Annotated in this window: 158 protein-coding genes and 3 tRNA genes; 98 read left to right on the plus strand and 63 right to left on the minus strand. The window is 68.7% G+C overall.

The window, feature by feature from the left end; all coding sequences use genetic code 11:
- From HHL11_RS31955 to HHL11_RS32035, 17 genes are all read left to right on the plus strand, one after another.
- Nucleotides 1-299, plus strand: a 299-nt coding sequence (locus HHL11_RS31955; RefSeq protein WP_483430735.1) for an EF-Tu C-terminal domain-related protein, incomplete at its 5' end; no start/stop codon positions are given.
- 57 nt (nt 300-356) lie between these two features.
- Nucleotides 357-432: transfer RNA gene (locus tag HHL11_RS31960), tRNA-Trp, on the plus strand.
- Between the two features lie 114 nt (nt 433-546).
- Complete coding sequence (gene secE / locus HHL11_RS31965; protein WP_169422692.1) at nt 547-930, plus strand: preprotein translocase subunit SecE; 384 nt, start codon at nt 547-549, stop codon at nt 928-930.
- The gene (nusG, locus tag HHL11_RS31970) at nt 930-1,529 is read left to right on the plus strand and encodes a transcription termination/antitermination protein NusG (RefSeq protein ID WP_169422693.1); all 600 of its coding nucleotides are present in this window, start codon (nt 930-932) and stop codon (nt 1,527-1,529) included. Before secE ends, nusG begins: the two co-directional genes overlap by 1 nt.
- A 120-nt stretch (nt 1,530-1,649) precedes the next feature.
- On the plus strand, nt 1,650-2,081 hold the full coding sequence (gene rplK, locus HHL11_RS31975) for a 50S ribosomal protein L11 (RefSeq protein ID WP_169422694.1): 432 nt from the start codon (nt 1,650-1,652) through the stop codon (nt 2,079-2,081).
- A gap of 2 nt (nt 2,082-2,083) precedes the next feature.
- Nucleotides 2,084-2,797, plus strand: coding sequence for a 50S ribosomal protein L1 (rplA, locus tag HHL11_RS31980; protein ID WP_169422695.1), 714 nt, complete (start codon nt 2,084-2,086; stop codon nt 2,795-2,797).
- Between the two features lie 214 nt (nt 2,798-3,011).
- Entirely contained in the window at nt 3,012-3,530 is a 519-nt protein-coding gene (gene rplJ / locus HHL11_RS31985; protein ID WP_169422696.1) for a 50S ribosomal protein L10, read from the plus strand.
- 42 nt (nt 3,531-3,572) lie between these two features.
- Nucleotides 3,573-3,950, plus strand: coding sequence for a 50S ribosomal protein L7/L12 (gene rplL, locus HHL11_RS31990; RefSeq protein ID WP_169422697.1), 378 nt, complete (start codon nt 3,573-3,575; stop codon nt 3,948-3,950).
- A 244-nt stretch (nt 3,951-4,194) separates the two neighbouring features.
- Nucleotides 4,195-8,307 (plus strand): DNA-directed RNA polymerase subunit beta, encoded by a 4,113-nt coding sequence (gene rpoB, locus HHL11_RS31995; RefSeq protein ID WP_169422698.1) that lies wholly within the window; start codon nt 4,195-4,197, stop codon nt 8,305-8,307.
- A 19-nt stretch (nt 8,308-8,326) separates the two neighbouring features.
- The gene (gene rpoC, locus HHL11_RS32000) at nt 8,327-12,556 is read left to right on the plus strand and encodes a DNA-directed RNA polymerase subunit beta' (protein WP_169422699.1); all 4,230 of its coding nucleotides are present in this window, start codon (nt 8,327-8,329) and stop codon (nt 12,554-12,556) included.
- A 68-nt stretch (nt 12,557-12,624) separates the two neighbouring features.
- Complete coding sequence (locus tag HHL11_RS32005) at nt 12,625-13,185, plus strand: LemA family protein (protein WP_169422700.1); 561 nt, start codon at nt 12,625-12,627, stop codon at nt 13,183-13,185.
- Nucleotides 13,186-13,191: 6 nt separating this feature from the next.
- On the plus strand, nt 13,192-14,535 hold the full coding sequence (rsmB, locus tag HHL11_RS32010; RefSeq protein WP_169422701.1) for a 16S rRNA (cytosine(967)-C(5))-methyltransferase RsmB: 1,344 nt from the start codon (nt 13,192-13,194) through the stop codon (nt 14,533-14,535).
- On the plus strand, nt 14,507-15,130 hold the full coding sequence (locus tag HHL11_RS32015) for a DUF4390 domain-containing protein (RefSeq protein WP_240980525.1): 624 nt from the start codon (nt 14,507-14,509) through the stop codon (nt 15,128-15,130). Before rsmB ends, HHL11_RS32015 begins: the two co-directional genes overlap by 29 nt.
- Nucleotides 15,131-15,132: 2 nt before the next feature.
- Nucleotides 15,133-17,397 carry a sensor histidine kinase gene (locus HHL11_RS32020; RefSeq protein WP_240980529.1) on the plus strand — a complete coding sequence of 755 codons (2,265 nt, stop codon included), beginning with the start codon at nt 15,133-15,135 and terminating at the stop codon, nt 17,395-17,397.
- A 29-nt stretch (nt 17,398-17,426) separates the two neighbouring features.
- Nucleotides 17,427-18,149, plus strand: coding sequence for a response regulator (locus tag HHL11_RS32025; RefSeq protein WP_169422703.1), 723 nt, complete (start codon nt 17,427-17,429; stop codon nt 18,147-18,149).
- A gap of 92 nt (nt 18,150-18,241) precedes the next feature.
- A tRNA-Phe gene (locus tag HHL11_RS32030) sits at nt 18,242-18,317 on the plus strand.
- Between the two features lie 52 nt (nt 18,318-18,369).
- Nucleotides 18,370-18,522, plus strand: coding sequence for a hypothetical protein (locus tag HHL11_RS32035; protein WP_169422704.1), 153 nt, complete (start codon nt 18,370-18,372; stop codon nt 18,520-18,522).
- 69 nt (nt 18,523-18,591) lie between these two features.
- Here the strand turns inward: HHL11_RS32035 and HHL11_RS32040 are convergent, their stop codons facing one another.
- The gene (locus HHL11_RS32040) at nt 18,592-18,933 is read right to left on the minus strand and encodes a nucleotide pyrophosphohydrolase (RefSeq protein ID WP_169422705.1); all 342 of its coding nucleotides are present in this window, start codon (nt 18,931-18,933) and stop codon (nt 18,592-18,594) included.
- A 106-nt stretch (nt 18,934-19,039) separates the two neighbouring features.
- Here HHL11_RS32040 and HHL11_RS32045 point away from each other — a divergent pair, with 106 nt between their 5' ends.
- Nucleotides 19,040-20,014 carry a Bug family tripartite tricarboxylate transporter substrate binding protein gene (locus HHL11_RS32045; RefSeq protein ID WP_169422706.1) on the plus strand — a complete coding sequence of 325 codons (975 nt, stop codon included), beginning with the start codon at nt 19,040-19,042 and terminating at the stop codon, nt 20,012-20,014.
- Between the two features lie 3 nt (nt 20,015-20,017).
- Entirely contained in the window at nt 20,018-21,412 is a 1,395-nt protein-coding gene (locus HHL11_RS32050; protein WP_169422707.1) for an MmgE/PrpD family protein, read from the plus strand.
- Nucleotides 21,413-21,419: 7 nt separating this feature from the next.
- Here HHL11_RS32050 and HHL11_RS32055 read toward each other — a convergent pair whose 3' ends face one another.
- On the minus strand, nt 21,420-22,286 hold the full coding sequence (locus tag HHL11_RS32055; RefSeq protein WP_169422708.1) for a hypothetical protein: 867 nt from the start codon (nt 22,284-22,286) through the stop codon (nt 21,420-21,422).
- 109 nt (nt 22,287-22,395) lie between these two features.
- On the minus strand, nt 22,396-23,958 hold the full coding sequence (locus tag HHL11_RS32060) for a methyl-accepting chemotaxis protein (RefSeq protein ID WP_169422709.1): 1,563 nt from the start codon (nt 23,956-23,958) through the stop codon (nt 22,396-22,398).
- 58 nt (nt 23,959-24,016) lie between these two features.
- Here HHL11_RS32060 and HHL11_RS32065 point away from each other — a divergent pair, with 58 nt between their 5' ends.
- Nucleotides 24,017-24,454, plus strand: a complete 438-nt coding sequence (locus HHL11_RS32065) for a hypothetical protein (RefSeq protein ID WP_169422710.1) — start codon at nt 24,017-24,019, stop codon at nt 24,452-24,454.
- Nucleotides 24,455-24,462: 8 nt separating this feature from the next.
- Here the strand turns inward: HHL11_RS32065 and HHL11_RS32070 are convergent, their stop codons facing one another.
- From HHL11_RS32070 to HHL11_RS32085, 4 genes are all read right to left on the minus strand, one after another.
- Nucleotides 24,463-24,924 carry a protein tyrosine phosphatase gene (locus tag HHL11_RS32070; protein ID WP_342593310.1) on the minus strand — a complete coding sequence of 154 codons (462 nt, stop codon included), beginning with the start codon at nt 24,922-24,924 and terminating at the stop codon, nt 24,463-24,465.
- A gap of 117 nt (nt 24,925-25,041) precedes the next feature.
- Nucleotides 25,042-25,944: a dienelactone hydrolase family protein gene (locus HHL11_RS32075; RefSeq protein WP_169422712.1), complete on the minus strand. Its 903-nt coding sequence runs from the start codon at nt 25,942-25,944 to the stop codon at nt 25,042-25,044.
- A 28-nt stretch (nt 25,945-25,972) separates the two neighbouring features.
- Nucleotides 25,973-26,761 (minus strand): hypothetical protein, encoded by a 789-nt coding sequence (locus HHL11_RS32080; RefSeq protein WP_169422713.1) that lies wholly within the window; start codon nt 26,759-26,761, stop codon nt 25,973-25,975.
- Nucleotides 26,762-26,799: 38 nt separating this feature from the next.
- Nucleotides 26,800-27,351: a hypothetical protein gene (locus HHL11_RS32085; protein ID WP_169422714.1), complete on the minus strand. Its 552-nt coding sequence runs from the start codon at nt 27,349-27,351 to the stop codon at nt 26,800-26,802.
- 494 nt (nt 27,352-27,845) lie between these two features.
- Here HHL11_RS32085 and HHL11_RS32090 point away from each other — a divergent pair, with 494 nt between their 5' ends.
- From HHL11_RS32090 to HHL11_RS32100, 3 genes are all read left to right on the plus strand, one after another.
- Nucleotides 27,846-28,559, plus strand: a complete 714-nt coding sequence (locus HHL11_RS32090) for a haloacid dehalogenase type II (RefSeq protein WP_205964799.1) — start codon at nt 27,846-27,848, stop codon at nt 28,557-28,559.
- Nucleotides 28,560-28,650: 91 nt separating this feature from the next.
- The gene (locus HHL11_RS32095) at nt 28,651-28,857 is read left to right on the plus strand and encodes a hypothetical protein (RefSeq protein ID WP_169422715.1); all 207 of its coding nucleotides are present in this window, start codon (nt 28,651-28,653) and stop codon (nt 28,855-28,857) included.
- A gap of 10 nt (nt 28,858-28,867) precedes the next feature.
- Nucleotides 28,868-29,059, plus strand: a complete 192-nt coding sequence (locus HHL11_RS32100) for a hypothetical protein (RefSeq protein ID WP_169422716.1) — start codon at nt 28,868-28,870, stop codon at nt 29,057-29,059.
- 34 nt (nt 29,060-29,093) lie between these two features.
- On the opposite strand, the gene gspE is transcribed toward HHL11_RS32100, so the two are convergent.
- From gspE to gspG, 10 genes are read right to left on the minus strand one after another with little or no spacing between them, the layout of a single operon-like run.
- A complete protein-coding gene (gspE, locus tag HHL11_RS32105) occupies nt 29,094-30,497 on the minus strand; it encodes a type II secretion system ATPase GspE (RefSeq protein ID WP_169422717.1) in 1,404 nt (467 codons plus the stop codon).
- A gap of 4 nt (nt 30,498-30,501) precedes the next feature.
- Entirely contained in the window at nt 30,502-32,682 is a 2,181-nt protein-coding gene (gene gspD / locus HHL11_RS32110; protein WP_169422718.1) for a type II secretion system secretin GspD, read from the minus strand.
- Between the two features lie 7 nt (nt 32,683-32,689).
- Nucleotides 32,690-33,490: a type II secretion system protein N gene (gene gspN / locus HHL11_RS32115; RefSeq protein ID WP_342593311.1), complete on the minus strand. Its 801-nt coding sequence runs from the start codon at nt 33,488-33,490 to the stop codon at nt 32,690-32,692.
- Complete coding sequence (gene gspM / locus HHL11_RS32120) at nt 33,490-33,978, minus strand: type II secretion system protein GspM (protein ID WP_169422720.1); 489 nt, start codon at nt 33,976-33,978, stop codon at nt 33,490-33,492. The genes gspN and gspM overlap by 1 nt, the downstream gene beginning before the upstream one ends.
- On the minus strand, nt 33,975-35,183 hold the full coding sequence (gspL, locus tag HHL11_RS32125; RefSeq protein WP_169422721.1) for a type II secretion system protein GspL: 1,209 nt from the start codon (nt 35,181-35,183) through the stop codon (nt 33,975-33,977). Before gspL ends, gspM begins: the two co-directional genes overlap by 4 nt.
- Nucleotides 35,184-35,215: 32 nt before the next feature.
- Nucleotides 35,216-36,187: a type II secretion system minor pseudopilin GspK gene (gspK, locus tag HHL11_RS32130; protein ID WP_169422722.1), complete on the minus strand. Its 972-nt coding sequence runs from the start codon at nt 36,185-36,187 to the stop codon at nt 35,216-35,218.
- Complete coding sequence (locus tag HHL11_RS32135) at nt 36,184-36,837, minus strand: PulJ/GspJ family protein (RefSeq protein ID WP_169422723.1); 654 nt, start codon at nt 36,835-36,837, stop codon at nt 36,184-36,186. Before HHL11_RS32135 ends, gspK begins: the two co-directional genes overlap by 4 nt.
- Before the next feature lies 1 nt (nt 36,838).
- On the minus strand, nt 36,839-37,195 hold the full coding sequence (gene gspI, locus HHL11_RS32140) for a type II secretion system minor pseudopilin GspI (protein WP_169422724.1): 357 nt from the start codon (nt 37,193-37,195) through the stop codon (nt 36,839-36,841).
- A complete protein-coding gene (locus HHL11_RS32145; protein WP_169422725.1) occupies nt 37,192-37,641 on the minus strand; it encodes a prepilin-type N-terminal cleavage/methylation domain-containing protein in 450 nt (149 codons plus the stop codon). Before HHL11_RS32145 ends, gspI begins: the two co-directional genes overlap by 4 nt.
- Complete coding sequence (gene gspG / locus HHL11_RS32150) at nt 37,616-38,062, minus strand: type II secretion system major pseudopilin GspG (RefSeq protein WP_169422726.1); 447 nt, start codon at nt 38,060-38,062, stop codon at nt 37,616-37,618. Before gspG ends, HHL11_RS32145 begins: the two co-directional genes overlap by 26 nt.
- Before the next feature lie 21 nt (nt 38,063-38,083).
- Between gspG and HHL11_RS32155 the strand changes: the two genes are divergently transcribed.
- On the plus strand, nt 38,084-38,671 hold the full coding sequence (locus HHL11_RS32155; RefSeq protein ID WP_205964800.1) for a type II secretion system protein N: 588 nt from the start codon (nt 38,084-38,086) through the stop codon (nt 38,669-38,671).
- A gap of 7 nt (nt 38,672-38,678) precedes the next feature.
- Here HHL11_RS32155 and ilvA read toward each other — a convergent pair whose 3' ends face one another.
- Nucleotides 38,679-40,229 (minus strand): threonine ammonia-lyase, biosynthetic, encoded by a 1,551-nt coding sequence (gene ilvA / locus HHL11_RS32160; RefSeq protein ID WP_169422727.1) that lies wholly within the window; start codon nt 40,227-40,229, stop codon nt 38,679-38,681.
- 249 nt (nt 40,230-40,478) lie between these two features.
- On the opposite strand from ilvA, the gene HHL11_RS32165 reads away from it, so the two are divergent.
- Nucleotides 40,479-40,928 carry an OsmC family protein gene (locus HHL11_RS32165; RefSeq protein WP_169422728.1) on the plus strand — a complete coding sequence of 150 codons (450 nt, stop codon included), beginning with the start codon at nt 40,479-40,481 and terminating at the stop codon, nt 40,926-40,928.
- Between the two features lie 2 nt (nt 40,929-40,930).
- On the opposite strand, the gene coq7 is transcribed toward HHL11_RS32165, so the two are convergent.
- On the minus strand, nt 40,931-41,548 hold the full coding sequence (coq7, locus tag HHL11_RS32170) for a 2-polyprenyl-3-methyl-6-methoxy-1,4-benzoquinone monooxygenase (protein ID WP_169422729.1): 618 nt from the start codon (nt 41,546-41,548) through the stop codon (nt 40,931-40,933).
- 309 nt (nt 41,549-41,857) lie between these two features.
- Here coq7 and HHL11_RS32175 point away from each other — a divergent pair, with 309 nt between their 5' ends.
- The 8 genes from HHL11_RS32175 (at nt 41,858) to HHL11_RS32210 (ending at nt 50,701) form a co-directional block, all read left to right on the plus strand.
- Nucleotides 41,858-42,949: a porin gene (locus HHL11_RS32175; protein WP_169422730.1), complete on the plus strand. Its 1,092-nt coding sequence runs from the start codon at nt 41,858-41,860 to the stop codon at nt 42,947-42,949.
- 81 nt (nt 42,950-43,030) lie between these two features.
- A complete protein-coding gene (locus HHL11_RS32180) occupies nt 43,031-43,768 on the plus strand; it encodes a DUF3047 domain-containing protein (RefSeq protein ID WP_240980526.1) in 738 nt (245 codons plus the stop codon).
- Between the two features lie 92 nt (nt 43,769-43,860).
- Entirely contained in the window at nt 43,861-44,841 is a 981-nt protein-coding gene (locus tag HHL11_RS32185) for an ABC transporter permease (protein WP_169422732.1), read from the plus strand.
- Nucleotides 44,841-46,073, plus strand: a complete 1,233-nt coding sequence (locus HHL11_RS32190) for a M20 aminoacylase family protein (RefSeq protein ID WP_169422733.1) — start codon at nt 44,841-44,843, stop codon at nt 46,071-46,073. Before HHL11_RS32185 ends, HHL11_RS32190 begins: the two co-directional genes overlap by 1 nt.
- A gap of 47 nt (nt 46,074-46,120) precedes the next feature.
- A complete protein-coding gene (locus tag HHL11_RS32195; protein ID WP_169422734.1) occupies nt 46,121-47,704 on the plus strand; it encodes an ABC transporter substrate-binding protein in 1,584 nt (527 codons plus the stop codon).
- Between the two features lie 53 nt (nt 47,705-47,757).
- Nucleotides 47,758-48,690 (plus strand): ABC transporter permease, encoded by a 933-nt coding sequence (locus HHL11_RS32200; RefSeq protein WP_169422735.1) that lies wholly within the window; start codon nt 47,758-47,760, stop codon nt 48,688-48,690.
- Nucleotides 48,687-49,655 (plus strand): ABC transporter ATP-binding protein, encoded by a 969-nt coding sequence (locus tag HHL11_RS32205; protein ID WP_169422736.1) that lies wholly within the window; start codon nt 48,687-48,689, stop codon nt 49,653-49,655. The genes HHL11_RS32200 and HHL11_RS32205 overlap by 4 nt, the downstream gene beginning before the upstream one ends.
- An 8-nt stretch (nt 49,656-49,663) precedes the next feature.
- Nucleotides 49,664-50,701, plus strand: coding sequence for an ABC transporter ATP-binding protein (locus HHL11_RS32210; protein WP_169422838.1), 1,038 nt, complete (start codon nt 49,664-49,666; stop codon nt 50,699-50,701).
- On the opposite strand, the gene HHL11_RS32215 is transcribed toward HHL11_RS32210, so the two are convergent.
- The 3 genes from HHL11_RS32215 to zwf all read right to left on the minus strand — a co-directional run bounded on the left by HHL11_RS32215 (nt 50,698) and on the right by zwf (nt 54,602).
- Entirely contained in the window at nt 50,698-52,239 is a 1,542-nt protein-coding gene (locus HHL11_RS32215; RefSeq protein ID WP_169422737.1) for an alkaline phosphatase D family protein, read from the minus strand. The genes HHL11_RS32210 and HHL11_RS32215 overlap by 4 nt on opposite strands.
- Before the next feature lie 63 nt (nt 52,240-52,302).
- Nucleotides 52,303-53,151: a MurR/RpiR family transcriptional regulator gene (locus tag HHL11_RS32220; protein ID WP_169422738.1), complete on the minus strand. Its 849-nt coding sequence runs from the start codon at nt 53,149-53,151 to the stop codon at nt 52,303-52,305.
- Complete coding sequence (gene zwf / locus HHL11_RS32225; protein ID WP_169422739.1) at nt 53,145-54,602, minus strand: glucose-6-phosphate dehydrogenase; 1,458 nt, start codon at nt 54,600-54,602, stop codon at nt 53,145-53,147. Before zwf ends, HHL11_RS32220 begins: the two co-directional genes overlap by 7 nt.
- Nucleotides 54,603-54,744: 142 nt before the next feature.
- Between zwf and tal the strand changes: the two genes are divergently transcribed.
- The 5 genes from tal to HHL11_RS32250 all read left to right on the plus strand — a co-directional run bounded on the left by tal (nt 54,745) and on the right by HHL11_RS32250 (nt 59,842).
- Nucleotides 54,745-55,692, plus strand: coding sequence for a transaldolase (gene tal, locus HHL11_RS32230; RefSeq protein ID WP_169422740.1), 948 nt, complete (start codon nt 54,745-54,747; stop codon nt 55,690-55,692).
- A gap of 4 nt (nt 55,693-55,696) precedes the next feature.
- On the plus strand, nt 55,697-57,241 hold the full coding sequence (gene pgi, locus HHL11_RS32235; protein ID WP_169422741.1) for a glucose-6-phosphate isomerase: 1,545 nt from the start codon (nt 55,697-55,699) through the stop codon (nt 57,239-57,241).
- Nucleotides 57,242-57,313: 72 nt separating this feature from the next.
- Nucleotides 57,314-57,691 carry a DUF805 domain-containing protein gene (locus tag HHL11_RS32240; RefSeq protein WP_169422742.1) on the plus strand — a complete coding sequence of 126 codons (378 nt, stop codon included), beginning with the start codon at nt 57,314-57,316 and terminating at the stop codon, nt 57,689-57,691.
- Between the two features lie 104 nt (nt 57,692-57,795).
- Nucleotides 57,796-58,263 (plus strand): MaoC family dehydratase, encoded by a 468-nt coding sequence (locus HHL11_RS32245; protein WP_169422743.1) that lies wholly within the window; start codon nt 57,796-57,798, stop codon nt 58,261-58,263.
- 7 nt (nt 58,264-58,270) lie between these two features.
- Entirely contained in the window at nt 58,271-59,842 is a 1,572-nt protein-coding gene (locus HHL11_RS32250) for a PHA/PHB synthase family protein (protein ID WP_169422744.1), read from the plus strand.
- 6 nt (nt 59,843-59,848) lie between these two features.
- On the opposite strand, the gene HHL11_RS32255 is transcribed toward HHL11_RS32250, so the two are convergent.
- Nucleotides 59,849-60,463, minus strand: a complete 615-nt coding sequence (locus HHL11_RS32255; RefSeq protein ID WP_169422745.1) for an alpha/beta hydrolase family protein — start codon at nt 60,461-60,463, stop codon at nt 59,849-59,851.
- Nucleotides 60,464-60,468: 5 nt separating this feature from the next.
- Nucleotides 60,469-61,506 (minus strand): AraC family transcriptional regulator, encoded by a 1,038-nt coding sequence (locus HHL11_RS32260; RefSeq protein ID WP_342593313.1) that lies wholly within the window; start codon nt 61,504-61,506, stop codon nt 60,469-60,471.
- A gap of 111 nt (nt 61,507-61,617) precedes the next feature.
- Here HHL11_RS32260 and icmF point away from each other — a divergent pair, with 111 nt between their 5' ends.
- The 3 genes from icmF (at nt 61,618) to HHL11_RS32275 (ending at nt 67,050) form a co-directional block, all read left to right on the plus strand.
- Nucleotides 61,618-64,911, plus strand: coding sequence for a fused isobutyryl-CoA mutase/GTPase IcmF (gene icmF, locus HHL11_RS32265; protein ID WP_169422747.1), 3,294 nt, complete (start codon nt 61,618-61,620; stop codon nt 64,909-64,911).
- A gap of 89 nt (nt 64,912-65,000) precedes the next feature.
- Complete coding sequence (locus HHL11_RS32270; RefSeq protein WP_169422748.1) at nt 65,001-65,849, plus strand: 3-hydroxybutyryl-CoA dehydrogenase; 849 nt, start codon at nt 65,001-65,003, stop codon at nt 65,847-65,849.
- 16 nt (nt 65,850-65,865) lie between these two features.
- Nucleotides 65,866-67,050 (plus strand): acetyl-CoA C-acyltransferase family protein, encoded by a 1,185-nt coding sequence (locus HHL11_RS32275; RefSeq protein ID WP_169422749.1) that lies wholly within the window; start codon nt 65,866-65,868, stop codon nt 67,048-67,050.
- A gap of 15 nt (nt 67,051-67,065) precedes the next feature.
- Here the strand turns inward: HHL11_RS32275 and HHL11_RS32280 are convergent, their stop codons facing one another.
- The gene (locus HHL11_RS32280; RefSeq protein WP_169422750.1) at nt 67,066-68,655 is read right to left on the minus strand and encodes an FAD-dependent monooxygenase; all 1,590 of its coding nucleotides are present in this window, start codon (nt 68,653-68,655) and stop codon (nt 67,066-67,068) included.
- Nucleotides 68,656-68,662: 7 nt separating this feature from the next.
- A complete protein-coding gene (locus HHL11_RS32285; RefSeq protein WP_169422751.1) occupies nt 68,663-69,637 on the minus strand; it encodes a tripartite tricarboxylate transporter substrate binding protein in 975 nt (324 codons plus the stop codon).
- A gap of 70 nt (nt 69,638-69,707) precedes the next feature.
- Between HHL11_RS32285 and HHL11_RS32290 the strand changes: the two genes are divergently transcribed.
- Both HHL11_RS32290 and HHL11_RS32295 read left to right on the plus strand, forming a co-directional pair.
- Nucleotides 69,708-70,661, plus strand: coding sequence for a LysR family transcriptional regulator (locus HHL11_RS32290; RefSeq protein ID WP_169422752.1), 954 nt, complete (start codon nt 69,708-69,710; stop codon nt 70,659-70,661).
- Between the two features lie 39 nt (nt 70,662-70,700).
- Entirely contained in the window at nt 70,701-71,444 is a 744-nt protein-coding gene (locus HHL11_RS32295) for an HpcH/HpaI aldolase family protein (RefSeq protein WP_240980527.1), read from the plus strand.
- Here HHL11_RS32295 and HHL11_RS32300 read toward each other — a convergent pair.
- The gene (locus HHL11_RS32300) at nt 71,435-72,214 is read right to left on the minus strand and encodes a DNA-binding transcriptional regulator (protein WP_169422754.1); all 780 of its coding nucleotides are present in this window, start codon (nt 72,212-72,214) and stop codon (nt 71,435-71,437) included. The genes HHL11_RS32295 and HHL11_RS32300 overlap by 10 nt on opposite strands.
- Before the next feature lie 125 nt (nt 72,215-72,339).
- Between HHL11_RS32300 and HHL11_RS32305 the strand changes: the two genes are divergently transcribed.
- The 7 genes from HHL11_RS32305 to HHL11_RS32335 are packed head-to-tail and all read left to right on the plus strand — an operon-like array spanning nt 72,340 to nt 77,891.
- The gene (locus tag HHL11_RS32305) at nt 72,340-73,326 is read left to right on the plus strand and encodes a Bug family tripartite tricarboxylate transporter substrate binding protein (protein WP_169422755.1); all 987 of its coding nucleotides are present in this window, start codon (nt 72,340-72,342) and stop codon (nt 73,324-73,326) included.
- Nucleotides 73,327-73,331: 5 nt separating this feature from the next.
- The gene (locus HHL11_RS32310; protein WP_240980531.1) at nt 73,332-74,144 is read left to right on the plus strand and encodes an amidohydrolase family protein; all 813 of its coding nucleotides are present in this window, start codon (nt 73,332-73,334) and stop codon (nt 74,142-74,144) included.
- Between the two features lie 5 nt (nt 74,145-74,149).
- The gene (locus HHL11_RS32315) at nt 74,150-74,590 is read left to right on the plus strand and encodes a nuclear transport factor 2 family protein (RefSeq protein ID WP_169422757.1); all 441 of its coding nucleotides are present in this window, start codon (nt 74,150-74,152) and stop codon (nt 74,588-74,590) included.
- A 5-nt stretch (nt 74,591-74,595) separates the two neighbouring features.
- Nucleotides 74,596-75,222 (plus strand): flavin reductase family protein, encoded by a 627-nt coding sequence (locus HHL11_RS32320; protein WP_169422758.1) that lies wholly within the window; start codon nt 74,596-74,598, stop codon nt 75,220-75,222.
- Nucleotides 75,223-75,256: 34 nt separating this feature from the next.
- A complete protein-coding gene (locus tag HHL11_RS32325) occupies nt 75,257-76,096 on the plus strand; it encodes a cupin domain-containing protein (RefSeq protein ID WP_169422759.1) in 840 nt (279 codons plus the stop codon).
- On the plus strand, nt 76,093-76,914 hold the full coding sequence (locus HHL11_RS32330; RefSeq protein ID WP_169422760.1) for an amidohydrolase family protein: 822 nt from the start codon (nt 76,093-76,095) through the stop codon (nt 76,912-76,914). The genes HHL11_RS32325 and HHL11_RS32330 overlap by 4 nt, the downstream gene beginning before the upstream one ends.
- Nucleotides 76,915-76,931: 17 nt before the next feature.
- On the plus strand, nt 76,932-77,891 hold the full coding sequence (locus HHL11_RS32335) for a tripartite tricarboxylate transporter substrate binding protein (protein ID WP_169422761.1): 960 nt from the start codon (nt 76,932-76,934) through the stop codon (nt 77,889-77,891).
- Here HHL11_RS32335 and HHL11_RS32340 read toward each other — a convergent pair.
- The 3 genes from HHL11_RS32340 to HHL11_RS32350 are packed head-to-tail and all read right to left on the minus strand — an operon-like array spanning nt 77,840 to nt 79,469.
- Entirely contained in the window at nt 77,840-78,445 is a 606-nt protein-coding gene (locus tag HHL11_RS32340) for a hypothetical protein (RefSeq protein WP_169422762.1), read from the minus strand. The two genes, HHL11_RS32335 and HHL11_RS32340, sit on opposite strands and share 52 nt — an antisense overlap.
- A gap of 23 nt (nt 78,446-78,468) precedes the next feature.
- Nucleotides 78,469-79,089, minus strand: coding sequence for a hypothetical protein (locus tag HHL11_RS32345; RefSeq protein WP_169422763.1), 621 nt, complete (start codon nt 79,087-79,089; stop codon nt 78,469-78,471).
- 5 nt (nt 79,090-79,094) lie between these two features.
- A complete protein-coding gene (locus HHL11_RS32350) occupies nt 79,095-79,469 on the minus strand; it encodes a hypothetical protein (protein WP_169422764.1) in 375 nt (124 codons plus the stop codon).
- A gap of 150 nt (nt 79,470-79,619) precedes the next feature.
- Between HHL11_RS32350 and HHL11_RS34900 the strand changes: the two genes are divergently transcribed.
- The 4 genes from HHL11_RS34900 to HHL11_RS32370 all read left to right on the plus strand — a co-directional run bounded on the left by HHL11_RS34900 (nt 79,620) and on the right by HHL11_RS32370 (nt 82,945).
- A complete protein-coding gene (locus HHL11_RS34900) occupies nt 79,620-81,071 on the plus strand; it encodes an ATP-binding protein (protein ID WP_169422765.1) in 1,452 nt (483 codons plus the stop codon).
- The gene (locus HHL11_RS32360) at nt 81,068-81,697 is read left to right on the plus strand and encodes a response regulator transcription factor (RefSeq protein ID WP_169422766.1); all 630 of its coding nucleotides are present in this window, start codon (nt 81,068-81,070) and stop codon (nt 81,695-81,697) included. The genes HHL11_RS34900 and HHL11_RS32360 overlap by 4 nt, the downstream gene beginning before the upstream one ends.
- A gap of 85 nt (nt 81,698-81,782) precedes the next feature.
- Nucleotides 81,783-82,271 carry a GlcG/HbpS family heme-binding protein gene (locus HHL11_RS32365; RefSeq protein ID WP_169422767.1) on the plus strand — a complete coding sequence of 163 codons (489 nt, stop codon included), beginning with the start codon at nt 81,783-81,785 and terminating at the stop codon, nt 82,269-82,271.
- A complete protein-coding gene (locus HHL11_RS32370) occupies nt 82,268-82,945 on the plus strand; it encodes an ankyrin repeat domain-containing protein (protein WP_169422768.1) in 678 nt (225 codons plus the stop codon). Before HHL11_RS32365 ends, HHL11_RS32370 begins: the two co-directional genes overlap by 4 nt.
- Here the strand turns inward: HHL11_RS32370 and HHL11_RS32375 are convergent, their stop codons facing one another.
- Nucleotides 82,946-83,551 carry a hypothetical protein gene (locus tag HHL11_RS32375; RefSeq protein ID WP_169422769.1) on the minus strand — a complete coding sequence of 202 codons (606 nt, stop codon included), beginning with the start codon at nt 83,549-83,551 and terminating at the stop codon, nt 82,946-82,948.
- A gap of 198 nt (nt 83,552-83,749) precedes the next feature.
- On the opposite strand from HHL11_RS32375, the gene HHL11_RS32380 reads away from it, so the two are divergent.
- Complete coding sequence (locus HHL11_RS32380; protein WP_169422770.1) at nt 83,750-86,278, plus strand: DUF6600 domain-containing protein; 2,529 nt, start codon at nt 83,750-83,752, stop codon at nt 86,276-86,278.
- A 73-nt stretch (nt 86,279-86,351) separates the two neighbouring features.
- Here HHL11_RS32380 and HHL11_RS32385 read toward each other — a convergent pair.
- Nucleotides 86,352-86,427: transfer RNA gene (locus tag HHL11_RS32385), tRNA-Arg, on the minus strand.
- Nucleotides 86,418-88,415 carry a helix-turn-helix domain-containing protein gene (locus HHL11_RS32390; RefSeq protein WP_169422771.1) on the minus strand — a complete coding sequence of 666 codons (1,998 nt, stop codon included), beginning with the start codon at nt 88,413-88,415 and terminating at the stop codon, nt 86,418-86,420. Before HHL11_RS32390 ends, HHL11_RS32385 begins: the two co-directional genes overlap by 10 nt.
- A gap of 190 nt (nt 88,416-88,605) precedes the next feature.
- On the opposite strand from HHL11_RS32390, the gene HHL11_RS32395 reads away from it, so the two are divergent.
- Nucleotides 88,606-89,397: an SDR family oxidoreductase gene (locus HHL11_RS32395; protein WP_169422772.1), complete on the plus strand. Its 792-nt coding sequence runs from the start codon at nt 88,606-88,608 to the stop codon at nt 89,395-89,397.
- Nucleotides 89,398-89,429: 32 nt separating this feature from the next.
- Nucleotides 89,430-91,109 carry a tannase/feruloyl esterase family alpha/beta hydrolase gene (locus tag HHL11_RS32400; RefSeq protein ID WP_169422773.1) on the plus strand — a complete coding sequence of 560 codons (1,680 nt, stop codon included), beginning with the start codon at nt 89,430-89,432 and terminating at the stop codon, nt 91,107-91,109.
- Here HHL11_RS32400 and HHL11_RS32405 read toward each other — a convergent pair.
- The 7 genes from HHL11_RS32405 to HHL11_RS32435 are packed head-to-tail and all read right to left on the minus strand — an operon-like array spanning nt 91,093 to nt 98,069.
- Nucleotides 91,093-92,265 (minus strand): CaiB/BaiF CoA transferase family protein, encoded by a 1,173-nt coding sequence (locus tag HHL11_RS32405; RefSeq protein WP_169422774.1) that lies wholly within the window; start codon nt 92,263-92,265, stop codon nt 91,093-91,095. The two genes, HHL11_RS32400 and HHL11_RS32405, sit on opposite strands and share 17 nt — an antisense overlap.
- An 18-nt stretch (nt 92,266-92,283) precedes the next feature.
- Nucleotides 92,284-93,153: an HpcH/HpaI aldolase/citrate lyase family protein gene (locus HHL11_RS32410; RefSeq protein WP_169422775.1), complete on the minus strand. Its 870-nt coding sequence runs from the start codon at nt 93,151-93,153 to the stop codon at nt 92,284-92,286.
- Nucleotides 93,150-94,385 (minus strand): alpha-hydroxy acid oxidase, encoded by a 1,236-nt coding sequence (locus HHL11_RS32415; RefSeq protein WP_169422776.1) that lies wholly within the window; start codon nt 94,383-94,385, stop codon nt 93,150-93,152. Before HHL11_RS32415 ends, HHL11_RS32410 begins: the two co-directional genes overlap by 4 nt.
- A gap of 7 nt (nt 94,386-94,392) precedes the next feature.
- A complete protein-coding gene (locus HHL11_RS32420; RefSeq protein ID WP_342593314.1) occupies nt 94,393-95,364 on the minus strand; it encodes a Bug family tripartite tricarboxylate transporter substrate binding protein in 972 nt (323 codons plus the stop codon).
- A 32-nt stretch (nt 95,365-95,396) separates the two neighbouring features.
- Nucleotides 95,397-96,362: a Bug family tripartite tricarboxylate transporter substrate binding protein gene (locus HHL11_RS32425; RefSeq protein WP_169422778.1), complete on the minus strand. Its 966-nt coding sequence runs from the start codon at nt 96,360-96,362 to the stop codon at nt 95,397-95,399.
- A gap of 23 nt (nt 96,363-96,385) precedes the next feature.
- The gene (locus HHL11_RS32430) at nt 96,386-97,078 is read right to left on the minus strand and encodes an RraA family protein (protein WP_169422779.1); all 693 of its coding nucleotides are present in this window, start codon (nt 97,076-97,078) and stop codon (nt 96,386-96,388) included.
- Nucleotide 97,079: 1 nt separating this feature from the next.
- Nucleotides 97,080-98,069, minus strand: a complete 990-nt coding sequence (locus HHL11_RS32435) for a hydroxyacid dehydrogenase (RefSeq protein WP_169422780.1) — start codon at nt 98,067-98,069, stop codon at nt 97,080-97,082.
- Nucleotides 98,070-98,144: 75 nt separating this feature from the next.
- Here HHL11_RS32435 and HHL11_RS32440 point away from each other — a divergent pair, with 75 nt between their 5' ends.
- Complete coding sequence (locus HHL11_RS32440; RefSeq protein ID WP_169422781.1) at nt 98,145-99,056, plus strand: LysR family transcriptional regulator; 912 nt, start codon at nt 98,145-98,147, stop codon at nt 99,054-99,056.
- A gap of 100 nt (nt 99,057-99,156) precedes the next feature.
- Entirely contained in the window at nt 99,157-99,684 is a 528-nt protein-coding gene (locus HHL11_RS32445; protein WP_169422782.1) for a hypothetical protein, read from the plus strand.
- A 179-nt stretch (nt 99,685-99,863) separates the two neighbouring features.
- Here HHL11_RS32445 and ftsH read toward each other — a convergent pair whose 3' ends face one another.
- Complete coding sequence (ftsH, locus tag HHL11_RS32450) at nt 99,864-101,864, minus strand: ATP-dependent zinc metalloprotease FtsH (protein WP_169422783.1); 2,001 nt, start codon at nt 101,862-101,864, stop codon at nt 99,864-99,866.
- Nucleotides 101,865-102,010: 146 nt separating this feature from the next.
- Between ftsH and HHL11_RS32455 the strand changes: the two genes are divergently transcribed.
- A complete protein-coding gene (locus HHL11_RS32455; RefSeq protein ID WP_169422784.1) occupies nt 102,011-102,916 on the plus strand; it encodes a c-type cytochrome in 906 nt (301 codons plus the stop codon).
- 43 nt (nt 102,917-102,959) lie between these two features.
- On the opposite strand, the gene HHL11_RS32460 is transcribed toward HHL11_RS32455, so the two are convergent.
- The 3 genes from HHL11_RS32460 to HHL11_RS32470 all read right to left on the minus strand — a co-directional run bounded on the left by HHL11_RS32460 (nt 102,960) and on the right by HHL11_RS32470 (nt 107,002).
- Complete coding sequence (locus HHL11_RS32460) at nt 102,960-103,484, minus strand: DUF2946 family protein (protein WP_169422785.1); 525 nt, start codon at nt 103,482-103,484, stop codon at nt 102,960-102,962.
- A gap of 217 nt (nt 103,485-103,701) precedes the next feature.
- A complete protein-coding gene (locus HHL11_RS32465) occupies nt 103,702-105,342 on the minus strand; it encodes a GMC family oxidoreductase (protein ID WP_169422786.1) in 1,641 nt (546 codons plus the stop codon).
- Between the two features lie 121 nt (nt 105,343-105,463).
- Complete coding sequence (locus tag HHL11_RS32470; protein ID WP_169422787.1) at nt 105,464-107,002, minus strand: CoA-acylating methylmalonate-semialdehyde dehydrogenase; 1,539 nt, start codon at nt 107,000-107,002, stop codon at nt 105,464-105,466.
- Between the two features lie 148 nt (nt 107,003-107,150).
- On the opposite strand from HHL11_RS32470, the gene HHL11_RS32475 reads away from it, so the two are divergent.
- Genes HHL11_RS32475 through HHL11_RS32495 form a run of 5 tightly spaced genes read left to right on the plus strand, consistent with a single transcriptional unit; the run spans nt 107,151 to nt 111,296 of the window.
- Complete coding sequence (locus HHL11_RS32475) at nt 107,151-108,275, plus strand: MlaE family ABC transporter permease (protein ID WP_169422788.1); 1,125 nt, start codon at nt 107,151-107,153, stop codon at nt 108,273-108,275.
- On the plus strand, nt 108,275-109,111 hold the full coding sequence (locus HHL11_RS32480) for an ABC transporter ATP-binding protein (RefSeq protein WP_169422789.1): 837 nt from the start codon (nt 108,275-108,277) through the stop codon (nt 109,109-109,111). Before HHL11_RS32475 ends, HHL11_RS32480 begins: the two co-directional genes overlap by 1 nt.
- Before the next feature lie 20 nt (nt 109,112-109,131).
- The gene (locus HHL11_RS32485) at nt 109,132-110,088 is read left to right on the plus strand and encodes an MlaD family protein (RefSeq protein ID WP_169422790.1); all 957 of its coding nucleotides are present in this window, start codon (nt 109,132-109,134) and stop codon (nt 110,086-110,088) included.
- Complete coding sequence (locus HHL11_RS32490; protein ID WP_169422791.1) at nt 110,085-110,720, plus strand: ABC-type transport auxiliary lipoprotein family protein; 636 nt, start codon at nt 110,085-110,087, stop codon at nt 110,718-110,720. Before HHL11_RS32485 ends, HHL11_RS32490 begins: the two co-directional genes overlap by 4 nt.
- Before the next feature lie 15 nt (nt 110,721-110,735).
- The gene (locus HHL11_RS32495) at nt 110,736-111,296 is read left to right on the plus strand and encodes a Crp/Fnr family transcriptional regulator (RefSeq protein WP_205964803.1); all 561 of its coding nucleotides are present in this window, start codon (nt 110,736-110,738) and stop codon (nt 111,294-111,296) included.
- On the opposite strand, the gene HHL11_RS32500 is transcribed toward HHL11_RS32495, so the two are convergent.
- Nucleotides 111,297-112,223 carry a LysR family transcriptional regulator gene (locus HHL11_RS32500; RefSeq protein ID WP_169422792.1) on the minus strand — a complete coding sequence of 309 codons (927 nt, stop codon included), beginning with the start codon at nt 112,221-112,223 and terminating at the stop codon, nt 111,297-111,299.
- Between the two features lie 98 nt (nt 112,224-112,321).
- On the opposite strand from HHL11_RS32500, the gene HHL11_RS32505 reads away from it, so the two are divergent.
- Genes HHL11_RS32505 through HHL11_RS32520 form a run of 4 tightly spaced genes read left to right on the plus strand, consistent with a single transcriptional unit; the run spans nt 112,322 to nt 116,443 of the window.
- A complete protein-coding gene (locus HHL11_RS32505) occupies nt 112,322-113,296 on the plus strand; it encodes a Bug family tripartite tricarboxylate transporter substrate binding protein (RefSeq protein WP_169422793.1) in 975 nt (324 codons plus the stop codon).
- Nucleotides 113,297-113,310: 14 nt separating this feature from the next.
- Nucleotides 113,311-114,495, plus strand: a complete 1,185-nt coding sequence (locus HHL11_RS32510; protein ID WP_169422794.1) for a CaiB/BaiF CoA transferase family protein — start codon at nt 113,311-113,313, stop codon at nt 114,493-114,495.
- A 13-nt stretch (nt 114,496-114,508) separates the two neighbouring features.
- Entirely contained in the window at nt 114,509-115,489 is a 981-nt protein-coding gene (gene acuI, locus HHL11_RS32515; RefSeq protein WP_169422795.1) for an acrylyl-CoA reductase (NADPH), read from the plus strand.
- Nucleotides 115,490-115,519: 30 nt separating this feature from the next.
- Nucleotides 115,520-116,443: a DMT family transporter gene (locus HHL11_RS32520; RefSeq protein ID WP_169422796.1), complete on the plus strand. Its 924-nt coding sequence runs from the start codon at nt 115,520-115,522 to the stop codon at nt 116,441-116,443.
- Here HHL11_RS32520 and HHL11_RS32525 read toward each other — a convergent pair whose 3' ends face one another.
- The 4 genes from HHL11_RS32525 to HHL11_RS32540 are packed head-to-tail and all read right to left on the minus strand — an operon-like array spanning nt 116,444 to nt 119,506.
- The gene (locus HHL11_RS32525; protein ID WP_169422797.1) at nt 116,444-117,346 is read right to left on the minus strand and encodes a 5'-nucleotidase; all 903 of its coding nucleotides are present in this window, start codon (nt 117,344-117,346) and stop codon (nt 116,444-116,446) included.
- Between the two features lie 4 nt (nt 117,347-117,350).
- Nucleotides 117,351-118,586 (minus strand): type II secretion system inner membrane protein GspF, encoded by a 1,236-nt coding sequence (gene gspF, locus HHL11_RS32530; RefSeq protein ID WP_169422798.1) that lies wholly within the window; start codon nt 118,584-118,586, stop codon nt 117,351-117,353.
- Between the two features lie 7 nt (nt 118,587-118,593).
- Nucleotides 118,594-118,944 carry a hypothetical protein gene (locus tag HHL11_RS32535; protein ID WP_169422799.1) on the minus strand — a complete coding sequence of 117 codons (351 nt, stop codon included), beginning with the start codon at nt 118,942-118,944 and terminating at the stop codon, nt 118,594-118,596.
- A gap of 13 nt (nt 118,945-118,957) precedes the next feature.
- Complete coding sequence (locus HHL11_RS32540) at nt 118,958-119,506, minus strand: tetratricopeptide repeat protein (RefSeq protein ID WP_169422800.1); 549 nt, start codon at nt 119,504-119,506, stop codon at nt 118,958-118,960.
- A 110-nt stretch (nt 119,507-119,616) separates the two neighbouring features.
- On the opposite strand from HHL11_RS32540, the gene HHL11_RS32545 reads away from it, so the two are divergent.
- The 3 genes from HHL11_RS32545 to HHL11_RS32555 all read left to right on the plus strand — a co-directional run bounded on the left by HHL11_RS32545 (nt 119,617) and on the right by HHL11_RS32555 (nt 133,535).
- Nucleotides 119,617-132,249 carry a LysM peptidoglycan-binding domain-containing protein gene (locus tag HHL11_RS32545; protein WP_169422801.1) on the plus strand — a complete coding sequence of 4,211 codons (12,633 nt, stop codon included), beginning with the start codon at nt 119,617-119,619 and terminating at the stop codon, nt 132,247-132,249.
- Nucleotides 132,250-132,253: 4 nt separating this feature from the next.
- Nucleotides 132,254-132,649: a hypothetical protein gene (locus tag HHL11_RS32550; RefSeq protein WP_169422802.1), complete on the plus strand. Its 396-nt coding sequence runs from the start codon at nt 132,254-132,256 to the stop codon at nt 132,647-132,649.
- 520 nt (nt 132,650-133,169) lie between these two features.
- The gene (locus HHL11_RS32555) at nt 133,170-133,535 is read left to right on the plus strand and encodes a DUF805 domain-containing protein (protein WP_169422803.1); all 366 of its coding nucleotides are present in this window, start codon (nt 133,170-133,172) and stop codon (nt 133,533-133,535) included.
- A 68-nt stretch (nt 133,536-133,603) separates the two neighbouring features.
- Here the strand turns inward: HHL11_RS32555 and HHL11_RS32560 are convergent, their stop codons facing one another.
- The 6 genes from HHL11_RS32560 to HHL11_RS32585 all read right to left on the minus strand — a co-directional run bounded on the left by HHL11_RS32560 (nt 133,604) and on the right by HHL11_RS32585 (nt 141,327).
- Complete coding sequence (locus HHL11_RS32560; protein ID WP_169422804.1) at nt 133,604-134,371, minus strand: ATP-binding cassette domain-containing protein; 768 nt, start codon at nt 134,369-134,371, stop codon at nt 133,604-133,606.
- Nucleotides 134,368-135,615 carry a sugar ABC transporter permease gene (locus HHL11_RS32565; protein WP_169422805.1) on the minus strand — a complete coding sequence of 416 codons (1,248 nt, stop codon included), beginning with the start codon at nt 135,613-135,615 and terminating at the stop codon, nt 134,368-134,370. The genes HHL11_RS32560 and HHL11_RS32565 overlap by 4 nt, the downstream gene beginning before the upstream one ends.
- Before the next feature lie 13 nt (nt 135,616-135,628).
- On the minus strand, nt 135,629-136,651 hold the full coding sequence (xylF, locus tag HHL11_RS32570; protein WP_169422806.1) for a D-xylose ABC transporter substrate-binding protein: 1,023 nt from the start codon (nt 136,649-136,651) through the stop codon (nt 135,629-135,631).
- 128 nt (nt 136,652-136,779) lie between these two features.
- Nucleotides 136,780-138,720, minus strand: coding sequence for a sensor histidine kinase (locus HHL11_RS32575; RefSeq protein ID WP_169422807.1), 1,941 nt, complete (start codon nt 138,718-138,720; stop codon nt 136,780-136,782).
- A gap of 20 nt (nt 138,721-138,740) precedes the next feature.
- Nucleotides 138,741-140,657 carry a sensor histidine kinase gene (locus HHL11_RS32580; protein WP_169422808.1) on the minus strand — a complete coding sequence of 639 codons (1,917 nt, stop codon included), beginning with the start codon at nt 140,655-140,657 and terminating at the stop codon, nt 138,741-138,743.
- Nucleotides 140,623-141,327, minus strand: a complete 705-nt coding sequence (locus HHL11_RS32585) for a response regulator (RefSeq protein WP_425355233.1) — start codon at nt 141,325-141,327, stop codon at nt 140,623-140,625. Before HHL11_RS32585 ends, HHL11_RS32580 begins: the two co-directional genes overlap by 35 nt.
- 89 nt (nt 141,328-141,416) lie before the next feature.
- On the opposite strand from HHL11_RS32585, the gene HHL11_RS32590 reads away from it, so the two are divergent.
- Together HHL11_RS32590 and HHL11_RS32595 are read left to right on the plus strand one after the other, a co-directional pair.
- Complete coding sequence (locus HHL11_RS32590) at nt 141,417-143,093, plus strand: ShlB/FhaC/HecB family hemolysin secretion/activation protein (protein WP_169422810.1); 1,677 nt, start codon at nt 141,417-141,419, stop codon at nt 143,091-143,093.
- Between the two features lie 11 nt (nt 143,094-143,104).
- Nucleotides 143,105-161,830, plus strand: a complete 18,726-nt coding sequence (locus tag HHL11_RS32595; protein WP_169422811.1) for a YDG domain-containing protein — start codon at nt 143,105-143,107, stop codon at nt 161,828-161,830.
- Nucleotides 161,831-161,905: 75 nt separating this feature from the next.
- On the opposite strand, the gene groL is transcribed toward HHL11_RS32595, so the two are convergent.
- On the minus strand, nt 161,906-163,552 hold the full coding sequence (gene groL, locus HHL11_RS32600) for a chaperonin GroEL (protein ID WP_169422812.1): 1,647 nt from the start codon (nt 163,550-163,552) through the stop codon (nt 161,906-161,908).
- A 41-nt stretch (nt 163,553-163,593) separates the two neighbouring features.
- Complete coding sequence (gene groES, locus HHL11_RS32605; protein WP_169422813.1) at nt 163,594-163,884, minus strand: co-chaperone GroES; 291 nt, start codon at nt 163,882-163,884, stop codon at nt 163,594-163,596.
- Nucleotides 163,885-164,143: 259 nt separating this feature from the next.
- On the opposite strand from groES, the gene HHL11_RS32610 reads away from it, so the two are divergent.
- The 14 genes from HHL11_RS32610 to HHL11_RS32675 all read left to right on the plus strand — a co-directional run bounded on the left by HHL11_RS32610 (nt 164,144) and on the right by HHL11_RS32675 (nt 178,824).
- A complete protein-coding gene (locus HHL11_RS32610) occupies nt 164,144-166,333 on the plus strand; it encodes a TonB-dependent receptor (RefSeq protein WP_169422814.1) in 2,190 nt (729 codons plus the stop codon).
- Between the two features lie 8 nt (nt 166,334-166,341).
- Nucleotides 166,342-167,439, plus strand: coding sequence for a PepSY-associated TM helix domain-containing protein (locus HHL11_RS32615; protein WP_425355234.1), 1,098 nt, complete (start codon nt 166,342-166,344; stop codon nt 167,437-167,439).
- Nucleotides 167,436-167,609, plus strand: coding sequence for a hypothetical protein (locus HHL11_RS32620; RefSeq protein WP_169422815.1), 174 nt, complete (start codon nt 167,436-167,438; stop codon nt 167,607-167,609). Before HHL11_RS32615 ends, HHL11_RS32620 begins: the two co-directional genes overlap by 4 nt.
- A 206-nt stretch (nt 167,610-167,815) precedes the next feature.
- Nucleotides 167,816-169,006 carry a methyl-accepting chemotaxis protein gene (locus HHL11_RS34785; RefSeq protein WP_169422816.1) on the plus strand — a complete coding sequence of 397 codons (1,191 nt, stop codon included), beginning with the start codon at nt 167,816-167,818 and terminating at the stop codon, nt 169,004-169,006.
- A 23-nt stretch (nt 169,007-169,029) separates the two neighbouring features.
- A complete protein-coding gene (locus HHL11_RS32630) occupies nt 169,030-169,398 on the plus strand; it encodes a response regulator (RefSeq protein WP_169422817.1) in 369 nt (122 codons plus the stop codon).
- The gene (locus tag HHL11_RS34790) at nt 169,395-169,688 is read left to right on the plus strand and encodes an STAS domain-containing protein (RefSeq protein ID WP_169422818.1); all 294 of its coding nucleotides are present in this window, start codon (nt 169,395-169,397) and stop codon (nt 169,686-169,688) included. Before HHL11_RS32630 ends, HHL11_RS34790 begins: the two co-directional genes overlap by 4 nt.
- Complete coding sequence (locus tag HHL11_RS32640) at nt 169,685-171,628, plus strand: chemotaxis protein CheA (protein WP_205964804.1); 1,944 nt, start codon at nt 169,685-169,687, stop codon at nt 171,626-171,628. Before HHL11_RS34790 ends, HHL11_RS32640 begins: the two co-directional genes overlap by 4 nt.
- Before the next feature lie 3 nt (nt 171,629-171,631).
- On the plus strand, nt 171,632-172,126 hold the full coding sequence (locus HHL11_RS32645) for a chemotaxis protein CheW (protein ID WP_342593315.1): 495 nt from the start codon (nt 171,632-171,634) through the stop codon (nt 172,124-172,126).
- A 23-nt stretch (nt 172,127-172,149) separates the two neighbouring features.
- Nucleotides 172,150-173,937 (plus strand): methyl-accepting chemotaxis protein, encoded by a 1,788-nt coding sequence (locus HHL11_RS32650; protein ID WP_169422819.1) that lies wholly within the window; start codon nt 172,150-172,152, stop codon nt 173,935-173,937.
- Nucleotides 173,938-173,947: 10 nt separating this feature from the next.
- A complete protein-coding gene (locus HHL11_RS32655) occupies nt 173,948-174,439 on the plus strand; it encodes a chemotaxis protein CheW (protein ID WP_342593316.1) in 492 nt (163 codons plus the stop codon).
- A gap of 24 nt (nt 174,440-174,463) precedes the next feature.
- Nucleotides 174,464-176,398: a HAMP domain-containing methyl-accepting chemotaxis protein gene (locus tag HHL11_RS32660; protein ID WP_169422820.1), complete on the plus strand. Its 1,935-nt coding sequence runs from the start codon at nt 174,464-174,466 to the stop codon at nt 176,396-176,398.
- 10 nt (nt 176,399-176,408) lie between these two features.
- Complete coding sequence (locus HHL11_RS32665) at nt 176,409-177,209, plus strand: CheR family methyltransferase (protein WP_169422821.1); 801 nt, start codon at nt 176,409-176,411, stop codon at nt 177,207-177,209.
- Nucleotides 177,206-177,760, plus strand: a complete 555-nt coding sequence (locus HHL11_RS32670; protein WP_205964805.1) for a chemotaxis protein CheD — start codon at nt 177,206-177,208, stop codon at nt 177,758-177,760. Before HHL11_RS32665 ends, HHL11_RS32670 begins: the two co-directional genes overlap by 4 nt.
- Nucleotides 177,757-178,824 carry a chemotaxis-specific protein-glutamate methyltransferase CheB gene (locus HHL11_RS32675; RefSeq protein WP_169422822.1) on the plus strand — a complete coding sequence of 356 codons (1,068 nt, stop codon included), beginning with the start codon at nt 177,757-177,759 and terminating at the stop codon, nt 178,822-178,824. The genes HHL11_RS32670 and HHL11_RS32675 overlap by 4 nt, the downstream gene beginning before the upstream one ends.
- 9 nt (nt 178,825-178,833) lie before the next feature.
- Here HHL11_RS32675 and HHL11_RS32680 read toward each other — a convergent pair whose 3' ends face one another.
- The 3 genes from HHL11_RS32680 to HHL11_RS32690 are packed head-to-tail and all read right to left on the minus strand — an operon-like array spanning nt 178,834 to nt 180,731.
- Nucleotides 178,834-179,478: a MarC family protein gene (locus HHL11_RS32680; RefSeq protein ID WP_169422823.1), complete on the minus strand. Its 645-nt coding sequence runs from the start codon at nt 179,476-179,478 to the stop codon at nt 178,834-178,836.
- On the minus strand, nt 179,479-179,979 hold the full coding sequence (locus HHL11_RS32685; protein WP_425355235.1) for a MaoC family dehydratase: 501 nt from the start codon (nt 179,977-179,979) through the stop codon (nt 179,479-179,481). It abuts the gene before it with no gap.
- Between the two features lie 2 nt (nt 179,980-179,981).
- A complete protein-coding gene (locus tag HHL11_RS32690) occupies nt 179,982-180,731 on the minus strand; it encodes an SDR family oxidoreductase (RefSeq protein WP_169422824.1) in 750 nt (249 codons plus the stop codon).
- 123 nt (nt 180,732-180,854) lie between these two features.
- Between HHL11_RS32690 and HHL11_RS32695 the strand changes: the two genes are divergently transcribed.
- Nucleotides 180,855-181,538, plus strand: a complete 684-nt coding sequence (locus tag HHL11_RS32695; protein ID WP_169422825.1) for a dienelactone hydrolase family protein — start codon at nt 180,855-180,857, stop codon at nt 181,536-181,538.
- On the opposite strand, the gene HHL11_RS32700 is transcribed toward HHL11_RS32695, so the two are convergent.
- From HHL11_RS32700 to hemB, 3 genes are read right to left on the minus strand one after another with little or no spacing between them, the layout of a single operon-like run.
- Nucleotides 181,447-182,247, minus strand: coding sequence for a DUF72 domain-containing protein (locus HHL11_RS32700; protein ID WP_169422826.1), 801 nt, complete (start codon nt 182,245-182,247; stop codon nt 181,447-181,449). The two genes, HHL11_RS32695 and HHL11_RS32700, sit on opposite strands and share 92 nt — an antisense overlap.
- Complete coding sequence (locus HHL11_RS32705; protein WP_169422827.1) at nt 182,244-183,341, minus strand: magnesium transporter CorA family protein; 1,098 nt, start codon at nt 183,339-183,341, stop codon at nt 182,244-182,246. The genes HHL11_RS32700 and HHL11_RS32705 overlap by 4 nt, the downstream gene beginning before the upstream one ends.
- 21 nt (nt 183,342-183,362) lie before the next feature.
- Complete coding sequence (gene hemB, locus HHL11_RS32710) at nt 183,363-184,364, minus strand: porphobilinogen synthase (RefSeq protein ID WP_169422828.1); 1,002 nt, start codon at nt 184,362-184,364, stop codon at nt 183,363-183,365.
- 256 nt (nt 184,365-184,620) lie between these two features.
- On the opposite strand from hemB, the gene HHL11_RS32715 reads away from it, so the two are divergent.
- The 9 genes from HHL11_RS32715 to HHL11_RS32755 form a co-directional block, all read left to right on the plus strand.
- On the plus strand, nt 184,621-185,043 hold the full coding sequence (locus tag HHL11_RS32715) for a CopD family protein (protein WP_169422829.1): 423 nt from the start codon (nt 184,621-184,623) through the stop codon (nt 185,041-185,043).
- On the plus strand, nt 185,040-186,176 hold the full coding sequence (locus tag HHL11_RS32720; RefSeq protein ID WP_169422830.1) for a VanZ family protein: 1,137 nt from the start codon (nt 185,040-185,042) through the stop codon (nt 186,174-186,176). The genes HHL11_RS32715 and HHL11_RS32720 overlap by 4 nt, the downstream gene beginning before the upstream one ends.
- The gene (locus HHL11_RS32725; RefSeq protein WP_169422831.1) at nt 186,173-186,517 is read left to right on the plus strand and encodes a (2Fe-2S) ferredoxin domain-containing protein; all 345 of its coding nucleotides are present in this window, start codon (nt 186,173-186,175) and stop codon (nt 186,515-186,517) included. Before HHL11_RS32720 ends, HHL11_RS32725 begins: the two co-directional genes overlap by 4 nt.
- Nucleotides 186,517-187,146, plus strand: coding sequence for an alpha/beta hydrolase (locus HHL11_RS32730; protein WP_169422832.1), 630 nt, complete (start codon nt 186,517-186,519; stop codon nt 187,144-187,146). Before HHL11_RS32725 ends, HHL11_RS32730 begins: the two co-directional genes overlap by 1 nt.
- 11 nt (nt 187,147-187,157) lie before the next feature.
- The gene (locus tag HHL11_RS32735; RefSeq protein WP_169422833.1) at nt 187,158-188,303 is read left to right on the plus strand and encodes a D-alanyl-D-alanine carboxypeptidase family protein; all 1,146 of its coding nucleotides are present in this window, start codon (nt 187,158-187,160) and stop codon (nt 188,301-188,303) included.
- 129 nt (nt 188,304-188,432) lie between these two features.
- Nucleotides 188,433-188,810: a 30S ribosomal protein S12 gene (gene rpsL / locus HHL11_RS32740; RefSeq protein WP_017759704.1), complete on the plus strand. Its 378-nt coding sequence runs from the start codon at nt 188,433-188,435 to the stop codon at nt 188,808-188,810.
- A gap of 173 nt (nt 188,811-188,983) precedes the next feature.
- The gene (rpsG, locus tag HHL11_RS32745; protein ID WP_169422834.1) at nt 188,984-189,457 is read left to right on the plus strand and encodes a 30S ribosomal protein S7; all 474 of its coding nucleotides are present in this window, start codon (nt 188,984-188,986) and stop codon (nt 189,455-189,457) included.
- A 69-nt stretch (nt 189,458-189,526) separates the two neighbouring features.
- Nucleotides 189,527-191,629 carry an elongation factor G gene (gene fusA, locus HHL11_RS32750; RefSeq protein WP_169422835.1) on the plus strand — a complete coding sequence of 701 codons (2,103 nt, stop codon included), beginning with the start codon at nt 189,527-189,529 and terminating at the stop codon, nt 191,627-191,629.
- 173 nt (nt 191,630-191,802) lie between these two features.
- Nucleotides 191,803-192,275, plus strand: a 473-nt coding sequence (locus HHL11_RS32755; RefSeq protein ID WP_169416340.1) for a GTP-binding protein, incomplete at its 3' end; no start/stop codon positions are given.

Below are 192,275 nucleotides of genomic sequence, written 5' to 3' on the forward strand. Positions count from 1 at the left end.
CGGGCAGCGTGAAGCCGCACACGCACTTCACCGCCGAGATCTACGTGCTGTCCAAGGACGAAGGCGGCCGCCACACGCCGTTCTTCAACAACTATCGCCCGCAGTTCTACTTCCGCACGACGGACGTGACCGGCGCGATCGAGCTGCCGAAGGACAAGGAAATGGTCATGCCCGGCGACAACGTGACGATCACCGTCAAGCTGATCGCCCCGATCGCGATGGAAGAAGGCCTGCGCTTCGCCATCCGCGAAGGCGGCAAGACCGTCGGCGCCGGCGTCGTTGCCAAGATCATGGAGTAAGCAAGGTTATTCGGGGTGCCCGATAATGTCGGGTTCCCCGGATCAACCGGTTTCCGGAGGGGTATAGCTCAATTGGCAGAGCGTCGGTCTCCAAAACCGAAGGTTGTAGGTTCGATTCCTACTGCCCCTGCCACCCGAGTGGCACCGAAAAACAGGACGCCCGCCCCGCGCGGCGGGCGTCCAAAGAGAACCCGCCGTAGCCCGGCGGGTTTGGCGTCTTGAAGACGCTCAAGCTTTGAGAGCAGGAATGGCAACCACGCAAGTTGAAACCGTCACCACCGGCGCTGACAAGGCCAAGCTGGCCGCGGCCGTCGTCCTGGTGATCGCCGCGCTGGCCGGGTTCTACATCCTCGGCAAGCAGGGGGCCCTGGCCCAGTGGGGCGCGCTGATCGTCGGTCTGGTGGCCGCCGCCGCAGTGTTCTTCGTGTCCGAGCCGGGCAAGGAACTGATCGGCTTCGGCCGCGAGTCGGTCAAGGAAGTCCGCAAGGTCGTCTGGCCCACCCGCAAGGAAGCCATCCAGATGACGGCCTACGTGTTCGCCTTCGTCGTGATCATGGCGCTGTTCCTGTTCGTCACCGACAAGACTCTCGAGTGGGTGTTCTACGACCTGATCCTGGGGTGGAAGAGGTAATGAGCGAAATCGAAAACGGCCAGGAAGAAGGCCAGCAGCCCGAGGCTGCCGCCAAGCCGACCAACCCGGACCTGCGCTGGTACGTGGTGCACGCCTACTCCGGCATGGAGAAGGCGGTCGAACGCAACATCCGCGAGCGCATCAATCGCGCTGGCATGCAGGACATGTTCGGCGAGATCCTGGTGCCCACCGAGGAAGTCGTCGAGATCAAGAACGGCCAGAAGCGCACCTCCGAGCGCCGCTTCTACCCCGGCTACGTGCTGGTGCAGATGGTCATGAACGACGAATCCTGGCACCTGGTGAAGCACACCAACAAGGTGACCGGCTTCGTCGGCGGCGCCAAGAACCGTCCGGCCCCGATCAGCGACGACGAAGTCGCCAAGATCATGGGCCAGATGGAAGAGGGCGTCGAGAAGCCCCGCCACAAGGTCGAATTCATCGTGGGCGAGTACGTGCGCGTCAAGGACGGCCCGTTCACCGACTTCAACGGCACGGTCGAAGAAGTCAACTACGAGAAGAGCAAGGTGCGCGTTTCGGTCACGATCTTCGGACGCGCGACGCCTGTGGAATTGGAATTCAGCCAGGTCGAGAAGACCTGAGCGCGGTGCGCAGCAAAGCTGCGCACCCTACAGATTCGCGCAACCTGGCTCGGCGCGATAACCAACGAGCCTCAACCCCGGGGAGCCGCAAGGCGTTAACACCCGCAAGGAAAGCAAGACATGGCTAAGAAGATTGTCGGCTTCATCAAGCTGCAAGTCCCGGCCGGCAAGGCGAACCCGTCGCCCCCGATCGGCCCCGCGCTGGGCCAGCGCGGCCTGAACATCATGGAGTTCTGCAAGGCGTTCAACGCCCAGACCCAAGGCGTCGAGCCGGGCCTGCCGCTGCCGGTGGTGATCACCGCCTTCGCGGACAAGAGCTTCACCTTCATCATCAAGACGCCGCCCGCGACCGTCCTGATCAAGAAGGCCATCAAGCTGGACAAGGGCTCCGCCAAGCCGCACACGGACAAGGTCGGCAAGATCACCCGCGCGCAGCTGGAAGAAATCGCCAAGACCAAGCTGAAGGACATGAACGCTGCCAACGTGGACGCCGCTGTCCGCACCCTGGCCGGCTCCGCCCGCTCCATGGGCATCACGGTGGAAGGGCTCTAATCATGGCAAAGCTGACCAAGAAGCAGAAGTCCCTCGAGGGCAAGGTCGACAGCACCAAGCTGTATCCCCTGGGCGATGCCCTGGGCATGGTCAAGGGTGCCGCCACCGCCAAGTTCGATGAGTCCATCGACGTGGCCGTGCAGCTGGGCATCGACCCGAAGAAGTCGGACCAGGTGGTCCGTGGCGCCGTCGTGATGCCCAATGGCACCGGCAAGACCAAGCGCGTCGCCGTGTTCGCCCAAGGCGCCAAGGCTGAAGAAGCCAAGGCCGCCGGCGCCGACATCGTCGGCATGGACGACCTGGCCGCCAAGGTCAAGGCTGGCGACATGCCCTTCGACGTGGTGATCGCCGCTCCGGACGCGATGCGCGTCGTCGGTACGCTGGGCCAGATCCTGGGCCCGCGCGGCCTGATGCCGAACCCGAAGGTCGGCACCGTGACGCCCGATGTGGCGACCGCGGTGAAGAACGCCAAGGCGGGCCAGGTGCAGTTCCGCGCCGACAAGGCCGGCATCATCCACGCCACCATCGGCCGCCGCTCGTTCGAATCCGACAAGCTGCAAGGCAACCTGGTGGCGCTGATCGAAGCCCTCAACAAGGCCAAGCCGGCGTCCTCCAAGGGCGTGTACCTGCGCAAGGTGGCGGTGTCCTCCACGATGGGCCTGGGTGTCCGCGTGGACCTGCAGACCGTCAACGCGCAAGGCCAGGCGCAAGCCTGATGAATTGGCCGGGGCAACCCGGCCTGTGGTGGGCCACCGGGCAACCGGTGGGCCATCCAAGACCGCTGGCGAGGCGCGAGCCTCTTAATCGGAGAAAGCCAGCGCAGATGGCGATCCCGCCGACAGATGGAATTGAGAGATTTCTGAAGACGGTTGGTCGCTTGTACAAGGGCGCGCAACGGGGCAACCCGAAGCGCAATTGAAGGAGTAGACCTTGAGTCTGAATCGCAGTGAGAAGCAAGCCGTCGTCGAAGAGGTGACGGCTCTCGCCGCTAAAGCTCAAACGCTGGTGATGGCGGAATACCGCGGCATCACGGTCGCCGACATGACGAAGCTGCGCGTTGCCGCGCGCGGCGCTGGCGTGGAACTGAGTGTTCTGAAGAACACTCTGGCCCGCCGCGCCGTGAAGGGCAGCCAGTTCGAAGTGGCGGAAGGCCAGATGACCGGTCCGCTGATCTACGGCTTCTCCGTGGACGCTGTGGCCGCCGCCAAGGTGGTGGCCGACTTCGCGAAGACCAACGACAAGCTGGTCATTCGCGGTGGCGCGTTCGCGGGCAAGGCCCTGGACGTCAACGGCGTGAAGCAACTGGCAAACATCCCGACGAAGGAAGTCCTGCTGGCGCAGCTTTGCGGCTTGCTGATGTCGCCCATTTCCCGCACCGCGGTGGTGCTGGGCGCTCTGGCGAAGAAAAAGGAAGAGCCGGCTGCAGAAGCCGCCCCGGTTGCTGCCTGACAGCAGCCCTGCTCAACACCAACTTATTCAGGAAAGATCAAAATGGCATTCGACAAAGACGCATTTCTGACGGCGCTGGACAGCATGTCCGTCATGGAACTCAATGACCTGGTGAAGGCCATTGAAGAGAAGTTCGGCGTGTCCGCCGCCGCCATGGCCGCTCCGGCCGCCGCCGGTGGTGGCGCCGCCGCCGCCGCCGTGGAAGAGAAGACCGAGTTCACCGTGCAGCTGATGGAAGCCGGCGCGCAGAAGGTGGGCGTCATCAAGGCCGTCCGTGAAATCACGGGCCTGGGCCTGAAGGAAGCCAAGGACCTGGTCGACGGCGCTCCGAAGCCCGTCAAGGAAGGCATGAACAAGGCCGACGCCGAAGCCGCCAAGAAGAAGCTGGAAGACGCCGGCGCCAAGGTCGAACTGAAGTAATTCGCCCTTTGCAGCCGAGGCTGGAGAGTCCGAAAGGGCCTCCAGCCTTTGTTGCTTGTTGAAAACAGCCAAAAGCAACCCCATCTGGGAATGTTTTTGAGTGTTTTCTGATCCGACTGCAGAAGACTGCTTGGTTCGGGCGCCGTGCAACGCGGTGCCGTCCGCCAAGGTTGGTAGTGGCCAACCCGCCAAGACTACCCCTGTGAACGGGGTCGCCAGTTGCGAGACCTAGCCCGGAGATCTCATGGCCTATTCTTACACCGAACGCAAGCGCATCCGCAAGAGTTTCGGCAAACGCGACAGCGTGCTCGAAGTGCCGTACCTGCTGCAGATGCAGAAGGATGCGTACACCGCCTTCCTCCAAGCCGACACCGTTCCGCAGAAGCGGACCATCGAAGGTCTGCAGGCCGCTTTCAATTCCGCGTTCCCCATTGTGTCGCACAACGGGTTCGTGGAGATGAAGTTCATCGAATACAACCTGGCCAAGCCCGCGTTCGACGTGCGCGAATGCCAGACCCGCGGCCTCACCTTCTCGTCCGCCGTGCGGGCGAAGGTGCAGCTGATCATCTACGACCGCGAGTCTTCCACGCCGCAGAGCAAGGTCGTGAAGGAAGTGAAGGAGCAGGAGGTCTACATGGGCGAGGTGCCCCTGATGACCGACAAGGGCTCGTTCATCATCAACGGCACCGAGCGCGTGATCGTGTCCCAGCTGCACCGCAGCCCGGGCGTCTTCTTCGAGCACGACAAGGGCAAGACGCACAGCTCGGGCAAGCTGCTCTTCTCGGCCCGCATCATTCCTTACCGCGGCTCCTGGCTGGACTTCGAGTTCGACCCGAAGGACGTGCTGTACTTCCGCGTCGACCGCCGCCGCAAGATGCCGGTCACCATCCTGCTGAAGGCCATCGGCCTGACGCCGGAAACCATCCTGGCGAACTTCTTCGTCAACGACAACTTCCGCCTGATGGACACCGGCGCCCAGCTGGAGTTCGTCTCCGAGCGCCTGCGCGGTGAAGTCGCCCGCTTCGACATCACCGACAAGTCCGGCAAGGTCGTCGTGGCCAAGGACAAGCGCGTCACGGCCCGCCACACCCGCGAGCTGGAGCAGTCCGGCACGACCCACATCAGCGTGCCGGAAGACTTCCTCGTCGGCCGCGTGGTCGCGCGCAACATCATCGACCCCGACACGGGCGAGATCATCGCGAAGGCGAACGACGAGCTGACCGAAGCGCTGCTGAAGAAGCTGCGCGCCGCCGGCATCCAGGACATCCAGGCGATCTACACGAACGAACTGGACCAGGGCCCGTACATGTCGCAGACGCTGCGCATCGACGAGACCGTGGACGAGTTCGCCGCCCGCGTGGCCATCTACCGCATGATGCGCCCCGGCGAGCCGCCGACCGAGGACGCGGTGCAGGCCCTGTTCCAGCGCCTGTTCTACAACCCGGACACGTACGACCTGTCGCGCGTGGGCCGCATGAAGTTCAACGCCAAGGTCGGCCGTGACGAGAGCACGGGCCCGATGGTGCTGACCAACGACGACATCCTGGCCGTCGTGAAGATCCTGGTGGACCTGCGCAACGGCCGTGGCGAAGTCGACGACATCGACCACCTGGGCAACCGCCGCGTGCGCTGCGTCGGCGAACTGGCCGAGAACCAGTACCGCACCGGCCTGGCTCGCATCGAGAAGGCCGTGAAGGAACGCCTGGGCCAGGCGGAACAAGAGCCGCTGATGCCGCACGACCTGATCAACTCCAAGCCGATCTCCGCGGCGCTGAAGGAGTTCTTCGGTGCGTCCCAGCTGTCGCAGTTCATGGACCAGACCAACCCGCTGTCCGAGATCACGCACAAGCGTCGCGTCTCCGCACTGGGCCCGGGCGGCCTGACGCGCGAGCGCGCCGGCTTCGAAGTGCGCGACGTGCACGTCACGCACTATGGCCGCGTCTGCCCGATCGAGACGCCGGAAGGCCCGAACATCGGCCTGATCAACTCGCTGGCCCTGTACGCCCGCCTGAACGAGTACGGCTTCATCGAGACGCCGTACCGCCGCGTGAACGACGGCAAGGTCACCAACGAGATCGACTACCTGTCGGCCATCGAGGAAGGCAAGTACGTCATCGCCCAGGCCAACGCGGCCCTGGACGCCGAAGGCCGCCTGACCGGCGATTTGGTCAGCGCCCGGGAAAAGGGTGAATCGATCCTGGTCGGCGCCGACCGCATCCAGTACATGGACGTGTCCCCGGCGCAGATCGTGTCGGTGGCCGCCTCGCTGGTGCCGTTCCTCGAGCACGACGACGCGAACCGCGCGCTGATGGGCGCCAACATGCAGCGCCAGGCCGTGCCGGTGCTGCGCCCCGAGAAGGCTTTCGTCGGTACCGGCATCGAGCGCGTGTCCGCGGTCGACTCCGGCACCGTGGTGACCGCCAACCGCGGCGGTGTCGTCGACTACGTCGATGCCACCCGCATCGTGGTGCGCGTGAACGACGCGGAAGCCGTCGCCGGTGAAGTCGGCGTCGACATCTACAACCTGATCAAGTATCAGCGTTCCAACCAGAACACGAACATCCACCAGCGTCCCATCGTGTCCCGCGGCGACAAGATCGCCAAGGGCGACGTCATTGCGGACGGCGCGTCGACGGACCTGGGCGAACTCGCCCTGGGCCAGAACATGCTGGTGGCTTTCATGCCCTGGAACGGCTACAACTTCGAGGACTCGATCCTGATCTCGGAGCGCGTGGTGGCCGACGACCGCTACACCTCGATCCACATCGAGGAACTGGTGGTGATGGCCCGCGACACGAAGCTGGGCCCCGAGGAAATCACCCGCGACATCCCGAACCTGTCCGAGCAGCAGCTGAACCGCCTGGACGAGTCCGGCATCATCTACGTGGGCGCGGAAGTGCAGCCGGGCGACGTGCTGGTGGGCAAGGTCACGCCGAAGGGCGAGACCACGCTGACGCCGGAAGAGAAGCTGCTGCGCGCGATCTTCGGCGAGAAGGCTTCGGACGTGAAGGACACGTCGCTGCGTGTCGACCAGGGCTCGCAAGGCACCGTGATCGACGTGCAGGTCTTCACCCGTGAAGGCATCCAGCGCGACAAGCGCGCCCAGCAGATCATCGACGACGAGCTGAAGCGCTTCCGCCTGGACCTGAACGACCAGCTGCGCATCGTGGAAGCCGACGCCTTCGACCGGATCGCCAAGCTGCTGTCCGGCCGCGTGGCCAACGGTGGCCCGCAGAAGCTGGCCAAGGGCGCGAAGATCGACCAGGAGTACCTGAACTCCGTCGAGAAGTTCCACTGGTTCGACATCCGCCCGGCGGAAGACGACATCGCCTCGCAACTCGAGTCGATCAAGAACTCGCTGGAGCAGACCCGCCACAGCTTCGACCTGGCCTTCGAAGAGAAGCGCAAGAAGCTGACGCAGGGCGACGAGCTGCCGGCGGGCGTGCTGAAGATGGTCAAGGTCTACCTGGCCGTCAAGCGCCGCCTGCAGCCCGGCGACAAGATGGCCGGCCGCCACGGCAACAAGGGCGTCGTGTCCAAGATCGTCCCGGTCGAAGACATGCCCTACATGGCCGACGGCACGCCGTGCGACATCGTGCTGAACCCACTGGGCGTGCCTTCGCGCATGAACGTGGGCCAGGTGCTGGAAGTGCACCTGGGCTGGGCCGGCAAGGGCATCGGCCAGCGCCTGGGCGACATGCTGCAGCGTGAAGCCGCCGTGGCCGAAATGCGCAGCTTCCTCGACACCCTGTACAACACCTCGGGCAAGAAGGAAAACCTCGCCGAGCTGTCCGACCAGGAAGTCAAGGAAATGGCTGGCCAGCTCGCCAAGGGCGTGCCCTTCGCGACGCCGGTGTTCGACGGTGCCGCCGAGCGCGAGATCCGCAGCATGCTGCAGGTCGCGTATCCGGAAGACATCGCCAAGGTCAAGGGCCTGACCGCTACGCGCACGCAGGCTTACCTGTGCGATGGCCGCACCGGCGACCAGTTCGAGCGCCCGGTGACCGTCGGCTACATGCACGTGCTGAAGCTGCACCACCTGGTGGACGACAAGATGCACGCCCGCTCGACCGGCCCGTACTCGCTGGTCACGCAGCAGCCCCTGGGCGGCAAGGCGCAGTTCGGCGGCCAGCGTTTCGGCGAAATGGAAGTGTGGGCGCTGGAAGCCTACGGCGCTTCCTACACGCTGCAGGAAATGCTGACCGTGAAGTCCGACGACGTGCAGGGCCGCACCAAGGTGTACGAGTCCATCGTCAAGGGCGAGCACGCGATCGATGCCGGCATGCCGGAGTCGTTCAACGTGCTGGTGAAGGAAATTCGCTCGCTGGGTATCGACATCGAACTCGAGCGCAGCTAATCAAGGAAGGACAGAACGAATGAAATCGCTACTCGACCTGTTCAAGCAGTTCACGCCGGACGAGCATTTCGATGCCATCCGCATCGGCATCGCCTCGCCCGAGAAGATCCGTTCCTGGTCCTTCGGTGAAGTCAAGAAGCCGGAAACCATCAACTACCGCACCTTCAAGCCGGAGCGCGATGGCCTCTTCTGCGCCAAGATCTTCGGCCCGATCAAGGACTACGAGTGCCTGTGCGGCAAGTACAAGCGCCTGAAGCACCGCGGCGTGATCTGCGAGAAGTGCGGCGTCGAAGTGACCCAGACCAAGGTGCGCCGCGAGCGCATGGGCCACATCGACCTGGCCGCGCCCTGCGCCCACATCTGGTTCCTGAAGTCGCTGCCCTCGCGTCTCGGCCTCGTGCTGGACATGACGCTGCGCGACATCGAGCGCGTGCTGTATTTCGAGGCGTACGTCATCACCGACCCCGGCATGACCCCGCTGAAGAAGTTCGGCATCATGTCCGAGGACGACTACGACGCGAAGCGCAAGGAATACGGTGACGAGTTCGTCGCCAAGATGGGCGCCGAAGGCATCAAGGACCTGCTGGAAGGCATCGACCTCGACATCGAGATCGAGAAGCTGCGCGGCGACCTGACCGGCTCCGAAGTCAAGGTCAAGAAGAACGCCAAGCGCCTGAAGGTCCTCGAGGCCTTCAAGAAGTCCGGCATGAAGCCGAACTGGATGGTCATGGACGTCCTGCCCGTGCTGCCGCCGGACCTGCGTCCGCTGGTGCCGCTGGACGGCGGCCGCTTCGCGACCTCCGACCTCAACGACCTGTACCGCCGCGTCATCAACCGCAACTCGCGCCTGAAGCGACTGCTGGAGCTGAAGGCTCCGGAAATCATCGCGCGCAACGAGAAGCGGATGCTGCAGGAAGCAGTGGATTCGCTGCTGGACAACGGCCGTCGCGGCAAGGCCATGACGGGCGCGAACAAGCGTGCCCTGAAGTCGCTGGCCGACATGATCAAGGGCAAGAGCGGCCGCTTCCGCCAGAACCTGCTGGGCAAGCGCGTCGACTACTCCGGCCGTTCGGTGATCACCGTGGGCCCGACCCTGAAGCTGCACCAGTGCGGCCTGCCGAAGCTGATGGCGCTGGAGCTGTTCAAGCCCTTCATCTTCTCGCGCCTGGAAGCCATGGGCATCGCCACCACCATCAAGGCGGCGAAGAAGGAAGTGGAAGCCGGCACGCCCGTCGTGTGGGACATCCTCGAAGAGGTCATCAAGGAGCACCCGGTTCTGCTGAACCGCGCTCCCACGCTGCACCGCCTGGGCATCCAGGCCTTCGAGCCGATCCTGATCGAAGGCAAGGCGATCCAGCTGCACCCGCTCGTTTGCGCGGCCTTCAACGCCGACTTCGACGGCGACCAGATGGCCGTGCACGTCCCGCTGTCCGTGGAAGCGCAGATGGAAGCCCGCACGCTGATGCTGGCCTCCAACAACGTGCTGTTCCCGGCCTCCGGCGAACCCTCCATCGTTCCTTCGCAGGACGTGGTGCTGGGCCTGTACTACACGACCCGCGAGCGCACCAACGGCAAGGGTGAAGGCATGGTCTTCACCGACGTGGCCGAAGTGCTGCGCGCGCTGGACAACGGCGTGGTGGAACTGACCTCCAAGGTCGGTGTGCGCCTGACCGAGTGGACGCGCGAGAAGACGACCGACGAATTCACGCCGAACACCAAGGTGTTCGACACGACCGTCGGCCGCGCCATCCTGTCCGAGATCCTGCCCAAGGGCCTGCCTTTCAGCGTGCTGAACAAGCCGCTGAAGAAGAAGGAGATCAGCCGCCTGATCAACACCTCCTTCCGCAAGTGCGGCCTGAAGGAGACCGTGGTCTTCGCCGACAAGCTGCTGCAGAACGGCTTCCGCCTCGCCACCAAGGCCGGCATCTCGATTGCCGTGGACGACATGCTGGTGCCGCCGGAGAAGGCCGCCATCATCGACCGCTCCGAGAAGGAAGTGAAGGAGATCGAGCAGCAGTACGTGTCCGGTCTCGTGACTTCCGGCGAGCGCTACAACAAGGTCGTGGACATCTGGGGCAAGGCCGGCGACGAAGTGTCGAAGGTCATGATGGCCCAGCTGGCCAAGGAAAAGGTGATCGACCGCAACGGCAAGGAAGTGGAGCAGGAGTCGTTCAACTCCATCTACATGATGGCCGACTCGGGCGCCCGCGGTTCCGCCGCGCAGATCCGCCAGCTGGCGGGCATGCGGGGCCTGATGGCCAAGCCGGACGGCTCGATCATCGAGACGCCCATCACGGCCAACTTCCGCGAAGGCCTGAACGTGCTGCAGTACTTCATCTCCACCCACGGTGCCCGCAAGGGTCTCGCGGACACGGCGCTGAAGACCGCGAACTCCGGCTACCTGACGCGTCGTCTCGTCGACGTGACGCAGGACCTGGTGGTGACCGAGGACGATTGCGAAACCACCGACGGCTCGCTGATGCGCGCCATCGTCGAGGGCGGTGAAGTCATCGAGTCGCTGCGTGACCGGATCCTGGGCCGCATGACCGCCGAAGACGTGCTGCACCCGGAAACGCGTGCGGTGCTGATGAAGGCCGGCCTGATGCTGGACGAAGACGTGATCGACGAGCTGGAGGCAGCCGGTGTCGACGAAGTCAAGGTCCGCACCGCGCTGACCTGCGCCACCCGCTTCGGCCTGTGCGCCAAGTGCTACGGCCGCGACCTCGGCCGCGGCGGCCTGGTGAACGTCGGCGAAGCGGTCGGCGTGATCGCCGCCCAGTCGATCGGCGAACCCGGCACGCAGCTGACGATGCGTACCTTCCACATCGGTGGTGCGGCGTCGCGCGCGGCGGTGGCTTCCAGCGTGGAAGCCAAGTCGTCCGGCCTCGTGGGCTTCAACACCACGATGCGCTACGTGACCAACCAGAAGGGCGAGCTGGTGGTGATCTCGCGTTCGGGCGAAATCGTCATCCACGACGAGCACGGCCGCGAGCGCGAGCGCCACAAGGTGCCTTACGGCGCGATCCTGACGGTGAAGGCCGACCAGCCGATCAAGGCCGGCACGATCCTGGCCAACTGGGACCCGCTGACCCGACCCATCATCACGGAATTCGCCGGCAAGGTGAAGTTCGAGAACGTGGAAGAAGGCCTGACGGTCGCCAAGCAGGTGGACGAAGTCACCGGCCTGTCGACGCTGGTCGTGATCGACCCGAAGCGCCGCGGCTCCGCCAAGGTGGTGCGCCCGCAGGTGAAGCTGATCGACGCCTCCAACAACGAGGTGAAGATCCCCGGCACCGACCACTCGGTGACGATCGCCTTCCAGGTGGGCTCGCTGGTGCAGGTGCGCGACGGCCAGGACGTGGGCCCCGGCGAAGTGCTGGCCCGCATCCCGGTGGAAGGCCAGAAGACCCGCGACATCACGGGCGGTCTGCCCCGCGTGGCCGAACTGTTCGAAGCCCGCACGCCCAAGGACAAGGGCGTGCTGGCCGAGATGACCGGCACCGTGTCCTTCGGCAAGGAGACCAAGGGCAAGATTCGCCTGCAGATCACCGATCCGGAAGGCGGCGTGCACGAGGAGCTGGTGCCCAAGGAAAAGAACATCCTGGTGCACGAAGGCCAGGTGGTGAACAAGGGCGAATCCGTGGTCGACGGCCCGGCCGATCCGCAGGACATCCTGCGGCTGCTGGGTGTCGAGGAACTGGCGCGCTACGTCGTCGATGAAGTGCAGGACGTGTACCGCCTCCAGGGCGTGAAGATCAACGACAAGCACATCGAGGTGATCGTTCGCCAGATGCTGCGTCGCGTGGTCGTCGAGAACACGGGCGAGTCCGGCTACATCGCGGGCGAGCAGGTCGAGCGCTCCGAGATGCTGGACACCAACGACCGCCTGCGCGGCGAAAACAAGCTGCCGGCGACGTACAGCAACCTGCTGCTCGGTATCACGAAGGCCTCGCTGTCGACCGACTCGTTCATCTCCGCCGCTTCCTTCCAGGAAACGACGCGGGTGCTGACCGAAGCGGCGATCATGGGCAAGCGCGACGAGCTGCGTGGCCTGAAGGAAAACGTCATCGTCGGCCGCCTGATCCCTGCCGGCACCGGCATGGCCTACCACGTGGCCCGCAAGGCGAAGGACCAGATGGACGAGGCCGAGCGCCGCGCCATCGCCGACGCCGAAGCGGCCGACCTGGCCGGCGTGACGGAGTCCGCCACGGAAGCGGACACCCACGAAGGTCCGACCTCGGCCGAGTAAGCGGTTTCCGCCTAAACTGGGCGCCACCCCGCAAGGGTTGGCGCCCTTTTTCTTTGTGATTGCAAGGAATGGATTCCTCGCTCGTTCCGTGGATCGTCGCTGCCGTCACCCTGTTCTGGGCGGTCGGCGCCTACAACCGCCTGGTGCGCCTGCGCTCGGAGGCCAACGCCGCCTTTGCGCAGCTGGAAACCGAGCTGGCCAAGCAGGTGGCGCTCGTGACCTCGTGCATCCCGCCCGAGGAGGACCAGCACGCGTCGCAGTTCTCCGGCGGCAGTGCCTTCTGGGGCGGGCTGCAAGGTGCGGCGGCGCAGCTGTCGGTGGCGCTGTCCTCGGCGCGCGCACGGCCGCTCGACGCCGAGCGCATCGCCACGCTGGGTGCCGCGCAGGAGGTGCTGGGCACCGCCTGGGAACGGGCCGAGCGCGACGACGCGCACGACCTCGCCGGCCCGCGGCTGCCCCACAACGTCGGTGGCGAGCGCCAGCACATGGTGCACACCGCCCAGGCCGCGGCCGAGCATTTCAACGAAGCCGTGACTCGCTACAACGAAGCGATCCAGCAATTTCCGGCGCAACTGCTTGCCTGGCTGTTCGGCTTCCAGCCGGGCCGGGGCTTGCGCGTGCGCCACTGAGTTCCGATGTCCCCTCCCGTTCCGCTCTGGCGGCAGCTGCAGGCTGCCGCATCCGTGCTCGCCGCTGTCCGGCGCGGCGAATCCGCGACGCCCGCACTGGCGCGCGTCGCCGCTGAATTGCGCCCCGGCGCGCAGGCGCTGGTGTTCCATGTACTGCGCAACCTGGGGCGCGCCGAGGCCTTGCGCAAGCAGCTCGCCAAGCGGGCACCGCCGCCGGCCGCCGACGCGCTGCTCTGCACCGCGCTGGCCCTGGCCTGGCGCGAAGAGGGCGCGCCCTATGCGCCGTTCACGCTGGTTGACCAGGCCGTGGAGGCCGCGAAACGCTCGCCCGAAACGCGCGCGCAGCAGGCTTTCATCAACGCCTGCCTGCGGCGCTTCCTGCGCGAGCGCGATGCGCTGGTGCAGGCGACGGACGCCGATCCGGTGGCGCGCTGGAACCATCCGCGCTGGTGGATCCAGAAGCTGCGGCACGACTGGCCGCAGGACTGGGAACGGATCCTGGAGGCGAACAACGCCGCGGCGCCGATGACCTTGCGGGTGAATGCGAGCCGGGCGACGGTCGCGGCGATGCAGGAGCGATTCGCCGCGGCTGGCATTGCGGCGACGCGGAACGGGGAGTACGGGCTCACCCTGGAGCGGCCCATGCCGGTGCAGGAGATTCCGGGCTTCGGCGAAGGGGCGGTGTCTGTGCAGGATGCGGCGGCGCAGTTGGCTGCGCCGTTGGTGATGGCGTCGGCCGGCGCCGTGCCCAAGAGAATTCTCGATGCCTGTGCTGCGCCGGGCGGCAAGACAGCGCACATCGCGGAGCTCGCGCCGGGCGCCGAGTTGCTGGCGCTGGACGTCGACCCGGCGCGCTGCGAACGCATCCACGAGAACCTGCAGCGACTCGGACTGCAGGCGGAGGTGCTGGCCGCCGATGCCGGGGAAACGGCCCAATGGTGGGACGGCCGGCCCTTCGATGCGATCCTGCTCGACGCGCCTTGCACGGCCTCGGGCATCGTGCGCCGGCACCCGGACGTACGCTGGCTGCGGCGGGAAGGCGACGTGGCCCAGCTTGCTCGACAGCAGGAGCGTCTGCTTACTGCGCTGTGGCCCTTGCTCGCACCGGGTGGCCGGTTGGTGTACTGCACCTGCTCGGTGTTCAAGGCCGAGGGCGAAGCCCAGGTGGAGGCGTTTGTTGCACACAACAGCGGCGCGCGTTTGCGGCCTGCGACTGGCCATTTGAGGCCCTCCGGTGGGGCGTTGGGGCAGGGCGTCCCGGACAATGAGCCAGGTGACCACGACGGCTTCTTCTACGCGGTGCTGGAAAAAAGTGCACGCAATGCACCTGCGCACCCGGCTGTGGCTTGAGCGCGCCGCGTCCGCCTGCGCCGTCGTCCTGCTGTTCGTGCTGTGCCTGGCCGCCGTGCCGGCCCGCGCCGACTACGCCGGCACGGAAGTCACGCACATGCTGGTGGAGCGCAGCGAGGACGGCGTCCACCTGTCCGCCACGGTCCACTTCGAGCTGCCGGCCGTGGTGGACGATGCCCTGGCCAAGGGCATTCCGATGTACTTCGTGGCCGAGGCCGCGATCTATCGCGACCGCTGGTACTGGTACGACAAGCGCGTCGCGAGCGCCGCGCGCCATTTCCGCCTGAGTTTCCAGCCGCTCACGCGCCGCTGGCGCCTGCAGGTCTCGCCGACGCCCATCGGCAACTCCGGCCTGGTGCTGGGCCAGATGTTCGACAGCCGCGACGAGGCGCTGGCGGCGCTGCAGCGCTTTTCGCGCTGGCGCATCGCCGATGCGGCCGAGGTCGACCCCGAGAGCATCCACACGGTCGAATTCCGGTTCAGACTCGACGTTTCGCAGCTGCCGCGCCCCTTCCAGATCGGCGCCGTGGGCCAGAGTGACTGGAACCTCTCGGCGTCGCGCGCGGTGCGGCTGCAGCTGGACCACAACCGGTGAACCTGCCCCGCCCGCCCGAAGGCCCGGCGCGCGCCCTGGTGAAGGGCACGCGCGCCTGGCGCTGGACGCTGGTGGTCGGCGTGGCGGTGCTGGTGGCCATCGGCATCGTGCTGATGTTCCTGCTGGCGCAGGCCACCAACAACCAGACTTTCTACGAGCGCAACTACGGCAAGCTGTTCGCGCTGAACATGGTCGTGGCCGGCATGCTGCTGGCGGTGATCCTGTGGGTCTCGGTGCGCCTGGTCTCGCGGCTGCGGCGCGGCAAGTTCGGCACGCGCCTGCTGATCAAGCTGGCGCTGATCTTCGGCCTGGTGGGCGTCGTGCCGGGCGTGCTGATCTACGTTGTGTCCTACCAGTTCGTGTCGCGCTCCATCGAAAGCTGGTTCGACGTGAAGGTGGAAGGCGCCCTGGATGCCGGCCTGAACCTGGGCCGCGCCACGCTGGACACGCTGTCCAACGACTTCGGCAACAAGACGCGCGCGGCGGCCAGCCAGCTGGCGGAGACGCCCGATGCCTCCGCCGGCCTGGTGCTGGAGAAACTGCGCGACCAGCTCTCGGCCTCCGACGTGGTGCTGTGGAGCGGCAGCGGCCAGATGATCGCGAGCGCCGGGCAGTCGCGCTTCCAGCTGCGGCCCGAGCGGCCGACCGCGCAGCAGCTGCGCACCGTGCGCAACCAGCGGGTGATGACGGTGATCGAGGGCCTGGACGACCCGCAGAGCGCCATCAACAACGCCAAGATCAAGGCCATCGCCGTGGTGCCGCAGCCCAGCCTGGGCCTGCTCGCGGAGCCGCGCTACCTGCAGGCTACCAGCATCATCCCGCCCACGCTGGTGGCCAATGCGATCGCCGTGCAGGAGGCCTACCGCGAGTACCAGGAGCGCGCCTTGGCGCGCGAAGGCCTGCGGCGCATGTACATCGGCACGCTGACCCTGAGCTTCTTCCTGGCGGTGATTGGCGCGGTGTTGCTGGCCATCCTGCTGGGCAACCAGCTCGCGCGGCCCCTGCTGCTGCTGGCCGCCGGCGTCAGCGAGGTGGCGGCGGGCGACCTGTCGCCCAAGCCGGCGCTGCAGGGCAAGGACGAACTCGGCGGCCTGACGCGGGCCTTCGCCGAGATGACCAAGCAGCTGGCGGAGGCGCGGGCCGCGGTGGACAAGAGCATGGGCCAGTTGCGGGCAGCCCGGGCCAACCTGCAGACCATCCTGGACAATCTGACGGCGGGCGTGATCGTGCTGGACGCGGAGGGCCGCATCCGCGCCTCGAACCCGGGCGCGGCGCGCATCCTGCGGCTGGACCTGGAGGCCTGGCATGCCAAGCCGCTGGCCGGCATCGAGGGCCTGGAGGCCTTCGGCGCGGCGGTGCAGCAGCGCTTCGACGACTTCCTGAGCGAGCGCTCACCGCAGGGTCCGGACCACTGGCAGCAGTCTTTCGAACTGAACACGGCCCATGCCGGCGAACCGGCGGCGAACATCATCACCCTGGTCGCGCGGGGGGCCGAAATGCCGGGCCAGGCCCGTTTGTTGGTTTTTGACGACATTTCGGAGATCGTTTCCGCCCAACGGGCGCAGGCCTGGGGCGAGGTCGCGCGGCGCCTCGCGCACGAGATCAAGAACCCCCTGACGCCGATCCAGCTGTCGGCCGAACGGCTGGAAATGAAGCTGTCCTCGAAGCTGCAGGATGGCGAGAAGGCGATCCTCGAAAAGTCGGTGCACACCATCGTCGACCAGGTCGAATCGATGAAGCGGCTGGTGAACGAGTTCCGCGACTACGCGCGCCTGCCGGCGGCCGAATTGAAGCCGGTGGACCTGAACGCGTTGATCCACGACGTGCTGCTGCTCTACTCGCGCGAAGGGGACGCCACCAGAGGCGCGGCGCAGGTGCCGGTGCGCATGGAGCTCGATCCGGCAGCACCTCGCATCCTCGGCGACGCGCAGCAAGTACGGCAGGTGATCCACAACCTGCTGCAGAACGCGCAGGACGCCAGCGAAGGCCGCCCGGGCGGCTCCGTGCTGGTGCGCACGCAGCACAACGACACGACGCGGCGCGTCCGCCTGGTGGTCCAGGACGCCGGCGCCGGTTTCCCCGAGCACATCCTGAAAAAAGCCTTCGAGCCCTACGTCACCACCAAGCCCAAGGGCACCGGGCTGGGGCTCGCGGTCGTGAAAAAAATCGCGGATGAGCACGGAGCCCGCATAGAACTGAAGAACAGGGTGGAAAACGGAGTCATCCAGGGGGCCCAAGTCTCGTTATCATTTGGAGTTGCGAGTTAGCAACATTACACAGGGACGCACGGGGACTCATGGCAAACATATTGGTGGTGGACGACGAACTCGGGATCCGGGACCTGTTGTCCGAAATCCTCAACGACGAGGGCCACAGCGTCGAGCTTGCGGAAAACGCCGCCCAGGCCCGCGCGGCACGGCAACGCATGCGCTACGACCTGGTGCTGCTGGACATCTGGATGCCGGACACCGACGGGGTCACGCTGCTGAAGGAGTGGGCGGCCACCGGGCTGCTGAACATGCCCGTGGTGATGATGAGCGGCCACGCCACCATCGAAACGGCCGTCGAGGCCACGAAGATCGGCGCGCACTCGTTCCTGGAAAAGCCGATCACCATGCAGAAGCTGCTGAAGGCAGTGGAAGCAGGGCTGGCGCGCAACGGCGGCACGCCGGGCGCGGCAACCGCGCCTCCGCGCAAGCCTGGCATGGCTGGCGTGGTGCCGATGATGCCGGTGGCCGAACTGACGGTGGAAGCCGCCATGACCGGCGGCCAGAGCCTGCCCGCCGCGGTGGAGATGGGCCCGCAGGCACGCCAGATGTTCGAGCTGGACAAGCCGCTGCGCGACGCGCGTGACGAATTCGAGAAGTGCTACTTCGAATTCCACCTCGCCAAGGAAGGCGGCTCGATGACGCGCGTGGCCGAGAAGACCGGCCTCGAGCGCACGCACCTCTATCGCAAGCTGAAGCAACTGGGCGTGGACCTCTCGCGCGGCAAGCGCAGCAGCAACTCCGCGGCTTGAAGTCTTTCTCACCCTCTCCTTCTGGGAGAGGGTCGGGGTGAGGGCATGCGCGAAGAGAGCTTCTTTTCCCCTGCTATAATCTCACCTCTCACGGCCCGGTAGCTCAGTTGGTAGAGCAGCGGATTGAAAATCCGCGTGTCGGTGGTTCGATTCCGCCCCAGGCCACCAGATTTGGCGCCCCGCTTTGTCGGGGCGCTTCCATTTCAGCAGCGCGATCTCCATGCAGAAGCAACTCGTCCCCGCAGCGGACGAATCCACACTCGAACACGTCGAAGAGATGATGGAGTACCTTCACGCTCATGGTGTCATGAGCCTCGAAGAGGCGCCGGATGAACTGATCCACGCCTGGTACAAGCGGATTGGCTTGGTGTAGCAGCCCCAAGCCCACCCTCTTCAAGCGCCTCCGCGACCTCTGGTTCCGGAGGCGTTTTCGCATCTGGCGTCAGGACTCGTCGTGCTTGCGGCCGTTGCCTTCGACCGGAAAGCGCAACTCGTTGATCTCGATCTTCTTCCGCGCCGCATGCTGGAGGTCGATGCCCAGGTTCGTTGCGAGCTGGACCAGGTAGAGCAGCACGTCCGCCATCTCCATGGCGACCTCTTCACGCTTGTCGGCCGCGAGGCTGCGGCTCTGCTCCTCGGTCAGCCACATGAAGTGCTCGAGCAGTTCGCCGGCTTCGACCGACAGTGCGGACGCGAGGTTCTTCGGCGCGTGGAACTGCTCCCAGTCGCGCGCCCGCGCGAATTCCTGCAGGCGTTCGGCAAGCTCGGTGAATGCGTTGGTCATGGCAGTGCGTGTAGTGCCATCTTCGCATGCAGCTCGATGAAGAACAGCTTTCCACCCGTGGAAACACCCATCCCCAGAACGAGGCGCTCGCCAAGAATGCGAGCGCATGACGGTCACCCGCAGATCCTTCACGCACCTGCTTGCGGGTGCTGCTCTCCTGGCGCCGTACGCGGCACGTGCAGCCGATCGCTATCCCATGCGCCCGATCACGCTGATCGTCCCGTTCGCGCCGGGCGGTGGCAACGACACGCTGGGCCGCCTGATCGGCCGCACGATCGAAGCGCCACTGGGGCAGCCGGTGGTGGTCGACAACAAGCCTGGTGCGGGTGGATCGGTCGGTGCGCAGCTCGCGGCACGCGCGCCGGGTGACGGCTACACGCTGTTCCTCGGCGGCGTCGGCAGCCACGCGCTCAACCCCGCGGTCAACCCCAAGGTCGGCTACGACCCCGAGCGCGACTTCACGCCCATCATCTGGCTCGCGAATGCGCCGATGGTGCTGGCGGCCCATCCCTCCGTTCCCGCCAACACGGTGAAGGAACTCATTGCCTACGCGAAGAAGAACCCGGGCAAGCTCAATTTCGCCTCCAACGGCAACGGCAGTTCGTCCCAGCTGGCCGCGGTCATCTTCAACACGATGGCCGGAACGGAAATGGTGCATGTGCCCTACAAGGGGCTCGCGCCCGCGATGGTGGACCTGCTCGCCGGCAACGTGCAGCTGATGTTCAGCAGCTCGGTTGCCATCATGCCCAGCGTCCAGGCCGGCAAGCTCAAGGTGCTTGGCGTCACCAGCGCGAACCGCATGGCGTCGCTGCCCAACGTGCCGACCATCGCCGAAGAAGGCCTGGCCGGCTACGAGACGGGCTCCTGGTACGGCATCCTGGGGCCCGCGGGAATGCCGGCGCCGGTGGTCGAGCGCCTCAACCAGGAAATCAACAAGGCCCTGGCCAACCCCGACGTGAAGGCCTCGCTCGCCACCGATGGCGCGCTGCCGGTCGGCGGCACCCCCGCCAGGTTCGCGGAGCACATCCGATCGGAAGTCGCGCGGCTGCGCCAGTACTCCGCCCAAATCAAGCTGGACTAAGCCATGGCTGCTGCCTCCCAAGAGAACCCCTACACCCACGGCATCGCGCAATTCGTTTCCGGGCTGCACTACGAGGATGTGCCGGCCCAAGTCATCGAACGCATCAAGCTGTTGATGCTCGACTCGCTGGGCTGCGCGCTTTACGGCGCGAACCTGCCCTGGACGCGGATCCTGCAGGAGACGCTGACGGGCGTGGATGCCACCCGTGATTGCGCCATCTGGGGAACGAAGCTGCGCCTGTCCGCGCCCCATGCAGCCCTGGTCAACGGCACGCAGGTGCAGGGCTTCGAACTGGACGACGTGCACCGCGCCGGCGTGCTGCACGTCGGCGCCGTGGTGCTGCCGGCGCTCATTGCACTGAGCGAAAAGCATCGCAAGATCGACGGCCGCGAATTCCTCGCCGCGGCGGTTGCCGGCTACGAGATCGGCCCACGCGTGGGTCTCTGCATGGGACCGGAACACATCGGCCAAGGCTGGCATTCCGGCGCGACCCTGGGCGTGTTCTCCGCGGCCGCCGGTGCGGCGAGGGGACTCGGCCTCGACGTCGATCGCACGGTGCATGCGCTGGGCATCGCCGGCACGCAATCGGCCGGCCTGATGGCGGCGCAGTACGGCGCCATGGTCAAGCGCATGCACGCGGGCCGTTCCTCGCAAAGCGGCCTGTATGGCGCGCTGTTCGCGGAGTCTGGCTTCACGGGCATCCAGAACGTGCTCGAAAGCGAGTACGGCGGCTTCTGCACCACCTTCTCGCGGTCCACCGACCGCTTCAAGCTCTCCGAGTTGACCGCGGGCTTTGGCGAGGTCTGGCAGACCCTGGCGGTCTCGCTCAAGTTCTATTCCTGCGTCGGCAGCAACCACACGACGCTGGACGCCATCCGCGTGCTGCAAGGCCGCCGCCCCTTCGGCGCGCAGGACATCGAATCCATCGTGGTCCATGGCTCGCAGGTGACGATGGACCACGTCGGCTGGAAGTACGTGCCGCAAGGCCTCACGTCCGCGCAGCTGAACCTGCCCTATTGCGTGGCGACCCTGCTGCTGGAAGGCAACTGCTTCGTCGAGCAGTTCACCGAGGACAAGGTGGCCGACCCGCAGCGCATGGCACTGGCGGAGAAGGTGTCGGTGCGCCATGACGATGCCATCACGGCGCTGGGCGCGAAGTTCCGCCACAAGGTGCGGGTCGTGGTGCGCCTGCGGGATGGCACCGAAATGGAAGCTACCGTCGAAGCGCCGTGTGGCAGCGAGCACAACTTCGCCAGTGCGGATGACGTCATCGCGAAGTTCAGGAACCTCGCAGCCACGGCGCTGGCGCCGAGCCGGATCGAGTCGCTGTGCGACGCGATGATGTCCCTGGAGACGGCGCCGGACGCCAGCGTGCTCGCCGCGCTCCTGGCTGCCTGAAGGCTTGTCAGAACGCGCCCGTCACGAACGCCTGCAATCCCGAATATCCGAGCTTCACGTTGCCATTGAAGTCCGACCGGCCGACGTCGACGCGCGTCTGGAACCAGTCGTAGCCCAGGCCGGCGCCCCAGTTGCGGGTGAACATCCAGGTCGTGCCGACGTGGGCATCGGACCAGTGGCCGTCGTAGCCGTTCGCCCGCAGCTTGAAGATCTGCACCCGCGCGTCCAGGAAGATTTGCGGCGCCACCGCCCAGCCGCCCCGCACGCCGATGACGGGCAGCGGCATCGGCAGGCTGCTGTCCTTGGAAACTGCGCCTGTCGTTGCCGTGGTCCCGCCCGGCCCGGTGACCGAGCCGGTTCCCGACAGGTTCAGCTTCATGTCGGTGAAGTGCATGCCGAGGTCCGCGGCGACTTCGTAGTTCGGTTGCTTGAGGAACGAGTAGCCGTAATCGAGTTCGACGACCGACAGCTTCGTGTTCACGCTGAAGTTCCCACCGGCATTGAAGGTGGTGTCGCCGAAGGTGATGTCGTGGTCGATCACGCGCGAGCGCGTGCTGTTGTAGTTGAAGTACGCCAGGCGCGCGACGTGCCGCGGCGCGAAACGCCACATGGCGTCGATGCGGCCGCGCGTCGCGTCGTTGGAGCGGCCCACCGTGTCGTTGAAGTCGATCGCCGGGTTGGTGCTGGACTGCCCGTTCAGGCTGGCGCTGATGTCCGTGCCGACCAGGAACAGGCCGGCGTTGAAGACGAAGCGTTCATTGAGCAGCCCCTGGGCCGGGGTCAGCTCCTGGGCCTGGGCCCCCGTTGCGGAGGCCAGTGCCATCGTGCCGATGGCGAGGCCGTGGACCATTGCTGTGCGCGCAGCCAGATTCATGGCGATTCCCTTCGTTATGAATTTTGGAAATCATCCGTGCCGTCCGATCGCTCGCTCAATTGGACCAAGGTGCTACTGCCGCGCATGCCTGCTGACCGGCAGCTGACCGTCAAGCTCCGGCCGGCAGCACGAAGCGGCTGATCAAACCCTTCAACGCCTGCGCCTGCTGCGTCAGGCGCTGCGACGCGGCGGACGATTGCACCACGAGCGCCGCATTGCGTTGCGTCGCTTCGCTCACCTGCAGGACGGCGTCGTTCACCTGCGAGATGCCGGCGCCTTGCGCCTGCGTGGCAGTGGCCAGTTCGTGCACCGTCTGCGACACCGACTGGATCGAGCGCACCACGCCCGCCACGGTGTCGCCCGCGCGTCCGGCCACCGCCGTGCCGTCCTGCACCGATTGCATGGAGCCGGCCACCCGCGTCTTCACGTCGCGCGCGGCCGCGGCAGCCCGCATCGCGAGCTGCCGCACTTCCGCCGCCACCACAGCGAAGCCGCGGCCGTGCTCGCCGGCGCGTGCTGCTTCAACCGCGGCGTTGAGCGCGAGCAGGTTGGTCTGGAAGGCGATGCCGTCGATCAGGCCCACGATCTCGGTCACGCGCCGGGACTCGTCCTGGATCGCGTGCATGCGCTGCACGAGCTGTCCCACCAGCTCGCCGCCAGCCACGGCATCCGTCGCGGCGCCAGCCGCCAGCTGCCGCACGCCGGCCAGCGCGCGGGCAGACTCGTTCAGCGTGCACGTGATCTGCTCCAGCGCGGCGGCCGTCCGGTCGAGGCTGGCCGCCGTGTCCTCGGTGCGCTCCGACAGGTCCTCGTTGCCTTGCGCCATCTCGCTCGCGGCCAGGTGCAGGTCGCGCGCGGAACCGCTCACGTCGCCGACCAGCCCGCGCAGGTTCTCCTGCATCTGCGACAGCGCGGCGAGCAGGCGGCCCGCCTCGTCGCGCGAGTGGCCGCGGATGTCGTGGGCGAGGTCGAAGTCCGCCACCCGCGCCGCCGTCTGGCTGGCGAACGAGATCGGATGCGAGATGCGCTTCGACAGCCAGCGCACCAGCACGGCGCTGACCACCATGGCGGCCAGCGCGAACGCCACCAGCGCCCAGCGCGCCTGCACGCTGCTGCGGTGGATGGCCGCGGCGCTGGCGTCGATCGCCTGGCGCTGCGTCGCCTGCAGCGCGTCCACCGCCTGCAGCAGCGCCTGCGCCGCGGGCTGGAAGCGCGCGCCGTATTCCTTGCGGATGGTCTCGGTCATGTTGGTGTCGACGGCTTTGGACAGGCCCTGCACGGCCTGCTGGAAAGCGGCGTCGGCGGCAGTGACGGCGACCAGGCGTTCGCGTGTCTCGTCTTCGGCGCTCGTGCCATCCAGCTGGGCGAGCAAGGTGCGGTACTGCTTCTGCGTGGCGCGCGCGTCGGCGGTCAAGGCCTCCTGCACGCCCGGCTCGGAACTCAGGGACATCGCCTTGTAGCGCTCCGCCGAAAGCGAGACCAGCCGGTACACCTCGGCGGCGAGCCGCTCGCAGGCGAGACGCTGGTCGACGACCGCGCGGGTCGCGGCATCGATGCGCAGCAGCGCGGTGGAGCCCAGGGTCGCGCCCAGCACCGCGAGCACGACGAGCGCGGAAAAGCAGGCGGCGAGCAGGCGCCCGAGGACGTTGCGGTGGCGGGTCGGAGGACGCATAGGACCGCCCACCTTAGTGAGGATTTGTGACAGTCGTGCAGCGCTGCCGGATGCGGCTTTGTCCGTCACGCACCCGTCACGAGGCGCGTCCATCATCGAGCGCTTTCCGGCTCTCCACGACTCCGTGCACCTGCCCCAGTTGTCACCGTTCCGTTCGTTCGCCGTGTTCGGCTTCCGCGCTTCGCAGTCGCCCGATTCGCAAGCGCCCGCGATCGACGCCCGGCGCGACTACAACCTGCTGGCCTCCGGCCTGTCGCACGTGCTGGCGCGGCATCCGCAGCGGCTGATCCAGCGGGAGTTCCGGGCGGCCGCCGCAGCGCTGCGCCTGTTGCGGCGCCAGCTGCGCGCGCCCTTCGGCGAGCCGCTGCTGGCCGCCGAGATGTTGAACGACCTGGCCCACGAGATTGCGCTGCATGCCGATGCCGACACGCGCGCGGCCGCGGCGCGCTGCCTGGGGCGGGCGGTGGCCGCGCGGCGAAGGGCCGCGCTCGCCTGATCAGCGCCTCACCAGGAGTGCGCGATATCGCGCAGGTCGCTGCGCAGTTCCGCGCGGTCGACGCCGCGCATCGGCAGGTTGGCGAGGATCTCGAGACGCCGCCGCAGCGAGTGCAGCAGCTGCCACACTTCCGCCGGCGCGAGCGCGTCGCCACGGGCGCCGAGATCGGGATAGCTCCATAGCGCGGTATCGGGCTGGCCTGGCCAGCGCGGCACGTCGACGTCCGCCAGCGGGTCCAGCAGGATCACGATGTCGACGCGAGGCGCACCGGCGCGCAGGAAGGCCCGCCAGTCGTGTTGCGGCGGCGGCGGGAGTGCGATGCGAGCGTCCGCCAGCACGCGCGCGGCGGCGGGATGGATGGGCGCCAGCAGGCCGGGAACGCCGCAGGACGCCACGCTGAAGCGCGCTGGTGCGACATGCCGCAGGCAGGCGTGGGCGAGCACGCTGCGCAGGTTGTTCCGCCGGGACACGAACAGTACTGCGGCCTGCGGTCCTCCATCAGGAACCGGCCTCGAATCCATGTTGTAGCTGGCCTAGTCGTTTCGACCATTGTGGCCCAGCCCGGGTCGACGTGGTTGCCCTTTGCGCTAGGCCGCGGTCCCGAGATTGGCCTTGAAGAAAGCGATGGTCCGGTCCCAGGCCAGCTTCGCCGCGGCGGCGTCGTAGCGCGGCGTGGTGTCGTTGTTGAAGCCATGCTGCGTGCCGGCGTACTGGAACACCTGGAAGTGCACGCTGGCGGCCTTCAGCGCGGCCTCGTAGGCCGGCCAGGCGGCGTTGATGCGCTCGTCCGTACCCGCCAGGTTGACCAGCAGCGGCGCCCTCACCTTGGCCGCGTCTTCCGCCGGCGGCACGTTGCCGTAGAAGGGCACGGCCGCATTCAGGTCCGGCAGGCGCGTGGCCAGCCAATGCACGATGCCGCCTCCATAGCAGAAGCCCACGGCGCCCATCTTGCCGTTGCCGTCCGGGCGGGCGCGCAGCCAGGCCGCCGCGGCAAGGAAGTCCTCGCGGGTCTTCGCCTGATCGAGTTTCGCGAAAGCCTCGCGCGCCTTGTCCTCGTCGCCGGGGTAGCCGCCCAGCGGCGTCAGCGCGTCCGGCGCGAAGGCCATGAAGCCATCCAGCGCCAGCCGGCGCGCGATGTCCTCGATGTGCGGGTTCAGGCCGCGGTTCTCGTGGATCACCAGGACGGCCGGCAGGCGCGCCGCGCCGGCGGCAGCCGGCCGCGCCAGGTAGCCGCGCACCTGGCCGTTGCCCGCGGGCGAGGGGACGGTCACCCATTGCGTCTTCAACCGCGCGTCTTCGGGCTTGACCTGCTGGCCGGCGGCGAAGTCGGGGCTGAGCGCCGCCAGCAGGCCGGCCGCGGTCATGCCCGCCTTGGCGAAGCGCTGCGCCTTGTCCAGGAAGCCGCGGCGGTCGATGCCGCCGTGGACGTAGGCGTCGAAGAGAACCAGGAGTTCCTGGTCGAAATCCTGGGCGGTCAGGCGAGACGGCATGGGGCGTCCTTGAGAAAGCGAGGGCGGATCAACGGCCGCCGGAGAAGGCGAAGCCCTGCGTCCGGGCCGCGTTGAACACGGCCAGGTTCAGCTGCGAGCCATCGAGGATGGCGACGCCGCTGCCGGCGGTGAGCGGTGTCGGGTTCTGCGGGCAGCCCACGCCGGTGAAGCTGAGGCTCGCCGTGTACGTGCTGATGCCGGGGCTGGTCAGCAACTGGCCGCTGAAATTGCAGCCGCGCACGGTGCTGCCCGTCACGACGCCGTCGCTCGTGACCGTCGCCGTCGCCACGTCGGTGGCGCCCGGCATCACGGCGCTGCCGGTGTAGCTGCCGGCCACCGCGGCCAGGGTGCCTTGCGTCGTGAAGCCGGTCTGGTAGGTGGTGGTGAAGGTGAAGGATTGGCCCGGCGCGACGACGCTGCCCGTGAGCCGGGACCCGGAGACGAAGGTGGCGTCGAGGTTGCCGATGCCCACCGTGGTGGTGTCCGTGCTGAAGTCGGCGAGGTCGGTGGAGCTGAGCGTCGTGTCGGTGGCGGTCCAGGTGCCGCGGTCGGCTCCCGTCGGCACGTTGGTGCCGGAAAGGCTGGACAGCAACCAGATCTCGGGCGTGGACAGAACCAGCGCATAGACGACACGATTGGTGTTGGTGAAGCCCTTGTAGAGGCCCACCGGGCTGCCCGAGGGCGTCGGCGGCGCAGGCTGCACGCCGCCACAGACCTCGGCACTCCCGAAGCATTCGCCCGGATTGCCGCCGCCGCCGCTGCAGCCCGCCACCGCCAGCGCCAGCGCTGCAGCGCCGGCCAGTCCGCCGTATCTCATCGAGACTCCCTTCTTCGTGGTCAAAAATCGAATCCTGCCTACCCCCGGAACACCGGCAGGTTGCCAAGCCGCGGCGAGCGCACCAGCAGCTGCCCCTCGATGCCGAAGTCGGGCAGCCGCAGCGCTTCGCCCAGCGTGGTGCGCACGGGCCGCGCCTGCGCGCGCGTGCCTGCGACGCCGGTGAAGCCCAGCTCGAACACCACCGGCAACAGCTGGGGATTCTGCCGCGCCGGCGGCTCGGCGTGAGGGGTCCATGGGAGAAGGGGCAGTGCCAGCGTCAGGGTCTCGATGAACGAGGCGCCGGGCGCGACCACCGTAACGCAGGGCAGGTTGCGCAGTGCAGCTGCCTGGCTGGCGCGCAGCGCGGGGATCTTCTTGCTGATGACGATGCCGGCGTCATCCGCCTCGATGTTGCACAGGTCGCGATCGAGCACGTGGCGGCCGCTCGCGTCGACCGCGGCGTACATGCGGTTGAACAGGAACAGCTCGGTGCCGCCCTGGTTGTGCACGGTGTACGACAGCGTCGCCGCGCGGGCGTCGCGCGCTCGCAGCTCCGCCTGCAGGCTCGCCGGATGGTTCGTCAATGCCATGGCCTCGCCTCTCCAGCCGCCGGGTTGGAGCGGCAGAGTATGCGCGCCACCCTGCGGAGGCGCAACCGCAGGGCGGGCGGCCGCGCTAAGCCCCTTGCCTAGAGGGCGGGCGGGCTTTTCCCGCGGCTGCCGCCGTCCATCCGTCGGGCCGCTCCGGTCGTCCCTTCGTCCCACATGCCCTGCGCGCCATCGCCTACAAAGTTGGCAACGGCGCTTGACACACTTCGCAAGGTAGTGCATTCGTCGTTGGGAGACAGGCGTGAACGAGTGGTGGGCAAATTGCAACGAAGGGCGGGTATCCGAGCTCTCGAGGCGCGCGACCTGCTTCGTATTGTTTTCGCGGGAAGGGCGTCCGGGCTTGTGGCTGATGCTGCTGGGGACGCTGTGGGCGGTGGTGGCCGCCATGGCACTAGGGACTCCGGGATAAGCAGTCATAAAAAGGAATGCAGGCATGCCGCACCATCTGGTGCGGCTTTTTTTTGGGGGATGACGCCATGGCTCTCTGGCAGGAAGCGAACCGCATCGAGGTGCTGGCCTTCGACGTGTTCGGCACGGTCGTCGACTGGCACGGCAGCATCGTGCGCGAGCTGGCGCAGCTGGCGCCCGCTGTCGATGGCGATGCCTTCGCCCGCGCCTGGCGCGAAGGCTACCGGCCGGCGATGGCGCGGGTGATGTCCGGCGAGCTGGGCTGGACGCTCATCGACGACCTGCATCGCATGATCCTGGACGACGTGCTGCCCCGCTTCGGCCTGGCGCACCTGGACGAAGCGCAACGGGCCGAACTCAATCGCGCGTGGCACCGGCTGGCTCCCTGGCCGGAGGTGGTGGCGGCGCTGCAGCGGCTGAAGCCGCGCTACCTGCTCACTCCGCTTTCCAACGGCAACATCGGCCTGCTGACGCGCATGGCCAGGCGCGCCGGGCTGCCCTGGGATTGCGTGCTGTCGGCCGAGGTGTTTCGTGCCTACAAGCCGGACCCGGCCACCTATCTCGGCGTGGCGAAGGTGTTCGACCTGCCGCCGGAGCGGGTGATGCTGGTGGCAGCGCACCATGACGACCTGGCAGGCGCCCGTGCCTGCGGGCTGCGCACCGCCTACATCGAGCGGCCGCTGGAGTTCGGTGCGGCGCATCCGAAGGACGTTTCCCCACGGCCGGGGAACGACCTGCATTGCCGGGACTTCGCGGACCTGGCGGCACAGCTCGGGTTGTAGACGCCGGCCGCATTCCGCACGCGAGATGTGGTCCCAAGCCGACAACCGGCTACCCCGGCCGCGCGCAGGATCAAACTGAAAGGAGGCATCCATGCCCGAAGATCGCACCCCCATCGACCACGGGCTGGCGCATCCCCAGCCCGAGCGCGGCCGCATCCCGCAGCCGAAACCCCAGGCGGACGAGGACCCGCGCGAGCTCGTGCCCAACCAGCCCACGCACGACGAGAAGGCGGAGTCGCAGGAGAAGAAGCAACCCGGCGTCGGCGGCCACACCGACTTCGTGCAGACACCGGATTGAGGGCTTCGCCATGGTGATGTTCAAGGCGAAGTTCCAGCCCGTGCCGGCCAGGGCGCAGCCCAAGCTGCAGGCGCAGCAGCCGCAGCCCGTGCCGCCCATGCCCCAGGACCAGCCGGTGGTGCCGCCGATCGAGGAGGAGCGCGGTCCGCAGGTGCCGATCAAGGAGCCCGAGCCGCAGCACGAGCCGGAGCGGGTGGAGTAGAGCTGGATCCCGGATCGGGTCCGGGACGACTGGATCAGTCGCGCGTCACGCGCAGCACTTCCTCGCGCGAGGTCACGCCCTCGCGCACCAGCCGTTCGCCGTCTTCGCGCATCAGGCGCATCCCATGCGCGAGCGCGGTGTCGCGGATCTCGGATTCGGCGGCGCGGTTGTGGATCAGGCCGCGGGTCTTCTCGTCCGCGATCAGCATCTCGAAGATGCCGACGCGGCCGTGGTAGCCCGTGTAGCCGCAATGCGCGCAGCCGCGCGCCACGCCTTCCACTTCGACCTTGCAGTACTCGCACAGCTTGCGCACCAGGCGCTGCGCCAGCACGCCCAGCAGGGACGAGGACAGCAGGAAGGGCTCGACGCCCATGTCGGTCAACCGCGTGACCGCCGACGAGGCATCGTTGGTGTGCAGGGTGGCCAGCACCAGGTGGCCGGTCAGCGAGGCCTGGATGGCGATCTGCGCGGTTTCGTAGTCGCGGATTTCGCCGATCATGATGACGTCCGGGTCCTGGCGCAGGATGGCGCGCAGGGCCTTGGCGAAATCGAGGTCGATCTTCGGGTTGACCTGCGTCTGGCCGATGCCGGGCAGCTCGTATTCGATCGGGTCTTCCACCGTCATGATGTTGCTGGTCGAAGCGTCCAGCCGCGACAGCGCCGCGTACAGCGTCGTCGTCTTGCCCGAGCCGGTGGGGCCGGTGACGAGGATGATGCCGTGCGGCTGGCCGATCAGCGACAGGAAGCGCTCCAGCGTGACGCCGGTCATGCCCACCGACTCCAGGCTGATGCGGCTTTCGCTCTTGTCCAACAAGCGCAGCACGGCGCGCTCGCCGTGCGCGGAAGGCAGCGTCGAGACGCGCACGTCCACAGCGCGCGTGCCGATGCGCAGCGAAATGCGGCCGTCCTGCGGCAGGCGCTTCTCGGAGATGTCGAGCTCCGCCATGATCTTCAGGCGCGAGATCAGCGCCGCGTGCAGCGCGCGATTGGGCTGCACCACTTCGCGCAGCGCGCCGTCGACGCGGAACCGCACGGACGAATGCCGCTCGTAGGGTTCGATGTGGATGTCGCTGGCGCCATCGCGCGCGGCCTGCGTCAGCAGCGCGTTGAGCATGCGGATGATCGGCGCGTCGTCGCTGGCCTCCAGCAGGTCTTCCACCGCCGGCAGCTCCTGCATGATCCGCGACAGGTCCGCGTCGTTCTGCACCTCGCTCACCACGGTGGCGGCGCTCGACTCGCCCTGCGCGTAGGCGGCGCTGATGCGCTGCGCCAGCGCGGTCGGGTCCAGCTGCTGCAGGTTGCGCACCTGGTACTTGCGCATGACCTCGGTCCACACCGGGGCCGGCGCGCCGGCGTGCCACAGCACCAGCTGCTCGCCGTCGTCTTCCAGCAGCAGTTGCTGGCTGCGCGCGAAGGCGTAGGGAAGCGGGTAGCGCATCGCGTCAGCGCACGCTGGGCGCGGTGGTGGCGGGCGGCTGCACCAGCGGCGACCAGGTGTTGCCCGGCGGGACCGGCTTGGCCAGGTCGGGCATCACGGGGGCGTCGGTCACGTTCTTGAGGAGGCTGCTGGGCGCAGGCTGCACGTTCTGCTGCTTGGTGCGCATCAGCTCGTAGCGGTCCAGGGACAGCGCGTCGGACGCGCCGTTGTCGCGCACCACCACCGGCCGCAGGAACACCATCAGGTTGCTCTTGGAGCGCGAGCGGCTGTCGGAGCGGAACAGCGCGCCGAGGCCGGGGACGTCGCCCAGGCCGGGTACCTTGTCGTTGGTCCCGGAGTACTGGTCCTTCAGCAGGCCGCCGATCACCACGATCTGGCCATCGTCCACCAGCACGTTCGTTTCGATCGTCTGCTTGGTGGTGGTCGGCCCGTTCGAGTTGCTCTCGGTGCCGGCCTTCACCGCCGAATTTTCCTGGTAGATCGTCAGGCGCACGTTGCCGTTCTCGTTGATCTGCGGCTTCACGCGCAGCGTCAGGCCGACGTCCTTGCGTTCGACGGTCGTGAACGGGTTGACGGAGCCGTTCGAGGCGCCGGTGTTGGTGAACTGGCCGGTCACGAAGGGGACGTTCTCGCCGATGACGATCTTGGCTTCCTCGTTGTCCATCGTCAGCAGGTTGGGCGTGGACAGCACGTTGCCGTCGCCGGTGCTTTCGAAGAAGTTGGCGATCGCGCTCAGGATGTACTTGCCGCCCACGTTGCGGACCGCGCCAACGTTGAAGCCGGTGTTCGGCTGCGTGATGTTGCCGCTGCTGATGCCGGTCTGGGTGGCGAGGTTGATGATGTTGCTGGTGGTGCCCAGCGTGTTGAAGTTGCTGCCCAGGAAGCCGATCACGCTGCTGGAGGCGGTGCCCAGCACGTTCTGCCACTGGATGCCGAACTCGGCGACCTTGTCGGAGTTGACTTCGACGATCAGGCCTTCCACCAGCACCTGCGCGCGGCGGCCATCGAGCTGGTCGATCACGGCGCGCAGCTGGCGGTACTGCGGCTCGGGCGCGGTGATGATCAGCGAGTTGGTGGCCGGGTCGGCCTGGATGGCGCCGCCGACGGAGGGCTGCGCCGAAGGCGTGATCGGGGCCGTGGCGGCGCTGGTGCCCGTGCCGCTGCCTGCGCCGCTGAGGCCGCTGGTGATCACCGGGGTCTGCGCCGCGCTGGCGACGGCGCCCGCGATGTTGCCGCCGGTGGGCTGGTTCCCGGCTGGCGCCAGGCTGGCCAGCGAGGCGCGCAGCACCACGGCCATCTTCAGCGCGTCGGCATTGCGCAGGTAGACCACGTGGATGTTGCCCAGCTCGCCGCCGCCGGTGGGCTGGTCGAGGCGCGCGATCACTGCGCGCACCAGGCCCAGGCGCGCCGGGTTGGCGGCGCGCACCAGCAGCGAATTGCTGCGCGGCTCGGCGATCACCGTGGTGCGGAAGGCGCCCTCGGACTGGCTTTGCGCCGCCGCCGGCTGGCCGGGCACGGCCCCGCCGGTCGCCGTGGAGGCGTCGATCAGGCGCTGCACCACGGGCTGCAGGTCGGAGGCCAGCGCGTACTTGAGGTTGATCACCTCGACGTCGGTGGCATTGGAGATGTCCAGCGCTGCGACGATGCGGCCCAGGCGCTGCAGGTTGTCGGCGTAGTCCGTGATCACCAGCGAGTTGTTGCCGGGGTTCACGTTGATCGTGTTGTTGGGGCTGATCAGCGGGCGCAGGATCGGCACCAGGTTGGCCGCGTTCTCGTAGTTCAGGCGGAAGATCTGCGTGACGATCTGGTTGCCGGTGGCGGGCGTCTCCACCGACACCGGGCCGCCCTGCAGCTTGGCCTCGGCTTCCGGCACCACCTTCAGCAGGCCGCCGGATTCGACGACCGTGTAGCCCGAGAGGCGCAAGGTCGCCACGAACTGGTTGAACGCGGCCTGCGGCGTCACCGGCCGGTCGGTCGATAGCGTGATGGTGCCCTTCACGCGCGGGTCCACGACGATGTTGCGGCCGGTGATGGCGGCCATCGTGCGCGCCACGGCGTCGATCTCCGCGTTGACGAAGTTCAGCGTGATCGGTTCGGCGGCGCGCTGCTGCGCGTACGAGGCGAGCGGCACGCCGGCGAGCACCAGCAAGGCGCTGAGCGTGGCGGCGGCAAGGCGGTACTTCATGTGTTCGTTAACCGATGGAGATGATGGAGCGCGGCCCGGTGCGGCGGCCGATGATGTTCAGGAGGTTCGCGAGCGCGGCTTCGCGTTCCGGGGCGGCGCTGGCTTCGCCGCGGAAATGCAGGCGGGAGCCCACCCACTGGCCGCTGCCGGCCAGCTGGAGGCTGCCTTCGAGGGTCTCCAGCCGCAGCGTGGCGGGCGTGCCCCCTTGCAATGTGATGCGGTAGCTGCCCATGGGCCTCAGGGTAGAGAGGCGCGACGCAAGGCGCAACGCCAGCAACTCGGCCCGCCCTCTCACCTGCGGACGGCCGGCGGCCCATTCTACTGAAAGGCCCTGCGTGGAAAGCCGCAGGTCGCCGTCGAATTGCAAAGTGTTGAAGGGCGTGCCCAGGCCGGCGACGACGCTGGCCGGCCACTGCGAAACGCCGTCGGCCACGTCCACCCGCATGCCGCCCCAGCGCAGGTGGGCCTGCACCTCCAGCGGGCGGTCCATGCAGCAGTCGGCCCGCAGGCGGGCGGCGACGCCATCGATGCGGGGGCCCAGGCTCCACTGCAGGCGTCCGGGCAGCGCCGCGGCGTCGTGGCTGCCGGCGCCGCCGGTCAGCACCAGCTGCGCCGAGCCGTTCCAGACGGTGCCGCGCGGGTCGTCCAGCAGCAGCTGGCCGCCGGTGGCGTTGCCCACCGCGGCGGCGAGCCAGCGGGCCGGTGCGAACAGGGTCACCGCGAGCAGCAGGCCCAGTACGGCGCCGGCCGCCGCCCAGAGCCAGGGTGCCGCCTCACGGGCTGCGCGCGGACGCGGGGAGCGCGCCACTATCGGGGGGGCAGGGTCAGCACCAGCGTGCCGTCCCAGCCGCCGGCGGCATTGCGCGTGAGGCGCGCTTCGCCGGGGAGGGCGCGGGCGTTGGTGCGCACCTGCGTGAGCCATTGCGCCAGCGCCGGCGCCTGCGTGTTGGTCAGCGTGACGGTGACGCGGTCGCCGGCGATGCTGTAGCGCGCGCTCACGCCCAGCTGCTGGCGGATGGCGTCTTCCAGCTGGCGCATGGCTTGGTCGGGGTCGAGCTTCGGCTGCGCCTGCATCGCCTTGGCCTGAGCCTGCAGGCGCTGCATCTGCTGCAGCTGCGCGTCCAGCAGCCGGTGCTGGCCCTCGGCGGCGCGCAGCGTGGCGAGCGCCGGCGCCAGCGCCAGCCACCACAGCAGCGCCAGCAGGACGACCGCGCCGGCCGCGGCCACCATCGCCTGCTCGCGCGGCGCCAGCGTGGCGAAGCGGGCCTTCAGGGGCTTCAGGGCATCGGCCTTCATCGCACATCCTCCACCGCCAGCACGAGGTTGTTGCCGCTGGTCGTCGCCACGTAGCCGAGCGGCTTCAGGCGTGTGGCGACTTCGCGCAGCTCGTCGCCGGACAGGCCGAGGCCGCCGGCGCGCAGTTCGGTGCCGCTGTATTCCAGGGTGCCGGGCGTGCGGCCGGCGGGCAGGGCCTCGGCCAGCGCCGCCAGCAGCGCGTCCAGGTCGCGCGGCGAGGCGGTGCCGGTCAGCTGGCGCAGGGTCGCGACTTCGCGCTCCATCTGGCGCGGCGCGTCGATCACCAGCTTCACCTGCGGAAAGGTGTCGGTCAGCGTGCGGCGCACGGTTTCGCGCTTGGCGTCCAGGCTGGCGCGTTCCTTCCACGCCCATGCGTTCAGCCCAATCAGGTTCAGGACGACCAGCGTGGCGATGCCCCAGCGTGCGGGCCGCCAGGCGGGCGCGCGCAGGAAGCCGTTCCAGCCGGCGGCCAGCTTCTTCGCGGCGCGGGCGCGGCTGGAGTTGGCGAACTCGAACTGCCCCAGGTCCCAGCGGGTGCGCGCGGCGTTCAACCAGCGCTGCGGGGCCTGCTGCAGTTCGGGCCGCACCGACAGCAGCTGCTCGGCGACCGCGGCCACCGCCGGTTCGGCCAGGCGCGGTGCCTCGTCGGGCAACTGCGGCAACAGTGGCAAGGTGGCCTGGCTCAGCGGCAGGGCGACCACGGCATCGGGGCTCACGGCGACGGCCAGCGGCTGCTGCGCGTCGCCGATCACGGCCAGCAGCGGCTCGCCCTCCGGCGCGAATTCGGGAACGATGCGGGTGACGGTGCGGCCAGCACCTTCCAGCGCCTGCAGCGCGGTGCGCAGCCAGGCCCGGTCGCACACCGCGATCCAGGCTGGCTCGCCGCCGCGCGCGCCCGGCTGCAGAGCCAGGTGCAGCGCTTCCGGTTCGTCGAGCAGCCGCTCTTCCAGCAGGCCCTCGAGCGCGGCGCGCAGGCGCGGCGAGCCCGGGCCCACGCCCTTGGGCAGGTCGACGCGGTGCCAGGCCAGGGCCTGCACCGGGGCGACGGCCACGATCTCCGCTCCCGCGCCACGGGGCAGTGGCAGCAGGGCGGCGGCGCACTTGCCGTGGTCGGCTGGCGTGCGGCCGTCCGCGGTGAGCGCGTAAGCCCATTCGGTGGCGCCGGTGGCGCTTTCCTGGGGCAGCGAAACGACGAGGGTGCTCATGAAGTGCGAGCGATTGTAGAGATGCCGCGTGACTACCGGCGTTGCGCTTGCTGGATCAGCGACTGCGCCGTGGCATCCAGCACGCCGCGCTCGCGGCTCAAGGTGGTCACTGTGGTGGAATTGCGCTGGACGACGGAGCGCTCCTCGATCACCACTTCGTCCTGCCGCACGCGGCCGCGCACTTCGAAGTAGCTGGTGGCGAAGCCGAGGTTCTTGAGGTCGTCGGGCTTCACCTCGGGCAGCACCGTGACCACGTCCTGCGTCGTGCGGAAGGGACGGCCCTGGCGCACCGCCACCAGGCGCTCGGCGTCGGCCAGGCTGATGTTGCGGGCGGCGGCGTAGATCACCTGGGCGCTGGCGGTGTTGACGTTCACCGTGGTGGTTTGCGGCAGCAGCGTGATGTAAGGCTGGAGCGCGGCTACGGTGTCGGGCGACAGCCCCAGCCAGGTGAGCTGCTCCACGCGCGTGGGGGCGAGCGGCGCGCGGCTGGACGACAGGTTCTCGACGCTGATGTCCGAGGCGAAACGGAAGTTCTCCGCCAGCTTGCCCAGCTCGCTCGTGGGCAGGCCGAGCAGCGAGAACAGGCGGCGGAAGCTTTCCAGCGCATCCTGGTTGGTGCTGCTTGCCTGGAACAGGTCCTGCACGTTCAGGAAGGACTGCAGGTCCGTGATCTCGCCGGACAGGAACACGGCATCGGCGTCGTTGCTCGCATCCGACGAATCCGCGGAAAGGAAGGTGGACAGGCGCGACTCCTGCAGCGGCACCGCCCAGGGCTCGCCCAGGTGGTCGACGCCGCCGGTGCTGCGGGCGTCCTCGCGCAGGATCAGGCGAGCCCAATCCAGCGCGCCGGTCAGGATCCACGAGGCCTGCTGCCGGGTGCGTTCGGCCGATTCGACCTCCACGCCACGCCACTGCTGCCACAGCGCCGCGGCGGCGAAGGTCGCCACCAGCATCACGGTGAGCATGGCCGCCAGCAGGGCGGCGCCGGTGCTGCGCCGCTTCATTTCTTCACCCAGTCGCGGACCATCTGGCCGCTGATCGCGCGGCCTGGCGGCAGTTGCAGCACCATGCGCACGCCCTGCGGCAGGGTGCTGGTGCGCGTGCCGGCAGCGGTCGCGGCCAGCACGGTGCTGGTAGTGGTATTGGTGGTGGCGCTGGACGACTGCGGGTTCACCCAGGCGCCGTCGCGGTAGTAGAAGATCTGCCAGTCCTCCAGCGGCGCGACCACCACCTCGTTCTGCCGCATGGAGTCGCTCGGGTTCTGCGACCACAGGTCCGCCTGCTGCCAGGCCGCGTCGAGCGCGCCGCGGCTGGTGACCGCTGGCGATTGCCAGCGCAGCCACTGGCCGCCGCGGTCCGTCCAGGCCACGACCCGCGCGCCGGCCGCGCCGCCGCCGGCGTCGGTGCGCGTGAGGCGCAGCACGCGGCCGTTCCAGGCCAGGGCCGTGAGGCCGGGGAATTCGGTGATGGCGTCGAGGTCGGAGTTCCACTGCGCCAGGCCGGTCTGCAAGGTCATCACCTGGTCGGTGTAGGCCTCGGTGACCTGCCGCGAACGCATCATGCCGTCCAGCCCGCGCCAGCTGAGCGCGGCCAGCAGCGCCATGACGAACAGCGACACGAGCAGCTCGATGAGGGTGAAGCCGCGCGACTTCATCTCAATATCTTCCCTGGATGGTGGACAGGCGCAGCACCGGCGAGGCGCCTTCGAACACCTGCGCGTCGATGCGCCGGAAGCTGGGGTTCGGCGTCGGCGCGACCCGCACGTGCACGTTGAAGTCGCGGCCCGCCTGCTGGCAGGCGGCGTCGGATTCGCCGACGCTGGGCAGCTGGCCGACCAGGCGCAGGCGCACCAGCTCGTTCTCGGCGCAGACCTGCGCCAGCAGCACGCTGGACTGGCGCTGCGCGTTGTTGCTCAGGGCCGCAGTCGCCTGCAGGCCGGCCACGAGCGCGATGGCGACGATGCCCAGCGCCACCAGCACTTCGATCAGCGTGAAGCCGCGCTCGCACTTCATTGCGGCAAGGGGCCGACGGCGAAGGGGCGCAGGCCGTCGGTGGCCACGACCAGGCTGCGTTCGGGATGGTCGGCGCTGGTCAGCACCACGGCCTGCGGGCCGATGATGGGTTCGGGGCCGAGCACGAGCTGCGTGACGGGCCCTTGCACATGCGTGTCGGGCGTCAGCCACGTCCGTGGGAGTTTTTCCGCCGGCAGGCCGTCGAAGCGGAACCCCGTTTCGGTCGCGATCCAGCGCACCGGCTGGCCGGTGAGTCGCGATTGCGCGCGGGCCGAGTCCAGCAGGGCGGCCAGGCGCTGGGCGTCGCGTTCCAGCGGCTGGCCCGCGGCGTCGCGCAGCGCAAAGCTCACGCCGGCGGAGGCGACGGCCACGATCGCGACCACCACCATCAGTTCCAGCAGGGTAAAGCCGGGGTGTCGCTTACTGCCAGGAGCCGATGTCGGCATTCTTGCCCTCGCCACCGGGCTGGCCATCGGCGCCCAGCGACATCACGTCGATCTCGCCTTTGACGCCCGGGTTCAGGTATTGGTAGGGCCGGCCCCAGGGATCGTTGGGCAGCTTTTCCAGGTAGGGCTTCCAGTTGGGCGGGACCGGCGTGGCCGCCGGCTTCTGCACCAGCGCCTGCAGGCCCTGTTCGGCCGTGGGGTAGCGCTGGTTGTCCAGCTTGTAAAGCTTCAGCGCCTGCATCAGGTTGTTGACGTCGGTGTGCGCGGCGGTCACGCGCGCGTCGTCGGCGCGATCCAGCACGTTGGGGACGATCAGCGCGGCCAGCACGCCGATGATCACCAGCACCACCATCAGCTCGATGAGGGTGAAGCCGGCGGCGGCGAGCTTGCGCCCGCGCGGGATGACGGAGTTGGAGAACATCCGTTCAATGATAATGCCCGCATGTTGACTTCCGGTGACGCGAGCTGGGGCGTGCGTGGCGCCACCCTGGGCGTGTGGCTGCTCGCCGCGGGCAGCGCTGCTTTCTGGGCACTGCAAATGGGCACGGCGCCGCATCGGGCGGCGCCGGTGGCCGCGTCCTCGCGCGGGCCGGGCAGCGCCGACCCGTCGGCCATCGCCCGCCTGCTGGGCGGCTTGCCCGGCGCGCCCGTGGCAGGGCCGGCCGCGCCCGCGCTCGCCTCGCGCTTCGCGCTGGTGGGCGTGGTGGCGGAGCGGACCGGCCGCGGCGCCGCGCTGATCGCCATCGACGGCAAGCCGGCGCGGCCCTACCGCGTGGGCGCCTTCATCGAAGAAGGCATGGTGCTGCAGGCGGTGCACGGCCGGCAGGCCATGCTGGGTCCGAAGGACGGCCCCGTCGCCGTCACCCTGGATCTGCCGCAGGGCGCGCCCTTGCTCAGCGTGACCCGGCCGCCGTTCGCCGTGATGGCGCCGACCGCGCCGGCGGTGCAGCCGGGCACACCGCCCGAGGGTCCGGCCAACCTGCCGATCCCGGGCGCTGCGCCGCCGGCCGCGACTCCCGAAGCCCGCTGAGCCGCCCTCAGGGCGCGCTGCGCAGGAACAGCCGGTACACCGGGTTGGAGGTTTCCTCCACGTACGGGTAGCCGAGTTCGTCGAGGAAGGCCTGGAAGGCCTTGTTGTCCTGCTGCGGAACCTGCAGGCCCACCAGCGTGCGGCCGTAGTCGGCGCCCTGGTTGCGGTAATGGAACAGCGAGATGTTCCAGCTGGGTTTCATCGCCGACAGGAACTTCAGCAGCGCGCCCGGCCGCTCGGGAAACACGAAGCGCAGCAGGCGCTCGTCGTGCGCCAGCGGCGAATGGCCGCCGACCATGTGCCGGATGTGCTCCTTGGCCAGTTCGTCGTGCGTGAGGTCCAGCGTCTCGAAGCCGTGGCGCTCGAAGTTGGCGGCGATCTTCGCCGACTCGCCCTTGCCGTGCGTCGTGACGCCCACGAACACGTGCGCGGTCTTCTCGTCGCTGATGCGGTAGTTGAACTCGGTGACGTTGCGCGGGCCGCCGGGCAGCGCGCCGATCAGCTCGCAGAAGCGGCGGAAGCTGCCGCGCTCTTCGGGGATGGTCACCGCGAACAGGGCTTCGCGCTCCTCGCCCACCTCGGCGCGCTCGGCGACGAAGCGCAGGCGGTCGAAGTTCATGTTGGCGCCGCACAGGATGGCGACATAGGTGCCGCCGCGCGTCTTCCGGTCCGCCACGTACTGCTTGATCGCGGCCACGGCCAGCGCGCCGGACGGCTCGACGATGCTGCGCGTGTCCACGAACACGTCCTTGATGGCGGCGCAGACGGCGTCGGTGTCGACCACCATGTATTCGTCGACGAGCTCGCGCGCGAGGCGGAAGGTCTCCTCGCCGACCAGCTTGACGGCCGTGCCGTCGGCGAACAGGCCGACGTCGGGCAGGGTCACGCGCTTGTTGGCCTCGACCGAGCGCGCCATCGCGTCCGAATCGTTCATCTGCACGCCGATCACCTTGATCTCGGGACGCACGGCCTTGATGTACGCGGCCACGCCGGAGACCAGGCCGCCGCCGCCGATGGCGACGAACACCGCGTCGATCGGGCCCTGGTGCTGGCGCAGGATCTCCATCGCGATGGTGCCCTGGCCGGCGATGACGTCGGGGTCGTCGAAGGGGTGCACGAAGGTGAGCTGCTGCTGGTCGCGCAGCTCGTACGCATGCGTGGCGGCGTCCGAGTAGCTGTCGCCGAACAGGACCACTTCGCCGCCCAGCGCCTTCACGGCGTCCACCTTGAGCTGCGGCGTGGTGATGGGCATGACGATCAGCGCGCGCGCGCCGAGCTTGTGGGCGGCCATCGCGACGCCCTGCGCGTGGTTGCCGGCCGAGGCGCAGATGACGCCACGCTGCAGCTGCTCCGGCGTGAGGTGCGCCATCTTGTTGTACGCGCCGCGCAGCTTGAAGCTGAACACCGCCTGCTGGTCTTCGCGCTTTAGCAGCACCTTGTTGTGCAGGCGGCGGCTGAGGTTGCGTGCGGGCTCGAGGGCGGATTCGACGGCGACGTCGTAGACGCGCGCGGTGAGGATCTTCTTGAGGTAGTCCTCCGGCTGCAGGTGCTTGGTCATTTGCCGGGAATGATAAGGAGAAAGAAAAAAGCCCCCGGACCTTGCGATCCAGGGGCTAAATCCACCAAAGGAGGAGGTGGAGGAGACAACCGGTGCGCCAGCCCTGCGGCCGGCGGTGCCTAGCGGAATCGCTATGCTTGGTGCCTAGTATAACCCCGCATTTGTTGCGTTGCACAACCCCTTGCGGCGGTTGCACAACGCGATCTGTGGGATTGTTGGCGGAAACGCCGCGTAAGAGAGGGAACCAGGATGGAATGCACAGTCACATGGACCGGCGCCAGCGGCGCGCGCTCGGGCATGGGCTTTCTTGCCGAGACCGGCACCGGCCACGTGTTGATGATGGATGGCGCGCCCGACGCGGCGAAGCCGGAGAACGGCGGCCAGAACCTGGCCCCGCGGCCGATGGAGACCGTGCTGGCCGGCACCGGCGGCTGCACCGCCTATGACGTGGTCCTGATCCTGAAGCGCGGCCGCCACGACATCCGCGGCTGCTCGGTCAAATTGAGCGCGGAGCGCGCGGCGACTGATCCGAAAGTATTCACCAAGATCCACATGCACTTCACCGTGCGCGGCAAGGCGCTGCCGGCGCCCGCGGTGGAGCGTGCGATTGCGCTGAGCCACGAGAAGTACTGCTCCGCGAGCGCGATGCTCGCGAAGACGGCGGAGATGACGACCAGCTTCGAGCTGGTCGAGGAGTAGCACTAGATGTAGTGCGCGGTCGTCGTCATCACGCGTGCGGCCGCGCGCATCGCTGACTTCACGGGACGCGGCAGTTCCACGCCGCCTGCGTGCGCGGCGGCCTCGGCGTGCGCTGCCTCGTCGTCCTTCATCTGCGCGACGATCGCGCGGGATGCGTGGTCGCCCGCGGGCAGGCGTTCCAGGTGGCTCTGCAAATGGGCTTCCACTTGCCGCTCCGTCTCGATGACGAAGCCCAGGCTCACCGGGTCGCCGAAGCGGCCCGCGACGAGCCCGAGGCTGAAGGCGCCGGCGTACCACAGCGGATTGAGCAGCGAAGGGCGCGAGCCCAGTTCGTCGAGCCGCGACTTGGTCCACGCCAGGTGGTCCGTTTCCTCGCGCGCGGCTTTCTCCAGATGCGCTTTCAGTTGCGGGTCGCGCGTGGCCATCGCCTGCGCTGTGTAAAGAGCCTGCGCGCAGATCTCGCCGACGTGATTGACGCGCATGAGTGCGGCCGCATGGCTGCGCTCCGATGCGCCAAGATGCGTGTCGTCCGCGGGCACGACGGGGCAGGGCCGCGATGCACGCGGCTGGGCGAAGAGTGTGCGCAATGCGCTGTCCAGCGCCCCCAGAACTCGGTCCATGGCATTCAGTTTAGTGCGTGCACCGCATCGCAGGGTTTGCGATGAGGCAAGGGCTCGCGTTTTTGCGATGCGAAACCATCGCCGAGGGGTGTTGTGTGAGTTCCACTCAACCGTTCCGGCCTTGTTGTCCATGTGCAACGAAACGCTGCGCGCCGGGTTAATTTCTTTGCGCCACCCCCAGCCGTCTGGTGCAATAGCAACAACTTCCCAAAAGGAGGTTGGCCCGGGGATCCGGTGGGGACAAGAACGTGCCTGCATTCCGACCCTCATGCGAACCGGAGCCCTATGTTTAACCTTGGAGAAACTTGCATGAAAAAGTCCCTGATTGCGCTGGCCGTGATGGCTGCCGCGGGTGCGGCTTCCGCCCAGTCGTCGGTCACCCTGTTCGGTATCGTTGACGCCACCCTGGCCTGGGGCAAGGGCAACGGCGCCGGCTCTTCCCACCGTTTCCAGCTGACCAACTCGGGCTACAACAGCTCGCGTCTGGGCTTCCGTGGCACGGAAGACCTGGGTGGCGGCCTGTCCGCTTCCTTCTGGCTGGAAGCCGGCGTCAACAACGATGACGGCACTGGTTCCAACACCAACACCAACAACCAGACCACCGGCACCTCCACCGCCACGGCTGGCACGCAAGGCCTGACCTTCAACCGTCGCTCCACCGTCAGCCTGGCTGGCAACTGGGGTGAAGTGCGCCTGGGCCGTGACTACACGCCGCAATTCTGGAACCGCACGATTTTCGATCCGTTCGGCACCAACGGCGTTGGTACCGCTCTGACGCAAGCCGTCGGCACCAGCCTGACCGGCCAGAACGCCGTTCGCGCTTCCAACAGCATCGGCTACTTCCTGCCGGCCCGTCTGGGTGGCTTCTACGGTCAAGCCCAGTACTACGCTGGCGAGAACCAGTCCAACAGCGGCGCGAACCACCGTGACGGCACGGGCTACGCTGCTCGCGTGGGCTGGGCCTCCGGTCCGTTCAACGTGGCTGGCGCCGTCAGCTACACCCGCAACAGCGTTGTGGGCGGCATCCACCAGAACAACATCGCCGGCCAGTGGGACTTCGGCGTTGCCAAGCTGATGGGCCAGTACGAAGCCGACTCCGTGGGTGCCACGGACGGCCGCGGCTGGCTGATCGGTGGCCTGATCCCCGTGGGCCCGGGCGAAATCCGCATCGCCTACTCGAGCTTCAAGGTTGACTTCAACGCCTCCCCGGCCGTTGCCAGCCCCGAATCCAGCAAGTGGGCCCTGGGCTACGTGCACAACCTGAGCAAGCGTACCGCCGTGTACACGACGTACGCTCACCAGTCCAACAAGAACGGTTCCGCCCTGGGCCTGAACGGCGCCCTGACCGGCGTGAATGAGTCCGCCTCCGGCCTGGACATCGGTATCCGCCACAGCTTCTAATTTTCGAAGCGGCCGCAAGGCCGCTGCAGAAAAAAAGAAACTTGAAAGCCGCCTTCGGGCGGCTTTTTTATGGGCCACACGATGAAGTACCTGTCGCGCGCGGCCGCCGCCGCGCTGCTCCTGCTGCTGGCCGCATGTGCCACGCAACCGCCGGCCACGGCGCCCGACACCGTCACCGGCTCTCCCTGGGCTCGAGCTTCGCAAGGTTCGAGCGTGCATCCGTGGACGCACCAGGCGTTTCCCGGCAAGACCCCCACCGAATTCCGCTACGCACGCATCGACGGCCGCGACGCCATCGCGGTGAAGGCGCAGTCCTCGGCCAGCATGCTGCGGCATGACGTGCGCATCGAACCCCATGACCTGGGCCGCGTGCGCTTCTCCTGGAAAGTGCCGGGCCTGATCGCAGACGCCGACATGGCGCTGCGCGACAAGGACGATGCGCCCGTGCGCGTGGTGCTCGTCTTCGAAGGCGACCGCTCGAAGCTGTCCGCCAAGGACGCGGCCCTGTCCGAACTGGCGCGCGTGCTCACCGGCGAGGAGTTGCCTTACGCGACGCTCATGTACGTGTGGTGCAACCAGCGCGAACCCGGCAGCGTCATCCGCAGCCCGCGCACCGACCGCATCCGCAAGCTGGTGGTGGAGAGCGGGCCGCGACGCCTGAACCACTGGCTCGAATACGAGCGCGACATCCGCGCCGACTACGAACGCGTCTTCGGCGAGGCGCCTGGAGCCCTGGTCGGCGTGGGCATCATGACCGACAGCGACAACACGCGCTCGGAGGCGCAAGCCTGGTACGGGCCCGTGAAACTGGTGCGTTGAGCGCGCTTGTTGATCGTTTAGGTGTCAAGGAAACCCCGGGTCCGGCACGCGGATTGCTCTGCTAGCATGGGCCGCCGCCTAGCCTCCCGACAATGATCGCCTTCATCCTGCGCCGCGTGATCCAGGCCATCGTCGTGATGGTCGTCGTGGCGTTCATCGCCTTCCTGCTGTTCCAGTACGTTGGCGACCCGGTGGTGTTCCTCCTCGGGCAGGACGCCAAGCCGGACCAGATCCGCCAGCTGCGCACGGACCTCGGGCTCGACCAGCCCTTCTTCGTGCAGTTCTGGCACTTCCTCGCCAATGCGGTGCAAGGTGAGTTCGGCCTCAGCCTGCGGCAGGGCGCCAAGGTTTCGCGCCTGATCGCCGAGCGCTTCCCCGCGACTTTCGAGCTTGCGCTGGTGGCCGCGGTGCTGGCGCTCGCTCTCGGCATTCCGATGGGGGTGTATGCGGCGCTCAGGCGCGGCAACTTCCTCAGCCAGGTCTTCATGACGGTGTCGCTGCTGGGCGTGTCGCTGCCCACCTTCCTGATCGGCATCCTCCTGATCCTGGTGTTCGCGGTGACGCTCGGCTGGTTCCCCAGCTTCGGCCGCGGCGCTACCGTGGACCTGGGCTGGTGGAGCACGGGCCTGGCCACCCGGGACGGCTGGATGCACGTCGTGCTGCCCGCACTCACCCTGGCCATCTTCCAGCTCACGCTGATCATGCGGCTGGTGCGCGCGGAGATGCTGGAGGTGCTGCGCACCGACTACATCAAGTTCGCCCGCGCGCGCGGCCTGTCCGACCGTGCCATCCATTTCGGCCATGCGCTGAAGAACACGCTGGTGCCGGTGATGACGATCACCGGCCTGCAGCTCGGTGGCCTCATCGCCTTCGCGATCATCACCGAGCAGGTGTTCCAGTGGCCCGGCATGGGCCTGCTGTTCATCCAGGCCGTGACCTTCGCCGACATCCCGATCATGGCCGCCTACCTGTGCCTGATCGCCTTGATCTTCGTCCTCATCAACCTGGTGGTGGACCTTCTGTATTTCGCCGTGGACCCGCGCCTGCGCGTGGGGACGGCCGGAGGCCATTGATGCTCGCTCCCGTCGCGCCCACGCGCGCGCCCCTTGCCCATGGGCGCCCGTTCGCGCATATCGCGCAGTTCCATCCCGAACTCACCGCGCTGCGGCGCGACCTGCACGCCCACCCCGAACTGGGCTTCGAAGAGGTCTACACCTCGGCGCGCGTGCAGGAAGCCCTGCGCCTGTGCGGCGTCGACGAAGTGCATGCCGGCATCGGCCGGACCGGCGTCGTCGGCATCATCAAGGGCCGCAGCAACAAGAGCGGCAAGATGATGGGCCTGCGCGCCGACATGGACGCGCTGACCATGACCGAGGGCAACGACTTCCCGTGGAAGTCCACCAAGAGCGGGATGATGCACGGCTGCGGCCACGACGGCCACGTCGCCATGCTGGTGGGCGCGGCGCGCTACCTGGCCGAGACGCGCAACTTCGACGGCACCGCGGTGTTGATCTTCCAGCCGGGCGAGGAGGGCTTCGCCGGCGCCAAGGCCATGATCGAAGACGGCCTGTTCCAGCGCTTCCCGGTGGAGTCGGTCTATGCCATGCACAACTGGCCGGGCCTCAAGCCAGGCTGCTTCGGCATCCGGCACGAAGCCATGATGGCCGCGGCCGACCGCATCACCATCGAGATCACCGGCAAGGGCGGCCACGGCGCGCATGCGTACCTCGCCGTCGACCCGGTGGTGGTGGCGGCCCACATCATCACGGCGGTGCAGAGCATCGTCTCGCGCAACGTGAAGCCGGTCGACGGCGCGGTGATCAGCCTGTGCGCGATGAGCGCCGGCGACCTGCATGCCATGAGCGTGATCCCCGGCAAGGCCACGCTGGTGGGCACGGTGCGCACCTTCCGCCCCGAAGTGCAGGAAATGGTGGAGCGCCGCCTGAACGAGCTGTGCAGCGCGGTCGCCCTGGGTTTCGGCGCCACCGCCTCGGTGCACTACGAGCGCATCTATCCGGCCACCATCAACACGCCGCGCGAGACCGAGTTCGCGGCCAGCGTCGCCGAGTCGCTGGTGGGCGCCGAACGCGTCACGCGCGACATGGAGCCCAGCATGGGCGCCGAGGACTTCTCCTTCATGCTGCAGGTGAAGCCCGGCGCCTACCTGCGCATCGGGCAGGGCGGCGAAGGCAACTGCATGCTGCACATGACGCGCTACGACTTCAACGACGAGATCCTGCCCCTCGGCTCGGCGCTGCACGCCGGCCTGGTCGAGCAGGGCATGCCGCTGGCCCACCCGGCCTGAAACGATTCTCTCCCCCAGGCATCACTTCCAAAAAAGGAGCCAAGACCATGCTGTTCAAGACTCACTTCATCGCGGCGGCCGTGCTGGTCGCCGCGGGCGCCGTCGCGCAGGCGCAGACGGTCCGTATCGCCAACCAGGGCGACTCGATGTCGATGGACCCGCACTCGCTCAACGAGTCGCTGCAGTTGTCCGTCACCGGCAACGTCTACGAGCCGCTGGTGGGCCGCAACAAGGACCTGAGCCTGGCCCCGGCGCTGGCCACCTCCTGGAAGCAGACTTCGCCCACCGTCTGGCGCTTCGAGCTGCGCAAGGGCGTGCAGTTCCACGACGGCAAGCCCTTCAACGCCGACGACGTGGTGTTCTCCTTCGCGCGCGCCGCCGGCGAAGGCTCGGACATGAAGGCCAACGTCAACGACATCAAGGAAGTGCGCAAGGTCGGCGACTACGCCATCGAGATCGAGACCAAGTCGCCCTTCCCCATCCTGCCCAGCCAGCTCACCACCACCTACATCCTGAGCAAGAAGTGGTGCGAGGAGAACCAGGCCACCAAGCCGGTGGACCGCCGCAAGGGCATTGAAAACGCCGCCTCGTTCCGCGCCAACGGCACGGGCCCGTTCCGCCTGCGCGAGCGCCAGCCCAACGTGCGCACGACCTTCGTGCGCAACGGCAACTACTGGGGCCAGATCGAAGGCAATGCGCAGGAGGTGATCTTCACCCCCATCGGCAACGACGCCACCCGCGTGGCTGCGCTGCTGTCCGGCGAGATCGACGTGATGGAGCCGGTGCCGGTGCAGGACATCGAGCGCATCAACGCCTCCGCCAACGCCAAGGTGATGGTGGGCCCCGAGCTGCGCACCATCTTCCTGGGCATGGACCAGAAGCGCGACGAGCTGCTCTATTCCAACGTGAAGGGCAAGAACCCCTTCAAGGACAAGCGCGTACGCCAGGCCTTCTACCAGGCCATCGACATCGACGCGATCCAGAAGACCGTGATGCGCGGCGCTTCCAAGCCGACGGCGCTGATGATCGGCCCCGGCGTGCACGGCTTCGACCCGGCGATGAACAAGCGCCTGCCCTATGACCCGGAAGCTTCCAAGAAGCTGCTGGCCGAGGCCGGCTACCCGAGCGGCTTCGAGGTGTCGCTGAACTGCCCCACGGACCGCTACGTCAACGATGGGCGCATCTGCCAGGCCGTGGCCGCCAACCTGGCGCGCGTGGGCGTGAAGATCAACCTGGTTGCCGAATCCAAGGTCACCTACTTCCCCAAGGTGCTGCGCCGCGACACCAGCTTCTACATGCTGGGCTGGACGCCATCGACCTATGACGCGCACGACGCGCTGAACTCGCTGATGGCGTGCCCGGACGAGACCGGCGCCGGCCAGTTCAACCTGGGTGCGTACTGTAACCCGGCGCAGACCAAGCTGATCAAGCAGATCCAGTCCGAGACCGACCAGAAGAAGCGCGACGCCATGATCGCCGAGGCGATGAAGATCCACTCGGACGACATCGGCCACCTGCCGCTGCACCAGCAGGCCCTGGCCTGGGGCATCAGCAAGAAGGTCGAGATCACGCAGCGGGCGGACAACTACATGCCCTTCAAGTGGATCAGCCTCAAGAAGAATCCTTCCTGATGGTGTTCGGCGCCGCAGGTCACGAGCCCGCGGCGCCTTTTTGATTGGCATCGATGAAAGCAGCCCTGCAGCGCTGGTTCGACAGCGACGTCGGCTACAGCTTCCGCACTTCGCCGGTGGCGATGGCGGCGGCGGTGATCGCCTTCGTGTGCGTGTTCTGCGCGGTGTTCGCGCCGTGGGTGGCACCGCACAACCCCTTCGACATTTCCACGCTGGAGTTGAGCCACGCGCAATTGCCGCCGGCGCTCGAGGCGCACGCGATGCCGCGGCCCGGGGACGGCGCGCGCCACTACTTGCTGGGCACCGACGACCAGGGCCGCGACATCCTGTCGGTGCTGATGTACGGCGCCCGCGTATCGCTGGTAGTCGGCGTGGTCTCGGTGCTGCTGTCCACGCTGATCGGCGTCGCGCTGGGCCTCGCGGCCGGCTACTTCGGTGGCTGGGTCGACGGCTTCCTCATGCGCCTGTGCGACGTCATGCTCAGCTTCCCGGCGATCCTGATCGCGCTGCTGATCGCCGGCGTCGGCCGCGCGCTGTTTCCGAACGCCGCGAACACGGTGGCCTTCGGCGTGCTGATCCTGGCGATCACGCTGACCGGCTGGGTGCAATACGCGCGTACCGTGCGCGGCTCCACCTTGGTGGAGCGCAACAAGGAATACGTGCAGGCCGCGCGCGTCACCGGCGTGCCGCCGATGCGCATCATGCGGCGGCACGTGCTGCCCAACGTGCTGGGGCCGGTGCTGGTGCTCGCCACCATCCAGGTGGCCACGGCCATCATCACCGAAGCCACGCTGTCCTACCTGGGCGTGGGCGTGCCGCCCACGCAGCCTTCGCTGGGCACCCTGATCCGCAACGGCAACGACTTCCTGATGTCGGGGCAGTGGTGGATCGCTGTCTTCCCCGGGCTCATGCTGATCCTGATCGCGCTGTCGGTGAACCTGCTCGGGGACTGGCTGCGCGACGCACTGAACCCGAGGCTGCGATGAGTCTTCTGCAAGTCCAGAACCTCGTCGTCGAATTCCCGACGCGCCGCGGCACGCTGCGCGCGCTGGACGACATCAGCTTCGAGATCGCGCCCGGCGAAGTGCTGGGCGTGGTCGGTGAGTCGGGCGCGGGCAAGTCGCTCACGGGCGCTTCCATCATCGGCCTGCTGGAGCCGCCCGGGCGCGTGGCCTCGGGGCAGATCCTGCTGGAAGGCCAGCGCATCGACCACCTGCCGCACGACAAGATGCGGCATATCCGCGGCCGCAAGATCGGGGCGATCTTCCAGGACCCGCTGACTTCGCTGAATCCGCTGTACACCATCGGCCGCCAGCTGGTGGAGACCATCCAGGCGCACCTGCCGGTGAATGCGGCGGAGGCGCGCCGGCGCGCCATCAGCCTGCTGGAAGACACCGGCATCCCGGCGGCGGCGCAGCGCATCGACCACTATCCGCACCAGTTCTCCGGCGGCATGCGGCAGCGCGTGGTGATCGCGCTGGCGCTGGCGGCAGAGCCGAAGCTGATCGTCGCCGACGAGCCGACCACCGCGCTGGACGTGTCGATCCAGGCGCAGATCATCCAGCTGCTGAAGCGCATCTGCCGCGACCGCGGCGCGGCGGTCATGCTGATCACGCACGACATGGGCGTGATCGCCGAGACCTGCGACCGCGTGGCCGTGATGTACGCGGGCCGCATCGCGGAGATCGGCCCGGTGCACGAGGTGATCAACCAGCCGGCGCATCCCTACACGCTGGGCTTGATGGCCAGCATCCCCGACATGGAAACGGACCGCGAGCGCCTGAACCAGATCGACGGCGCGATGCCGCGCCTGAACGCCATCCCGCGCGGCTGCGCCTACAACCCGCGCTGCCCGCGCGCCTTCGAGCGCTGCGCGCAGCAGCGGCCCGACCTGCTGAACGCCGGCGCCACGCGCGCCGCGTGCTGGCTGCACGACGCGGAGGCGGCATGACCACCGTGATGGACGCAGGACTGCCGGCGCGCGCAGCCGCGGCACCCACCACCAATGCACCCCTCGTCCAGGCCCGCGACCTCGCCAAGGCCTTCGACGTCTCCCCGCCCTGGCTCAACCGCGTCCTCGAACGCAAGCCGCGCGTGCTGCTGCATGCCGTCGATGGCGTCAGCTTCGACATCCGCGCGGGCGAGACGCTGGCGCTGGTGGGCGAGTCGGGTTGCGGCAAGAGCACGGTGGCACGCCTGCTGGTGGGCCTGTACGAGCCCTCGCGCGGCGGCCTCACGTTCGACGGCCAGGACGCGCATGCAGCGTACAAGTCGGGCGAAGGACGCAAGCTGCGCCGCCGCATCCAGATGATCTTCCAGGATCCGTATGCGAGCCTGAATCCGCGCTGGAAGGTGGAAGCCATCGTCGGCGAGCCACTGCAGGAGCACGGGCTCGTCACCGACCCCGCGCAGCTGAAGGCGCGCGTGGGCGAACTGCTGGCGTCCGTCGGCCTGAGCCCGCAGGACATGGTGAAGTACCCGCACCAGTTTTCCGGCGGCCAGCGGCAGCGCATCTCGATCGCGCGCGCTCTCGCGACGCAGCCCGAGTTCCTGGTGTGCGATGAACCCACGTCCGCGCTGGACGTGAGCGTGCAAGCGCAGGTCCTCAACATCATGAAGGACCTGCAGCGCGAGCGCGGCCTGACCTACCTGTTCATCTCGCACAACCTCGCGGTGGTGCGGCACGTGAGCGACCAGGTTGGCGTGATGTACCTCGGTCGCCTGGTCGAACTGGCTGGCAAGCACCAGCTGTTCGGGCAGCCGCGGCATCCGTACACGCGCATGCTGCTGGACGCGATCCCGAAGATGCACGACACCGGCCGCGCCCGCACGCCGGTGCAGGGCGAGGTGCCGAACCCGTTGAATCCGCCGAGCGGCTGCGCTTTCAATCCGCGGTGTCCGCATGCGAACGAGCGGTGCCGCGTCGAGCGGCCCGCACTGCTCGAGATTGCTGGCGTGCGCGTGGCTTGCCACGCGGTGGAAGAGGGCCGGATCTAGGCGCGCTGCGGCGCAATCTCCTTTCGGAACAGCGACTTCCCCTCGATGTCCCGCAGGTCCACCGCCAGCCCGCGCGCATCGACGTTCACCTCGCCGAAGAACTGCATCCCCGCCAGCGGCGAGAGATTCGCCTGGCCTGCAGCCGGTGCCTTCTGGAACACCACCTGCGGCCCGAAGGTGTTGTCCAGCGGATTGGGGCCAAAGGTGCCCGCGTGCAGCGGCCCACCGACGAACTCCCAGAACGGGTCGAAGTCGCGGAACACCGCCTGCTTCGGGTCGTAGTAGTGCGCCGCGGCGTAGTGCACGTCCGCCGTCAGCCACACCACGTTGCGCACCTTGTGCCGCTTCAGGAACGAGAACAGCTGCGCGAACTCGAACTCGCGCCCCAGCACCGGGCCGTTGCCGTTGGCGACGGCCTCCCACCTGTCGCGGCCTTGCGCGTCCTTGCCATCCGGCACGCCGAGGCCGATGGGCATGTCGGCCGCGACCACCTTCCACGTCGCCTTGGAGCTGGCCAGCCCGCGCTGCAGCCAGGCCAGTTGCTCGGCGCCCAGGAAGGCGGTGTCGGGGCCCGGCTGCTCCTGCCGGTTGTAGCCGTTCGGGCCGCGGTAGCTGCGCATGTCCAGCACGAACACTTCCAGCAGCGGCCCGTACGAGAAGCGGCGATACACGCGCTGCGACTCGCTGGCCTGGAAGGGCCGCATCGGCGCGTAGTCCAAGAAGGCGCGGGCGCCGCGCGCCGTCATCAGCGGCACGTTCTTCTCGGTGTAGCGCGCGTCGCCCATGACAGACTTGGAGTCCGACCAGTTGTTCATCACCTCGTGGTCGTCCCACTGCCAGATCTGCGGCACTTCGGCGTTGAAGCGGCGCATGTTGGCGTCCAGCAGGTTGTAGCGGTAGCGGCCGCGGAATTCGTCCAGGGTCTCGGCCACCTTGGCGACTTCGGGCGTGACGATGTTCTTCCACACCTGGTCGCCTTCGGCGGTGGCGGTCTCCTTGATCGGGCCGTCGGCGTAGATCGTGTCGCCGCTGTGGATGAAGAAGGCCGGCTCGCGCCTGCGCATGGATTCGTAGATGCGCATGCCGCCGAAGTCCGGGTTGATGCCCCAGCCCTGGCCGGCGGTGTCGCCGCCCCACAGGAAGCGGATGGACCCGGGCTTGCCGGCGGGAATGCGCGTGCGGCCAATCACCGGCTCGCCGATGGCACGTTCGTTGTCCAGGCCCTGGAAGCTGACGCGGACGAACACCTCGCGGCCCTGCGGCAGGCCGCTCAGGTCCTGGCGCGCGGTGAAGTCGCTGCTTTCAAGTGCGTAAGGTCCGACGATGCGGGTGGCGTTGGCGAAGCGCGCGTCGGTGGACCACTCGACGACCATGCGGGCCGGCATGTCGCTGCGGCTCCACACCATCAGGCGGTCGCCCAGCGGGTCGCCGAGCTGCAGGCCCTGGGCGGCGGCGGGACGCGCGGACTGCGCGGCGACGATGCCAGGTGCGGCGAGGCCGGCGGCGGTGGACTTCAGGAAATGTCGGCGATCGATCATTGTTTCCTCCTCGTGGACGCAAATCGTCCACGCTAAGGCGCGATCGCGACAGCTGCGTGACGCTTACGCGTAACGCTTCGTCCGCAGGTTGTTCTTCATCTCCCGCAACAGCGGCTGCAGCCTGCCGCCGCCGATGCGCAACGCCACTGTGGTGGCCAGGATGTCGATGATCAGCAGGTGCAGCAGCCGCGACACCATCGGGCTGTAGCGGTCGTAGCCTTCGGGGTGGTCCGCCGCCAGGTGGATGTGGCCGGCGGTGGCCAGCGGCGAGCCGGTGGCGGTGATGACGATGGTGGTGGCGCCGTTGCGCCGCGCAATGTCGCAGGCATCCATCAGGTCGCGCGTGCGGCCCGAGTTGGAGACGACGACGACGCAGTCACCCGGCCCCAGCAAGGTGGCGCCCATCACCTGCATGTGGCCGTCGCTGTAGGCGATGGTGTTCACGCCCAGCCGGAAGAACTTGTGCTGCGCGTCCTGCGCCACGATGCCGGAGTTGCCGGCGCCGTAGAACTCGATGCGCCGCCCCGTCTTGTAGGTGGCAGCCAGCACCTCCACCGCCTTCTCGATCGCGAAGGTGCTGGCGTCGTTGCGGTACTTCAGGAAGGCGGCGACGGCGTTGTCGATCACCTTCACCATCACGTCGCTGGTCTTGTCGTCCGGGTCCACGCTGCGGTGGATGAAGGGCACGCCCTCGCTCACGCTGCCCGCCAGCTTCAGCTTGAAGTCCGACAGGCCGTCGTAGCCCATGCTGCGGCAGAAGCGCACGACCGTCGGCTTGCTGACGTGCGCGCGGTCGGCGAGCTCGCTGACCGGCAGGTTGGCGAAGGCGCGCGGGTCTCCGAGCACCAGCTTCGCCACGCGCTGCTCCGCGGGCGCCAGCGAGGGCATGGAGGCCTTGATCCGATCTAGCATTCTTCAGCCCAGCAGAAGCCATCGCGCGCGATCATGGCCGACGACGCCGACGGCCCCCAGGTGCCGGCCGCATAAGGCCGCGGACCGCGCGTGTCGTTGCCCCAGTGCTCCATGATCGGCTCGACCCAGCGCCAGGCTTCTTCCTGTTCGTCGCTGCGCACGAACAGGTTCAGGCGCCCGGCGATCACGTCCAGCAGCAGGCGCTCGTAGGCGCCCACGCGCTCGGAACCGAAACGCTTGTCGAAGTCCAGGTCCAGGTGCACCGGCGTCAGCGTGTGGCCATTGCTGCGGCGGTTGTCCTGGCCTTGCGCCAGCATGTGCATCTCCAGGCCGTCGCGCGGCTGCAGGTGGATGACGAGCCGGTTGGTGGCGCCGGGCGGCGCATTGAAGATTGCGTGCGGCGCTTCGCGGAAGTTGACCACGATGTGCGCCTCGCGCTCGGCCAGCCGCTTGCCGGTGCGGATGTAGAAGGGCACGCCGGCCCAGCGCCAGCTGGAGATGTCGGCGCGCAGCGCGACGAAGGTCTCGGTGTTGCTCTCCGGGTCCACGCCCGGCTCCTCGCGGTAGGCCGGCGCCGGCTGGCCGTTGATGACGCCGCCGGCGTACTGGCCGCGCACCACGTGCTGGTCCAGCATTTCGGGCGTCCAGGGCTTCAGCGAGCGCAGCACCTTCAGCTTCTCGTCGCGGATCGCGTCGGCATGCGCGTTGATCGGCGGCTCCATCGCGATGGCGCACAGCAGCTGCAGCGCGTGGTTCTGCACCATGTCGCGCAGCGCGCCGGTCTGGTCGTAGAAAGCGCCGCGCTTCTCCACGCCCAGTTCCTCGGCGATGGTGATCTGGATGTTGGAGATGTGTTCGCGGCGCCAGACCGGCTCGAACACCGCGTTGCCGAAGCGCATGGCGAACAGGTTCTGCACCGCCGGCTTGCCCAGGTAGTGGTCGATGCGGAAAATCTGCTTTTCGGGGAAGACCTTGCGCACCGCCTCGTTGATGGCGCGGTTGGATTCGAGGTCGTGGCCCAGCGGCTTTTCCAGCACCAGGCGCGTGTTGGGCCGGTTCAGGCCGGCGGCGGCCAGCTGCTGCACGCAGGTGGCGAACAGGTTGGGCGCGGTGGCCAGGTACATTACCACCGTGTCGGCGCGGCGTTCGCGCAGCATGCTGGCGAGGTTCTGGTAGTCCTTGGGTTGCGACAGGTCCAGGCGGACAAAGTGCAGCAGGCCGGCGAAGCGCTCGAACTCTTCCGGCGTCGGCCGCTTGGCCAGGTCCACGGCGTCGAAGCGGGAGCGAATGAGTTCGCGGTACTGCGCGTCGCTGAGGTCATCGCGGGCGATGCCGATGATGCGGCCACCTTCCGGCAAGCTGCCGTGGCGGAAGGCCTGGAACAGGGCGGGCATCAGCTTGCGCCAGGCGAGGTCGCCGGTGCCGCCAAACAGGACTAGGTCGAAGCTCATGGCCTTCAATGTAACTTAGTTTCATGGCCGTGGGCAAGCAGAGCGACAGCAGCCGATGGGCGGCTGAGCGAGGGTGTAATTCCGTTACTTACGTGCCGAGGTCGAACCACGGCCGAGCGAGGGCCGCACCATAATTGCCGGCATGAACCAACTGGACGCCTTGAAGCAGTACACGACGGTCGTGGCCGACACCGGTGACTTCCGCCAGCTCGCACAATTCCGGCCGCAGGACGCCACCACCAACCCGTCGCTGATCCTGAAGGCGGTGCAGAAGCCCGAGTACAAGCACCTGGCCGAGGAGACGCTGCAGCGCCACCACAACGAGCCGCTCGACGAGCAGATGGACCGGCTGATCGTGCGCTTCGGCACCGAGATCCTGCAGCACATCCCGGGCCGCGTCTCCACCGAAGTGGACGCTCGCCTGAGTTTCGACACCGATGCCACCATCGCTCGCGGCGAGCGCCTGATCGAGCTGTACCAGGCGGCCGGCGTGCCCATCGACCGCGTGCTGATCAAGGTGGCCTCCACCTGGGAAGGCATCCAGGCAGCGGCGCGGCTTCAGCAGCGCGGCATCAATTGCAACCTGACGCTGCTGTTCTCCTTCTGCCAGGCCGTGGCCTGCGGCCAGGCGCGCGTGCAGCTCATCTCGCCCTTTGTCGGCCGCATCTACGACTGGTACAAGAAGAGCGCGGGCAGCAACTGGGACGAGGCCGCGAGCTCCGGTGCCAACGACCCAGGCGTCAAGTCGGTGCGGCAGATCTTCGAGTATTACAAGCACTTCGACATCCGCACCGAGGTGATGGGCGCGAGCTTCCGCAACACGGGCCAGATCCTGGCCCTGGCCGGCTGCGACCTGCTGACCATCAGCCCCGAGCTGCTGGCGCAACTGGCCGCGAGCGAGGCGCCGGTGCAGCGCGCTCTCGATCCCGCCCAGGCCAAGGCGATGAAGATCGCCCCGGTGAACTACGACGAAGCGCAGTTCCGCTGGGCGCTGAACGAAGACGCGATGGGCACCGAGAAGCTGTCCGAGGGCATCCGCGCCTTCGCCGTCGACGCGGTGAAGCTCGAAAACCTGCTGAAGGCGATCTGAGTCCATGGCCCCTACGCGTATGCGCTGCGACCAGGCCGCGGCCTGGCAACTGCTGCAGGACCAGTACCAACAGGCCGGCCGCCTCTTCGATGCGCGCGCCGCCTTCGTGCAGGAGCCGGACCGCTTCGGCACTCTCAGCCAGGAAGCGCCGGAGCTGTTTGCCGATCTCTCCAAGAACCTGGTCGACGAACGCACGGAGCAATTGCTACTGCAGCTCGCACGTGAGTGCGGGCTGGAAGCGCATCGCGACGCCATGTTCGCCGGCGAGCGCATCAACAACACCGAGAACCGCGCGGTCAAGCACTGGCTGCTGCGCGCGCCGCGCATCGCAGGCGACGCCGATTCGACCGCGGTGCACGAGACGCTCGATGCGATGCTGGCATACGCCGAGCAAGTGCGGGCCGACGCGGCGATCACCGACGTCGTCAACATCGGCATCGGCGGCTCCGACCTCGGGCCGCAGATGGCCGTGGCGGCGCTGGACGGCTTCCGCATCGAAGGCAAGCGCTTCCACTTCGTCTCCAACATCGACGGCCACGAGCTGGCCGGCGTGCTGCGCGAGTTGCGTCCCGAAAGCACGCTGTTCCTCATCGCCTCCAAGACCTTCACGACGCTGGAGACGATGACCAACGCCCGGTCGGCGAAGGCCTGGTTCGAACAGCAGGGCGGCCGCGACATCGCGCGGCACTTCGCGGCGCTCACCACCAACGTGGAAGCCGCGCGCGCTTTCGGCATCAACACCACCTTCCCGTTCTGGGACTGGGTGGGCGGCCGCTATTCGCTGTGGTCGGCCATCGGCCTGCCGATCGCCATCGCCATCGGCGCCACCGGCTTCCGCCAGCTGCTGGCCGGCGCCCATGCGATGGACCAGCACTTCCGCGCGGCGCCGCTGGAGCGCAACCTGCCGGCGCGGCTGGGCCTGCTCGACGTCTGGTACCGCAACTTCCACGGCTTCGGCAGCCGCAGCATCGCGCCTTACCACTCGGCGCTGCGCCGCCTGCCGGCCTACCTGCAGCAGCTGGAGATGGAAAGCAACGGCAAGAGCGTCGACGCGCAGGGCCGCGCGCTGGACTACGGCACCTCGCCGGTGCTGTGGGGCGAGCCGGGCACCAACGGCCAGCACGCCTACTTCCAGATGCTGCACCAGGGCACGGACCGCGTGCCGGTGGAGTTCATCGCCGTGCGCAGCGCCGCGCACGGACTGCCGCAGCACCACGAACTGCTGTTGGCGAACGCGTTGGCGCAGGCCCAGGCGCTGCTGCAAGGCAAGGCCGACCCGGGCGGCCACCGCAACTTCAGCGGCAACCGGCCCAGCACCTTCTTCCTGCTGGAAGCGCTGACGCCCGCCAGCCTGGGCGCGCTGCTGGCGCTGTACGAGCACCGCGTGTTCACCAGCGGCAGCCTCTGGGGAATCGACAGCTTCGACCAGTGGGGCGTGGAGCTGGGCAAGGTGCTGGCGCAGGACATCGCGCCGCGGCTGGCCAACGGCGAGACGCAGGGGCTCGACCCGTCCACCGCCGGCCTGCTGCAGCGGCTGCGGGGCGCCTGAGGCACCATCGCCATGCCGGCCTCCACAGGCCGGCTGCCTGCGCCTATCATCCGGCCCGGAGGAGAGCGCAGCATGAACTTCACCGACGCCGTCAAGGCCTGCTTCAACAAGTACGCCACCTTCTCGGGACGCGCCACGCGGCCGGAGTTCTGGTGGTTCGTGCTGTTCCAGATGATCGTGCTGGTGGTGGCCGGCATGCTGGGCAAGTTCGCGTACTGCCTGGCGGTGGCGGCGCTGTTCGTGCCCGCCATCGCAGTGGGCACGCGCCGCCTGCACGACATCGGCAAGAGCGGCTGGTTCCAGCTGCTCTACCTGATCCCCGTCATCGGCTTCTTCGTGCTGCTGTACTGGTTCCTGCAAGCCAGCGGCGGCCCCAATGACTACGGCAACCCCGAGGTGACGCCGTATTCGCCGACGGTGATGCCCGGGCCCGGACCAGGCCCGCGCTAACCCCCCGGCCCCCCTGCCTGGAGGGGGCGGGCTCCGGGTTTACCCCGGGACAATCGCACGCAGCCAGCCGCCGGCCCGGGCGGCAATCCAGACCAGGAGACTGCATGCCCATCGTCCTCGACTACCGCATCGAGAACCTCGACGACCACGTCGGCCGCGATTTCGGCCTGACCGAGCCCGTGAAGGTGAGCCAGGCGCTCATCGACCAGTTCGCCCAGTGCAGCCGCGATGCGCAGTGGATCCACGTGGACGTGGACCGGGCCCGCGCGTCCGCCATGGGCACGACCATCGCGCACGGCCTGCTGACGCTGTCGCTGACCACCGCGGCGCAGTACGAGCTGGGTGTGTTCCCGGAAGACGCGAGCCAGGTGCTGAACTACGGCCTCGATAAGGTGCGCTTCCTGTCGCCGGTGCCGTCGGGTGCCAGCGTGGCGATCCGCGTGGAGCTCACCGGCGTCGAGCGCAAGGGCTCCGGCCGCACCCTCGTCCGCTGCCGCAACACTGCGTACGTGGCCGATGCCCTCGAGCGGCCGGTGATGGTGGCGGACGCCCTCTACATGCTGGTGGCGTGAAGGAGGGATGACCTTGTTCGACATCTCCACCATCGACCGTTCCTTCGCCCGTTACTGGGAAAAGCAGTCCGACTTCTGGGCCCGCACGCTGTCCGGCCAGCAGCCCGAAGGCGCTGCCGACCGCCGCTTTCCCGGCGAGCAGTGGGACCGCTACCCCTTCAACCTGCTGCGCCAGAACTACCTGCTGAATTCGCAGTTCGTGGACGGCGTGGTCGACTCCGCCGCGATGGAGCCCGCGCAGAAGCACAAGCTGCGCTTCTTCTCGCGCCAGGTCGTCGACGCGATGAGCCCGGCGAACTTCGCCGCGACCAACCCCGACGCCTTGCAGGCGATGGTGGATTCGCGCGGCGAAACCGTGCAGGCGGGCCTGGCCAACTTCATGGAAGACGCCTCCCGCGGCCGCATCTCCATCACCGACGAATCTGCCTTCGAAGTCGGCACCAATGTGGCGACCTCGCAGGGCTCGGTGGTGTACGAGAACGAGGTGATGCAGTTGATCCAGTACGCGCCGCTGACGGCCAAGGTCGCATCGCGGCCGCTGCTGATCGTGCCGCCCTGCATCAACAAGTTCTACATCCTGGACCTGCAGCCGGAGAATTCCTTCGTGCGCTTCGCCTGCGAGCAGGGCCTGACGGTGTTCCTCGTGTCCTGGCGCAACCCGGGCGCGGACCAGGGCCACCTCACCTGGGACGACTACCTCGCCGAAGGCGTGCTGAAAGCGATCGACGTCACGCACGAAATCAGCCGCGCCGACCAGCTCAATGCGCTGGGCTGGTGCGTGGGCGGCACCTTGCTGTCCTCCGCCGTGGCGGTGCTGCGCGCGCGCGGTGACGAGCGCGTGGCGAGCGTGACCCTGCTCACGACCATGCTGGACTTCACCGAGCCCGGCGACCTGGGCGCGCTGCTCGACGAGGCCGGCGTGCTGCAGCGGGAGATGAGCATCGGCCAGGGCGGCATCTACCCGGGCTCCGAGCTGGGCTTCGTGTTCCAGACGCTGCGCGCCAACGACCTGATCTGGCCTTACGTGGTGAACAACTACCTCAAGGGCAAGACGCCGGCGCCGTTCGACCTGCTGTACTGGAATGCCGACGCCACCAACCTGCCCGGCCCCATGTACGCCTGGTACCTGCGCAACATGTACCTGGAGAACAGGCTGCGCGTGCCCTGCGAGCTGGAGATGTGCGGCCTGCCGGTGGACCTGGGCCAGCTGGACATGCCCAGCTACGTGCTGGCGACGCAGGAAGACCACATCGTGCCCTGGCGTTCGGCCTACCGGACCACGGGCCTCGTCGGCGGCAACTGCGAGTTCGTGCTGGGTGCCAGCGGGCACATCGCGGGCGTGATCAATCCGGCTTCGAAGAACAAGCGCAGCTTCTGGACGGGCGGGCAGGCGGGCGAGGACGCGGAGCAATGGCTTGCCACCGCGGAATCGCGCGCCGGCAGCTGGTGGACGCACTGGGCGGAGTGGATCCAGCCCTTGTCCGGCAAGCAGGTGGCCGCGCGCAAGAAGCTCGGGAATGCGAAGCACCCGCCGATCGAGGCTGCGCCGGGGCGGTATGTGAAGGTGCGGACGACCTGACCATCGTCATTGCATCCATTCGGCGGCGGTGTCCGCCAGCTCCTTCAGCACTTCCTCGTCGCTGCGCCCCGACCGCTTCAACACCTCGAAGCCATGGTCCGCGGCTTCGACCACATGCAGCGTCGCCTGCTCGATGGGCGTGACCACCTGGCGAATCAGGTCCAGCTCCGCCAGCGCATCGCGCGTCCCTTGCAGGAACAGCATCGGCACCTTCACCTGCTCCAGGTGCTTCGCCCGTTCCGTCGACGGCTGCTTGGCCGCATGCAGCGGGAAGCCGAGGAACACCAGCCCGCGCACGCCCGGCAAGGCCGCCTTCGCCTGCGCCTGCGAGGTCATGCGGCCGCCGAAGGACTTGCCGCCCGCATAGAGCGGCAGGCCCGGCCAGCGCTTCGCAGCTTCCGCGACGGCTTCGCGCACGGCAGCCTGGGCGACCGCGGGTGAATCAGGCCGCTTCGAGCCCTGCTCCATGAAGGGAAAGTTGTAGCGCAGCACCGCGATGCCGCGCTGCGCCAGCTCGCGCGCCACATCCGCCATGAAGGCGTGCGCCATGCCCGCGCCGGCGCCATGGGCCAACACGTAGGCGGCACGGGGAGAGGAGGGGGCGTCGACCAGGGTCTGCATGCGTTTCAGCTCCGCGCCTGCCGGCGCCTGTATTCGCCCGGCTGCAGGCCGTTCCAGCGCTTGAAGGCGCGGTGGAAGGCGCTGCTGTCCAGGAAGCCCAGTTGAGCGGCGATGTCGTCGATGCTGACGCTGCTGTTGCACAGGGCGTCGATGGCCAGGTCGCTGCGCAGCTGGTCCTTGATGCCCTGGTAGCTGGTGCCCTCGGCCTCCAGCCGCCGTCGCAGGGTGGTGGGCGTGGTCTCCAGCTCGCGCGCCACCTCCTCGAACACCGGCCAGGGCTCGGCGCCGGCGACGCTGCCGCGCAGCCGCCGGCGCAGCCGGGCCGTCCAGCTGTCGTCGTTGCGGTACTTCAGGAACACCGATTGCGGGGCCGTGCGCAGGAAGCCCTGCAAGGTGGCCGGCGTCTGCACCACCGGCAGGGCCAGCAGCGCCGCGTCGAAGCGCAGCGCGGTCTGCGGCGCGTCGAAAGTGACGTGCTCGGAAAACATCAGCGTGTACTCGCGGGCGTGGGGTGGCCGCGGGTAGCCGAAATCGACCCGCCCCAGCGGGATGCGCCGCCCCACCAGCCAGCACATGAGCCCGTGCAGCAGCACCAGCAGGGTTTCGTCGGCGAAGCGGCGGTCTGCCTCGGCCTGGATCCGGTTGTCCAGCCGGACGACGGCCTCGGCGCCTTCCACCGTGAGCCGGCCCGAGACGTCGTCCAGGAACACGGCGAAGCCGCGCAGCATGCGCTTGACGCCCCGCTCCAGGTTTTCGCAGGACAGCACCGCCTGGCACAGCAGGGCAAAGGAGCCGACCTTCATGCGCCGGCGGTCCAGCCCGAAGAACTCGTCGTCCAGCTCGCGCGCCACCGCCAGCCACAGGGCGGAATAGGCACCCGGCGGCACCCGGGCGTCCGGCGCGGCCAGCAGGCCGGGCGGGATGCCGGCCTCGACCAGCACGCGCTCCCGCGCCGCGCCGCCCAGCCTGGCCACGGCGGCTTGCACGAAAGGCATGGCCACGGTGTGCTTTTCGGCCGTATCGCCCAGGGGTTCTCTTCGCACGATGCCCCCGATTATCCCGGCTCGACTGGCAAAAACCGCCAGGGCCCTGGCGGCGACCGCCATGGCCCGGCAGGCCCAAATCGCCTAGATTCCGGACAGGAGAATTCCGCCATGACCGACCTGTCCGCCGAATACAAGGCCCTCGCCAACTACCGCCCGACCAACAAGGTCCGTTTCGTCACCGCCGCCAGCCTGTTCGACGGGCACGACGCCGCCATCAACATCATGCGCCGCATCCTGCAGGGCATGGGCGCGGAGGTGATCCACCTGGGCCACAACCGCAGCGTCGACGAAGTCGTCACCGCGGCCCTGCAGGAAGACGCGCAGGGCATCGCCATCAGCTCGTACCAGGGCGGCCACGTCGAGTACTTCAAGTACATGGTGGACCTGCTGAAGCAGCGTGGCGGCGAACACGTGAAGGTGTTCGGCGGCGGCGGCGGCGTGATCGTGCCGGCCGAAATCCGCGAGCTGCAGGACTACGGCGTCGCCCGCATCTACAGCCCCGAGGACGGCCAGCGCATGGGCCTGCAGGGCATGATCGGCGAGATGGTCATGCGCTGCGACCAGGACATCAGCACCTACGCGCCGCGCGAGCTGAAGGCGATCCAGGGCCACGAGGAGAAGAACTGGCGCGCCCTGGCGCAGCTGGTCACCGCGCTCGAGAACGGCAACGCCGACGCGGGACTGGTGCAGGCGATCCGCATGGAAAGCGACACCCGCAAGACGCCGGTGCTGGGCATCACCGGCACCGGCGGCGCCGGCAAGTCCTCGCTGACCGACGAACTGGTGCGCCGCCTGCGGCTGGACCAGGACGACAGCCTGCGCGTCGCCGTCATCTCCATCGATCCGTCGCGGCGCAAGAGCGGCGGCGCGCTGCTGGGCGACCGCATCCGCATGAACGCGATCGGGCCGTGGCAGCAAGGTGCACGTGTCTACATGCGCTCGCTCGCCACCCGTGACTTCGGCAGCGAGATATCGGCGGCGCTTCCCGATGTGGTTGCCGCCTGCAAGGCCTCCGGCTTCGACCTGGTGATCGTCGAGACCAGCGGCATCGGCCAGGGCGATGCCGCCATCGTCCCGCACGTGGACATCCCCCTGTACGTGATGACGCCGGAGTTCGGCGCCGCCAGCCAGCTGGAAAAGATCGACATGCTGGACTTCGCCGAGTTCGTGGCGATCAACAAGTTCGACCGCAAAGGCGCGGCCGACGCGCTGCGCGACGTCGCCAAGCAGGTGCAGCGCAATCGCGAAGCCTTCGGCAAGCGGCCCGACGAAATGCCGGTGTTCGGCACCATGGCCGCGCGCTTCAACGACGACGGCGTCACCGCGCTGTACCAGGCGCTCAAGCCGCGCCTGCAGGAGCTGGGCCTGCCGCTGAAGGACGGCCGCCTCCCGCTGGTGAGCGTGCGCCACAGCAGCAACCAGACGCCGGTGGTGCCGGCCGCGCGCACCCGCTATCTCGCCGAAATCTCCGACACCGTGCGCGGCTACAAGAAGCGCGCCCGCGAGCAGGCCAGGCTGGCCCGCGAAATCCAGCAGCTGCAGGCCGCCGCGCGCATGCTGGAGGTGGACAAGCCGGACCGCGCGCCCGCCGCCGAAGCGGCGCTGGACCTGGCCGGCAAGCGCAAGTCGCGCATGGACCGCGACGCGCTGCACCTGCTGCAGCAGTGGCCGGACATGCAGAAGGCCTACGCCGGCGACGAGTACGTGGTGAAGATCCGCGACAAGGAGCTCCGTACCAAGATTACGACCAAGTCGCTCTCGGGCACCACGATCCGCAAGGTGAGCCTGCCCACTTACGAGGACAACGGCGAGATCCTCAAGTGGCTGATGCTGGAGAACGTGCCGGGCAGCTTCCCCTACACGGCCGGCGTGTTCGCGTTCAAGCGCGAGGGCGAGGACCCCACGCGCATGTTCGCCGGCGAGGGCGATGCCTTCCGCACCAACCGGCGCTTCAAGCTGGTGTCCGAAGGCATGCCTGCCAAGCGCCTGTCCACCGCCTTCGACTCGGTCACGCTGTACGGCAACGATCCCGACCCGCGCCCGGACATCTACGGCAAGGTCGGCAACTCCGGCGTGTCCATCGCGACGCTGGACGACATGAAGGTGCTGTACTCGGGCTTCGACCTGTGCAACCCCAGCACCTCGGTGTCGATGACCATCAACGGCCCGGCGCCGAGCATCCTCGCGATGTTCATGAACACCGCCGTCGACCAGCAGGTGGAGAAATTCAAGGCCGAGAACGGCCGCGAGCCCACCGACACCGAAACCGCCAAGATCAAGGAATGGGCGCAGGCCAACGTGCGCGGCACGGTGCAGGCCGACATCCTGAAGGAAGACCAGGGCCAGAACACCTGCATCTTCTCCACCGAGTTCTCGCTGAAGGTGATGGGCGACATCGCCGAGTACTTCGTGCACCACGACGTGCGCAATTTCTACTCGGTGTCGATCTCGGGTTACCACATCGCCGAGGCGGGCGCGAACCCGATCTCGCAGCTGGCCTTCACGCTGTCGAACGGCTTCACCTTCGTCGAGGCCTATCTCGCGCGCGGGATGCACATCGACGACTTCGCGCCAAACCTGTCCTTCTTCTTCTCCAACGGCATGGACCCGGAGTACACGGTGCTGGGCCGGGTAGCGCGCCGCATCTGGGCGGTGGCGATGAAGGAGAAGTACGGCGCCAACGAACGCAGCCAGAAGCTGAAGTACCACGTGCAGACTTCCGGCCGCTCCCTGCACGCGCAGGAGATCCAGTTCAACGACATCCGCACCTCGCTGCAGGCGCTGATCGCCATCTACGACAACTGCAACTCGCTGCACACCAACGCCTTCGACGAGGCGATCACGACGCCCACCGAGGATTCGGTGCGGCGCGCGATGGCGATCCAGCTGATCATCAACCGCGAGTGGGGCCTGGCGAAGAACGAGAACCCGAACCAGGGCGCGTTCATCATCGACGAACTCACCGAGCTGGTGGAAGAGGCGGTGCTGGCCGAATTCGAGCGCATCGCCGAACGCGGCGGCGTACTCGGCGCGATGGAGACCGGCTACCAGCGTGGCCGCATCCAGGACGAGAGCATGCATTACGAGATGCTCAAGCACACCGGCGAGCTGCCGATCATCGGGGTCAATACGTTCCGCAACCCCCACGGCGACACCGTCATGGAGAAGCTGGAACTGGCGCGTTCCACCGACGACGAAAAGCAGAGCCAGCTGAAGCGCCTGGCGGACTTCCACACGCGCAATGCGGCGGAAGCGCCGGCGATGCTGCAGCGCCTGCAGCAGGCGGTGATCGAGAACCGCAACGTCTTCGACGTGCTGATGGACGCCGTGCGCGTCTGCTCGCTGGGGCAGATCACCAGCGCGCTGTTCGAAGTCGGTGGCCAGTACCGCCGGAACATGTAATCCGGCACGCGCCCCGGCTGGCCGGGCGAACCCCCCGCCAAGAGGGGGACTCGCCCGGCGTACCATTCGAATACTAGAAGGACTTCCGTATGAACATTCGACACATCGGCGTGATCGGCGCCGGCACCATGGGCAACGGCATCGCGCAGGTGTGCGCCGTCGCGGGCCTGCAGGTCACCATGGTCGACATCAACGAAGCCGCCCTGCAGCGCGGCGTGGCGACCATAGGCAAGAGCCTCGACCGCCTGGTGCAGAAGGAAAAGATGTCGGAGGCCGACAAGGCTTCGGCGCTGAAGCGCGTTGCCACTGCCGTCGGCAACCAGGCGCTGAAGGACTGCGACTTCGTCGTCGAAGCCGCCACCGAAAACCTCGAACTCAAGTTGCGCATCCTGCGCGAGCTCGATGGCCTGATGCGCGCCGATGCGGTGATCGCCACCAACACCTCGTCGATCTCCATCAGCCAGATCGCCGCCGTGCTGCAGAACCCGGCGCGCTGCATCGGCGTGCACTTCTTCAACCCGGTGCCGGTGATGGAGCTGGTGGAGCTGATCCGCGGCCTGCAGACCTCGGACGAGACGCACGCCGCCGCCGTGGCGCTGGTGCAGGCGATCGGCAAGACGCCGATCACCGTCAAGAACAGCCCCGGCTTCGTCGTCAACCGCATCCTGTGCCCGATGATCAACGAAGCGATCTTCGTGCTGCAGGAGGGGCTGGCCAGTGCCGAGGACATCGACGCCGGCATGCGCCTGGGTTGCAACCACCCGATCGGCCCGCTGGGCCTGGCCGACCTCGTGGGCCTGGACACCATGCTGGCCGTGATGAACGTCTTCTACCGCGACTTCGGCGATTCGAAGTACCGCCCCGCGCCGCTGTTGCGCGAGATGGTGGACGCGGGCCGCCTGGGCCGCAAGAGCGGCCGCGGCTTCTACCAATACTGATCCTGGAGCATCCCGCATGAGCACCCGTGAAGTCTTCGTCCTCTCCGCCGCCCGCACGGCCATCGGCACCTTCGGCGGCGCGCTGAAGGACGTGCCCCTGACGCAGCTGGCCACCACCGCCGTCAAGGAAGCGCTGGTGCGCAGCGGCGTCGCGGCGGCCGACATCGGCCACGTCGTGATGGGCAACGTCATCCCCACCGACACGCGCGACGCCTACCTGTCCCGCGTGGCCGCCATCGAGGCCGGCATCCCCAAGGAGACGCCCGCCTTCAACGTCAACCGCCTGTGCGGCTCCGGCCTGCAGGCCGTGGTGTCGGCGGCGCAGACGCTGCTGCTGGGCGAGGCCGAGTTCGCCATCGGCGCCGGCGCCGAAGCCATGAGCCGCGGGCCCTACTTCATGAACGGCGCCCGCTGGGGCGCGCGCATGGGCGACGCGGTGGCCACCGACTACATGCTGGGCATCCTGCACGACCCCTTCGGCAAGATCCACATGGGCATCACGGCGGAGAACGTCGCGGCGCAGGAAGGCATCACGCGCGAAGTGCAGGACCAGGTGGCGGTGGAAAGCCATCGCCGCGCCGCGGCCGCCATCGCCGAAGGCCGTTTCAAGTCGCAGATCGTCCCGGTGGAGCTCGTCACCCGCAAGGGCACGACGCTGTTCGAGGTGGACGAGCACGTGCGCGCCGACACTTCGCTGGACCAGCTCGCCAAGATGAAGCCCGCGTTCAAGAAGGACGGCACGGTGACGGCAGGCAATGCTTCAGGCCTCAATGACGGCGCGGCGGCCCTGGTGCTGGCGAGTGGCGATGCGGTGAAGGCCCGCGGCCTGAAGCCGATGGCGCGCCTGGTGAGCTACGCGCACGCCGGCGTCGAGCCGTCCCTCATGGGCCTGGGCCCGGTGCCGGCCACGCAGCTGGCCCTGAAGCGCGCCGGCCTGAAGGTGTCGGACCTGGACGTGATCGAGTCCAACGAAGCCTTCGCCGCGCAAGCCTGCGCGGTGACGCGCAAGCTGGACCTGGACCCGGCCAAGGTGAATCCCAACGGCTCCGGCATCTCGCTGGGCCACCCGGTGGGCGCCACCGGCGCGATCATCGCAACCAAGGCCATCTATGAGCTGCAACGCGTGGGCGGCCGCTATGCGCTGGTGACGATGTGCATCGGCGGCGGGCAAGGCATCGCCGCGATTTTCGAGCGAGTGTAAACGCCTGAGCCTTCGTCAGCCCCGCGCCAACGCCAGCACCTCGCGCGCCTGCGCGGCGGACGCATCCGCGCCCGCCCAGGCCACGAACTGGTCCGGCCGCACCAGCGTGAGAGCCGCTGCGTAGCGCGCGGCTTCGCCGGCAGCCTGCTCTTCCACCACCGTCAGAGGCAAGCCTGCCGCGTCGGCAGCGGCAACGAAAGCCTGCACGGCCTCCGGCTTCGCGCCCACGGCCAGCAGCGTGTAGCCCGCGCCCATCTCTTCGAACACGTTGCGTCCGGACTGCAGCGCCGCTGGCGCCAGATGGTGGCCCGCGCGTGCTTCGAACTTGTGCGATCCCTTCGAGCTGGGCGATCCGCCTGGCGTCGCCACCACCGGCGAACCTTCGTAGTTCGGCTCGAAGGCATGCACCTCGCCCACCGCACCCTGGGCGCGCTGCTGCCATTGCTGCTCGAACGCGGCCAGGTCGCGCACGGGGTTGTACGCATCGAGGAAGGCGCTGTCGTCGTCGATCGACTTCGCGATGAAGTCGCGGATGGTCGACTGGAACACCGGCCGGCGCTCTGCGTCGTACGAGTCCAGCAGGCGCTCGCCGCCCCAGCCGCGCAGCGTGGCCGCCAGCTTCCAGCCGAGGTTGCGCGCATCTTCCAGCCCGGAGTTCACGCCGTAGCCGCCATAAGGCGGATGGCTGTGCGCTGCGTCGCCCGCGATGAACACGCGGCCCTTGCGGTACGAATCCGCCAGCATGAAGCGCAGGTCCCAGAAGCCGATGTGCTCGAACTCCATCTCGAAAGGCGCGCCGACGGCTTCCTGCACGTAGGCCTTGAAGTCGAAGTTGTCGGCCGTCGTGCCCGCGGGCACCGGCGCGTGGAAGAACCAGGTGGTGCCCAGGTCGACGCGGCCGAAGAACTTCCAGTAGCCCTTCAGCTCCGGCTGCAGCACGTTGTAGTAGGACTTGCCGGGGTACTTCGCCAGCAGCTCGTGCAGCTGCGTCGAGCGGAACACCAGCAGCACCATCATGCGGTCGTGCGCGGTGCGGGTCTGCGTCAGGCCGGCCTGCTCACGCACGCGCGAGCGGGCGCCGTCGCAACCCACCACGTAGGCGGCGCGCAGCACGCGCTTGCCGCTGCCGCCCTTTTCGGCGATGGTGATCGCCACGCCGTTGGCGTCCTGCGCCACGGCTTCGCAGTCCCAGCCGTACAGGGTCTGCACCGAAGGCAGTTCGGCGGCGCGAGCGCGCAGCACGCCTTCGGTCGCGTACTGCGGCAGGCGCTCGTTGGCGGTGTAGTAGAAGGGCTTGACCAGGTCGCGCTGCAGCCAGTCGTAGTGGTGCGGGCCCAGCAGCGTGCCGTAGGCGGTGAGGCCGCCGATGCCATAGGACGGCGGGATGGTGCGCGCCGCGCGCAACTGCTTCTCCGCACCCCAGAAGTGGAAGTGCTCCATCGTCCGCTGGGTCAGGTTCTGGCCCTTGGGGATCGGCTGCGGCTGCGGGTAGCGTTCCACCACCACGCAGCGGATGCCGCGCTGCCCCAGTTCGATGGCCAGGCCCATGCCCACGGGGCCGCCGCCGACGATCGCGACTTCGGCGTCGTATTGCTGTTCACTCATTCCGTACTTACTCCGCCGTGATGCCCTGTGCCTTGATCAGGTCGGCCCAGCGCTTGGCGTCCGCGACGATCAGCTTGCCGAACTCTTCCGGCGTGCTGTGCGCCGGCGTCATGCCCTGGGCCTGGAAGGCTGTCGCCACGGCGGGCAGGGCGAGAATGTCCTTCAGTTCCTTGTTGACGCGCTCGATGAAAGGCTTCGGCGTGGCCGCCGGAGCCAGCACGCCGTACCACATGTCGACGTTCAGGTTGCCCAGCTTCAGCGTGTTCAGCGGCGGCACGTCGGGCAGCAGCGGGCTCGGCTTGTCCGAGCTGATGGCCAGCGCCTTCAGCTTGCCGGCCTTCACCTGTTGCAGCGCCACGTGGATCGGCAGGAACATCACGTCGATCTGGCCGCCGATCAGGTCGGTGACGGCGGGCGCCGTGCCGCGGTAGCTGATGTGCGTCAGCGAAATGTGTGCCTTGTTCTTCAGCAGTTCCATCGCCAGGTGGTGCGGCGTGCCGGCGCCCGGCGAGCCGTAGTTCAGCCGCCCCGGGTTCGCCTTGGCACGCGCGATCACGTCCTGCAGCGAGTTGAGGTTCTTGTTGGGGTTGGTCACCAGCAGCAACTGGCCCCAGCTGGTGAGGCTGACCGGCGCCAGGTCCTTGACCGGATCGAAAGGCAGGTGCGGGTACAGCGCCCGGTTCATCACCATGGTGTTCACGGTGACCAGCAAGGTGGTGCCGTCCGGGGTGGCGCGCACGACATCCTGGGTGCCGATGTTGCCGGACGCGCCGGCCTTGTTCTCGACGTAGAACGAGCGCTTCATCCGCTCGGACAGGTGCGGGCCGATCGTGCGGGCGATGATGTCGATGCCGGTGCCCGGGGTGAAGGGCACGAGCAGGCGCACGGAGGTGGAGTCGGACGCCTGGGCGCGGACGAAAGGTGCCGCGACGGTGGCGAGGCCGCCCAGCACGAGGCTGCGGCGCTGGATGTTCAGGGTCATGGTGGTCCAAGTCCAGGGGAAGGGACAATTACAAGCTACTTCCTTGACGGGGATCAAACGGAAGTTTCTGATGAACTCCTCAAACAAACTGATCAATGTCACCAGCCGCCAGCTGCACGCCTTTCTGGAGGTGAGCCGGTTGCAAAGCTTCGCCAAGGCGGCGGAACGCATTCCGATGTCGCCATCGGGCATGAGCATGCTGGTGAAGGAGCTGGAGGAGCAAGTGGGCGCCCGCCTCTTCGATCGCAATACGCGCTCCGTCACGCTCACCGATGCCGGCCGGCGCCTGCTGCCGGTGGCCGAGCGCATCCTGGACGAATTGCGGGGCCTGGGCGACGTGATCGGCGGCACCGAAGCGGCCGTGCGCTCGCGGCTGGACGTGGCGGCCACCCCCACGGTGTCGACCAGCCTGCTGCCGGAGGTGATGCGCGATTTCGCCGCCAGCCACCCGCAGGTGCGCGTCCACCTCGCCGACGTCGACGTGATGACGGTGCGGCGCAAGGTGCTGGAAGGCGATGCCGACATCGGCCTGGGCTTCTTCATCAAGCCGGCGGCCGGCCTGGTGCGCGAGCCGCTGTGCAAGTTCCGGCTGATGTGCGTCAGCCCGCCCGGGACGGGCCCGCGAGGCGTGGGGCCGGACCGGACCTGGCGCAGCCTGGCGAACCTGCCCCTGGTCAGCCTGCCGCCCGACAACCCGATCCAGGCGGTGATCGAGACGCACCTGGCCGGCATCGGCCGCGCCAACGAGGACCGGCCCACCATGAACCTGATCGGCACCCTGATCGGCATGGTGCGGGCCGGCATCGGACACGCCATCGTGCCTTCGTTCGCCCTCGACGAATGCCTGCGCCACGGGCTGGATGTCGCCATGCTGGAAGACCCGGTGGTGCACATCGACCTGTTCGTCGTCTCGCGCCGCGGCGCCGAGGCCAAGGCGGCGGCGCTGGCCTTCGCGCAGGCGGTGAAGGAGGCCGCGGCGGCCGAGCCGGCCGTGAATTCCGGGCTGCGGAAAGTGCGGAAATAGCGCTTTGCGCGGGCCGGCGCGGCGGCCATCATGCGCGCCATGGACTACGCCCTTCCCGCCGCCGACGGCTACCACGTCGGCGTCTTCATCAAGACCACTTCGCCCCAGACCGTCGAACTGCTTGGCGGCACGGGCCTGGATTTCGCCGTCATCGATGCGGAGCACGCGCCCTTCGACCGCACCTCGCTCGACCTCGCCATGCTGGCGGGCCGCGCGGCGCAGCTGCCGCTGTTCGTGCGCGTGCTGGAGCGCAATGCCTCGGGCCTGCTGTCCGTGCTGGACATGGGCGCGGCCGGCGTGCTGGTGCCGCACGTGGACACCGCGGAGCAGGCGCGCGAAGTCGTGGCGCACTGCCGCTATGTCGGCGGCGACCGCGGCTACTCCAGCTCGCCGCGCGCGGCCGGTTACGGCGCGCTGGGCATGAAGGAAGCCATTCGCCGTGGCGACCGCAACGTGGTGGTCGCGCAGATCGAAAGCGCGCAGGCGGTGGAAGAGGCTGCCAACATCGCGGCCGTCCCCGGCGTGGCGGGCCTCTTCATCGGCCGGGCCGACCTGGCGCTCTCCATGGGCCTGGACAACGCGCAGGACGAGCGCGTGGGCGCCGCGACCGAACGCGTGATCCGCGTCTCGCTGGCCGCGGGCAAGGTGGTCGGCATGTTCGTCGGCAGCACGGCGGAGCGTGAAAAGTACCGCGCGCTGGGCGTGAGCTGGTTCGTGCAGGGCTCCGACCAGTCGCTGCTGCGCCAAGGCGCGCAGGCGATCGCGCGTCCGCGTCAGGCCTGAGCCTGCAAGTCCTGGAGGCGCGCGCTCACCTGCTGCGCGACCTCCTGCAAATCCGGCAGGAATTTTTCCACGGCCTGCTCCGGCTTCATCGTCGACGCGAAGAAGGTGAGGCCCAGCGAAGCCGCGACGCCATGGCGGTCGAACACCGGCACGGCCAGCGTGTTGGAGGCCGGGCCCGCCTGCGGGTCGCGGGTCGCGTAGCCGGCCTGGCGCACTTCCGAGAGGAGCGCCCGCAGGCTGGCCGCAGCACGCGCCGGCTGGTCCTCGGGTTCCGCCGAAGCCGCCAGCATTTCCAGCAGCGCGTCCTGCTGCTCCGGCGCGCAGAAGGCCAGGAAGGCCCGTCCCATCGCGCGACTGGCCAGGCTCAGCTTCATGTTGATCGTGGAGTGGCGCAGCGCCAGCGGCGACAACGGGATCGTGCTGTAGCGCACCACCATCACGCTGCCTTCGAGCACTGCCAGCGCCGTCGGCCAGCCCACTCGCACGGTCAGCGCGTCCATCAGCGGCGCGGCCGCCTCCACCACCATAGGCTCGCTGTGGTAGCCCGAGCTGAGCGTGCGCACGCCCGAGGTGAGGAAGTAGGCGCCGTGCTGCGGCGCGTGCCGCACGATGCCCAGCGACTCGAAGGTCCGCAGCATGCGCACGATGGTGGACTTCGGAAAGCGCGTATGCGCATGCAGCACGTCCACCGTGGACACGGGCTGCCGGTTCAAGGCCTGCAGCAGCTGGATGGCGCGGGCCACCGATCGCACGGGGGGAGAGGTCGTCACGCGCCGGATCATAGCCAGCCCGCCGCGAAATTCCGCAGGCTGGAAAGCTGCAAATCATCGATGGCGCCCTGGCGGGGGCGCTCCTACCATTCGCCCCACTGAACGCACAAGTGGAGACAAGACCCATGGTCCACAAGAATCGCCGCCAGGCCGTGCGGGCCCTGGCCGGGGCCGCTGCCCTGGCCGTCCTTCCGTTGGCCCGCGCGCAGGCCAGCTGGCCGCGCGGTCCGGTGAAGCTGGTCGTGCCTTTTCCCGCCGGCGGCTCCACCGATGCCTTTGCCCGCCTGCTGGCGCGCAAGCTGTCCGATTCGCTGGGCCAGCCCTTCGTCGTCGACAACAAGCCGGGTGCCAACGGCAACATCGGCGCCGGCTTCGTGGCCTCGGCGCCCGCGGACGGCAATACGCTGATGCTGTCCACCACCGGCCCGCTGTCGGTCAACAAGCTGCTCTATAAGAGCACGCCGTTCGACCCGCAGAAGGACTTCACGCCCATCGCGCTGCTGGCCGACGTGCCGCTGCTGGTGGCCTGCCATCCTTCGCTGCCAGTGAAGGACCTGAAGGAGCTGATCGCCTACTTGAAGGCCAACCCGCACCAGGTGTCCTATTCCACCGGGGGCAACGGCTCCATGGGCCACCTGTCGGCGGAGCTGCTGCAGCGCGCCACCGGCACCTCCATGATCCACGTGCCTTACAAGGGCTCGGCCGGCGCCTTGACCGACCTGGTCGCCGGCGTGGTGAAGCTCAGCTTCGACCTGGTGCCCACTTACCTGGAACAGATCAACGCCGGCAAGGTCCGTGCGATCGCCGTGCTGGGCCCGCAGCGCACCCCCAGCCTGCCGGGCGTGCCCACCTTGCAGGAATCGGGCTACAAGGCGGTCGCGGTCGGCTGGTACGGCCTGGTCGGTCCCAAGGGCCTGCCGCCGGCGGTCGTCGCCAGCGTCAACAAGGTCGCCAACGAGTTCCTGGCCAGCACCGAAGGCCGCGCCCAGCTGCAGACCTTCGGCATGGGGCCCATCGGCGGCAAGCCCGAGGCGCTGAGCGCTTTCGTACAGTCCGAGATGGACAAGTGGCGGCCCATCGTCGAACCGCTCGCGTCCACCATCATGCAGTGAGTTCGATGCCCCTGCTGCCCACCCACGTCGACGCACCGGTCGTCGACTGCCACGCGCACGTGTGGAACCAGGACATGCCGCTGGCCGCCACGGCCTGGCACCGCCCACCGGGCGAGGCCACCATCGAGCAGTACGTCGCCACGCTGGACGCGCACGGCGTCACGTTCGCTGTGCTCGCCGCGGCCAGCATCCACGGCACCTACAACGACTACATGATCGAGGCCTGCCGCCGGCACAAGCGCCTGCGCACCACGGTCATCCTGAAGCCCGACGCGCCGCTGCGGCAGATGAAGGAGCTGGCCGCCAACGGCGCCGTCGGCGTGCGCCTGCAACTGCGCAACGTGAAGGACGTGCCCGACCTCACCAGCCCCGAGTACCGCCAGTTCCTGGGCCGCATCGCCGACCTCGGCTGGCACGTGCACCTGCACGACGACAGCTTCCGCCTGCCCAACTACCTGGACGCGCTGGAAGCGTCCGGCGTGAACCTGGTGGTGGACCACTTCGGCCGTCCCGACCGCGGCATCGACGAACCGGGCTTCCAGCGCGTGCTGCGCTCGGTCGAAAAAGGCCGCACCTGGGTGAAGCTGTCCGCATCGTTTCGCCTGCCTTCGGAGGACCTGCGCGTGCAGGCGGCCAACACGCTGCTGCAGCATGCTGGCCCCGAGCGCCTGCTGTGGGGCAGCGACTGGCCCTTTGCCGCTTTCGAGACGACCATGGACTACGGCCAGGCCGTCGCCAGTCTGCAGCGCCTTGTGCCGGACCCGGTGGCGCGCCGCCGCATCGGTTGCGAAACGCCTCTCAAGCTTTACTTCACCTGAGGACCATGGACAAGCAGCAAAGCCTCGCCCTGCGCCAGGAACTGGAATACCTGGCCATCGATTTCTGGCACGAGGTCGACCACCACGGCGGCCGCGACGCGGCGCGCTTCTACGTCGACGACTGCATCTTCGAGACGAGCATCCGCGAATACCGCGGCCGCCAGGCCATCCACGATTTCTACAACCGCCGGCAGGCGCGCGGCGCGCGCGTGTCGCTGCACGTGGTGAACAACTTCCGCATCGAACACCTGGCCGAAGACCGCGTGCGCTGCGAATATGTCATGAGCCTGTTCGCCGCCGACGGCGAGCCGGTGCTGCCTTCGCGCCCGCCCATCATGGTCGCCATCGCCGACGAAGTGGTGCGGCAGCAGGCGGACGGCTCCTGGCTCTACGAATCGCGCCGGCTCAAGCCGCTGTTCCGCGACGACACACCGACCACCGGCTGAAAAGAATGTACGTCGATCCCATCAAGACGCCGGGCTTCCGGCGCACCATCTTCAACGCCATCGTCGCGCCCCGGCCTATCGGCTGGATCAGCTCGATCGGCGCCGACGGCAAGCCCAACCTGGCGCCGTTCTCGCAGTTCAACCTGGTCTCCACCTCGCCGCCGGTGGTGATGTTCGCCTGCAACCAGCCCGCGGACCGGCAGGAGAAGGACACCATCGTCAACGTGCGCGAGACGGGCGAGTTCGTGGTGAACCTTGTCTCCTGGGACCTGCGCGAGCAGATGAACATCACCTCCACGCCCAGCCCGCGCGGCGTCGACGAGTTCGAGCTCGCCGGCCTGGCCAAGGCGGAGTGCCTGCAGGTGAAGGCGCCACGCGTGGCGGCCTCGCCTGCCAACCTGGAATGCCGCGTGCTGCAGATCATCGAGATCGCGCCGGAATTCCCGGGCGAGACGCCCAGCACCGTGGTGTTCGGCCGCGTGCTGGGGCTGCACCTGCGCGACGACTGCATCGACGCCGATGGCCGCTTCGACACCGTCAAGGCGCAGCCTACCACGCGCCTGGGCGGCAACCAGTACGCCGGCATCGGCCCCGTGGTCGAAATGGCTTCCCCCTTCGCCCGCCGCACCTGAGCGGGCCCGGCCCCAACGTTCCAAGAGGATCCCCATGGCTCAATCTCCCGAACCCCTGCGCGAGCGCGGCTTCGCCGACTTCTCCTCGCTGCCGGCCGAAACGCAGGGCCAGCAGCGCCGCTGGCTGATGCGCGCGCAGAACTTCACTTGCGAATGGTTCGAGTGCGCTGCCGGCGACGCGGGCTTCGCCTTCGAGAGTGAATTCGAAACGCTGCTGCTCGCAGCCAGCGGTGCCCTGCGCATGGCAGGCACCACCGTGCCCGCCGATGCCTTCGCCATCGTGCCCGCCGGCCGCCACGTCGTGCAAGGCGATGCGGGCGCCATCGGCCTGCTGATCGCGTCGCAGCGCGCCGACACCGCTGGCCGTCGCATCCTCAACGCGGACAGCTACGCGCAGCCTGACGCGCGTATCTCGCCCACCGGCCGGCCCTTCAAGCGCAAGCAGGCGCTGGCCAAGCCGCAGGTGCTGCCCATTTCCGAAGTGATGGCCTCGCCGGACAAGCCGCGCCTGAAGATGCTGCAGACCGAGACGCTCAGCATCAACATCGTCGACTACAGCGGCCCGCGCGACCGCACGGCGCTCAGCCCGCACAGCCACAAGGACTTCGAGCAGGCATCGTTCGCCGTGCACGGCAACTTCGTGCACCACCTGCGCACGCCCTGGGGCAGCAACGCCGACCAGTGGCGCGAGGACGAGCACGTGCAGGCGCCGTCGCCTTCGATGGTGGTCGTGCCGGTGGAAGTGATCCACACGACCGAAGGCAGGGGCGAAGGCCGCCACCTGCTGCTGGATGTGTTCTCGCCGCCGCGCTTCGATTTCATCGCCAATGGCTGGGTGTTCAACGCCGGCGACTACGAGAAGGTGGCGGCATGACCATCCGCGTCGACGCGCACGCGCACGTCTACGACCTGCAGAAGTACCCGTTCAGCGAGACCAGCGGCTTCCACCTGCAGGACAACGAAGTCGGCACGGCGGAACAGTTTGCCGCGGTGCTGGATGCGCAAGGTTTCACCCACGGCTTGCTGATCAACCCACTGGGTGGCTACGGCACCGACAACAGCTGCCTGCTGGACGTGCTGGCGCGCTTCCAGGGCCGCTTCAAGGGCGTGGCCGTGGTGGCGCACGGCACGCCGGAGGCGGAGTTCGACCGCATGGCGCAAGCCGGCGTCATCGGCCTGCGCTTCAACCTCAGCTTCGATGCCAGCCCCACGCCTTTTGCCGAAGGCGCGCAGCGCACCTTGCAACTGGCGCGCGAGCGCGGCTGGTTCGCCCAGGTGCACTACCACCACGGCGCCAAGTTCATCGAGGCGCTGCCGGTGCTGCGCAATTGCGGCATGCCCATCGTGGTGGACCACTGCGGCCGCCCCGTCGCCTCGGAAGGCCTGGACCAGCCCGGCTTCCGCGCGCTGCTGGAACTGGGCCGCGAAGGCAATGCCTGGGTCAAGCTCTCGGGCGCCTTCCGCTTCGGCGGTCCCTTCCCCTATTACGACGCCGACCCCTACGTGCACGCGCTGGTCGACGCCTTCGGCATCGACCGCTGCGTGTGGGGTTCGGACTGGCCCTTCCTGCGCGCCTCGCACCGCGTGGACCACGCGAGCCTGCTGGTGGCGCTGGAGCGCTGGCTGCCCGATGCGGCGGACCGCCAGAAGGTGCTGGGCGACAACCCCGCGCGCCTGCTCGGACTCGTTTGAAGAAACCCGGAGACAAGATGCAAAGACGTAACTTCCTCGCCGCCGGCGCGCTGCTGCCCGCTGCTTCCGCCTGGCTGCCCGCGCGCGCAGCCGACTGGCCCGCCAAGCCGATCCAGGTGATCGTGCCTTACGCCGCCGGTGGCGCCGACAACTACATCCGGCCGCTGCAGCCGGCGCTGGACAAGAAGCACGGCATCACCCTGGTGATCGAGAGCCTGGGTGGCGCCGGCGGCACCATCGGCTCGGGCAAGGTGAAGCGCGCGGCCGCCGACGGCTACACGCTGCTGTTCTGCGGCTCCGGCGCGCTGACCATCGCGCCGCGCCTGCAGGAAAGCGGCGCGCCGGGGCCGGCGGAGTTCACGCCCATCATGAACCTCACGACCATTCCCTACGTGGTCGCGGTGCGCAAGGACTCGCCGATCAAGACCGGCAAGGAGTTCCTGGACTTCATCAAGAAGAACCCGGGCAAGCTCAATTACGGCACGCCGGGCACCGGCAGCGCGCCGCACCTGGGCATGGAGGCGCTGGCGAAGGAGCTGGGCACCAGCATGACGCACGTGCCTTTCGCCGGCATCTCGGCGGCCGTGCAGTCGCTGCTGGGCGGCCACATCGACGCCGTGCTGGGCGCGCCCAGCAACGTGCTGCCGCAGGTGAAGGCCGGCGAGCTGCGCGGCCTGGCCGTCACCTCGAAGAAGCGCTTCCCCTTCGCGCCGGACCTGCCGACGATGGCGGAACTGGGCGCGGACGTCGACGTGGTGACCCATTTCGGCTTCCTCGGCCCCAAGGGGCTGCCCGCGCCGGTCGTGCAGAAGCTGGCAGCGGCGATCCGCGATGCGGCTGCCGACCCGGCTTATGTCACCGCCATGCAGAACCAGCAGACGCCGATCGACCTGCTGTCCGGCGAGGAGCTGGCCAAGGCCCTGGCTCAGGAAGAGTCGCGCTTCGCGCCGGTGATCGAGCCGCTGCGCAAGAAGTAGGACCAGGAAGCGGCTGCGCGCGGCGCCGGAACGGCTACCGCGCGCAAGCCCAGGCCATGCCGCACCAGGTCGAAGGGCCGCGGCAGCCCGAGCAGCGCGCACAGTTGTTCCCGGGCGGCCAGCACTGCGTTGGCCTCGGCCACCGAATGCGGCGAGATCGGCCGCGAGAGCGCATCGCGCAGGTCTTCCTTCAGGTTCAGCGCGCGGGTGAAAGTCGTGATGGCCGCGCCCGCCTCCTCCAGCTGCGCGCGCATCTCCTTCTCGTATTCCGGCGGCGTCAGCAGCAGGATCTTCGTCAGCCAGCGGTCGTCCACCGAGATGGCGTTCGTGTTCTTCTGGCTCAGGAACTGCTGCTCGCGCAGTGGCAACAGCCGCACCGAAGTGAAGCTCAGGCTGGGTGGCACCAGCGTGTCGATCACTCGCACCGTCTTCCAGTGGCCGAACCGCTGTTCGGCCGGCACGAAGGGGCCGAGGCCCGCGAGCAGCGACGCGATGGCGGCCCGGTCGATCACGCCGGCGGCTTGCCGGCTGGCACTTGCGCTGAAAAGAGGCATCGCTGCGAACCGCGCCTGACTGGCTACAGGCCTCCGGGGCTCGTGGCCGCGAAGGCGCCGTCGCCACCGACCTGGCGGCGCAGGTCGTCGTCGCGCAGGGCCAGCAGCCGCTCCAGGTCCGCGCGCGCGTCCTCGCTCTTGCGCTGGATCACGACCGGGCCTTCGATGACGTCCGCGCCGGGGCGCGTTTCGCGTGCCGCTTTCGATGGCTGGGCGCGTTCCGGCGGCGGGGCGGTCCAGGTCGAAGGATGCGGCAGGGGCTCGCGGCCGACGTGGTCAGCGAAGGCGAAGCTCCAGGAAAAGCCGGAAAACCAGGTGTCGGCGCTCGGGTCGAGCGCCCTCAGCCGCGCGAGCAGGTCGCGCTCGAGGGCCACAGCGTGCAGCGGCAGCCGCGGGTCGGCGTGCCGCAGCACCAGGCGCATGTGCAGGCCGGTTTGCTGGCCCTGCCGGGCCGCGCGCAGGACTTCCGCCGTCAGCCACGCGGCCGGGATGCCGTTGCGGAACAGCGAGTCGCGCAGCACCAGGCGCAGCAGGTCCTTGCGTGAACCCCGGCTCGTGCTGCTTTCCGGGCCCGCGGACGTCGGGGACTCGGATGCCTTGCTGGCCGGCGTGCCGCTGCGCCGGAAAAATGCGAGAAGACCCATGTATTTCAGGCGAGCTTCATCACCTGGGTCTGCAGTGCGGGGTCGACCGCCGCGCCGCCGGCGGCCGCCGGCCGCTGGCGCGACTTGAACCACAGGAAGCTTTCGGCCTGGTCCGGGCCGAAACTCGCCGCCGGCTCGCCGAGCCAGTAGGCGCTGCCGGACGCGGTGAAAGCAACGGGCGACTTCCGCGCCCCCATGAAGCGGATCTGGACCACCGGCGAGGTGATGATGGTCTTGCCATCCGGTTCGCCGGGACGGTTGTGAGCCGCGCCCACGATCCGGTCGTGGCCGACGACGGACCAGCCGTTGATGAAGGGGTGGCGGATGCCCGTGGAATTCGGGGCGGCGGCGACGCGCTCGGCGTCCTCGGTGCAGATCATGGGAAGTACAGCCGTTCTTGTTGTTGGATATGCAGGTGACTCCTTAGGGAGTTTGCCTAATGGCAAGAGGAGTTGCAACACTTCGTTACGAGCTGGGCGAGGAATTCGTCACGAAGGAGGAGCTTTCGGCCCCCGTGCAAGAATCCGCGCGTGCGCCCGCCCCGCCGCCATCGCTGGCTTCCCGCGTTCTGGCTTGCCCTTGCGTTCGGCGGCTGGATCGCCTTGGTGCGGCTGGAGATCGCGGACCTGCAGGACGCTTTCGAGACCGATGCCCGCATCGCGCACCGGCTCCTGAGCCAGCGCGCGGTCCAGCACGACGCGATCCTCGCGACCCTGGCGTTGCTGCAGCCGCCGGATTCCCCCGAAGCCGGGGCGCAGCGCCTGCCGGCGCTCTATCCGCAGATCCTTTCGGTGCAGCGCCGCGATGCGGGCGCCGCCTGGCCGGATGCTGCGCTCGCGGCCGCCGAAGCGCAGTCGCGCGCGCTGCGCCGCGCCGTGCTCGCCGATGCAGACTTCGCCGCCGGCCGCTACCGGCTGGTGAGGGCGGCGCAGCCGGCCAGCTTTGCCGCGCAGTTCGACCTGCGCAAGCTGGTGCCCTGGCCCGAGTGGCCGATGGACCCGCAGCGCAGCCCGGTCGCCGTGCGGCTGGAGCAGGGCGGCCAGCGCTTCACGCTGCAGCCGGGGGGCGACGCGGGCGGGCCCTGGTCCTTCGACTTCCGCAAGCATCTCGAGACCGACAGCCAGCCGTTCGACGTGGTCCTGCAGCGCAGCGTGGGTTGGGCCGAGTTGCCGTGGCAGCGGATGGTGCTGTGGGGCCTGCTGGTGGCGTTGCTGGCCGCCGCGGTGCACTGGCTGCTGCGGCAGCGCGCGGAGCGCGCACGCGCCGAGGAACTGCTGCGGCTGGGCCAGGTCGCGCGCCTGGATGCGCTGGGTGAACTGGCCGCCGGCATGGCGCACGAACTGAACCAGCCACTGGCGGCGGTGCTGGCGAGCGCGCAGGCGGCGCGCCGGCTGCTGGACGAAGAGCCGGCCGATGTCGACACCGCGCGCACCGCCATGCGCCAGGCGGAGGAACAGGCGCGGCGCGCCGCCAGCGTGCTGGCGCGCCTGCGGCGCGGCGTCGAGCGGCCGTCCGCTGCCGCTCCGCTGCAGCCGGTGGTGCTGCAGGATGCCGTGCGCAATGCGCTGTACCTGCTGGAGCCGGAGTTCAGCAAGCGCGCGGTCGCGCCGCAGTTCGAGGCGGGCGCCGAAGCGCTCGCCGTGCAGGCGGAGCCGGTCGCGCTGGAACAGATCATCCACAACCTGCTGACCAACGCGCTGCAGGCGCTGGACCAGGTGCCGCCGAACGAGAGGCAGTTGTCGGTGCGGCTGCAGTCGCAGGCGGGGCAGGGCGAGCTGACGGTGGGCGACAGCGGGCCGGGCATCGCGCCGGAACTGCTGCCGCGCATCTTCGAGCCCTTCTTCACGACGCGCGAGAACGGCCTGGGCCTCGGCCTGAGCCTGTGCGAGACACTGGCCGCCAACATGGGCGGGCACATCGGCGTGCAGGCGCGCTCGCCGCGCGGTGCGGCCTTCACCCTGCGCCTTCCGCTTGCCGCATGAACGCAACCTTGTCTCCGCTGATCCACCTGGTCGATGACGACGAGGGCGTGCGCAGCAGCCTGGCCTTGCTGATCTCCACCGTGGGCCTGCGCGTGCAGGACTGGGCCGACCCTCAGCGCTTCCTGCGCGAGTTCCCGCGCGGCGACATCGGCGCCATCGTGCTGGACGTGCGGATGCCGGGCGTCAGCGGACTCACCGTGCTCGATACCTTGTTGCGCGAAGGCGTGGACCAGCCGGTGATCATGCTCACCGGCCACGGCACGGTGGACATGTGCCGGCGCGCCTTCAAGGCCGGCGCGGCGGAATTCCTGGAAAAGCCGGTCGACGACGAGGTGCTGCTGGAGGCGCTGCAGCAGGCGGTGCGGCAGCACGTGAAGTCGCGCGAGCGCCTGGCCGCCGACCGCGCCGCGCGCGAGCGCTACGCGCAGCTGTCGGAGCGCGAGAAGGAGGTCGCCGGGCTGATCGTCGAAGGCCTCACCAACAAGGAGGCCGGCCGCGCGCTGGCGCTGTCGCCGCGGACCGTGGAGACGCACCGCGCCAACCTGTTCGCCAAGCTGCAGGCGGAGTCGCTGGCTCAGCTGATCCGGCGCTACGGGACCGTGATCGACGAAGACCAGGCTCCGTAGTTCTACGGAGCGGCGCGCGTAGCCGTCCGCATTCACGCGCAGCGCCGCAATTCCTACAGTTCTCCCACCCCCAACAGGAGAACCCATGCGCTTCATCGTTTCCGTCCTCGCCCTGTCCCTCACCGCCGCCGGCGCCGCCCATGCCCAGGCTGTGCGCACCGAACGCAATATCTCGCTGGCGCTGGGCAGCCAGCTCGCGACCGAGGCGGTGAACGCCTGCGCCGCCAACGGCTACGCCGTCGCCGCCACGGTGGTCGACCGCGCCGGCACCGTGCGCGCCCAACTGCGCGCCGACAATGCCGGCCCGCACACGCTGGCCTCCAGCGAGCGCAAGGCCTGGACCTCGGCCTCGGCGAAGAACAACACGCAGGCCATGATGGAAGGCGCGCAGAAGAACCCCGGCGCCGCCAACCTGGTGTACCTGCCCGGCTTCCTGCTGCTGGGCGGGGGCGTGCCGGTGAAGGTGGGCACCGAGACCATCGGCGCCGTGGGCGTCGGCGGCGCGCCCGGTGGCAACCTGGACGAGCAGTGCGCCATGGCGGCGCTGGACAAGGTCAAGGGTCAGCTGCAATGAAGCTGCTGCGCGGCATCGCTCTTTGCGCAGCGCTGGCCGGTGTTTGCGCGGTGCAGGCGCAGGTGGCGCCTTCCACCGCGGAGGCGGCCCGCTACCAGGGCCTGCATGCGGCGGCGCAAGCCGGCGACGCCGCGCGCATCGCGACGTTGGCGGCGCAGGGCGCCGACCTCGAGGTGCGCGACGACCGCGGCCGCACGCCGCTGCACGTGGCCACCTTCGCGCGCCAGCGCGGCGCGATCCAGGCGCTGGCCCGCGCCGGTGCAAACCTGAACGCGCTGGAGCACGACCGCTACGACGCCGTGACCATCGCCGCCGTCGCCAACGACGAAGAGACGCTGCGCCTGCTGCTCGCGCTGGGCGCGAGCGCGAAGCAGGTCACCAGCCGCTACGACGGCACAGCGCTGATCGCCGCCGCCCACCTGGGGCACTCCGGCGTGGTGCGGCAGCTGGTCGCCGCCGGTGCGCCGCTGGACCACGTGAACAACCTGCACTGGACGGCAAGCATCGAATCCATCGTGCTGGGCGATGGCGGCCCGCGGCACCAGGCGACCTTGCAGGCGCTGGTCGACGCCGGCGCGAACCTGCAGCTGGCCGACCACGACGGCCGCACGCCGCTGCAACTGGCGCAGGCGCGCGGCTACGCCGACATGGTGAAGATCCTGGAGAAGAAATAACTACAGCTGCACCGGCTGCGTGCGGGCGAAGGCGTCGCCGTCGCGCGCCTGCCGGCGCATGTCTTCATCGCGCGTGGCCAGCAGCCGCTCCAGATCCGCGCGGGCATCGGCGGCCTGCGCCTGGATGACCACCGGGCCGGCGATGACGTCCGCGCCCTGCCGGGCTTCCGGTTGTTGCGTAGGCGGCGCGGGATCGGGAGGCGCCGCGGTCCACGAGCCCGGATGCGGCAACGGCGGGCAGCGCGAGGCGTCCGGCAGGCCGAATTGCCAGGAGATGCCAGCGAACCAGATGCCGGCAGTCGGGTCCAGCAGTTGCAGCCGGCCGAACATGTCCTGCTCCAGCGCGACCGCGTGCAGCAGCAGGCGCGGATCCCAATGCTTCAGCACCATCCGCAGGTGCAGGCCTCGCTCATGGTCGCGGTGGACGGCACGCACCACCTCCGGCACCACCCAGGTCGGCGGGATGCCGTTGCGGAAGAGCGCATCGCGCACCACCAGCCGCAGCAGGTCCCGGCGCGTGGTGTTGCTGACAGTGGTCTGCACACGATCCGCTTCGGCGCGCTGCGCGGCCGAGCTCCGACGAAACAGGAAGTCGAGGAAGGGCATGCGGACTCCGGGACTGTCGGTGGAGTGTTCGCCTGATCCCGGATCCGCTGCGTAAAGTTGTCAGCCCCGCCAAGAATTGGGTCGAACGGCCGCGTCGGCTGCTTCCTACGCCACGAAAGGCGTACCCGGCAGCCGGTGTCCGGCGCCGCTGTGGCACCTTGGGCAAAACCACAGCCATTCGACCGTCGGGAGGTCGCCATGCTCGAATCCATCCGCAAGCTGCTGGGCGCCGGCCTGGTTGGCCTGCTCGCCCTCGGCACCGTCGCCGCGCGCGCCGATCCGCCCTATCGCGCGGTCCGCCTCGCCTACGAAAGCGGTACCGTCAGCTTCTCGCCGGCAGGCGACACGGACTGGGCGCGCGCGCCGCTGAACCAGCCGCTGGCCACCGCCGACCGCCTGTGGGTCGACACCGGATCGCGTGCCGAGTTGCAGTTGGATGGCGCCGCGCTGCGCGTGGGTGAAGGCACCAGCGCCTCGGTGATGAACCTGGACGACCGCATCGCGCAGTTGCGGCTCGAGCAGGGCAGCGTGAGCTTGCACGTGTGGCACATCGGCTCCGGCCAGGCCATCGAGATCGACACGCCGAACCTCGCGTACTCGATCCGCCAGCCGGGCAATTACCGCATCGACGTGAATCCCGGCGACGCCTCCACCGCCGTCCTGGTCCGCAGCGGCTCGGCCGACGTGTATGGCGAAGGCGCGTCGTTCCGCATGGGCGCGGGCGATGGCTACCGCTTCTACGACACCGCCCTGCGCGACTACGAGCGCTTCGCGGCCGGGCCGCCGGATGCGCTGGATCAGTGGGCCGCCACGCGCGATCGCCGCTGGGAGCATTCCGCTTCGGCGCGCTACGTGCCGCGCAACATGATCGGCTACGAAGACCTGGACGACTACGGCAGCTGGCGCGACGCGCCCGGCTACGGCCATGTGTGGATCCCCTCCCGCGTGGAGGCCGGCTGGGCGCCTTACCGCGACGGGCATTGGGCCTGGGTCGATCCCTGGGGCTGGACCTGGATCGACGACGCGCCCTGGGGCTTCGCAAGTTCGCACTACGGCCGCTGGGCCCGCGTCTCCGACCAGTGGGCGTGGGTGCCGGGGCCAGCGAGCGACACGCCCGTGTATGCGCCGGCGCTGGTGGCCTTCGTCGACGTGCTGGCCGCAAGCGCCGCCAGCGCCCCGGCGGTCGCGTGGTTCCCGCTCGCGCCGCAGGAGGTGTACCGGCCCGCCTACCCGGCCAGCCGCGAGTACTTCACGCGCGTGAACACGAGCAACACCGTGGTCAACGTCACGCGCATCACCAACGTCTACAACACGAACAACGTGACGAACGTGGTCTACGCGAACCAGCGCGTCCCGGGCGCGGTGGTCGCCGTGCCGCGTAATTCCTTCGTGCAGTCGCAGCCGGTTGCGCGGCAGACGGTGGCCGTGCAGCCGGCGCAGGTCGCCGCGGCGCGGGCCACACCGGCGCCGCCGGTGGCGCCTGTGCACGCGAGCATGGTCGGCGCGGCTCCCGCGTCGCGCCAGCCGCCGGCCGCCTCTGCGCAGCATCCGGTGGTGGCCCACACGGCGCCGCCTGCGCGGCCGACGCCGATGGCCGAGAGGCTGGCGGCCTTGTCGGCGCAGCCGGGGCGCGTGCCGCCACCGGCGGCGCCACCCGCGGCGGCCGCTCCGGCGGTGGCCGTGAAGCTGGCACAGCCGACGCAGACGGCTGCGGTGACGGTCACCGCGCCGCCACCAGCGTCGCCGAATGGCCGCGCCGCGGAGCGGCATGCGGCGAGGGCGCCGGCGGGTGCGGCCGCATCCGCTCCCGTGGCCGCTGCTTCCAGGCCGGCGCCCGCTGCTGCGGCGCCTGCGCAGGCCGCGGCTCCGCGCGGCGAGAACCGCCAGGCCCAGGCCGCGCCCGCGGCACGACCGGGGACGCCGCCGGCGGGGCCGGCGGCGGAGGCGCGACCTGCACCAGCGCAAGCTGCAACGCCAGGCGCGCGACCCGCTCCGGCGCAGGCCGCCGCACCATCCGCACGTCCGGCGCCCGCGCCAGCCGAAGCACCACGGCCGGCTCCGGCGCAAGCTGCGGCACCGGAAGCACGTCCCGCTCCGGCGCGAGCCGAAGCGCCAGCAACGCGGCCGGGGCCAGCGCAAGCCGAAGCACCAGCAGCGCGGCCAGGTCCAGCGCAAGCCGCGGCGCCGTCGGAGCGACCTGCTCCGGCGCAAGCCAGCGCGCGTCCGCCCGCTGTTGCTGCGGCGCCTTCGCGTGAGGCGCCGCCGCATCCGGCGCGCGCGACACAGCTACCGCAGCGCGCTGAAGAGGCTGCGCGGCTCGGTGCCGCGGCATCGCCCGCCGAGCCTGCCCGTGCCGCAGCCGCGCCAGCCGCTCCTGTCGTCCGCGAAGCGGTGGCGCCGGAGCCGCATCGCAGCGCGCCACCGGAGCATGCGGCGCAAGCTCCGCACCCGCCGGCGATGGCCGAACGCGCGCATGAACCTCCTGCGCGCGCGCCCGCACCGGAGCCGGCAGCGCATCCGGCGCCGCCCCCGCCGCAGGCGGCCGCCGTTCCGGCGCAGCACGCGCCTTCTCCGGTTGCTGCCCGTCCCGAAAGCCACGAACCGCCGCCACCAGCGAAGGCCGCGGAGCGTCCGGAACACGTCGCCGAGACGCCGCCGCATGCCAAGCCCGAGTCCGAGCCCGCGCAGCCGCGGCGCGAGCACGCCAGCGAAGCGCGCGGCGGCTGATCCCGGAGGATCAGGAAGGCGCCCGCAAAGCAAAAGGGCTTACGCCGGTGTCGGCGTAAGCCCTTGAGGAATGTGGTGCGGCTGGCGGGGATCGAACCCACGACCCTTGGCTTCGGAGGCCAATACTCTATCCACTGAGCTACAGCCGCGTGAGCCGCCATTGTACCGGCTCGCCGCCGGCCAGGCCGCCACGCAGCTGCCACAGGCGCAAAGCCACGTGGATCTCGAGCGAGCGCACGGACTGGCCCCAGTCGCCCAGCAGGTCCTGGATCGTCGCCAGCCGCTGGCGCGCGGTGTTCACGTGGATGCCCAGGTTCTGCGCAGCCAGCGTAGCGTTCTGGTTGCAGTCGAAATAGCTCAGGAGCGTGGCGGCCAGCTCGGTGCCGCGCTTCTGGTCGTAGGCCGTGATGGCGCCGATGGTGGTGTCCAGGAAGGCGCTGACGCTCGCCGCATCGTGCGTCTCGAACAGCGTCGTATACAAGGTCAGCTGCGCCTGCGGCACCAGCCGCCCGCGCACGCCCATGCGTTCCAGCACAGGCAGCGCGCGCCGCAGGGCCGCATAGGCGGCCGGCAACCCGGTCGGTTCTTCCAGCGGGCGTGACACGATCCCGCCGAAGCCGTTACCCAGCGCCTGGCCCGCCAGCTCCGCGATGGTCCGGCGCACCTCGTCGACGCGCTCCATCGGTGCGAGCAGCGTGAACACGCCGTCGATGTCGTCGAACAGCGTGCTGGCGAACAGCTGCGTCGCCCGCAGGCGCCGCGCCACCTGCGCCGCCTGCGACTTGCCGGCATCGACCACGACCAGCGCGCAAGCCTGCGCCAGGTCGACGCCGGCCCGCTTGGCCTGCTCGCACAGCAGCGGCAGCTCGTCCTGCCGCGGCGTGAGCAGGGCGCGCAGCAGCGTGGAACGGTCGTGGCGCTGCGCCGCTTCCATGCGCTCGCGCGAGAGCAGCACGATCGCGATGATGGTGGTGCTGCGCTCGAAGTTGCGCACGGCCATCTCGTCCAGCTCGCCCGGCACGAACAGCAGCACCGAGCCGAGCAGCTCGTTGCCGCCGGCCACCACGTTCAGCCGGCAGGTCTCGCCGCCCGCCGCGAAGGCGACGACGGAGCGCCCGTTGCGCCGGCTCTGGCGCGCCGCCTGCGCCAGTTCGCTGCTGTGGGCGCCGTGCGGTGCGTAGGCGTTCGCGCCGTTTCCTGGATATCCCTCGGCCGAAGAACGCACGATCACCTGCGCTGCCTCGTCCAGCACCAGCAGGCTGCCGCCCATGCGCGTGGCGATGGCCTGGCAGAGGTCCTCCAGCGAGGCGCCCTGCGCCAGCAGCGTGGTCAGCTGCTCGTGGGCCTCGGCGGCGCGTTGCACGCTGCGCGCGTGCGCTTCCAGTTCCGTCCGCGCGGCTTGCGCGCTCGCCAGCGCGGCGCTCGCCTGCTCGAAGGCTCTTGCGTTCTTGATCGCCAGCGCCGCGTGCGTCGCCAGCGTGCTGAGGATGGACAGGTTCTGCGCGCTGTGCGTGCGGTGGTAGCGGTCGGCGACGAACAACGCGCCGATCACCTCGTCTTCCCACACCAGCGGCACGCCGGCCACCGCGGCCATGCCTTCGTCGCGGAAGGTCGCGTCCAGCGCGGCGTCGTGGTGGAAGCGCTGGTCGTTCAGGTAGTCCGGCGTGGTGAAAGGCAGGCGCGTGGACGCCACCACGCTGACGATGCCCAGGTGGCTGGTCGCCACCATGTGGCCGGTGCCGCGCGCCAATGCGCCATCGGCCGCGACCACGTGGAAGCCATCCAGCTGCTTGTCGTAAGTGGAGAGCCACGCAACATGCGAGCCGAGCAGCCGGCGCGAACGCGAGACGATCGCATGCAGCAGCTCGTTCAGCTGCAGCCGGCTGGTGAGGTCGCGCGCGGATTCGATCACGGCCAGCAAGCCGCTTTCGCGCTGCTGCCCCAGGTCCAGCCGGTTGCGCACGGCCATGCCCATGCGCACGCGTTCGGCCAGGCCCGCCTTGTCGCGCGTGTCCGGCAGTTCGCCGACGCGCGCCAGCAGCGCGGCGAAGTCGTCTGCCGGCGCGCCCTGGTGCAGCAGCTCGACCAGCTCGTAAAGGATGTCTTCCGTCACGTCGGCAGCGGCGACGGCGGCCATGGCTTGCTCCTTATTCGCGGCAATCGCAGGCAGGCTAGCAGAGGGCGGGGCGCAGCAGCGTCGGCACTTTCCCGCCGATGAGGAGCAAGTTCAGGGTTTCCCCGCGGTCGTCCGCGCACACCGGCGGGAGCGCGCTGATGTGCGCGCTGCACATTTGCAGGGCGCCGCGCTTCCGCAACAGTGCAGGCGCATGAGCACACTCGATCTGCTGAGGCCGCAGCCGGGCCTGAGGGTTCTCGTCACTGCCGGCGCCGCAGGCATAGGCGCTGCCATCGCATGCGCCTTCGCCGAAGCCGGCGCCCGCGTGCATGTCTGCGACGTGGACCGCTCGGCGCTGGATCGCCTCGCCACCGAAGCACCGGGCATCTCGTCCAGCGTCGCCGACGTGGCGATCGAGAAGGACGTGCACGTGGTGTTCGACGATGTCCTCAACACGCTGGGCGGGCTCGACGTCCTCGTCAACAACGCAGGCGTGGCCGGCCCCACCGGCGCCATCGAAGGCATGGACGCCGGCCACTGGGAGCGCACGGTCGCCGTCAACCTGAACAGCCAGTTCCTGTTCGCGCGGCAGGCGGTGCCGTTGCTGAAGGCCTCGCGCTCCAACCCCTGCATCGTCGCCATGAGCTCGGTGGCGGGACGTTTGGGCTATGCGTATCGCACGCCGTATGCGTCGACCAAGTGGGCGATCGTCGGCATGACCAAGTCGCTCGCCATCGAGCTCGGTCCGCAAGGCGTGCGCGCCAACGCCATCCTGCCCGGCACGGTGGAGGGCGCGCGCATGGAAGACGTGATCGCCGCGCGCGCCTCCACCTTGGGCGTGTCCGTCGAGGCGATGCGCTGGGAGTACGTCCGCAAGTCTTCGCTGCGCCGCATGGTGACGGCCGAAGACGTCGCGGCGCTGGCGCTGTACCTGTGTTCACCGGCCGCACGCAACGTCACCGGGCAGGCGATCAGCGTCGACGGAAACATCGAATACCTCTGACGAGGCTTTTCACCACCAACAGGAGACAAGGTATGAGACAGACATGCAAACGCTCGCTCTGCGCCATCGCTGCCACGGCCCTGTTGGCCGGCTGCGGCGGCAGCGGCGGCGACACGCCCCGGCCGCTGGCCTGCGCCGACCTGGCCGGCATGACGATTCCTGCCGAGGCCATGGCCTTGCCCACGAGCGGCGGCACCGTGGCCACAGCCACTGTCGTCGCCGCATCGGGCAGCGGCGCATCGGCCGTGCCGGAGCACTGCCTGGTCTCGGCCAGCATCGCGCCGGTGGACCCGGCGGCGCCCAAGATCATGTTCCGCGTCGCGCTGCCGACCGCGTGGAACTCCAAGGCCTTGATGATGGGCGGCGGCGGCTTCGACGGTTCCATCCCCGCCATCACCGGCAACATCTCGAACGGTCCTGCCGACCAGCCGACGCCGCTGGGGCGCGGTTACGCCACCTTCGCCAGCGATTCGGGCCACCAGGCCAACAGCTATGCCTCGCAGGACGGCACCTGGGGCCTCAACGACGAAGCCACGCGCAACTTCGGCGGCGACGCGCTGAAGAAGACGCGCGATGCATCCGTGTTCCTGATCCGCAAGCGCTACGGCACCGGGCCGTCGCTGGCGTATTTCGCCGGCGGCTCCACGGGCGGGCGCGAAGCATTGACCTCCATCCAGCACTGGCCGCGCGACTGGGACGGCGCCATCGCCTGGTACCCGGCCTGGAACGATGCCGCGGCGCTGCTGGGCGGCCATCGCATGAACCGCGCACTGGCGCAGCCCGGCGCCTATCCCAACCAGGCCAAGCGCGCCGTGCTGTATCGCGCGGCCATGGAGGCGTGCGACGGCCTCGACGGCGTGGTGGACGGCCTGGTCAGCAACCAGGCGGCCTGCAACGCGCGCTTCGATCCTTCGACCGCCACCGTGGGCGGCCTGCCCTTGCGTTGCGCCGGCGGCGCGGACACGGGCGATGGCTGCCTGTCCGATGCACAGATCGCCGCGCTGAAGACGATCAACACCGCGACGCATTTCAACTTCACGCTGGCCAGCGGCGAGACCGGCTATCCGGGCTACAACGTCTGGGGCGCCGACCTGGGGATGACGTCATCGGCGGCCGTGCAGCCGGTGGTGACCTTCCTCGCGCTGGGCACCAGCCAGCCGGTGATCCCCATGCCGCGCAGCGCGCCTTACATCAGCGTGCTCACCGACCAGTGGATCCAGTACGTCGTCACGCGTGCGCCCGGCTACGACTCGCTCTCGCTCGACCCCGAGAACCCCGGCCTCTGGGGCGCCCGCATCAGCGACCTGAGCAAGCAGCTGGACACGCCCACCGATCTCTCGATCTTCCGCGCGCGCGGCGGCAAGCTGCTGCTGGCGCATGGCGTGCAGGACGTGCTGGTGAGCACCCGCGCCACCGAGGACTACTACCAGCGCCTGCGCACGCAGTTCGGCGGCGACACGGACGGCTTCGTCCGCTACTACGAAGTGCCGGGCCTGGGGCACGCGGTGAGCTCGGTGTTCAACGCCACCTGGGATTCGCTGACCGCATTGGAACAATGGGTGGAGAAGGGGAACGCGCCGAGCGGCCAGGTGACGACCGACACGGTCGGCGTCCCTGGCCGCACGCGGCCTCTGTGCGACTACCCGAAATGGCCGAAGTACAACGGCAGCGGCGACGTGAACAAGGCAAGCTCGTTCAGTTGCGCGGACTGATCTGGCTTGCGATGGATCGATGGCGATCGGCCTCCGCCCGCAGCGCATCACCATCCTGGTCCAGGGCCGGTGCTGCAAATGCGGGCGAAGCCGGCGTGCGCCCGAAGTCCCACGCGCCCGCGAAGCCGCGATAGCCGCCAACGACCGGATGCTCGAAGCGCTGGATCAAGCCCTCGGCCTGCACCTGCGGGAAATCGAACATGTCCTCCACGTCGCGCGCGGCGGCGCAGGGGACTTCTTCGCTGAACAGCGCTTCCCACTCCAGCGCGCTGCGCGCAGCCAGCGCCGCATGCAGCTTCGGCACGATCTCCTGCGCGTGCTGGGCGCGCTTGCGCACGCTGTCGTAGCGTTCCACCAGCAGCTCCTGCAGTCCCGTCTTTTCGCACAGCGCCTGCCAGAAGTGCGGCGTGTTGGCGGAGATGTAGAGCCAGCCTTCGCGCGTGGGGTGGATGCCGGTGATGCCGCCGGAGCGCATGTCGCGGCCGCCGACGTCGCGCGGTTCGCTGTCGGCCCAGACCAGGCGCGCCGATTGCATCGACAGCGCCGAGCGCAGCAGCGACACGCCGACGTACTGGCCTTCGCCGCTTTGCGTGCGCTCGTACAAGGCCGCGGTCACGCCGCTCGTGACCAGCGAGGCCGCGTAGTAGTCCACCACGGAGCCGTACAGGATGGCGGGCGGCCCACCGGACGGGCCTTGCTGCGCCGCCATGCCGGTCATCGTCTGCAGCACCTGGTCGTAGCCGGCCTTGTCGCACAGCGGCCCGGCCTCGCCGTAGCCGGTGACGGCGCAGTAGACCAGGCGCGGATTGATCGCGCGCAATTGCTCGTAGGCGATGCCCAGGCGCCCGGGCACTTCGGGGCGGAAGTTGTGCACCAGCACGTCGGCCGTGCTGGCTAGCGCTCGCAGCCGCTCCAGGTCTTCGGGCTTCTTCAGGTCCAGCACGACGCCACGCTTGCTGCGGTTGACGCCGAGGAAGGCGCGGCTTTCGGCAGCCAGCGTCGACGGGTACTTGCGCAGGTTGTCGCCGGCGGGAGGCTCGATCTTGATCACCTCGGCGCCCATGTCGGCCAGCAGCGCGCAGCCGTAGGGGCCGGCGATGTAGGCGCTGAGGTCGAGGACGCGGATGCCGGCCAGCGGGCCGGTGGGCTTGGGCATGCGGGGCTCCTTGGCGGTTCAGGCCGCGGGCAGCAGGCCGACGCGGCGCGCGGTGGCGACGATGCTGCGCGCGCGCAGCAGGAAGGGCCGGTCGATCATCTTGCCGTCGACGACGAAGGCGCCGAGGCCGCGCTGCTCCGCGTCTTGCGCCGCTTGCACCACGCGCACGGCCTGCGCGATCTCTTCGGCATCGGGCAGGAAAGCCTCGTTGGCCAGCGCCACCTGGCTCGGGTGGATGCAGCTCTTGCCGGCGAAACCGAGGCGGCGCGCCATGCGCGCTTCGGCCAGGTAGCCTTCGGTGTCGCGAACGTCGGCGAAAGCGCCGTCGAAGGCGTCGACACCCGCTTCGCCCGCAGCCAGCCGCACGGCCAGCAGCACTTGCTGCACGGCGGCCACTTCGCGGCGCTGGATGCCCAGCGGCTCGAACAGGTCGCCCAGGCCGACCTGCAGGCCCATCACGCGCGGATCGGCGCAGGCAATGGACGCGGCTTCACGCAATGCGCGAGGCGTCTCGATGTTCAGCAGCATTTGCACCGGCACGGCCACGCCGTTGGCGCGCTCGGCGCGGCGGATCGCTTCGCTCGCCGCACGTACCTCGTCGGCCGATTGCGGCTTGGGCAGGTTCAGCACGTCCAGCCCGGGTTGCACGATGGCTTCGAGGTCGGCCTGGAAATGCGGCGTGTCCATGGCGTTCACGCGCACGATGACCAGCTTGCCTTCGCCCGGGGCGCGCGTGCGCAGGAAGTCGCGGACGGTGGCGCGGGCCTCGGGCTTGCGCTCCTCGGTGACGGCGTCCTCGAGGTCGATGGAGATGGCGTCGGCCGCACCGGCCAGCGCCTTGGGGAAGAGTTCCGGCCGCGAGCCGGGAACGAACAGCTTGCTTCTCATCCCGCCGAGGATAGCGGTCCTTGCGCGGGGACCAGCCGTCCCTCGCGCATTTGTTCCAGCCGCGAGATGCCCAGCAGCGCCATGTTGCGATGGATTTCCTGCTGCAGCAACGTGATGCCATGCCGCACGCCAGGCTCGCCGCCCACTGCCGCCGCGTACAGGAAAGGCCGGCCGATGAACACGAAGCGGGCACCGAGGGCGATGGCCTTCAGCACGTCGTTGCCGCGGCGCACGCCGCTGTCCATCATCACCGGAAGCTCGGGAACCGCGGCCACCACGGAAGGCAGCACGCGTAGCGGCGACACGGCGCCATCCAACTGTCGGCCGCCATGGTTGGAGACGATCAGCCCGTCGGCGCCGCAGTCGCGGGCCGAGCGCGCGTCGGCGGCGCTCAGGATGCCTTTGACGACCAGCTGACCCTTCCACAGCCGGCGGATCAGGCCCAGGTGTTCCCAGCCGAGGTGGTCGCGCGCGCCGAAGTCGCGCACTGCATTGCGCGAGAGGATCGGCGCGCCGCGCGTCGCCTGCGAATTCTCGAAATGCGGCATGCCGTGCTGCGCCAGCGTGCGCAGGAAGGAGCCGAACAGCCAGCGCGGATGCGTCACGCCCTGCCAGGCCAGCGCGACGCTGGGTCGCAGCGGGCTGGAGAAGCCGACCCGCACGTGGTTCTCGCGGTTGCCCGAGACGGCCGTGTCCGCGGTCACCACCAGCGTGCCGTAGCCAGCGCGGGCCACGCGTTCGACGAGGGCTTCGATGCGCGCCGTCTCGCCGGGCACGTAGGCCTGGAACCAGGCATCCGGGTTCGCGCGGCGCACGTCTTCCAGCGCGATCAGGCCGGTGCCGCTGCACACCATCGGAATGTTGGCGGCGGCCGCGGCCTGCGCCAGCGCGAGGTCGCCGCGGTAGGCGGCGAGGGCGCACATGCCCATGGGCGCGATGCCGAAGGGCGCGGACCAGGTCTTGCCGAACAGCGTGGTGGCCTGCGAGCGCTGCGCCACGCCTTGCAGCACGCGCGTGACGAAGCCCCATTCGGCGAAGGCGCTGCGGTTGCCGGCCAGCGAGGCGTCGGTCTCGCAGCCCCCCGCCACGTAGCCGTACACGGGCCGCGGCAGCACGCGCCGCGCCGCCGGCTCGAAATCCTCCAGCGAGAGGATGGAGCGGAGCCGGCGCGGCGTGTCCGTGGCTATGGTCCGCGTTCCGCCGGACGTGGCAAGGGCCTGCGAAGCGCTCATCGATCGCTCAATCCGCCTTGATGTCGGCGGCCTTGGCCACCTGGCGCCAGCGCTCGATTTCGGCGGCGATGAAGGCCTCGAACTCGGCGGGTTTCATGGCGGCCGGCTCGGCGCCTTCCTTCAGGAAGAACTCGCGCATCTCGGCCGACAGGATGATCTTGTTGATCTCGGTGTTCAGGCGGTCCACCACCGGCTGCGGCGTCGCAGCCGGCGCCAGCACGCCCCACCAGAGGTCGGTGGAACTGCCCTTGTAGCCGGACTGCTCCAGTGCGGGCAGCTCGGGCGCCACCGGTGAACGCGTCGGCGAAGTCACGGCCAGCGCGCGCAAGCGGCCGCCCTTCACCTGCGCGAGGATCGACGGCGCGCTGGCCACCAGCAGCTGGATCTGGCCCGCCAGCAGGTCGGTCGTCGCCGGGCCCATGCCCTTGTACGGTACGTGCGTCAGCTTGATGCCGGCCGCGTCGCTGAACAGCTCGGTGGCGAACTGGTTGATGCTGCCGGTGCCCGAGGTGCCGTAGTTCAGCTTGCCGGGGTTGGCCTTGGCGGCGGCGACCACTTCGCCGATGTTCTTGAACGGCGAATCGTGCGCCACCGTCACCAGCAGCGGGCCCTTGCCCAGCATCGCCACCGGCTTGAAGCTCTTGATGGCGTCGTAGGGCAGGTTGTTGCGGATCGCCGCGCCAGTGGTGAAGGTGGAAGACAGCACCACCAGGCTGTAGCCGTCGGCCGGCGCCTTGGCGACGATCGCATTGGCAAGGATGCCGCCGGCCGCGGGCCGGTTGTCCACCACCACCGGCTGGCCCAGCGCGTCGGAAAGCTTCTTGCCGATGGCGCGCGCGAAGGTGTCGTTGGAACCGCCGGGTGCGCTGCCCACCACCAGCGTGATCGGCTTGACCGGCCAGGCCGGCGCCTGGGCCAAGGCAACGAGGGGAAGCGCGCAGGCGAAAGCCAGCGCGGTGCGCAATGCGAAAGTCTTCACTTCTTGTCTCCAGCTTGTTGGAACTGCGGGCCTCACTCGATGCGGATGTTGGCCTCGCGAATCAGCGTACCCCATTTCCCGTGCTCGGCACGGATGTAGGCGGCGAATTGCTGCGGCGTGCCGGGCGTGGCTTCGCTGCCTTCGTGCAGCAGCTTCTCCTTGACCTCGGGGCGCGCGAGGATCTTCACGGTCTCGGTGTTGATGCGCGTGACGATGTCCGCAGGCATGCCCGCCGGGCCGACGAGGCCCAGCCAGGTGCTGGCATCGAAGCCGGGGTAGCCGAGCTCCGCGACGGTGGGCACGTTGGGCAGCGCGCCGATGCGGCGCGCGGAGCTCAATGCCAGCGCCCGCACCTTGCCTGCCGCCAGCTGCCCCATCACCGACACGCTGCTGCCGAAATAGGTTTCGACCTGGCCGCCCAGCAGGTCGGTCATCGCCGGGCCCGCGCCCTTGTACGGCACCTGCAGCAACTGGATGCCGGCGCGGCGCGCCAGCAGTTCACCGGCCAGGTGTCCGACGGTGCCGTTGCCGGCTTGCGCCAGGCGCATCCTGCCGGGCTCCGCCTTCGCGGCCTGCACGAAATCGGCCAGCGTCTTCAGTGGCGAATCGGGCCGCACCACCAGCACCACGGGCTGGTCGGCGATGCCGGCGATCGGCGTCAGGTCCTTCAGCGGGTCGAAGGGCATCTTCGCGTACAGCGAAGGATTGATGGCCAGGTTGGACGCCTGGCCCATGCCGATGGTGTAGCCGTCGGGCGCCGCTTTCGCGACGGCGTCCAGGCCGATGTTGCCACCCGCACCCGGTTTGTTGTCGACGATGACGTTCCAGCCCAGGAGCGTGCTGAACTTCTCCGCGATCATGCGCGAGGTGGTGTCGGTGCCGCCGCCGGGCGGGAAGGGCACGATGAAGCGGATGGTCTTGGACGGATAGCTGCCCTGCGCGAAGGCGGTGCCGGCAGCGGTGGCCATTGCGGCCGCGAGGAAATCTCTTCTTTGCATCGTTGTCTCCTTGGTTTGTCGTTTCAGACCGGGCAGCCCTTCTGGCGCAGCAGGGCGTTGAAGCGTTCCGGGTCGGCCTTGCCGCTGGCGTTGCCGGCGCGGATCTTGTCCTCGCGCGCGGCGTGCGCCCGCACCTCGGGCAGCAGCGAGGCCACGCGCGCCGCGGGCACGCACAGCACGCCGTCGGCGTCGCCGAGGATCAGGTCGCCGGGCGCCACGCTCATGCCGGCGCAGGCGACCGGCACGTTCAGCTCGCCCGGGCCGTCCTTGCTGGGGCCGCGGTGCGTGTGGCCGCGGGCGTAGACGGCGACGCCGCCTTCGGCCCATTCGGCGATGTCGCGCACCGCGCCGTCGACGATGAAGCCGGCGACGCCCCGCGCCACGGCAGTGGTGCGCATCAGGCCGCCGATCAGCGCTTGCGTCAGGTCGCCGGCGCCGTCGATCACGATCACGTCGCCGGGCTGCGCCATCTGCAGCGCCACGTGGATCATCAGGTTGTCGCCAGGGCGCGCGCGCACGGTCAGCGCGGGCCCGCACAGCGCCAGCTTCAGGTCGCCGTGATAGGCGTTCAGGCCCAGCGCGCCGACGCCGCGGCCGAGGCAGTCGCTCGCATGGGCGGCCGGCACGCCGCGGAAGGCGGTGACCAGCTCGGGGGCGATCGTGTTGACGCGCGGGTTGACGGCGTAGCCGGGCGGCCAGGATGCGGTGTTGCTCATGTCAGGCGGTTGCGGTTTGGGTGTGGAGGACTTCGGGGTTGACGCAGCTGCGCGCGTCCGGGCGCTGGCCTTGCAGGTAGCCGAGCACGTTGCGGGCGGCGCCTTCGGCCATCGCGGCCAGCGCAGCGGCCGTGGAACCACCCACGTGCGGCGTGAGGACGACGGTGGGCAATTGCGCCAGCGCGTGGCCGGCGGGCAGCGGTTCGGTGGCCATCGTGTCGAGGCCGGCGCCGGCCAGGCGGCCGTCGGCCAGGCGTGCGATCAGTTCGGTTTCGTCGACCACTTCGCCGCGCGCGGTGTTCACCAGCAACGCGCCAGGCGGCAACAGGTCGAATGCTTTTGCATCGATGAGATTGCGCGTCGCACGCGTGAGCGGCACGTGCAGGCTGAGGACGTCGCTCATGGGCAAGAGCGATTCGAAGCTGGCATGCAGCTGCACGCCGGCCACCGGCGACGCGCCTTGCAGCATGGGGTCGAAAGCATGCACTTCCATGGCCAAGGCCTGCGCGGCGCGTGCGACGCGCTGCCCCACCTGGCCGAAACCGACCAGGCCCAGGCGGCGGCCGCCCAGCTGCAGGCCGTCCTGCGCGCGGGTCCAGCGGCCGGCGCGCAGCTCGCGGTCCAGCAATGCGATGCGGCGCGCGGCGGCGAACATCAGTCCCAGCGTCAGCTCCGCGACCGAAGCCGCATTGGCGCCCGGCGTCACGTACACCGGCACGCCCTGGCGCGTGGCGGCGTCGACGGCGATGTTGCTCGCGCCGACGCCGTGCTTGGAGATCACCTGCAGGCTGGGGCAGGCCGCGATGGCGGCGGCCGACAGGTCCACCGTGCGCGAGATCACGGCATCGAAGGGCGTGGAGGCCATCAGCGCCTCCACTTCGGCGGCGCTGTTGGCGTCCTGCAGGAAGCGCACGCTGCAGCCTGCCTGCTGCAGCATGGCGAGGCCGGCAGGCGCCAGCTTGGGCGCGGTCACGAGAATCTGGAACGTCATCGGGGCGGATTCTGGGAACGCGCACTCATTCCGTCTATTCGATAATGATCATCGAATCATCACTTTTTCGAATTGATGGACCTGCACCTGCGCGACCTGCGCTTCTTCGAGACGGTGGCGGAACTGGGGCACCTGGGCCGCGCCGCGCAGGAGGTGGGCCGCTCGCAGCCGGCCCTGACCAAGTGCATCCAGCGGCTGGAAGGCCTGGTGGGCAGCCCCCTGTTCGAGCGCGCCGGCCGCGGCATCCGGCTGACGCCGGTGGGCGAGGTGTTGCTGGCGCGCTGCCGGCTGCTGCGTTCGGCCAGCGACGAAGTGGTGCGCGAGGTGCGCGATTTTGCGCAGGGCTCCGCCGGCCAGGTTGCCCTGGGCAGCGGGCCGATCGCTGCGGAGCACCTGGTGCCGGAGCTGTGCCGCGCGGTGCTGGCCGAGGCGCCGCGGGTGCGCGTCGACGTGCTGGTGGGCCCCAGCTTCGAACTGCGCTCGCAGCTGCGCCAGGGCAAGCTGGACCTGCTGGTGGGGCTGACGGTGGACAGCGACCCGGAGCTGGTGTCCTATCCGCTGGTGGAAGACGTGGTGGTGGTCGCCGCGGCGCGCAGCCATCCGGTGTTCCGCAAGCGCAAGCTGGAGATGCGCACCTTGCTGGATTACGGCTGGGCGCTGCCCAGCGCGCACATCCCGAGCCGGCAATGGCTGGACCTGGCCTTCAGCGGGCGCGGCCTGCCGCCCCCGGACGTGAAGCTGGAAAGCGGATCGATCGCGCTGCTGCCGCGGATGGTGGCGCGCACGGACTTGCTGACGTTCGTGTCGCGGCACACGCTGGCGCTGGAGCGCGGGGCCGCGCTGCGCGAGGTGCAGCTGCCGGCCACCACGCTGCGCCGCAACCTTGGCGTGACGCACCGGCGCGGCGGCTACCTGTCGCCGGCCGCGCAGCGCGTGCTGCGGCTGCTGCGCGAGCGCGGCGAGCAGCTGTTCGGCAGCGCGGGCTGAGCGCTCGCGCGGGCCTCAGCGGCTGCTCGGGCGCGCGGAGGCGCGGCTCGAGGACGGGCGCTTCGCCGACCGGGCGGACGGCTTCGAGGACGAGGACGACTTGCTGCGGCTGGACGACTTCGCCGAAGGCTTGGCCGCCGAAGACTTGCTCGAAGACGAGCGGCTCGACGACTTGGCCGCGGGCTTGGCCGACGAGGTCTTGCTCGCCGAAGACCGGCTGGAGGACTTCGCCGAAGGCTTGGACGACGAAGACTTGCTCGAAGACGAGCGGCTCGATGACTTCGCCGACGGCTTGGACGACGCGGACGCCTTGCTCGAAGAGGAGCGGCTGGAAGATTTGGCCGAAGGCTTGGACGACGAGGACTTGCTCGAAGACGACCGGCTGGACGAGGACTTCGCGGACGGCTTCGAGGAAGACGACGACTTGCTGCGGCTGGACGACTTGGCCGCCTGCTTGGACGCGGACTTGGTCGAAGACGACGATGCCTTCGCGCGCGAGGAGGACGCCTTCGAGCCGGACTTGGCCTGCGACTTCGGCTCCTTGGTTTCGCCGGCCTCGGCCCTTTGCTTGTTCACCGTGCGCGCAGCGATCTCCGCGGCGCGACCCGTCTGGCCGCGCTTCTCGTAGCTTTTCTTGATGTGTTCGTACTCGCGTTCTTCTTTCGGGGTTGAACCTGCAGGCATGGCGTTCTCCTTTGACAACGGACCCCAAGCGGGCCCGCGCCCAAGCTACGCCTGTGCGTGAAACACTTTTGTAGGAGCAATGCTCAAAACCGAGGCAAGCCTTGCATGGCGCTGCCAGCGCGCTCACGCGTCCTGCGGCATCTGCAGCGGGCGGCTATGCAGGTCCGGCGCGCGCGCGAGGCCGGTGGCGGCCAGGATCTCCTGCTCGGAGAGCGTTTCCTTCTGCAGCAGGGCCGCCGCCAGCGCGTCGAGCGCGCGCCGGTTTTCGCGCAGCAGGCGCTTCGCGTCATCGTGGCAGCCGTGGATGATGCGCTGCACTTCGGAGTCGACCAGGCTCGCCGTCTCTTCGCTGAAAGGCTTCTCGCCCATGTAGGCGCCGCCGCCCCCGAGGAAGGCGTTCTGCGCCGGCGCGAGCTGCACCATGCCCACCTTGTCGCTCATCCCCCAGCGCGTGACCATGTTGCGCGCGAGGTTGGTGGCCTGCTCGATGTCGTTCTCGGCGCCGGTGGTGCGGGTGCCGTACACCACTTCCTCGGCCGCGCGGCCGCCCAGCATGCCGACGATGCGGGCGCGGATGTAGGCCTCGGGGTAGTTGTAGCGGTCGGTCTGCGGCCGCTGGTAGGTGACGCCCAGCGCCTGGCCGCGCGGCACGATGCTGACGCGGTGCACGGGGTCGGCGCCGGGTACCAGCAGGCCGAGCAACGCATGGCCGCTTTCGTGGAAGGCGATGCGCTCGCGGTCGTCCGGCCCCAGCAGCAGCGGCCGCTCCGGCCCGAGCACGATCTTCTCCAGCGCGTCGCCGAAGTCCTTCTGCGTCACTTCGGACTCGTTGCTGCGCGCGGCCAGCAGCGCCGCCTCGTTCACCAGGTTCTTCAGGTCGGCGCCGGAGAAGCCGGGCGTGGTCTGCGCGATTTCCTCCAGGCTCACGTCGGCGGCCAGCGGCACCTTGCGCACGTGCACCTGCAGGATCGCCTGGCGGCCGGCCTTGTCGGGCAGGTTGACGACCACGCGGCGGTCGAAGCGGCCCGGGCGCAGCAGCGCGCGGTCCAGCACGTCGGGCTGGTTGGTCGCAGCCAGCACGATGATGCCCTCGCGGCCGGTGAAGCCGTCCATCTCGGTCAGAATCTGCTGCAGCGTGTGTTCCTGCTCGCTGGCGCCGCCGATGGCCACCTGGCCGCGGGCGCGGCCGATGGCGTCGACTTCGTCGATGAAGATGATGGCCGGCGCGCTTTCGCGGGCCTGCTTGAACAGGTCGCGCACGCGCGCCGCGCCCACGCCGACGATCATCTCCACGAATTCCGAGGCGCTCATGGAGAAGAAGGGCACGCCGGCCTCGCCCGCCACGGCCTTGGCCAGCAAGGTCTTGCCGGTGCCGGGAGCGCCGATGAGCAACACGCCCTTGGGCGCGCTGCCGCCCAGGCGCGTGTACTTCTGCGGCGACTTGAGGAAATCGACGATCTCCACCAGTTCGTTCTTCGCCTCGTCGATGCCGGCGACGTCGTCGAAGGTGACGCGCGTGTCCTTCTCCATGTCGTAGCGGCGTGCCTTGCTGCGCCCGATGCCGAAGATGCCGCCGCCCATGCCGGGGCCGCCGCCGGCTGCGGAGGCGCGCCGGTACATCCACACATAGAAGGCGATCAGGATGATGGCCGGCCCGAAGCCGTACAGCAGCGTGCTCCAGAAGCCGCCCTGCTGGATGGGGACGGCGCTGATTTCCACGCCGTGCTGGATCAGGAAGGACTCCAGGTCGCGGTCGAAAAAGGCGGGCAGCTCGGTGGTGAAGGTGGTGGCGGTCCGCGTGGGCACCGGCACGTTGACCTTGGTTCCCGGCGGCGTGGGCTGCGGGTGGCCGGCCGGCGGCCAGGTCACGGCGGCCTTGAAGCGGCCCTCGATGCTGGTGTTGCGGCTGTAGAGGGACTGCACGTTGCCGGCGCCGGCCTGCTCGCGAAACACCGTGTAGGGGATGGTGACCGGCGCCTCCGCGCCGTTGAACACGAAGGTGGAAAGCAGGTAGTTGACCAGCAGGATCAGCAGGAACAGGCCCCAGACCCGGCGTGGCGGCATGCCCGAGAACCCCTTGCCCGCGGGCGGCGTGGGCTTGCTGGGCGGCTGTTGCGCGGTCATGGCGGCTCCTGCGGTTGTTGCCCCATTCTCACGCAAGGGCGGCAAGCGAGGGGGTGACCGGAAGGCCCCAGATTCCCGCTGACTATAATCGCCGGTTGATTTGGAACCGCGCCATCCAGCGAAGAGGCGCATTCACCGAGGACACAATGAGCGACAGCCACGAAGCCCACACCGGTCCGATCAAGACGCCCAAGCAACTGCTGATCGCGGTGCTGTTCTCCTTCCTCGTCCCGGTGTTCATCATCATCGCGTTGGTCTCGTACGTGACCTCCGAGAACAAGCCGGCCGGGGACACCGAAGCGGCCAAGTACTCGCTGGGGGGCATGACGGCCCAGGACGTGGAACGCGGCGTGGCGGAGCGCATCAAGAAGGTGGGCACCGTGGAGATCCAGGATCCCAACCGCCCGCTCAAGACCGGCGAAGAAGTCTTCAAGGCCCAGTGCACCACCTGCCACACGGCGGGCGTGGCCGGCGCGCCCAAGTTCGGCGACGCCGCCGCCTGGGGCCCCCGCATCGCCCAGGGCTTCGAAGCGCTGGTGAACTCCGCGCTGCACGGCAAGAACGCCATGCCGGCCCAGGGCGGCGGCGATTTCTCGGATACCGAAGTCGCCCGTGCCGTGGCCTACATGGCCAACGCCGGCGGCGCCAAGTTCACCGAGCCGGCCGCGCCGGCTGCTGCCGCGGCCAACGGTGCGTCCGCCCCGGCGGCCGCCGCTGCCCCGGCCGCCGCGCCCGCTGCTGGTACGGCTGCTCCCGCCGCCGCCGCTGCGGCTCCGGCTGCCGCCGCCCCCGCAGCCCAGGCCGCCGCTGGCGCCGGTGCCGGCCAGGCCCTGTACAACTCCACCTGCCAGGTTTGCCACGCTGCCGGCGTGGCCGGTGCGCCCAAGTTCGGCGACAAGGCCGCCTGGGCGCCGCGCATCGCGCAGGGCAAGGACGCCCTGTACAACACCGCGCTGCACGGCAAGGGCGCCATGCCGCCCAAGGGCGGCAGCGCCGCGCCGGATGCGGACGTGAAGGCCGCGGTCGATTACATGGTGGGCGCGGCGAAGTAAGAGCCTTCGCCTCCAGGAAGAAGCCGGCCTGGCGCCGGCTTTTTCACGCCTGCGAGGAAGACGGGCTCAGCTGGTAGCCGAAGCGCGCTGGCAATTCGCTGGCGCGCACGTCCTGCGGCTGCCATTGGCCCTGTTCCACGGCTTCGGAGGCCTGGGCGATGTCCTGCGTGTGCACCAGGCCGAAGCCGATGTCGGTGTCCAGGTAGAGGCGGCCGCTTTCGTCCATCAGGCAGCCGCGCACCTGCGCGGGACGGCCGGTGTGGCTGGCGACCGAGCCGTCGGCCTGCAGGCGCCAGATCCAGGGCGTGGCCTGCAATTCGACGTACACGCGCTGCGGGCCGTTCTGGAAGTACCAGCGGCCGGCGGCGTCATGGTCGTAGTTGCGGTGGATGAAGTCGACCAGCTTGTCATGCCGCAGCAGGGAGCCTTTGCACTGCGGGAAGGCGCCGGCGGCCTGCGTGGCGTCGTCGCGCAGATACCAGTTGCCGCGCTCGTCCAGCCCCAGCCAGCCGTAGCAGTGCGGCACGTTCGGCCACTTGGCCATCGCTTGCCGAACGATGTCGTCCATCTGGCGATTATGTTCCGGGCGCCCAAGAAAAAAAAAGCGCCGCAGGGCGGCGCTTGGAGGTGCGGCAGCAATCGGCTGTCGCAACATGTTTGAATTGTGGGGGTTGTCTCCTCGGTCCCTCGTCCTAACTGCCCTACGAGGGGGCGCAGTCGAGTGCCGAGACTGTAAGGCTTTGCACCAGCCTAGGGCATCGGGACTTTCCCGCGCTCCGAATATGCTAGGGAAACTGGAAGCGTGAATCTTCCACGATCCATTCGGCGGCCTTCTCCGCCATCATCAGGGTCGGAGAATTGGTGTTTCCGCTGGTGATCGTGGGCATCGCGCCGGCGTCCACCACCCGCAATCCGGCGATTCCGCGCACCCGCATGCGGGCATCGAGCACCGCCATCGGGTCGCTGTCGGCCCCCATCTTCGTCGTGCCGACCGGGTGGAAGATGGTGGTGGCGATGTCGCCCGCGAGGCGCGCCAGGTCCTCGTCGGTCTGGTACTGCGGGCCCGGCTTCCACTCCTGCGGCTTGAAGCGCGCCAGTGCCGGCTGGGAGGCGATGCGGCGCGTGACGCGCAGCGAATCGGCCGCGACCTTGCGGTCTTCCTCGGTGGACAGGTAGTTGGGCGCGATCGCCGGGGCGTCCTCGAAGCGCTTGCTGCGGATGCGCACCCAGCCGCGGCTGCTGGGGTTCAGGTTGCAGACGCTGGCCGTGAAGGCGTTGAAGGCGTGCAGCGGCTCGCCGAAGGCGTCCAGGCTCAGCGGCTGCACGTGGTATTCGAGGTTGGGCCAGGCCTGCTCCGGCGAACTGCGCGTGAAGGCGCCCAGCTGCGAGGGTGACATGCTCATCGGGCCGCTGCGCTTCAGCGCGTACTCCATGCCGATCTTCAGCTTGCCCCACCAGCTGCTGGCCAGCGTGTTGAGCGTGGCGACGCCATCGACCTTGAACACGGCGCGGATCTGCAGGTGATCCTGCAGGTTCTCGCCGACCCCGGGCAGGTCGTGCACGACGGCTATGCCGTGCTCGCGCAGCAAGGCCGCCGGGCCGATGCCCGAAAGCTGCAACAGCTGCGGCGAGCCGATGCTGCCCGCGCACAGCAGCACTTCGTGCGCGGCCTGCACGGTGATCATTTCCTTGCCGTTCCAGACCTCGGCGCCGGTGCAGCGCTGGTTGCCGTCCCCCTGCGTTTCGATCACGAGCTTCGCGACCTGCGCGCCGGTCCACAGCTCGAAGTTGGGGCGGCCGTAGCAGGTGGGGCGCAGGAAGGCCTTGGCGGTGTTCCAGCGCCAGCCGTTCTTCTGGTTCACCTGGAAGTAGCCGACGCCTTCGTTGTTGCCGCGGTTGAAGTCCTCGCTGTGCGGGATGCCGCTTTCGCGCGCCGCTTCGGCAAACGCGTCCAGCACGTCCCAGCGCAGGCGCTGCTTCTCCACGCGCCATTCGCCGCCGGCGCCGTGCAGCGCGTCGGCGCCCTTGTAGAAGTCCTCGTGCTTCTTGAAGTAGGGCAGGCAGTTGTCCCAGGTCCAGCCGTCGTCGCCGGTGGCGCGCGCCCAGCCGTCGTAGTCGCGCGTCTGCCCGCGCATGTAGATCATGCCGTTGATGCTGGAGCAGCCGCCCAGCGTCTTGCCGCGCGGGTAACGCAGCGTGCGGCCGTTCAGGCCGGCATCGGGCTCGGTGTTGTACAGCCAGTCGGTGCGCGCATTGCCGATGCAGTACAGGTAGCCGACCGGAATGTGGATCCAGTGGTAATCGTCACGCGGGCCGGCTTCGATCAGCAGCACGCGCTTGGAGCGGTCCGCGGAAAGACGATTGGCCAGCAGGCAACCCGCCGTGCCCGCGCCGATGATCACGTAGTCGAACGTTGTCTCGCTCATTGAACCTCCGGACTTCCGGACGCAAAAGACGCAAAAGCGCGCAAAAACCGCAAAAGAACATCCTGGATTTTTTTGCGTCCTTTGCGCTCCTTCGCGTCTTTTGCGTCCGGAAGTCCGGCTGTTATTTCGCCGTAGGCATCGCGAACTCCGCGCCCTTGGAGATGCTCTCCGGCCAGCGCTGCATGATCGACTTCTGCTTGGTGTAGAAGCGCACGCCTTCCTCGCCGTAGGCGTGCATGTCGCCGAACAGGCTCTTCTTCCAGCCGCCGAAGCCGTGCCAGGCCATGGGCACCGGGATCGGCACGTTCACGCCCACCATGCCGACCTGCACGCGGCGCGAGAACTCGCGCGCCGTGTTGCCGTCGCGGGTGAACAGCGACACGCCATTGCCATATTCGTGCGCGTTGATCAGGTCCACCGCTTCCTTCAGGTCCTTGGCACGCACGCAGCCCAGCACCGGCCCGAAGATCTCCTCCTGGTAGATCTTCATGTCCGGCGTGACGCCATCGAACAGCGTGCCGCCGATCCAGAAGCCGTTGTCGCAGCCGGCGCCGGCCTTGGCGCCCTGGAACTTGCGGCCGTCCACCAGCAGCTTCGCGCCTTCCTTCTCGCCCTGGCCGATGTAGCCGGTGATGCGCTCCTGCGCCACCTTGCTGACGATGGGGCCCATCTCGGCGTCCAGTTCCTCGCCGTTCTTCACCTTCAGCGTGAGCGTGCGCTCCTTCAGCTTGTCCATGATCTGGTCGGCCGCGTTGCCCACCAGGATGCCGACCGAAATCGCCATGCAGCGCTCGCCGGCGGAGCCGAAGGCCGAACCGATCAGCGCGTCGACGGCCTGGTCCATGTCCGCATCGGGCATCACCACCATGTGGTTCTTGGCGCCGCCCAGCGCCTGCACGCGCTTGCCGTGGCGCGCGCCGGTTTCGTAGATCTTCTGCGCGATGGCAGTGGAGCCGACGAAGGAGATGGCCGACACGCCCGGGTGTTCCAGCAGCGCGTCTACCGCGTCCTTGTCACCCTGCACCACGCTGAACACGCCATCGGGCAGGCCGGCTTCCTTCAGCAGTTCGGCCATGCGGATCGCGGCGCTGGGGTCCAGCGGGCTGGGCTTGAGGATGAAGCAATTGCCGGCGGCGATGGCCACCGGGTACATCCACATCGGCACCATCACCGGGAAGTTGAACGGCGTGACGCCTGCCACCACGCCCAGCGGCTGGCGCAGCGTCCAGTTGTCGATGCCGGTGGAGACCTGGTCGGTGTAGTCGCCCTTCAGCAGCTGCGGAATGCCACACGAGAATTCGACGATGTCGATGCCGCGCGTCACTTCGCCCTGGGCGTCGGTGAACACCTTGCCGTGCTCGGCGGTGATCATGTGGGCCAGTTCGTCACGGTGCTTGTTCAGGAGCTCGAGGAACTTGAACATCACCCGGGCGCGGCGGATCGGCGGCGTGTCGGCCCAGGCCGGGAAGGCCGCCTGGGCGGCCCGCACGGCGGCATCGACCTCACCGGCGTTGGCCAGGGCCACCTGGCCGCTCACCTGGCCGGTGGCGGGGTTGAAGACATCGGCGCGGCGGCCGCTCTGGCCGGGGGCGACGCGGCCACCGATCCAGTGCCCGATGGAGGCAATGGCGGCGGGACGGGTCTTGTCGGGGGCGTTCATGGGGCGATCCTCGATTGGGGTGCGGGCAGTCTAACGCCGCGTTCGCAGGCCTTCCACGGGACCTCCCCGCAGTCCCGGCCTCCTCGCAAAGGGCGAACACTTCCCGCCCCCGAAACTCGACTCTGCCGTTAGGATGGACGGCCCGCCCATGAGCACCACCAACGACGCCACGCCCCGCTTCGAATCGGAGCCCGCCTCCGAGGCCGCCGTGCGCCTGCTCGGCGAATGGACGGCTTCGCAGTTCGCCCGCCCGGGCTTGCTGCGCGAGCTGAAGCGCCGCCTGCCGGAGGCCGAGCCGGGCCGCGGCTGGGACCTGCGCGGGGCCAAGCAGATCGACCACGTGGGCGCGCAGTTCCTGTGGGACCACTGGGGCCGGCGCTGGCCGCCGCAGCTGGAGACCAGCGACACCCAGCGCTCGCTGCTGGAGCGGGTGGCGAAGCTGACCACCGAGCCGCGCAGGAAGCGCAAGGCGAGTTGGTGGACGCTGTACCTGGAGTTCGGCGCCTCGCTGCTGCGCGCGATGGGCCATGTGCGCGATTTCATCCGCCTGCTCGGTCGGCTCACGCTCAACCTGGGCCGGCTGGCGAAGGCGCCGCATCAGGGGCCCTGGCGCGATTTCTCCGGCCACCTGTATCGCATCGGCGCCACCGCCTTGCCGATCACCGCGCTGGTCGGCTCGTTGATCGGCGTGGTGCTGGCCTACCTCACCGCGCAGCAGCTCAAGCAGTTCGGCGCCGATGCCTACATCGTCAACATCCTGGGCATCGCGCTGATCCGCGAGTTGGGGCCGCTGCTCGGGGCCATCCTGATCGCCGGGCGTTCGGGCAGCGCCATCACCGCGCAGATCGGCGTGATGCGGGTGACCGACGAACTCGATGCCATGAGCGTGATGGGCATCTCGCACAGCTACCGCCTGGTGCTGCCGCGCGCGATGGCGCTCGCCATCGCCATGCCCCTCATCAGCGGCTGGACCACGCTGGCCGGCCTGCTGGGCGGCATGCTGGCCGCGGACCTGTCGCTGGGCATCACCCCCAGCTACTTCATCAACGCATTGCCCGACGCGGTGATGGTGTCCAACCTCGTACTGGCGCAGGTGAAGTCCGTGGTGTTCGGCATCCTCATTGCGCTGATCGGCTGCCACTTCGGCCTGCGGGTGCTGCCCAACACGCAGAGCCTGGGCGAGGGCACGACGTCCTCGGTGGTGACGGCGATCACGGTGGTGATCCTGGTCGACGCGCTGTTCGCCATCCTGTTCAAGAACGTGGGGATCTGATGGAAGACCTGAAGGACCGCCGCGTCGCCAGCGCCCTCGAGCCGGACGAAGACGTGCCGATGGTGGACATCCGCAACCTGTGGACGATCTTCCGCCACCCGGACCGCCGCGTCGTGATCCACAAGGACCTGAACCTGCAGGTGAAGCGCGGCGAAGTGATGTCCATCGTCGGCGGCTCCGGCACCGGCAAGACGGTGTTGCTGCGCCAGATGCTGGGCCTGGAGCGGCCGGCGCGCGGCGAGATCCTCATTGGCGGGCGGCCGCTGCAGAAGCTGGACCGGCGCGGCGCCAGCAGCCGCGTGGGCATGCTGTTCCAGCACGGCGCGCTGTTCTCCGCCTTCACGGTGCTGGAGAACGTCGCCTTCCCGCTGCGCGAACTGAAGACGCTGCCGCCGCGCCTGATCGAGGAAGCGGCGCTGGTGAAGCTGCAGATGGTGGGCCTGAAGCCGGCCGACGCCGACAAGATGCCGTCCGAGCTGTCCGGCGGCATGATCAAGCGGGCCGCGCTGGCGCGCGCGCTGATCATGGACCCGCCGCTGCTGCTGCTGGACGAACCCACCGCGGGCCTGGACCCGGACAGCTCCGATGCCTTCGTCAACCTGCTGCGCTCGCTGCATCGCGAGCTGGCGCTGACGGTCATCATGGTGACCCACGACCTGGACACCTTGTTCGAGCTGTCCACGCGCATCGCGGTGCTGGCCGAGCAGAAGGTGATCGTGACCGCGCGGCCGCGCGACGTCATCGCCTTCCGGCATCCCTTCGTGGAGGAGTTCTTCCTGGGCGAACGCGGGCAGCGGGCGATGGAACTGCTGCGCGAATACCCGTTCGCGATCTAGCGTCGAAAGGAAACGGCAACATGGAAAACAAAGCGCACGCCCTGGCCGCCGGGATCTTCGTGGCGCTGCTCACCGTGCTCGTGCTCGGCCTGGCCTCCTGGCTGACGCGCGACACGGGAGTGCGCGACAGCTACGAGATCACCACGCGCGAATCCGTCACTGGCCTGCAGGCGCAGGCGCCGGTGCGCTTGCGCGGCGTCGACGTCGGCAAGGTGAGCTCGGTGGGCTTCGACCCCAAGGTGCAGGGCAACGTGCTGGTGCGGCTGCAGATCGACCGCGACGCGCCGCTCACCACCGACACCTTCGCCACCCTCAGCTACCAGGGCGTGACCGGCCTGGCCTTCATCCAGCTGTCGGACAACAACAAGAAGGCGCCGCGGCTGGAACCGGACGACGACAACCCGCCGCGCATCCCGCTGAAGCCGGGCCTGCTGACGGAGCTGGAGGAGAAGGGCACCCTGATCATGGACAAGGTCAACGAAGTCGCCGCGCGCGTCAACACGCTGCTGGGTGATGAAAACCAGAAGCGCATCGCCACCGCGCTGGAAAGCGTGGGCCGCACCGCCGACACCACCAACCAGCTGGTGCAGCACCTGGACCAGACGGTGTCCAAGCGCGTCGACCCCGCGCTGGCCGATGCCGGTACCGCGCTGCGCAGCGTGCAGCACACTGCGGCCAACCTCGACAAGACGGTCGACGAGTTCGGCACCGTGGCCCGCCGCATCAACGCCCCGGACGGTCCGCTGGACCGCATGGGCGAGGGCGTCGATTCCCTGTCCGCGGCGGCCGACCAGTTCGGCCGCGCCACCTTGCCGCGCATCAACCGCGTGGCCGACGAAGCCACCCGCACCGTGAAGTCCCTGAACCGCGCCGTGAGCGAACTCACCGAAAACCCGCAAGCCCTCGTGTACGGCCAGGGCCGGCCCGTGCCGGGGCCCGGCGAACCTGGCTTCGCCGCCCCGGGAGCCGCCCGATGATCCGCCGCCGCCCGCTTCTCGTCGCGGCCGCCCTGTCGCCGCTGGTCCTGGCTGGCTGCAGCAGCATCCTGCCGGACAAGCCGGTGCGAGAGACCATGTTCGACCTCGGTCCCGCGCCGGCCACGGCGCAGGCGAAGCCGCTCGGGGCGCCGCTGGTGCTGCCGGACGTCGAAGTGGCCGGCGCGCTGGAGACCACGGCGCTGCTGTTCCGCCTGGGTTACGCCGATGCCTTCCAGCTGCGGCCCTACGCTTTCGCGCGCTGGAGCGCGCCGCCGGCGCAGCTGGTGCGGCAACGCCTGCGCGACCACCTGGGGCAGACGCGGCCGATCCTGGACAACGCGGCGGCCGCCTCGCTGGCGCGCCGCGGTGGCGTCACGCCGCCGGTGCTGCGGATCGAGCTGGAGGAATTCAGCCAGCTGTTCACGTCTCAAACGGAAAGCGAAGGCGTGGTGCGCCTGCGCGGCACGCTGCTGGAAAGCACGGCTGCCGGCGAGCGGCTGGTGGCGCAGCGCAGCTTCATCGGGAGGCAGCCGGCCCCCAGCGCCGATGCGCCCGGCGGCGTGCGCGCCATCAGCGCCGCCACTGACGCCGTCGCGCAGGAGATCCTGGCCTGGCTCGCGCAGCCACGCTGAGGACAGGAGGCCGCCATGTCCATCGCCCGCCTCGAGGAACAGATGCGCACCATCGGGCTGGAGGTGCTGGGCTGCTGCGAGAAGCTGTCGGAGCGGCCCGGGCTGCTGCAGGAAAGCCCGATCCTGCAGGACTTCACGCCGCAGGAGGCCGACGTGCTGGGCGAGGGCATGCTGCACGTGCATGCGGAGCCGGGGCAGATGCTGATCCGCGAAGGCGACTCCAGCGAGTGGATGATGCTGCTCCTGAACGGCACGGTGGACGTCGGCAAGCGCATGGGCCACGAGGCGGCGCCCGAGCAGCGCGGCGACAACACGCGGCTGGCGGTGATCCGCACCGGCGCCGTGCTGGGCGAGATGTCGATGTTCGACGGCGAGCCGCGCTACGCGAGCTGCTGGGCGCTGAGCCCGGTGGACGCCGCAGTGATGGACCGCGACGCGGTCGCCCGCCTGATCAAGGCGCATCCGGCCGTGGGCGCCAAGCTGCTGGTGAAGCTGACGCAGCTGCTGGCGCAGCGCCTGCGCAATACCAGCACGCAGCTGGTGAAGGTGATGCGCCAGCGCACCACCGAACAATGACTAGCGGCGGTGTTGCAAGGCGGCGCGCAATGCGTCGACCCGCGGATTGCGCGGCCCCGCCCGCCACACCAGCGCCACCGGGTTGGGCGGGATCGCTGGCGTCACCGCCAGCCGGCTGACGCGCCCCTGCATCAGCGCCAGCTTGAGCGTGCTCGCCGGCACCACGCCCAGGCCCAGCCCCTGCGCGACCAGTTCGATGTTCGTCACCGGGCTGGTCGATTCGACCTGGGGCTGCGGCAGCGCGGCGCCGGCGCGGCGGAAGCGTTCCTCCAGCAGGCGCCGCATCATGGAGCTGGGCGCCGGCATCACCCAGCGCGCTTCGGCCAGCGCCGCCCAGCCCACGCGCCGCTGGCCGGCCAGCGGATGCCCGGGTGGGGCGATGACGTGGAACTCGGCGTCGAACAGCTTCTCGTAGGCGAGTTCCGGTCCCAGGTCCTGCGGCATCTGCGCCGGATAGCTGGTGACCAGCGCGTCCACCTCGCCGGCCGCCAGCGCCTGCAGCAGCAGCGGCACGCGCTCTTCCAGCAGCGCGACCTGCAGCGGCGGCTCGCCGGCCGCCAGCCGCGCCAGCACCGCCGGCAGGATGCCGTGGGCGACGAACGGCGGTGCGCCCACGCGCAAGACCGGCGCCGGCGCGGCGGCCACCACTTCGTGCTGCAGGTGGCCCAGCTGTGCCAGCAGCAGCGCGGCGCCATCCAGCGCGATGCGCCCGCGTTCGGTGGGCACGATGCCGCGGGCGGTGCGCTCGAACAGCGGCACGCCGAAGGCGGCTTCGATCTCGCCCAGCGCCTTGCTCAGCGCGGGCTGGGTGAGGTGCATGGCCTGGGCCGCGGCGCGCAGGCTGCCGCCCTGCTGCAGCGCGAGCAGCAGCTGCAGGTGGCGGAAGCGCAGGCGGGCGGCCAGGCGCGCAGCGGGTTCGACAGCCATGGAGCGATTACCAGAGGTTTGCAATGGATGAAAACATATCACTTCCGGATATCGCCTGCATTGCCTATCCTTGGTCCGACTTCCCGAGGAGACAAGCCATGCAGCGTCGCCAGTTCCTGGCCAGTGCCCTGCCCATCGCCCTTGCCGCCGCCGGTGCGCGCGCGGCGGATGCCTTTCCGGCCCGCTCCGTGCGCATCGTCGTGGCCTACGCGGCCGGCGGCGGCCCCGACGTGCTGGTGCGCCAGCTGGGACCGCGCCTCACCGAACTGCTGGGCCAGCCGGTGATCATCGAGAACAAGGTGGGCGCGGCCGGCGTGCTGGCGGCGCAGTACGTCGCGCAGCAGCCGGCCGATGGCTACAACCTGCTGATGGGATCCAACACCCACTTGATCCAGAAGATCCTGCAGCCGGAACTGAAATACGACCCGATCGCCGACTTCGCGCCGGTGAGCAACATGGCCGCCTCGCCGACCGTGATGGTGGTGCGGGCCGACCGTCCCTGGCACAAGGTGGAGGACGTGATCCACGCGGCCCAGGCGGCGCCCGGCAAGCTCAATTACAGCTCGGGCGGCATCGGCACCGCGGCGCACCTGGCCGGCGCCACCTTGGTGTCGCTGGCCGGCCTGAAGGCGCAGCACATCCCGCTCAAGGGCTCGGTGGAGATCGCCGCTTCGCTGCTGCGCGGCGACACCGACTTCGCTTTCCCGGTGGCCGGCACCGGCATCCCGCAGGTCAAGGGCGGCAAGTTGCGCATGCTGGCCACCACCGGCGCCGCCCGGCTGAAGGACTTTCCCGAGGTGCCGACGCTGAAGGAGGTGCTGAAGAACGAGCTGGCGGTGCAGGAGTCCTGGTTCGGCCTGTGGGCGCCGGCCCGCACGCCGGCCGGGCCCATCGCGCGCTGGCACGACGTGCTGGTGCGCGTGCTGGCCGAGCCCGCCACGCGCGCGCAGTTCGAGGCCACCGGCAACACGGCGACGCCGAGCGAGTCGCCGCAGGCCTTCGCCGCCTTCATCCGGGCCGAGAACCGCAAGTGGGCCGACATCATCAAGCTGGCCGGCATCACCGGCATCTGAGGGGGACAGGAACCATGCTGCAAGCACTGCAGGGCGTGCGCGTCATCGACATGTCGCATGTGATCGCCGGGCCGCTGGCCTCCTTCTACCTGGCGCAGCTCGGCGCCGAGGTGATCAAGGTGGAGTCGCCCGCGGGCGGCGACGTGATGCGGGCCAACCGCGGCGGCGAAGGCGACACGCCGGACGGCTTCGTGGCGCTGAACGCGGGCAAGGCTTCGGCCGCGCTGGACATCCGCACGCCCGAGGGCGCGGCGGCGGTGCGCGAGCTGGCCCGCACGGCGGACGTCTTCATCGAGAACTTCCGCCCCGGCGTGGTGGCGCGCTACGGGCTGGATGAGGCTTCGATCCGCGCGATCAATCCTTCCATCGTCTACTGCTCCATCTCCGGCTACGGCCAGCAGGGCGAGTGGGCCCAGCGCGGCGCCTACGACCACGTGGTGCAGGCGCTCACCGGCATGATGATGATGTCCGGCGACGACCCGCAGGGACCGCCCATCAAGGTGGGTTTCCCGGTGATCGACGTGGCGGTGGGGATGCTCGCGTCGCTCGCGATCACCGCCGCGCTGCACCAGCGCGCGCGCGACGGCCAGGGCCAGAGCATCGACGCGTCCATGGTGCAGGCCGCGCTGATGCTGATGTATCCGAACGCCAGCAGCTTCCTCACCAGCGGCGTCGAGCCGCAGCGTGTGGGCAACCGCGGCTACACCGGCAGCCCGACGGCGGACACCTACCGCTGCGCCGACGGCTGGCTGGCCACCGCCGCCAACACGCCAGCGCAGTTCCGCAAGCTCGTGGCCGTGCTGGGCCTGGAGGAACTGTGCACCGACGCGCGGGCGCTGGACCTGGACGCGCTGAACAGCGACGGTGGCTTCGTGGTCGCGAAGGACCTGCCTTACCTGCGCGAGCGCTTCAGCGCCGCTTTCGCCACGCGCAGCGCCGCGGAGATGGAACGGCGCCTGAACGCGGTGGGCGTGCCGGCGGCGCGGGTGCGCAAGCTGGGCGAGTTCCTGCGCGAGGTCGATGGCGGCGGCCAGCTGCCGCTGCCGGGGCTGCGCTTCGCGCAAGGCGAGCGCATCGTGCGCACGCCGGGGCTGGGCTTCCGCAGCGCCGACATGGTGGCCGGCGCGCCGCCGCGTCCTGGCGCAGAATCACTGGGCCGCAGCACCGGCCGCCTCGCGGCGGAGGCGGCGCCAGCGTAGGAGAAGAGTCCGCATGTTCGAAGCCCTGGTCCTCGACAAGAGCCCCGATTTCACCGCCAGCGTCGCCTCGGTCGACGACGGCTTTCTGCCCGAAGGCGACGTCACCATCGACGTCGAGTTCTCCACCATCAACTACAAGGACGCGCTGGCCATCACCAACAAGTCGCCGGTGGTGCGCAGCTGGCCCATGATCGCCGGCATCGATGGCGCCGGCACGGTGGCGCAGAGCACGTCGCCGAAGTGGAAAGCGGGCGACGCCGTCATCCTCAATGGCTTCGGCGTCGGCGAGACGCACAAGGGTTGCCTGGCCGGCCGCGCGCGGCTGAAGAGCGAATGGCTGGTGCGGCGGCCGCAGGCCTTTACCGCGCGCCAGGCCATGGCCATCGGCACGGCCGGCTACACCGCGATGCTGTGCGTGCTGGCGCTGGAGCGCCACGGCCTGCAGCCCGGCGCCGGCGAGGTGCTGGTGACCGGCGCCACCGGCGGCGTCGGCTCGGTCGCCATCGCCTTGCTGGCGAAGCTGGGCCACCAGGTGGTGGCGGCGACCGGCAAGGCGAACGAGGCCGACTACCTGCGCAAGCTGGGCGCTGCGTCCGTGATCGACCGCGCCGAACTCGCCGCGCCCGGCAAGCCGCTGCAGAAGGAGCGCTGGGTCGCCGTGGTGGACGCGGTGGGCAGCCACACGCTGGTCAATGCCTGCGCGCAGCTGCGCTATGGCGGCGTAGTGGCCGCCTGCGGGCTGGCGCAGGGCATGGACTTCCCGGCGACGGTCGCGCCTTTCATCCTGCGCGGCATCACGCTGGCCGGCGTCGACAGCGTGATGGCGCCGCTGGCGCTGCGCGAGCAGGCCTGGGCGCGCCTTGCGACCGACCTCGACGTGAAGCTGCTGGAGACCATGGTCACCGACATCCCGCTGGCGCAGGCCGTCGACGCGGCGAAGAAGCTGATGGCGGGGCAGGTGCGCGGGCGCTTCGTCGTCAAGACGGGGTCGTAGCAGCCTGCACCCCGTATAGTCCGGGGCTGGATGGAAACAAGCGCAGTGGAGGACAAGCAGCAGGCCCGCGGCCTGCGCGCGCGGTTGCAAGGGCTGGACCCGAACGTGCGCGCGCTGCTGTGGTCGGGGCTCTCGGGCTTCCTGTTCGTGGTGCTCAACTCCATCATGCGCCAGCTGGCCAACACGCTGGGCGCCTTCGAGACGCAGTTCCTGCGCTACCTGTTCGGGCTGGGCGTGATGGTGCCGCTGATGATGCGCGGCGGCTTCGCCTCGTACTGGCCCAAGAACGTCACCGGCCAGTTCACGCGCGGTGCCATGCACACTTTGGGCCTCGTCCTCTGGTTCATGGCAGTGGGGCATATCACCATCGCCGACACCACGGCCATCTCCTTCACCACGCCGATCTTCATCATGCTGGGCGCGGTGCTGGTGTTCGGCGAGCCGCTGCGCTGGCCGCGGGTGGTGGCGGCCGCGATCGGTTTCGCCGGCGTCGTGATCGTGGTGCTGCCCAAGCTGACCGGCGGCGGCAACTTCTACACGCTGGTCATGCTGGCGTCTTCGCCGGTGTTCGCTGCTTCCTACCTGATGACCAAGGCGCTCACGCGCTACGAGCGGCCGGCGGTGATCGTGGCCTGGCAGTCCATCAGCGTGGCCACACTGAGCCTGCCGCTGGCCGTCTGGGCCTGGCAGTGGCCGACCTTGGGCCAGTGGTTGACCTGTGCCTTCTGCGGCGTGCTGGGGAGCACCGCGCACTACTGCCTGACGCGGTCCTATGCGACGGCGGACATCTCGGCCACGCAGTCGGTGAAGTTCCTGGACCTTGTGTGGGCAACCCTGATCGGGTGGCTGGCCTTCGGGGATGCGACCAGCCGGTCGACCCTCATCGGCGGCATCGTGATCTGCGGGTCGACCTTGTGGATCGCGCGGCGGGAGGCGCGCGGCCCGCGCAGTTGATCAGGCGACGTTGGCGATGCCGGCGGAAACGTGACCGGAAGGCACGTGCTGCGCCGCGTGCGCGACGTGCCGCGTCTGGTCGTCGAAGAAGAAGTCCGGCTCGAACTCGCGCAGGAACTCGCCCTTGGGCAGGCCGCCCAGGAACATGGCTTCGTCGACCTGGATCTTCCAGTCCATCAGCGTGCGGATGGCGCGCTCATGCGCCGGCGCGCTGCGGGCCGTGACCAACGCGGTGCGGATGCGCATCTTCTGGTTGCCGGCCTGCTGCAGCCGCTGCAGCGCCGCCAGCAGCGGCTTGAAGGGGCCGCCGGGCAGGGGCTGGGCGGCCTTGCTCAGTTCGTGCTGCTGGAAGGCCTCGAGGCCCTGGGCCTGGAACACCTGCTCCGCCTCGTCGGAGAACAGCACGGCGTCGCCGTCGAAGGCGATGCGCACTTCATTGGGGTAGTTGGCGCTGGCCAGCACCGACTCCGTCAGCACCCGCGCGGCGGGGAAGCCGGCTTGCAGCGCCGCCTTGACGTCGTCGGCGTTGGCCGAGAGGAACAGCGTGGCTTTCAGCGGACGCAGGTAGCCGAAGGGCGAGCGGCCCTGCGTGAACACGCCGCGCTGCAGCGGGATGCCGGCGTGCTCCGCCGAACGGAACACGCGCATGCCCGAGACGGGGTCGTTGCGCGAGAGCACCACCACTTCGACGCGCTGCATCTGCGCTTCGTTGAAGGCGAGCAGCTTGCGCACCAGCGAGAAGGCGATGCCCGGCGCGGCGGGCTGGTTGAGCCGGTCGAACTGCAGCCGCATGTAGCCGGCGGCGTCGCCGCCTTCGAACACCCGGTTCTCCTCCTCGAAGTCGAACAGGGCGCGCGAGGAGATCGCCACCACCAGCTTGTCGTCGAGGGAGGGTGCCGCCATGCCGCTATCGTACCCACTGGTTCAGCTGGATGATGGGCAGCAGCACCGCCAGCACGATCAGCATCACCACCAGGCCCATCACCACGATCAGGATCGGCTCCAGCAGGGTCGCCATGTGCAGGGCGCGGCGCTGGACCTCGGTGGAAAGCTGCGTGGCGGCGCGTTGCAGCATGGCGGGCAACTGGCCGGTCTGCTCGCCCATGCGGGCGAACATGGCCAGCAGGCCGGGAAAGCGCTTCTTCTGCTGCAGGGCCGAAGCCAGCGGGGCGCCTTCGCGCACCAGCACCAGGGCGTCCATGGCATCGGCGCGCATGGCGCGGTTGCCCAGGGTCTCGGCAGCCGCTTGCAGCGCCTTGAGGATCGGCACGCCGGCGCCGGCCAGCATGGCCAGCGTGCCGGCGAAGCGGGCGGCGTTGTACTGGCGCGAAAGGCGCCCCAGCAGCGGCAGGCCCAGCCAGCCGGCGTCGAAGCGCTGGCGGAAGGCCTCGTTGCGCAGCGACCAGCGCAGCAGGCCGAAGGCCGCGGCCAGCACCACCAGCAGCGGCAGGCCCCAGGTGCGCAGGAAGGCGCTGAGCGCCAGCATGACCACGGTGAGCACCGGCAGGGCGTGCTTGGTGCCGGCGAACACGCTGGCGACCTGCGGCACCACGTAGGTCATGAGCAGCAGCACGATGGTGACGGCCGCCACCGTGACGATGCCGGGATAGAGCGTGGCGGCGACCAGCTTGGAATTGAGCGCCTGGCGCTCTTCCAGGTCGTCGGCCAGGTTCTCGAGCACCTGGCCGAGGTGGCCGCTCTGCTCGCCGGCGCCGACCACGGCGACGTAGATGTCGGAAAACTCGCGCGGGAAGCGGGCCAGCGCCTTGGCGAAGGAGGAGCCGGCGTTGACTTCGGCCCGCAGCGCCGCTACCAGGTGGTGGGAGCGCTCGTTCTCCATTTCGTCGGCCAGCGCCGTCAGCGCCCGCTCCAGCGTGAGGCCGCTGCCCACCAGGCCGGCGAGCTGCCGCGTCCAGATGGCCAGGGCCGTGGAATTGAAGACCGGGCGCGTGAAGATGGCGCGGTTGAGGCCGGTGGCGGCAGACCCGGCGTCGGCCGACCCGGCGGCGACCGGGCGCACGTCCAGCGGGACGAGCGCGCGGCTGCGCAGCAGGCCGCGGGCGGCCTTGGCGGTGTCGGCTTCGATGACGCCCTTCTGGGTGGCGCCCTCCGCGTCGAGTGCCTCGAAAGCATAGGCAGGCATCCGCCGATTATGCGGAAAGCAGGAGCTCGCCCAGCTGGTCCACGGCAACGGCCAGTTGCGCGTCGCCCCGCATCTGGCCGTGGACGGCGTCGACCAGGTCGGAAAACGCCGGATCGTGGGCCAGCGCGGAGCCCAATTCCTGCAGCAGCGCCGACTCGAGGAAGATGCGCACGGCCTTCTGCTTGCGCTGCGGATCGTCGGCCGCCAGGGCCTGCACCCGCTGGGCCACGATGGACTGCAGGCTGGGCGCAGCCGCGCCCGGGCTGGCGGCCGGCTGTCGGCCACTGCGGGCCCGGAAGGCCGCGGCCTCGCTGCGGACGGCGGCGGTGAGGCTCTGGCGCGGATCGATGGTGGTCACGGCAGTCCTTTGCTCAGTGCAGGCCCCTGGCGTAGCCGGACAGCAGCACGTGGCGGCTGGCTTCGGGCTCCGGTTGCTGGCCCGGCAGGTCTTCCACCGCGGCGACGACGCGCAGGATGTCGCCCGCCAGCGCGTGGTTGATGTCGTGGCAGGCCAGGCCCTCGCGATAGTGCTCCAGCGCCTCGTCGAAGCTGTCGCGGGCCAGGGCCGCGAAGCCGCGCACGAAGTGGCCCAGCGGCTCGCCCTGGGGCAGGGCGAACAGCGGCTGCCAGGTGACCAGCGCCAGCGCCGCCCGGCCGGTGCTGAACTGCAGCAGGCCCAGCTGGTAGCGCGCCAGCGCGAAGCCGGGCGCCAGCAGAACCGCCTGCGCGAACGCCGTCTCGGCGCCCGCGATGTTGCCGGCGGCGGCGTGCTCCGAGCCGATCAGGAAATGCGGCACGCCCGAAGCCGGCGCCAGCGCGCTCGCCCGGGCGAACAGGGCGAGCGCGGCCTCCGGCCGGTCCTCGCGGCTGGCCTGCAGCCCCTCGGCAATGAGCCGTTCGTAGCCTGGATCCTGGTTCATGGTCTGCCCCCAGTGTCGCCAATACATCCAAAGGAGGAGCCGAAGGTTTAGCGCTAAACCGCAGCCCGATCGCGCGGATGTACTGCCCAAGCATGCAACGGAGTCCGCAGATGGTGGCGATCGTCAGTGGCAACAGTCTGGGCCTCAACCTCGGGTCGCTGGCGACGCTGGGGCAGCAGGGTGTGTTCGGCCAGGCCGCGCAGGGCAGCAGCGGCGAGCGCGTGTACGTCAATGGCGCCACCGGCAACCTGGTGCTGCAAAGGGAGGACGACCACCTGCTCGCGCGCGGGCCGGACAGCGTGGCGTTGCGTACCTATAACAGCCAGGGCCTGTTCGGGGACGACAACGGCGACAACTGGAGCAGCGGCGTCTGGCTGCAACCGCTGGCGCTGGTGGGCACCCTGAACACGCTGGGCAGCACGCTGCAGCGCACCGATGCCGATGGCTCCGTGGCCATCTACGCGTACCAGGCCGATGGCGTGTACCGCACCACCGCCGGCGCCGGGGCCTACGACAGCATCCGCTTCGTCGCGGCGGACAACCAGTTCGAATGGCGCGACGGCGATACCGGCGCCACGCAGCGCTACGAGGCGAGCGGCAGCTTCCGCCTGCTGTCGGCGCGGGACACCAGCGGCAACACGCTCGCGTACAGCTACAACGCCGCGGGCCGCCTGGCCTCGGTGCTGACGGCCAACGGCGAAACCACTTTCTACGAATACATCGGCAACAACCTTTCGCGCATCCACACCCTTGCCAGCAGCGGCACGGATGTCACGGACATCCGCTACGCCTATGACGACAAGAACCGGCTGAGCGTCGTGACGGTCGATCTGACGCCGGCGGACAACGCCATCACCGACGCCAAGGCCTACACCACCACCTACACCTACGAGGGCACGAGCAAGCGGGTGGCGAGCATCGTGCAGAGCGACGGCACAGCGCTGGGCTTCACCTACGTGGGCGACAAGGTGGCGACCGTCACCAACGGCCTCGGCCAGGTGACCACCTTCACCTACGGAACCGGCGCGGTGGCCGTGCGCGACCCGCTGGGCATGGTGACCACTTACGGATTCGATGCCGCCGGCCAGCTGACCAAGGTCACATCGCCCGCCGTCAACGGCAGTTCCGCCGTCCAGGTCTTTACCTGGGACAGCAGCGGCAACCTGGTCGCGTACCAGGACGGCGAAGGCCGGACCACGGTCTACGAGTACGACAAGGGCAACCAGACCCTGCGCCGCGACGCGCTGGGCAACAGTGTCATCAGGACCTTCGATGCCAACAACCAGCTGCTGACCGAGACGGAATACAAGGTGCCGGACCCGGATGGGAGCGGCGCCGGCCTGCCCACGCAGCCCATGACGAAGCGCTTCGTCTACGACGGCGCGGGCCGCAACCTGCTGCGCTTCACGATCAGCGCCGAAGGGCGGGTGACGGAAAACCGCTACGAATGGTTCGGCCAGCTCACCACGACTTTCGTGTTTGCTGGCAGCGCGTATCCGGTGGGCGGCCTGGGTTCGGCAACGGGGCTCACGGAGTCCGACCTCATGGCCTGGGCCGCCAGCCAGCCGGTCCAGCGCATCCAGCGACAGGACTTCAGCTACCTCGCGAACGGCGCCCTGCAATCGCGCACCAGCTACGCGAAGCTGGACGCGGCGGCCGTGGGCGTGCTCGATGGCAGCCAGTCGCGCGAGACCTTCGTCTACGACCCAAACGGCTGGCTGCTGCAAAGCGTGTCGGCGACGGGCGCGACCAGCGTCTTCAACTACGACGGCCTCGGGCGCCTGCGCTCGCAGGCCGATGCCCTCGGCCAGGTCTCCGCCACCGACTGGCAGGACGCCGCGCTGAAGGACGTGAGCACGCTCGCCAACACCCTGGTCACCACGCGGGTGCACGACGCCGCGGGGCGCCTGGCCAGCGTCAGCGACTACGGCACCGGCAACGTCCTGCTGGGGACCACCCGCTACTTCTACGACGCCGCCGGCCGGCTGCGCGCGACCAAGGATCCCACGGGTGTCTGCCAGTGGACGCTCTACGACGACGCCGGCCGCAAGGTCGCGGACATCGACGGCAACGGCACCTTCACGGAGTACCAGTACGACCGCAGCGACCTGCTGGTCTGCACCATCCGCTACGCCAATCGCGTGGACACCGCGGCGCTGGTGGATGCGAGCGGTGTCCCCAGTACGAACACCAGCCTGGCCTTGCGGCCCGCGGCCACGGCCACCGACGTGAAGACCTGGCGCATGTACGACGCCGCCGGGCGGCTGGTGCGCGAAGCCCACACCACGGGCACCGGCCTCACGGTCGCGGTCACCGAAACCCGCTACGACGGCGCCTCGCACGTGACGGCTATCGTGCGCTACGCCAACCTGGCGTCCGCGCCGGTGGCGGCCGGCAGCGGCTACACCATCAGCCTGCCGACTGCGTCCCCGCTCGATCGCACGACGCGCAATTTCTACGATGCCGACGGCCTGCTCGCGGCGACGCTGGATGCGCAGGGCTACCTGGTGGTCTTCAGCTACAACGCCGATGGCCGGCTCGCGGAGCGGCTCGCCTACGCCAACGCCACGCCCACGGCGCAGCGAGCGAGCGGCGACCTGCCGCAGCTGCGGCCTGCGACGTCGGCCGCGGACATCCGCAGCGTGCTGCTGTACGACGCCAAGGGCCAGCTGGCCGCCGAGGTCGACGGCGAGGGCTACCTCACGGAGAACGCGCGGGACAACGCCGGCAACATCACGAAGGCTATCCGCTATGCGGCACGCGTGTGGCAGGCCTACTCCGCGGCGAGCAGCCTGGTGGACATCCGCCCGCCGGCCAACGTGCTGGACCGCGCGACGACCAGAGCCTACGACGGGCTCAACCGCGTGGTGCAGGAGACCAGCCCGGAGAACGTCGTCACGCAGTACGCGTATGACAGCGCCGGCAATCTGGTCTCCACCACGCTCGCGGCCGGCAGCAGCGAGGTCCGCACCTTGCTGGCGCGTTACGACCTGCAGGGCCGGCTGGCGGGCGAGCTGTCGGCGGAAGGCGCGGCGCTGCTCACGGGCGGGCAGACCCTGGACCAGGTCAATGCCATCTGGGCGCAGTACGGCAACACGTACGCCTACGACGCCGCCGGCCGGCGCATCGCGACCACCGATGCGCTGGGCCAGCGGACCCTGTTCTTCTACAACGAGGATGGCGCCCTCGCGTACACGGTCAACGCCCTGGGCGAAGTGCGGCAGAAGCTGTACGACAACCAGGAACGACTCACGGGCGAGGTGGCGTATGCGACGCGCATCAACAACTCCGGCATGGCCGGCGGGCTGGTGACCAGTGCGCTGACGTCGGCGATCGTCACCAGCAGCGCCGACGTGCGGACCACCATCAGCTACACGCTGGACGACCTGGTCGCGTCCAGCACCGATGCCCTGGGCAACGTCACCACCAACACATACAACAGCTTCGGCGAGTTGGCCTCCGTTACGCAGCCGGTTGGCGGCTCCGCCACGACCAAGGAAACGTACACGGTCGACCAGCGCGGCCTGCGTACCAACACGACGACCGACAGCACCGGCATCGCCGCTTCGGTCACTGTGACCTACGACGCCTTCGGGCGGGTGACGCGCACCGTGGATGCGAACTCGAATGCGCGCGACCTGGTTTACGACCGCCTGGGCCGTGTCGTGACGGCACGCGACCCGGCCAGCGCGGCGACAGTGACGGCGTACGACGCCTTCGACCGCGTTCTGACGCAGACAGATCCGCTGGGCAATACGACCACGTACACCTACGACGCGGCGGCGCGCACGCTGAGCGTCCTCACGCCGGAGGGCATCCGCACGGTGACTGCGTACACGCGGCACGGGCAGGTGCTGTCCGTCACCGACGGCAAGGGGCAAGCCACCAACTACGTCTACGACCGCGACGGCAACCTGCTGCGCACCATCACGCCGCTGACCGTTGCGTCAAGCAGCTATGACCGCGCCGACCGCCTCATCCAGACCATCGACGCGGGCGGCACCAAGGTGACCTACAGCTACGACGCCGCCAACCGCCAGCTCACGCGCCGCGTCGACCCCGACGGCCTGGCACTCACCACGACCTATCAGTACGACGCCCTCGGACGGCAGATGGCTGTCACGGATGCCAACCAGGTCGTCACCACCTTCGAGTACGACCGCAAGGGCGAGGTGCTGAAGCAGACCGTGGACCCCGCGGGCCTGAACCTGCAGACCCTCTACAGCTACGACCCCCGCGGCAAGGTGCTGAGCGTCACGAGCGCCGGCCTCACGCTCACGCAGTACAGCTATGACGCCATGGGCCGGCGCGTGCAGGAGCGAGTCGACCCCGCGGCGCTGAACCTGACCCGCAACTGGACTTACGACAAGAACGGCAACGTGCGCACGGCGACGGACGCCACCGGCAACGTCACGCGCTACGTCTATGACGGCTCCGACCGGCTGCTGTACACCATAGATGCGCTCGGAGAAGTCACGCAGTTGGGCTACGACACCGCCGGCCGGCAGGTGCGCAGCGTCAGCTACGCCAAGCCCATCGACCTCGCGAATCTGGGCCTCACGCCCACCGCCGCCCAGGTGCAAGCGCTGCTGATGCCGCAAACCGCAGCCGACCAGGTGGAGAACCGCGTCTACGATCGCGACGGCCGTGTGGCTGCCACGGTGGACGGCCTGGGCGCCGTGGTCATTTACGGGTACGACGCCAATGGCAATGTCGTCAACCGAATTGCCTACGCGAACCCACTGGCTTCGTGGACACCCGGCACCATGCCGGCGCCCACACCCAACTACCCTTGCGACCAGCAGGTGCGGACGGTCTACGACGCCCTGAACCGCGCCATCTACACCATGGACGCGATGGGCGATGTCGTCGCGCAGACCTACGACGGCAACGGCCGCGTGCTGACGCGCACGGCCTACGCGACGCCCGTCGCGGCCGGGACGCCGGCGACCCAGGCGGGCATCGCGGCGGCCGTTGCCAGCATCGCCAATTCCGCCCGCGATGCAAGCGTGCGCAACGTGTACGACGCCGCGGGCCGGCTGTGCTGGAGCGTCGATGGCACCGGCGCGGTGACGCAGCGCATGTACGACCGCAACGGCAATGCGGTGCGCCTGGTGGAATTCGCGCAGGCCTTGCCGCAAGGCGCCGATCCCGCCTCCGTCGCCATCAGCACCGGCGACCGCGTGACCGCCATGGCCTACGACGCAGCGAACCGCCTGGTGTTCCAGGTCGATGCGCTGTCCGGCGTGACCGAGCAGGCGTACGACGGCAATGGCAACGTGGTGCGGCGCACCGAGTACTCGAACCCCTGTACCAGCTTTCCCGCCCAAGGCGCGAACGCCAGCGCGATCAAGGCGACTGTGCTGCCGGACACGGCCAACGACCGCATCACCGCGTACAGCTACGACGCCACCGGCCGGCAGGTGCTGGTGATCAGCGGGGAGGGCTCCGCGGTCGGGACCGCCTACGACGCCGCGGGCCGCGTAGTGGCCGTCACGCAGTATGCGGTGCCGGTCACGAGCTTCGCGGCGGCCGCCCTTTCCTCCTCCCCGCGAGACCGCGTCACACGTACGGCCTACGACGCCGCCGGCCGCGTCGCCTTCGTCGTCGATCCGCTCGGCGCCGTGACGGCCAGGCAGTACGACGGGATCGGGCGGCTGAAGCAGTCCATCCGCTACCTGAAGACCATGGATCCGACCCTGGCGAAGAGCGCCAGTGCCATCGCCACCGCCATGGTGCCGCTTTCTGATTCGGCCGTGGACCAGGTCGATTCCTTCTCTTGGGACGCCGCGGGCCGCCAGATCCAGCACACCGATGCGACCGGCGTGGCGGAGTTCTTCGGCTACGACGCCGTGGGCAACAAGGCGTTCTTCACCAACAAGAAGGGATCGGTGTGGACCTACACCTACGACGCGGCCGGCCGCCTACGGACCGAGACGACGCCTCAAGTGACGCTCGGTACCGTGGCTCCGACCGGACTCGGCGGCGGATTGGTTGCCACGGCGCAGTCGGCGGCCGCCTCCATCGTCACGCGACTGGACTACGACGCCCTGGGCAACCTCACGCGTCGCATCGAAGCCGAGGGACGGCCGGAGGCGCGCACCACCTGGTATGCCTACGATGCCGTGGGGCGGCAGGTCTGGGTGCTGCACTCGTTCATCACGATCTACGACGCACCGAACGACGACGTGCTTGTCAACGGCGCGATGGCCACCGCGCTGCGCCGCGACAAGCAGGCTGCGCCGGAGACGCGCACCTACTACGACGTCCTCGGCAACGCCGTCGCCAACTACGACGTGCTGATCGGCGCGCTGACGCAGAAGGTCTACGACCGGATGGGCCGCGTCGTCTACGACATCGACGCGCTTGGACACCTCACCCGCTATACGCGCAATGCCTTCGGCGAGGTGACGCAACAGCTGCAGTACGCGGCGGAGACCACGCTCGCCAATCGCAGCGTGACGCAAGCTTCCGCCGCGGCGACGCGGGCCCAGGCCGACGCGGTGCTGGCTGACGCGAGTGTCGATCGCACACTTGCGACCGCCTACGACCGGGCGGGGCAGGTGACGCAGCTCACGGGAGCGGTCGAGTACATCTTCGAGCTGGATGCCAACGGCAATCGCATCAGCGGCGACAAGGCCGCGATCACCCGCAAGCGCTACGACGCCTTTGGCGAGGTGGTGCAGGAATGGAGCCTGCGCAATGCGATCGATCAATGGTCGCTGACCACGCACTACTACGACCAGGCCGGCCGCGAGGTCGCCACGGTCGACCCGCTCGGCTACCTCACGGAACGCAGTTTCGACGGCCGCGGCAACCTGAAGCGGCTGACCGAGTACGCGACGGCCGTGGCGTCGTGGTCGGACTCGGCGTACGCCGCACCCGTGGCCGTCGTGGACGACCGCATCACCGACTACGGCTACGACCGCGCGGACCGCAAGACCATGGAGAACCGGCGCAACGTGGAATACGCCACGGGTGCGGACGGCAATTCGGTGCGGGGCGACGTGATCACCCGTTATGGCTACGACGTCCTCGGCAACCTGGTGAGCGTGACCGACGCCTACGGCGGCATGACGGCCACCTCCTATGACGTGCTGGGTCGCGTCTCGGCAATCACGACGCCGGAGCGGCCCGTCGACACGGGCGACGGCGTGCCCGTCGCCCTGACGCCACTCACCACTTTCATCCGCGACGCCTACGGCAATGAGCTGGGGAAGACCGAGTACGCGCGTGGCGCCACTCCGGGCACCTTCGCGCCCAAAGCGCCGCTGCTGGATGCTGATCGCACGACGGCCAGCCTGTACGACACGGCTGGGCGCCTGCTGCAGACGACCGATGCCACGGGCGCCAACCTCTACTTCTCCTATGACGCCCAGGGGCGCGTGGCGAAGCAGTGGCAGGGCGTGACGGGGCTCGACAAGGTGGCGCACACCAAGTTCCAGGTCAACGTCTACGACAAGGGCGGAAACCTTCTCGAGACTTGGACGCCTGCTTCGACGACGGCGCTCCAGAGCGGGGCCATCGTCGATCTCACGCGGCAGCAGGCGGGAAAAGTCGTCACCAAGATGCAATACAACGCCTTCGGTGACCTCATTCGCCGTGGCGTCGGCACCACCCTGGACGAGTCCTTCGACTACGACAAGGCGGGCCGGCTGTGGCGCACGAACAGTGGCGATGGCGTGGTTCGCGTGCTGCTGCACGATGCGCAAGGGCACGTGACGGCGGAGATCCGGAGCTCGGGAGACGGCTACTACGTCGATCTCAGCAAGAAGGACGCTCGAGCGGCCGACACAGCTACGTGGACGGGCAGGACGCAGACCCGCTACGACGCGGACGGACGGGTGGTGGCGACCTGGCTGCCGGGCCGGTTGCCCAGCACGGCGGACAACGTCGTTTCGCTGCACCGGCAGTACGTTGCGGGCAGCATCCTCGAGTCGACCTCTCCTGGGTATGTCGACCCGACCCTTCCCCCCGTGGTGGTCCTGAAAACGAACCGCGTCACCCTGTCCTGGAACAGCCTGCGCTACCTGGGTAGCGGCGACATCAAGGTAGTCCTCGAATACACCACGCTCTCGGGGGCGTCCGCTTCCATGCAGTCCGAAGTGTTTACCGCGGAGCAGGCCGATTCGACAGTCACGCTTGCCTGGAAGGAAGCGGTGACGGCCCCCGACTTCGGCATCACCGGCATCAACCGCGTTACCGTCTACAAGAAGGACGTCAGCGGCAACTGGCAGACCGTGATCTACCAGGCGCCCGGCTACGGCCCCAACGAAGTGGATGTGGCCGCACCGCCGGAACACGACGCCGCCATCCAGCTCGAGATGCGAGCCGCTGGAACCCAGGGTACCGGTGGCTGGTGGGCTTGCGGGCTGGTGAACTTCGGGGACCGCCTGGCCTTCAACGCCCAAGGGCTGGGCGCCGGCACCTACGAGTACCGGGTGCGAGTGACGCCCCCGGGTGGCTCCGAACGGATCATGGGCACGGGGACCGTGGCCGTTCCCGCACCCAATGGCCAGGACGTGCAGGCCGCCGGATTGAACAGCGACGTGCAGTGGCGCTGGCCCTACGTGGCGCAGAAAACCGACCGCTGGGGCAACGTGGTGGAAAAGACCGACCCGCGATCGGCCTACTGGAAGACCACCTACCGGTACAACGCGAACAACCAGCTGGTGCAGCAGACGCTGCCGGACGACGCCGGGCAGACCAGCGCCAACAGCCCGGTGACGACCATCTACTACGACAAGCTCGGGCGCCAGGCGGCCGTGCGCGACGCGAACGGGCGCGTCACCGGTCAGGGCTTCGACTCGGGTGGCAACCTGGCGGTGGACGTGCAAGCCGACGGCTGGCTCGTGCGCCACACCTACGACATCTTCGGCGACGAGCTCCGCACCACGAGCGCCGAGGGCCGCACCGTCGTCTACACCTACGACAAGGCCGGCCGCAAGTTGACCGCCACGCATGGCGTCGCCGCGGTCTACCAGGCGAGCGGCCAGTGGGCGTCGCAGGTCGACTATCGCAACATCATCGAACGTTGGACCTACGACGAACTGGGGAACAAGCTCAACGCGATCAACGGCAACTACGAGGAAACGCAATACATCTACGACGTGCAGGGCAACCTGCTGCAGACCCGGTTGCCGCTCGGTATTTCCACCCGTGCCGCCTATGACGCGCAAGGCCGCAAGATCGCGGAGGTCGATGCGGAGGGCAAGTCGTCGCAGTGGACGTACGACTACTTCGGCCAGCTGAAGACGCACGTCGACCAGGGCGGCGGCATTTACCAGTACACGTACGACGGCGTGCGCCAGCTGGTGAGGGAAGTCATCACCCGCGGCGCCCCGGCAACGACGCTCTTCTTCTCCTACGACTCCGCGGGCCAGGTCACCGAGATGTACGACTCGGCGGTGGACAAGACCACCAGGTATTGGTACGACCTGAGCGGCAGGCGCGTCCGCGAATGGACGATGCAGGCAGGCGTCACCTACCAGGACAACCACCTCGCCTACGACGCTCGCGGCAACCTGCGCGACGTGGCCGATTCGCGGGTGCACATCGCCATGGAGTACGACAAGGTCGGCAACCGCACGCACATCGCGAGCTATGTCGACTACCGCGGGGTGAATGGAGCGGAGCAGCAGCCGCCGATCAGCGACCGTTGGTTCCGCTACGACGAGATGAACAGGCAGGTCATCGTCGATGGCGTGGACGCGCTGAACATCGGCCAACAAGGCCACTCGATCGCGTACGACCACGATGGCAATCGCATCAGCGACCTGGCCTGGGGCAACCGCATCGTGCAGTCTGGCGGGCAGGCAGTGCTGGTGGGTTTCAACTCGGACGACACCGCGGTCTACGGCACCACGCCAGTGACATTCAGCGCCGGTTCGGGCTACAGCACCGAGGTCTATCGCTACGACGCGTTGTCGCGTTTGACGAGTGTCGTCAAAGACGGCGTCCAGATCGACATGCGCTTCTACGACGGCGCCGACCGCGTAATCCAGTCCGGCCCGGTGGTGGCGCTGCCGAGCACCAATTACGGCGACCTGATCAACCAAGGCGTTGCGCCCGGTGACATGAACGGCAAGGAGCGCCGGCTGAACCGCTATGACGCGAACGGACGCTTGCTGCAGCAGGCGGTCTACACGCCAAGTGGAAGCACGAAGGTGGTCATCCACTGGGGCCCCGGCGACGCCGTCGAAGGCAAGGATCCGGATGGCTACGACCGGGCGGGCAACGTGAAAGGCTACGTGGTGCAGAACTACGAAGCCGGGGAGGTGACCGAGTTCACCAACTCGCCGGCCTACTACGAGGGCGCGGTCGTGCAGACGACGGTCGGGAATTCCTCCAAGCGCGGAACGGCGACCACCACGCAAAGCTACGACGCGAACGGGTACCTGGTCGGCCTTGTCGACTCAGGCCAGCACGCCAACGACCGGATCTTCGTGAACGACGCTAGCGGGCGTGCCCTGTTCGTCAATCAGGGCGGCAATGTGCAGCGCCAGTTCATCGTCAACGGCGAAGTTCTGGGCATCTATGGCGCGGCCGTCAACCCGCTAGCCAGCGGCAGCACGCCGCAGTTCGCCAACCTGGTGGATTTCGACTTTGGCTATGCGCGCATCAGCGCGAGCTATCCGCTGCCAAGCCCTGGCGCGTATACGGTGCGCACCGGCGACACGCTCCAGAGCATCGCCCAGGGTGCCTACGGCGACAGCAGCCTCTGGTACCGCATCGCCGAAGCCAATGGCCTCGCATCCGCCAAGGACCTGAAGGTCGGCACGACGCTGAACATCCCGAACCGGGTGTCCAGCATCCACAACAACGCGAGCACGTTCGAGCCCTACGACCCGAGCCGGATCGAGGGGGACAAGACGCCGACGATGCCGATGCCGCAGAACAAGCATGGCTGCGGGGGTGTGGGGACGTTGGTGATGGTGATCGTGGCGGTTGCCGTGACGGCCATGACCGGCGGAGCCGGTGGCGTCATAGCGCAAGCCCTGATCGATATGGGCATGGCCGCCATAGCGGATGTGGGTGCCTTCGTGATCGGAGCAGCGCTGGGCAACATGGCGGGGCAGGCCGTTGGCATGGCCATCGGTGCTCAGGACCGATTTGATTGGAAGTCGGTGGGTCTAAGCGCGGCGTCTGCCGCCTTCACGGCTGGTATCGGAGTCGCAGCCAATACACCTGGGGGAGTCCTGTCCGACACCTTCCTTTCAGGGAGTGAGACCCCGGCGATCATGGGACGTGCGGCGGTGAGCAACCTGGCAACGCAGGGTTTGGGGGTCGCTACTGGCCTGCAAGATCATTTCGACTGGCGCGGGGTGGCAGCGTCCTACTTCGGCAGCGGGCTCAGTAACGACGTGGCCGGGCAGGTTGGAGACTTTGGCGGTACAGCTGCCGGACTGTTTGCGAACCGCGCGGTCAGCGCTTTCGCCGGAGGGACCCTTGCGCAGCTGATGCGCGGTGGGCGGGTGGTCGTGCAGCAGGTGGCGGTGGATGCGTTTGGGAACACCATAGGCGAGAGTCTCGCTGCAGTAGCCCACGACCAGATCGTCTTCAACTTGTCAAACTCCGGAAACGAAAGTGCAGCAGGAAGCCAGATCGGTGCAGGTCCAAATCGCAATATCGACGGAGAAGGTTGGGATCTAAACGTCGTCGCTCGGCGCGCCGAGAGAGATCCGTATGGGATACGCCAGAACGGTGCAGATGCTGCATCAGTCATGCGTCGAGCCAAGGCGCTCTGGGGCACCGAGGTCGTCGGTGGGTTGAGCGATTCCTCGACGGAGTCTGATGTGCTGGCCGTTCAAATGAGGGCCGCCGGATTTCAAGACGATGTCATGTTAGTGGGAGGTGCAAGCGTACGCGTAACGCCGCGCACGGGTGCCGTCTCGGGTGAGATCAATGGGATAAGTGTTAACGCACGCGCTGATGCAGCGTTTCAGGCTGCCGGAGACTTACTTGGTATGGGAGACCTCTATCGAGACTACAAGCTGCTGGGATCGCTCATGAGCGACCTTCAACAGACCGCGACGCTCGACAAGCTTAAAGGCGCACTTCAGGAGAAGCTTGGAATGATGCGGGTGGTGCCTTCTCCCGAAGCCTTAGGGGCCACATCGAACCTCGGAGATGACGGCGTCGTTCGGTACAACAATGCGGAACTAATCGACCGATATGCGGATGCGCTTCGGAAGGTTGAAATGTGGAAGCGAGGCATCGTTGAACTAGATACACGCAGCATGTTGATCACGTCGATTGGCAATCAGCGCATGAGCCCGACACAGTGGGTCGAGGAAAACACGCAACGCTATCAACGTGCGTTCGCTGCCGCTGTCGAGGATGGACGCCAAAAGTACGCCCAAGGCGCGCTGCCATATCCCTCCGAAATGCCGGAGCAACTTCAGGTTGGCGTATTCGGTCACCAACAGGCTGAGCGAGTGATTGTTCGCTATAACACTGCACTTGGCGTTCCTGAGGGACCAGGCCAGTTGATCGTCATGAATAGGTGGGCATATGATCCAGCAGGGACTGGAACGACGATACGGCCAGACATGCTCCTGGACTTGGGGCCGAATCGGCCAGGGCAAGTCCTGCGCTTCGTGGTGGATGGCAAATCTTCTCTCGTAGAGGCCCAATCCTCAAATTCGCAATTCAGTCGTGCGAGTGAGTGGCTTGGCACGCGATCGATTAGGGCTGCAACTCCTGAAGGATTGTGGTCATGGACACCTACGAAACGGAGGTGAGGAAATGGGGAAGAAGGAAGTGAGAGAGTTCGAGGATGAACTCGTTGGCGTGCAGGGAGGCATATCATTGTTCCGGAAGGGAATTGATGAGTTCTTCCTTTCGCACGGTTTCTTGATTGCGAACGACAAGCTGCAGGCCGCGCGCAAGGATTTGGAGGCGCTTGGGTTGTTCGAGCGGTGCAGTCAGGCGCTCCGACGCACAGAGGAACTCGTGAAACTTGGTCCGGCGCACGACCAGGAGGCCGAGATGCTGATCCTCGAGACCGCTCGCGCTCTGATGAAGGCGTCTGGTACGCATGACGCCATGCGCAAGATGCTCCTCCAGAAGCCCACTGCTTCAGTTGAAGACTACAAGCCCGATCCAGATGCGTGGGCGCGAGAAGATCGGCAGAACAAGTAGAGACAGCGCTCAATGTCCCTCGAGTCAGATCCAATGTGCGGTACTGCCAAGGTCTCTAGCGGGCAGTTGCTAGCGCGATAGAGATCGCGACTAGCACCTTTAGATGCGGTGAGCGTTCGCCTGAAGTGACGCAAGCCCTCGCACGGCGCCGAGCCCCCTCGGCGCCGTGCTGGCCACTGCCGGCACACCTGACGACGCCTATCCCTCGCACCGGCGGATGCGCGTGGCCAAGCCGCAGTGGTCAGGCGTTGGCGGGCATGCGGGGTCGATTGGATCGGTCGGCGGTGTGCGTCCCTCCCTGAACCAATACATCCGCGGCTGGACGAAGAAGTTTAGAAGCGAGGCGACGAACGGTAGTGGGCGAGCCCTCACCCCAACCCTCTCCCCAGAGGGGCGAGGGAGGAAAACGCGCAACAACGGCCCCGCCGAACTGAGCAATAGTTGGCACGCCACCCTTCCGCATTCGACCGTCGATTCCTATCATCCCGCCGGGGACTACCCCCACAAGGAGAAGAAAAGAATGACGTTCATCGATGCCGTCAAGGCCTGCTTCGGCAAGTACGCCACCTTCTCGGGCCGCGCCGGGAAGGCGGAATTCTGGTGGTTCGCCCTGTTCCAGTTCATCGTCCTTCTGGTGCTCGGCATGTTCAGCAACCTTCTCTATGGCCTGGCCAGCCTCGCCCTGCTGCTGCCGGCGCTGGCCGTGGGCACGCGCCGCCTGCACGACATCGGCAAGAGCGGCTGGTTCCAGCTGATCTGGCTGGTCCCCTTCGTCGGCTGGATCTTGCTGATCTACTGGCTGGTGCAGCCCAGCGGGCCGGCCAACGCATACGGCGACGGGCCCGATGCGCCGTTGCCGGAGGATGTGGTGCCCGGGGCGCAATAAGAGCCGAGGTCGCACAGGCAGAAAGGGCCGGATTCAGTCCGGCCCTTTTCATTGGCGCGAAGGAGAACTCAAGCCGCATGCGCCTCCGCCACCCGCGTCACCTTCTTCCCTGCAATGATCATCCCCAGCACCTCGTCCTCCGTCACTTCGGCGGTGCGATAGGTGCCCACGGCCTTGCCGTTCTTCATCACGCACAGGCGATCGGATAAACCGAAGACGTCGGGCATGTCGTGCGAGATCAGGAAGATGCCCACGCCCGCCGCCTTCAGCCGGCGCACCAGGTCGTGGACCATGCGTGTCTCCTCGGGGCCGAGCGCGGCGCAGGGCTCGTCCATGATCAGCGTGCGCGCGCGGAAGTGGATGGCGCGCGAGATCGCCACCACCTGCCGCTGCCCGCCGGACAGCGCGCGCACCGGCACGCGGATGTTGCGGAAGTTCGGGTTGAGCTGGCGGAACACCTCCCGCGCGGCGCGCTCCATCGCGAAGTCGTCCAGCATGCCCCAGCGGTTCTTCAGCTCGCGCCCGAGGAACAGGTTGGAGACGCTGTCCAGGTTGTCGGCCAGCGCCAAGGTCTGGTAGATGGTCTCGATGCCCAGGGCCTGCGCTTCCGACGGCGTGGCGAGCGCCGCCGGTTCGCCATTGACACGGATCTCGCCCTGGTCGATGGCGAAGGCGCCCGCCAGCAGCTTCATCAGCGTCGACTTGCCGGCGCCGTTGTGCCCGAGCACCGCCACCACTTCGCCCGGATAGAGACTGAGGCTCACGTCATCGACCGCGCGCACGCCGCCGAAGGACTTGCCAACGGATTGGAATTCGACCAGCGGAGCCAAGCTCATTGCAGGCGCTCCCCGGTGCGGCGGCGGTAGATCACGTCGAACACCACGGCGACGATCAGCACCTGCCCGATGATCAGCATGCGGTTGCCCACGCTCACGTCCAGCAGCAGCAGCCCGCTTTCCAGGAACTGGATGACCAGCGCGCCGAGCACCGTTCCCAGCACCGTGCCACTGCCGCCGGACAGCGCGATGCCGCCGATCACCGCTGCGGCGATAGCGTACAGCTCCATGCCCGTGCCCAATGAATTCGTGCCGGCATTCAGGCGCGAGACGGCGACGACCCCGGCCACGGCCACCATCGTCCCGAGCAGCAGGAAGCTTTTGAGCATGACCCACTTCACCGGGATACCTACCAGCGCCGCGGCTTCCGGGTTGCCGCCGATCGCATAGATGTAGCGGCCGAAGCTGGTGCGGTTGACGATGAAGGCGACCAGCGCCACGACGCCACCCCAGATCAGCACCGGGTTCGGGATGCCTTGCGGCACGTCCTTGCTGGGGATGCGGTACGCGCACATGGTGGCGACGAAGGCCAGCACCGCCACCGCGAAGAAGCCGGTGTACAGCACGTCCAGCAGCAGCGGCCGCGGCGCGAAGCCGTGCTGCACCGCCAGGCGCCGCCGCTGCATGGTGCTCCACGCAAGCCACGCACACACGGCGATGCCAAGCACCCAGCTCGCCGTGACGCCGATGGCGCCATCGATGCCGCCGCCGATCAAGAGGAAGGTGGCGTCGGTGACCGGCTGCGTGCGCCCATCGGAGATCAGGTAGGCCACGCCGCGGAAGGTGACCAGGCCGCCCAGCGTCACCACGAACGATGGCACGCCGATATAGGCCGTCAGCCAGCCCTGGTACAGCGCGATCACCAGCGCGACCACCCATCCCGCCAGGCACGCGGGCACCCAGTGCCAGCCCTTGGTGTAGATCAGCCAGGCGACCAGCACGCCCACCGTGGCCAGCACCGAACCCACCGACAGGTCGATCTGCCGCTCCACGATCACGAGGCCGATGGCCGCTGCGACGATGCCGACCACCGCCGACTGCTGCGCGATGTTGTACAGGTTCTCCGGCGTGATGAAGTTGCCGGTGACGACGTGGAAGGCGATCGCCATGACCGCCAGCACGGCGGTCATGATCGCCAGCCGCAAGTCGAGCGAGCTGATATGCAGGCGCTCGTTCAGCGGCAGGGACGGGGCTCGCGTCCCGCCCTCCGCCAAGGCCTGCGTTCCCTCCGCCGGCTGCGCCATCACGACCCGGAGGTCACTTGCAGGCTGCCGGCCCGGTGGCCTTGTCGACGCCGCGGCAGGCGTCGTCCTTGCTGATCCAGCCGGCCTTGATGACGACGTCGAGGTTGCTCGCCGTGATCGGGATCGGCTTCAGCAGGATGGCGTTCATCTTCACCTTCTTCTCGCCGCCTGCGAAGCTGGTGGCGTTCGGCACCTTCTGGCCCTTGGCCAGCGCCACGGCCACGGTGGCGGCTTCGCGGCCGAGGTCGCGCGAGTCCTTCCACACGGAGACAGTCTGCGTGCCCAGTGCCACCCGGTTCAGCGCCGCATGGTCGCCGTCCTGGCCCGAGACCGGCACGCCCTTCAGCCCGCGTGCGGACAGCGCCGCCACCACGCCGCCGGCCGTGCCGTCGTTGGAGGCCACCACCGCGTCGACCTTGTTGCCGGACTTGGTGAGGATCTGCTCCATGTTCTTCTGCGCCACTTCGGGCTTCCAGCCGTCGGTGTATTCCTCGCCCACGATCTTGATGTCGCCCTTCTTGACCGCGTCGCCGATCACCTCCTGCTGGCCTTCGCGCAGCAGGTTGGCGTTGGGGTCGGTGGAGGAGCCCTTGATCATGGCGTAGTTGCCCTTGGGCTTGACCTTGAAGATGGAGCCCGCCTGCAGGCGTCCCACCTCCTTGTTGTCGAAGGAGATGTAGAACACTTCCGGCGCCTCGATCAGGCGGTCGTACGCCACCACGGGAATGCCGCGCGCCTTGGCCTTGGCGAGGGCAGGGGCGATGGCGTCCTTGTCGTAGGCCAGGATGATGAGGACCTTGGCGCCCTTGTTGATGAGGCCTTCGACATCGGCGATCTGCTTTTCAGCCGAGGCGTTGGCGTCCGCGCTGACGTAGCTGGCGCCGAGCTTGGCGAGTTGGTCCTTGATGGCCTTCTCGTCGGTCTTCCAGCGCTCCTCCTGGAAGTTGGACCAGCTGACGCCGACGACCTGGGCGAAGCTGGTCGAACACGCACCGGCCACGAGGGCCGCGAACAGGAGCTGAAACTGCTTCTTCATGGCTCTTCCTCCACTGTGGATGCGGAGCGGAGATTCCAGCACGTTTTGCCGCGCCCCGGAAGCGGGGCATCGCCATAGGGAATACGCCGAACGCGGCCCAGGAAAGACCGGGCGCGGGGCCCGGGTTCTCATGCGCCTTCGCCAGCCGCCTCGGCCGCGGCTTCCACCGCGGACGCGAGCGGGAGCCACAAGGTGAAACAGGTGCCCTCCGGACCCGAGCGCCATTCGGCCCGTCCCCCGACCGCTTCCGCGCGCCGCAACTGGTTGCGCAGCCCCCGCCCGGTGCCCTCCGCCCGTGCCTTGCCGACGTCGAAACCGTGGCCGTTGTCTTCGATGCAGACCTCCACGCCGCCGTCCGCGATACCGGTGGCCACGTGGATCTCCGTGGCGCGCGTATGGCGCAGGATGTTGGTGACCGCTTCCTGCAGGATGCGCAGGACGTGCAGCGCGGTCGAAGCGTCGAGCCACGGCAGCGGGGGGATGTCGCGCACCTCCCAGCGCAGCGTGAGGCCCGCGCTCTCGATGCGCGGCTCCAGCCGGAAACGCAGCGTCGCCAGCAGCAGCAGCAGGTCCGGCTCGACCTGCTCCATCGAGTCGATGGCGAGCTTCAGGTCGTCCATGCAGTCGGCGAGCAGCTGCGCCACGTCGGCGTCAGTCAAGGTTCCGCGTTCCACCGAACGGATGGCGCTCGTGAGCGAGGAGCCGAGGCCGTCGTGCATGTCCTGCATCAGGCGTTGCCGCTCCTCGTGCAGCACCTGCCGCTGCTCCACGGCCCGCAGCCTGTCGTAGCTGAGAGCCAGCTCCGCCTCGCGGGCCGCCAGGCGGTGCGCCAGGCCGGCGTTGACGCTCTCCACCTCGCCGATCGCGCATACGTAGCGCCGCAGCATGATGAACATGAGGGCGGCAAGGTGAAATGCGGGAATGTAGGGCGTGAGGTAGAACCACTCCATCGGCAGCAGGTGCTGGGCCAGCACCCAGTCGTAGACGCCGGCGACCAGGGCGAGGACGATGGTGGCGCAGAGCAGCATGCCGTCCCAGGAGCGGCTGCGCGCCGAATGCCACAGGCCCGCGACGAGGACGATCGTCACCAGCGACATCTGCAGCACCTGCAGGGCCGGGCGCAGCAGCAGCAGCGCGGGGAGCGCGCCCAGGGGCAAGGTGAGCACCGTGAAGAAGGACGTGAGCACCACCAGCGCCAGCGTCAGCCGCGGCATGGGCCGGCCGTGCAGCAGTTGCAGGAAGGCATGCATGATCACGATCTGCCAGGCCAGCGCGTTGACGGTGATCCAGCCGAACCAGGCATCGCTGACCGGCAGCGCTTCCAGCCCCGTGTGGAAGTGCCAGCGCCGCACCACCTGCAGCAGGGAGAAGCCCGCCAGCAGCAGGTACAGCGGTTCGCCGCGCAGCCAAAGCGACACGCCGAGGCAGAACAGCCCCACCGCCAGGAACGCCGCGCTGCTCATGAAAGGAACCTGGTATTCGAACCACTCCCGCACCGTGTACTGCGAGAGCAGGGCCCGCGCGCTGCCCACGTAGAACGACGACAGTCCGCCCCCCGCGCCCTGCACGCTGTCCATGCGGACCAGGATCTCGCGCGGCACGGGCTCCGAGGGCGTGCGGCTCAGGGGAACGAGCAGTCCGGGGTGCCGGAACACGTGCCACGCGGGGCTGCCGACCGAACGATGGACCAGGCGGCCGTCCGCATACACGGCGATCTGGCCCGCGGTCTGCCAGCGCTTGACGTACAGGCTGGCCGTGTCGCCGGGGTTGTCCAGGGCCGGTACCTGTACGCGGAACCAGCGCGTGGACACACTCGGTGCATCGGGATTCAGGATCACCTCGCGCGCGAACGTGAAGGGCAGCGCCACCTCGCGCCAGCCCGCGGCCAGGCGCTGCGCCTCGACGCGGTCCTGCAGCGGCGCCGCGGGGCCTGGCACTTCCAGCTCCTGCGCGGAGGTGAAGTGCGCGACGGGGCCAGGGGCTGCCTGCGCCCAGGCCATCCCGCAGGCCAGCAGCAAAGCCGCGGCGATCAGCGCTCGCAAGGTGGCAACCACGGCAGGGGGCCTCATGGCCCGCATTGTGCTCGGCCTCAGGTTGCGCCCTCCCGCACCAGGGGCAGGCGCAACACCAGCACCGAGCCGCCCGGAGTGGATTCGTAGCGGACGTCGCCGCCCACCGCCTGCGCCCGCCGCTGCTGGTTGCCCAGGCCGCGGCCACCGGCTTCCAGCGCCTGCGCCACGTCGAATCCGCGCCCGTTGTCGACGATGCTCACCGTCACCCAGCCCGCCGCGGTGTCGGTGCGCAGGCGGATCTCCGTGGCGTGGGCGTGCTTCAGCGCGTTGGCGAAGGCTTCCTGCACGATGCGCAGCACGTGCAGCGCATTGCGCGGGTCCAGCCAGGGCAGCGGCGGCACCTCGTGCACGTCCCAGTGCAGGGTGATGCCGGTGCCATCGAGGCGGCTCTCCAGGCGGAAGCGCAACGTGGCGAGCAGCAGCAGCAAGTCCGTGTCGATCGTTTCCATCGAATCGATGGCGAGCTTCAGGTCGTCGATGCAGCTGGCGAGCAGCACTTCCACTTCGGCCGCGTCCAGACGGCCCTGGCGCGCGGCGCGCAGCGCGCTCACCAGCGAGGAGCCCAGCCCGTCGTGCATGTCCTGCATCAGCCGCTCGCGCTCGTCGGCGATCATTTGCCGCCGCTCGACCGCCCGCAGGCGCTCGTGGCTGGCGTTGAGTTCGGCTTCGCGCTCCCGCAACCGGTGTTCCAGGCTCGCGTTCGCCAGCCTCACGTCGTCCATCGCTCCCATGTAGCGGCGGTACATGATCAGCATGAAGATCAGGAAGGCCCCGATGCCGGCATACGAACCGAGGTAGCTGCCTTCGACGTCGACCCGGTTGTTCTGCAGCGCCCACTCGTAGGCGCCCAGGACGAGCGAGACGAGGCTCCAGCCCGCCAGCAGCAGCGCATCGCGCGAGCGCGTGCGCCGCGAACTCGCCAGGCCGAAGCCGAAGGCCACGATGCTCACCGCCAGCAGGATGCCGTAAAGCAGCGGCGCCAGCAGCGTCGCGCCCGGCAGGCCCGAAGGCAGCGCCGGCAGCGTGGCCAGGCTGACGGCCGCCGCCACGCCCAGCACCGTCTGGTCAAGCCAGCGCCGGCGTTCGCCGTGCAGCCGCACCAGGAAGAAGTGCGCCGTCGCCACCAGCCAGAACAGCGAGGCCACGGTGAGCCAGCCGAACCAGGCGTCGGACACCGGCAAGCGCTCCAGGCCCACGTAGTAGTGCAGGTTGCGCACGAACGACGCGGCCGACATCAGGAAGAACAGCAGGTACAAGCGCTCCTGCCTGCGCCGAAGCCACACCAGGAACGCGAACACGCCTACGGCCAGGAAAGCGGCGCTCGTCATTCGCGGCAGCTGGATCTGCAGCATGTCGCGCACGCGGTAGCGCCAGGCAATGGCCGCCTCATCGCCCAGCCACAGGCTGGAGATCGCGCCGCCGGTGTCGTGCAGCCGCTGGATGCGCAGCACCACGGTGGCGGGCAGCGGGCCCGCGGTGGCGCCGTCCAGCGCGATCCACAGGGGATGGTTCGAACCGTTCCACAGCAGGTTGGCGTGGGACCGGTAGACGAGGCGGCCGTCGGCGTACACCGCGATCTGGCCGTCGGTCTTCCAGCGCGGCACGTACAGGTAGGCGGGGCCAGCCAGCGCGCCGGCCGCGGCAGCCGGCACCTGGGCCCGATACCAGGTGACCACGGTCCGCGCCGCGCCACCTTCCGGTTCGGGCAGCAGCTGCGGCGGCAATGCGTGGGGCAGGGCGACAGGCTGCCAGGCGCCGTCCGGTCCTTGCGGCGCGATGGCGTGCGGGGGCGGCGAGAAGCCGCGGCCTTCCACCGTGAGCAGCTGCGCCTGCGTGATGCGCAGGCCGCCCGCTGCCGCCGGTGGCGCGAGGAGCAGCAGCGCGGCGAGGCAGGCGACGCTAGTCGCCCAGCAGCCCTTGCGTGCGTGCCTCATAGATCGCTTCGGCCTTGGACTTGACCTTGAGCTTCACGTAGATGCGGCGCACGAAGGTCAGCACGGTATAGCGCGAGAGCTCCATCAGCCTGGCGATCTCGTCCGCCGTGAAGCCCTTGGTGATGAAGTCCAGCACTTCGCGCTCGCGCGGCGACAGCGAGATCGGCGTGTCCGGCGCGGCTTCGGCCGGCGGCGGGGCTGCGTTGACCGCATCGCCGGCGACGGGACGAAAGCGGCGCAGCACCTGGCGCGCAATGATCGGGCTGATGGGGCTGCCACCGGCCGCGAGGCTGCGGATCTCGGCGACCATCCTGCCCGGCGCGGCGTCCTTCAGCAGGTAGCCCGCGGCGCCCGCCTCGATCGAGCGCATCACGTTGGTCTCGTCGCCGAAGGTGGTGCTCACCATGATTCCGCAGTCCGGCCAGGCGCGCGCCGCGGCCTGGATGACGTCGATGCCCGAGCCATCGGGCAGGCCCAGGTCCACCAGCAGCACGTCGGCCGGCGTGTCCCGCAGCAACGCGAGGCCCTGCGTGCGCGTGGCCGCCCGGCCGGCGAGCGCCATGTCGTCGGCGGCCTGGACGGCGCGCGCCAGCGCGCCCTGGAACTCCGGGTCGTCATCGACGATGGCCACCCGGATCGGAGCGTTCGCTGGGACTGCGGAAGAAGTCACGGAGCCGATTGTGCGCAAGACAGGCGGGGCCTGCTGTAGATAGTTCTTGCGACATACAGGCCGCGGGGCGCTTCCTAGCATCCCGCCCCATGCCCGAGAACGCCCTGTTCCCCAGCAGCCTGCTGCCTGCCCTCGCCGCGGCGGGCCTCGCCGCGCCCTTCACCGTGCTGGCGCAAAGGCTGCCCGATGCCGGCTCGCTGCTGCAGGAAGTGCGGCCGCCGCCGATCACGGTGCCGCGCGCCGACCCGCCGGTGCTGCCGCAGGCGCCGGCGCTGCGACCGGCCATGCCGGCGGGCGGGCCCAAGCTCGCGCCGCGGCATTTTCACATCACCGGTGCCACATTGTTCACGCAGGCGCAGTTGTTGCCGCTGGTGCAGGACGGCGTCGGTCGCGAGATGGACCTGGCCGGCCTGGAGGACCTGGCCGCGCGCATCAGCCGCTTCTACCGGGCCCACGGCTACACCGTTGCCCACGCGTACATCCCGCAGCAGGACGTCACGGACGGCACGGTGGAGATCGCGGTCATCGAAGGACGCTACGGCGCCATCACGATCCAGGGCCCCGCGGCCGGCGCCGCGCCCCGCTCGCTGGGGGGCGTGAACGTGGGCGACGTGGTGGCCGACGCGCCGCTGGAGCGCGCGCTGCTGCTGCTGGCGGACCGGCCCGGGATCGCGACCCGCGCCACGCTGCAACCCGGCGCCTCGGTGGGTACCAGCGAACTGGTGGTCGACGTCCAGCCGGGCGAGCGCTTCACCGGCCGCGTGGATGCCGACAACTACGGCAGCCGCGCGTCCGGCAGCGAGCGCCTTGGCGCTTCGCTCGCCGTGAACAACGCCACGGGGCTGGCGGACGTGGCTGGCCTGAACCTGCTCACCACGGGGGAAGGCATGCAGTACGGGCGCGCCGCATGGCAACTGCCCGTGGGCAACCGGGGCACCAAGGCGGGCATCGCCTATTCGGACATGCGCTACAAGCTGCTGCACGAATTCGAGGTGCTGCAAGCGAACGGCAGCGCGGGCATCGCCAGCGCCTTCGTCGCGCACCCGTTGCTGCGTTCGCGCGGCGCGAACCTGAATGCGCAGGTGGCGCTGGACGACAAGCGTATCGAAGACCGGATGGATGCGGTCGCCGTCGCGACCTCGAAGACGGCGCGGGTGCTGAACTTCGGCCTCTCCGGCGACGCCATCGACGATTTCGGCGGGGGCGGCTCCACCGCCGCATCGGCAACCTACTCGCAGGGACGGCTGGAGATCCGCAGCCCCACGGCCGCCGCCGCCGATGCCGCCACAGCGCGGACGCAGGGCCACTACGACAAGTTCTCGCTGAGCGTGCTGCGCCTGCAAAGCCTGGGCGGAGCCACCAGCCTGTATGCCAGCTTCATCGGCCAGTGGGCCGGCAAGAACTTGGATTCCTCCGAGAAGCTGCCGCTGGGTGGCCCGACCGCGGTGCGCGCCTACCCGCAAGGCGAAGCGTCGGCGGACGACGCGCAGATCCTCACGCTGGAACTGCGCCAGTCCGTCTCGGCGGCCTGGCAGTTCGTGGGCTTCGTCGACGCCGGCCGCGCCACGATCAACCAATCCCTCTGGGCGGGCGCGACCGGGGTCAACCGGCGCCATCTCTCGGGCGCCGGCATCGGCGTCAACTGGGCCGACCCCAGCGGCTGGACCGCCCGTGCCGCTTATGCCCACCGCCTCGGCAACGAACCCGCCACCTCCGAACCGGACAGCAGCAGCCGCTTCTGGCTGCAGGTCACCCGCAACTTCTGAAACGCGACGCCATGAACCACGTCTACCGCATCATCTGGAACGACAGTACCGGGGCCTACCAGGCGGTGGCCGAGACGGCGGGCGGGCGCGGCAAGAAGAGCCTGGGCAAGAAGGCACGCGCGGCGCGGCTGCTCGGGTTGGCGGGCCTGGTGGCCGGCAGCGCGCTGGCCGAGCCGACGGGCGGGCAGATCAGCGCGGGGCAGGGCAGCATCCAGCAGGCCGGGCCGGTCACGACCATCCGGCAGGACAGTTCGAAGCTGGCGATCAACTGGCAAAGCTTCAGCGTGGGCACGCAGGAGACCGTCAACTTCGTGCAGCCCGGCGCCAGTGCCATCGCACTCAATCGCGTGGTGGGCACGGACGGCAGCAGCATCCTGGGCAACATCAACGCCAACGGGCAGGTGTTCCTGCTCAACCCGAACGGCGTGCTGTTCGGCCGCTCGGCGCAGGTCAACGTGGGCGGACTGCTGGCGTCGACGCTGTCGATGTCGGATGCGGACTTCCTCGCGGGCCGCTACGTGCTGCAAGGCAACGGCACGGGCGTTGTCCGCAACGAGGGCACGCTGAACGCCGCGCCGGGCGGCTACATCGCGCTGGTCGGCGCGCAGGTGCAGAACAGCGGCACGATCACCGCGGACAAGGGCACCGCGGCGCTGGCTGCGGGCAACAAGGTGACACTGGACTTCGCCGGCGATGGCCTGCTGCGCCTGTCGGTCGACGAAGGAACGCTGAACGCGCTCGCTGCCAACGGCGGCGTGATCCGCGCCGACGGCGGCACCGCGGTGCTGACCGCGCGCGCGGCCGACACGCTGGCCGCCACGGTGGTCAACAACACCGGCCTGATCCAGGCGCGCACGCTGGAGAACCGCAACGGCACGATCAGGCTGCTGGGCGGATCCAACGGCGGCACCGTGCAGGTGGACGGCACGCTGGACGCGAGCGCGCCCAACGGCGGCAACGGCGGCTTCATCGAAACGAGCGGCGCGACGGTGAAGGTGAGCGACAGCGCGCACATCACGACGCAGGCGGCGCAAGGCCAGACCGGCAAGTGGCTGATCGACCCCACCGACTACACCGTGGCTGCCTCCGGCGGCGACATGACGGGCGCGGCCCTGAGCAACGCGCTCACCACCACCGACGTGGAGATCCAGAGCACGGCCGGCGGGAGCGCCGGCAGCGGCGACGTCAACATCAACGACACGGTGAGCTGGAGCGCCAACACGCTCACGCTGAACGCGCAGCGCAACGTCAACATCAATGCGGTGATGAGCGGCAGCGGCACCGCGGGCCTGGCGCTGTGGTACGGGCAGGGCGCGGTGGCCGCGAACAACACGGCGAGCTACAACGTCAACGCGCCGGTGGACCTGGCCAGCAGCGGCAGCTTCCAGACCAAGCTGGGAAGCGACGGCACGCCCATCAACTGGACCATCATCACCAGCCTGGGTGCGCAGGGGTCCACCACGGGTACGGACCTGCAGGGCATCAACGGCAACCTGGCAGGCTACTACGTGCTGGGGTCGGACATCGATGCCAGTGCCACGGCGGGGTGGAACGGCGGGAAGGGGTTCGAGCCGCTGGGCAATCCGTCCAGCAACGTGCTCTATGCAACGCAGTTCACCGGTGCGTTCGATGGCCTGAATCACAGCGTCAAGAACCTCACGATCAACAACACGGTCGATCCCGGCAGCTACCAAGGAGGCTTCTATGTCGGCCTCTTCAGCTGGATCGGCTATGGCTCCGTGGTGCGCAACGTCGGACTGGCCGGAGGCTCCATCGCGGGGGACTACGGCGTGGGGGCGCTGGCCGGCGAAAACGACGGCACGATCAGCAACGTCTATTCCACCGCCAACGTCACCGGCAGTTCCAGTGCTGGGATCGTGAACTTCTTCGGCGCCAACAGCGACTATGTCGGCGGGCTGGTCGGCTTCAACTACGGCAGCATCAACCAGGCCTACGCCACGGGCAACGTCAACATCGTCGACAACATTGGCTATGCCTCGGCCAGCAATGTCGGTGGCCTGGTCGGTGTCAGTTCCGGCAGCATCAGCAACAGCTACGTCACGGGCTCGGTCTCGGGAGCGGGCGTGGGATGGTTCTGCGGACTGACCTGCGGCGGCGCCACCAGCAACAGCTTCTACGCCACGACGGATGCCGCCGGCAATGCCATCAACACCGGGAGCGCCGACTACTACTACGGCACCACCAGCCTCGGCAGGACCTACGCCGATCTCCAGAGGCTCAGCACCTTCTCGTCCTGGGGCAGCAGCATCGCTGCGCAAGGCGGCTCGGGCGCGGCCTGGCGCATCTACGACGGGAACACGACGCCCCTGCTGCGTTCCTTCCTGAGGCCTTACGTCGTCACGGTGACGCCGGACTACGACGGCTTGACCACGTCCTTTGGCAGCATCGCGAGCTTCACGTACACCGGCAACATCAGCGATCCGCTGATCCTGGGCACGCTCACCAGCGGCGGCACCGGCGGCACGCTCACGCTGAGCGGGGGCGCGGCCGGCAGCTACGTAGCCACGCTGGCAACCAGCCTCGACGGCGTCTATTCCACCCAGCAGGGCTACGACCTCAGCTTCAAGGGAAGCCGCGTCATCAGCACCGCCGACACGGCGGGCGGCGCCGCGGGTGACGTGGTGCTGCCCTCGGGCGGACTGAGCTGGACCAGCGGCACCCTGAACATCAACACCAGCGGCAACGTCAGCGCCAGCGCGGCCCTCAACGGCACCAGCCTGAACATCAGCGCCGCGAACGTCGCGCTGGCCGGGGGCAGCCTCAGCAACAGCCTGACGGTGAATACCGCCGGCACCCTCAGCAACATTGCGCCCCTGAGCACCGCCGCCGCCACCATCACGGCACCGGACATCACCGCCACCTTCCTGGACAACCTCCCGGTCAGCGGCAGCCTCACGCTCAACACCAGCGGCTCGCTCGTGCTGCCGTCGTACAACCTCGCCAGTCTCACGCTCAACGCCGGCGGCACCATCACCGAAGACCACGCGGTGACCGTGTCGGGACTCTTCGACCTGCAGAACGGCGACTGGGTGCAGAACAGCGCCACGCTGCCGGCTTTCAGCGCCGGCGACTTCCGCTTGACCGGCGGCAGCTTCCTGCGCGTGCAGGGCGGCGACGGCAGCAGTGCTTCGCCGTACCGCATCGCCGACGTCTACGGCTTGCAGAGCATGGCCCAGAGCTGGCTGCTGGGCGACAGCTTCGTGCTGACGAACGAGATCGACGCCAGCGGCACGGCCAACTGGAATGCCGGCGCGGGTTTCGTTCCCATCGGCAACACCACCACTGCATTCACGGGCAGTCTCGACGGCCAGAGCCACAGCATCAGCGGCCTCACGATCTACCGGCCCGGCAACGAAGGCACGGGGCTGTTCGGCGTCATCCAGAACGCCACGGTGGAAAACGTCGGCGTGGCGGGTGGCAACATCACGGGCGGCGGCAAGACCGGTGCGCTGGCAGGCGCGGCCTACGGCAGCAGCAGCTTAGCCAACGTGTACGCCACGGCGAACGTCGGCGGCACCGGAGACCGTGTCGGCGGCCTGGTGGGCTACGACGAAGGCAGCATCAGCAATGCCTACGCCGGTGGCAACGTCAATGGCGCAAGCTACGTCGGCGGCCTGGTGGGCCAACAGGTGTACGGCAGCATCAGCAACACCTACGCGAGCGGCAGCGTCGGCGGCTCGGCATCGCTGGGTGGCCTGGTGGGTTCCATGGGATTCATCGATGCCTCCAACACCTTCAGGGGCATGCCAACCCTCGCCAACAATTTCTATGCCACGACCGACAGCAACGGCAATGCGATCAACAACGGCGGCGGCTATTCCGGTGCGTGGGGCGGCAACTACCCCTACTACAACAAGATCACGGGCCTGACCCGCGCGCAGCTCCAGAGCCTGGGTTCGTACGCCACCTGGGGCAGCAGCATCGATGCGCAGGGCGGCACGGGCAGCACCTGGCGCATCTACGACGGCCTCGCCACGCCCTTGCTGCGCTCCTTCCTGACGCCGTACACCCTCAGCGTGGTGCCGGATTTCGACGGCTCGGGGACCGCACTGGGCAATGTCGCCAGCTACTCCGGCGGAACGAACGATCCCCTGCTGGTGAACACCAACCGGCTGACCCTGACCGGGCTGGCCGGCGGCAACGGCTACACGGCCAGCCTGGCCCTGTATTCCACCCAGCAGGGCTACGACCTCAGCGGCGCCGCGGTTCGCACCATCAGCACGCCGGGCACGGCAGCGGGCGACGTGTCGCTGGCCAACGGCGCCAACTGGACCAGCGGCACCCTGGTCATAGCCACCGCGGGAACGGCAACGGCCGCGGGCAGCATCCAGAGCAGCAACGGCAGCTTCGTCATGAACGGCGGCAACTGGGTGCAGAACAGCAGCACGCTGCCATCCTTCAGCGTGAAGGACTTCAGCATCGCCGGCGGCAGCTTCCTGCGCGTGCTGGGGGGCGATGGCAGCAGCAGCTCGCCCTACGAGATCGCCGATGTCTACGGCCTGCAAGGCATGGCGTCGACCTCGCTCCTGAGCCGGAACTTCGCGCTGGCGAACGACATCGACGCCAGCAGCACCGCCAGCTGGAATGCGGGCGCGGGCTTCGCTTCCATCGGCACTGCGTACGACCCATGCAACGGCGGCTGCCTCGCCTATCGGCCCTTCACCGGGACGTTCGACGGCCAGAGCCACGTCATCAGCGGCCTCACCATCTACAGGCCCAGCGCCAGCTACCAGGGGCTCTTCGGCATCACCCAGAACGCGACGGTGAAGAATGTCGGGCTCGCGGGCGGCTACTTGACGGGGCGCAGCAACATCGGGCCGCTGGTCGGCTACGCCATGGGCGGGACCGTCATCAACAACGTCTTCGCCACGACTGGTGTCCACAGCGCCGGCGGCGGCGGCAGCATCGGCGGCCTGGTCGGCTCCAACGCGGGCAACATCAGCAATGCCTACGCGACGGGCACCGTCAACGCGGACGATACCTATCGCGTCGGGGCGCTCAATGTCAGCTACAGCTACAACTCCATTGGCGGCCTGGTAGGCTACAACAACGGCGGCATCAGCAACAGCTACGCGGCGGGCAGCGTCCGTGTCTACGCCCCCTCCACCAGCAACCCGACCTGGGCCTACTACATCGGTGGCCTGGTGGGCAGGAACGACGGCGGCGTCGCCAACAGCTTCTATGCCACCACCAACAGCGGCGGCGGCACCGTCAACAACGGCGGCTCCGCCATCCAGAACGGCGACTATTTCTGGACCGGCAACACGGTCTCCGGCGCGACCGGCCTGACCTACGCCCAGTTGGAGAACCTGGGCACCTATGCCGCCTGGGGCGGCAGCATCGATGCGCAGGGCGGCACGGGCAGCGTCTGGCGCATCTACGACGGCCTCACGACGCCCTTGCTGCGTTCCTTCCTGACGCCGTACAACCTGCAGGCGACCTTCGACGGATCGGGCACGGCGATGACCAACATCGCGAGCTACGAGCCGGTCGCCACCAACCCGGCCAACCGTCCCGACGCCATCCAGGGCAGCTTGACGGACGGCACCTCGCTCACGCTCACCGGACTGGCAGGAGGCGGAGGCTACACGGCGACCGTCGGCGGCGCCACCGCCGCCCTCTACTCGGGCCAGCGTGGCTACGACATCGTCAACGCCGGCCGCGTCATCAGCACGCCGGGCACGGCGGCGGGCGAGGTGTCGCTGGCGAACGGTGCAACGTGGACCCAGGGGACGCTGAACATCAGCACCACGGGCAGCGTCAGCGCGGGCGCGGCGCTCCATGGCGTCACCCTGACCATTGGCGCCCACGATGTCTCGCTGGCTGGAGCGACGACCAGCGGCAGCCTGACCATCAATGCCACGGGCGACGTCGGGTCGAGCGCCGCACTCAGCGGGACCAACCTGGCCATCGCCGGCGACGATGTCTCCCTGGCCGGAGTCACGGCCAGCGGCAACCTGACGCTAAACGCCGGCGGCACGATAGGCAACAGCGGCGCGACGAACGTCGCCGGCATCTTCACGCTGCAGAACGGCGACTGGATGCAGGACGGCAGCACGCTGCCGTCCTTCAGCGTCAACGACTTCCGCCTCGCCGGCGGGAGCTTCGTGCGTGCCCTGGGTGGCGACGGCAGCAACGCGTCGCCCTATCGCATCGCCGATGTCTATGGCCTGCAGGGCATTTCCTCCCTGCTCGGCGCGAGCTTCGCGCTGGCCAACGACATCGACGCGACCAGCGCCGGCACCTGGAATGCCGGCGCTGGTTTCATCCCCATCGGCACGGCGGCAAACCCCTTCACTGGCAGCCTGGACGGCCAGGACCACGCCGTCACCCACCTGGTGATGAACCGTCCCCAGGACAGCGAAGTCGGCCTGTTCGGGCACGTGGGAACGACCGGCAGCCTGAGCAACATCGGCGTGAGCGGGAGCTCGTTCGTCGGCGGGCGCGCGGTCGGCCCGCTGGCCGCCCAGAACGACGGCACCATCACCGACGCCTATGCCGACAGCAGCGTCAGCGGCGCCGGCGTCCAGTTCAGCTACTCCTTCGTCACGCCCACGAACAACGTCTCCAACGTCACCTACACGCCAAGCGCCAGCCTCGACGCCACGCGCATGCTGGGCGGGCTGGTGGGCGTGAACACGGGCACGGTCAGCCGTTCCTACGCCAGCGGCAGCGTCAGCAACAGCTTCCAGGCGTCCTTCCAGGTCGGTGACGTATTCGCGCGTCTCACGACGGTCAATGCCAGCTTCAGCGTGGCGGGTGACCAGTATCTCGGGGGGCTGGTGGGCCAGAACCTGGGTCGCGTGAGCAGTGCCTATGCCACCGGCAGTGTCACCAATGACTTCCGGATCAACTACGGCACCGGGATCATCGATTCCTCCCAGCTCAACTTCGGATCGGCCAGCTTCAACATCAGCAGCAACAGCTTCGTCGGTGGACTGGCGGGGGGCGGAGGCACCATAGACCAAAGCTACGCCACCGGCACGGTCAGCGGCACCCACAGCGTCGTGTCAACGTTCCAGCAACCCCGGCCCGGGTACACGTTCGATCGCTCCTTCTCCGTAGCGAACCAGGCGGGCAGCATCCAGAGCGTGGGCGGCCTGGCCGGCAACGGCACCGCCAGCAACAGCTTCTACGCCACGACCGCCGATGCCGCCGGCACTACCGCGATCAACAACGGCGGCACCGCCGGCGGCGACTGGAGCGGCAACAGCGTCGGTGAAGCCCGGACGCTGGCGCAGCTGCAATCGCTGTCCAACTATGCCTCCTGGGGTAGCGATATCGACAACGCGGGCGGCACCGGCAGCATCTGGCGCATCTACGACGGCAACACGACGCCGCTGCTGCGCAGCTTCCTCAAGCCCTATGCCGTCACGGGCGTGGGCGTCGCGCCCGTGTACGACGGCTGGACCACGCTGGCCATGGGCGACATCGGCGCCGTGACGCTCACGGGCCTCAACTTCAGCAGCAGCGATCCGCTGGTCTTCGGCACGGCCACCGGCTTGGGGACTGGCGGAGGAACGCTCACACTGAGCGGCGGCGCGGCGGGCACCTACACGGCCACGGCCTCCGTGGCCATGAGCGGCGTGTACTCCACGCAGCAAGGCTACGACCTGGTCCTGACCGGCAGCCGCGTCATCAGCACACCGGACACGGCGGGCAGCGCGGCGGGCGATATCGTGCTGCCGTCCGCCGGCCTGAGCTGGACCAGCGGCAAGCTGGTCGTCGACACCACCGGCAACGTGAGCGCCGGCGCGGCGCTCAGCGGCCTCGCGCTGGACGTCCAGGCGCACAACATCGCCCTCGCCGGCGCGAGCTTGAGTTACGGCTTGTCGCTGACCGCCACGGGCAGCCTCAGCAGCAGCGGGATGCTGACCAGCCCGGTCGTGAGCGTCACCGCACCCGCGATCACGCAAGCCCTGGTTTCGCAACTTGCGGTCAGCGACCACCTCGCGCTCGACACCAGCGGCTCGCTCGCGCTTTCCACGCTCAACGTCAACGACGCCACGATAGCCGCCGCGGGGGATGTGACCATCAGCGGCGCCGTGACCGGCCACAACCTGGACATCACCGCCAGCAACGTCTCGCTGGCGGATGCCGCCGTCAGCGACCTGCTGCGCGTGCGGGCCACCAACGACGTCACGAGCAGCGGCCTGATCTCCGGAGCCCACCAGGACATCAGCGGCGGCACGATCTCGCTGGCCAGCGTCAACGCGGGCAGCGACCTCAAACTGGCGGCAACCGGCTCGATCACCGCGAGCGGAACACTGAGCGGGGATCGCCTGGACATCGCCGGAAACAGCATCGCGATGGCGGGTGTGACGGCCACCGGAACCCTGACGCTGAATGCCACCGGCACCATCACCAACAGCGGTGCGACGAACGTCGGCGGCCTGTTCACACTCCTGGGTGGCAACTGGGTGCAAAACGCCAGTACGCTGCCCAGCTTCAGCACGGGGGACTTCCGCATCGCCGGCGGCAGCTTCCTGCGCGTCGTGGGCGGGGACGGCAGCACGGCTTCGCCCTACCTGGTCGCCGACGTCTATGGCCTGCAAGGCATGGCCTCCACGCCGTTGCTGGGCCAGAGCTTCGCATTGGCGAACGACATCGATGCCAGCGCCGCGGCAGCCTGGGATGGGGGCGCGGGCTTCACGCCGATCGGCAACGGGACCCACTATTTCACCGGCAGCTTCGACGGGCAAGGCCATGTCATCGGCAACCTGGCCATCAACCGGGCAGGCAACAACGGCACGGGCCTGTTCGGCGTCATCCAGGACGCGACGGTGACGAACGTCGGCCTGGCGGGCGGCAACATCGTCGGCGGTGACAACACGGGCGCGCTGGTAGGCGTGGCCCTCGGAACCAGCAGCATCGACAACGTGTACGCCACGGCCGGCGTCCAGGGCGGCGGCCATGTCGGCGGCCTGGCGGGCTACAGCGAGGGCAGCATCAGCCGCTCCTATGCCACGGGTGGCGTCAACGGCGACAAATGGGTTGGTGGCCTGGTGGGCTACATGCAGGGCGGTGCCCTGGACAACTCACATGCGGCGGGCATGGTCGGTGGCAACGACTTCGCCGGTGGCCTGGTGGGCTACCTGGCGGGCGGAAGCGTCAGCACGGTCTACGCGACGGGCAATGTCGCGGCCCCCAGCGATGCGGGTGGCCTGATAGGCGCCATGATGGGGGGCGGGGTCTCCACCGCGTTCGCGACGGGCGATGTCGTCGGCGACGCGCACGGCGGATCGAACACCGGCGGGCTGGTGGGCTACATGAACAGCGCCAGCATCCTCGATGCCTATGCGACAGGCAACGTCAGCGGCTTCGTGGGCGTGGGCGGACTGCTCGGCCAGGCCGTCTACGGCAACATCACCAATACCTATGCCACGGGCGGTGTCACCGGCAGAATCGCGGCTGGAGCGCTGACGGGCGCTACCGCGGGAACCAATCTTGCCGCCAACTTCTCCGACGGCAGCCTCACCACCCAATCGAGCACCTATGCCGGCGCGGGCTGGAGCATCGACGCAGAAGGCGGCACGGGCAGTACCTGGCGCATCTACGAAGGCAGCACCTTGCCGCTGCTGCGCGCCTTCCTCACGCCGCTGACCGCGACGCTGCAAAGTGGCCTGGGCAAGACCTACGACGGCAGCGCCGCCAGTGGCAGCGCCGGCTACACGCTCAGCGACGGCACCGCGAGCGTCAGCGTCAGCGGCAGCGCCAGCATCAACTACGCCACCGGCAGCAGGAACGCGGGCGCCTACAGCGTCGCCGGCGGCAACCTGGCGGTGAGCGGCGACCTGTATTCCGGCCAGCTGGGCTACGACATCAGCTACGCCGGCAGCTACGCGATCGCGCAGAAGCAGGTCACGGGCACGGTCACCACGAGCGACAAGGTCTATGACGGCACCACGGCGGCGTCGGTGAGCGGCACGCTGAACACCGCGGGCATCGTCAGCGGCGACGTGGTGAGCCTGAAGACCGATGGCGGGAGCTTCGCCGACAAGAACGTCGGCACTGCCAAGGTGGTCGACGTCAGCAGCGCGCTGCAGGGCGCGGACGCCGGCAATTACGTACTGGTGAATACAGGCGGCGCCTTGACCGCGAACATCACGCCCGCAGCGCTGACGGTGAGCGGCGTCACGGCGCAGGACAAGGTGTACGACGCCAGCACAGTGGCGACGCTGAATACCGGCGCGGCCGTCCTGGGCGGCCTCATCGCGGGCGACGTGGTGACGGTCTCGGGCTTGACGGGCGGCTTCGCGGACAAGAACGCGGGAACGGACAAGGCCGTGGCGGTCAGCGGCGCCACGCTGGGCGGCGCCGACGCCGGCAACTACACGGTGAGCAACCCGACGGGCCTGACGGCCAGCATCACGCCGGCGACGCTGACGGTGACTGGCGTGACGGCGCAGGACAAGGTGTACGACACCACGACGGCGGCCTCGCTCGCCGGGACCGCGAGCCTGCTTGGTGTTCTGGGAACCGATTCCGTGAGCGTGGGTGGCCTTTCCGGCAGCTTCGCCGACAAGAACGCGGGCACCAACAAGGACGTCACCGTGGCCGGTGCCACGCTGGCCGGCATCGACGCCGGCAACTACACGGTCAGCAACCCGACGGGCCTGACGGCGAGCATCACGCCGGCAGCGCTCACGGTGAGCGGCGTGACGGCGCAGGACAAGGTTTACGACCGCAGCACCGCCGCGTCGCTGGACACGTCCGGCGTCACGCTCAACGGCGTGCTGGGAAGCGACTCGGTCAGCGTGTCGGGCCTGGCCGGCAGCTTCGCGGACAAGAATGCAGGCACCAACAAGGCGGTCGCGGTCAGTGGCGCGACGCTGGGCGGAGCCGACGGCGGCAACTATGTCGTGAGCAATCCCACCGGCTTGACCGCAAGCATCACGCCTGCGTCGCTGGCGGTGAGCGGTGTGACCGCGCAGGACAAGGTGTACGACACCACCACGGCCGCCGCGCTGAACACCAGCGCCGCGAGCCTGTCCGGCGTCATCTCCGGCGACGCGGTGAGCGTGTCCGGCATGACGGGCAGCTTCGCCGACAAGAACGCCGGCACGAACAAGTCGGTGACGGTCGCCGGCGCCACGCTGGGCGGGGCCGATGCCGGCAACTACACGGTGACCAACCCGACGGGCGTCACGGCCAGCATCACGCCCGCCTCGCTGACGGTTGGCGGCGTCGTCGCACAGGACAAGGTGTACGACCGCACCACCGCCGCTTCCCTGGACACGTCCGCTGCCACGCTCTCCGGCGTGCTGGCAGGCGACACGGTGAGCGTGTCGGGCTTGAGCGGCAGCTTCGCCGACAGGAACGTGGGCACCAGCAAGGCGGTCACCGTCAACGGTGCGACGCTGAGTGGCGCGGACGGAGGCAACTACGTCGTGAGCGCCCCCGCCGGTTTGACGGCCAGCATCGCGCCCGCTTCGTTGACGGTGAGCGGCGTGACGGCGCAGGACAAGGTGTACGACACCACCACGACGGCCTCGCTCCTTGGTGCCGCGAGCCTGGTCGGTGTGATCGCCGGCGATACGGTGACCGTGTCGGGCCTGAGCGGCAGCTTCGCGGACAAGAACGCCGGCACGAACAAATCGGTGACAGTCAGCGGCGCGACCCTGGGCGGCGCCGATGGCGGCAACTATGTGGTGAGCAACCCGACGGGCCTGACGGCGAGCATCACGCCTGCGTCGCTGACGGTGAGCGGTGTGACCGCGCAGGACAAGGTGTACGACCGTACCGCCACGGCGTCGCTGGACACGACGGCCGCCACGCTCAACGGCGTGCTGGGAAGCGATTCGGTGAGCGTGTCGGGCCTCGGCGGCAACTTCGCCGACAAGAACGCCGGCACGAACAAGTCCGTGACGGTGGGCGGCGCCACGCTGGCCGGGGCGGATGCGGCCAACTACACGGTGGCCAACCCCACGGGCCTGGCGGCGACCATCACGCCGGCGTCGCTGACCGTGAGCGGCGTCATCGCGCAGGACAAGGTGTACGACCGTACCACCACGGCTTCGCTGGACACGACGGCCGCCACGCTCAACGGCGTGCTGGCCGGCGATGCCGTGAGCGTGTCGAACCTTTCCGGCAGCTTCGCCGACAAGAACGCCGGCGCGAACAAGTCGGTGACCGTTGCCGGCGCCACGCTGGGTGGCGCCGATGGCGGCAACTACATCGTGAGCAACCCCACGGGCCTGGCGGCAAGCATCACGCCCGCGGCGTTGACGGTGAGCGGTGTGATTGCGCAGGACAAGGTCTACGACCGCAGCACCACGGCCTCGCTGGACATGGCAGCGGCCACGCTCTCCGGCGTGCTGGCGGGCGATGCGGTGAGCGTGTCGGGGCTGGCCGGCAGCTTCGCGGACAAGAATGCCGGGACGAACAAGACGGTGACGGTCGGCGGCGCCACGCTGGGCGGGGCCGACGCGGGCAACTACACCGTGACCAACCCGACGGGCTTGACGGCGAGCATCACACCCGCGGCGCTGACGGTCAGCGGCGTCACCGCGCAGGACAAGGTGTACGACACCACGACGACGGCGTCGCTGGGGACTGGTGCCGCGAGCCTGGTCGGCGTGCTGGCCGGCGACGCCGTGAACGTGGCTGGCCTTTCCGGCAGCTTCGCGGACAAGAACGCTGGCACGAACAAGGCGGTCACCGTCGCGGGTGCAACGCTGGGCGGAGCCGATGCCAGCAACTACACGGTGACCAATCCGGCGGGCCTGACCGCGAGCATCACGCCGGCGTCGCTGACGGTCAGCGGCGTGACGGCACAGGACAAGGTGTACGACGCCACGTCGATTGCCTCGCTGAACACGGGCGCCGCAACCCTGGTCGGCGTGCTGGCCGGCGATGCGGTGAATGTCTCGGGCCTGAGCGGGAGCTTTGCCGACAAGAACGCGGGTGCGAACAAGGCGGTGACCGTCAACGGCGCCACGTTGGGCGGGGCGGACGGCGCGAACTACATCGTGAGCAATCCCGCCGGGCTGACGGCCAGCATCACGCCGGCGCAGCTCACGATGAGCGGTGTCACTGCGCAGGACAAGATCTACGACGCCACGACGAGCGCAGCGTTGAACACCGGTGCCGTGAACCTGGTCGGCGTGATTGCCGGCGACACGGTCAGCGTCTCGGGTCTCTCCGGCAGCTTCGCCGACAAGAACGCGGGCACGAACAAAGCCGTGGCGGTCAGCGGCGCGACGCTGGGGGGCACCGATGGCGGCAATTACACGGTGAGCAACCCCTCCGGGCTGACGGCCAGCATCACGCCGGCGCAACTCACGGTGGGCGGCGTCACCGCGCAGGACAAGGTGTACGACACCACGACGGCGGCTTCCCTGAACACAGGATTCGCCAGCCTGGTCGGCGTGCTGGGAAGCGACACCGTGAGCGTGTCGGGCCTCAGCGGCAGCTTCGCCGACAAGAACGCCGGCACGAACAAGTCCGTGACGGTGGCCGGCGCCACGCTGGCCGGGGCGGATGCGGCCAACTACACCGTGGCCAACCCCACGGGCCTGGCGGCGAGCATCACGCCGGCGTCGCTCACGGTGAGCGGCGTCACGGCGCTGGACAAGGTGTACGACCGCACCACGGCCGCATCGCTGGACACGTCCGCGGCCGCTCTCGCCGGCGTGCTCGCGGGTGATACGGTGAGCGTGTCGGGCCTGAGCGGCAGCTTCGGCGACAGGAACGTCGGTACGAACAAGGCGGTCACCGTCAACGGTGCCACGCTGGGCGGCGTGGACGCGGGCAACTACACGGTGGCCAACCCGGCAGGCCTGACGGCGAGCATCACGCCAGCGCAGCTCACGGTGAGCGGCGTCACCGCGCAGGACAAGGTGTACGACGCCACGACGACTGCCGCGCTGAACACGGGTGCCGCAACGCTGGCCGGCGTGCTGGCCGGCGATACGGTGAGTGTGTCGGGCCTGAGTGGCAGCTTCGCGGACAAGAACGCCGGCACGAACAAATCGGTGACGGTCAGCGGCGCGACGCTGGGCGGCGCCGATGGCGGCAACTATGTCGTAAGCAACCCCACGGGCCTGGTGGCGAGCATCACCCCCGCGGCGCTCACGGTGAGCGGCGTGACCGCGCAGGACAAGGCCTACGACCGCGGCACGACGGCCACGCTCGCCACGGCAGCCGCCAACCTGGTCGGCGTGATTGCCGGCGACACGGTGAGCGTGTCGGGACTTTCCGGAAGCTTCGCGGACAAGAACGCCGGCACGAACAAGGCGGTCACCGTCGCTGGTGCAACGCTGGGCGGAGCCGACGCTGGCAACTACACGGTGACCAACCCGACGGGCCTGGCGGCGAGCATCACGCCCGCGTCGCTGACGGTGAGCGGTGTCACCGCGCAGGACAAGGTGTACGACGCCACCACGGCGGCTTCGCTGAACACAGGTGCGGCAAGCCTGGTCGGCGTGCTTGCGGGCGACTCGGTGAGCGTGTCGGGCCTGAGCGGGAGCTTTGCCGACAAGAACGCCGGAACGAACAAGGCGGTCACGGTCGCCGGTGCCACGTTGAGCGGTGCCGACGGCAGCAACTACGTCGTGAGCAACCCCTCCGGGCTGACGGCGAGCATCACGCCGGCGGCGTTGACGGTGAGCGGCGTGTCGGCGCAGGACAAGGTCTACGACGCCACGACGACTGCTTCGCTGAACACCGGTGCCGCGATCCTGGTCGGCGTGATCGCCGGCGACACAGTCAGCGTCTCGGGCCTTTCAGGCAGCTTTGCGGACAAGAATGCGGGCACGAGCAAGGCCGTGGCGGTCAGCGGTGCGACGCTGGGCGGGGCCGATGGTGGCAACTATACGGTCAGCAACCCGACGGGGATCACGGCCAGCATCACGCCGGCGTCGCTCACGGTGAGCGGCGTCACGGCGCTGGACAAGGTGTACGACACCACCACGATTGCCACGCTGAACACGGGATCTGCAAGCCTGGGCGGCGTGGTCGCCGGCGATGCGGTGAGCGTGTCGGGCATGACGGGCAGCTTCGCCGACAAGAACGTCGGCACGAGCAAGGCGGTGACGGTGGCTGGTGCGACGCTGGGCGGGGCGGACGCCGGCAACTACACGGTGAACAACCCTGCCGGCGTGACGGCCGGCATTACGCCCGCGACCTTGACGGTCGTCGGCGTGGGCGCACAGGACAAGGTCTACGACCGCACGACCACCGCCTCGCTGGACACGTCCGCTGCGACGCTCTCCGGCGTGCTCGCGGGTGACACCGTGAGCCTGTCCGGCCTGAGTGGCAGCTTCGCCGACAGGAACGCCGGCACGAGCAAGGCGGTCACGGTCAGTGGCGCCACCCTGGGTGGCGCCGATGGCGGCAACTACACGGTCGGCAGCCCCACGGGGCTCACGGCCAGCATCACCCCGGCGCAGCTCTCGGTGAGCGGCGTGACGGCACAGGACAAAGTCTATGACCGCACCATCACCGCTTCGTTGGACACGTCCGCTGCCACGCTTTCCGGTGTGCTTGCGGGCGACTCGGTCAGCGTGTCGGGCCTGAGTGGGAGCTTTGCCGACAAGAACGCGGGCACGAACAAGGCAGTCACCGTCGCCGGTGCGGCCTTGGGCGGTGCCGACGCCGGCAACTACACGGTGAGCAACCCGGCAGGCTTGACGGCGAGCATCACGCCGGCGTCGCTGACCGTGAGCGGTGTCACGGCGCAGGACAAGGTGTACGACGCCACCACCGCGGCCTCGCTGAACACTGGTGCAGCAAGCCTGGTTGGCGTGCTGGCCGGCGACGCCGTGAGCGTGTCGGGCCTGAGCGGCACCTTCGTCGACAAGAACGCAGGCACGAACAAGGCAGTCACCGTCGCCGGTGCGGCCTTGGGAGGTGCCGACGCCGGCAACTACACGGTGAGCAACCCGACGGGCCTGACGGCGAGCATCACGCCGGCGTCGCTGACGGTCGGCGGCGTGACGGCGCAGGACAAGGTCTACGACGCCACCACGGCGGCGTCGCTGAACACCGGTGCTGCGAACCTGGTCGGCGTGATCGCCGGCGACACGGTATCGCTTTCCGGCCTGAGCGGAAGCTTCACCGACAAGAACGCAGGCACCAACAAGGCGGTCACCGTCAGCGGAGCCACGCTGGGCGGCACCGATGGCGGCAACTATGTTGTGAGCAATCCCACGGGCCTGGTGGCGAGCATCACGCCCGCGGCGCTCACGGTGAGCGGCGTGACCGCGCAGGACAAGGTCTACGACCGCAGCACGACTGCCACGCTCGATACGGCAGCCGCCAACCTGGTCGGCGTGATCGCCGGCGATACGGTCAGCGTGTCGGGCCTGAGCGGCAGCTTCGCTGACAGGAACGCGGGCACGAACAAGGTGGTCACCGTCAGCGGTGCGACGCTGGGCGGGGTGGACGGTACGAACTACGTCGTGAGCAATCCCGCCGGGCTGACGGCCAACATCACGCCCGCGGCGTTGACGATCACCGGCGTCGCGGCGCAGGACAAGGTCTACGACCGCGGTGCGTCCGCCACGCTGGACACCGGTGCTGCGAGCCTGGTTGGCGTGATCGCCGGCGACGTGGTGAGCGTCGCCGGCCTGAGCGGCAGCTTCGCGGACAAGAACGCGGGGACGAACAAGACTGTCACCGTTACCGGCGCCACGCTGGGCGGGACGGATGGCGGCAACTACACGGTGAGCAACCCCACCGGCCTCACGGCCAGCATCGCGCAAGCGTCGCTGACGGTGAGCGGTGTCACCGCGCAAGACAAGGTGTACGACACCACCGCGACGGCCTCGCTGAACACGGGCGCCGCGAGCCTGGTCGGCCTGCTGGCCGGCGATGCCGTGAGCGTCTCGGGACTTTCCGGCGGCTTCGCGGACAAGAACGCCGGCACGAACAAGGCAGTCACGGTCTCCGGTGCCGCGCTGGGCGGAGCCGACGCCGGCAACTACACGGTCAGCAACCCGACGGGCTTGACGGCCAGCATCACTCCCGCGTCGCTGACGGTGAGCGGCGTGACGGCGCAGGACAAGGTCTATGACCGCACCGTCACGGCCTCGCTGGACACGGCCGGCATGACGCTCGCCGGCGTGCTGGCGGGCGACTCGGTGAACGTGTCCGGGCTGGCCGGCAGCTTCGCCGACAAGAACGCCGGCACGAACAAGGCGGTGAGCGTCAACGGTGCCACGCTGGGCGGAGCCGACGCCGGCAACTACACGGTAAGCAACCCCAGCGGGTTGACCGCAAGCATCACTCCCGCTGCGTTGACAGTCAGCGGCGTGACGGCGCAGGACAAGGTCTATGACGCCACCACGACTGCCGCACTGAACACTGGTACAGCGAACCTGGTCGGCGTGATTGCCGGCGACACGGTGAGCGTGTCCGGGCTGGCCGGCAGCTTTGCCGACAAGAACGCCGGCACCAACAAGTCGGTGACGGTGGCTGGTGCCACGTTGGGCGGCACCGACAGCGGGAACTACACGGTGGCCAATCCCACCGGCCTGGCGGCGAGCATCACGCCGGCATCGCTGACGGTGAGCGGCATCACTGCGCAAGACAAGGTCTACGACAGCACGGCGGCGGCGACCCTCGTAGGCGGTTCGCTCGCCGGCGTGCTCGCCGGCGACACGGTGACGGTGTCCGGCCTGGCCGGCACGTTCGACACGAAGAACGTCGGCACCGGCAAGGTTGTGAGCGTGTCGGGCGCGACGCTGGGCGGCGCCGATGCCGGCAACTACACCGTCGCCAATCCGGCCGCACTGACGGCCGACGTCACGGCGGCGACGCTGACGGTCACGGGCGTGAGCGCGAGCAGCAAGGTGTACGACAGCACCACGGCTGCGACGCTCAACGGCGGCAGTCTTGCCGGCGTGTATGCCGGCGATGCCGTCACGCTCACGGGCATGGCCGGTGCGTTCGACACGAAGAACGTCGGCAACGCCAAGCCCGTGACGGTCACCGGCGCGGCGCTCGCCGGCGTCGACAGCGGCAACTACGTCGTCGCGAATCCGACGGGGCTCACCGCGGACGTTACGCCGGCCAACCTGACGGTGGCCGGGCTGAGCGCGAACGGCAAGGTCTACGACAGCACCACGGCCGCGAGCTTCAGCGGCGGTGCGCTGGTGGGCGTGCTCGCGGGAGACGCCGTCACCCTGGCCGGCGCGAGCGGCGCGTTCGACACCAAGAATGTGGGCACCGGCAAGGCCGTGACGGTTTCCGGCGTCACGCTGGCAGGCAGCGACAGCGGCAACTATGTGGTCGTCGCTCCAGCCGGCCTCAGCGCCAGCATCACGGCGGCCACGCTGTCCCTCACCGGTGTGAGCGCCATCAGCCGCGAATACGATGCCACCACCAACGTGGTGCTCGACGCGAGCGGCGCCGCACTGGCCGGCGTGCTCGCCGGCGACGCGGTGAGCCTGGACACGAGCGCCGCGCGCGGTGTGTTTGCCGATGCGAACCCCGGCCGGGACAAGCCGGTGACGGCCAGCGGATATGCGCTGAGCGGCGCGGATGCGGCCAACTACGCGCTGCGCGATCCGGCTGGCCTGGTTGCCGACGTCACCGCCGCGCCCGCCACCGCGCCCGTTCCTGCCATCGCGTCGCTGGTCGTCGCGGCCACGCAGGCGATCCCGCAACCGACACCGCCCGCCATGCCGCCGTCGCCGGCGGATCCGGAAGAAGAAAAACGCCGCAAGTCCCTGCGGCTGGACATCGTGGGCGGCGGAGTGCGCCTGCCGTGACCTGCCCCTGAAAGCAAAAAAAGCCGCGGCTCTCGCCGCGGCTTTTTCGTTGAAGCAGGAAGCTTCAGGCGGACATTACATGTCCATGCCGCCCATGCCACCCATGCCGCCCATGCCGCCACCGGGCATGGAGGGAGCGTCTTCCTTCGGCGCTTCCGCGACCATGGCTTCGGTCGTCAGCATCAGGGACGAGACCGACGCGGCGTTCTGCAGCGCGGTGCGGGTCACCTTGGTCGGGTCCAGGATACCCATTTCGATCATGTCGCCATAGGTGTCGTTGGCGGCGTTGAAGCCGTGGTTGCCCTTGCCGTTCAGCACGGCGTTGACCACCACGGAGGGCTCGCCACCGGCGTTCGCCACGATTTCGCGCAGCGGGGCTTCGATCGCCTTCAGCACCAGCTTGATGCCGGCGTCCTGGTCGGGGTTGTCACCCTTGATGGTGCCAGCAGCCTGGCGGGCACGCAGCAGGGCCACGCCGCCGCCGGCCACGATGCCTTCTTCCACGGCAGCGCGGGTGGCGTGCAGCGCGTCTTCCACGCGGGCCTTCTTTTCCTTCATTTCCACTTCGGTCGCGGCGCCGACCTTGATCACCGCAACGCCGCCGGCCAGCTTGGCCACGCGCTCTTGCAGCTTCTCACGGTCGTAGTCGGACGTGGCTTCCTCGATCTGCACGCGCACTTGCTTCACGCGGGCTTCGATGTCGGCAGCGGCGCCGGTGCCATCGATGATCGTGGTGTTTTCCTTGCCCACTTCGATGCGCTTGGCCTGGCCCAGGTCGGCCAGCGTCACCTTTTCCAGCGTCAGGCCGACTTCTTCCGAAATCACCTTGCCGCCGGTCAGGATGGCGATGTCTTCCAGCATGGCCTTGCGGCGGTCGCCGAAGCCAGGAGCCTTGACGGCCACGACCTTCAGGATGCCGCGGATGGTGTTGACCACCAGGGTCGCCAGCGCTTCGCCTTCGACTTCTTCCGCGATGATCAGCAGCGGACGCGAAGCCTTTGCGACTTGCTCCAGCACGGGCAGCAGGTCACGGATGGAGGACACCTTCTTGTCGTACAGCAGCACGAAGGGGTTGTCCAGCAGGGCGGCCTGCTTCTCGGGGTTGTTGATGAAGTAGGGCGACAGGTAGCCGCGGTCGAACTGCATGCCTTCGACGACATCCAGCTCGTTGTCCAGGCTTTTGCCGTCTTCGACGGTGATCACGCCTTCCTTGCCGACCTTGTCCATCGCGTCGGCAATGATCTTGCCGATGGATTCGTCGCTGTTGGCGGAGATGGAGCCGACTTGCGCGATTTCCTTGGAGGTGGTGGTGGGCTTGGAAGCCTTCTTCAGCTGCTCCGTCAGGGCCACGACGGCCTTGTCGATGCCGCGCTTCAGGTCCATCGGGTTCATGCCGGCGGCCACGTACTTCATGCCTTCGCGCACGATGGACTGGGCCAGCACGGTGGCGGTGGTGGTGCCGTCACCGGCGTTGTCGGAGGTCTTGGAAGCGACTTCCTTGACCATCTGCGCGCCCATGTTCTGCAGCTTGTCCTTCAGCTCGATTTCCTTGGCCACGGACACACCGTCCTTGGTCACGGTGGGGGCGCCGAAGGAGCGCTCGAGCACCACGTTGCGGCCCTTGGGGCCCAGGGTCACCTTGACCGCATTGGCCAGGATGTTCACGCCTTCGACCATGCGGTGGCGGGCGTCCGCACCGAACACAACGTCTTTAGCAGCCATGTGTATTACTCCGGATATTCAGTTGTGGGGTGGAAGGGGGATCAGCGCTCGACGACCGCGAACAGGTCGTCTTCCTTCATGACCAGCAGCTCGTCGCCATCGACCTTGACGGTCTGGCCGCTGTACTTGCCGAACAGGACGCGGTCGCCGACCTTGACGTTGGGGGCAATCAGGTCGCCCTTGTCGTTCTTGCGGCCGGGGCCCACGGCCAGCACTTCACCCTGATCGGGCTTCTCGGCGGCGTTGTCGGGGATGACGATGCCGGAGGCCGTCTTGGTTTCTTGTTCGAGGCGCTTGACGATCACGCGATCGTGCAGGGGGCGAAGTTTCATTGCATCTCCTTCAGGGAAGCTTGGGCATCAAAAAGCGCCAACCCGGTCGGCGCTCATTAACTGGTTCGTGGGGCGAGCTCTGCTGTTAGCACTCGGCCCCAACGAGTGCTAATCATAAGGGCTTTCTTGTCGGTTGCAAGCGCGGCCTGACATAGGAAAGCACTGACGGGGGGCCGCGGGCGCGTGCTTTTTCATGCATTGGCAGGCTGGATGGATGGGCTAGAATCCAAATAAGAATAATTCGTATTCGAAAGTCCCCATGCCCCATCAACTCCGTCCGGTGGCTGCCGCCGCCGCCCTGGCCCTGCTCGCGTCCGGCAGCTGGGCCCAGCAACAGGACAGCGCCGCCACCCCGACCCTGTCCACCGTGACGGTGCGCGCCAGCGCCGACGCTTCCGCGCAAGGCCTGTCGCCGGCCTTCCCGGGCGGCCAGGTCGCCCGCGGCGGGCGCGCCGGCATCCTGGGGACCCAGGACAACATGGAGACGCCGTTCTCCATCACCAGTTACACCAACGAATACATCCTCGACCGCCAGGCCAGCAGCGTCGGCGCGGTGTTGCGCAGCGACCCCTTCGTGGGCGTCGCACGCGGCTTCGGCAACTTCCAGGAAGCCTATTTCATCCGCGGCTTCGTGGTGACTTCCGACGACACCGCCTACAACGGCCTGTACAGCCTGATGCCGCGCCAGTACATCGCGACCGAGCTGTTCGAGCGCGTCGAAGTGCTGCGCGGCGCCACCGCCTTCCTGACCGGCGCCACGCCCAGCGGCAACGGCCTGGGCGGCGCCATCAACCTGCTGCCCAAGCGCGCGCCCAACGAGCCGCTGAATCGCGTGAGCGTCGAAACGGGCAGCGGCGGCTACGGCCACGTGTCGGCCGACATCGCGCGCCGCTTCGGCCCGGACGGCTCCACCGGCATCCGCGTCAACGCGGGCTACCGCGACGGCGGCACCGGCGTCGACAGCGAGAAGCAGAAGACCACCGTCGCCTCCGTGGGCCTCGACTGGCACAACCGCGACGTGCGCCTGTCCGGCGACATCGGCTGGCAGGAGAACCAGTTCAAGCAGACGCGCCCGAGCGTCACGCCGGCCGGCGCGACTTCCATCCCGGCGCCGAATGCGAGCGTCAATTTCGCCCAGCCCTGGACCTACTCCAACGAGAAGGACCTGTTCGGCACGCTGCGCGGCGAGTGGGACATCAATTCCGCCGTCACCGCCTGGGCTGCCTACGGTGGCCGCCGCGGCGACGAAAGCAACCGCCTGGCCGGCTTCAACCTCACGAACGGCAGCACCGGCGACGGCTACACCTACCGCTACGACAACGTCCGCGAGGACCAGGTCGACACCGGCGAACTGGGCCTGCGCGGCAAGCTGCGCACCGGCAGCGTGGGCCACGAATGGGTGGTGGCCGCCTCGCGCTTCAAGTCCACCGAGAAGAACGCCTACAAGATGGACTTCTTCAACCAGCAGGCGACCAACCTGTTCAACCCGGTGTACAGCGCGCTGCCGGCGTTCAGCGGCGCCGAATTCGCCGGCGGCAACCTGGCCGCGCCGGGCGTGACGAACCGCATCAACCTCACCAGCTACGCCCTCGGCGACACGCTCTCGCTGGTGAACGACACCGTGCTGCTGACGCTGGGGGCGCGCCACCAGCAGATGCACACGACGGCCTACGACTTCAACACCGGCGCCGTCAATGCCAACGGCGACTACGACAAGAGCCGCACCAGCCCCGCGCTGGGCGCCGTCTGGAAGGTCAACAAGCAGTTCTCGGCGTACGCCAACTACATCGAAGGCCTGACCAAGGGCGACGTGGCGCCCCCCGGCACCACCAACGCGAACGCCGTGTTCGCGCCCTACGTCACCAAGCAGCAGGAAGTCGGCCTGAAGTACGATGCCGGCCGCCTGGGCGCCGGCCTGGCCTTGTTCTCCATCGAGCGTCCGCGCTCCACCGGCGGCGGCGTCGGCCAGACCTTCACGCAGAGCGGCAAGGACCGCCACCAGGGCGTGGAGCTGAGCGTCTTCGGCGAAGCCACCCGCGGCCTGCGCCTGCTGGGCGGCGTGACCTGGCTCGATGCCAAGCAGGTCTCCACCGGCGATGCCACAACCGAGGGCAAGCGCGTGATCGGCGTGCCGAAGATGCAGGGCTCCATCGGCGCCGAATGGGACGTGCCGGGTGTCGACCGCCTCGCGCTGGACGCACGCCTGACCGCTGGCGGCTCGCGCTACGCGGATGCGGCCAACACGCTCAAGGTGGGCGGCTGGGGCCGTGTCGACGTCGGCGCGCGCTACCTGATGGAAGTGGGCGGCCGCCTGGTCACGCTGCGCGCGCGCATCGACAACCTGGCCGACCGCAGCTACTGGGCCTCCACCGGCGGCTATCCGGGCCAGGGCTACATGGTGGTCGGCGCGCCGCGCACCTTCTCGCTCGGCGCCAGCATCGACTTCTGAGCCTTCGCATGGCATTGAGCGCGCGTGCCGTCCGCGGCTGGTCCTGGGTCCACAAGTGGTCCAGCCTGGTCTGCACGCTGTTCATGCTGCTGCTTTGCCTGACCGGCCTGCCGCTGATCTTCCACGAGGAGATCGGCGACCTGACCGGCGCCGTGGCGCGGCCGCCTGCCATGCCAGCGGGGACGCCGCACATCAGCCTGGACCGCGCGCTGGAAATCGCGCACGGCGTGCATCCGGACCGGGTCGTGCAGTTCGCCTCGCAGGACGAGTCGCATACCGACGCCTGGTACATCACGATGACGCCGACGCCCGCGCCGACCGCCGACTTCGTGCAGGTGGTGGTCGACTCGCGCACCGGCGCCGTGCTGCCGCAGCCGCCGATCGGCAAGGGCTTCATGGCCGTCATCGAAAGCCTGCACGTCGACCTGTTCGCGGGCCAGCCGGGCAAGCTGTTCCTGGGCGCGATGGGCGTGCTGCTGCTCGCGGCCATCGTCTCGGGCCTGGTGCTGTATGCGCCCTTCATGCGCAAGCTGGACTTCGGCCAGGTGCGGACCGACCGCTCGCCGCGCGTGCGCTGGCTCGACCTGCACAACCTGCTGGGCATCGCCACCCTGGTGTGGGCGCTGGTGGTCGGCGCCACCGGCGTCATCAACACCTGGGCCGAGCTGCTGCTGGATCACTGGCAGAAAGAGGAGCTGGCGGCGCTGCTGCAGCCCTACGAAGGCCAGCCGCTGGTGCCGGCGGCCGAACGCGCGTCGCTGCAACGCTCGCTGGAAACCGCGCTGGCCGCCGCGCCCGGCATGAAGGTCGCCTTCATCGCCTTCCCCGGCACGTCGTTCTCCAGCCCGCACCACAACACCTTCTACCTGCGCGGCAGCGACCCGCTGACCGCGCGCCTCAATCACACGGTGATGGTCGATGCGCGCACCGCGCAGCTCACGGCCATTCCGGCAACGCCCTGGTACCTGCTGGCGCTGCGCCTGTCGCAGCCGCTGCACTTCGGCGACTACGGCGGCATGCCGATGAAGATTCTCTGGGCGCTGCTCGATGTCGCCACGCTCGTGGTGCTGGGCAGCGGCCTTTACCTCTGGTGGAAACGGGCATGAACGCCTTCCTGCGACTCTGGGGCTGGCCCATAGGGCTGGCCGTGCTGACGGCCTCGGGCCTGTTCACCGCGCTGGTCTCCGACGGCGCCGGCGACGTCTGGTCCTGGTTCGCCCTGGGCGTGCCGGTCGCCGTGATGCTCTGGTTCTCGCGCGGCCGCCGCCGCAACTGACGCAGCCTGACCGCGGCCACGCACCGGCCGCGACTCCCGCGCAACGCGCCGAAAGGCGGGGCTCCCCCGTCCCTTTTCGGCGCTTCGGCGCGCCTCCCTCGCTTCTACATTGACACCGCCGCCCAGGGCCTGGGCGCGCGGGGGCTCAAGCTTTCCGGCGCGCGGCCGAAAGCTTCGGGGACGGCAACAGCGTTCCCGAACCCATCATGTCCGATACCCTTTCCGCCCCCGCCGCGCCGGTGGCCCTGCACCTCCCGCGCTGGCGGCGATGGACCCGCCTGCGCACGACCGCCCTGGCCCTGGCCGCCGCGGCGGCCATCTGGGGCGCTGGCGGCGCCCATTTCAACGCCTGGAGCGCCTGCGCGGCGGCCGCCATCGTCGCCGCCGGCGCCATCGAAGACCGGCGCCGCCTGCAGGCCGAAGCCACGCAGCGCGCCGATGTCGAGGGCTTCGTCGACGGCGCCGACCGCCTGGGCCGCGAGTTGCTCCCGATCTGGGGCGCCCAGCTGGAAAGCTCGCGCGCGCAGATGGAGGATGCGGTGTCCGCGCTCACCGTGCGCTTCGGCGCCATCGTCGAACGCCTCACGCAGGCGCTGCAGGCCTCCATGCAGCACGGCGACCACGGCATGGCCGGCGTGTTCGAGGAGAGCGCACGCGAGCTCGGCAGCCTGGTGGACTCGCTGCGCGCGGCGCTCGCCGGCAACGCCGCCCTGCACCAGGAAGTGCAAGGCCTGTCGACCTTCGTCGCCGAACTGCAGGAGATGGCGCAGGGCGTGGCCCTGATCGCCAACCAGACCAACCTGCTGGCCATCAACGCCGCCATCGAGGCGGCGCATGTGGGCGAGCAGGGCCGCGGCTTCGCGGTGCTGGCGCAGGAAATGCGCAAGCTGTCCGCGTCGTCCGGGGAAACCGGCGCTCGCATGGGCGACAAGGCCCGCACCATCGGCGCCGCCATCCAGGCGGCCTGCAGCAGCGCCGAGGCTTCCTCGGTCCGCGAGACCGCCGCCGTGCGCGACGCCGAACACAAGATCGACGCCGTCCTGGCCCGCTTTCGCGGCGTCACGACCACGCTGGGCAGCGCCAACGAAGTGCTGCAGCAGGAAAGCACCGCCATCCAGGGCGAGATCGTCGAATCGCTGGTGCAGCTGCAGTTCCAGGACCGCGTGAGCCAGCGCATGAGCCACGTGCGCGACAGCATCGATAGCGTCCCGCCCCTGCTGGCGCAGGCGCGCGAGGACTTCGCCGCCGGTGCCCCGCTGCGTCCGCTGCAGCCCCGCGAGCTCGTCGAGGAACTGGAGCGCAGCTACGCGATGGCCGACGAACGCAGCACCCACAGCGGCGGCTCGTCGCCGGCGCCCGCAGCGCCGGCCGGCGACGGCGACATCACCTTCTTCTGATCACGAACAGGGAACCAAGAGACATGGCCAAGACCATCATGATCGTCGACGACTCCGCCTCGCTGCGGCAGGTCGTCGCCATTTCGCTGCGTGGCGCGGGCTACGAGGTGCTCGAGGGCTGCGACGGCGCCGACGCGCTGAAGAAGCTCACGGGCCAGAAGGTCCACCTGATCATCAGCGACGTCAACATGCCCAACATGGACGGCATCACCATGGTGAAGGCCGTCAAGGCGCTGCCCGCCTACAAGTTCACGCCCATCGTCATGCTGACGACCGAGTCGCAAGAGGCGAAGAAGCAGCAGGGCCAGGCCGCCGGCGCCAAGGCCTGGATGGTGAAGCCCTTCAATCCGCCGCAGCTGCTGGCCGTGGTGCAGAAGCTGGTGCTGCCGTGAGCACGCCCGTGACCGTGCTCGCCGTCGAGGGCGAGCTGAGCATCTACCGCGCGGCGGACCTGTGCGCCGAATGGCGCGAGGCCATTGCACCCGATACCGCGCTCGTCCTGGACCTGGCCGAAGTGAGCGAGTGCGACACCGCCGGCGTGCAGCTGCTGCTGGCCGCCGCGCGCCGGCTGGAGCAGGGCGGCGGCAGCCTGCAGCTGCGCGCGCCCAGCGCGCCGGTGTGCGACGCGCTCGCCACCCTGGGGCTGCAAGCCCGCTTCGCGCACGAAGGAGAACCGGCATGAGCGTGAACCTGCAAGACGCCCTGCAGACCTTCCTGGTCGAGGCGCGCGAGCTCCTGGACGACATGGAGGCGATGCTGCTGCGCGTGGGCGCCGAGCCCGGCGGCACCGAGACGCTGAACGCCATCTTCCGCGCCGCGCACACCATCAAGGGATCCGCCGGCCTGTTCGGGCTGGACGCGATCGTCGAATTCACCCACGTCGTCGAAAGCCTGCTGGATGAAGTGCGTGCCGGCCAGGTGAACCTGGGCGCGCCGCTGGTGCAGCTGCTGCTGGCCAGTGCCGACCACATCGGCGCACTGGTCGATGCTGCCGACAGCGGCGCGGCGCTGGAGCCGCAGGCTGCGGCCGAAGGCCAGCGCCTGGTGGCGCAGTTGGCTGGCTATGCCGCCGGCGGCATCGAGGCTGCCGCGACGCACGTCGCCGCGGCAGCCGCGCCCGCCAACGGCGAACGCCGCTGGCGCATCGCGCTGCGCTTCGGCGCCGACGTGCTGCGCAACGGCATGGACCCGCTGTCCTTCATCCGCTACCTGTCCACGCTGGGCACGGTCGACGCGATCACCACGCTGGACGACCGCCTGCCGGCGCTGGCCGACCTGGACGCCGAGAGCTGCCACCTGGGCTTCGAGATCGCCTTCCGCGGCGCCGTCGACCGGGCCGCGATCGCCGCCGTCTTCGAGTTCGTCGCCGAAGATTCCGAAATCCGCATCGAGGAGGAGGGCGCACCTGCTCCCGCAACGCCAGTGGCCGCTCCCGAAGCTGCCATGGCACGCGCCGGCACTACCCGCGAAGCGGCGCAATCCATCCGCGTCGAGGCCGACAAGCTCGATCGCCTGATCAACCTGGTGGGCGAGCTGATCATCGCCACCGCCGGCGCCAGCCTGCTGGCGCGGCGCAGCCAGCAGCTGGAACTGCAGGAATGCCACTCGGTGCTGTCGCACCTGGTTGAGGAGGTGCGCGACAGCGCGCTGCAGCTGCGCATGGTCAAGATCGGCGGCACCTTCGGCAAGTTCCAGCGCGTCGTGCACGACGTGGCGCTGGAATTGGGCAAGGACATCGCTCTCCGCATCAGCGGCGAGGACACCGAACTGGACAAGACGGTCGTCGAGAAGATCGGCGATCCGCTGATGCACCTGGTACGCAACGCCATGGACCACGGCATCGACTCCGCGGAGCTGCGCGCCGCGCGCGGCAAGCCGGTGCAGGGCACCGTGTCGCTGAATGCCTTCCACGACTCCGGCAGCATCGTCATCCAGGTCGGTGACGACGGCGGCGGCCTGGACCGCGAGCGCATCCTGGCCAAGGCCACCGAGCGTGGCCTGGTGGAACCGGGCAAGGTGCTCACCGATGCCGAGACCTACGCGCTGATCTTCGAGCCGGGCTTCTCCACGGCGGAGAAGATCACCAACCTGTCCGGCCGCGGCGTCGGCATGGACGTCGTCAAGCGCAACATCGAGGCGCTGCGCGGCAGCGTCGACATCGCCAGCGAACCGGGCCGGGGCACGACCGTCACAGTGCGCCTGCCGCTGACGCTGGCCATCATCAACGGCTTTCAGGTCGCGGTGGGCAAGGCGGTCTTCGTCGTGCCGCTGGAGCTGGTGGACGAGTGCGTCGAGTTCTCCGCCGAACCGGGCCGCGACTACACGGACCTGCGCGGCGAGGTGCTGCCCTTCATCCGGCTGCGCGAGCTGTTCGAGGTGGCCGGCGAAGCCGCTGCGCGCCAGAACATCGTGGTCGTGCGCCACGCCGGCCAACGCGTCGGCCTGGTTGTCGACGCGCTGCTCGGCGAGACGCAGGCTGTCATCAAGCCGCTATCGCGCGTCTTCGCGCAGGTGCAGGGCATCAGCGGCTCCAGCATCCTGGGCAGCGGCGAAGTCGCCCTGATCCTGGACGTGCCGGTGCTGCTGCGGGTTGCTTCGGCCGCGGAACTGCACCAGGAGTAGCACGTGTCCAGCCAATCCCACGACGGTCAGTACCTGACCTTCCAGCTCGCTGGCGACATGTACGCCATCGGCATCCTCGCCATCAAGGAAATCATCGAATACCGCGGCCTCACGCCGGTGCCGATGATGCCGGCCTTCGTGCGCGGCGTGATCAACCTGCGCGGCGCGGTGGTGCCGGTGATGGACCCGCTCGCGCGCTTCGGCCGCGCCTCCAGCGTGCCCGGCAAGCGCACCTGCGTCGTGATCGTCGAGATCGACGGCGGTGACGGCGAGCCGCAGAGCGTCGGCATGCTGGTCGATGCCGTGAGCGAGGTGCTGGAAATCGGCGCCGCGGACATCGAGCCGCCGCCGCCCTTCGGCTCGCGGATCCGCACCGACTTCATCGCGGGCATGGGCAAGGTCCGCGGGAAGTTCGTGATCCTGCTGGCCGCCGGCCATGTCCTGTCTCTCGATATCGAAGGCCTCGCAGAAGCGCGGGCCGAAGCCGCCGTCGCCTGAGGCGGCATTCCAGAAAGATTCCCATGAAGCAAATCAAGCTGTTCTCGCACTGGAAGGTGTCCACCCGGCTCGCCGCCGGCTTTGGCGCCGTCATGGTGCTGTTGTTCGCGCTCGCCGGCCTCAGCCTCTGGAGCCTGGCCACCGTGCAGGGCACGACCGAGACCATCGTCCGGCAGCGCCTGCCGGCGGTGAAACTCGCCAACGAAGCCGCGGTGCTGACCGTGGACACCGGCCGCAAGATGCGCGCGCTGCTGATGGCCGTGAACGGCCTCGAAGCGAAGGAGGCCATGCAGTCGGTGGAGGCCAACCGCGCGCGGATCGCCGACGCGCTGCACCGCCTGGACGGCATGGCCGACAGCGCGCAGTCCCGTGCCCTCGTCAAGGCCGTGCGCACGGAGCACGCCACGCTGGAGCAGAAGTTCGAGCCCGTGCTGGTGCTGGCGCGCGGCGAAGACCCCAAGGCCGCGGAAGTGCTGCGCAGCGAGTTCGTGCCCGCCAACCGCCGCTTCGAGACGGCGCTGCAGGAACTGGTGAAGCACGAGTCGGCCGCAATGAATGCCTCGGCGGCCGCCTCTGCGAGCACTTACGACAGCACGCGCATCGTCTTGCTGGTCCTCGCGGCCACGGCGCTGGCGCTGGGCGCCGGCATCGCGCTGGCCATCACGCGCGGCCTGCATCGCATCCTGGGCGGCGAGCCGGCGGAAGCGGCGGGCATCCTGCGCCGCATCGCCCAGGGCGACCTGGACGTGGTGGTGGAAACGCGGGAGGGCGACGACCACAGCCTGCTGCATGCCGTGGGCGAGACCGTGGGCCAGCTGCGCGGGCTGATGGGCGAAGTCGCCACCGTCATGGGCGGCGTCGCCGAGGGCGACCTGACGCGCACCATGGACGGCAGCTACCAGGGCGCCTTCGCGACCATCCAGGCGGACATCAACCGCTCGGTGCAGCAGTTGGCGCAGGTGGTGAAGGACGTGAACGCCGCGGCCGAGAGCCTGGTCGGCGCCTCCGAGGAAGTGAGCGCGACGGCACAGTCGCTGTCGCAAGCCGCGACCGAGCAGGCCGCGGGCGTCGAGCAGACGAGCGCGTCGATGGAGGAGATGACGGCCTCCATCGCGCAGAACACCGAAAACGCCAAGGTCACCGACGGCATGGCCACCAAGGCGGCCAGCGAAGCGGCCGAAGGCGGCGAAGCCGTGAAGGCCACGGTGGCGGCGATGAAGCAGATCGCGCAGAAGATCGTGATCATCGACGACATCGCCTACCAGACCAACCTGCTGGCGCTGAACGCGGCGATCGAGGCCGCCCGCGCGGGCGACCACGGCAAGGGCTTTGCCGTCGTCGCCGCCGAAGTCCGCAAGCTGGCCGAGCGCAGCCAGGTGGCGGCGCAGGAGATCGGCACCGTGGCTTCGTCCAGCGTGGAGATGGCGCAGCGCGCCGGCCAGCTGCTGGACGCCATGGTCCCCACGATCCGCAAGACCTCCGACCTGGTGCAGGAGATCGCGGCGGCCTCGGCCGAACAGGCCAGCGGCGTCGGCCAGATCAACGCCGCCGTCACCCAATTGAGCCAGACGACGCAGCAGAACGCGGCAAGCGCCGAGGAGCTGGCCGCGACTTCCGAAGCCATGAGCGGACAGGCCGGCAACCTGCAGCAGGCCATGGGCTTCTTCCGCGTCGGCGCGCCCACGCCCGCCGGCCAGGCGGCGACGACCGCGATCGCCGTGGCCGCCGGCAAGGCGCAGCCGCCGGCCCGGCCGCGCGCCATGCCCGCGGCTTCCGCGGCGGCGGACGAAGTCGACTTCGCCCGTTTCTGAAGGAACGGCCGTGGCTGAACCCTACCTGAGCTTCCAGCTCGGCGCCGACATGTACGCCGTCGGCATCCTGTCGGTGCGCGAGATCATCGAGTACCCCGAACTCACGCCGGTGCCGATGGCGCCAGCCGCCGTGCGCGGCGTGATCAACCTGCGCGGCGCCGTCGTGCCGGTGGTGGACCCGCAGGTCCGCTTCGGCAAGCCAGCCAGTGCGCCGGGGCGCCGCACCTGCATCGTGATCGTCGAGACCACGCTGGCCGACGGCAGCGCGCGCACCGCCGGCGTCGTGGTCGACGCGGTCAGCGAAGTAGTCGACATCGCGGCGGAGGACATCGAGCCGCCGCCGACCTTCGGCACCCGCCTGCGCACGGAACTGCTGCGCGGCGTGGCCAAGGTGCGCGGCCGCTTCGTGATCCTGCTCGATCCCGCCCCGCTCCTGGACCTCGACCTGCCCGACGAGGGCGACTTCGATCCGCACTCCCTTCCCGAGCCCCTGGCCGCCTGAGGCCGCTCCCCGCGAAAGATTTCCATGAACTGGTTCCTGCGCCTGAAGCTGGCCAACAAGCTTCTCCTCTCCTTCCTGCTATGCACTGCCGTCACGGCAGCCGTCGGCGGCTTCGCGCTGCTGCGCCTGGCCGAAGTGCGGCAAAGCCTGAAGTCGGTCTATGAGGACAACATCCTGCCGATGCAATACCTGGCCGAGGCCAACGCGCGGATCATGGCGCACAGCCGCGGCTATTCGCGACTGGGCTCGATGAAGGACCTGGCGGAGCAGAAGGACACCATCAAGCGCGTGATCCCCCACATCGAGAAGTTCCGCAAGGCGATGGCGCAGTACGACCTGACGCACATGAGCGAGGAAGAGAAGCAGCTGAAGAAGGACCGCGAGCCGCTGCTGGTGGCTTACCTCGCCGCGAACGACAAGGTGGCCCAGCTCGCCGCCGATCGCAAGTTCGACCAGGCCGTCGAACAGAGCAACGGGCCGGCCCGCCTCGCGTCCAACGCGATCGAGGCGAGCCTCGCCAAGGCGATCGCGGAGCAGACCCGCCAGGCCGACGAGGCGAACGCGCAGGCGGCCGCCGCCGCGCAGAGCACCCGCAACACGCTGATCGCCGTCATTGCCGCCGCCGCGATCCTGGCGATCGCCATGGGCCTGCTGGTGACGCGCGTGATCGCGCGCCAGATCGGTGGCGAGCCGGACGATGCCGCGCGGCGCCTGCGGCAGCTGGCCGCCGGTGAACTGAACGCCGACCTGCGCCTGCGCGAAGGCGACGACAGCAGCCTGCTGCATGCGCTGAAGCAGACCATCGCCCGCCTGCACCAGGTGGTCGAAGGCCAGCAGCGCGTCATCGAGGCGGCCAACCGCGGCGACTTCCAGGAGCGCGTGGACCTGGCCGGCCTGCAGGGCTTCCAGCGCGAGCTGGGCCAAGGCCTGAACAACCTGGCGGCCACCACCGGCGCCAGCGTGGGCGACGTGGTGCGCGTCATGTCCGCGCTGTCCGAAGGCGACCTCACGCAGCAGATCGACGCCGACTACGAAGGCGAGTTCGGCCGCATGAAGGAGTTCGTCAACGGCACGCTGCTGAAGCTGACGCACGTCGTGCAGGACGTGAACAGCGGCGCCGAGTCGCTGGCCGGTGCGTCGGAAGAAGTCAGCGCCACGGCGCAGTCGCTGTCGCAGGCCGCCAGCGAGCAGGCCGCGGGCGTGGAGCAGACCAGCGCGTCGATGGAAGAAATGACGGCGTCCATCGCGCAGAACACCGAAAACGCCAAGGTCACCGATGGCATGGCCACCAAGGCCGCGGCCGAAGCGGCCGAAGGCGGTGAAGCCGTGAAGGCCACGGTGGCGGCGATGAAGCAGATCGCGCAGAAGATCGTGATCATCGACGACATCGCCTACCAGACCAACCTGCTGGCGCTGAACGCGGCGATCGAGGCCGCCCGCGCGGGCGAGCACGGCAAGGGCTTTGCCGTCGTCGCTGCCGAAGTGCGCAAGCTGGCCGAGCGCAGCCAGGTGGCGGCGCAGGAGATCGGCACCGTGGCTTCGTCCAGCGTGGAGCTGGCCGAGCGCGCCGGCCATCTGCTGGATGCGATGGTTCCCAACATCAAGAAGACCAGCGACCTGGTGCAGGAGATCACGGCGGCGTCGGAGGAGCAGACCTCCGGCGTGGGCCAGATCAACGGGGCGATCACGCAGCTGAGCCAGACGACGCAGCAGAACGCCAGCAGCAGCGAGGAGCTGGCGGCGACGGCGGAGGAGCTGAGCAGCCAGGCCGAACAGCTGCAGCAGACGATGGCGTTCTTCAAGCTGTCCGGCGGCACGGCTTCGGGCCAGGCCGCCGCCCAGGCCATCGCCGCCGCGCGCAGCACGCCGCGCAAGCGCAAGACGCCCGCGCCGGCCAAGGCCCTGGCGACCCCGCTCGCCACCGGCGGGCCGGACGAAGTCGACTTCGCCCGCTTCTGAACCCGCTGCCATGCACACCATCACCGACGCCGAGTTCGGCAAGTTCCAGCAGTTCATCCACGAAGCTGCGGGCATCACCATGTCGGGCGCCAAGAAGGCGCTGGTGTGCGGGCGGCTGGCCCGGCGCCTGCAGGTCCACCAGCTCTCCAGCTACACGGCCTATTACGAGCTGCTGCGCAGCGGCAGGGCGCCGCAGGAGGTGCAGGTGGCCGTGGACCTGCTGACGACCAACGAGACCTACTTCTTCCGCGAGCCCCGCCATTTCGAGCTGCTGCGCGAGCTGGCCGCCGCCGCGCGCGGCCAGGGCCAGCCTTTCCGCGTGTGGAGCGCCGCCTCGTCGAGCGGCGAGGAGTGCTACAGCATCGCCATGGTGCTGGCCGACTGCCTGGGCGAAGCTGCCTGGGAGGTGGTCGGCACCGACATCAGCACCCGCGTGCTGGAGCGCGCGCGCACCGGCCACTATCCGCTGGAGCGCACGCGCCATATCCCGCAGGACTACCTGAAGCGCTTCTGCCTGCGCGGCACCGGCACGCAGGACGGCACGCTGCTGGTGGACCGCCGCGTGCGCGCCCGGGTGCAGTTCGCGCACGCCAACCTCAACGAAGCGCTGCCTCGCATGGGCAGCTTCGACGTGGTCTTCCTGCGCAACGTGATGATCTACTTCAACGGCGACACCAAGCGGCAGGTCGTCGAGCGCGTGCTGGCGCCCTTGAAGCCGGGCGGCCACCTCTTCATCGGCCACTCGGAAAGCCTGCACGAGATCAACGCCACGGTGCGCCAGCTCGCGCCGTCGATCTACCGCAAGCCATGAGCGTTCATGAGGTGCTGACGCGGACGCAGCCCACGCAGCTGGACGTGTTCCTGCAGCCTGGCGAGTACTTCGCCGGCGATGCGCAGCATCGCGTGCGCACCTTGCTCGGCTCCTGCGTGTCGGTCGTGCTGTGGAGCCCGCATGTGCGCATAGGCGCCATGTCGCACTCGCTGCTGCCCGGGCGGCCGCAGCAGGATGCGTCCGGGCCCATGCTGGATGGCCGCTACGGCGACGAGGCGCTGCGCCTGATGCTGGAGGAACTGGTCGGCCTGGGCGTGCGCCCCGCGCATTGCCGCGCCAAGATCTTCGGTGGCGGCGACATGTTCGGCGCCAGGCACCCCGGGCCCACGGTGGGCCAGCGCAATGGCGAGGCCGCGCGCGAGCAACTGCGCCGCTGCGGGATCGAGGTCGCGTCCGAGAGCCTCTACGGCGACGGCCACCGCCAGGTCGTCTTCGACATCGCCACGGGCGAGGTGTGGGCGCGGCAGACCCCGCGCAGCACGCGGCAGCTGCCCGTGCTGCCTGAATTCCGGATCGGGAGGTCCGCGTGAACAAGATCAAGGTCCTGGTCGTCGACGACTCCGCCGTCGTGCGGCAGGTCGTCGCCGGCATGCTGGCCGCTGCGCCGGGCATCGAGGTGATGGCCGCGGTGGCCGACCCGCTGCTGGCCATCGAGCGGCTGCGCCAGCAATGGCCGGACGTCATCGTGCTGGACGTGGAGATGCCGCGCATGGACGGCATCACCTTCCTGCGCAAGATCATGCAGGAGCGGCCCACGCCGGTTGTCATCTGCTCCACGCTGACGGAGAAGGGCGCGAAGACCACGCTGGAGGCGATGGCCGCCGGCGCGGTGGCGATCGTGACCAAGCCCAAGCTGGGGCTGAAGCAGTTCCTCAGCGAATCGGCCGAGGAGTTCGTTGCCACCGTGCGCGCGGCGGCGCGTGCCAACGTGCGCCGCCTCGCGGCCCGGGTCGAAGCGCCGCCCGTGGCCGCGAAGCACAGCGCCGACGCCGTGCTGCCGCCCGCGCCGGCGCGCGCCATGACGCAGACCACCGAGCGCGTGGTGGCGCTCGGCACGTCCACCGGCGGCACGCAGGCGCTGGAGGAGGTGCTGACGGCGCTGCCGCGCGTCAGCCCCGGCATCGTCATCGTGCAGCACATGCCCGAGAAGTTCACGGCCGCCTTCGCGGCGCGCCTGGACAGCGTGTGCCGCATCAGCGTCAAGGAAGCCGAGAACAACGATCGCGTGGTGCCCGGCCGCGCCCTGATCGCGCCCGGCGGCAAGCACCTGGTGCTGCGGCGCAGCGGCGCGCAGTATTTCGTGGACGTCATCGACGGCCCGCTGGTCAACCGCCACCGGCCCTCGGTGGACGTGATGTTCCGCTCGGTGGCCAAGTGCGCCGGCGGCAACGCCCTGGGCGTCATCATGACCGGCATGGGCGACGACGGCGCCGCCGGCCTGCTGGAGATGCGCAACGTCGGCGCCCGCACCATCGCGCAGGACGAGGAAAGCTGCGTGGTCTATGGCATGCCGAAGGAAGCCATCAAGCGCGGCGGCGCGGAGCGGGTGCTGCCGCTGGACGCGATCGCGCAGGAGATCCTGAAGCAGCTGTGAGACGGCTAGCTAGCCGCCCACGGTGCGGCCGAGGATCGGGAACAGCTTGCCCAAACCGTCGGCCATGACCTCCACCGCCAGCGCGGCGAGGATCAGGCCCATCAGCCGCGTCAGCACGTTGATGCCGGTCTGGCCCAGGATGCGCGCGATCGGGTTGGCCAGCGCGAACGACAGCGCCGTCACGAGCCCGATCACCACGCCGTAGCCGACCAGCGTCGCGAGCTGCAGCACGGTGTGCGCGCGTTCGGCATAGATCACCACGGTGGACATCGTGGCCGGGCCCGTGAGCAGCGGGATCGTCAATGGCACCACGGCGATGCTGTAGCCCATGGCCGCCTTCTCGGCGCCTTCGGCCAGGTCGTTGGTCGCGGGCTTGGCTTCGGCCGGCTTGGCGTTCAGCATGTTCAACGCGCTGGTCAGCAGCAGCATGCCGCCGCCCACCTGGAAGCTCGCCAGCGAGATGCCGAAGAACTCCAGGATGCGGATGCCCAGCAGCGCGCAGGCGGCGATCACGCAGAAGGCGGTGAAGGAGGCGACGCCGATGGTGCGGCGCCGCTGCAGCGTGCTGAAGCCCTGCGTGTAGTGGATGAAGAAAGGGATGATCGCCGGCGGGTTGACGATCGCCAGCAGCGTGATGAGCGGCTTGAATTCCATTCAGGACGCCGCGCGCTGCGCGTCCAGTTGCGCCAGTTCCGCGGGCGTGGCCGGCTCGCGCCGCCCGAACATGCCCCAGCCTTCCATCTCCAGCACCTTGGCGCCGTCCTGGTTGAACATCTCCCAGCGCGAACGCACCAGGCCCGTGTCGGGCCGCTTGCGCATGGCCTTCTGCTCCAGGATCGTGTGGCGCAGCGTGAGCTGGTCGCCCGGGTACACGGGCTTCAGCCACTTCAGGCTCTCGAGCCCGGGCGAACCTTTGCTGGGCGTCTTCTTCAACATGTTGTCGACGGTCAGGCGCATCGCCAGGCCGGCGGTCTGCCAGCCGCTGGCGCACAGGCTGCCGAAGATCGAATGCTTCGCCGCTTCTTCGTCCAGGTGGAAGGGCTGCGGGTCGTACTTGGCCGCGAACTCCTTGATCTCCTCCGCGGTGACGGAGGTGGTGCCGAGCTCGCGTGTGCTGCCCGGAGTCATGTCTTCCCAGTAGATGCTGAAGGCCACGGTCAACGTCCTCCCGACACTTCCACCAGCGACATGGTGGTGTAGCTCGCTTCCGGCGACAGCAGCCAGACGATGGCCTGCGCCACTTCCTCCGCCGTGCCGCCACGCTGCATCGGCACCTGGTGCTTCAGGTCCTTCACCCGGTTCGGCTGGCCGCCGGAGGCGTGGATGTCGGTTTCGATCAATCCGGGGCGCACCGCGTTGACGCGGATGCCGTCGTCCGCCACTTCCTTGGCCAGGCCGATCGTGAAGGTGTCGATGGCGCCCTTCGATGCCGCGTAGTCCACGTACTGGCCTGGGCCGCCCAGGCGCGCGGCGGCGCTCGACACGTTGACGATGGCGCCGCCGCGGCCGCCATGGCGCTTGCCCATGCGCTTGATGGCCTCGCGCGCGCACAGGAAGCTGCCGATCACGTTGACGTCGAACATCCGCTTCAGGCGCGCGAGGCTCATGTCCTCCACGCGCTGCGTGCGGTCGACGATGCCGGCGTTGTTGACCAGCGCCGTAAGCCGGCCAAGCGACGCGTCCACCTGCGCGAACATCGCCATCACCTGGTCTTCGTCGGCGACGTCGCCGGGGACGGCGATCGCCTTGCCGCCACCAGCGCGGATGGCGGCGACCACCTTCTCGGCCGCGGCCTGGTCGCGCGCGAAATTGACGGCGACGGCGAAGCCCTTGCTCGCGGCCAGCAGCGCGGTGGCCGCGCCGATGCCGCGGCTGCCGCCGGTGACCAACAACACCTGCTCGTTCACGGGTCTCCTCCTCCTCGCCGCGCAGCAGGCGGCGAGCCGTCATTAAAGCAAAAGCAGCCGATTGACGCGCGGGGCCCGGATGGGGGAAGCTAGCCGCCTTTGCAGCATCCACAGGAGCAGGCCATGGGCCAATTCACGGAACTCAAGGCCGCCGACGGCCAGGCCATCCCCGCCTATGTCGCCCAGCCCGCCGGTCAGCCCAAGGGCGGCGTCGTCGTCATCCAGGAAATCTTCGGCGTCAATTCGCACATCCGCTCCGTCGCCGACGGCTATGCCGCCGCGGGCTACCTGGCCGTCGCGCCGGCCATCTTCCACCGGGTGCGCCCGAACGTCGAGCTCGGCTACACGCAGGAAGACATGGCGGAAGGTTCGACGCTGAAGGCCGCCACCGAAGCGTTGCCGACGCCGGGCGTGATGCAGGACATCCAGGCGGCGATCAACCACGCCGGCGAGGCCGGCAAGGTGGGCATCGTCGGCTATTGCTACGGCGGCCTGCTCACCTGGCGCGCCGCCTGCACGCTGAAGGGCCTGAGCGCCGCGGCGCCTTACTACGGCGGCGGCATGACCACGCCGGACGAGGTGGCGCGCAAGCCCAAGGTGCCGGTGATGGCGCACTTCGGCAGCAAGGACCACTGGATCAGCCAGGAGAGCGTGGAGCAGTTCAAGCGGGCGCATCCGGAGGTGGAGGTCCACGTCTACGACGCCGACCACGGCTTCAACTGCGACCAGCGCGGCTCGTACGATCCGGCTTCGGCGCAGCTGGCCCGGGAGCGGACGCTGGAGTTCTTCGCGAAGCACCTGGCGTAAGGCGCTGCAGTTCCAGCGCATTCGCCGCCGCTGCGCCGCTACCGGTGTTGTCGAAGATGCACCAGGCTTCTTCGCACTCGCGGTCGGCAAGCCGCAGCCGCGCGGCCAGCGCCTGCAGCAGCTCCGGCTCGTAAGGCGAGAAGTACATCCGCGGCGAGCCGTGCAGCCGCAGGTAGACCCGCGCCGTCCAGCCGCCAGGCGCGCGCGCTTCGTCGATGCGCACCGGATCCGCCAGCACTCGGGCGATGCGCAGCTCGCGCAGCAGCGCGTCGACGTTGTAGCCGAACCAGCTCGCATGCCTTGGCTCGCAAGCGATGTTGCCGTCGAAGCGCTCGCTCAGCAGTTCGAGGAAGGGCAGGGCGACCGCGCTCTCGAAGGCAAAGCTGGGTGGCAGCTGCACCAGCAGCCAGCCCAGCTTCTCGCCCAGTCCCGTCACTTCAGCGAGGAAGGTGTCGAGCAGCGCCTCGCAATCCACGAAGCGCCGCTCGTGCGTGATCGCCTTCGGCAGCTTGGCGCTGAAGCGGAAGTCCGCCGGCACGCTGGCCGCCCAGCGCTCGTACACCTTGCGCTGGTGCGGCCGGTAGAACGAGGTGTTGATCTCCACCGCCGGCAGGCGGGTGGCATAACGGGCCAGCTGGCTGTCGCCCGGCCCGAACTCCTCGCGCACCGCGCGCGGCAGCGCCCAGCCGGCGCAGCCGCTGCGGATCATCGCGCGCGGGCGAGGTAGCGCTTGCGCCAGAACACGAGGCCCAGGGCGATGGCCATGGTCGCCATCACGCCGACGGTCCACCACAGGCCTTCCTGGTTGTGGATCGCCGGCATGAATTCGAAGTTCATGCCGAAGAAGCCCACGATCAGGTTCAGCGGCAGGAAGATGGCCGTCAGCGCCGTCAGCGTGCGCATGATCTCGTTGGTGCGGTGGCCGACGGCGGAGAAGTGGATCTGCACCGCCGTCTCCGCGCTCTGCTCCATGCGGCGCACGTGGTGCACGACGCGCTGGATGTGCTCCACGACGTCGCGCGCCCGCGCCAGCAGGCCATCCAGCTCCGCCTGCCCCATCCACTGCGGCGGCTGTTCGCGCTGCGTGTCCAGCCATTCCTGCACCGCGTCCTGCTGCTCCTCGCACATGTCTTCCAGCGAGTGCAGGGCGTTGCGCGCGGTCATCAGCGACGACCAGTCGGCGCCGCGGCTGGACGGGGCGAGCAGGCTCTGCTGCCACTGGTCGAGTTCGTTGCTCAGGTCCTTGCGCAGCTCCAGGTAGCTGTCCACCATCATGTTCAGCATGCGCACCATCAGGTCCGCGGTGCTGATCGGCAGGCGGCTGCGGGCCGCGGCCGTCAGGCCCTCCGCCTGCACTGCGTCGGCCAGGTAGCGCTCGATGAACAGGCGCGCCGCATAGCAGCCGCCCGGGTGCACGGTAATCAGCAGGCGGTCGAAGACGACGAAGCCGACGGCGCGCGAGCGGATGCGGCGGAACAGTTCCAGGGGGCCCGCCCGCACGTGCGACTCGTCGCCCAGCTCCGCCTGCACTTCCGCCTCGGACGCGAGCCGCCGGAAGATCATCAGGTCATAGACCGACGTGTAGTCGTAGCGGGCCGGGTGCGCGCGATTGCCCAGGTCCTTGACGTGCACGTCCAGCAGCTGCGATCCCCCGAGGACGTGCGCGGCGCGCTGCAGCATGGGCAGGTCCTGGTCCAGGTGCTCGCGTTCGAGGTAGATCCAGACGAAACCCCGCTCCGGCGCCTGGTGCGGGATGGTTTCCAGGAAGCGCAGCGTGCCGTTGGCGAATTCGACGATCTGCAACCGGCGTCCCTTCCCGAGGCCTCAGGCGCGCAGGCGCCGGGCGGCGTCGAGCGCGAAGTAGGTGAGGATGCCGTCGGCGCCGGCGCGCTTGAAGGCGAGCAGGCTCTCCATCATCACCAGGTCGTGGTCCAGCCAGCCGTTCTGCGCGGCGGCCTTCAGCATGGCGTACTCGCCGGACACCTGGTAGGCGAAGGTGGGCACGCGGAATTCGTCCTTCACGCGGCGCAGCACGTCCAGGTAGGGCATGCCGGGCTTCACCATCACCATGTCGGCGCCTTCGGCCAGGTCCATGGCGACTTCGCGCAAGGCCTCGTCGGTGTTGCCCGGGTCCATCTGGTAGACCTTCTTGTTGCTCTTGCCCAGGTTGGAGGCGGAGCCGACGGCGTCGCGGAACGGGCCGTAGAAGGCGCTCGCGTACTTGGCGCTGTACGCCATGATGCGCGTGTGGATGTCGCCGCGGGCTTCGAGGGCGCCGCGTATCGCGCCAATGCGACCGTCCATCATGTCGGAGGGCGCAACGATGTCGACGCCCGCCTGCGACTGCGTCAGCGCCTGCTGCACCAGCACTTCCACCGTTTCGTCGTTCAGGATGTAGCCGGTTTCATCCAGCAAGCCGTCCTGGCCGTGGCTGGTGAAGGGGTCGAGCGCGACGTCGGTCATCACGCCCAGTTCGGGGAACTCCTGTTTCAACTTGCGCACCACACGTGGCACCAGGCCTTCGGCGTTGCAGGCCTCGCGGCCATCGGGCGTCTTCAGCTTCGCGTCGATGACGGGAAACAACGCCATCACCGGAATCCCCAGCTTCACGCACTGCTCCGCGACCGGCAGCAGCAGGTCCAGGCTCACGCGTTCGACGCCGGGCATCGAGGCGACGGCCTGCCGCTGCTTCTCGCCGTCGAGCACGAACACCGGGTAGATCAGGTCGTGCGGGCTCAGTGTGTGCTCGCGTACCAGGTTGCGGGTGAACTCGTCCCGCCGCAGGCGGCGCGGGCGCCCGTGGGGGTAGGGGGCAAATGGCGTCATGGTTCGAAAATTGTGCCCGAAGCGGGCACTTCTCACGGTCCGGAGGGCCCGGTGCGGGTTCCGGTGTGGAAATCACGTAAGGCCTTGCCTTGAAAGGCCGAGTCCGGTTTGTTAAATTACGCGCGGGCGGCTTGCCGCTCCCCGCTTTTCCTCCCTGAGCGGGCGCCTTGATGTGTGACAGCAAAAAGGCTTCGCACCCCGGCCGGTGGCCGGGGTCTTTTTTTTGGTGGGTCCCGCATCCGTACACTCGGGGCAAATGCTCTGGGTCAAGGCCTTCCACATCGTGTTCGTGGCCAGCTGGTTTGCCGGCCTCTTCTATCTTCCCCGCATCTTCGTGAACCTCGCCATGGTGCCGCCCGGCTCCGAGGCCGAGAGGGCCCGGCTGCTGCTGATGGCGCGCAAGCTGCTGCGGTTCACGACGATGCTCGCGGTGCCGGCCCTCGCCCTCGGCCTGTGGTTGTGGCTGGGATACGGCATCGGGCGCGGCAGCGGCTGGCTGCACGCCAAACTGGCGGTTGTCCTGCTGACCATCGGTTATCACCACGGCTGCGCGGTGATGCTGCGCAAGTTCGAGTCAGGCGCCAGTCAGCGCGGGCATCGCTGGTTCCGCGTTTTCAACGAAGTGCCGGTGCTGTTCCTGGTGGCGGCCGTGATCCTGGTGGTGGTGAAGCCCTTTTGAGCGCGCACAAGACATCGGCCTGGCCGCTGGCCGGCGCTTACACGGCGCTGGTGGTCTACGCCAGCCTCTACCCCTTCTCCGGCTGGCGCGACCAGGAGATCGCGCCCTGGGAGTTCCTGTTCGCCGGCTGGCCCCGTTACTGGACCTGGTTCGACATCGGCGCCAACGTCGTGGGCTACATGCCGCTGGGCTTCCTGCTGGCCTTGAGCTTCCTGAGGCGCGGCAACGTGCGCCGGTTTGCCGGCCACCCGAATGTCGGCGCGGTGGCCGTGGCGGTGCTGGCCGGCGCCGCGCTGTCGCTGGCGATGGAGACGCTGCAGAACTACCTGCCCTCGCGCGTTGCCAGCAACGTCGATTTCGGGCTCAACGTGGCGGGCACCTTGCTGGGTGCGAGCGTCGCTGCCGGCCTGGAACTGGTGGGCGCCATCTCGCGCTGGAGCCGCTTCCGCGCGCGCTGGTTCATTCCGGAGTCGCGCGGTGCGCTGGTGCTGCTGGCGCTGTGGCCGTTCGCGTTGCTGTTCCCGGCGGCCGTGCCGCTGGGGCTGGGCCAGGTGCTGGAGCGGCTCGAAGCGGGCATCGCCGACTGGCTGCAGGACACGCCCTTCCTGGAATGGCTGCCGGTGCGGGACATCGAACTGCAGCCGCTGGTGCCCGCCGCCGAATTGCTGTGCGTCGCGCTCGGTGCCTTCATTCCCTGCCTGCTGGGGTACTGCATCCTGCGCACGGTGGGCCGGCGCGCGATCTTCGCCGTCGTCGCGCTTGCGGTGGGCATCGGCGTGACCGCGCTGTCCGCCGCCCTGAGCTGGGGACCTTCGCATGCCTGGGCCTGGCTCAGCGTGGCGGTGCGCATGGGCCTGGCCTTCGGCTTCGTGCTGTCGCTGCTGATGTTGCCGGTGCCGCGCCGCGGCTGTGCGGCGGTGCTGCTGCTGGCCCTGGTGGTGCACCTCAGCGTCCTGAACCAGGCGTCGGCCAGTGCGTATTTCACGGACACGCTGCAGGCCTGGGAGCAGGGCCGCTTCATCCGTTTTCACGGCCTGGCGCAGTGGCTCGGCTGGATCTGGCCTTACGTGGCGCTGGTTTATGTGCTGCTGCGGGTTTCCCGCCCGGAGGCCCCTCCTACAATCCCGCAATGACCGCGCCTTCGTCTCCCCAGTACTACGAACACCACGTCTTCTTCTGCCTCAACCAGCGCACCAATGGCGAGGCTTGCTGCGCGGACCACAACGCCCAGGCGGCGTTCGACCGCTGCAAGAAGCAGGTGAAGGCGCAGGGGCTCGCAGGCCCGGGCAAGGTGCGGGTGAACAAGGCCGGCTGCCTGGACCGCTGCCAGGGCGGCCCGATCGCCGTGGTCTACCCCGAAGGCACCTGGTACACCTATGTGGACGAGGCGGACATCGACGAGATCGTCGAATCGCACCTGAAGAACGGCAAAGTGGTCGAACGCCTGCTGACCCCGCCGCACCTCGGTCGCTGATGAACTCCCGCACCGAGAAGCTGGAGATCGCCGGCCCGGCGGGGCGGCTGCAGGCGCTGCGCGACCAGCCGGAAGGCCCGCCCGCCGGTACGGCGGTCATCGCCCATCCGCATCCGCTGTTCGGCGGGACCATGGACAACAAGGTGGTGCAGACGCTGGCCCGCGCCTTCGTGCAATGCGGCTGGACGGCGATCCGCTTCAACTTCCGCGGCGTCGGCGCCAGCGAGGGGCAGTTCGACGAGGGCCGCGGCGAGATGCAGGACCTGCTGGCCGCCGTGCGCGAGCTGGCAGGCGCCGGTCCGCTGGCGCTGGCGGGCTTTTCCTTCGGCTCCTTCGTCACCATCCAGGCCCTGCAGGAACTGTGGGGAGCCCGCGAAATCAGGCACATCGTGCTGGTGGGCACGGCCACGGCGCGCTTCGCGGTCCCGGCGCTGCCGCCCGAGGCGCACGAGCGCACCCTGGCCATCCACGGCGAAGTGGATGACACGGTGCCGCTTGCTTCGGTGCTCGACTGGGCCCGGCCGCAGACACTGCCGGTTACGGTCGTCCCCGGGGTCGAGCATTTCTTCCACGGACAATTGCCCCTTTTGAAGAGCCTGGTGGTCCGCCACCTGCGCGTACAGGGATGAAACCTGCCTGGATGAGGGCGCTGCTGGCGCCCTGGATCTTCCTTTTCTGCGCCGTGGCGGCGGCCCAGGTGCCGCAAGCCCCGCAGATCGCGGCCCGCCAGTTCCTGCTGCTGGACGTGACGGCCGACCAGGTGCTGGCCGCCAAGGACGCCGATGTCCAGGTCGAGCCCTCGTCGCTGACCAAGCTGATGACCGCCTACCTGGTCTACGACGCGCTGCGGTCCGGCAAGATCCGCCTGGACCAGAAGCTGCCGGTGAGCACGCGGGCCTGGAAGACCCCCGGTTCGCGCATGTTCATCGACCCCAAGATGCAGGTGCCGGTGGAGGACCTGATCAAGGGCATGGTGGTGCAGTCCGGCAACGACGCCACGGTCGCGCTGGCCGAAGGCGTGGGCGGGACGGTGGAGCACTTCGTCGAGCTGATGAACCAGCAGGCGAAGGCGCTGGGCATGAGCCACACCACCTTCAAGAACCCTGAGGGCCTGCCGGCGCCAGGCCACACCAGCACCGCGCGCGACCTGGGCGTCCTGGCCACCCGCCTGATCCAGGACTTCCCGCAGGACCTGCCGTACTACGCGATCAAGAAGTACCGCTACCAGGGCACGCCGACGGCCAACGACACCAACCGGAACACGCTGCTGTTCCGCGACCCGACGGTGGACGGGCTGATGACCGGCCATACCGATGCGGCGGGCTATTGCGTCATCGCCACGGCCAAGCGCGACTTCCCCAACCTGCAGGGCCGCCGGCTGCTGGCGATCGTGCTGGGCGCCACCAGCGACTCGGCGCGGGCGAACGAAACCCAGAAGCTGCTGAACTGGGGTTTCACGGCCTTCGAGGGCCTGAAGCTGTTCGGTGCCAACCAGGCGGTGCTGGAACCGCAAGTCTGGAAAGGCTCGGCCACGACGGTGAAGCTGGGCCAGCCGCAGCCGATCGTGCTGGCCGTGCCGGCCGGCAGCGGCAGCCGGATCAAGACCCAGGTGGCCCGCCCCGACCCGCTGGTCGCCCCGATCCAGAAGGGCCAGAAGGTCGCCACGCTGAAGATCCTCTCGGGCGAGCAGGTGCTGCGGGAGGTGCCGCTGGTGGCGCTGGAAACCGTGGAACAGGCGGGGATTTTCGGCCGGGCCTGGGACGCCATCCGCCTCTGGATCAAGTAGGCCGGCCCAGCCCCATATTTGCGGGTTTTCACCACCCGGGCTATACTCGCGGGCTTTCCCGCAATTTGGGGTGGGAAAGCTTTTCCGTTCTCGAACGGATTTCACGTAATTAACGGGACGTTTTTTTCAATGCCAACCATCAATCAACTGGTGCGTCAGGGCCGGGAGGTCGAGAAGACCAAATCCAAGAGCCCCGCGATGCAGAACAGCCCCCAGCGCCGTGGCGTGTGCACCCGCGTGTACACCACGACGCCGAAGAAGCCGAACTCCGCGCTGCGCAAGGTCGCCAAGGTGCGCCTGACCAACGGTTTCGAAGTCATCTCCTATATCGGCGGTGAAGGCCACAACCTGCAGGAACACTCCGTGGTGCTCGTGCGCGGCGGCCGTGTGAAGGACTTGCCCGGTGTGCGTTACCACATCGTCCGCGGTTCCCTGGACCTGCAAGGCGTGAAGGATCGCAAGCAGTCCCGCTCCAAGTACGGCGCGAAGCGCCCGAAGAAGGCCTAAGGGCCTGGCCCGCAAGAGGGCGTAATCAGTCTGTCGTTTGTCGGTGCTCGAATCGCCAGGCAGGCGAATCAAGCGTAGTGACCCAGTTCCGGGTCGAGTAAGTGGGATGTCCTTGATGGCTCCCGCGGCCCCCGCAAGGGCAGGCCAACTGAAGCAAAGAGTAGAGGTTAGAAATGCCACGTCGTCGCGAAGTCCCCAAGCGTGAAATCCTGCCGGATCCCAAGTACGGCAATGTCGAGCTCGCCAAGTTCATGAACGTCATCATGCAAGGCGGCAAGAAGGCGGTTGCCGAGCGCATCGTTTACGGTGCCCTCGAGCAGATCGAGAAGAAGAACCCCGGCCGTGACCCGCTGGAAGCCTTCACCATGGCGATCAACAACATCAAGCCCATGGTCGAAGTGAAGTCCCGCCGCGTCGGCGGTGCGAACTACCAGGTTCCGGTCGAAGTGCGCCCGGTGCGCCGCCTGGCGCTGTCGATGCGCTGGCTCAAGGAAGCCGCCAAGAAGCGCGGCGAGAAGTCCATGGCCCTGCGCCTGGCGAACGAGCTCATGGAAGCCACGGAAGGCCGTGGCGGCGCCATGAAGAAGCGTGACGAAGTGCACCGCATGGCCGAGGCCAACAAGGCCTTCAGCCACTTCCGCTTCTAAAGATCGTCCCCATCTAGCGGTGCGGGCCCGCCACGAGCGGGCCTGTGCCCATTTACAGAAAGACTCATCATGGCCCGCAAAACGCCCATCGAGCGCTACCGCAACATCGGTATCAGCGCGCACATCGACGCCGGCAAGACCACCACGACCGAGCGCATCCTGTTCTACACGGGTGTGAACCACAAGATCGGCGAAGTGCACGATGGCGCCGCCACCATGGACTGGATGGAGCAGGAGCAGGAGCGCGGCATCACGATCACGTCGGCTGCCACCACCTGCTTCTGGAAGGGCATGGACATGTCCTTCCCCGAGCACCGCATCAACATCATCGACACCCCCGGCCACGTGGACTTCACCATCGAGGTGGAGCGTTCCATGCGCGTGCTGGATGGCGCCTGCATGGTGTACTGCGCCGTGGGCGGCGTGCAGCCGCAGTCGGAAACCGTCTGGCGCCAGGCCAACAAGTACAAGGTGCCCCGCCTCGCGTTCGTCAACAAGATGGACCGCACCGGCGCGAACTTCTACAAGGTCTACGAGCAGATGAAGGTCCGCCTGAAGGCGAACCCGGTGCCCATCGTGATCCCGATCGGCGCCGAGGAAAACTTCACCGGCGTGGTCGACCTGCGCAAGATGAAGGCCATCATCTGGGACGAAGCCTCCCAGGGCATGAAGTTCAACTTCGAAGACATCCCGGCCGACCTGGTGGAAACCGCCAAGGAATGGCGCGAGAAGATGGTCGAGGCCGCTGCCGAAGCGAACGACGACCTGATGAACAAGTACCTGGAAGAAGGCGACCTCACGGAAGAGGAAATCACCTTCGGTCTGCGTACGCGCACGATCGCCGGCGAGATCCAGCCGATGCTGTGCGGCACCGCCTTCAAGAACAAGGGCGTGCAGCGCATGCTCGACGCCGTCATCGAACTGATGCCTTCCCCGGTGGACATTCCCCCCGTCAAGGGCACGGACGAAGACGAGCAGCCGACCACCCGCAAGGCCGACGACAGCGAGAAGTTCTCGGCGCTGGCGTTCAAGCTGATGACCGACCCGTTCGTGGGCCAGCTGACCTTCGTGCGCGTGTACTCGGGCGTGCTGTCCAAGGGCGACAGCGTGTTCAACCCGATTCGCGGCAAGAAGGAGCGCATCGGCCGGATCGTGCAGATGCACGCCAACAACCGCATGGAAGTCGACGAGATCCGCGCCGGCGACATCGCCGCCTGCGTGGGCCTGAAGGACGTCACGACCGGTGAAACCCTGTGCGACCCGGCGTCCATCGTCATGCTCGAACGCATGGTGTTCCCGGAGCCGGTGATTGCGCAGGCCGTCGAGCCGAAGACCAAGGTCGACCAGGAGAAGATGGGCATTGCCCTGAACCGCCTGGCCGCCGAAGACCCGTCGTTCCGCGTCCGCACCGACGAAGAGTCGGGCCAGACCATCATCGCCGGAATGGGCGAGCTGCACCTGGAAATCATCGTCGACCGCATGAAGCGCGAGTTCGGCGTGGAAGCCAACGTGGGCAAGCCGCAGGTGGCCTACCGCGAAACCATCCGCCGCGTCGTCGAGGACGCGGAAGGCAAGTTCGTGCGCCAGTCGGGCGGCAAGGGCCAGTACGGCCACGTCGTGCTCAAGCTCGAGCCGAACGAGGTGGGCAAGGGCATCCAGTTCGTCGACGCCATCAAGGGCGGTGTGGTGCCGCGCGAATTCATTCCCGCGGTGGAAAAGGGCATCAACGAAGCCGTGACGCAAGGCGTGCTGGCCGGCTACCCGGTGGTGGACGTGAAGGTCACGCTGCACTTCGGCTCCTACCACGACGTCGACTCGAACGAACTGGCGTTCAAGATGGCCGCCATCTTCGGCTTCAAGGAAGGCGCCAAGAAGGCCCAGCCGGTGATCCTCGAGCCGATGATGTCGGTGGAAGTCGAGACGCCGGAAGACTACGCCGGCAACGTGATGGGCGACCTGTCGTCCCGCCGCGGCATGGTGCAGGGCATGGACGACATGCCCGGCGGCGGCAAGGTCATCAAGGCCGAAGTCCCGCTGGCTGAAATGTTCGGCTACTCCACGACGCTGCGCTCGATGTCGCAAGGCCGTGCGACGTACACGATGGAGTTCAAGCACTACAGCGAAGCTCCGAAGAACGTCGCCGAGGCCATCATCACGGCTCGGACGAAGTAACGACTTGGGGTCAGACCAGGAAGCGAAGCGACTGCTCTGACCTCACTGGCTGGAAGCTAGTCAGTTAGTCGTCTGCGATCCGACCCCCTGTGCTGCCCGTGGCGCAGGACCCAGGAGCCGGGTGCAGACGTAAAACCCCATCACGGGCATTGCTCTTTATCGGAGATTATTGAATGGCAAAAGGCAAATTCGAGCGGACCAAGCCGCACGTCAACGTCGGCACGATCGGCCACGTGGACCACGGCAAGACGACCCTGACGGCGGCGATCACGACCGTGCTGTCGACCAAGTTCGGCGGCGAAGCCAAGGCCTACGACCAGATCGACGCGGCGCCCGAAGAAAAGGCGCGCGGCATCACGATCAACACCGCGCACGTCGAGTACGAGACGCAGAACCGTCACTACGCGCACGTGGACTGCCCCGGCCACGCCGACTACGTGAAGAACATGATCACCGGTGCCGCCCAGATGGACGGCGCCATCCTGGTGGTGTCGGCCGCTGACGGCCCGATGCCCCAGACGCGCGAGCACATCCTGCTGGCGCGCCAGGTGGGCGTGCCCTACATCATCGTGTTCATGAACAAGTGCGACATGGTGGACGACGCGGAACTGCTGGAACTGGTCGAAATGGAAGTGCGCGAACTGCT

This window comes from Ramlibacter agri (assembly GCF_012927085.1).
In the GTDB taxonomy this organism is placed as follows: domain Bacteria; phylum Pseudomonadota; class Gammaproteobacteria; order Burkholderiales; family Burkholderiaceae_C; genus Ramlibacter; species Ramlibacter agri.

Coding starts and splice junctions, on each gene's coding strand:
- HHL11_RS32195 (WP_169422734.1), top strand. CDS start 46,121: ATGCTGTTCAAGACTCACTTCATCGCGGCGGCCGTGCTGGTCGCCGCG.
- HHL11_RS32220 (WP_169422738.1), bottom strand. CDS start 53,151: ATGCTAGATCGGATCAAGGCCTCCATGCCCTCGCTGGCGCCCGCGGAG.
- HHL11_RS32460 (WP_169422785.1), bottom strand. CDS start 103,484: ATGGACGACATCGTTCGGCAAGCGATGGCCAAGTGGCCGAACGTGCCG.
- HHL11_RS32330 (WP_169422760.1), top strand. CDS start 76,093: ATGACCATCCGCGTCGACGCGCACGCGCACGTCTACGACCTGCAGAAG.
- HHL11_RS32545 (WP_169422801.1), top strand. CDS start 119,617: ATGGTGGCGATCGTCAGTGGCAACAGTCTGGGCCTCAACCTCGGGTCG.
- HHL11_RS32155 (WP_205964800.1), top strand. CDS start 38,084: ATGTTGACTTCCGGTGACGCGAGCTGGGGCGTGCGTGGCGCCACCCTG.
- HHL11_RS32305 (WP_169422755.1), top strand. CDS start 72,340: ATGGTCCACAAGAATCGCCGCCAGGCCGTGCGGGCCCTGGCCGGGGCC.
- HHL11_RS32215 (WP_169422737.1), bottom strand. CDS start 52,239: ATGATCGATCGCCGACATTTCCTGAAGTCCACCGCCGCCGGCCTCGCC.
- HHL11_RS32525 (WP_169422797.1), bottom strand. CDS start 117,346: ATGGCGGCACCCTCCCTCGACGACAAGCTGGTGGTGGCGATCTCCTCG.
- HHL11_RS32465 (WP_169422786.1), bottom strand. CDS start 105,342: ATGAGCGAGACAACGTTCGACTACGTGATCATCGGCGCGGGCACGGCG.
- HHL11_RS32345 (WP_169422763.1), bottom strand. CDS start 79,089: ATGGGTCTTCTCGCATTTTTCCGGCGCAGCGGCACGCCGGCCAGCAAG.
- HHL11_RS32550 (WP_169422802.1), top strand. CDS start 132,254: ATGGGGAAGAAGGAAGTGAGAGAGTTCGAGGATGAACTCGTTGGCGTG.
- rpsG (WP_169422834.1), top strand. CDS start 188,984: ATGCCACGTCGTCGCGAAGTCCCCAAGCGTGAAATCCTGCCGGATCCC.
- gspK (WP_169422722.1), bottom strand. CDS start 36,187: ATGAAGCGGCGCAGCACCGGCGCCGCCCTGCTGGCGGCCATGCTCACC.
- HHL11_RS32255 (WP_169422745.1), bottom strand. CDS start 60,463: ATGCAGACCCTGGTCGACGCCCCCTCCTCTCCCCGTGCCGCCTACGTG.
- HHL11_RS32035 (WP_169422704.1), top strand. CDS start 18,370: ATGCAGAAGCAACTCGTCCCCGCAGCGGACGAATCCACACTCGAACAC.
- HHL11_RS32185 (WP_169422732.1), top strand. CDS start 43,861: ATGATCGCCTTCATCCTGCGCCGCGTGATCCAGGCCATCGTCGTGATG.
- HHL11_RS32075 (WP_169422712.1), bottom strand. CDS start 25,944: ATGCCGTCTCGCCTGACCGCCCAGGATTTCGACCAGGAACTCCTGGTT.
- gspI (WP_169422724.1), bottom strand. CDS start 37,195: ATGAAGTGCGAGCGCGGCTTCACGCTGATCGAAGTGCTGGTGGCGCTG.
- gspF (WP_169422798.1), bottom strand. CDS start 118,586: ATGCCTGCCTATGCTTTCGAGGCACTCGACGCGGAGGGCGCCACCCAG.
- HHL11_RS32660 (WP_169422820.1), top strand. CDS start 174,464: ATGAACTGGTTCCTGCGCCTGAAGCTGGCCAACAAGCTTCTCCTCTCC.
- HHL11_RS32475 (WP_169422788.1), top strand. CDS start 107,151: ATGAGCACCACCAACGACGCCACGCCCCGCTTCGAATCGGAGCCCGCC.
- gspD (WP_169422718.1), bottom strand. CDS start 32,682: ATGAAGTACCGCCTTGCCGCCGCCACGCTCAGCGCCTTGCTGGTGCTC.
- HHL11_RS32410 (WP_169422775.1), bottom strand. CDS start 93,153: ATGAGAAGCAAGCTGTTCGTTCCCGGCTCGCGGCCGGAACTCTTCCCC.
- HHL11_RS32180 (WP_240980526.1), top strand. CDS start 43,031: ATGAAGTACCTGTCGCGCGCGGCCGCCGCCGCGCTGCTCCTGCTGCTG.
- HHL11_RS32090 (WP_205964799.1), top strand. CDS start 27,846: ATGGCTCTCTGGCAGGAAGCGAACCGCATCGAGGTGCTGGCCTTCGAC.
- HHL11_RS32595 (WP_169422811.1), top strand. CDS start 143,105: ATGAACCACGTCTACCGCATCATCTGGAACGACAGTACCGGGGCCTAC.
- HHL11_RS32240 (WP_169422742.1), top strand. CDS start 57,314: ATGAACTTCACCGACGCCGTCAAGGCCTGCTTCAACAAGTACGCCACC.
- icmF (WP_169422747.1), top strand. CDS start 61,618: ATGACCGACCTGTCCGCCGAATACAAGGCCCTCGCCAACTACCGCCCG.
- HHL11_RS32040 (WP_169422705.1), bottom strand. CDS start 18,933: ATGACCAACGCATTCACCGAGCTTGCCGAACGCCTGCAGGAATTCGCG.
- HHL11_RS32080 (WP_169422713.1), bottom strand. CDS start 26,761: ATGAGATACGGCGGACTGGCCGGCGCTGCAGCGCTGGCGCTGGCGGTG.
- HHL11_RS32470 (WP_169422787.1), bottom strand. CDS start 107,002: ATGAACGCCCCCGACAAGACCCGTCCCGCCGCCATTGCCTCCATCGGG.
- HHL11_RS32095 (WP_169422715.1), top strand. CDS start 28,651: ATGCCCGAAGATCGCACCCCCATCGACCACGGGCTGGCGCATCCCCAG.
- groES (WP_169422813.1), bottom strand. CDS start 163,884: ATGAAACTTCGCCCCCTGCACGATCGCGTGATCGTCAAGCGCCTCGAA.
- HHL11_RS32400 (WP_169422773.1), top strand. CDS start 89,430: ATGAGACAGACATGCAAACGCTCGCTCTGCGCCATCGCTGCCACGGCC.
- HHL11_RS32100 (WP_169422716.1), top strand. CDS start 28,868: ATGGTGATGTTCAAGGCGAAGTTCCAGCCCGTGCCGGCCAGGGCGCAG.
- zwf (WP_169422739.1), bottom strand. CDS start 54,602: ATGAGCTTCGACCTAGTCCTGTTTGGCGGCACCGGCGACCTCGCCTGG.
- HHL11_RS32425 (WP_169422778.1), bottom strand. CDS start 96,362: ATGCAAAGAAGAGATTTCCTCGCGGCCGCAATGGCCACCGCTGCCGGC.
- gspL (WP_169422721.1), bottom strand. CDS start 35,183: ATGAGCACCCTCGTCGTTTCGCTGCCCCAGGAAAGCGCCACCGGCGCC.
- HHL11_RS32370 (WP_169422768.1), top strand. CDS start 82,268: ATGAAGCTGCTGCGCGGCATCGCTCTTTGCGCAGCGCTGGCCGGTGTT.
- HHL11_RS32175 (WP_169422730.1), top strand. CDS start 41,858: ATGAAAAAGTCCCTGATTGCGCTGGCCGTGATGGCTGCCGCGGGTGCG.
- HHL11_RS32280 (WP_169422750.1), bottom strand. CDS start 68,655: ATGAGTGAACAGCAATACGACGCCGAAGTCGCGATCGTCGGCGGCGGC.
- HHL11_RS32555 (WP_169422803.1), top strand. CDS start 133,170: ATGACGTTCATCGATGCCGTCAAGGCCTGCTTCGGCAAGTACGCCACC.
- rplL (WP_169422697.1), top strand. CDS start 3,573: ATGGCATTCGACAAAGACGCATTTCTGACGGCGCTGGACAGCATGTCC.
- HHL11_RS32295 (WP_240980527.1), top strand. CDS start 70,701: ATGGACTACGCCCTTCCCGCCGCCGACGGCTACCACGTCGGCGTCTTC.
- xylF (WP_169422806.1), bottom strand. CDS start 136,651: ATGAAGAAGCAGTTTCAGCTCCTGTTCGCGGCCCTCGTGGCCGGTGCG.
- secE (WP_169422692.1), top strand. CDS start 547: ATGGCAACCACGCAAGTTGAAACCGTCACCACCGGCGCTGACAAGGCC.
- hemB (WP_169422828.1), bottom strand. CDS start 184,364: ATGACGCCATTTGCCCCCTACCCCCACGGGCGCCCGCGCCGCCTGCGG.
- gspM (WP_169422720.1), bottom strand. CDS start 33,978: ATGAAGGCCGATGCCCTGAAGCCCCTGAAGGCCCGCTTCGCCACGCTG.
- nusG (WP_169422693.1), top strand. CDS start 930: ATGAGCGAAATCGAAAACGGCCAGGAAGAAGGCCAGCAGCCCGAGGCT.
- rpsL (WP_017759704.1), top strand. CDS start 188,433: ATGCCAACCATCAATCAACTGGTGCGTCAGGGCCGGGAGGTCGAGAAG.
- fusA (WP_169422835.1), top strand. CDS start 189,527: ATGGCCCGCAAAACGCCCATCGAGCGCTACCGCAACATCGGTATCAGC.
- HHL11_RS32380 (WP_169422770.1), top strand. CDS start 83,750: ATGCTCGAATCCATCCGCAAGCTGCTGGGCGCCGGCCTGGTTGGCCTG.
- groL (WP_169422812.1), bottom strand. CDS start 163,552: ATGGCTGCTAAAGACGTTGTGTTCGGTGCGGACGCCCGCCACCGCATG.
- gspE (WP_169422717.1), bottom strand. CDS start 30,497: ATGCGCTACCCGCTTCCCTACGCCTTCGCGCGCAGCCAGCAACTGCTG.
- HHL11_RS32390 (WP_169422771.1), bottom strand. CDS start 88,415: ATGGCCGCCGTCGCCGCTGCCGACGTGACGGAAGACATCCTTTACGAG.
- HHL11_RS32205 (WP_169422736.1), top strand. CDS start 48,687: ATGAGTCTTCTGCAAGTCCAGAACCTCGTCGTCGAATTCCCGACGCGC.
- HHL11_RS32440 (WP_169422781.1), top strand. CDS start 98,145: ATGGACCTGCACCTGCGCGACCTGCGCTTCTTCGAGACGGTGGCGGAA.
- HHL11_RS32615 (WP_425355234.1), top strand. CDS start 166,342: ATGGCATTGAGCGCGCGTGCCGTCCGCGGCTGGTCCTGGGTCCACAAG.
- HHL11_RS32435 (WP_169422780.1), bottom strand. CDS start 98,069: ATGACGTTCCAGATTCTCGTGACCGCGCCCAAGCTGGCGCCTGCCGGC.
- HHL11_RS32725 (WP_169422831.1), top strand. CDS start 186,173: ATGACCGCGCCTTCGTCTCCCCAGTACTACGAACACCACGTCTTCTTC.
- HHL11_RS32650 (WP_169422819.1), top strand. CDS start 172,150: ATGAAGCAAATCAAGCTGTTCTCGCACTGGAAGGTGTCCACCCGGCTC.
- ilvA (WP_169422727.1), bottom strand. CDS start 40,229: ATGACCAAGCACCTGCAGCCGGAGGACTACCTCAAGAAGATCCTCACC.
- HHL11_RS32285 (WP_169422751.1), bottom strand. CDS start 69,637: ATGACCCTGAACATCCAGCGCCGCAGCCTCGTGCTGGGCGGCCTCGCC.
- HHL11_RS32275 (WP_169422749.1), top strand. CDS start 65,866: ATGAGCACCCGTGAAGTCTTCGTCCTCTCCGCCGCCCGCACGGCCATC.
- HHL11_RS32700 (WP_169422826.1), bottom strand. CDS start 182,247: ATGATCCGCAGCGGCTGCGCCGGCTGGGCGCTGCCGCGCGCGGTGCGC.
- rsmB (WP_169422701.1), top strand. CDS start 13,192: ATGTCCCCTCCCGTTCCGCTCTGGCGGCAGCTGCAGGCTGCCGCATCC.
- coq7 (WP_169422729.1), bottom strand. CDS start 41,548: ATGGACCGAGTTCTGGGGGCGCTGGACAGCGCATTGCGCACACTCTTC.
- HHL11_RS32395 (WP_169422772.1), top strand. CDS start 88,606: ATGAGCACACTCGATCTGCTGAGGCCGCAGCCGGGCCTGAGGGTTCTC.
- HHL11_RS32665 (WP_169422821.1), top strand. CDS start 176,409: ATGCACACCATCACCGACGCCGAGTTCGGCAAGTTCCAGCAGTTCATC.
- rpoC (WP_169422699.1), top strand. CDS start 8,327: ATGAAATCGCTACTCGACCTGTTCAAGCAGTTCACGCCGGACGAGCAT.
- acuI (WP_169422795.1), top strand. CDS start 114,509: ATGTTCGAAGCCCTGGTCCTCGACAAGAGCCCCGATTTCACCGCCAGC.
- HHL11_RS32505 (WP_169422793.1), top strand. CDS start 112,322: ATGCAGCGTCGCCAGTTCCTGGCCAGTGCCCTGCCCATCGCCCTTGCC.
- HHL11_RS32200 (WP_169422735.1), top strand. CDS start 47,758: ATGAAAGCAGCCCTGCAGCGCTGGTTCGACAGCGACGTCGGCTACAGC.
- HHL11_RS32575 (WP_169422807.1), bottom strand. CDS start 138,720: ATGAGGCCCCCTGCCGTGGTTGCCACCTTGCGAGCGCTGATCGCCGCG.
- HHL11_RS32055 (WP_169422708.1), bottom strand. CDS start 22,286: ATGAATCTGGCTGCGCGCACAGCAATGGTCCACGGCCTCGCCATCGGC.
- HHL11_RS32045 (WP_169422706.1), top strand. CDS start 19,040: ATGACGGTCACCCGCAGATCCTTCACGCACCTGCTTGCGGGTGCTGCT.
- HHL11_RS32560 (WP_169422804.1), bottom strand. CDS start 134,371: ATGAGCTTGGCTCCGCTGGTCGAATTCCAATCCGTTGGCAAGTCCTTC.
- HHL11_RS32145 (WP_169422725.1), bottom strand. CDS start 37,641: ATGCCGACATCGGCTCCTGGCAGTAAGCGACACCCCGGCTTTACCCTG.
- HHL11_RS32695 (WP_169422825.1), top strand. CDS start 180,855: ATGGGCCAATTCACGGAACTCAAGGCCGCCGACGGCCAGGCCATCCCC.
- HHL11_RS32500 (WP_169422792.1), bottom strand. CDS start 112,223: ATGGCTGTCGAACCCGCTGCGCGCCTGGCCGCCCGCCTGCGCTTCCGC.
- HHL11_RS32015 (WP_240980525.1), top strand. CDS start 14,507: ATGCACCTGCGCACCCGGCTGTGGCTTGAGCGCGCCGCGTCCGCCTGC.
- HHL11_RS32290 (WP_169422752.1), top strand. CDS start 69,708: ATGAACTCCTCAAACAAACTGATCAATGTCACCAGCCGCCAGCTGCAC.
- HHL11_RS32325 (WP_169422759.1), top strand. CDS start 75,257: ATGGCTCAATCTCCCGAACCCCTGCGCGAGCGCGGCTTCGCCGACTTC.
- HHL11_RS32480 (WP_169422789.1), top strand. CDS start 108,275: ATGGAAGACCTGAAGGACCGCCGCGTCGCCAGCGCCCTCGAGCCGGAC.
- rplA (WP_169422695.1), top strand. CDS start 2,084: ATGGCAAAGCTGACCAAGAAGCAGAAGTCCCTCGAGGGCAAGGTCGAC.
- HHL11_RS32310 (WP_240980531.1), top strand. CDS start 73,332: ATGCCCCTGCTGCCCACCCACGTCGACGCACCGGTCGTCGACTGCCAC.
- HHL11_RS34785 (WP_169422816.1), top strand. CDS start 167,816: ATGTCCGATACCCTTTCCGCCCCCGCCGCGCCGGTGGCCCTGCACCTC.
- HHL11_RS32455 (WP_169422784.1), top strand. CDS start 102,011: ATGAGCGACAGCCACGAAGCCCACACCGGTCCGATCAAGACGCCCAAG.
- HHL11_RS32340 (WP_169422762.1), bottom strand. CDS start 78,445: ATGCCTCTTTTCAGCGCAAGTGCCAGCCGGCAAGCCGCCGGCGTGATC.
- HHL11_RS32165 (WP_169422728.1), top strand. CDS start 40,479: ATGGAATGCACAGTCACATGGACCGGCGCCAGCGGCGCGCGCTCGGGC.
- HHL11_RS32630 (WP_169422817.1), top strand. CDS start 169,030: ATGGCCAAGACCATCATGATCGTCGACGACTCCGCCTCGCTGCGGCAG.
- pgi (WP_169422741.1), top strand. CDS start 55,697: ATGGCCCCTACGCGTATGCGCTGCGACCAGGCCGCGGCCTGGCAACTG.
- HHL11_RS32375 (WP_169422769.1), bottom strand. CDS start 83,551: ATGCCCTTCCTCGACTTCCTGTTTCGTCGGAGCTCGGCCGCGCAGCGC.
- HHL11_RS32320 (WP_169422758.1), top strand. CDS start 74,596: ATGTACGTCGATCCCATCAAGACGCCGGGCTTCCGGCGCACCATCTTC.
- HHL11_RS32640 (WP_205964804.1), top strand. CDS start 169,685: ATGAGCGTGAACCTGCAAGACGCCCTGCAGACCTTCCTGGTCGAGGCG.
- HHL11_RS32360 (WP_169422766.1), top strand. CDS start 81,068: ATGAACGCAACCTTGTCTCCGCTGATCCACCTGGTCGATGACGACGAG.
- gspG (WP_169422726.1), bottom strand. CDS start 38,062: ATGTTCTCCAACTCCGTCATCCCGCGCGGGCGCAAGCTCGCCGCCGCC.
- HHL11_RS32085 (WP_169422714.1), bottom strand. CDS start 27,351: ATGGCATTGACGAACCATCCGGCGAGCCTGCAGGCGGAGCTGCGAGCG.
- HHL11_RS32485 (WP_169422790.1), top strand. CDS start 109,132: ATGGAAAACAAAGCGCACGCCCTGGCCGCCGGGATCTTCGTGGCGCTG.
- HHL11_RS32715 (WP_169422829.1), top strand. CDS start 184,621: ATGCTCTGGGTCAAGGCCTTCCACATCGTGTTCGTGGCCAGCTGGTTT.
- HHL11_RS32495 (WP_205964803.1), top strand. CDS start 110,736: ATGTCCATCGCCCGCCTCGAGGAACAGATGCGCACCATCGGGCTGGAG.
- HHL11_RS32250 (WP_169422744.1), top strand. CDS start 58,271: ATGACCTTGTTCGACATCTCCACCATCGACCGTTCCTTCGCCCGTTAC.
- HHL11_RS32210 (WP_169422838.1), top strand. CDS start 49,664: ATGGACGCAGGACTGCCGGCGCGCGCAGCCGCGGCACCCACCACCAAT.
- HHL11_RS32060 (WP_169422709.1), bottom strand. CDS start 23,958: ATGCGTCCTCCGACCCGCCACCGCAACGTCCTCGGGCGCCTGCTCGCC.
- HHL11_RS32270 (WP_169422748.1), top strand. CDS start 65,001: ATGAACATTCGACACATCGGCGTGATCGGCGCCGGCACCATGGGCAAC.
- ftsH (WP_169422783.1), bottom strand. CDS start 101,864: ATGACCGCGCAACAGCCGCCCAGCAAGCCCACGCCGCCCGCGGGCAAG.
- HHL11_RS32490 (WP_169422791.1), top strand. CDS start 110,085: ATGATCCGCCGCCGCCCGCTTCTCGTCGCGGCCGCCCTGTCGCCGCTG.
- HHL11_RS32590 (WP_169422810.1), top strand. CDS start 141,417: ATGCCCGAGAACGCCCTGTTCCCCAGCAGCCTGCTGCCTGCCCTCGCC.
- HHL11_RS32315 (WP_169422757.1), top strand. CDS start 74,150: ATGGACAAGCAGCAAAGCCTCGCCCTGCGCCAGGAACTGGAATACCTG.
- HHL11_RS32415 (WP_169422776.1), bottom strand. CDS start 94,385: ATGAGCGCTTCGCAGGCCCTTGCCACGTCCGGCGGAACGCGGACCATA.
- HHL11_RS32365 (WP_169422767.1), top strand. CDS start 81,783: ATGCGCTTCATCGTTTCCGTCCTCGCCCTGTCCCTCACCGCCGCCGGC.
- HHL11_RS32350 (WP_169422764.1), bottom strand. CDS start 79,469: ATGATCTGCACCGAGGACGCCGAGCGCGTCGCCGCCGCCCCGAATTCC.
- HHL11_RS32680 (WP_169422823.1), bottom strand. CDS start 179,478: ATGGAATTCAAGCCGCTCATCACGCTGCTGGCGATCGTCAACCCGCCG.
- HHL11_RS32430 (WP_169422779.1), bottom strand. CDS start 97,078: ATGAGCAACACCGCATCCTGGCCGCCCGGCTACGCCGTCAACCCGCGC.
- HHL11_RS32405 (WP_169422774.1), bottom strand. CDS start 92,265: ATGCCCAAGCCCACCGGCCCGCTGGCCGGCATCCGCGTCCTCGACCTC.
- HHL11_RS32050 (WP_169422707.1), top strand. CDS start 20,018: ATGGCTGCTGCCTCCCAAGAGAACCCCTACACCCACGGCATCGCGCAA.
- HHL11_RS32620 (WP_169422815.1), top strand. CDS start 167,436: ATGAACGCCTTCCTGCGACTCTGGGGCTGGCCCATAGGGCTGGCCGTG.
- tal (WP_169422740.1), top strand. CDS start 54,745: ATGAACCAACTGGACGCCTTGAAGCAGTACACGACGGTCGTGGCCGAC.
- HHL11_RS32025 (WP_169422703.1), top strand. CDS start 17,427: ATGGCAAACATATTGGTGGTGGACGACGAACTCGGGATCCGGGACCTG.
- rplK (WP_169422694.1), top strand. CDS start 1,650: ATGGCTAAGAAGATTGTCGGCTTCATCAAGCTGCAAGTCCCGGCCGGC.
- HHL11_RS32510 (WP_169422794.1), top strand. CDS start 113,311: ATGCTGCAAGCACTGCAGGGCGTGCGCGTCATCGACATGTCGCATGTG.
- HHL11_RS32520 (WP_169422796.1), top strand. CDS start 115,520: ATGGAAACAAGCGCAGTGGAGGACAAGCAGCAGGCCCGCGGCCTGCGC.
- rpoB (WP_169422698.1), top strand. CDS start 4,195: ATGGCCTATTCTTACACCGAACGCAAGCGCATCCGCAAGAGTTTCGGC.
- HHL11_RS32580 (WP_169422808.1), bottom strand. CDS start 140,657: ATGAGGCACGCACGCAAGGGCTGCTGGGCGACTAGCGTCGCCTGCCTC.
- HHL11_RS32540 (WP_169422800.1), bottom strand. CDS start 119,506: ATGAACCAGGATCCAGGCTACGAACGGCTCATTGCCGAGGGGCTGCAG.
- HHL11_RS32135 (WP_169422723.1), bottom strand. CDS start 36,837: ATGAAGTCGCGCGGCTTCACCCTCATCGAGCTGCTCGTGTCGCTGTTC.
- HHL11_RS32565 (WP_169422805.1), bottom strand. CDS start 135,615: ATGGCGCAGCCGGCGGAGGGAACGCAGGCCTTGGCGGAGGGCGGGACG.
- HHL11_RS32730 (WP_169422832.1), top strand. CDS start 186,517: ATGAACTCCCGCACCGAGAAGCTGGAGATCGCCGGCCCGGCGGGGCGG.
- HHL11_RS32610 (WP_169422814.1), top strand. CDS start 164,144: ATGCCCCATCAACTCCGTCCGGTGGCTGCCGCCGCCGCCCTGGCCCTG.
- HHL11_RS32735 (WP_169422833.1), top strand. CDS start 187,158: ATGAGGGCGCTGCTGGCGCCCTGGATCTTCCTTTTCTGCGCCGTGGCG.
- HHL11_RS32335 (WP_169422761.1), top strand. CDS start 76,932: ATGCAAAGACGTAACTTCCTCGCCGCCGGCGCGCTGCTGCCCGCTGCT.
- HHL11_RS32005 (WP_169422700.1), top strand. CDS start 12,625: ATGGATTCCTCGCTCGTTCCGTGGATCGTCGCTGCCGTCACCCTGTTC.
- HHL11_RS32245 (WP_169422743.1), top strand. CDS start 57,796: ATGCCCATCGTCCTCGACTACCGCATCGAGAACCTCGACGACCACGTC.
- HHL11_RS32670 (WP_205964805.1), top strand. CDS start 177,206: ATGAGCGTTCATGAGGTGCTGACGCGGACGCAGCCCACGCAGCTGGAC.
- HHL11_RS32190 (WP_169422733.1), top strand. CDS start 44,841: ATGCTCGCTCCCGTCGCGCCCACGCGCGCGCCCCTTGCCCATGGGCGC.